Consider the following 230,686-nt stretch of genomic DNA (forward strand, 5'->3'; position numbering starts at 1 on the left):
ATCACCACCGCCGACCGGGTCGTCGACGCGTTCAAGCCCTTGGACCCCACGGTCCTCCAGACCAACCTGTCCAAGGACGACGAGCGCGAACTCGTCGAGGCCCTGCGGGCCTGATCGGAGTCCTCGGGGCGCGCCGGTGGTGAGAGCACCTCCGAACCGGCGTGTCCCCGGCGGCGATCGACCCCACCCGCCTCCTCCTCGCGGGGAGGAGGCCGCCCGTTTTCCCGTCCGCCCTTCGGGTGTCCCCGATCCCCTCCGGCCCTCGGATCCTCGTGGCCGGGAGAAAAACCACGCCCGGGGGTGTACGGCGGCCCGGGGTTCATGGCAGGGTAGAAATTGGGCGATCGCCCAGTGCAAGTGTCCAAGAAACGTGACGGGAAAACGGCATGACCACCGAACGCGGCCGACAGGTGCGCGAGCGCCTGCTCGCAGCGGCCACCCACCTCATCGCCGACCGCGGCTGGTCCGCGGTGAGCACCCGCGTCCTGGCCGAACAGGCCGGCGTGGGGCCCGGACTCGTGCACTACCACTACCCCTCACTGCGGGCCCTGCTCAACGAAGCCGCCCTGGACTCCATGACCGCCGTCGCCGAACAGGCCGCAGCCGGACTCCAGGGCACAAGCCCCCACGAAGGACTCGAACTGATGCTGGGAGCGCTGGAGGCCTATCCCGGCGACGACCCCACCTCGGTCCTGTTCGTCGAGGTCTACCTGGCCGCCACCCGCGATGAGGAACTGCGCCGGGGCATCACCGCGATCCTCCAACGCTTCCGGGCGGTGCTGGCCGACTGGCTGCGCGCGGGCGGCGTGGCCGACCCCGAGGCCACCGCCCGGATCCTGGCCTCGGCCATCGACGGCGTCATGCTGCACCGCGCCCTCGATCCCCACCTGGACGCGGCCACCGTGGCCCCCGTGCTGAGCCGTCTCCTCCACCCCGACGCCGGCCGTCCTCCGGCGACGGACCACTCCACGCAAGGAAGAACCGCATGAGAGCCCTCATCGTGGGCGCCGGCATCGCCGGACTGACCCTGGCCCACCGACTGTCCCACCACGGCTGGGACGTCACCCTGGTCGAACGCGCCCCGGGCCCGCGCCCCCAGGGCTACATGATCGACTTCTTCGGCCCCGGCTACGACGCGGCCGAGGCGATGGGGATCCTGCCCCGCCTGCACGAGAGGGGCCACCACATCACCGAGGCCGTCCTGGTCGACGAGGACGGCAGGCCGCGGGCCTCGATGGGCTTCGAGCGCTTCGCCCGGTCCCTGGGCGGCTCCCTGATCTCGATCATGCGCCCCGACCTGGAACTCACCCTGAGCGAGGCGCTGCCCCCGGGTGTGCAGGTGCGCTACGGCACCGGGCCGCGACAGATCACCGAACACGCGGACGGGGTCCGGGTGACCCTCGACGACGGCCACACCCTGGAGGCCGACCTGCTGGTGGGCGCCGACGGCATCCACTCCACCGTGCGCGACATGGTCTTCGGCCCGGAGGAACGGTACCTGCACCACCTGGGCTTCCACACCGCCGCCTACACCTTCGACGACGCCCGTATCCACGCCGCGACCAGGGGCCGTTTCCACCTCACCGACAGCCTGGGCGCGCAGATGGGCCTGTACGCGCTGGAGGGGGAGCGCGTGGCCGCCTTCACCGTGCACCGCACCCGGGACACGACCCTGCCCGCCGACCCCCGGGAGGCGTTGCGCCGCACCTATGCCGGGCTGGGATGGGTGGTGCCCCGCGCGTTGGAGGCGTGCCCGCCCCCGGAGGAGGTCTACTACGACCACGTCGCCCAGATCCGGATGGAGCGCTGGAGCAGCGGGCGCACGGTGCTGCTGGGCGATGCCTGCCAGGCGGTCTCGCTGCTCGCGGGCCAGGGCGCCTCGCTGGGCATGGGCGGGGCGTACGTGCTCGGTGCCGAGCTGGCCCGCGCGGACGGAGTCGCCGAAGGGCTGCGCCGCTACGAGCGGCGCTGGCGCCCTGTGGTGGAGGAGCGACAGCGGGCGGCCCTGACCGGGACCTCCTGGTTCCTCCCCGACACCCCCGCGCGGTTGCGGTTGCGGCGCATGTTCCTGCGACTGGCGGCGCTGCCGGGGGTGGACCGCTGGGTGGCGTCGTCGTTGTCGGGCAAGCCCACCCGGGTGGTGAAGGACCTGGTCCCGGTGACCACCCCGGGCGACTGAGTCCTGCCAGGGGACGAGCGGGACCCCGAGGCCTCCGAGGGGCGTGAGGTCGCGGCCCGGATCCGAGGACGTTCGAGAAGAGGGGGTTCTCGTGGAGGCCTCCGAGGGGCGTGAGGTGCCGGGCGATCCCATGCGTCCCGGGTGTCCGGGACGGCCGTGTCCTCGCCGTGGGACCCCGACCGGACGGCCGTCGAAGCGGCAGGTCGCCTCAGGCGGCCTCGGAGCGTGACCGCAACCGGCGCAGCATCCGGGCGTCGCGGAACCCGACGGCGCGGGCGGCGGCCTCCACGGTCTCGCCCGCGCCGATCAGGTGCTCGGCCCGCTCCAGCCGCAGCCCCTGCTGATAGCGCAGCGGGGTGAGCCCGGTCGCCGCCGTGAACAGGCGGGTCAGCGTCCGTTCGCTCACCCGCGCCGACGCGGCCAGCTCCGTCAACGGCAGGGGTTCGTGGAACCGGGCGTCGATGACGTCCTGCACCCGGTGCACCACGTCCACCAGGTGCCCCCGGTGCCGCAACATCACCCCGGCCTGGGGTTCGTCGCCGTTGCGACGGGCGTACACCACCATCTCCCGGGCGATCGCCGCCGCGGCCGAGGGCCCGTGCCGCGCGGTGACCAGGTACAGGGCCAGGTCGATGCCGCTGGCGATACCCGCCGAGGTGATCACCCCGTCGTCGGGCACGTACAGCACGTCGGGCACCACCCGGGCGCGCGGGAACCGGTGCGCCAGCAGGTCCTGAAGACCGTGGTGGGTGGTACAGCGCCGCCCGTCCAACAGGCCCGCCTCCCCCAGGGCGAAGGCACCCGAGCACACGCTCGCCACGGTCCCGCCCGCCGCGCGGTGCGCTGTCAGCGCCGCCGCCTGCCCCTCGGTGAGGATCCGATAGGGCACCCGGCCGCCCGCCCGCCACCCGGGCACCACCACCAGGTCCTCCGGACCGGTCGCGAGGGCGTCGGTGGCCACGCGCAGGGCCAGCCCCTGCGCCGTGACCACCTCCTCGCGGGCCGCGCTGTAGCGCACCTCGTAGTCGAGCCCCAGATCGGCCGCGGTGGAGAACACCTGCGCCGGACCGGCCAGGTCCAACAGATGCACGCCCGGGGTGAGGAGGAAACCGACGACGCTCACGATCCGGTCAGTCTACGTCGACCACGTCGGCGACCGTGGCGATACGGGCGAACCGTCCGGACAGCGCGTAGACGGTGCGGGTGACGACCTCCTCGGTGCCCAGGGTGCGGGGGTCGGCGAGGATCTCCTCCAGTGGCCTCCCGGCCGGGGAACCGGGTGCCTGGATGGGCTCGGTGGCGGTGGCGTCCACCACGAAGGTCACGTCGTAGCCCAGGTCCGAGGCGGCCCGGGTGGTGGTCTCACAGCACTGTTCGGTGCGGATGCCGCAGACCGCCAGTTCCGACACCCCCCACCCGTTGAGGAGGCGTTGCAGGTCGGTGCCGCCGAAGGCGCTGTGCACGGTCTTGCGCAGGACCGGCTCCCCCTCCTCGGCCGTGAGCCCGTCCATGAGCTCGACGAACCCGAGCGCGGGGTCGAAGGCGTTGCCGGTCCCGGGCTCGGTGTGCAGGACCCACACCACGTGATCGCCGCGCCCTCGGGCGTGCGCCACGAGGGCGGCGACGTCGTCGGCGACGTCGGGGTTGGAGGAGGCCCGCCAGGTCTCCCGCCGGAGGAAGGACTTCTGGGTGTCGACCACGAGGAGTGCTCTTGTCATGCCCTGATCGTGTCGTGCCGTGCCCTCCCGCGACAGACACGATCGCGACCATGGCCGGACCGATCCGGTCAGGTGAGCCTCTTCTTGAAGCCCAGGTGCGAGGCGGTGTGGCCGAGCCGCTCGTAGAACCGGTGGGCGTCTTCGCGCTCGCGGTCGGAGGTGAGCTGGAGCAGTACCGCGCCCCGGGCGCGCGCCTCGCGTTCGACCCACTCCATCAACGCGGTGCCCAGACCGCCGCCGCGTTCGCCCTCGTCCACCCGTACCGCCTCCACCTGGGCGCGCAGCGATCCCCGGCGGGACAGGCCGGGGACGAACGTCAGCTGGAGGGTGCCCACCACCCGTTCGCCCCGGCGGGCCACCGCCAGGAACTGGTTCGGGTCGGAGTCGATGTCCTCGAACGCCTTCCGATAGGCGTCGGGGTCGTCGGGGCTCTCCCTGGCCGCCCCCAACGGGTCGGCGGCGAGCAGGGCGATGATCGCCGGGACGTCCTCGAAACGGGCCCGGTCGACGACGACCCCCTCGATGATCTCCGGTGCGGCGTCACCGAGCAGCAGTTCCGCCGCCCCGGCCAGATCCGGTACCACCACGGTCGCCCGACCCAGCTCCTCCGCCGACAGCGACGAGGCCACCGCCACCACCGGCATACCGGCGGCCAGCCCCGACTCGATCCCGCTGGGGGCGTCCTCCACGACCACGCATCGGCCGGGGTGGACACCGGCGCGCTCGGCGCCGAGCAGGTACGGGGAGGGGTGGGGCTTGCCCCGGGTGACGTCGTCGGCGGTGACCAGGATCCGAGGCGCGGGCAGCCCCGCCGCCCTCAGCCGGGACCGGGCGACGGTCTCGTCGCCGGAGGTCACCACCGCCCAGGCCCGGCCGCGTCGGTCGAGTTCGGCCACCAGGTCCCGGGCCCCCGGCACGGGCCGGACGTGCTCCACGGCCGCGGCCTCGTGGGCGCCGATCCGCGCGGACTCCTCCACGGGGTCCAGGTGCGGCGCGACCGATCGGACCAGGTCGACGTCGGTGCGGCCGTGGTGCTCCGCGAGCACCGCGTCGGGGTCCAGACCCCGGTCGCGCGCCCACGCGGTCAACCCCAGGCGGATGGTCTCCGCGGAGTCCACCAGGACCCCGTCCAGATCGAACAGCACCGTCGCGTCGCCGTATCCCACACCGGTTCCCTTCGCCGAGCCCTTCGAGCGTCCCTCACTCTGGCACACACCGTGAGGGGCGGCGCCGATCCGCGCGGATCACCGGGGCGAGCCTGTTCGTACGAGACGCCGAGACGATCCGGCGCACCGGGTCGGTCCCGTGGTCCGGCCCCGTTCGTCCGACGTACCGGGGAACTCCCCGCGGTACGCGGCGCACCGAGGCGGTGCCCTCCCCACGGCGGCCCGTCCACCGGCCCCGTCCTCAGCGCACGGCGTCGGCGAACCGCTCCATCCGTTCGCCGAACCCCGCCCACGGGCCGAACCACACCGCCACGGCGTCCGCGCCCGCGTCGGCCAGTCCGCGGTACAGCCCCACCGCGCGAGCGAAGTCCCGCTCTTCGCCACTCCACGCGATCCGGGTCCACGCGAGCACCGGACGATCGGTCAGGCCCCGCAGTCGATCGCGCGCCCGCACGAAACCGTCGACGTCCAGGCCCACCCCCTGCCAGGAGTCGGCCCACGCGGCGGCCCGTTCCAGCGCGGCCCGGGACGTGCCGCCCACCGTCACGGGCACGCGCCCGGCCGGACGCGGTTCGAACACACCCCGTTCGTAGGAGTGGAATCGCCCCTCGAAGGGCCCCTCTCCCTCGAAAAGGTGTCGCAGCAACCGCAGGGTCTCGTCGGTCCGCGCGCCGCGCGTCGCGAAGTCCGCGCCCACCGCCGCGAACTCCTCCCGGGACCAGCCGACCCCCACCCCCAGGACGAACCGTCCCTCGGAAATGGCGTGCAGGGTCGCCACCTGCTTGGCCAGCGTGAACGGATCGCGCACCGGCGCCACCAGGACCGAGGTGCCCAACCGGATCCGCTCGGTACGGGCGGCCAGGTGGGCCAGTGTCACCAGCGGCTCGTACACGCCGCCGAACGTCCTCCCGTAGGGCTCGGGCGGAAGAAGGTGGTCGGGCAGCCACAGGGTGTCCGCCCCCACCCCCTCGGCCCGGGTGGCGAGTTCGGTGAGGACCCGCGGCGGCATCTCCGGGGACTCGTCGGGAAGCACCACCTGGAAGTGGGTGCGCGTGCCGGGGACCGCTCGTTCGCTCATGCCCCGAACGTAGACGGTGACACCGGTGTGAAGGTCAAGCCTGGGCCGTCAGCGCCCGCCCGGCAGGGTCACCGTGACGAGCACCGCCCGATGATCGCTCCCGGTCACCTCCACCGTCTCCAGGTCGTCCACCCCCATGAACGGTTCGACCAGCACGTGGTCGATGGTGACCGGCGGCAGCGGCCGCCCCGAGGTCGGCCAGGTGGGGACCAGGCCCTCGCCGACCACGGCCGCCGCGTCGAGGTACCCCGCGTCCAGGACGTCGCGCAGCGCGGCGTGGTCCAGGGTGGCGTTGAAGTCCCCGGCCAGGATCCGGCTGGGGCCCACCTCCGGAAGAGCGGTCAGTGCGGCCAACTCCGTACGCCAGAGCTCGACATGGGACGGGTCCAGCGGTGGAGGCGTGTGCACCGACACCACCTCGACCGTTCTCTCGTACTCGTCCCCGGGCGCCTCGAAGGCGGCGACGGGCATCGCGAACCCGTGCGGCCCCTCCAGCGAACCCGCGTCGGTCAACGGCATCGAGGAGTGCACGGTGCCACCCGTCACCCCCGGGCCGGACCGATCCACCGTGTACGGCAGCAGGTCGTCCAGTCCGGCCGCCGACAGGTCGGCCACGAACTCCGGGGTGACCTCCTGGAGCGCCAGCACGTCCACCTCCCGGTCGCGGACGAGGGCGATGATCTCGTCGATCCGGGCCCCGCCCGCCAGGGTGTTGAGGGTCATCACCCGGAACGCGGGTCCACCCGCGTGGGTGACCCCGAAGGGCACCGCGCGCGGGACGACCGCGACCACGAGCACCGCCGCCGCGACGGCCAGTACGGCCATGGGGATCCACCGGCGCAGCAACCCGGCGGCGGTGACGGCCAGGACGGCCGCCCCGGCGACGTAGGGGGTGTAGGCCAGTAGCGGAACCAGGGGGAAGCCGCGTTCCAGGCCCAGACCGCGCAGCGCGGCGAACCCCGCGAACCCCACGGCCACGAGCGTCACCGCCGTGGTCACGGCACGCGACCGTCTCCGTCCGTCGTCCACCGGTCCGCCTCGTCCGCCGTCTCCACCATGGAGATCCTCCGCACCGCTCGTCCACCGTCCGTCGTGACGGTGGGATCCCCCTCACCGGGCACCGGTTGCGGCCGGATCCGGCCTCACCATGAGCGGGCCGCCGCCGTCAGCAGGGACCTCACCCGGTCCAGGCACCCGTTCTCCCGTATCCCGGACCGTCGCACCAGGTAGGCGGTGTTGATCGGCGGATCCTCCGGCTCCGCCAGCGCGACCAGTCGCCCCGCCGCCAGCTCCCCCTGGCACAGGTACCGGGGCACGGCGCTGATCCCGGCCCCACCCGCCACCGTGGAGATCACCGCCCGCAGGTCCGGCACGGTCACCGAGGCCTTGCAGGTCAGCCGCACCCCGAACACGTGACGCCAGTACCGTCGCAGGATCGGCAGGTTCTCGTCGTAGGCCACCAACGGCACCCCGCACAGCGCCGACGCCCCCTGACGGGCCAGCCGCTCGGTCCCGACGCGCTCCGCCCACAGGGGTGCCCCCACCAGGACGAACTCCTCATCGGCGAGGGGTTCGGCGATCAGGGAACGACCGCGCGGCCGCTCCGTCGAGACGACCAGGTCGTGTCGGCCCGCGCGCAGCTCCTCCAACAGGGTGTCGGAGAGCCCGTGGCGGACCCACAGCCGCAGCCCCTCCGACTCCACGGCGGGGGCCAACGCGGGCAGCACCAGCGCCTGTAGCATCTCGGCCGGCCCGGCCAACCGCAACGGTCGGTGCGGTACGGCACCGCCGCCCCCGGCGCCGGCCACCACCTCCAGGGCGTCCAGGGGCTCGGCGATCCGCGCCGCCAGCTCGTTGGCCTCCGCCGTGGGGGCGACCCCGCGTGGCAGCCGTTCGAACAGCGCGTAGCCCAGCCGACGCTCCAGGGCGCGGATCTGAGTCGTCACCGTCGGCTGTGACAGACGCAACGACTGGGCGCCCGCCGTGAACGACCCGGACCGGTGCACGGCCAGAAAGGTCCTCAGCTGCTGGAGGTCGAGGGGGAGCGGATCGGTCTCGGTGGCGGCCTCGGGCGGGACCGCCACCGATCCATTGGAATTCCTATGGGTCACTTCATCGATTTTATTGGTCGATCAATACATGAGGGGACTAGGGTCGTTCCTCGGGCCCCTGACCACGCCACAGTTCACCCGCTCGAAAGGTTCAGACGTGTCCGTCACCAGCAGGGAAGTCCACCTGATCGCCCGTCCGGTCGGCGAGCCCGCACCCACCGACTTCGCCCTCGTCGAGACCACCCTGGCCGACCCCGGCCCCGGGCAGGTCCTGGTCCGCAACGACTGGATCTCCGTCGATCCCTACATGCGCGGCCGGATGAACGACACGAAGTCCTACGTGGCGCCCTACGCCCTGGGCGAGCCCATGGACGGCGGCGCGGTGGGCACGGTCATCGCCTCCGGCGACGACTCCGTCCCCGTCGGAGCCTCCGTCCTGCACGCGCTGGGCTGGCGCGAACACGCCCTCCTGCCCGCCGGGGCCGTCCGGGTCGTCGACACCACCGCGGTCCCCGCCGGGGCCTACCTCAACGCCCTCGGCATGATCGGCCTCACCGCCTACGCCGGCCTCACCGAGGTCGCCCCGGTCCGGGAGGGCGACGTGGTCTTCGTCTCCGGCGCCGCCGGCGCGGTCGGCTCGATCGCCGGACAGCTCGCCCGCAAGCTGGGCGCCTCCCGTGTCGTCGGTTCGGCCGGCGGCCCGGAGAAGAAGCGCCGCCTGGTCGAGGAGTTCGGCTATGACGCCGCCATCGACTACCGCGAAGGCGACCTGGAGAAGCAGCTCGCCGAGGTCGCGCCCGACGGCGTCGACGTCTACTTCGACAACGTCGGCGGCGACCACCTGCGGGCCGCCATCGCCGCCATGCGCGACCACGGCCGCATCGCCCTGTGCGGGGCGATCTCCCAGTACAACGCCACCGGGCCGGTGCCCGGACCGGACAACCTGTTCCTGGCCGTCGGCAAGCGCCTCTCCCTGCGCGGTTTCATCGTGGGCGACCACGGTCACCTCATGGGCGAGTACGTCCGACGTGCCTCCGGCTGGCTCGCCGACGGCGAGCTGCGCACCGAGGAGACCGTCGTGGACGGCATCGACGACGCCGTCACCGCGTTCCTCGCCATGATGCGCGGCGCCAACACCGGCAAGATGCTCGTCCGCCTCACCGACTGAGGACGCCCGCGCGCCTCGGCCCACCCCCACCGTGATCACGGAAAGGCAACCATGCAGCACGTCACGCTGAACAACGGTCTCACCATGCCGCAACTCGGGTTCGGCGTCTGGCAGATCCCCGACGACCAGGCCCGGTCCGCCGTCGAGACCGCCATCGAGGTCGGCTACCGCAGCATCGACACCGCTCGGATCTACGCCAACGAGAAGGGCACCGGCCAGGCCCTGGCCGCCTCGGGCCTGCCCCGCGAGGAACTGTTCGTCACCACCAAGCTGTGGAACGACGACCAGGGCACCGACAAGGCCCTCAAGGCCTTCGACGCCAGCCTCGACCGCCTGGGCCTGGACTACGTCGACCTCTACCTGATCCACTGGCCGGTCCCCGCCCAGGACGCCTACGTCGACACCTGGAAGGTCCTGGAGCGCATCGCCGCCGAGGGCCGCGCCAAGGCCGTCGGCGTGTCCAACTTCACCGAGAAGACCCTGGGCCGCCTGCTGGCGGACACCGACCTCGTCCCCGCGATCAACCAGATCGAGCTGCACCCGTACCTCTCCCAGGAGTCGATGCGCGGGCTCAACGCCTCCCACGGGATCCTCACCGAGGCCTGGAGCCCGCTCGGCCAGGGCAAGGACCTGCTCGAAGACCCGGTGCTCGTGGAGATCGGCGAGGCGCACGGCAAGTCCGCCGCCCAGGTGGTGCTGCGCTGGCACCTTCAGCTCGGCAACGTCGTCATCCCCAAGTCCGTGACCCCGTCCCGGATCGCGGAGAACTTCGACGTGTTCGACTTCGCGCTGAGCGACGACGACCTGAACCGGATCGGATCGCTGGATCGCGACGGCCGGATCGGCCCGGATCCGGATGAGTTCACCGTCCTCTGAGCCTTCCGGGCCATGACGGTGCGGGCGGTCCCGGGGCACGGGGCCGCCCGCACGATCCCGTCGACGCGAAGGCCGATACCGGCCTGCGCCCCTACCCGCGAACAGGGCGAACGGGCACGACGGGGGACGCGCCCCCCGGTCGGGGGCGACTCCCCGGGGTCACGCGCGCCCCCGAGGTGGCACGGGGTCCACGGGAGGCGTACAGTCCTCTCTTGGCGCGCCGGGAAGCAAAGCCGGCGAACACCGCTCTCCCTACGCGAAATCCCGAATCCATGACCGTCGTTCCTTCGCGCACCGCGCGTGTCTATCGCTCCGAGAGCGCCGAGCGTTCGGTACACGCCTGGTGCCACAAAGCCCTGAGCCGCTGGCCCGAACTCGGCCCCCTTCCCCCCGTGGACACCCGGCTGGGGAGCACCCAGGCCTTCCGCGCCGAGGGCGGCCCCGGAACCCCGGTGGTCGTGCTCTCCGGTACCAACTTCAACGCCGCCACCACGGTGCCCGCGGCCCGCGCGCTGGCGTCCGACCGCCCGGTGTACCTGGTCGACCTGCCCGGTCAGCCCGGACTCAGTTGCAGCCACCGTGTCGGCAGGGTCGGCATCGAGTCCTACGGGGCCTGGTTCGACGAACTCCTCCCGCGGATCACCGACCGGCCCGTCCTCGTGCTGGGGCACTCCCGCGGAGCCGCCATCGCCCTGGCCTCCACGCCCTCGCCCCTGGTCGCGGGCCTGCTGCTGCTCAACCCCGCCGGGCTGACCGCCCCCGGGGTCACCTCCGAGTCGATGCGCGCCACGCTGCCGTGGATGATCCACCCCACCGAGCAGACCAGCGGTCGCCTCGTGGAATTCCTCAGCGGTCCCGAGACCCCCTGCGACGAGCACACCGACGAGACCGAGTGGCTCACCCTGGTCGCGCGCAACTGCCGCACCGGCTCCACGCCCAGCCCGCTGTACGCCGAGCAGATCCGCGCCTGGTCCGACACGCCCGTCGCCATCGCCACCGGGTCGCACGACCCCTTCTTCTCTCCCGCGCGCCTGCACGGCCCGGCCCGCCGGTTCCTGGACGCCGAGGTCCACACCATCGAGGGCGCCGGACACCTCTCCCTGTACGAGAACCCCGATCGGGTACGCGAACTGCTGGCATCGCTCGAAGTCTGACCTTCGACCGGTCGTCGACCCGTGTCCCGGCCGACCTCCGAGGGCGAAACACGAAAGACTCTCCGTGGTTGATCAATCACGGGGAGGCATAAGTGCTCGACAGGGCGGCGCGGGCCCTCGGTCTCAGGACCGACCCCGCCATCTTCTTCGGCGCGGTGGGAATGACGACGCTCTTCGTGGTGTGCGCCATCGTCTTCACCGGCACGGTGGACGCGGTCTTCGGCGCGATGTCCGACTGGATCCTCGTCCACCTCGGATGGTTCTACATCCTCGGGGTCACGACCTTTCTGGCCTTCCTCATCTGGATCGCCCTGAGCCGGTACGGCCGGGTCCGACTCGGCCCGGACGACAGCCGGCCCGACTACAGCGATCCCATCTGGTTCTGCATGCTCTTCGCCGCGGGCATCGGCAGCATCCTCATGTTCTGGGGCGTGGCGGAACCCATCAGCCACTTCGCCGAACCGCCGCTGCGCGACGCGGAACCCGAATCGGTGCAGGCCGCCAGGGAGGCCATGGGCTTCACCCTCTACCACTTCGGCCTGCACACCTGGACGATCTTCTGCCTGCCCGGGCTGGCCTTCGCCTACTTCACGCATCGCAAGGGGCTGCCCTTCCGGGTGAGCTCGATCCTGTACCCCTTCCTCGGGGAACGGATCCACGGCCCCATCGGGCGCTTCATCGACACGTTCGCCGTGCTCGGCACCCTCTTCGGTGTGGCCGTCACCATCGGTCTGGGCACCATGCAGATCAACAGTGGTCTGTACAACCTCTTCGGGGTACCGGAGAGCAGGCTCGTCCAGCTCATCCTCATCGCCTCCGTGACCACCCTCGCGGTGATCTCCGTGGCCACCGGCCTCGACGTCGGCATCAAGTGGCTGTCCACGATCAACATCGTGCTGGCCGTCGGACTGCTGATCTTCGTGTTCCTCGCCGGATCGAGCCTGTACCTGATCAAGGGGGTCGTCGAGACCACCGGTGTGTACCTGCAATGGCTGGTCCCGCTCTCCTTCTGGAACGACACCTTCGGCAACACCGGGTGGCAGGGTTCGTGGACCGTCTTCTACTGGGCGTGGACCATCACCTGGTCCCCGTTCGTGGGGATCTTCGTCGCCCGCATCTCCCGGGGACGCACCATCAAGGAGTTCGTCCTCGGCGTGCTCGCCGTCCCCACCGCGTTCAGCATCGTGTGGTTCGGCGTCTTCGGCCTGTCGGCGTTCGACATCGAGCTGAACCAGGGAGGGGATCTGGTCCGCGCCGTCGTCGTCGAGGAGGACCTTCCCGGGGCCCTGTTCGCCTTCCTCGCCAACTACCCCGCGGCCACCCTCCTGTCCGCGGTGAGCATCCTCATCGTGGTCGTCTTCTTCACCACCTCATCGGACTCCGCGTCCCTCGTGGTCGACATGCTGTGCTCGGGCACGCCCACGTCGCCCACGCGCCAACGGGTGTTCTGGGGCATCACCGAGGGCGTGGTCGCCGCCACCGTGCTCACCGCCGGCGGGGTGGGCGGGCTGGAGGCGTTGCAGCAGACGATCATCGTCTTCGGGCTGCCGTTCTTCGTCATCGCCTTCTTCATGATGGCCGGCCTCGTCCGCGCCCTTCGGGGGGAACCGGAGAGCGCCTTCGTCCGGAGCCGCAGGAGGAGGCGGGCCGACGAGGGGGCGGCCGCGTCGGGCGAGGACCCCGGATAGGCGCCGTTCTCGCGGGTCCTCCCGCCCCGGGGCCGGGGGCCGTCCGCCGAGACCCCGCCGAGACCCCGCCGCGCCCCGCCGGGGCGCGGCGGGGGTGGGAGCACGTCCTCGGCGCATCGACCGTGGTGGGACCGGTCACACCGGCCAGAAGAAGGCGTCGAGTTCTCGGTACAGCTCCACACGCTCCGGATCGATCCGGTCCCTGCCGTAGGCGTCCAGGAAGGCCTCGGCGTCGCGCGGCCCGAACGACGGGTTGAGGTCGGACAGCATGCTGCCCGTCATGTCCACGAGATCCAGGTGCCGGTCTCCCACGCCCATCCGGCCCAGGTCGATGAGGGACCACCGACCGTCGTCGTCCACCAGGACGTTGGGCAGGCAGTAGTCGCCGTGCAGCAGGACCGGGCCGGACACCTCCGTCCGGGACAGCCGTTCGGCCAGGCCCCGCAGTGCTCCGGCGGGGCTTCCGCCCTCCCGGGGCCGGTGCTCCGCGGCCCGCCAGGACCGGTCCACGAGTCCCGCCGCCACCCGCTCGCGCGCCCGCTCCAGCAGTACGTCCGGGCCGAGCGGGAACGGCGGTCCGGAGAGGGACGCGGTGTGCAGTTCCCGCAGCGCCCGGGCCAGGGTGGCGATCAGGGCGGAGCGCTCGTGCCCGGGTTCGTGGGCGGCCCTCCCGGGCCGGTGCTCCATCGTCAGCCAGCGCTCGCCCCGCCACTCCCCGGAGTCCAGCAGGCGGGGCACCGGCAGCGGGGTGTCGGCCAGCCGGCGCAGCCGCCGCTCCGTTCCGGCCAGTTCGGACACCAGGTCGGGGCGGTCCGTGCCCGCCGCCTTGAACACCGCGACCGGTCGCCCGGACACGTACAGGCGGGCGACCCGGGCCCCGGACAGGCCCACGTCGATCTCCTCGACCCGATCGGCGGTGACACCCGGCGGCAGCGACATACCCGGCAGCCTAACCGGGCCGCCCCGACCGTCCCACTCCTTTCCCACCCATCGCGAGCGTCCGGAACGCGCCGCCGTTCCCCCGCCGCCGTGGGAGCGGAGGGACGGACACGTCCCCGTGCCCGGTCCGCCGTCGGGCCCGCGGCACCGGTGGGCCGTACGCGGCAGGAGCGCGGCGCCCTGCCTCACCTCGTTCGATCGTCGGTTCGGGACGGTTCCGGCCCGGCGCCGACGGCGGGCAGGATCACCTCGTCGACGATGCGGGCGAGATGGTCCCGCCCGGGTGTCCGGCGGTGGTCGACGGCGTACTTGAGGACCATGGCCTCGCCGATGTCGACGGTCACGTCGGTCACCCGAGAGGGGTCGATCCGCCCCCGGTCGGCGTAGTGCGCCAGAACGGTGCGGGTGAACCGCCCGCCCCGGGGCTCGAACACCTCCCGGGTGAAGCGCTCGTGCAGCATCGGCTCGCGCACCGATTCGGCGATCACCGCGAACATGGCCCGGCCCAAGGGGTCGTCACTGAGCTCGGCCAGCATCACCAGCGACTCGATGAGGTCGCCCCGCAGATCGTCGGCCCCCGGTGCGGGCCGCTCCTGCGGAAAGTGGTGGTACATCGCTTCGAGCAGGATGTCCGCCGGGCCGGCCCAGCGGCGGTAGAGGGACGTCTTGGCGGTGCCCGCCCGCCGGGCGATCCCCTCCATGGACAGACGGTGCAGCCCGTTCTCCGCGGCCTCCACTATCGCCGCCTCGTGGATGGCCTCGATGAGTTCGGGGCCGCGCCTGCGCGTCCGCTTCGGAGGGACCTCACCGGGGTCGTCGGCGGCCTCCGCGGTAGTCGAAGCGTCCATGGACTTCCCAACTAAGATACGTTGGCGTATCTTAATAGCGCGGCATTGGATACGGCATCGTATCTCACCTTGCTCCGTGCGTCCGTGCGCCCAGGCGCGCCGATGCCGCCCCTCGACGGACCACCGACCACGAACGGAGCGATCCCCGTGTCCACTCGCCCCCGGCCCCCCGCCGACACGGCCCACGGCACCGCCCTCGCCCACCGGGCGGTCGCCCCCGACCTGGCCCGCGGCGTGATGCTGCTGGTCATCGCCGTGGTGCACGCCCACATCTTCCGGCTGCTCGCCACCGGAGACGCCACCGCCCCCACCGGCGTACTCGACACCGCGACCACGATGGCCGTGCTCGTGTTCGCCGAGGCGCGCGGTTATCCGATGTTCGCGGCCCTGTTCGGGTACGGGCTGGCCTGGATGTACCTGCGGCGGACCGCCGAGGGGCGACCACGGCCCTGGATCCGCGCCCTGGTGCGCCGACGCGGCCGGTGGATGGTGGCCATCGGGCTGCTGCACACGCTGCTGCTCTTCTTCGGCGACATCATCGCTGTGTACGGGCTCATCGCCCTGCTCTTCGCCGGACTGCTGCACGTCACCGACCGGCGGCTGCTCGCCCACGGGTTCACCTGGATGGCGGTCGGCTCCCTGATCTACGCGCTGGGCACGACCCTGCCCGCCCTCACCGATCCCGAGTCCGCCGAGGCGGTGATGAGCCCGGACCCGCTGGCCGACATGGTGGTGCGGCTCGTGACCTGGCCGGTCATGACCCCGCTGCTCATGGTGACCTCGGTGTTCCCCTTCACCATCGGGGTGTGGGCCGCCCGACGCCGGCTCCTGGAACACCCCGAGGCCCATCTGCCGCTCCTGCGCCGCGTCGCCGGAATCGGAATCCCGCTCGCCGTCCTCGGCGGGCTGCCCCAGGCCCTGATGTCCACGGGCCTGTGGCGGCCACCCATCGCGGTGGAGGCCGGCGGTGTCTGGCTCCACGTGCTCACCGGTTACGCGGGCGGGTTCGGCTATGCCGCGCTCATCGCGCTGATCGCGGTCCGGCTCGGCGACCGCCGGGGCCCGATCACCCGGGCGCTGGTCGCCACCGGGCAGCGCTCCATGACCTGCTACCTGTTGCAGTCGGTGGCCTGGACGGTGCTGTTCACGCCCTACGCCCTGGACCTGGCCGCCCGGCTGTCCGGCTTCACCTCCGTGCTGGTGGGCGTCGCGGTCTGGGCGACCACCGTGGTCCTGGCCGACCTGATGCGCCGCGCGGGTGTCCGCGGCCCCGCCGAACGCTTTCTCCGGTGGCGCACCTACGCGCCTCTCGGCCGTGACCGCCTCGACCCGTCCGTGCCGGGTGCGCACGGCGATCGTCGGACCCCCTGACCCCCGGACGGGCCCGCTCGCGCCGGTGACAGCATGGGCGGCATGGGAACCACCGACGACGAACGCTTCCTCTCCGACACCGCCGACCGATTGGCCGGACTGCCCCGGGTGCGGGCGGTGACCCTGGGCGGCTCCCGTGCCCGGGGAGAACACCGACCCGACAGCGACTGGGACCTGGCGATCTACTACCGGGGGGACTTCGACCCGGAGGACCTGCGGGCCCTGGGGTGGCCGGGCGAGGTGTCTGAGGTCGGCGGCTGGGGCGGCGGGGTCTTCAACGGCGGCGCCCGGCTGCGGATCGACGGCCGCCGGGCGGACGTGCACTACCGCGACCTCGACGCGGTCGAGCATCAGATGGAGCGGGCCCGGGTGGGGGGCTTCGACGTGGAACCCCTCATGTTCCACCTGGTGGGCGTCCCCACCTACCTGGTCGTCGCCGAACTCGCCCTGGGACGTGCCCTCGTCGGTGACCTGCCCCGCCCCGAGTACCCCGACGCGCTGCGTGTGAGCGCGCCGCCCCGGTGGCGCGGACTCGCCGCCGCCACCCTGGGGTACGCCGAGCACGGCCACGCGCCGTACGGCCGGGTGACCCAGACCGCCGGCCTCATCGCCCAGGCCGCCGCCCACACGGCCCACGCGGTGCTGGCCGAACGGGGGGAGTGGGCGACCAACGACAAGGCCCTCCTGGCCCGCGCCGGTCTGGAGGAGGTCGACCTGGTCATCGCCGGGATGACCGCCGACCCGCAGGACCCGGTGGCGGCCGTGGCCGAGGTCGGCCGGATCATCGCCACCGCCTGACCGGGACCCGTCGCCCTTCTCCCGGGTCCGTTGTGGGGGCGGCCTCCATCGGTCCCTCGCGGGCCGGGGCCCTTCCTCCCGGGTCCGTGGTGGACGCCGTTCGGTCGCGTGCCCGGATCCCGCACGAAAAGTGTCCCGACGTGCGCGTGCGGCCGCTCCGGGGCGTCCTACCCCGAGGGAGGGAAGAGGGTCGCGCCGATGATCGGCGCGACCCCCTCGGTCGATCCCCTACAGCGGAGCGTCCCACGTCATGTCGATGACCTCGCTGATGGTGGCGTAGCCCGCCCGGGCGAAGGCCGCCGCCATGGGCGTGTTCCCCAGGTCGGTGGACGCTCGGGCGTACGTGACGCCACCCTCCTCCACCAGCACCCGGGTGCCCTCGGCGAGGATGTCGTCGATGTACCCGTAGCCCCGGTGCTCGGGCAGCACCGCGATGTAGCCGATGATCGGGTGGTAGGCGTTGCGCGCGGGCAGCACGAAGCCCACCGGCTCCCCGTCGGGCAGGGTCGCGATCCGCCACCACGAACGCGGCGTCGAGTACCGGGCGAACTCCTCCTCGAACCCGTCGGAGACGATCTCCGCCGGGGTCTTGGTGGCCGTTTCGCTCCGGTGGTGGGCGTCCAGGCTGCCCTGGAGCGCCCGCTCCATCAGATCCCGCATCTCCCGCTCGTCCCGGATCTCCCGGAACCGCAGCCGGTCGCCCGGCGCGGGCGTGACCTCGCCCTTGGTCCATTCGAAGCGCAGCCGCTCCACGAGGAGGGAGCCGCCGGTCTTCTCCACGGCGGCCATCCGCTCGGTCACCGCCCGGTGCTCGACCGGAACGGCACGCCAACCCGCGGAGACGTAGCGCAGGTACTCGGGCGGCACGGCACCCTCGGGCAGGGTCGCGCCGAGCGCGGTGCGCAGCAGGTGCTCCAGGGCCGCCGTCCGGTCCGGCTCCCCGTCCGCGTCGTCGACGTCGAGCACGTCGAGGAGCAGGGGCGCGTCACCCCGTTCGAGAGCCCAGAAGGCCAGCCGTGCCACGAGCCGGTCCCCGTCGAGGGCGACCCACATCCACTCGGGGACACGGCGACCCTCGGCCAGGTCGCCGGCGAGTTCATCGTTCAGCATGTACGGGAACCGGGTGAACAGGTCCAGTTCCTCGGGCCCGGTGATCGGGCGAACGGTCAGGTCGGATACCAGAGAAGTCAAAGCGACACCTTCGGAGTGTGCGCCCGTTCGCCCGGAGGCGGGCCCTCAGACCCGGAGGATCCCCCGGCAGGACACGAGCGCGATGTGCACGGCGTACATGGCCCGTCCTCCTCTCGTCATCGTGCCCCGGGCACCGTCGTCCACGGGGCCCGTCGTTTCTACAGGGCCGGTTCCCGGACCGCAACCCTTTCACCCCCGGTCCTCAAGAGGTCTCGCGCTCCGGATCCCCGAGCCTCTCCACCGTCCCGGTGCCCGTCTCCGGTTCCGGCTTCGGCCGCCGACGCACGGTGATCGCCCAGGTCAGCGCACCCGCCACCAAGCCCCAGAAGGCCGACCCGATCCCCAGCAGGGTGATCCCCGACGCCGTCGCCAGGAACGTCACCAGCGCGGCCTCCCGGGCGCGCTCGTCGGACAGCGCCGAGTTCAGGGAGCCCCCGATCGTGCCGAGCAGGCCGATCCCGGCGATCGCCATGATCAGCGCCGAGGGCAACGCCACCAACAGGGCGGCCACGGTCGCCCCGAACACGCCCACGCACAGGTAGAACACGCCGGCCCACACACCCGCCAGGAACCTCCGCTCCCGGTCGGGGTGCGCCTGCGGTCCCGTGCAGATCGCCGCGGTGATCGCCGCCAGGTTCAACCCGAAGCACCCGAAGGGCGCCAGCACCATGTTGGTCGCCCCGGTCCACGCGATCACGGGGGAGATCGGCACCCGGTAGCCGTCGTTGCGCAGGACCGCCACCCCGGGCAGGTTCTGCGACGCCATCGTCACCACGAACAGCGGCACCCCCACGCTCACCAGCGCCTGCCAGGAGAACTCGGGGACGACCAACACCGGTACCGCCACCTGCGGACGCACCCCGGACAGGTCCAGGGACCCCCGCAGCGCGGCCGCGATCACACCGGAGAGCAGCGCCGCCAGGACCGCGTAACGCGGCGACCACCGGCGGACCACCAGGTACACCCCGAACATGGCGGCCACCACGACGAAGTCGCCCTCCATGCCGGTGAACAGGCCCACCCCGAACTGGAGCAGCACCCCGGCCAGCAGCCCGGCGGCCAGCGGCACGGGGATCCGGTCCATGACCTTCTCGAACAGCCCCGTGGCACCGCTCAGGGTGATCAGCGCCGCCGAGAACACGAACGCCCCGATCGCCTGCTCCAGGGTCACGCCGTCCAGCCCCACCGCCAACAGCGCGGCCCCGGGGGTGGACCACGCGATCACCACCGGGGCCCGGTACCGCAGGGACAGGCCCGCGCAGGTGACGGCCATGCCCACGCACAGGGCCAGCATCCACGAGGCGATCTGTCCGGCGTCGGCCCCGGCGGCCTCGGCGGCGGTGAACACGATCGCGGCCGAACTGGTCACACCGACCAGCACCGCGATCAGACCGGCCGTGACGGCGGGCAGGGGCGCGACGGACCGGACGAGTCGGAGCAGGGTTCCCATGGCGTCTCATTGTGGCCGGGGCGTCTTCGGAGTCCCCCACCCGGGGTGACCTTTTCAACCCATGACCGGACCTATGAGGCGGGAGAAAACCCATGGTCCCCAGAGGGGCCGGAATGTGACCATGGCGGTATGGGGACGACACGACGCACGTTCGACGAACTGGTGGCCGAGGCCGACACCGTATCCGTCGACGGATGGGATTTCTCCTGGCTGGACGGCCGGGCCACCGAACAACGGCCCTCCTGGGGCTACCACCGACTCGTGGCCGACCGGATGGCGGGGGCGAGCGCCGCGCTGGACGTCCAGACCGGGGGAGGGGAACTCCTCGCGGGTGTGCCCCGACGGCCCCCGCTGACGGTCGCCACCGAGGGATGGCCGCCCAACCTCGCCAAGGCGACCCGCCTCCTGCACCCCCTGGGCGCGGTCGTCGTCGACGCGGCCGAGGACGCGCCCCTGCCGTTCGCCGCCGACGCCTTCGACCTGGTGGTCTCCCGCCACCCGGTGCGCGTGGACTGGGCGGAGATCGCCCGGGTCCTGGCCCCGGGCGGCACCTACCTCTCCCAGGAGGTCGGTCCGGCGAGCGTGTTCGAGGTGGTCGAGTTCTTCCTCGGGCCCAGACCGGAGGAGGATCGCGCGAACCGCCACCCCGACCACGCGCGCCGCGGCGCGGAGGCGGCGGGCCTGGAGGTCGTCGACCTGCGCCTGGAACACCTGCGCACCGAGTTCTTCGACGTCGGCGCGATCGTCCACTTCCTGCGCAAGGTCGTCTGGATGGTCCCGGGCTTCACCGTCGAGGGGCATCTCGATCGGCTGCGCGCCATGCACGACCACATCGAACGCGAGGGGTCGTTCACGGCCACCACCACCCGCTTCCTCGTCGAGGCCCGCGCCCCGCTTGCCCCCTGACCCCCACGGTCGGCCCATCGCCCCCGGGACGGGCCGCCGCCGGGTGGTCCGCCGGGGTGGTCCGGGTGCCCGCGTCGCGCGGGCACCCGGACCGGTCACGGGGTCACCGCTCGGCCGAGACCCGCTGGACGACCTCGAAGCCCCACAGTTCGCTGCCGGTCGCGGCCGGACCGCCGTGACCGTGGCCGTGGCCGTGGCCGGTCCGACCCGCGTCGGCCGCCGCCTGCGCGTGCCCCTGACGGAACTCCCGGCTGTTCAGCCAGTTCTCGAAGTCCTCCTGCGACCGCCACCGGGTGTACACCAGGTACTTGTCGGTGCCCTCCACCGGACGTAGCAACTGGAACTCCTCGAACCCCGGCTGCCCCTCCACCAGGCCGGCCCGGTTGGCGAACCGCTCCTCCAGGGTGGCCCCCTCACCCTCGGGGACGGTCAGGACGTTGAACTTGACGACGCTCACGCGGCACCTCTCCACGGTTGTCACCGATCTGTACCGCCCAACCTAGGACAGCGCTCACCCGGGTCCGCGCCGCCCCGCCCTCACCGGCGTCCGGATCACCGCCGGAGGGTCCCGCCCTCCGGGGGAGCGCACGGGTGGCCGCTCTCATCGGCCCCCTCGGTCCGTCCCGTGGCGTTCTCGTGGTCGCCGGCCGCATCTCTCGCCCTGACCCGGTCGATTCTCCGACGCCGTGCTTTCAGACCGCTCACCGTCACCGTCACCGGCTCCGGGGAGCGTTCCTCAGCGGCTCATCGCAGCCCGTGCCTGCGGGCGACGATGTCCAGGATGATCGAACGCGGCAGCAGCCGGCGCAGCGCGAACACCAACGGCGCGTTGCTGCCCACCGCGTACAGCGGCCGGGGCCGGGCGTCCTCCACCGCGCGCAGCACCGTGCGGGCCACCGTCTCCGCGGGGATGCCCGACGCCTCGTTGGCGTTGAGCGCCGCGAGCATGGTGCGGTAGTCGTCGGTGTAGGGCGAACCGTCCCGCAGGTACTGGGTGCGGCGCTCGCTGATGCCGGTGTTGATCGACCCCGGTTCCACCGTGGCCACCCCGATCCCGTAGGGGGACACCTCGCGGCGCAGCGCGTTCGCGAACCCCTTGATCGCGGCCTTGGACGCCACGTACGAGGACCGGTGCGCCAGGGGGAAGCTGGCCAGCATCGACCCGACCATGATCACCCTTCCGTAGCGGCGTTCCCGCATCCCGGGCAGCACCAGCTGGGTCAGGCGCACCGCGCCGAACACGTTCAGCCGGAACAGCCGCTCCAGGGCGTCCACGGGCAGCTCCTCCAGCGGCCCGCTCTGGCTCTCGCCCGCGTTGTTGACGAGCACGTCCACCTCACCGGCGGCCCGCGCGCACGCGACGATCGACCCCTCGTCGGTGAGGTCCAGCGCCAGGTAATCGACGCCGGCCACGGGATCGGTGACCGACTCCGGCCTGCGGCTCGTGCCGTACACGCGGTACCCGCGCCGGACCAGGTCGGCGGCGACGGCCCGGCCGATGCCGGAGGAGGCGCCGGTGACGAGCGCGGTCCGCCGGGTGCTGTTCCGCATGAGGGGGTCCTTCCGGGAGGGGAGAGGGGACGGGGTGCGCTCGCGCCGCGCTGGGGAGATGATCGCACGCCCCCTCGCCCCGGTCACGGCCTCCCGGGGGCCTGACGGTCCCACCGGTGCGGATCGAACATCGTCACGGGCAGGTCGGTCGAGCCGTTCCGGGCCAGGTCGGCCAGGGCCGACCCCACGGCGGAGGCGAACTTGTAGCCGTGCCCGGAGAAGCCGCCGGCGACGACCAGCCCCGGCAGGTCCCGGTGGTGGCCGATGACGAAGTGCTCGTCGGAGGTCATCGTGTACATGCACGCCGCCATGCGCTCGGGCAGCGGTTCGACGCCGCGCAACCCGGCGGCCAGTTCGCCGAGCCTGCGGGCGTCGGCCTCGTCGGGGGCCCGGGGGCCCGCGTCCGGGTCGACCGGCTCGCCCCACTGGGCGCCGGGCCGTCGCGGTGCCCCGGGGGCCTCGGCGTGCACGCCGATCTTCACGGTGCGCCCGTCCAGACTCGGGAACCCGTACCAGAGCGTGCCGTCGGGTTCGTCGCGGGCGAACACCGGCCCCCGCGCGTGCGGTGGAGCGTCCTCGGTGAGACGGAACCAGCCCAGGACCCGGCGTTCCACACGGATGCCGCCGCCGAGCCCGGCCAGGGAGGGCAGCAGCGTGGGCAGCCACGATCCGACGGTCACCACCACCCGGCGGGCGCGGACCACGGTGTCGCCGAGGTGAACCCGGGGCCGGTCGGCGTCGGGCTCGATCCGGGTGACCGCGGTGTCGGTGAGCACCCGGGCACCGGCCGCGCGGGCCAGGCGCACCGCCGCCAGGATCGCGGCCTCGGGCAGGACCGCGCCGCCCTCCTCCTCGAACACGCCCTCCTCTCCGGGACGCACCGCGTGCTGGGGGAAACGCGCGGCCAGGTCGGCGGTGGTCAGGTGGTCGACGGCGAGCCCGTGCCGCTCGGCGGCGGCCAGCGAGCCCGTCACCGCGGCGCTGTCCGGCGCGCCCAGCATGAGCGCCCCGGTGCGTCGGACCAGTTCCTCCCCGGACGCCTCCTCCAGTTCGGCCCAGGCCCGCCAGGCGGCCCGCACGAACGGTACGTACTCCTCACCCTCCAGGTAGGCGGTGCGGATGATGCGCGACTCCCCGTGACTGGAGCCCCGATCGTGGCCGGGGGAGAACCGTTCGACCCCGATCGCGTCGACCCCCTGCCGGGCCAGTCGCCACAGCGTCTGCGCGCCCATCGCGCCCAGGCCCACGACGACGGTGTCGGTCTCCAGCAGGTCGGCCACGGTTTCCCCCCAGGTCCGTGCCCCGGATGTCCTGATCCGGGACGTCGGGCCCATGATCGCAGGCCCGAGCGTGCCGAACGCCCGCCCCGGCAGGGGGGCGGGCGACGCCTTCCCGGAAGGGGGAAAGGTCTTCGGGCAGGGGAACGGGTGCCGGGTGCCCGTCCCCGGAAACGGTCGAATCGGAGAACGAAAAGGGTCCGGCGGTCTTTTCCGGTTCGTTCGGCAAGGGAGGTGGACTGGCAGGTGGGAGCGCTCCCAGTCGCATCATGAGCGGGTTGATGAATGGACGGATGGTGCTGTGCCTCCGGGGGTCCGTGTCGGGTCCTGGCCACCCCGGCGGCGTTCCAGAAAGGTAACCCGCGAATGGTGATATGTAAACACCATATGGCGGTCCTATTTCGGGGACCGCGTACCGGAATGGCGAAAGCCCTGTTCGCCATCCCCTTTCCCGATTCTTCGTCATGCCGGTCGTCCGCCGGCTCGCCGTCGCCGGCGCTCCCGCCATCGTGATTCGGAACGGCCTCGGGTCGGAGGCGGCGGCGACACCCCCGTGATCGCGGGGCGGCGGCGGGGAGACGCGGGCCGGGGCGGCACCCGTGCGCCGTCACCGGAAGGTCGCGCCCACGCATTTTCCAGCGCTGTGTTTCGGTCCGGCTCCGCCGGGTAACAATCGGCCCGGGAGTGCTCCCCGTCGCGCGGCCTCACCCGGCCGAGACCGACGGAGAACACCATGACGCACGACACCACCACGACGACCACCGCCCGGGCCCGCCTCCCCTTGGCCGCCCGCGCGCTCACCCTGGCGGCACTGCCCCTGCTCGCCCTGACCGCCACGGCGGCCCCCGCCGCCGCGCACGGTTCCGTGGTCGACCCCGCCTCCCGCAACTACGGCTGCTTCGAGCGCTGGGGCCAGGACCACCTCAACCCCGGCATGGCGCAGGAAGACCCCATGTGCTGGCAGGCGTGGCAGGACGACCCCAACGCCATGTGGAACTGGAACGGCCTGTACCGCGACAACGTCGGCGGCGACCACCGCGGCCAGGTGCCCGACGGCACCCTGTGCAGCGGCGGCAACACCGAGGGAGGCCGTTACGACTCCCTCGACACCCCCGGCGCGTGGGAGACCACCGCGGTCGACGACGACTTCACCATCCACCTCTACGACCAGGCGTCGCACGGAGCGGACTACTTCCAGGTGTACGTCACCCGGCAGGGCTTCGACCCGACCACCGAGGCCCCCGGCTGGGACGACCTGGAGCTGGTCGGGCAGACCGGCCAGTACCCGCCCGGAAACGACTACCTCATCGACGTCAGCACCTCGGGGTACACCGGCCACCACATCGTCTACACGATCTGGAAGGCCTCCCACCAGGACCAGGTGTACTACCTGTGCAGTGACGTGGACTTCGGCTGACCTCCTCCGCCGAGGCGCCCCGTGACGGGGGTGCGGCGGTCCGTCGGGGACCGGATCCCCCGGCGGACCGCCCGTCCCGCACCGGCGGACCCGACCGGACCGGCGCACGGTGCGGGGAGGATCAGCCCTCCCCGTCGAACAACCGGTCGCGGGCGGCGTCGGCCACGGCACCGCCCGGGTCCTCCACGAACCCGCCGACGGCGCCGACCTGATCCTGGAACCCCTGTGCGGCCTCGGCCGCCTCTCCGAACGCGGCCTCGCCGTACCCCTGCGCGGCCTCGGTGGTCTCCCCGAAGGCCGTTTCGCCGTACCCCTGCGCGAGGTCCCCCACCTCGCCGTACCCCTGGGCGACGTCGCCCATCTCCCCGAACGCGGCTTCGCCGTATCCCTGGGCCGTCCCACCGAGATCGGCCGCGTCCTGGGCCACCTCCTCGGCCGCTCCGCCGAAGAGCCCCTTGGCCCAGCCGATGGCGTCGTCGAACATCGCACCACACTCCCTCTGTCAAGCCCTTCACGGTCAGGACGGACGTTACCCCGCCCGTGTGAACCCGGGATAAGGGGCGGTCGCGCGGCGTGATCACCCTGGTGCGGCGGTGCCCTCACGAGGCGCCTCCCGTCGGATACCGCGTCATCGGCCTCGCGACCTCCTTCGGGCGCGGGCCGAGCGGACGATACCGGGGACCACGACGGGATCAGACGGACCCCGGACCCTTCGGCGGAACGGTGAACGTCAGTGTCAGGAGGACCGACAGCACGCCCGCCCCCGCGACCACCCCGTACAGGAGCCCGTAGCCCGCCAACGCGGAGGCGGTGAGCACCGCGCCGGTGACGGCGATCAGCAACGACGTACCGAGCGATTCCGACACCTGGAGCGCCGAACTGTTGCCGCCCTGCCCCTCGACCGGTGACAAGGCGAGCACCAGCGAGCTCACCTGCGGATAGGCCAGGCCCATGCCCGTTCCCATCAGGACGCACCCGATCACGGTCGCCCAGAGCGGCAGCACGCCCGTGACCAGCCCCAGCGCCGCCAAGGGCCCGCACAGTGTCAACGCCGCGGCCAGGCGCAACGAGGCGGGCGAACCCGCGATGGAACCCGACCGCCCCTGGAGCCAGGCGCCCAGCGCCCAGCCGAACGCCCCGATCGCGACCACCGCGCCCGACGCCACGGGGGAGAGGTCCAACCGGTGCTGGAGGTACAGCGGAAGGTAGATGTCGGTGGCCGCGTTGGTCGCTCCGAGCACGCCCCGGAAGGCGACCAGCCGGGGGATCCCCGCGCGTGCCCGCAGCGTTCCGGAGGGCAGCAGTCGGCCCGCGGTGACCACCACGGCCGCCACGCCCGCCACCGTCCCCACCGCGATCCAGGGCGGAGGCTGCTGCCCGATCAGGTGCAGCCCCAGGACGGCGGCGGCCGCCGCGAGCGCCCACAGACCCCTGCGGCCCACGGGCGAACCCGGGAGGTCGAGACGCGGCGCGGCGCGGATCGCGCCCAGCAGCACCGCCAACGAGAGCGCCGACCCCACCAGCACCAAGGCGAACACCAGTCGCCAGTGCATCAGCTCCACCAGCGCCCCGGTGACCAGCGGCCCCAGGATCGACGGCAGCAACCAGGCGGCGGTCAGCACACCGAACATGCGAGCGCGCAGCGCCTCGGGGATGAACCGGGCGATGACCACGTACAGCACCACCGAGTCGATGCCGCCGCCCACACCCTGCAACAGCCGGCCCAGGACGAAGACCGACATGTCGGGTGCGAGCGCGCACAGCGCGATTCCGGCGAGGAACATCGTTCCGCCCGCCACCAGCGGACGCCGCACCCCGCGCAGGTCGGCCCAGCGACCGCCGACGGTCATGCCGATGAGTCCGGTCGTGGCGGTCGCGGCGAAGGCCAGTGAGTACCACTGCTCGGCGCCCAGGCTCCGGGTGATGACCGGTAGGGCGGTGGTGATGGCGAAGGCCTCGAAGGCGATGAACGTCATCAGGCCGAACACCCCGGCCACGATGGGCCGGTACGGCGGCCCCCACAGTCGCGCGTGCTCCCGCGCGCCCGCCTCGGCGATCACGCGGGACCCCCGTGCCGATGGCGGTCCGCCCCGTTCGTCGTGTGCACGTGTCCCCTCCTCCGCGGGCGCGACCGCGCCCGGGAGAATTCCACAACCTCAACACGTGTCGAGGTCAAATCGCCCGATCCGGTCCGGCCCCGCCGTGTGACCGGAATCGGGCTCCGGGGCCTCCGCCGTGTCCCCGGCCGCGCGCCGCTCCGCGGTACGGGCGGCGCACGTGTTCCCGAGGGTCTCCACGGCCGTCCGGCCGGACGGCCGCCGCGACGCTCCGACCTCGACGCCCCCGGGCCCCGCGTGCCGTCCCACGAGACCGGGGCGTGGGGAACGTCGGGGCGACCGCCCGGCACGGCGGTCGCCCCGGCTCAGCGCACGTGCCTCGGGTTGCTCACGCCGCTCTCGTGGTGGGTCCGGTCCAACGCGGTGACGTAGTAGGTGCGCCCCCCGCCCTCACCGGTGAACGTCGCCCGTCCGTCCTCCCCGGCGCGCACCGTTCCCACCAGGGTGCGCGGGTCGGCGATGGCGCACTCGGCCTCGCGTCCGGGAGCCCCGTCGAGCGCGTACACCGCGTAGTAGGCGGGCAGGTCGCCGCGTCCGGGGCGGATGTTCAGCTCCACACCGTCGCCGCTCGCGCCGCCGGTCACCCGCGGCGCGGACGGCGCCGCCCCGGGCAGCTCCTCGTGCAGGGGGACCAACGCCGGGTACCGGTAGTGCTCGTCGTGGACGATCGCCATGGCGTCGGCGGCGTTGGTGCGCAGCGACTTCGCGCTGAAGTACACGTCGCCCAGCACCCCGGGGTGGTCCCGGTTGAACTCCAGATGCCGGGCCAGCTCGCGCGGGTCCGACCAGGCGCCCGCGTTGCCGACCTTGTAGGCGGCCTGCCCGATGTACAGGTGCACGTCGGTGCCCTCCACCACCTGCTCCCACCAGGGCACCAGCACCGCGTAGTCGGCGACCGGCAGGCCGATCTCCCAGTAGACCTGCGGATTGATGTAGTCGACCCACCCCTCGTGGACCCACCTGCGACTGTCCGCGAACTGCGCGTCGTAGGACTGGAGCCCGTTGGTGGCCGACCCTCGCCGGTCGGTGGCGGAGTTGCGCCAGATGCCGAACGGGCTGATGCCGAACTTCGCGTGCGGTTTGGCGGCGTGCACCGCGGCGTCCATCTCCCGCACCATGGCGTTGACGTTCTCCCGGCGCCAGTCGCCGATGTCGTCGTACCCGTCGCCGTACTCGGCGAAGGTGTCGGCGTCGGGGATCTCCTGCCCGGCCACCGGATAGGGATAGAAGTAGTCGTCGAAGTGCACGCCGTCCATGTCGTAGTTCTCGACGGCGTGCATCATCGCCTCGATGACGAACTCCCGTACCTCGGGAATGCCGGGGTCGTAGTAGAGCCGTCCGCCGTACGTGAAGGTCCACTCGGGGTTGCGGCGGGCCGGGTGATCGGCGGCGAGCCGACCGAGATCGGCGTGCATGGCCACCCGGTACGGGTTGAACCAGCCGTGGAACTCCAGTCCTCGGGCGTGGGCCTGCTCGACGGCGAACGCCAGCGGGTCGTAACCGGGGTCCCGCCCCTGGGTCCCGGTCAGCCATTCCGACCAGGGTTCGTGCGGGGACGGCCAGAAGGCGTCGGCGGTCGGCCGGATCTGCACGAACACCGCGTTCATCCCGTTGTCGACCGTGCGGTCGTACAGGGTGGTCAGCTCGGCCCGCTGTTGCGCCGGGGTGAGCCCGGTGCGGCTGGGCCAGTCGATGTTGTGGACCCCGGCGATCCACTCGGCGCGCATCTGGCGTTTGGGCGGTGCCTCGGAGTCGACCCGGCAATCGGCCGAGGCCACGGCGGCCCCGGGGTGCGGGACGGGCGCGGCGGCCGCCGGCAGGGTGGGCGCCAGCACGACGGCCAGCGCGGTGGCCAGGGTCCCGCTCATGATCGTGCCCCGGCGGGGGATCGGGGAGGTGGGTCGGGTCGGGTGCGCCAACGTGGCTCCTTCCGGCGGCTCTCCTGGGGGTGAGGCCCGACGGGTCGCGGGTCGTGTCCTCGTGGTGAAGGTACGCGACCCGTGCCCGCCCAGAAGAGAACCTTCACGATTTTTCGGAGTGTCGCAAGAGATCTACGCGGTTTTGGTGCCGGAGTTCCCGATGGGTCTTCTGGGGCCTTCGCTCCGGTACGTCCGCCGCACCGCCGACCATGACCGCACCGCGCCCCTTCCCGCGCACCGCGACGACGTGGATCCGCCCGTCCTCGACGCCGGGGGAGGGGTCACGGTGGTGATCCGGCACGGTACGGGAGCGCCCGCGGGTTCGGCCCACCGCCGGAGCCGGCCTCCCCCGGGGCACGACGCACACCCGGAGGGCTTCGAGGTCCGGGTGGCCCGCCTCCGGGCGGGGGATCACCGCACGATCTTGAAACCGAACCGGTGGGTGCCCAGGGTCTTGTACAGGGTCATCCACATCGGCAACATCATCTCCGTGGCACGGGCCGTTCCGATCGGGCCCAGGTCGATCACGTCGGACCAGCCCCACCCCCGCAGCAGGTCGCCGACCACGCCCTTGGCGGAATCGTCGTCACCGCTGAGGAACACGGAATGGTCGGCACCGGCGACCTCGGGCGCGGTCATCACCTCCGCGGCCACGGTGTTGAAGGTCTTCACCACCCGCGCCTCGGGCAACGCCCGCTGGAGCCGTTCGCCGAGGCTGTCGGTGTTGACCGGGTCCAGGACGATCTCGTCCTCCCGGGAGAAGTCGAACGGGCTCGACACGTCCATGAGGATCCTCCCGGCCAGCGCCTCCGCCAGCGGGGCGAGCGCCGTGACGCAGACGGGACCGGAGATCGCGTTCACCACGAGGTCCGCGTCGCGCACCGCCTCGGCGAAAACGGTGACCGGGACCCCGAACGACGGGTTCCGCGCGAGAGCGGCGGCGGGGTCCCGGGTGCCGACGACGACGTCGTGCCCCGACCCCAGGAACGCGGGGACCAGGGTGAGGGCGACCTCACCGGTACCCAGAACGGCGATGCGCACGGACGTGTCCCTTCTCGCTCGCCCCGGGCCGACCCCGGAGCCGTCGTCCCGGACCCTACTCCGGTCCCCGAGGACGACGGCCTCCGGGGCACGGGACCCTCGCGCGCCCCTCTCCCCGAACCCGGCCGGCGCCCCGGAGCGGGTGCGCGACCGCGGACGACGGCGGTCGGTCGCGGCGCCGACCGGGAGTGCTCCGGGGCCGAGCCGATGATGACGAGGCTCACACGGCCGGGCACGCCCCCGTTTTGCATGTGCATTCATTGTGATGCATACTTATTGCCATGTCCAAGGTACTCACCTCTCTGCCCGTCGGCGACCGTGTCGGCATCGCCTTCTCCGGAGGTCTCGACACCTCGGTGGCGGTGGCGTGGATGCGCGAGAAGGGCGCCGTCCCGTGCACCTACACCGCCGACATCGGCCAGTACGACGAACCCGACATCGCCTCGGTCCCCGGTCGCGCCCACGACTACGGCGCGGAGATCGCGCGGCTCGTCGACGGCCGTGCGGCCCTGGTCGAAGAGGGCCTGGCCGCCCTGGCCTGCGGTGCGTTCCACATCAGGTCGGGCGGGCGCGTCTACTTCAACACCACGCCCCTCGGCCGCGCGGTCACCGGCACCCTGCTGGTGCGCGCGATGCTGGAGGACGGCGTGCAGATCTGGGGTGACGGCTCCACCTACAAGGGCAACGACATCGAGCGGTTCTACCGCTACGGCCTGCTGGCCAACCCCGCCCTGCGCATCTACAAGCCCTGGCTGGACGCCGACTTCGTCAACGAACTCGGCGGCCGCAAGGAGATGTCCGAGTGGCTGCTGGAGCGGGACCTCCCCTACCGCGACAGCACCGAGAAGGCCTACTCCACCGACGCCAACATCTGGGGCGCCACCCACGAGGCCAAGTCGCTGGAGCACCTGGACACCGGCATCGAGATCGTCGACCCCATCATGGGCGTCCGGTTCTGGGACCCCGAGGTGGAGATCGCCCCCGAGGACGTCACCGTCGGCTTCGAGCAGGGCCGCCCGGTCACCATCAACGGCAAGACCTTCGAGTCCGCCGTCGACCTGGTCCTGGAGGCCAACGCCGTCGGCGGCCGCCACGGTCTGGGCATGTCCGACCAGATCGAGAACCGCATCATCGAGGCCAAGAGCCGCGGCATCTACGAGGCGCCCGGCATGGCCCTCCTGCACCTCGCCTACGAGCGCCTCGTCAACGCGATCCACAACGAGGACACCCTCGCCGCGTACCACACCGAGGGCCGCCGCCTGGGCCGCCTCATGTACGAGGGCCGCTGGCTGGAGCCGCAGGCGCTGATGCTGCGCGAGTCCCTCCAGCGCTGGGTGGGCACCGCCGTCACCGGCGAGGTGACCCTGCGCCTGCGCCGCGGCGAGGACTACTCCCTCCTCGACACCACCGGTCCGGCGTTCAGCTACCACCCGGACAAGCTGTCCATGGAGCGGACCGAGGACTCCGCCTTCGGCCCCACCGACCGCATCGGTCAGCTGACCATGCGCAACCTGGACATCGCCGACTCCCGCGCCAAGCTGGAGGAGTACGCGCGTCTGGGCATGGTCGGCACCGGCGAGGCCGCCACCCTGGGTGCGGCCCAGGCCGCCTCCACCGGCCTCATCGGCGCGATGCCCGAGGGCGGCGCCGAGACGATCGCCTCCCGGGGCCGTGGCCCGGAGGACGAGCTGCTGCTCGACCACGCCGCCATGGAGTCCGGCACGGACTGACCGGCCCCGACGCACGCACGGCGCGCGGACCCACCCGGTCCGCGCGCCGTCGCCGTCCACCGACGTACCCTGTGCCCATGGACGGACACGCCGACACCCTGGTCGTCAGACCGAACGTGCCGGGTGTCACCGAGGTCTTCCACACCCACATGCTCGGGCACGCCTACCCGATGCACACCCACGACACCTGGGCGCTGCTCATCATCGACGCCGGTCTGGTCCGCTACGACCTGGGCCGACACCGGCACGGCGCCCTGGAGCGCACGGTCACCCTCCTGCCCCCGCACGTCCCGCACAACGGCACCCCCACCTCGGAGCAGGGGTTGCGCAAACGCGTCCTCTACCTGGAACCGGGGCGGATCGGCGTCGACCTGGTGGGCCGCTCGGTCGACCACCCGACCATGGACGACGCGCTGCTGCGGCAGCGGATCCACGCCCTGCACCGGTCCGTCCTGGAACCGGGCGGCGAACTGGAGGCCGAGAGCCGCCTCGCGTTCATCACCGAACGCCTGCGCGGCCACCTGCGGGGGGACCCGGAGCCGCCACGGGTCGCCGACCGGTCGGCGACGGCGGACCGACTGCGCGACCTCCTCGACTCACGGGTGGTGGAGGGCCTTCCGCTCGAAGAGGCCGCCGCCGTGCTGCGCGTCCACCCCGCCCATCTGGTCCGGGCCTTCAGTCGACGGTTCGGCATGCCTCCGCACCGCTACCTCGTCGGCCGCCGGGTGGACCTGGCCCGCGGCCTGCTCCGTGAGGGGCGGACACCGGCCGACGCGGCGACGGCCTCCGGCTTCCACGACCAGGCGCACCTCAACCGGCACTTCAAACGGATCCTCGGCATGCCCCCCGGGCACTACGCCCGGGCCCGCCGCGATCCGCTCAGGGGTGCATCCTGGCTCCCTTGAGGACCTTGGCCACGGCGTTCCTCGGCCCGTACACGGCGATCCCGGCCAGGTCCAGTGAGTCCCGGCCGACCGCCCGCACCGCCGCCCGGTTGTCCCGGTCGTTGCCGGTGGCGAACAGGTCGGAGGTGAACACGGCGACGGCCAGGTCCCGCGCGACGGCCTTGGAGTGCGTCCGGGTCAGGGTCTCCCCGTTCCCCTCGAACACCAGCACCGGCTGGCGGAACATCGGGAGGTAGAGGGTGTCGTCCCCGTCCCGGTAGGGGGCGCCCACGACCTCCGGAACGTGGGTGCCCAAGCCGCTGACGAGGAACGACGCCACGTTGAGGCGCTGCCACACGGCGAGGTCGTCGCGGAGCAGGACGGCGATCCCGGTATCGAAGCGCACGGGTGCCTCGGCGGCCCCGGCGCCGACCCCGGTGGGATGTTCGGTGTTCTCCATGCGCCCATCGTCACGCGCGCACCGCCCGGCGGTCTTGTACGTTCCTCACCTCTCCCGGAGGAGGCCTCGGCCCGCGCCCGGAAAGCGGTCGGGTCCGACCGCGTGAACGATGCCGCACGCCGTCCCTTTCCCTCCGAGGCGTGGTCCGGACGACGGCCCGCCACCGGCGCGCGTCCTGGACGCCGGAGGCCGCGACGACGCCACCGCCCCGCTCATTTCCGCGCGGCCGGAACCCCTCGGGCCGGAACGGGGTTCCGGTCCTGCTCGGACCTCCCGTTAAGGTTGATCCACCACATAATTTGACTTATTCAAGAAAAGACGGCAGACTTCGAGGCATGCCAACCCCTTCGGATTTCGAGCGAATGCTGCGCGAGTCCGCTCTGCGGGTGACGAGTCCGCGGATGGCGGTACTCGCCGCCGTGCACGACAACCCGCACACGGACACGGAGTCGATCATCGACATCGTCCGCGGGCAGATCGGCACGGTGTCCGGCCAGGCCGTCTACGACGTGCTCAAGGCGTTGACCGGCGCGGGCCTGGTGCGGCGCATCCAGCCACAGGGCTCCGTGGCCCGTTACGAGACGCGGATCGGTGACAACCACCACCACGTCGTGTGCCGGACCTGCGGTGCCATAGCGGATGTCGACTGCGCCGTAGGCCACGCGCCGTGCCTCACCGCTTCCACCGACCACGGCTTCTCGATCGACGAGGCCGAGGTCGTCTATTGGGGACTGTGCCCCGACTGCTCCGGCAGCCACGGTTCCTGAATCGTTCCAGAGCCGCACCCGAATCACCGGGTCCACCTCTTCCCCGTTCCGGAAGGAAATCGATGTCCGAAAACAACGAGGTAGTCACTCCCACTCCGAACACGGAGGCCTCGGGAGGATGCCCCGTGGCGCACGACCGCGCTCCGCACCCCACCCAGGGCGGCGGTAACCGCGAGTGGTGGCCGAACCGGCTCAACCTGAAGATCCTGGCCAAGAACCCGGCCGTGGCGAACCCCCTCGGTGAGGGCTTCGACTACGCGGAGGCGTTCAAGGCGCTGGACCTGGACGCCGTGAAGGCGGACATCGCCGAGGTCCTCACCACCTCCCAGGACTGGTGGCCGGCCGACTTCGGGCACTACGGCCCGCTCGTCATCCGCATGTCCTGGCACAGCGCGGGCACCTACCGCCTGTTCGACGGCCGCGGCGGCGGCAGCGCCGGCCAGCAGCGGTTCGCCCCGCTCAACAGCTGGCCGGACAACGCCAACCTCGACAAGGCCCGGCGCCTGCTGTGGCCGGTCAAGAAGAAGTACGGCCAGAACATCTCCTGGGCCGACCTCCTCATCCTCTCCGGCAACGTCGCGCTCGAATCCATGGGCTTCGAGACCTTCGGCTTCGGCGGCGGCCGCGAGGACGTCTGGGAGGCGGACGAGGACGTCTACTGGGGTCCCGAGAGCACCTGGCTCGACGACAAGCGCTACAGCGGCGACCGTGAGCTGGAGAAGCCGCTGGCCGCCGTCCAGATGGGTCTCATCTACGTCAACCCCGAGGGCCCCAACGGCAACCCGGACCCGCTCGCGGCCGCCCACGACATCCGCGACACCTTCGGCCGCATGGGCATGAACGACGAGGAGACCGTCGCCCTCATCGCCGGCGGACACACCTTCGGCAAGACCCACGGCGCGGCCCCCGACACCAACGTCGAGGCCGACCCCGAGTCCGCCGGCCTGGAGTCGCAGGGCCTGGGCTGGAAGAACAACCACGGCACCGGCAAGGGCGCCGACACCATCACCTCGGGCCTTGAGGTCACCTGGACGAGCACGCCCGCCCAGTGGAGCCAGGGCTTCTTCAAGAACCTCTTCGAGTTCGAGTACGAACTCACCAAGAGCCCGGCCGGCGCCCACCAGTGGATCGCCAAGGACGCCGAGGAGATCATCCCCGACGCCCACGACCCGGCCAAGAAGCACAAGCCGACGATGCTCACGACCGACCTGTCGCTGCGCTTCGACCCGGTCTACGAGCGGATCTCGCGCCGCTTCCACGAGAACCCCGAGCAGTTCGCGGACGCGTTCGCCCGCGCCTGGTACAAGCTGACCCACCGCGACATGGGCCCGAAGACGCGCTACCTCGGCCCGGAGGTCCCGGAGGAGACGCTGATCTGGCAGGACCCGCTCCCCGAGCAGGAGGGCGAGGTCATCGGTGAGGTGGAGGTCGCCGAGCTGAAGGAGAAGATCGCCGAGTCCGGTCTGGGCGTCGCCCAGCTCGTGTCCACGGCGTGGGCCTCGGCCTCGACCTACCGCGACAGCGACAAGCGCGGCGGCGCCAACGGCGCCCGCGTCCGCCTGGAGCCGCAGATCGGCTGGGAGGTCAACAACCCGGCCGAGCTGCGCAACGTCCTGGGCGTCCTTGAGGGCATCGCCGAGAAGTTCAACGCCTCCTCCGCGAAGAAGGTGTCGCTCGCCGACCTGATCGTGCTCGCCGGCGGCGTCGGTGTGGAGCAGGCCGCCAAGGCCGCCGGCCAGGACGTCGTCGTGCCCTTCACCCCGGGCCGTGTGGACGCCACCGTCGAGCAGACGGACGTCGAGGCGTTCACCTACCTTGAGCCGGTCGCCGACGGCTTCCGCAACTACTACGGCGAGGGCAACCGCCTCCCGGCCGAGTACCTGCTCCTCGACAAGGCCAACCTGCTGGGCCTGAGCGCTCCGGAGACGACCGTCCTGGTCGGCGGCCTGCGCGCGCTGGGCGCCAACTACGACGGCTCCGGGGTCGGCGTCCTCACCGACCGGCCGGGCGCCCTGACGAACGACTTCTTCGTCAACCTGCTCGACCTGGGCACCACCTGGACCCCGACCGGCGAGACCTCCGAGACGTCGCAGACGTTCGAGGCCAAGGACGAGTCCGGCGCGGTCAAGTGGACCGGCAGCCGTGTCGACCTGGTGTTCGGCTCCAACTCCGAGCTGCGCGCCCTGGCCGAGGTCTACGCCTCCGACGACGCGAAGGAGAAGTTCGTCGCGGACTTCGTCGCCGCGTGGACCAAGGTGATGGAGCTGGACCGCTTCGACCTGGTCTGATCCCCTCCCAAGGGGTGTGACACCCGGATCCGGAAGCCGGTCCGACCATGACGGTCGGGCCGGCTTCCGGCGTACCGCCCGGGGCACGGCCCCCGTGCCGCGCGGCGGAAAAGTCGTTCGCGGCCCGGACACGCACTCGGCCATAGTGGGCCGGGCCGTCGAAGCGCCGCCTCGGGCGCTTCCCCCACCGCACGAAGGAAGTGCCATGTCCACCCTCCGGGTCACCGCCGAGCGGCTCACGATCCACCCCCACCCCAACGCCGACGCGTTGGAGCTGGCGCAGGTCGGTCTCTTTCGCGCGGTCGTGGCCAAGGGCGCCTACCGCACCGGTGACCGGGCCCTCTACATCCCCGAGGGCGCGCTCCTGCCCGACGACCTCATCGACGAACTCGGCCTGACCGGAAAGCTCGCCGGTTCCCGGCGCGACCGGGTCAAGGCCATCCGGCTGCGCGGAGAGCTGTCCCAGGGCATCGTCTGCCGTCCCCGGGCGCTGGCCGACCGCGACCTGGCGGCGGCCCAGGAGGCCGGCACGGACTTCGCCGCCGAACTCGGTGTCACCAAGTGGGTGCCCGAGGTCCCGCTGCACATGAGCGGTGAGATCGTCGGGGCCCCGGACCTGCTGCGGTGGATCGAGGTGGAGAACATCAAGCGCCACCCCGACGTCTTCGCGCCGGGGGAGCCGGTCGTGGCGACCGAGAAGATCCATGGCACGGCCTGTCTGTTCACGCTGGTCGCGGAGACGGGGGAGGAGCTGGTCTCGTCCAAGGGGCACGGGTCGCGCAACCTGGTGCTGGTCCGCGCGCAGGACAACCTGTACTGGCGCACGGTGACGGCCCACGGGGTCCCCGAGGCCGCGCGCAGGGTGGCCGAGCGCTTCGGCGCCGCCCGGGTGGGCGTGTTCGGCGAGGTGTTCGGCACCGGTGTGCAGGACCTGGGGTACGGCGAGAAGGGCCGCAGTGACCGACCCGGCTACGCGGTGTTCGACATCCGCCTGGACGTCGACGGCGCCGTGACCTGGGTCGACGCCGCGGACCTGCCCGGCCTCCTGAAGGAGGTGGGCCTGCCCGCGGTGCCCGAGCTCTACAACGGTCCCTACGACCGGACGGCGCTGTCGGCCGAGGCCCGGGGCGAGGAGACCTGGAGCGGTCGTGGCGAGCACCTGCGGGAGGGCCTCGTGGTCCGGCCCGCGCGCGAGCGACACTCCGAGGTCCTGGGCGGGCGCGCGATCGCCAAGTTCGTCTCCGACGACTACCTCACCCGCAAGGGCGGCACGGAGTACGAGTGACCGCCCGGGCGCGGCCGTGGGCAGCCTCCACGGCCGCGCCCGGCCCGGTCGCTAGCGGGCCGCGTACGCGAACAGCAGGCCGAGCCAGAGCCAGCCGACGACGATCGTCGCGCGCTGGAGGAGGCCGGTGCGCGGGGAGTCGTTCTCCCAGGCCTGCCCGAACGCGAAGAACAGGGCGAGCGTGACGATCCCGGTCAGCCCGGAGTACCACTTCCACACGAGGTCGGGAACCGCGAACGCCGCGATGACCGCCGCGACCGGCAGTGAGAGGAAGACGACCGCCCCCGCCCGGTCGTGCAGCTCATGGCGCGCGGACACCTCCGTCGGAGTGCCGTCGGGGGTGCCCGGCGGGTAGCCCCGCATCGGGTCCATGGGGAACACGCCCGACGCGATCAGCGACAGGCCGAAGACCCCGATGGCGAGGGCGAGCACCCCGCTGTCCAGGGTTCCGGCCACCGCGACCGCCCCGGCGGTGATCGCCGCGCCGCACAGGACGAAGTTCGCCGCCTGCAACCGGCCCCGCGGCCCCAGCGCCAACGCGCTGACCGGGTGTCGGACCGGGTGGTACCCGGGCCGGGTCCACCCGTCGATCGAGAAGACGACGACGAACGTCCAGGCGCCCAGGGCGCCCAGCCACAGCAGGGCGGTCATCGCGGCCTCCGAAGGCGTCGGGGGGTCGGTGGGGGTGGGATCCCGCGCGCCATGAACATATCCACATCTCTCGTACGGCCGATGAGCCGGGGCCGCCCCGGAGGACGTTCGGTCGGACCTCGGGCCCTCGCGCGTACCGCTCGGATACTCCCCCGGTACGGCGGTACCGGGTCGGCCGGTGGCCTCGCCGTCATGGTCTCGGTCCCGCGACCCCTCGCGCGTACGCTCGGGGGGCCGCCCGGCACGGCGGCACCGGGCCGCCCGGTGGCCCCGGCATCACGGCTCCGAGCCCGCCACCGATCGCGCGTACCGCTCGGAGAGCGCGTGCAACAGCGGCACCAGCTCGGCCGGCGACTCCACGGTGAAGTCCATGCCGAGCATGCCCGCGTACACGGCGATGGTGTCGAGGCTGTCGGCACCGGTGACGAGCACCGAGCTCGCCTCATCGATCGGTTCGACCACCCCGACCGCCGGATTGACACGGGCGAGCACCTCGTCGGCGGGCGCGTCGACGCGCAGCCTCGCGTGCGCCTTCCAGCCGTGCGCCGCGATCGTGCGCATGGCGAAGGCCGTGTGATCGCCACCGGGCGGGGGGACCGGCTCGAAACGCCGCCCGGTCCGCATCCGCGGCGTCATCCGATCGACGCGGTAGGTGCCCCACTCGCCGTCGTGCGGGTCGCGCGCGACAAGGTACCAGCGGCGCTGCCAGCTGAGCAGCCGATACGGTTCGACGAGCCGCGGCACGTCCTCGCCCTCGTGGTCGAAGCGCAGCCACTCGACGTCGCGGATGGCGGCCGCCACCGTCCGCAGCACGGAAGCGTCGACCTCGGGGTCGGGTGCGTCGGTGTCGGTGTTCTCGGGTGCGCGCTCGATCGTGCCGTGCAGCGCCTCCACGGTCGGACGCAGCCGTGCGGGCAGCACCTGTTCGAGCTTGGCGAGCGCACGACCACCCGCCTCGGTGACACCGGAGACTCCCGACGCGAGGCGGAGCCCCACGGCCACGGCGACGGCCTCCTCGTCGTCCAGCAGCAGCGGCGGCATCCTGCCGCCCGCCCCGAGCCGGTACCCGCCCGCGGACCCCCGGGTCGCGTCCACCGGGTAACCGAGCTCTCGGAGCCGTTCGACGTCGTTGCGGATGGTGCGTCCGCTGACCCCCAGCCGTTCGGCGAGTTCGCGACCCGGCCAGTCGGGTCGCGACTGCAACAGGGACAGCAGGGACAGGAGCCTGGCGGCGGCATCGGGCACCCGGGCGCCCCTTTCGAACTCTTCCGAACTCACGTGATCCATGAGGAACGATGTCTTCCTAATGGAACCCTACAGTCGAAGACATGACGAACAGCAACGCTTCCACCGAGATCCGTCCCTTCACCGTCACCGTCCTGGACGCCGAACTCGACGACCTCCGCGAGCGCCTCGCCCGCACCCGCCTGCCCCAGCCCTCCCCGGTCGACGGCTGGGAGGCCGGGACCCCCGACTCCTACCTGCGCGAGGCGGTCACCGCCTGGCTCGACTTCGACTGGCGCGCGGCCGAGGCGCGCATCAACTCCGTACCGCACTTCACGACCGAGGTCGACGGACAGACGATCCACTTCATGCACGTGCGCTCGCCCCACCCCGAGGCCACGCCGCTGCTGCTCGCGCACACCTACCCGGGTTCCTCGGTCGACCACCTCGACCTCATCGACGCGCTCATCGACCCGGTCGCCCACGGCGGTCGCGCCGAGGACGCCTTCCACCTCGTGATCCCGGACGCCCCGGGGTACGGCTTCTCCCAGCCGCTCACCGCCGGCTGGACCACCGCCCGCGTCGCCGCCGCCTACGACACCCTGATGCGCCGACTCGGCTACGACTCCTACGGTGTGCACGGTTCCGACAACGGCGCGATGGTCGCCCGCGAACTCGGCCTGTCGAACCCCGAGGGCTTCCTCGGCCTGCACGTCCTCCAGCTCTTCTCGTTCCCCTCGGGCGACCCCGCCGAGTTCGAGCGCCTGGAGCCGCGGGACCACGCCGGCCTGGCGCACATGCAGTGGTTCCAGTCCGTGGGCGGCTACAACACCATGAACGCCTCCCGTCCCCAGACCGTCTCGGTCGGCCTCAGCGACTCTCCGGTGGGGCTGCTCGCCTACAGCGAGCTGTTCAACTCCTTCGGCAACGGCACCTCGCTCGTGCCCCTGGAGAAGATCCTCCTTGAGGTGAGCGTGAACTGGTTCGCGAACGCCGCCTCCGGCATGAGCCACGGCTACTTCGAGAACGCGCGTGCCCAGGAGGAGCCGAAGGTGAACCACGCGCCCACCGGGGTCGCCGTCTTCGCCGACGACTTCCAGACCATCCGGGTCTTCGCCGAACGCGACAACACGAACATCGTCCACTGGAACCGCTTCGAGAAGGGGGGACACTTCGCCGCCCTGGAGGTGCCCGAGGTCGTGGTCGGCGACATCCGCGCCTTCTTCGCCACGCTCCGCACCCTCTGATCCCGATACCCGGAGCGGGCCCGGCCACGGCCGGGCCCGCTCCCGGCGCGTGCGCCCGCCAGAGACCGGTCGCGCCCCGGCGCGGTCACCCGAAGGCGAAGGGCCCGTGCCCTCACCACGCTTCGATGAGGGGGGCGTCGTGCTCCCGCCGACGCCACTCCTCCGTGAGGCGGCCGAGACGGTGCGGCGCGGCGATGCCGCGCACGGCCGCGATCCTGCCGTCGCGCACGTCCAGGACCACCGTGCCCAGCACCCGCTCCTCGAACACGGCGATCACGGCGGGGGACCCGTTGACCAGGTCGGCGTGGATCGAGGGGGACCCGCCGATCAGCCTCCGCTTCGCCGGAGTCGACGTGAAACCGGCCCGCGCGACGACGGCGATCCGCTCGGGGGTCGAGTACCACAACGGTTTCCGGGCCAGCCCGGCGCCGTCGGTGATCGCGATCGCGTCGTCGGCCAGCAAGGCCACCAGCCGTTCGGTGCGACCCGAGGAGGCGGCGTCGACGAACGCCTCGACGATGCGGCGGGCGGTGACACGATCGACCTCGTCGCGCTTGCGCTCGGCGGCGACCCGGCGCCGGGCCCGGTGGGCGTGCTGTTGGCTCGCGGACTCGGTGATGTCGAGGATCCCGGCGATCTCGGCGTGGCTGTAGGAGAAGGCCTCGCGCAGCACGTAGACGGCCCGCTCGACCGGTGAGAGGCGTTCCATGAGCATCAGCATCGCCAGGGTGACCGACTCACGTTGCTCGACCGTGTCGGCCGGGCCCAGCATCGGGTCGCCGTCGAGGAGGGGTTCGGGCAGCCAGGCGCCGACCGCGCGTTCGCGTCGCGTCCTCGCCGAGCGGAGCCGGTCGAGGGACAGGTTGGTGACCACCGTGGTCAGCCACGCCTCGGGCACCTCGATGCGGCCCCGGTCGGCGGACTGCCAGCGCAGGAACGCGTCCTGCACGGCGTCCTCGGCGTCGGCGGCCGAGCCGAGGAGACGGTACGCGAGCGAGGCCAACCGGCCCCGGTTGGCCTCGAACAGCTCCACGGCGACGGCGTCCATGAGGGCCACGTTAGTCGGCGACCGCCTCGGTCGAGCGGACGGGCGCGGCGGCCAGGCGGTACCTGCGGGTCGGCAGCCCGTAGGTCGGGTTCCTCATGTTCCACGCGGTGCCCCGGAGAACGAACGCCTTGACGAACGCGGCCGTCCGGCCGCGCAGGGACCAGGGCCTCGATCGCGCCTCGCCGTCGACCACCTGGAAGATCCCGTCCCCGCGCCCGAGGCTGACGCAGTTGCCGAGGTACGCCAGCGGCTTCTCCGGGATCCCGCGACCGGTCAGGTCCCCCACGATCGCGGCCGTGGCCTGCATCCCGGTGAACCCCGCCGAAGCGCAGGACATCGGCAGCGTCCGCCCGTTGTCGCCGATGACGTGGACACCGTCACCGGCGGCGTAGACCTCCGGGTGCGAGACCGACCGCATCATGCGGTCGACCGTGATCCGGCCGTCGTCCTCGACGTGGAGTCCGCCGTCGGCGGCGATGGGGTGGGCGGCGAAACCGGCCGCCCATACGACCGCGTCGGCGGCCAGGGAGGTGCCGTCGGCGGCGATGGCGCCGGTCGCCTCGACCCGTGTGACGGTGGTGTTCTCGTGGACGTCGACGCCGAACCGCTCGAAGGCGCGCATCAGGTGACGGCGGGCCTTCGAGCCCATCCAGCCGCCCGGTTCGCCGCTGGTGGCGAGGGCCACCCGTAGCCCGGGGCGGGATTCGGCGATCTCGGTGGCGACCTCGATCGCGGTCAGGTTGCCGCCGACGACCAACACCGTCCCGTTCTCGCCCAACTCCTCCAGACGCCGCCGCAGGCGCAGCGCCGACGGCCGGTCCGCGACGTGGAAGCCGTGCTCGCGCACGCCCGGGACCCCGTGGTCCGCGGCGGTGCTGCCGAGCGCGTAGAGGAGGGTGTCGTACGCCAGCCGGTCGGTGTCCTCGCCGTCGGTCACGGTGACGGTCCGCCGGTCGGCGTCGATGGCGGTGACGCGTGCCGACCGCAGCCGGATCCCCGTTCCCGCGAACATCTCCGCCAGCCCGTGTCGGCGCGGTTCCCGGCCGGTGGCGAGCTGGTGCAGGCGCATCCGCTCGACGAAGTCGGGCTCGGCGTTGACGACGGTGATCTCGACGTCGGAGGGATGGAGACGACGCGCGAGGCGTCCCGCGGAGGAGGCGCCCGCGTATCCGGCTCCGAGGACGATGATGCGGTGTCGCATGTTCTTCTCCCTGTCTGTTCGTTCGCCCCTTGAACGAGACGGCGTCCGGATCCCTGACAGGGCGTGAATGTGACCTGGGTCACTATCAGATGTCGGTTGCGCGGGGGCGGACCCCGGTGGGCCGCTCGCCCGAGCCGCGGCGTGTTCCGCGCGGGTGCTCCGTGGTCGGCGGGCCCGCCGGATCCGGTGCGGCCCGAGCCCCGTGGGCCCGCCCCGACGCGACGGCTCGGGCGGATCCCCCGGCGCCATATTCTAGTGCTAGAATAGCGTCATGGAGCCGACACCCGCCGAACTCACCCTCCTGGGCCTGGTCATCGAACACCCCCGGCACGGCTACGACCTGGAACAGGTCATAGAGCGACGCGGCATCCGCCAGTGGACGGACATCGGGTTCTCCTCGATCTACTACCTGCTCACCAAGTTGGAGAAGCGGGGCCTGGTCCACGTCCCGGAGGCCGCCGGCGGGGCGAAGTCCCGCCGGGTGTTCCACGCCACCCCCGAAGGAAGGCGGGTCGCCGAGCGCGGCGCGCTCGCCCTCATCGAGGAGGCGCGGCCGGTCCCGCACCCGCTGCTGGTGGGCATCGCCAACCTGCCGCTGCTCTCCGAGGAGGAGTACGTCGGGGCCCTGCGCGTCAGGCTGGCCCGGGTGGAGGAGCGCATCGCCGTGATCCGGGAGGTCGAACGCGCGCAGGCGCCCCTGGAGATGGCGGCGCGTGAGGTGTTCTCGTATTCGCTGAGCCTCTTGGAGGCGGAAAGGTCGTGGCTCGCAGCCCGAGCCCAGGTGCCCGAATGACCGAGAAGATCGATTTCAAGAAGACCCTCGACGCCTATCAGGCGAAACAGGGCCTGTTCCGGATCGTGGAGGTCCCGAAGCTGCGGTACCTCATGATCGACGGCCACGGGGATCCCAACACCCGCGCCTTCGCCGAGGCGATCGAGACGCTCTACCCGGTGGCCTACAAGCTCAAGTTCGCCAGCAAGCGGGAACTCGGACGCGACCACGTCGTCATGCCCCTGGAAGCCCTGTGGTGGGCCGAGGACATGGACGCCTTCACGGCGGCGCGCGACAAGTCGCTATGGGACTGGACGCTGATGATCATGGTCCCGGACTGGGCCGACCAGGGCATGTTCGCCGCGGCCGTCGAGCGCGCCGGGGCGAAGAACCGGCCCGCGCGCCTGGACGACCTCCGGTTGGAGTCGCTGTCCGAGGGCCGTTGCGCGCAGACGTTGCACGTCGGCTCGTTCGACGACGAGGCGGACGTGCTCACGCGGATGCACCACGCGTTCATCCCGGACAACGGGCTGCGCATGACCGGCAAACACCACGAGATCTACCTCAGTGACTTCCGCAAGGTCGCTCCGGAGAAACTGCGCACCATCCTCAGACAGCCGGTCCGCACCGCCACCCCGGGCGGCTGACACGGGCCGTACGTCTCGGGCGGCCCGGGCCGCCTGAGACGTACGCGCGCTCCTCCACTCCGCCGGCGCGTCACCATGGAGAGGAGGGTCCTCCGAGCGGAGGGGGACGATGACGCGCCTTCGGCGGCGACGCCCGGGACGTTCCCGCCCCGGTGCTCAGTCGAGCGACCACAGCCGCACGGTGCGGTCGTCACCGGTGGCCAGGGTGGTGCCGTCGGGGCTGAACGCGGCCGACCGTACGCTACCGGTGTGGTCCGTGAACTCGGCGATCCGCTCGCCGGTGTCGATGTCCCACACCTGTGCGGTGCTGTTGCCGGTGATGGCCAGGGTCGTGCCGTCGGGGCCGAACACCACCGAGCCGACAGGTTCGTCCTGCCCGGTGAAGTCGGCGATCCGCTCGCCGGTGCCGACGTCCCACAGCCGTACGACACCGTCGGTTCCGCCGGTGGCCAGGATGGTGCCGTCGGGACTGAACACCACTTGCTTCACGAGGCCGTCGTGTCCGGTGAAGTCGGCGATCCCCTCACCGGTCTCGACGTCCCACAGCCGGGCGTTGCCATCGGCGTGGCCGGTGGCCAGTGTGGTGCCGTCGGGGCCGAAGGCCACCGGGTGGACCCCGTGCTCACCGTGTCCGGTGAAACCGATCCGTTCGCCGGTGGCCACATCCCACCACCGGGCGGAACCGTCGGCGTGGGCGCTGACCAGGGTGGCGCCGTCGGGACCGAGCGCCGACGGCCGATTGGAACCCGAGTGCCCGACAAGGGTGACGGTCTCCTCCCCGGTGTCGGCGTACCACAGTCGAGCGGTCTCGCCGCTCTCCAGGAACAGGGTGCCGTCGTCGAAGGTGAACTCCACCGAGCCGAGCCATTCCTCGTCGCCGGTCACGTCGATCCGCTCGCCGGAGTCGACGCTCCACAACGCGACGGTCCTCCCCTCGCCGGTGGCCAGAGTGGCACCATCGGGGGCGAACGCCATGGACCGTACGCTGTCGCCGTGCTCGATGACCATGAACGGGCCGGGTTCGGATCCCTCGGACCCGCTCGTCTCCGACTGTGAGAGGTCCAGGACGGCCGGGCCGACGACGAGCGCGAAGACGCCCATCACGGCGATCGAACCGAGGACGCCCGTCCGCCCGGGGTTCCGAGCGGACCCCGGGTCCTCGGGGCCCCGTCGATCCGTGCCGTCCCCTCCCTCGGCCCGGGTCGGAACCCCGGCGCGCGGTTCGTACGGTGCGGGCGCGGGCTCGCCCTCCGGGCTTTCCGACACCGTCGGCCGTGACGGGTTCCGGACGGTGGTGCCGGCCGGCGGGACCACGACGGTCGTTACCGGCCACGCGCTTTCCAGGCCGTGGTGTTCGAAGCGGGTGAGGATCTGCTCGGGTGTGGGGCGTTGGGCGGGGTCGTGGTTCCAGCAGTGGGTGATCAGGTCCCGGATGTGGGGGTCGATGTCGCCGGGGTCGGGGGGTGGTGAGATCAGGCGGCGCAGGGTCTCGGCCATGGTGGTGCCGGAGAAGGGCCCGGTGCCGGTGGCGGCGTAGGCCAGCACGGTGCCCAGCGAGAACACGTCCGAGGCCGGGCCCACCCGTGAGCCGTCGGTCTGTTCGGGGGACATGTAGGGCAGGGTGCCGAACACCGCGCCCCGGGTGGTCATGCTGTCGGCGTCCACGGGACGGGCGATGCCGAAGTCGATGATCCTGGGGCCGTCCTCGGCCAGGATGATGTTGGCCGGTTTGAGGTCGCGGTGGACCAGGCCGCAGGCGTGGATCGCCTGGAGACCCTCGGTGAGGCCGGTGGCCAGGACGTGGAGCACGGGCGGGGCGAGGGGGCCGTCCGCCCGGACGGCCTGCTCCAGGGTGGGTCCGTTGATGTGGGCGGTGGCGATCCAGGGGGAGTCGGCGTCGGGGTCGGCGTCCACGACCTGGGCGGTGTGGAAGCCCCCGACCCGGCGGGCGGCCTCGGCCTCCCGGGCGAACCGGGCGCGGAAACCCTCCTCCCCGGCGAGTTCGGGATGGACGACCTTGACGACGAGCAGTCGTCCCGAGGTGGTGCGGGCGAGGTAGACCCGGCCCATACCGCCCGCGCCCAGGCGTGCCGTGAGTCGGTACCCGCCGATGCGCGGCGGGTCGGTGGGATGGAGGGGTTCCACGGCGTCGGCCTCTTGTCGGATGGGGAAGAGCGGTCGGGTGATCTTCCGGGACTGGTCGGTGTCGCGGGTGGGAGCGGTCCGTGGACCGCTCGCCGTTACCGGGGCCGCCACGGGGAGGGACGGGGCCCGCTTCGAACACGGTACGGATTCTGGTGTGCGAACCCGCGCGGGGTAAGGGGTCGCGACCTCATCGGCCACATCCGGCCGTCGAGGCGGCCGAGGACGGGCCCCGGCGCACACATGACGATGCCAGGCGGATCGCGGGCGTTCGGGGCCGGGGCCGACCCTGGGGGAGCACCCCGCCCGGATGGGTTCCTGGAAACGGCGGGACGGGATCGGCATCGGCCCTGGCAGCCGGTCATGGGTGGCGGATAGTGCCGGAGTGGTGACCATGTGTGTATTCACCGCCTGGGTTCCGTGTGCTAATACTGATAATCGTTTTCATCAAGTCATCGCCCGTCGCCCCCGGCTCGGGTGCCGGCGGGATGGGCAGTGCGAACGCGGGGCTCGTCGGATCATGGGCGGCCTCGGTGATCGACCGAAGGGAAAACGACCGTGCATTCACCGTCCTCTCCGGCCAACAGGACCGGCACACCGGTCCGACCGGGCGCCGCCACCGGCTGGGAGCTGCACGGATTGCTGCCACAGACGCTGTCCGCCGAGGAGATCCGGGCGATCAACGACCCCGGCCGGGCCATCCACGAGCACCGCGCCTACACCTGGAACGGCTGGGACTTCGACCTGCCGCCGGGTGTGTTCCACCCGGGTGAGACCAGCCGACTGGTGCACACCCGGTTGCTCGACGGGACGCTGCCGGTCGCCGGCCTGCGCTACGCCGCGATGGGTGCGGGCCTGGGCGTGGAGGCCGTGGTGGCCGGAGTCCGTGGCGCGAGCGTCGTCTACGCGCTGGACGTGCATCCGGAGAGCGTGCGCACCACCACCCGGCACTACGAGCGGATCGTCGGCGCGGACGGACCACCACTGGTCCCACTCGTGACCGACGTGTGGGAGGGATTCCCCGGCGGGGAGCAGGTGGACGTCGTCACGTTCAACCCGCCGGCCATCGAACTGCCGCTGTCGGACGATCCGGAGATCGTGCGCAACCTGTGCCTGGGCCGCGACATCGCGACCCGGTTCTTCGACCAGTTGGTGGCCAGGGACCTGCTCGCCGCCGGCGGAGTGGTGTACCTGATCCTGTCGAACACCGCACCGCTGCGCGACATCGTGGCGCTGGGCCTGCGGGCCGGGTTCGACGCGGAGGTCGTGCACGTCGAGGACTGGCCCGGCGATGACGTGCAGACCTATCTGTTCGCCTTGCGCCGCCCGGGCGGTCGTCCCGGTGGGGAGGACTGAGCACCGTGCACGAGCACTACGCGGACGCCATCGCGGACCCCGATTGCATCCGGCTCGCTCCCGACCTGGTCTGCCTGCGGTTCGAGGTGATGAAGGTGCGTTCGGCCTTGGGCGCCGTGCGTCATCTGCTGGACACGGGGGCGGTGCGCCCCGGCGACACACTGGTGGACAGCTCCAGCGGCATCTACGCACTGGCCCTCGCGCTGGCCTGCCACCGGTACGGGATGCGCTGCCACATCGTGGGCTCCAGCACGGTGGACGAGACGTTGCGGGTACAGCTGGAGGTCCTGGGCGCGACCCTCGAACAGATGCCGCCGTCGGACGACCTGATGCTGGACCAGAACCGGCGGGTCGAGCGGGTCGGGAGGCTGCTGCTGGAGAACCCCGGTTTCCACTGGATGCGCCAGTACCATGACGCGATCCACTACGTCGGCTACCGCGAGGTGGCCGAACAGCTCGACCGAGAGGTGCCGACCGGGCCGCTGACCATCGTCAGCGGTGTGGGCACCGGCTCCTCGACCGGCGCCCTGGGCTGCTACCTGCGGGCGGCGGGACGGGACGTGGAGCTGGTCGGCATCCAGCCCTTCGGCAGCGTCACCTTCAACGCCGAGCACACCGCCGACCCCGACATGATCATCGCCGGTATCGGCAGCTCGATCGAGTTCCGCAACGTGCGCCACGAACTGTACGACCGGATCCACTGGGTCTCGTTCGAGTACGCGCGAGCAGGCGCGGTGGCCTTGCTGAGGGACAGCGGCGTGTTCGCCGGGCTGTCCGCCGGAGCGGCCTACCTGGCCGCGGGGTGGGAGGGCGGGCGCACGGCGGGGCGCACCGTGGTGTTCCTCGCTCCGGACACGGGTCACCGCTACGTCCGCGCGGCCTTCGCGGCGCACGCGCACGTCCCCGGCATCGCCGATCTGTCACCGCACGAGGTGGCCGACAGCGACGGGATCGCGCTGCCCTGGTCGGTCGCCGACCGCACGGCCCTGTCCGCCTCGTGGCGGGACGCCGTACCGGTGGCCGTCCGCGCACCGAGCGGATCCCCCTGACCCGCCGGCACCGGACGTCGCCGCGGCATCCCTCCCCGCGGCCGCGCCCGTTCGTCGGCCACGCCGATGCCCCGGGGGGCGGGCGCCACCGGCCCGCCCCCGGACCACCCCCGCCGGGTCGGCGTCCGCGGTGGATCAGGCCGGGCCGGTGAACCCGGTGAAGAGCACGAGCAGGGGCAGGGCGAGGTTGTTGACGGAGTGGACGGCCACCGCGGGCCAGACCGAACCGCTGCGACGCATCACCTCGGCGGCGATGACGCCCACCACGAACGCGGCGGGCAGGATGATGTTGACGCCGTGGAAGACGGCGAAGATCGCCGAGCCGCCGAGGACCCCGACGACCGGCCCGTAGCGCAGCAAGGCGTTGGTGACGACACCGCGGAAGAGGAACTCCTCGCCGATGGGGGTCAGCACGGCCAGGAACAGGATGGTCAGGACCAGGGCGAGCCCGCCTCCGCCGGCCGCGTCGTAGTACATGCCCTGGGGGTCGTCGTCGAACCCGGTCAGCGCGGTGATGGCGAGGATCACGGCGCCCTTCACGACGAGCGCGACCACGCCCCACCCCGCGCCGATGAGCATCCAGCGCCACGTGGTGCGACGAACCCCGAAGGCGCCGAGCGAGCGGACGCGCACCGCCCAGGCCGCGGCGAAGCCGACGAGCCCGGCGATGCCCGACCAGGCGGCCGTGATGAGCCCGAACGTCACCGGGTCCGGGTCCAGGGGACCGGCCGGCCCGAGGAGGACGAGCGCGACCACGGTGATCGACAGCGCGAGCAGGCCGACCACGATCTCGGTCCACCCCGGTCGCACCGGGGAGGCGTCGCCGACGGCGTCGTGGTTCTGCGGACGGGCGGGGTGATCCGTGGACATGACGGTGGACTCCCTGTTCTCCGGATCTCGTCGATCGCCCCGCCGGGATCCGGCGTGGCGTGGTGTCGGGTCGGTACGGCTAGGAGGTGCCGGCCCTGCGGTTCACGACCGCCGTGAGGATCGCGTTGAGCATCCCGGGGACCTCGGCCTCGAAACGTTCGCGGAGCGCCTTGACCTCGGCCCGGTGCCGCTGACGCTCCGCCGGCGTGAACACCGTCCAGACGTCCCCCTCGACCGCGATCGCGGCCAGGGCCGCGTCCTCGATGGGGACCGAGGCCGCCTCGCGGCCCGCGAGGACCGCGTCGCGCGTGCGCTCGCGCAGCAGACGGACCCGTTCGGGGTGGTCGAGGGTGACCTTGCGGGAGGGGAACATCCCCAGCACCCGGCCTCGGACCACGGTGATCGACCCGTTCGCGACGAGCTGCTCGCGGACGGTCGTCTCGGCCTTCCACTCCCGGTCCGGGACGGCGTTGATCCAATGGCCCGGTTCGTTCGGGGACAGACCGGACAGCACGTCGGCCAGGAACGGGTCGTCCGGCGTCCGGCCGGTGCGCTCGGCCCTGCCGCCGTTGTCGCGGAGCAGGCCGCCGATGATCAGCTCGGTCAGCGCCGCGGCGCGCAGCAGATGCCCCCGGTAGGGGGTGCTGACGGGGTCGAACCGGTTCCCGTCGATGTCGTAGGTGAGCAGGTAGAGCCGTTGTGGCAGGGTCATGTCCATGGTGCCCCTCTCGGGTTCCTCGGGATCCGTTCCGTGTGGAGCACGCCCTCGGCCCGGGCGTCCGCCGACTCGCGTCGATACTTCCGTGTCCGCACCGCGCTCACCCGAACGTCCACGGGCGTGTCGCCGAGGCCGTCAGCGGCGGGGCTCCCACCGGAAGATCCGGGCGGCCAGACCGACGGCGACGACGACCCAGGCCAGGGTGGGCGCCAGCAGGAACAGGGAGTCCGCGACCGGGACGCCGCCGTCCCAGGCGTCGACGACCAGCTCCGCCGCCGCCCCGCCGGGGAGCAGCCGCTTGAGCAGGGTGAGCTCCTCGGTTCCGGTGAACCCCACCCAGCCGGACACGACGAGCACGCCGAGAAGGACGGGCAGGGTGGTCACCTGGGCGTGTTCGGGCGAGTTGGTCACCCCGGCCGTGGCCAGCGCCAGGCCGAGCATCATGACGACCGTCGCGAGTGTGGCCGCCACCAGGAGCAGGAGGTCGGCCGGCGGTTCGGCGACGATCGACAGCACGGTCAGGACCACGGCCACCTGGACGACCGTGATGGCGGTGACCGGGAGCAGCAGCCCGGTGAGGATGCGCGCGTCGTCCACCGCGGTCGAGCGCAGCCGCTTGAGGAAGAGGTTCTGGCGGCGGGAGGCGAGCGTGGTCACCGCTGTGGTGTAGAGCCCCATCACCACCACGAGGAACATCAGTACAGCGGCCACCGTGCCGAGGGCCAGCCCGGGGATGCGATCGTGCAGGTAGATGTAGAACGCACTGGCCGCCGCGGGCATGACGAGCATGGTGACCAGTACCAGCCGGTTACGGAAGATCTGGATCAGCTCACCGTGAGCGATCGCGAGCATGGCGAAGGTCCCTTTTCCTGGAGGTTTCGAAAGAGCGGGCGATGAGGGGACGCGCGGTCTACTCCTCGCCGATGGCGCGGAAGACGTCGTCGAGCCGGGTCGGTCCGGCCTGGAGGTCCCGCAGCTCCACCGCGTGGTCCCGCGCCCAGTCCAGGAGGACGTGCAGGTCCTTCTGGAGACCGGGGGTCTCGATGAGGAACCTGCCCTCGCCCTCGCCCACGGCCGGCGGTGGCGGCTCGGGCGCGGAGAGCGGAAGGGAGAAGCGGATGGTGGCGGGCAGCGTCCGCGTGAGTTCGGAGACGGTCCCCTCCCGGTGGAACACCCCCTGGTGCATGAGCCCGATACGGTCGGCGCGCTGCTGGGCCTCCTCCAGGTAGTGCGTGGTGAGCACGACGGTGGAGCCGTCCTCGCGCAGCCGGTCCACGGCGTCCCACAGGTCGTCCCGGGATTGGATGTCCAGACCGGTGGTGGGCTCGTCCAGGAAGATCAGCTCCGGCGTTCCGTACACGGCGGTGGCGAAGTCCAGCCGCCGCTTCTCTCCGCCGGAGAGCCGGGACACCCTGGTGTCGGCCTTGTGTTCGAGGCCGACGACGCCGAGCAGGCGCTCGACCCGGTCGGTGCGCCGGGTGAGCCCTCCGATCAGCCGGATCGACTCCCGCACCGTCAGGTCCGGGGAGAAACCGCTCTCCTGGAGCATGATCCCCGTCCGGGGCCGCACGGACCCGCGGTCGCGCGGGTCGCGTCCGAAGACCCGCACCGTGCCGGACGTGGCGGGTCGGTGGCCCTCGACGGTCTCCAGGGTCGAGGTCTTGCCCGCCCCGTTCGTGCCGAGCAGGGCGTACAACTCCCCGCGCCGTACCTGGAAGGACAGGTCCTTCACGGCGTGGAAATCGCCGTATCTCACATTCAGACGTTCGACGTCGATGACCGGTGTAGAGGACATGTCACCATTCCAGCCGTCGGCGCTCCCGTCCGGCAGTGCGGTCACGTCACCACTCCGCCATGACTTTTCCCCGTGTGAGGTCATGACGTGGCGTCACTGGTGGCGCGGCGAAGCTGGGAGAATCCTGGGACGGACCCCGCAGCCCGACACCGGAGGGCCCCATCCGTGCGCGAATCCGCCCAGGTCAAGCAAGAGCTCCTGCGCAGTCTCACCCTCAACCTCGTGTCCGCTGCGCTCTCCGCCGTGGGCGCGCTCCTGATCGCGAACAACGCCCAGAGCTGGGAACAGTCCGTCGTCCTGGCGCTGGGTCTGGTGGCCGCCCTGGTGTCCGTCTCCGGGTGGGCCGTGGGGGGCCTCTCCCGTGTGGTGCTCTCCTGCCTGGCCGTCGCCGCGGCCGTGTGGACCGTCGGAGTGCTGGTGATGGACGAGTCCTCCGCCTCCTACGGCCTCTCAGTGGTGGGCACCATCGTCGTCCTCCGGCTGCCGCGCCACCGCCGGGCGGCGGCTCTGGGGCTGGTCGCCGTCGCCGTCGCCGTGGTCGCGGTGCGGCTGTCGATGGAGTCCCAGGACCTTCTCGGGGTGCTGGTCCGGTACGCCGTCGGCTCCACGAGCGTCGCCGTGACGGGATTCGTCCTCACCTTCCTCGGCCACCTGGTCTCCGGCCTCATCACGGAGCTGGAGGAGTCGAGGGAACGCGAGGCCGAGCTGGCCGTGGCCCGGGAACGCGTGCGTTTCGCCGGTGACCTGCACGACATCCAGGGCCACACCCTGCACGTGGTGAAGCTGAAGGTCGCCCTCGCCCGGAAGTTGCTGCACGGCGACATCGACCGGGTGGAGGGGGAACTGGGCGAGGTGCACGCCCTGGTCGGCGACACCATCGCCCAGACCAAGGAGCTGGCCTACGCGCAGCGGCGGCTCAACCTGTCCGCGGAGCTGGAGAACGCCAAGAACCTCTTCGAGGCCGCGGGCATCGACGTCCGCGTCGACCGCGAGGCCGAGGTCGACGCCCGCGCGGCCGAGCTCCTCGGCCAGGTCCTGCGGGAGACGACGACCAACATCCTGCGGCACGCCCAGTCCGAGCGGGTGCGGGTCACCCTCTCCAGGGCGGGCATCATCATCGACAACGACGGCGCGCCGGACAACGGACCGCCCGAACTCCGGGGACTCTCCACCCTCCGGGAGCGGCTGGAACGCGAAGGCGGCACACTCACGGTGGAGCAGAAGGACGGGCGGTTCCTGACCGCCGCGACATTGCCGCAGCGGAAGGACGACCGATGACCACCGTGGTGCTCGCCGACGACGAGGCACTCCTCCGCAAGGCGCTGGCCTCGTTGCTCCCCCTGGAGGGCGAGATCACCGTGCTCGCCGAGGCCGAGGACGGTGAGCGGGCCGTGGAGGCCACCCTGCGCCACCGCCCCGACGTGCTCGTCATCGACCTGGAGATGCCCGGCGTGGACGGACTCGGCGCCGTCGCGGAGATCCGCCGTGAGCTGCCGGACCAGGTGATCCTGATGCTGACCCGCCACGCCCGGCCCGGCGTGCTCCGCAAGGCGCTCAGACTCGGCGTCCAGGGATTCGTCACCAAGTCGGCGGAGCCGTCGCACATCGCCTCCGTCGTCGCGACCCTGCACGAGGGCAGGCGGTGGGTCGATCCCGACGTGTCCGCGCTCGCCGTCATCGACGACTGCCCGCTCACCGACCGGGAGGTCGACGTCCTGCGGGAGACCGGCGAGGGGTACTCCGTCGCGGAGATCGCCGGTCGCCTCCACCTGGCGGAGGGCACGGTGCGCAACTACCTGTCCAACGCGATGCAGAAGACCCAGACCCGCACCCGGCACGAGGCGGCGCGGTACGCACGCGAGCACGACTGGCTGTAGGGGTCCCGGCCCGGCCCCGGCGGGTGCGGTTCGTGCCCCGGTGCGGTCGGCGGATTCCCACGGTCATCGCGATGCGCCGAGTCGGTCGGCCGCCACTCGGAGCTCTGGGAGACGCTCGGCCGAGCGTCTCCCAGGGCTCCGTCCCGTGTCGGGTGCGATGGAGGACCGCGCCTGTCGGAGTCGCTCAGGTGTGGGGCGTCAGGGGCGGTGGAGTCCAGCGGCCGGTGCGATGGGCGGTGGAGGTGACGCCGTACTCGTCCTTGAGCCGCTCGGGGATGGCGTACTGCATGACCCGGCCACGGGTGAGAGAGCTGAGTTCCAGGTGGGTGACGAGGTTGCCGAGGTGATCCAGGGCCCACGCCCCCATCGGAGAGCGGTCCTCGATGCGCTCGAAGATTCCGAGCAGGGCGGGGGAGACCTTGACGGCCGTGTCCCAGCCGGTCCGCGGGACCTGGAGCCAGTCGGCGCAGGTGTCGCCGATGAGATAGCGGATGAGAGCGGCGACCACGGGGTCGAAGAGGGTTCCGGGGACGACCTCCTCGTAGAGTTCGATGAGCTGGCGGGTCAGCCGTGCCCCCTCTTCGGAGGGACCCATGTGCCTGGTCATGTACAGGTCGGAGAACCGCCGGGCGCCGTCCAGATCGGTCGGGGCGTGTTCGGGGGCGATACCGAGCATCTCGCCGACGATGCGCCAGACGTAGAAGTAGGACTCCGCGCCCTCGACCGACATGTGGATGCCCAGGCGGTGCAGTGCGTCCAGGACCTGGAGGGAGAACATCATCTGGCCGCCGATCATGTCCTCCTGACAGATCGGGGTGCCGAGCGCGGCCACGTCCCACCGGCCCTCACGGCGCATGTGGTAGCGGATGGAGGCGTGCAGCAGACGCACCTTCTGGGCCGCCGGGACGAAGCGGCTCCCCGCCTCGAAGGCGTCGGGCTGCATCAGGTAGACGGTGAACTGCCCGGTCTCGGCCATGCGCCGCGAGGGGTACTCCAGGGCGTGGGTGGCGCTGAGCAGCTTGGCCACGTGCGGGATGACGTAGCAGGCGGGCATCGCGGAGAAGGCCAGGGCGGTGGAGATGTGCACGTTGTTGTCGATGAAGAACAGCCGGGCCTTCTCCACCTCACCCCAGTCGACCCAGGCCGGCGGTGTGGCGGTGGCGCGCAGATATTCGCGGGCGACGTCCGGTAGCCCGTCGGGCAGATCCTGACCCGTCGTGGAGAAGTAGCGCATGAGGGTGTTGAACTTGCCGACCTCCCCGCGTTCGAAGAGCGCCTCCACCGTCGCGTCGGCGAGTTCGTCCCCCAGGAGACGCAGCGCGTCCATGGACTCCGGTGTGCAGGTCATGGGATCTCCTTCTACGGGTCAGGACCGGCGGGACGCGGCCGAGGCCACCATGTGGGACAGCGCGGCGGCGGCCTCGGCCGGTAGGTCCGCGTGGGCGAGAACGGTGGTCGCGGTCTGGACGCGCTGGGCGATCATCTCCTCGACACGGTCGAGGGCCCCGGTGCGTCGCGTGATCGCCCGCACTCTCGACAGGCCCTCACCGTCCAGGCCGCGTCGGCCGAGCAGACCGCGCAGCTCCCGGCGTTCGGCCGCGGTGGCGGCCGACCAGGTCTCGGCGAACAGGACGGTCGGCCGGTTGCCCCGGACGTCGTCCAGGTTCGACTTGCCCGTGCGTCGCGGATCGCCGAAGAGCCCCAGCAGGTCGTCCCGCAGCTGGAACGCCTCCCCCAGGGGAAGCCCGTAGGCGGTGAAGGCCTCCATCAGCGTGCCCGGAGCACCGGCCATCGCGCCACCGATGCGCAGGGGATGCTCGACCGTGTACTTGGCGGTCTTGTATCGGATCACCTGGAGCGATCTTTCCGTGTCCGGCCGGGAGCCGGTGCGCAGGACCTCCAGGCACTCTCCGGCGATCAGCTCCCTGGTCATGACCGACCACAGCTCGCGGGCGCGGGACAGGTAGGCCGCGGGCAGGCCGGAGAAGAGGAACAGCTGCGCGGCCCACGACATCAGCAGGTCCCCGGTCAGCAGGGCCAGGGCGCGGCCCCCGGCCTGAGGACGAGCCCTGTCGGTGAACGCGGCGCGCAGCGCGACATGGGCACTCGGTACCCCGTGCCGCATCGGGCTCTCGTCGATGAGGTCGTCGTGGATGACGGCCGCCGCGTGCACCAGCTCCATCGCCGCGGCGGCCCTGACCAGCGCGTCGCTGTCCGGCTGCCCGGCCGCGCGCCATCCCCAGTAGCAGAAGGCGGCGCGCAGGCGCTTGCCGTCGGCGACCGCCACGGCCAACTGCTCGGCCACCGGCGTCAGGTCGGCGTCGATGGCGAGCAGCCGGCCCGTCTCCTGTCGTGCGAACTCCCGCAACGCGGAGTCCACCCGGGTACGGAGCAGGATCTGCTCCTCGGTCTCAGACATCGCTCTGACCGGGCCGGGAGGCGGCCCGTCGGGCGAGCTGTTCCAGGTGGGACTCGGACGCGGGCGCGTACCGTCGCAGCGCCAGCCGGCCCCGCTGCCTCAGTTCCTCCCGGCCGTCGTGGGCCAGCTCGACCAGGTCCGACCGGACCAGCAGCGCCCTCGCTCTCCGCAGGGCCGCTCCGACACCGCTGAACGCCAGGTCGGCCACCCCGGCCGCGAACAGCACCGACTCGCCCACGTGGTCGGTCTTCGCACCGTCACCGGTGTGCGCCACGGCATCCCCATCTCCAGATCGACACGAAAAGGACCGCGGCGAAGAAACGGACGAAAGCTCCGGATGAAACTTTGTCCGGGCATTCGGATATCCGTCCCGGGTCCCTGCCGATTGATCATCTTCTGCAATCACCGCTTTTGTCAATGCGATGATGGGATCTGGTTCGCTTTGGCGGCGTTCGGCGGAGGGGGAATGCGAAAGAAGCGGACAATTCGAAGAGAAGGGAGGCTCGGGTGTGGGAGGGCCCGGGGCGGCCCGTGTCCCCGCGAAGATGACGCCGCCCGATGCCTCAGGGGTCGTCGCGCCTGATCAGGGTTCACGTCAGGGCGGATGCCACGGGAGGCGTGTCCGAAACATGCGGGGGAGGCCGCGTCCCGGACCGGCGCGATCGAGGGAGGGGGTGATGCGGACCGCGCGGATCCTTTCCGGATTCGCGTTCACTTTTATGTATTATAAAAGCGATATGGGAGATTTAATTGTTTTCGTGTGTTATGTTCGCTCTGGGTCCCCCCTGAAGCCGCTGTGCGGAAATGGGATCGGACGAGCGCCGGATGGGTGCGCATCCAGGACATCGGTGGGACCTGTCGGTGATGACCGCCCGCGTGTGCCCGGTGGTGTGCGCGGCCTTCGGAACCGGTCACTTCCGCGACCATCGCACGCCGGACTCGGGCGGATTCGCCCGAGCGGGTTCGACCCCTGTCGGGCGGGGGAGAGGTCCACCGGGGCCGAGGAGGACGAGTCGGTCTCGACCTCGCAGACCTCGACGGGGCCGTGGTCGGTGGTTCCCCTGGGGAACGCATCCCGGGACACTAGCGCACACAGTCCGCCACGGCCTGTGCCGCCTGGGCGAGGAACGGAGCCGGCGGTCTCTTCGACGACCATTCCGACCAGCCGTCCCAGGCGCCCTGCTCAGCGATCCGGTACACCCGCTCGGCGGCCTCGGACGGGATCAGCCCGGGAATCCGCAGGGCCGCCATCGTCCAGCCGACCAGCTCTTCCACCTCGATGTACTCGTACCAGCCGGCGTCATCCCAGCCCCATCCGTCGACCCGGGTCCAGGCCTGCTCCAGCACATCCACAACGGCGTCAGCCGCCCGCTGCCGGGCGGCACCCGTCGCCGCCCGGGCAGCGTGCTCGGCGTACCCGACCAAGTCCAACGTGGACTGGAACCGGAATCTCGCGAAGAAGTCGAGGTGCTCGCCGATCGTGTCGCGAAAGGCCCTGCCCCGGCCATGGCCGCGCGAGGAGTCCTGCCATACCCACAACGAAAACGGCCAGCGCTCCCCGTCGGGCCAGGTGCGGCGGGCCTCGGTGCCGATCACGGCGTCGAACCAGCCCTGGTGGTAAGCGTTGCAGGCGGCGACGATCGCGTGCACGTCAGCGTCGGTCGCCGGTCTTTCCGGGTCTAGCCCACCCCACAGCGTGACAAGCGAGCGTTCCACGGCGATCCTCACCGCGCGGTGCGAATCTCCCTCTTGGAAACGCCTCGTCCACGGCAGCAGCGCGCGATAGCAGGCGATCCAAGGATCCTGGTCGTTGGACATCGGGGTACAGACCAACTTCTTCCATGCCCGGTTGATCGGGGGCTCTGGTGTGTGCCGGGATCGCCTCCCGGCACACACCAGAGCCTCCATCACACTTTGCGCAGGACACCCGCTGTCAGTTCGAAGAGCAGTAGGAGCGCACCGCGTCGAACAGTTGTCCGCTGGGGGTGCCGGATTCGCCCAGCGCGGCCCGGCCGAAGGCGGCCAGGACGGGATCGCCGCTCGAGGCCAAGGTGACGGCTCCGGCCTCGGCATCGTTGAACAGTAGCGCAGGTGCGGTGCCGTGGACCCTCAGATCCATGCTGGTCTCGGCGCCGGTGCAGGTGTCGTCCCGGCTCAGAGCCGCAGGTTCCACCTGAGAGAGCAGGGACGGCCGCACGTCGGCGTCGATACGCGGCGCCTCATTCTGGACGACGGTGACCACCGCCGAACCAAGAATCATCGTGGCTGCCGCGACCGCCGCCAAGGCCCCGACGGTGTTCCGCCTTCGCCAAGGAACGGTGGGGTTCCATCCGTCGGTTGTGCGCCCGTGCGCTCCAACCATCGAACGCAGCCACGAGCCGGCGGACGCCCCTGTGCCGCACAAGAGCAGCAGGACGGGCAAGCCAACCTGGACAAAGGCCGCCTCGGCGTATCCGGCCAGCAGGGCCCGCGTCGTGACACCCGGGCACTTCGAGGGCGCCTCCGTCAGAAGGCACACAGTTCCCTCGAACATCACGGCGTAGACGAGGGGCTCCAACGCCAACAGCGTGAGCACAGCCACGGCGGCCAGGCAGGGCCCCGTGCTCCGGAGGCCGTCTCCCTCGAACCATGCCCCCAGGGTGACGCTCACGGTCGCTGCGGCCAGCAGGATCAAGAGCAGGATGAGGACGATGGACAGGGATCCCCCAGCGAGGCCCACGGCGACCGCGACCAGGAGAAGGGCCGCGTACAGGCCCGTGAGAGCACACCCGGCCACGATGGGCGTGAGGGGGTGGCGGTCCAGCCCATGTACGCGTGATCCGCGCATCAGGCCGATGAAGGCGAACACGGTTGCACAGCCAACGGCCGCTGGAAAGCGCCAGCCCGACATGAACACGGGGACCGGGGCTACCAACAGGGCAACCCAGCCTCCGTCGGCCTCAGCCCCGAGGACTCCGTTGAAATGGACCCATATCCCGAATCCGCAGCCGAACACGGCCGCTCCGCAGGCCATCCCCACGAAGCACACCGCTCGCTGGCGTCCGGCGGTGACCAGCCATGCTCCCGCGCACAGCGCGGCCCACCTCAGGAACAGCAGACACAGCCCCCACAGCATGAGGACCGAAACCACGGCCAACAGGGGGTTGGACACCAGCAAAGCAAGCCAGGAGACCCCGAGTTGAACAGGCGGCAGGAGACCAAGAAGGATGCCAGCCGTCAGCGCTGCGGCCGTCCTTCTCCAGCGGCGAGTACCGTTCGGGGCCGAGTGGACCGCATTCCATACGATCGCTGTGATGAGGGCGCCTACCGGCGCGCCCACGACCACGGCTGTGGTGACACCCCCCTCCGAGCCTTGGGCGAGGCCGATGCCACCTGCGGCGCTCAGATGCAGGTGGGCGGCGCTCAGCGCCAGGCCCGCGATGGCCAGGTCGACACCGCTGACCGTGGTGAGCCGTCTCGGTTCGTCGAGCACGTCCAACCGGGAGCGGTGGGAAGGGTGGTACTCGCGTCGTCTGCGCCACCATCGTCGCAACCGGGAGCTTGACTGCGGGCGCTGTGCTCGGGCCAGGAGGTCGCGTAGACCCTCCTCGACCTGATCGGCTTCCGCCGCGCGCACGTCGGCGTAATGCTCACGTGTGCGCAGGACCCGGGCCCGGGCCGCTTGCAGCAGCAGAAGGGCGACGGCCATGAGAAGCAACCCCGGTAGTGCATTGCCGAGCAAGATGGTCGAGGAGTCGAGGACGACGACCGAATAGAGGGCGGCGAACACGTAGAGGGTCAGGGGGCCGGTGTTCAGAAGGACGAACGCCCACCATGAGGACATCGTCAGGTACGTGATGTCGACGTCCCGGTTGCGCAGGTGGGCCGCCTCGTGCCGGATCACCGCCAGGGCACGCTGGTCGAGCCCTCCGCTCTCCCCCGGGACGAGCAAGGAGGTGTCGACGGCTATGCGATACCGGCCGAACGCGCCGAACACACGCGCCCCGCCCGCGGTTCCCGGAGTGGTGAGGAGCTTGAGCCGCTTGCGGGAACCATCCAGGACTGCGTCCACCTCCCGTTGGGCCGCCCGCACTCCGCTGTCCTGCGAGAGTCGGACCGGGCGCAGCCGCCTCTGGAGAAGGAGCGGGTACAGCGCGTATACGGCGATCGTCAGGCCCGCCCACACAAGCCCGGGGGCGACCATCCACAGCAGGACCTGACGGTCCTTGGCTGCGGCACAGTCGACGAAGTCGTTGAGGAGGGCCTGGTCGGAAAGCCGGTCGACGTCTGCGCGCGCCTGGTCGGCGCAGGCCGCTTGGGCGGCGCTACCGGTCGTGTCCGCGCCGAGGAGCGGCAGGATCGGCACGAACCAGAACGCGATGTACATGGATCCCACCGCGGCGACCAGGATGATCAGGGAGAACCGGATACTGGTCGCGCTGGGCAGCAAGAACGGATCGTAGCGTCGAGGGCTTCCGGGAACGGTGCCCGTGGTCTCAGCCAGAGGAGTCCGCACCGACACCGCCATCGGGCTGATCCGGGGACAAGAGTTCGGCGATGATCGCCTGTGCCAGCCGCTCCGCTTGTTCCGGCGGTAGACCTGCCTTCACAGCGTGGTCGTTGACGGACACGATAACGGCCGGGGCCTCCTCCAGAGACAGGGCACGCACGACGGTATCGGGTCCGGCCTTCGGGCGCCTCCGAACCCGCAGCACCCGCCCCACCCACTGCCAGGCCCGTTTCCACCACGGCCGGGCCACGGCGGTGAGCGATTCGACCGTCAGATCGTGGAGCACGGTGAGCACAATGCCAGCGACGACCCCGATGACGACTTCGCCGAACCCGAGCGGGTTGTCCTCCGCACGGTTGGCTCTGCCGCGCGCGAAGTACTCGTCGCGGACGCGCGGGTAAGCGGAGGTCTCGTCCGGAGCGACACGGGCCACAACCGACCTTGCCACGTCGTCGATGGTGGCGGATCGCCCTGTGGGGGTAGGGATCTCGGGCACCGAGCATGTCCTCTCAGCCTCTGTCCTGAAATCGGACGCTCAGGCTACGTCCCCAGCACTAACCGTGTCAGCAAAAGGCGCTCCTTGGCACAATCCGGCCATGGGGTCATAGCCCCTGAGCTTTCTAATCCGATGGCCGCAGGTGCGAATCCTGCCGGGTGGTGTGTCCTGCGTTCTTCGGAGTCGAATTTCTGGATCCTGGGACCACGTGACCCTTGAAGGAGGGCATCGTGGGACGTCGTGGATACCCCGCCGAGTTCCGCCGCAAGGTGCTGGACCTGGTCCAGGCCGGACGTAGCGTCGCGGACGTGGCACGCGATCTGGGCATCAGCACTGAGACGATCTACGCCTGGCGGCGCCAGGACCGTATCGACCGAGGTCTGGCCCCGGGCCTGACCAGCACCGAGAAGACCGAACTGGCCGCAGCCAACAAGCGCATCGTCGAACTGGAGGCCGAACCGGCCATCCACCGCCGGGCCACTGAGCTGCTGGGGAAGGTGGTGCCCCAAAAGACGGTTCGAGGCGATCACGGTGATGGCCGCCGAGGGACATCCGGTCCAGGTCGCCGTCCGGGTCCTGGGGGTATCGGAGTCGGGGTTCTACGCCTGGCGCGACCGCGGACCCTCGGCCCGCTCGATCCGACACGTGCTGCTCACCGACACCATCCGCCAGATCCACGCCGCGTCCAACGGCGTCTACGGGGTGCGGCGGGTGCACAAGGAGTCCGGCCTGGTGCCCTCGATGGGATCGATCGGGGACTGCTACGACTGTCAGTCTTCTTGCACCGGATCCCGCAAGGATCGGGTAGTCCCGGCCGCACCGCCGAGGGCAGGGCCAAACGCGAGATCATCCGGTGCCTCAAGCGGTATGTCATCCGCGAGGTCTGGCATTTACTCCGCCCAGCACCCCGAGCAGCTCTTACCGGGAGTTGACAACTATAGGAGCGTCAATGCCGTCATCGAGTCGTTCTGGTCGCGCATGCAGGTCGAGTTGCTGGATCGGCGCAGGTGGCGAACTCGTTTGGAGTTGGCCAACGCGATCTTTGAGGGCTCTTCGCAGTTGAGGGTGTAGCGCCGGTGGGCGGGTCGGTCCCGGGATAGACGTCGAGGTCTCCCGAGGATGGAAGTTCTCACACTGCCCATCCGGAAGACCTCGACGTGGATGACACTACCTTCGCGTGCCCTGACCTGACCACGTTCTGCCGTCTCGACGACCTCGGTCTTGAGGCTGTGGGGCAGCGTCTCGAACCCGATCGAGCGGTGCTCCTGTGCCGGGTCGTCGAGCCCGATGAGTGGTGCCGCCGCTGCGGCTGCCAAGGCGCACCGCGTGACACCGTGACTCGACGGCCGGCACACGAGCCGCTCGGATGGCGACCCACGACGTTGAAGGTCATCGTGCGCCGCTACCGATGCACCGGCTGCGGGCACGTGTGGCGCCAAGACACTTCGAAGGCCGCGGAACCACGGGCCGGTCTGTCGCGCCGCGGACTGCGGTGGGCACTGGAAGGGATCGTGGTCCACCACCTGACCGTCGCCCGGGTCGCCGAAGGGCTCGGGGTCTCCTGGAACACCGCCAACGACGCGGTCCTCGCCGAGGGCAAGCGGGTCCTGATCGATGACGGGCACCGGTTCGACGGTGTCAAGGCCATCGGGGTCGATGAGCACGTGTGGCGTCACACCCGCCGCGGCGACAAGTACGTCACCGTGATCATCGACCTGACCGGCATCCGTGAGGGAACCGGACCGGCCCGCCTGCTCGACATGGTCCAGGGCCGCTCCAAGCAAGCGTTCAAGACCTGGCTAGCCGAGCGGGCCCGGGCCTGGCGCGACGCCGTCGAGATCGTCGCGATGGACGGCTTCACCGGTTTCAAGACCGCCGCCACCGAAGAGCTGCCCGACGCCGTGGCGGTGATGGACCCCTTCCACGTGGTCCGCCCGGCCGGCGATGCCCTCGACCGGTGCCGACGCCGGGTCCAACCGGCGATCAACGGCCACCGCGGCCACAAGGGTGACCCGCTCTACTCCGCGCGCCGGACCCTGCACACCGGCGCCGATCTGCTCACCGCTGAGCAGAGGGATCGGCTCGCGGACCTGTTCGCGACCGATGAACACGTCGAGGTCGAAGCGACCTGGGGCATCTACCAGCGGATGATCACCGCCTACCGCCACCCCGACCGGGCCCGCGGCCGAGAACTCATGGCCGCCCTGATCAGCTCGCTCGGCCACGGCGTCCCGCCCCCGCTCACAGAGCTCGTCACGCTCGGTCGGACACTGAAGAAGCGGGCCGCCGACGTGCTCGCGTACTTCGAACGCCCCGGTACCAGCAACGGTCCGACCGAGGCGATCAACGGCCGCCTGGAGCATCTGCGCGGTTCCGCGCTGGGGTTTCGCAACCTCACCAACTACATCGCCCGGTCGTTACTGGAGACCGGCGGGTTCAGGCCGCTTCTACACCCTGAAATGTGATGAGCCGGAAAAGGTCGCGCACTTCACGAAGTTGGTTTTCTCGCCGTCGGATTGTGGAATGAACTCGGTGTGCTTTCGTTAATCGGATGCGGGATGTGAGGAGTTCGCCCGAAATGATCAAGAAGATTCCCGGTTTTTTGGCTGCCCTGATGGCGCTCACGCTCCTTGCCCCACCGGCACAGGCCCATGCCACACATGTTCTACCGGCGGTCGCAGCCGAGGACTACTACGCAGAGATCAACGGAGTCGAGTACCGGGTGTCGCAGGAGCGTTCTCAGACCTGAGCGGCCTGCGGGGTGCAGGACGACAACAGCAAGCTTGTCCGTACATTCACTAAAAAAGGTGGTCTTTCTGGAAGTAGCGCTTACCTCAAGTGTGGATCCCCAGGTTGGGGCTACCGGCACATTAAGGACAGGCACATGGATGACTGGAACAACATCGCCGTTCGGATAGGCGACAACTGGCGGTCGTTCGCTGACTTTGCAATCGAACAGATTCTCATCGCACCTGAATCTGCTACCTATAAGTCCGGAAACGACACCTATGCGTTCACGGCGCCTGTGCAGATCCGAGACGGTGACGGGAACGTCATCAGTACTTATCGGCCTATAGTCTCCGTGGCCAACGAGTCACGCAACATCATCACTGCCTACCCTCGGCGCGGCTAGGCGCTGGAGGGCTCATGGACGACACATTGCTGTTCGCCGAACTCGTGCGCCGACTCAACCTGGATGACGGCCTAGCCGACGAGGCCCCCGACCGGATGGGGGTCCTGGTTCGCCGGTGGCAAGGCCGTGACCTGGACCCTCCGTACATGCTGCATGTGGACCCTCCGAGATTGGGAGAGCATCTGCGGTCCATGGAGGGCATCAGCGAACTGTTCCCGGACACCGCTTCTGAGATCGGTGGACTGCGGCTGTTCCTCGTCCATATCGAAGAAGCCGTCGAGACCGCTCCGGAAGGACACCGGCACCTGCTGATCGGCCCGGCCGGGGTGTACGCACGGCCGGATGCTCCACCGCAGACCGACCGCAGCGTCTAACGCAGGGCCGACATCTGCCGTGCTGCGCTATTGCATCGTCTCGCTCGCTCAGGCTGCGGGGTCGGGCATGGAGGTGGTGCCGAATGAGGGGTGTTACGCGACCACGTTCCACTGAGGACACCTACGAGTCGGCGTTCCCGGACGTGGCCAAGGCGGCGGCGGAAGCGACCGCGCTGTTGTTGCGCGGGGCGGCGCCCGTGTCGGGGTGTGGGCGGCTGACACCCCGGACGGCCCCCAGGGTAGGGCGTGGGGTGTTGGGGGCGGACATGGCGGCACACGGCCGTGTCCGCCCCCACGCGGTTTCGGCGCCCGGTGTCGGGGGCGGGGCACCCTGTAAGGGCGGCGGTTCTCAGTCCGGTGGGAGTACCTTGTACTGAGGTGCAACTGGGGAGCACGTATGGAGCACGAACGGGCCCCAGACGGGCCTCGCGCCTCGTCTGTTCGACTCGTGCGCCCAGTTTGACCTGGGGTTTTGTGGCGCACCCGGCAGGATTCGAACCTGCGGCCATCGGATTAGAAGTTCGCTGGTTACGTACCGTGGCGTGTCGCTACGTACCGTTTCATGCCACCCCATCCGATCCGACGTGCCGTCGGATGCCGTGCGGTGCCGCCCGGTGTCGTGTCAGTACGGAACTGCGGAGCACGAACGGAGCACAAACGGGCCGGTGGCGGCGTCCGATGGCACCTCGCGAGGTTCTCGTTCGACGGTCGAAGTGCGCCGGTTCGGCTTGCCGGGCGGTGGAAACGGGTCTGTGCAGATTGCCGATGACAGCGCGGTGCTCGAGAGGCGGCTGTCATCGGGGTATTCGTCTGCCGATGGGGATGGTCAGCAGCCGGAAGTCGCCTTTGTGGCCTTCGAGCCCGGAGTACCGTGACCATGTGCACCGGTACGCGCCGCGCAGCGCCAGGGGTTCTTCGCGTTTGTCGGTGGTGCCCTGGCCAGCGTAGGGGCGCCAGGCACGGACGCCCGCCAGGTGGGCGCCTTCGTAGAGACGGAAAGCGTCGTGGATGGCGGGACGGTCGTGGTCGGGGCGTTTCCAGTACAGGGGGTCGTTGGTCAGGAGCAGGACGCCGCCGCTCCAGCCCAGGTGCCGGTCGGTCAGCTGTTCCAGGTCGCGGATGTCGCGGACCACGTCGTAGCAGGTGAGCTCCTGGGCGCCGTGGTTCTTGAGGGCGAAGCGCTCACCCGCCACGGTCTCGGTCCAGGCGGCCCGAGGGTATCGCAGCCGCAGGGCCAGGTGCGCGCCCAACGAGGGGATGGACACGCGCAGGTCCACGCGTTCGGTTCCCCGGCCTTCACCGGGGTGGACTTCCAGGGACGGGTCGCAGGCGCGGATGCTGCGGGCGAGGGAGTGCACCAGGTCCGACTTCGAGTGGAACACCGGCCGTGTACGCCTCAGGTGCTCGATCCACGCCCCGAATCGGCTGGCCCAGCTGCTCATGCCGGTCAACCTACCGTTGCACGACTACGCACGGAACAAGTTCCCTCGAACCCGGTAAATGCCACCAGTCACTAAACAATTCGGGGAGATTCACTCACCGAACTCACACCGCTTCATCTTCGCGCGGTTGTGCCTGGCGAAGGCTGTGTTGTGAAGTTCCTGGATGTCGCTACGCATCTACGGCGTCTTGGACGACCGTGGCGATCTCGTCCGCGATCTCTGCGACGGTGTTCAGGGCGGTGTTGCGGGCGATCTTGTCGACCAGGGACGGCGACTGCCTGGCGATCTCGTCTCGGGAGATCTCGTGCCAGATCGGCAGCATTCGCTGATCGCCGTTGACGCTCATCCCCACAATCCCGTCCAGCTCGTACTGAGGCCACCCCTTGGCGAAGAACGACTTGGACAGGATGACGACACCGAACGTGCTGTGTGCGAGCCCGTAGTCGATCTTGCGTCGCAGGCTGTCCCCGATGCGCAGCTCGGTCTTGTCGAGCCAGACCTTGAGCCCGCGGGTACGCAGCTCTTCGGCGAGCGGCTCCGCTACAGCCTCCTTGTCCTCGCTGGCATGGGAGATGAATACGTCCCAGGTCTCGCCGTTGCCGTCCGGCACTATAGAGGGACGCTCGTGGCGGATACCGCTCAAGGACTGGAGCGGGGCGGACTTCGCGGTCGGCAGTGGCGGGGGTTCCACCTCTACCGAGTGTCGGACGCTGGCTGTCTTGAGCCCCATGACGTCGACCGTCAGGTACCAACTGCCCGTCCTCGGCACCCGGATGCGGAACGGCGTCTTCGTAACTAGGCCGCCGCTGTAGCGGTGGCTTCGACCGTTCTTGTAGGCGTTGAAGTTGGTGCTGTCCATGAGGCGGACGTTCGCCGCCTTGCTCAGGCTGACGACGACAGTGGAACCCTTCTCCAACCGGTTCCAGTGGTACTTGAAGAACTTCGCTCCTGCCACGGCGCTACCTCACCCAACCTTCTCAAGGAGCAGGCGAAGGCGCTTGGCACCTCGGTCTGGGACCCCTTTGGCCACGACGTAGGACGCCGCCTGCTCCGGCGAGAGGCGGCCGGCCTGGACGTGACGCGTCAGGTGGTTACGGGCGTGCTCCTTCTCGTGTGGCCCGGTCCAGCCGTTGTTGCCGCCGAAGAACGCTACGTGATCGAGGTCGTCCTTGACATCATCTGGCAGCGCGCTAGTGCTGGTACTTCCATCCAACAGGTTGATCGCTCCGGCGCTGGCCGCCCACTCCGCCAGCGGGAAGCTCACGGTCTCGACCACGGCGAGCGAGTAACCACGAGCCAGGTTGAGAGCGAGCGTCAGAGTCCGCTCGTCCGGCACATAGGCCAGCACCGGGCCACGCTCGAATTGGCCCTTGCCCTGCGGCGTGGCCTGGCCACCCTCCCGAGCAATCTCCTCCAGGCTCTCGATGCCCCTGGCGTTCTGAAGGGTGTTGGTCACCAGGAGCGGCCTGAAGCTCTCTGCTTCGCTGCGCTCCCAGATCCAGTCGGCAGCCAGATCTGCCGCCTCATCCCATGGGCGCTCGGGATCGTCGTCGGGCACCCAGGCGGCGGCCTGCAGGTGAGTTGTTGGGTGGAGGTCGGCCACCGGACACCCCTCTTTCCTGTGCTGTTCAAGTAGCTACGTCAAGTCTGTCACGAGGCACCGACAATTCCGGGTGACGCGCGGCCTGTCTCGTACCAGGTTCCCTGGAGGCCGTGGTGTGTGCCGGGATCGCCTCCCGGCACACAGACGGGAGCGGCGACCCCGCATGGTCGGCGTCATCCTCTGGGGCTGTTCCCGGTGCCGGGAGGAGACTGCTGCTGGGCCCGTAGCCGCGCTAGTTTTTGCGTATGGCGGGTTGCTGGGGGCCGCGGGTGGAGGCGTGGTTGGGTGAGCTGCGGCGGACGCGACCGGTGTTCCACTCTGAGGCGGACGTCCAGCACGCCCTGGCCTGGACGGCGCACCTGTTCGAGCCCTCCCTGCGGGTCCGGCTGGAGAATCTGGTCAAGGAGACGGCGAGCATCGAGCGCCAACTTCAGGCCCATAGGAGCGGGTTGGTGGAGTTGGCGCCCAAGAGTGCCGCGAGCCACCGCAGCCTCGTGTTGGACCTCGCCACTACCGATGTGTTACGCCGCCGCCAGTGGCGCAACAGAAAGAAGCCGAGGACCGCGGGCGGGAGCGGGGTACGCGAGCACCGTACTGGCCGCTTACCCCTATTCCAGTGTGTTGTCACAGGTCGCTCGGGAGGCTGCGAAGCGGACAGCCTGGCTGGTACTGCGCGCCTCGGGCAGGTCGCGTCTACGCAGACGGGCCCGGAGGGCGGGCATGGGCCAGGCCCCACCACGGTCCCACCCTGGCCCCGTCGCCACGACGCTTCCTCGGAGGTGAGGTGTTACGCCCCGTGTGATCCGGGAGCTTGTGGCGCACCCGGCAGGATTCGAACCTGCGCCCATCGGACTGGAAGTTAAATCGGATACCCCATGTCCCTGTAATCCAGAACCTTCATGATGTCGATGAATTCGCATTCTCCGGTTTCCATGTCGACCTCGATGGGCACATTGCCCACAAGCCCATGCTCCATCTTTCCTGTATTCAGGTATGAAACGGTGTTGTAGGGGGCGATGAGGCGTCCTTCGTGTTGAAATGCTTTGTCGTGAATGATTTTAATGTCTTTGTGCTTCCATTCTTTTGATTCTGACGCAAGGAACTCTTCGGCTTTGGCGAGGGCGCTTTCTCGGTCGAGTTGCGACATTTAATTTCTCCTGATGATGTAGTAGTGGTTCCACCTGTCGACATGGCTTGCAATGCCTGTTTGGGAGTCAAGGAAGACGATGTGCCCTTGGTCATTTCTGACATTGAAAGCATGGCCGATCGCCCCGCGCTCTCGGGGATAACCGACGACGATGGCGCGCGCCCCCTCACCCCAGCGAGCCATGTCGTCCACCACGTTGGAAAGACTGCTACGCAAACGGGGTGTGCCCAGCTGAACTATTTCCGACCAGGTTGCAGGGCCTCCCAGACGTGCCGTGGTCGGACGCCCCGCCATGGTCTGATCCGCCGCCTCTGCGCAGTACACACAGTTCATGTTCCCACGGCCCGGGTTGACGAGATCGCGCAGCCGAGGCGTGTGGGGCGTGTAGTAGGGAGTGCCCGAGAACCGGGCTTCTCCCGCAGGCAGACCCCACCATGGGCGGCCCGCTGCGGCCTGGGCTTCGGGGATGTCCCACAGGCGTCCGAAACGGCTCCACAGGAGACTGCCTGTACCACCGCCGAGGGCTCCGAAGAGTAGGTCTGCTGGGCCGGTGGGGCGGCATTGGAAGGTGTTGGCGGCCCAGGTGAATCCGGCTCCGACGGCGGCGTTGACCCCGGCCGACAGGGCCAGCGCACGCCCGCCGGTCAGACTCAACGAGCGGGCGGCGAGGTTGCCGGCCCCGGGCATGAGGGCACCGCCCACGGCCCCGATCACCGCACCCCGGCCCGCGGCCGCCCCCAAGCCGCCCCAGGTGAAGTCCTCGGCGGTGTAGGCGTAGATGCCGCCTTCGATGGCCGCGCCGAACGCGGCCCCGATACCGATGCTGACGCAGATCGGGCACCGGCCCGAGGGGTCGGTCAGGGTCGTGGGCAGGTTCTCGGCGTAGGCGTAAGCGCTGGTGTAGCCATCGGCGGCTGAGCGCGGTGCGGGGTCGGTGCTGGTGAAGCGTCCCAGGTCGGCCCGGTAGTCGCGGGCTCGCAGGTACACGCGCCCGTCGGGTTCGGTGTACTGGCCGGTGTAGGTGAACGGGTTGGTCGGAGCCCCGGAGTCAACGGCGGTGTGCTCGGTTGTCCCGAATCCGGTGTAGGAGTACCGGTGCTGGGGGGCGCCGGAGGCGTTGGTGGTGTCGGCGACCGAGCCGTGCCAGTCCAGGTGGTACTGCTGGAACCCGGCCGAGGCGTGCCTCTGGGTCTGGACTTGGCCGTGCGGGTTGTAGCCGTAGATGGCGGCCAGTGTCCCGCTGCCGTTGTACTCCCCGACCATCTGAGGCAGGGGCCGCAGCACGTCCCACACGGCGGTGCGCTGAAGCGTGTCGTCCAGGTGTGTGGTGGCGCGGTTGCCGTCGGCGTCGTAGATGTGCTCGTAGGTGCCCTGCGGTGTCTGGGCGCTGGTCAGGCGGCCCGGTGCGTCGTAGGAGTAGGTGGTGGTGCCGTCGAAGGTGAGGTTGCCGTCCGCGTCGTGGACGTAGGAGGTACTGGCACCGGCCTGGGTGGCGGTGGTGATCTGGTCGGCGGCGTCATAGGTGTAGCTGGTGGTGGCGGTGCCGGTCTGTTCGGTGAGGCGGTTGCCGACCTGGTCGTAGGTGTAGACCGTGGTCTCCTCCGCACCCTCGGGACACTCCTCGTCGGTGGGGGAGACGGCGCATTCGCCGATCAGGCGGCCGTTGGGATCGTAGGAGAAGATCCGCCGGTTCTCGGCCCCGGCTCTGGACTCGTCCACGCGCAGGGGTTGGCCGTTGGGGTCCCGCACCAGTTCCCAGGAGGACAGGGTGGCGGCGCCGCGGGTGGTGGTGGCGGTGGCCAGGTGCCCGGCCGGGTCGTAGGTGCGGGCCTCCAGGTGTCCGTTGGCGGTGGGGCTGGTGATGGTGGTCAGGTTGCCGGCCGGGTCGTAGCCGTAGTCGGTCCGGTGGGCCCCGGCGGTGTTCTGCGCGGCCACGCGGCCGTCGTCGTTGAAGGTGTAGGTGGTGGTCCGGTTGTCGGGGGTGCGCAGCGAGGTGATGTTGCCCGTGTTGTCGTAGACGTAGGTCAGGCTCCCCTGCCCGTTGGGGAGGGTGACGGTACGGGGGCGGCCTTCGCTGTCCAGGTTGGTGAAGGTACGGGTACCCGTGCCGTCGGTGACCTCCACGGGCTGGCCGGTGGCGTTGTAGGTAGTGGTGACGGTGGGGGTGCCGTCGGAGTAGGTGGCCTCGACCGTGCGGCCCAGGGCGTCCACCCGGTAGGCGGTGGTGTGGCCGCGGGCGTTGCTCTGGGCGACCAGGTTGCCGTCCAGGTCGTAGGCGAGTTCCCGGGTGCGGTCCAGCGGGTCGGTCACCGAGGTCAACCGCCCTGCCGGGTCGTGCCCGTAGGTGGTGGTGTGGCCGTTGGCGTCGGTGCGCGAGGCGGTGTTGCCCGCCGTGTCGTAGGTATAGGAGGTGGTCCCGCCCTCGGGAGCGGTCACCTCCACCAGACGCCCCAGGACGTCATAGGTGTAGCCGGTGCTCTGTCCGAGCCCGTCGGTGAGCTCGGTGACCCTACCTAGTTCGTCGTAGGCCGCCGACTGGGTGTGACCCAACGGGTTGGTCGTCGTGGTGAGCAGCCCTGCGGCGTCGTAGGCGTAGGTCCAGGCGAAGTCCTCCGGGGCGGACCCCTCGGTGTTGCCGCGTGGGTCGACGGTGGTGACCAGCAGCCCGTCGGCGTTGTAGGCGTAGGTGGTGGTGGCACCGGTGGGGGTGCGCTGCTCGACGAGGTTGCCGTCGGCGTCGTAGCCGAAGGCGGTGTTCTTCCCCCGCCGGTCGGTGACCCTCACCAGTTGCCCGGCGTCGTCGTAGTGGCGGGTTTCGACCCGGTTGTTGCCGTCCACCACCGTGCGCACCAGACCGCCTTGGTCGTAGGTGACCTTGCGGACGATGCCGCGGGCGTCGGTGGTCTGCACGACATGCCCGTCGGCGTCGTAGGCGTAGGCGGTGGTGTGGCCCAGCGGGTCGGTGAGGGTGGTCTGCTGGCCGGCCTCGTCGTAGCCGTAGGTCCAGGTGAAATCGGCCGGGTCCACCCCGTCGGCGTTGCCGCGCGGCGACACCACGGTCAGCAGCCGGTCGGCCTCGTCATAGGTGAAGGAGGTCGTGCCGCCGTCGGGTGCGGTGACGGTGGCCGGGTTGCCCGCCGCATCGTAGGTGTAGGAAGTCACGAGGTCGCCGGGGGCGGTCACCTCCGCCAGACGCCCGGGAACGTCGTAGGAATAGGTGGTGGTGCGGCCCGCGGCATCGGTGACAGTGATCGGGCTGCTGTAGGCGTCGTAGGTGTACCCCTCGGTCCCACCATCACCGGGCAGGGTCATGGAAGTGACTCGGTCGGCGTCGTCATAGGTGAACCGGGTCGTGTACCGATCCGGATCCGTCGCGTCCTGGCCGCGCGGGTCCATGACGGCTACGACCCGCCCAGCGGCGTCGTATTCACGTTCCTCGCGTGCACCCGACGGACTGATCACCGCGGTCGGGTTGCCATCGGCGTCGTACTCGAACCCGGTGGTGTTACCACGCGGTGTGGTGACCGACTCCAGCAGACCGTCGGAGGTGTAGGCGTAGGAGGTGCGGTTGCCCAGGTCGTCCTCGGTCGCCGCCAACCGCCCCTGGGCGGTGTACTCATACGACACCGCACGGGAAGCACCGTCGCTGACGCTCGCGACGTTGCCATCGGCGTCGTAGGTCCAGGCCGTGCTGGACGCACCGGTCGAAGCCCTGGTCAGACGTCCAGAAGTGTAGGTGTAGGTGGTGGTGCGTCCGAGTGGGTCGCGCACGGAGGTGCGGTTCAGGTCGCCGTTGTAGGTGTAGTCGGTGATGTTGCCGAACGGGTCGATCTGCGCCAGCAGCACGTTGCCGCCGTAGACATCGGTCCAGATCCCCCCGGACGGCGTGGTGGTGTGCGTGCTGTCGAACCCGTGCTCGCTGGTGTAGGAGAACTCGGTGACGGCACCGGCCGCGTCGGTCTGCTCACTCACCCGCCCCTGCCCGTCATAGGACACCTCCAGGAGGCGGTGGTCGTCCGGGCCGGTCACCTGTTCCAGGCGCCCCTCGGCGTCGTACCCGTAGCCGGTGGTGTTGCCGTCCAGACCGCGCACACCGGTGAGCCTGCCCCCGCTGTAGGAGTATTGGATGTACCGGCCATCGGGAAGCGTCACCCGCGTCAACCGGTCACCGGTGTAGGCCAGGAGGAACTCGCGTTCGGAGGAGTCGACCACGCGGATCGGTCGCCCGTTCTCATAGTCAACGGTGAGCAGTTGTCGCCCACGGTCGGTGATCGAGGTCAAACGCCCCTGCGCGTCGTAGGCCAGGACGCGTTTGTCCGGCGTGGTCAGCGTCCACCCCTCGGATGCGCTCGCCAGAACGGAACGGGCTGCCGTCGGTGGCCGGTAGCTGCCGTTGGTGTTTCGGGTGAAGGTCAGCGTCGCCCCGGACTCCTCACGCAGTACCACCGATCCGCCCGAGTTCGAAGTCAGGGACGTTTCCCAGGGCAGACTCCACCCCGGCCCCAGGCTGCCACCGGTCGTGTTGCCCGAACTGTAGGAGCGCTTCACCTCGAACGGCTGCTGAGCGGAGGGGAAACCGGCATCGCTGACCGAGGTCGCGTAGTTGCCCGTGGCGGTGTTGATTCCGGATCCGCGGGTGTTCACCGGCTGCGTCAAGCCACCGGTTCCGATGCACTCGGGCGCGCACAAGGAAGCGGAATTCAGGTGAGGATTTGCATACAAATGAACAAACCTGTTCCCGTCTCTAAAGGTTGCCCCTGGTGTTCCGTCGTCCACTACCTTAAGGGTCGGATTTACGGTGACCATTTCCCCGAATAGGGGACTGCATCCCAAGTTTTCTGGGATGGGTATATTTGCGCTGACCTCAGGTCTGTCTCCGAGGCTGTTCGCGTAGGGTGCGCTGATCACCTGGTCAAAATCATAGATGATCTTCCGGGAGGGAAGTCCGCAAGGCCAAACCTCCCACGTCACTTCGACATCGCGCCATCGAACCTCTCCCGGAGCCAACGGGCTGGTCGTATCGTGGTGCCCGACCTGGACTATTGTCCGAATTGTGGTTCCCGGGATCACCCGAGGGCTCGCCGACGTCGCTCCCCATGGCATTTGAAAAGAAACCTGATGAATGATGGGCATGATGATGCCCTGTGAAATCTTGGGTTCAGGTGTTTCTATTCTAATTTCTGGGGATTCCTCTTTTGTGGGATCTAAAACCGAGTATCCCTCACCTTCTGGGATTCCGCCGAGCTGTTGTTGTCGCTCCTCCAGCGGTATGGGGTTCTGCTGGGCTGCGGGAAGGGGGCCGCTGTCGGACGCCTGCTGCGAATCAATACTCCCTGAGTCTTGAGGAGTTATTCCGCCGACCAGGACGGTCATGGTCAGGACAACAGTGATGATCTGGGCAGGGCGAAAGAAGCGCTTCATTGAATATCCTGGGGATGTCACCTTCCCGAACCGGGGCGCGAAAGGGGAGGTGGTTGGCGATGGTTAATCAGGGGCTGGGGTTTACTCCATCGGGCCCGAGCAAACTACCATCCGCCAACAAGCGCGGTCATGTGAGCTGCAGCACGGGATCATCTCGCTGATGCTCTCTTTCATAGTTATCTCCGATAACCAGCATCAATACCTGGGCGTGAAGCTGAAACTTTCTCACCTGTCCACATACGGACAGAGCGCACCGGTCTGGTTGCCGGACTGGCAATATCACAGACATCCACTGTTTCGTTCTATGTCATCTTCCCTTGCTCTGTCTCCCATCGCTCGCCTTTTCCGGTCTCTTGGGTGTGAGATTGGGCTGGTGATGTCCGGGTCTGGTTCGGTGTTCAAGCGGTGCGGGTGCAGGATGGGCGGTACCTCGAAGTGGGTCGGGAGCGGGTGTCCGCGGTTGCACTCGCGCGGGCATGGAAGCTGGTACTTCTCGCTCGAGGCGGACCAGGGCCTGGGCGGCCGGTGTCGGGTGCGTCGGGGCGGGTTCGCCTCGCGTGAGGCCGCGCGTGCGGCGTTGAGGAGAACCCGCGGGGATGAGTCGGGAGCCGCGGGGGGCGGTGTGGACGGTGGGCGGGTGGCTCCAGCAGTGGTTGGACGGTCGGACCCGGTTGCGGGCACGCACCCGGGTCGGTTACCAGGAGCACATCGACCGCTACCTCAACCCGTATCTGGGCGGGGTGCCGCTGGAGGAGCTGACCCCCGCCCTGGCGCGGCAGGCTTTCGAGCGGATCTCCCGCCACACCACACCCCGTGGCAAACTCTTGTCCGCGGCGACGGTACAACGGGTGCGGGCCACGCTGCGGGCGGCGTTGAACACCGCGGTCCGAGAACGGCTGCTGGCCTCCAACCCGGCCAAGGGCCTGCGGTTGGACAACGGTGAGAGTGCCCGTCCGGTGGTGTGGACCGACCAGGCCGTGGCCCGGTGGGAGCAGGGCGTGGAGCGGCCGGCGGTGGCGGTGTGGACGGTGGAGCAGACCCGCCAGTTCCTGGACTTCGTCTCCGACCACGCGTTGTACGCGCTGTTCCACCTGGTGGTGATGACCGGGCTACGCCGGGGCGAGGTGGTGGGGTTGCGCTGGGAGGATATCGACCTGGCCCACGGCACGGTGGGGGTGGCCCGCCAGCTCCAGACCCACCCGGGAGAGGGGATGGTGGAGTCGGAGCCCAAGAGCGCTGCGAGCCGCCGCACGTTGATGTTGGACCACACCACGCTGGGGGTACTGCGCCGCCACCGGCACCGCCAGCAGACCGAGGCCGCCGAACACGGCCCGCAGTGGAACCCTCGCGGGTACGTGTTCACCGCGGTGCGGGGCGGCCCGATGGCCCCGGAACGGTTGTCGCGCCTGTTCCGCGAGCTGAACACCGCGAGCGGGTTGCCGCCGGTGCGGTTCCACGATCTGCGGCACGGGGCTGCGACGTTGGCGTTGGCGGCGGGGGTGGAGCTGAAAGTGGTGCAGGCGATGCTGGGGCACGCGAGCATCGTGCTCACGGCGGACACCTATGCCAGTGTGCTGCCGGAGGTGGCCCGCGAGGCGGCCGAGCGAACAGCGTGGTTGGTGCTTCAGGATGCCGGAAAAGTGCGTCGTCAGGTGCGGGGGAGGGGTGGTCGGCGGGGTCTGGTGCTGGTCCCACCTCGGTCCCACCCTGGACCCACCGGCAGGACAGCACGCCCCGGCCCCAGTCCAGCGAGGCTGTGAACTGGGGTTTTAGGGCGTACCCGGCAGGATTCGAACCTGCGGCCATCGGATTAGAAGGGTATCACTTCGTGCCGTTGCGTCCCACACCATCCGAATCCGGATGCCGTCCTGTGCCACGTGGTGCCATGTGGTGTCGCCCCGGTCCAAAACTGCGGAGCACGAACGGAGCACGTACAGGCTGACGGCGACATCCGATGACACCTCGTGAGGACCTCGGCCGGCTTTCGGCTTTCTCGGGTCACCCCATCCGAGCCGGGCACGTGTCCTCTATCGGCCATCGCGTTTGATCAGGTCATCTTCGCATTTAGCCTGATGTCTTCCGCAGTGACAGTGGTAGGTGCTTGAATTGCTTGTGGCAGGAGGGAGCCGTTGTGGCGAACTATTACACGATGCGGGAGTTGCGGGCGAGAGCAGGTGGGCTGACCGCGGAGGGTGCGCGTGAGCGGCTGCGCGAGTCGGCGAAGTCTGCGGTGGGACCGTTTGACGTGTTTCTCAGCCACAGCTTCCAGGATGCGCAGGTGATTCTTGGGCTGCGTGGCCTGCTCAGCGATCAGGGATTGCGTGTTTACGTCGACTGGGTCGATGACCCGGAGTTGGACCGGTCCCGCGTCTCCTCGGCCACTGCAGCCAGGCTTCGTCAGCGAATGCAGCAGTCAAGGTCGCTTATCTACGCCACTTCGCGTGCTGCCCGGAAATCTCGGTGGATGCCATGGGAGTTGGGCTACTTTGACGGTATTCGAGATGGTTCGCGTGTTTCAATCCTCCCGGTCGATGGCGATGGCTTGAGCGCGTTCGATGGTGAGGAGTACCTGGGTTTGTACAGGGTCATCGAGAAGGTGAATGCGGACGATCAGATCCGACCTTATGTGCTTAGCCACTCTCGGCGACAGGGTGAATCATTGGCCTCGTTTGTGAACGGTCAAGGGCGGCTCGAGGACTTGGTGAAGCTATGAGTGCGGCGCAAGGCGGCGAGAGCCGTGAGGTGGACCGTTCTGATCACCACAAACACATGGACTTCGTTCAAGCAGTGATCAACCGTCTGGCGAACAACTCCTTCGTGATGAAGGGGTGGGCTCTAACGGTATCCTCTGCATTACTGGGATTCGCGGTATCTAGAGGCGAGCCGCTGCTGGCGTTGGTGGCGGTCTTGCCAGCGTTGTCGTTCTGGGTGCTAGACACCTACTTTCTTCGGCAGGAGCGTGCGTTCCGCAAGATGTTCGATGACGTCGCGGCGAAGAGAGTGGCGGACTTTGAGATCAAACCAGCCGAGTACGCGGCTCGTCAGTCATGGAAAGTAGGGCTATCGATCAGTCTGCTGTTGTTCTACGGTGTGATCATCCTAGTGAGTGTCATGGTGTGGTTAACGCTGGCACTTACTGCGGAACCGAACAGTGATGAAGGCGCACCAAAAACCCAGGATCGTGCTTATGTCGAAGAACCCGTGGTGAATTCTGGCCGTTGATCGATCACCTGTCCTGCGCTGAGTGTCTCTGCAGAACGCCTTTCAGCTGTCTTCGGTCCCGGGGAACGCTGAGCGCAATTCACCGGCGATCACGTCGAGGGCTCCAGGTGACCAATTGGCATCGGGCGGCCAGAGGTGGGGCATACGGTCGCCGTGACGTCGGGGCACGACATGGACGTGCAGGTGGAACACTGACTGCCCTGCGGCGGCGCCGTTGGACTGGATGATGTTGAGCTCACGGGTGCCGGTGGCAGCTGAGACCGCTGCTACGACCTGCCGAGTTGCGTTCGTGAGCGCTTGCCCCAATCGGACGTCGACGTCCCAGATGTCACGCGCGTGCTGACGAGGTATGAGCAAAGTATGACCAAGCACAGCAGGAACGTCGGGCAGGAACGCCACAACGTCTTCAGTGCGCAGCACTTCCCGGGCCGGAGCGCGCTGTTGCGCGATCGCGCAGAAAGGACAGCCCTGGTCTTGTGCTGAGATCGTCATGGTTTTTTGTACCCGTTCGAAGCCCAGGTGGAGATGTTCCGCTGGATTGCTGCGTAGATGTCTGAGCTCGTAGGTGCGAACCGCCCGGTGTAGTCAGCCGGATCGTACACAGGAATAAAGTCGGCGTATGTCCTGGCGCTGTCAGAGAAGCCGAATGACTCGAAGGGATTGGCGCCAGGCCGGTCGGTGTCCTGTTGGGAGTCCTTCAGGCCATGGATTCGGATGCCCAGCATCGGCTTTTTGATCGACCATGCACGAGCGATCTCGTATCTCACAAACTTTCGCGACGCTGTCTGGTTGCCGATCAAGACGATCACCGATTGCTTGTACTTCATCTGCTCATCGATCCACGCCTGGACCGCAGCGTCACCCTGCCTCTTAACCTCTTCCCACTTCTGTGCGGGCAGTTCTACCTGCCGCTCCAGGGCACCCATATTCAGGATCTGCTGGACCCGCCAGTGATCGCGCTGGTAATGGAAACTGACGAACGATGAGCGTGCCATTGATGCCTCCTCGACCTACCGGAATACTTCCTGTCGCACAGGGCACAGCGGATCCGGGTTGCGCCTTAACTCTACTTGGAAGAACGCTCGTACGAGCGGGTGAAGACGGTGACCATCGCAGGCTCGGGTTCGGGTGGGTGTCCCACCCGGTGCGTGCGGTCCGGGCGGTGCCGGTGGCCCCGGGTCTGCTTGTTGGAGGTGGTGTTGGGGCACCGGGCGGGTGAAGGCCAGCCATGTCGGAGGCCAGCGGGGTCTCGAACCGTTGGTGGGCGGTGGTGCGCTCACCGATCACGTTGACCACCGGTTCGGCCTGGAGGTGGACGAGCCCGAATGCCGCAGGACACACCAGAGCCTCCATCACACCCGGCACGAAACAGTGGTGGGCATCGCCACTACCGGTGCCTTCTCCTGGGCGTCTGCTCTGTGCTCGTGGCGGGCGGCTTGTTCGCGGGCATGGCGCAGGGCCCGCACGGTCGGGGTGTAGGAGGAGATGACGCGGTCCATCACCGTGCGCCGCGCTCCCCGCGCGATCCGGGATCTACCCGAGTACGCGCTCTTGTTCTTCGGGATCGATCACAAACCCGACATCTCGGAAACTTGAAAGAGCCCTGCCTTGCTAGTCGCTCCTGTTAGGGCTTTTTCTAATCGTCGGAGTATCCCAGGATCATCGGTGCTTCCCCTTCTGCAACCCGAAGGAGTGAATCGTAAGTTCGGACTTCGATCCTGTCGCGACTGGAACGCAGATTCCGAAATTCTTTGGCATCATCTGAAGCACTTTCTCTTCCTATAAGAATAAGTCCTCTCGCGTCTTCAGTGATGCCCGGAAGTCCCAGGCCGCCGTTTTCGCGAGGAGCGCGAGCGGACAAGAGATTGGGTTTAATCCACTCGCGCCAGTCTTCGATCTGATCGACAGCATGCCGAAGGGCAGGTGAAGCTCGACCATTTCCAGAATTTGTGAGCCTATGAGTTGGACTCTCCAGCTCAACGAGAATCCAGTGAAGGCCCGCTGAGTTGAGGATGGCGATAAGGAAGTCAGCCATATAGCGATTCCCGAACTGCACCTGGGGGCGGACCCATACCCCATGGCTCCCGCCCATTATTGCGTTTGTCAAAAGTGATGGATGCTTCTCTAATGCGACCTGCATTGGTCGTTCCTCAGTGGCGCCTACAAGCGCCTCTCGAAATGCTTCTCGATCGGCCAAAGAAGGCTGACGTGTGACCTTCCAAGGGGCAAGCAGGGCCAGGTCACTATTAGTGACGCGTTCCGGGTGGGGATTGTGAGACACCGCTTCCTCGCGTGCCTTGCGCGCTAGATCAGCGTAATCACTTTCTCCCGTTCTCACGATGCGCTCGACACAATGTGGGCGCGCACCTCTTCCATAGCCACCGCGAAAATTCAACCGACCATCGACACTGATCGAGCTGATTTCACCATATCGAACCCTCTCAGTTCTCCATCTTTCGGCGACGACCACCACATCACCCGCTGCAGGGCGCAGGCGTTCAAGGTGGGAAACGGATCGCTTTGCCCACGCTACTTGTATCCATGCATCCAGGAGCTCTCGAGTGCCGATTTCCGCTGGGATTCGCATATCAGTCTCGGCAGCTACACGTTTGAGATATGCGTACTCCGAGTCTCCAATCAGGGGGGTTCCAGTCAAGCCAAGCGGCTTTGCAAGGTGGGTGCGGAGTAGGGCAGAAGCAACTAGTTCGGGAGTTCCCGGATCCAAGGAAATTACCAAAGCACTTGCAATATCACGCTGTTCCTGTGTCGGTTCAGCAGACCGCAGGAGGAGTCCATCCACAACCTTCCGCCAGTCAGTCTCGGCCATCAGCTCGTACCACCTTTACTCAGATCTGCAAACACCTGATCTAGCTCATATTCGTCGTAGACGGGTCCTATGCCGGAACCTTTGACGCAGATTGATTGGTGCACTATCTGGCCGATCGTTGGTCACTCTCTTCCCCAACCGATCGTGGCCGAGCGCTGCCACTGACCTTATCGCTACGTTTGTTCCCTGAAAGAGGGACAGGGGCGTGGTTCACGGGCTCACACTTGTGATGGCAGGGCTGCGCCTCGATCTGTCTCGTGTCGAGGTTAGTGGAGGCTATGGCGTGTGCTGGTCTCGTCTCCCTTACCTCCCTTGAACCGAGGTACGTCGAAGCCATGGTTTCCGCCGGAACGGGCGGGGAGCGTAACGCTATAGGCTCAGCTCGTGACTACCGTTGACCTGCGAGATGCCGCCGAACGACTTCCTTCCTCGATGCGTGAAGCCATCACCCATGGGGAGGTCTTCACCCGGGGATGGGTCGTTGAGCTCATCCTGGACCTGGTGGGTTACACCCCAGAGCGTGACCTCGCCACGTTCACGATCGTGGAGCCCGCGTGCGGAAGCGGGGCGTTTCTCGGCCCGATCGTGCAACGGCTCAGCGCATCCTGCAAGCTCCACAATCGCGACCTGGGCGAAGCCAGGCAAGCGCTACGAGCCTTCGACCTTCTCGAAGCGAACGTCAAGGCCAGCCGAAACTTGGTCCGGTCCCAGGTGCAGGCTCAAGGGTGGGACGAACCAACGGTTGAGAGTGCTGTTCAAGCCTGGGTCACCCAAGGCGACTACCTCCTTATGCATCACCGCGGCCAGGCTGTGGATTTCGTCGTCGGCAACCCGCCCTACATCCGCCTCGAAGACGTCCCCCGCGAGCGCATGGCGCGATACCGGGCAGCATGCCCCACCATGGGCGGCCGAGCTGACATCTACGTCGGCTTCTACGAGGCAGCCTTGCGCACCCTCCGGGAACAGGGGCGGCTGGGATTCATCTGTGCAGACCGATGGATGCACAACCAGTACGGGGCACGTCTTCGCGAGCTCGTGACCTCCGGCTTCAGCGTTGACTTCGTACTGACCATGCATGACGTGGATGCCTTCGAAGAACAGGTCTCCGCTTACCCCGCCATCACCATCATCAGCAAGCAACAGCAGGGCAGCGCGGTGGCGGCTGATACCAGGAAGGGCTTCTCCCAGGCTGAGGCGCGGGAGCTCTACGACTGGAGCCTGGAACCCAAGAGCCAGGTCATCGAGAAATCGACCTACCAAGCAGCTCGGCTGCCGCACTGGTTCTCCGGAGACGAACTCTGGCCTACAGCTTCACCAGCGCGTCTGGCCATGCTGGAAGACCTCAACGACCGGTTCAGTGTCCTAGAAGACCGTACGGTCGGCACACGGGTGGGCATCGGGGTGGCCACCGGCGCGGACAAGGTCTTCATCACCACCGATGCCACCCTGGTGGAGGAAGACCGGCTCCTGCCGTTGGCCATGGTCCGGGACACCAAGACCGGCACCTACCAATGGCAGGGGTACTACCTGGTCAACCCCTGGACCCGTAACGGTGAACTGGTTGACCTGGACCGGTTCCCGCGCTTGCGGACTTATCTCGCACAAAACGCCCACCTACTCCGCAAACGCTACGTCGCGGTCCAACAGCCCGAGCGCTGGTACAAGACCATCGACAAGGTCGATCATGCCCTGGTGGGCAAACCGAAGCTGTTGCTCCCGGACATGAAGACCACTATCCATCCGGTCCTCGACAAGGAGGGCGTCTACCCTCACCACAACCTCTATTACATCGTCTCCGATGTCTGGGACCTGGAGGTTTTGGGAGGGCTGTTGATCTCCAAGATCGCGCAGGCCTTCGTTCAGGCCTACGCGGTCAAGATGCGTGGTGGCACCCTTAGGTTCCAAGCCCAGTACTTGCGCAAGATCCGGGTTCCCCAACCGTCCGGCCTGAGCGATAAGGTCCGGCTGCAACTGGCCGAGGCCTTCAGGAACCGTGACGTGGACGCAGCAACACGAGCGGCGCTGGACGCCTACGGTCTGGATCATCTTCCCGACTAGGAGGACAGGTTGGCGGTTACTCGTCAGGACTTCGAGGATGCCATCGCCCAGTACTGGGGTGTGAAAAGCACACAGAACGATCTCTCCAAGATCAAAGACGCCGTCGGTGCTGGAACCGCCAGTTCCGTACGAGCCGGTAAACACTTCGATAGCGTCGCGGGGCTGATAGCAAAGTTCTTTATCGAAGCCGGTTACCCCAAAGATTCTATTCGAGTTGAGAAGAAGCAAGGATTGGAGCTTCCTGGGTACTTTCGTCCACAGAAACAATGGGATGTGGTCGTCAGTATGCGCAATACTCTCGTGGCGGCTTTTGAGCTCAAAGGGCTGAGTGGGCCCTCGTTCGGCAACAACTACAATAACCGTGTTGAAGAGGCCCTGGGTAGCGCTGTGGACCTTCGACACGCGGCCCTGGCGAAGCTGTATCCAGGTGAGAAGCCATGGTTGGGGTATTTTTTCATCATGGAAGATGCCAAAGGTTCCCAGGGTCCAGTGAGAATCGCCAAGGGGGCGGCTCTTCCGCCTGAATCCATCTGGGATGATACCTCCTATCAGGATAGATTCGGTATTTTCTGTCAGAGGCTCATTGACGAGTCTCTGTATGATTCGGTCTGCTACATTACATCCTCAAAAGATTCTCCGACTCCATCTGAGCCGGTGGAACAGCTTAACTGGGCGCACTTTGCAGCCGGGGTGCGCAGCAGGATTTCCTACCTGGGCGAGCTGGGGTATCCCAACGAGGGGTGAAATTGACCAGGGGGAGATTCAGAGACCGTCACATGCTGATCTGAAGGCGGAAGCCACGGGTGTCTCATACCGGGGTTGGTTGAGTCTGCGGCGTGTGTCGGGATCACCTTCCGTCACGCGTGGACTCGTAGTGTTTGCGATCGCCTCAGGCACGAGCCCGGTCAGCGGCCTACCAAGCCGCACACGAAAGCCCCGGAGACGCTCTGCAGAGGTTTCCGGGGCCGCTTTCTTTTGGTCGGTGTGCGCGCTTGCGCTTGGCCTCAGCCTGTGCGGTGTCGGCCCAGGTAGGTCGGTCGCTTCCGCTCAGGGCTGGTCGGCACGGACTCCGGCCAGTAGGCCGGCCCACTGGTTGGCGGGGAATTCCAGGTGGCCCGCGTCCCGGTTCTGGGTGTCGCGCACCAGGGCGCCGGTGGCCAGCTCGCGGACCTCCACGCAGTTGCCCCCGGTGTTGCTGTAGGTGCTCTTGTGCCAGTCGGTGTTCATGCGAGTTCCTTCAAGGCTTGGAGGGAGAGCCGGGCGGGAAGCGCGTCGGCCATGGCCCCCGTGACCAGTGCGGCGAGCCGGTCATTGCGGTCGGCGTCGTAGATGACGTTACCGTCCATGTGATCGCTGGAAATAACCATCTCCCCCGAATCCAGACGGAACACCAGCACCGGTGAGGTGACGCTCAACAGGATCGACCCCTCCGGGACCAGGTGGACGCGGACCCGCCCCTGTTCGACCAGCTCGACCAGGTGGCGCGCCTGCTCGGTGCGCGCGGAGTCGTCGAAGCCGGTGATCCCGTACACGGGGAAGACCGCGGTGATGCGCAGCTCGGGCAACTGGCCCAGCCGCTGGGTGCGGATCTGCGCCAGACGCGCGATCTCCGCATCCGAGGCCGCTGGGTGCCAGGCCCGGAACACCGCCCCCGCGTACAGAGGGCTTTGCAGGTAGCCGGGTACCAGGGCGGGGGAGGCGGCCTGGACGTGCCGCGCCCGGGTCTCGATGTTCATGAGCGGGCGGGCCCACTCGGGGGTGGACTTGCCGGACTTTCCCATCCGCCACGCGGAGATGATCTTGCCCTCGGCGTCTAGGAGCCGGTCCAGTTGCTCGGCGGTCTCCCGGAACGGCAGCGCGTGCCCGCACACCCACCGGGACACCGACGCTGCCGAGCACCCCAGGTGGCCAGCCACCTGTTGCTGGGTCAGCCCCGCAAGCTCGCGGTAGGTGGTGAGCACTTCATGGAAGGGGGGTTCGCTCATACGCGTGATATTACGCGCAGCTCCCGTATGCTGTCAGGAAGTTACGAGAATGGCGCACGTACTGAGGTAAGAGGCCCTGTTCGGGCCACGCTGGCGTCATGGAACTTGAAGACGAACGCGTCATCTATCTGCGGGATCTCCAGAACGCCCTGGCCTCCCGGCAGTTGGGCAGCAGGCTCGCCGTCACCGTTTACCAGGGCGAGTTGACCCCCACGCTGTGCTGTAACCCGTACCTGGGTCAGGCCGCCGTGCGGGTCCAGGACGACCAGTACACCTTCCTCGGCCTCACCACGCCCCGGGTGCGGGTTCCCGTCACCGACCCGGCGGAGTGCGTCAACCGGCTGGTCAGGGAACGCGCCGGGCGCATCAGCGGGTCGGCATGAAGGGGTACGGCCCGAGTGCCCTCGACCTGTGGCAGGGGGTCGAGCGCGGGAACACCACCCTCTGCTCCTGCCCCGATTCACGATCCTGGGAGGCGGACTGATGGCGGCCCTACCGCCCCCACACCCCGACCAACAAGCGTTGCCCCCGCCTCGGCGTCTGCGCCTGGACGACCCGAACGCCTCGGGTCTGCTGTGCGGGCACCACCCCTCCCACCTGAGCCCGGCCCGGCGCTGGGCGACCCAGGCCCTGCGCAGCACACCGTGCGCATCCCGGCCCCTGGTCGCGGCCCTGGCCGAACTCCACGCGAACGCGCTGGCGCACACCGGCTCAGGACTGCCGGGAGGCCGGGTGCGCATCGAGATCGAACGCCGTCCCGCGCTGTTCCTGCTGAAGGTGACCGACGACGGGCCTCGACCCGGGACACAGGCCCCAGCCCTGCCGGAGGTGATCCACCACCCGGAAACAGCGACAGGAGAGGGCTTTGCCGCTGAGGGCGGTTACGGGTTGGCATTGGTGGAGTCCATGGCCCTGTACTGGGACTTCGTGGGAGATCCGGGCGAGGCTTTGACGGTGCGGGCGGCCTTCGCCCGATCAGGACACATCCGCGACCACGACCGGTAGGGCCCCATCCCCCAACGGGCTTGAAGGACCTCGCGAGGCAGAGCGACCATCGACCAGCCCGCCGTAGGAAGCACGTACCCAGCGGGTGGGGGAAGCCGTGTGCGCGGGGGACTCGGGTGGGAAGCGCAGTCTCTGGCGGTAGACGCCGCCGGGGCCAATGACACTCACCTGACCTGCATGAACACGCTGAACGACCAACAGAAGACAGGTGCCCCGGCCGGTGCGTGAACACCGGGCCGGGGCGCGATCACCACCTGATCCAACCAGGAGGAGACCGTGGAACACCCTACTACCGGTCGCCACAGGCGGCCCTGCGACAGCATGGCCGGGCGTGTGTGGGCGCTGACCGCCGCGCTGCTGGCCACCGCCCTGGCCGTACTCTTCGACCCCCGCCCGCCCCGGTTGCCCCGCCGGGGCCCGCGCGCATTGCCCGCAACACCCCCGTCCGTCACCGCCTCCAGGAAGGACGACCTGCTCGCCGACCACCTCGGTTTCCCCGAAGAGCACGTTTGGGAGAGCGGAGTGTCCGCCGCCTCGGCCCGCTGGGAGCAGGCCTACCGCGACCGCTCCGCCCCGTTCGAGTTCGAGTTCGAGGACCGGGTGGACGCCGACCCCGCCCAGATCGCCGGGGCCCTGGTGCGCCCCTACCTCGACCTCGGGTCCGTTCCTCATCCCCGCCCGGACGAACCGGAGGACTACCCGGCCACACCTTCGGGTGTCGAGCCTGAGCCGGTGGAGGAGGAGTTCGCGGAGCTGACCGACCGCATCCGCGCCTACCTGGCGCTGCGGGGCTGAGAACGCCCTGAACGGACTGGGGTGTCTTCTCCTGCGGGAGGGGGCGCCCTCAGTGCTTTTCTTTGCCCCCTCGAGTGCCCTCTCGTATTCGTCGATCAATGGCTGCGAGGAAAGCATTCCTGGTTGCTTTCCGGGAAGTCGGTGCGGTGGTTGGGCTTCTCGGGGTGTCGGTTTTGTGGCTTTTGCGGGGTGGGCCTGTGACTGGGCCTGTGACTGGGCCCTTCGGGGGGCCTGTGACCGGGCCCATGGGTGGGCCTATTAGAACGGCCCACCCTGTGCGCGTTATCAGTGCAGTTCGAAGCCGCTTCGGGTGGGCCTTTCGCAATCCAGACACATACCCAAGTGGGCAGTTCCTCTTCACGTGGGGCGGGGCGGCCCCGAGGGCGACGGGCCTCGGCCCGCGCCCCTCGGCGGCGCACTTCCATGCGGGTCGCCTCCCCTTGTGCTGTTTTCTCCGGCCCTCTGCATTCCCTGGACTTGGTCTCTCGAAAACACATTCTCGAAAACGCTGGAAAACTGCCGGTCCGGAGCGGTGACTGCCAGGTCGAGGTGGTTGATGCACACACCCGAGGCGATGCGCTGGCCGTCACCTGGTCCGCGCGCCGGGGTGATCCTCCTGGCGGATCGGGGCGGGCTGTGCGAGGACTCCTCGCTGACGCGGTCCGGGAGCGGAAGATGGCGAGCGTAGGGAGATCGACGGTCCGGCGTGGTGCCAAGAGGGGTGGTGCGTCGGGTGCTCGGGCGTGGTGACATCCCCGCTTGAAGAGGGGGTTCCTGTGACTACGCCGGTGGCCGTGCGTGTGACTACGCCTGTGACTACGCCCCTGCCTACGCGTGTGGCCACGCCGGTGCCCCCAGGGGCACAACCGCCCGGATCTCGCGCATTCTTGCAGCTCACAGCGTATTTGAGTGTGTCTCACGGGTCCAGACTCCTACCCAGTGGGTAGTCGACTTCACGTAGGGCGGCGGGCACCCCGACAGGACGGCGGGTCTTTGCCGGTGTCCTCGACGGCGCTACGCCGTGCGGGTCGCCCTTCCCTCCTGTTGCCTTCGTCGCTCCGCGCCCCGTCCTCGGTCTCTTGGAAGAACACTCCCGCTTCAAAGCGACCGGTTCGGGGCGGTGGCCGACCTGGCAGGTCGAGGAGGCTGATGCATACGCCGAGGCGGTGCGCTGGCCTCCACCTGGTCTGCACGCTGGGGTGCTGCTCCTGGCGGACGGGAGCGTGTCGCTGGACTGCTTCTCGTTCGGTGTCGCATCGACGGGGCGGGACGTCCTCCTGAAGGGACATGAAGAGAAAGAGAGAAGCCGAGCCCGCCTCCGGGGGTGCCCGGCACGGCTTCGCCGGGGGCGTCCAGGGGCAGCCCCCTGCTGGGGACGGGGTCGATTGCGGGCTCGCGCCCGCAATCGGTGCGGGGCGGCTGTGGGGCGTTCAACGCACCCACACGGCCCGGACCCCGGCGCTGACCCCGTGGGGGCGGTGCCGTGGTTTCGGAGCGGACACGGCCGCTGTGGGCCGTGTCCGCAGAATCGGACATGGTGCCCGTTTTCGAGTGTGCCCGCCGGGTGGAGTGTGGGTCCGGTGGGTGTTCTGGCCAATCCGCTTGCATTGCTCGGCGAGGTCGAGCGTGGATGCACAGTGCCCCGCACGACGCGGGGCCGCGCGGCGTGTTCGTGCAGTTCATAGGTGGTGAGGAGGTGGGTGCGGTGAAGCGGGATGCTCCGGTGAGGCTGGCCGAGATCGCCTCGCTGCCGGTGGTCCTGGGCCCGGTTCAGGCGGGGCGGTTGCTCGGGTTGGGGCGGACTACCGTCTACCGGCTCCTCCGCGAGGGAACCTTCCCGGTTCCCGTCCGGAGGGTGGGGAAGGCGTGGGTGGTTCCGACCGCCGGGGTGTTGTCCTACCTCGGCTTGGAGACTCTCACCACCTCCGTCACCACCACCGGCGGGTGCGGGTGCGGGTGCGGTGCGCGTACGAACACCACGGAAGAGGGGTGAGCGACTGTATGGGCGCGTACGAGGGGTCGGTGTTCAAGCGGTGCGGGTGCCGGGAGGAGAACAGCGGCCGGGCGTTGGGGGTGAGGTGCCCGAGGTTGCGGCGGGAGGACGGGGCGTGGAACCCCAGGCACGGGAACTGGTGGTTCCAGCTCGAACTGCCCCGAACCGGTGAGGGCAAGCGTCGCCAAGCCCGAAGGGGTGGCCTGGGTACTCAGGAGGAGGCCCGGCGCCAGCTCGACCACGTGAAAGCGCTGTTGGCCCTGGCCGAGGGCGAGCCGGACCTTGAAATCCATGTCGCGGACCTGATTCAGGCCGCGCTCAAGGGTCGCCGGCCTCTGCCGGAGGTGGAGGAGGTGCGCAAGAGGATCGGTGGGGGAGTCGATGTCCGGCGGGAGCCGCCGCTGGTGGGGGTGTGGTTGCGCCAGTGGTTGGACGGCAAGCCCGACCTCGCGGAAGGCACCCGCGCTTCCTACGACGGGCACATCCGCAAATACCTCACCCCACACGTGGGGAAGGTCCGGGTGGACCGCTTGCAGGCGCGTCATGTGGAGGCGATGTTCGCGGCGGTGGAGGAGGCCAACGTGCACATCCTGGAGGGCCGCGAATCCGAGGACCCGAAGGTACGGGCTTCGGTGCGGGGGCGGCGGGTGATCTCGCTGTCGACCAAGCACCGGATTAGGGCCACGCTGCGCAGCGCCCTGTCGGACGCGGTCCGCTCGCCGGACCTACCGGTGTCGGTGAACATCGCCTCGCACGTGCGCCTGCCGTCTTGCCCGAGGAAACGGCCCCTGGTGTGGACGGCGGACCGGGTGCGCCAGTGGGAGAAGGACGGGACCGTACCCGGCGAGGTGATGGTCTGGACCCCCGAGCAGACCCGCACCTTCCTGACCCATGCGAAGAGATACACCTGGCTGTTCCCCATGTTCCACCTCATCGCCGTCAAGGGGCTGCGCCGCGGTGAGGCGGTGGGGTTGCCGTGGGCGAACACGAGGCTGGTGGACGGCCAGATCGACATCCGCGTCCAAGTCGTGCAACTGGCCTGGGAGACGATCACCTCCACCCCCAAGAGCGCGGCGGGACAGCGCACCATCACCCTGGACGCCGACACCATCAAGATCCTGCGCGGGTGGAAGAGGTACCAGAACGAACAACGCCTCGCAGCAGGATCCGCCTGGGCCGGTACGGGGCTGGTGTTCACCCGCCAGGACGGGTCGGGGTGGCACCCGGGGCAGGTCAGTGACTGGTTCTGCCGCATCGCCAAAGCCGCCGGACTACCGCCCATCACGCTGCACGGGCTCCGCCACGGTGCCGCCTCGCTCGCCCTGGCGGCGGGCACGGACGTGAAGGTGGTCTCCACCGAGCTCGGCCACGCGACCACGCACTTCACCCAGGACACCTACCAATCGGTGTATCCCGACGTGGCCAAGGCCGCCGCGGAGGCGACCGCCGCGCTGCTGCGCGGCACCCCGGTCTCGGTCGGGTAGCGGGACGGGGGAGCACACCAGGAGCATCTGGACACCCCGGGCCCCGGGCCTATGGCGGGTTCACCCCGCCCGGCCTGGGGCTTCGCGGTTGGCGGAGCCGGGCGCCAATCGGATCAAAGGTCCGCTGGAACGAAATCAAATTTATTTTTGGACTGCTTCGTCGGTCCATTGCGCCAGCACGCGCTTACTAATGCGTGTATCCGGATGGTCCGCACCGAGAACCCGCTCCTGGTCAAGGGTGAGCACTCGGAGAAGCACGTTGGCCTCGTTTCGATTACCAGATTCATAGGTACACCTGGCGAGGTTGCTGCGTGTGTTTAGGGTGGATGGATGGTCGGATCCTAGGACACGGAGCTGGTCGGTGAGGAGTTCCTGGTAACCAGCAGCGGCCTTGGCTGCGTCCCCTGCTCGGCCCCACCAGCCAGCGAGGTTATTGCGTGCTGTGAGGGTGGACGGGTGGTCGGGTCCTAGGACGCGGAGTTGGTCGGTGAGGAGTTCTTGATAGGCGGTGGCCGCTCCGACCGGGTCTCCGGCCTGCCCCCGCATATGGGCCAGGTCGCTGCGTGTGGTGAAGGTGTACGGGTGGTCAGGCCCTAGGACGCGGAGTTGGTCGGTGAGGAGTTCTTGATAGGCGGTGGCCGCTTCGGCAGGATCTCCGGCCTCACCGCGCCAACGAGCGAGGTCGTTGCGGGTAGCGAGGGTATGAGGATCGTCGGGGCCCAGAATCCGCAGTCGATCATTGAGCAACTCTTCAAAGGCGGCAGCGGCACCGACCGGGTCCCCTGCCTCGCCTCGCCAACGCGCGAGGTTATGACGGTTTATCAGGGTGCGACGGTGGTCAGGTCCCAGGACACGCTGAGTATCAACGAGAAGCTCCTCAAAAGCGGTGACTGCCCCTGTCACGTCCCCGGCCCGGCCACGCCAGGTAGCTAGATTACTCCTCGCAGCGAGTGAGTCGGAGTGGTGGAGGCCCAGATGTTTGTGGGAGGCCTCGACCATGTGCTGCCAGTACGCTACGGCTTCGCTTACACGACCGGCCTCTCCGAGACTGGTGCCCGCACGGAACAGGACCGTATGTCCATCGGGTTCCCAAAGCCAGCCGTCGCTGCGGTGTCCCTCCACCTCCTGGTGACCGCATAGGACAGCGGTGTTGTTGCGCAGCTGTTCGGCTAGGGCGATGTCGCGCTCGACATCGGGCCACACCTGAAGAAGTGCGTCCGCCAGTGAGCGCACACTGTCCCGTGTGGGACGTGTGGCGGCGTGTTCCCGAGTGGCGCGCTGGACCAATTGATGGGCTCCCAGGAGAGCGCCACCGTGGGGTGGGACGGTGCGAATGATCAGGTTCCAACGGTGCAGGCCGGCCAGAGCGGACCGGATCTGATGTGAGGTGAACACGTTCGGGGGTGTCACATCGCCCATTTTTTCAGCGCGCTGGGCGGCCAGATATTCCAGGATCGGTGGAGAGGTGAGTATCACTTCAGGAATCCCGGCTCCGTCCAAGAGCGAGATCAGCCCCATCATGGGGCGGGCGATGCCTTGGGGGTGGAAGGTGTCGGCCCGGTTTAGGGACAGGTCCCAGGTGGCGGCGAGCGGGGTGGGGTGTGTCCAATCGGGGAACACTTGGTCCAGGGTGTTCATGCGGTCGTGGAATACCTGGAGATAGTCCTCGCAGCCCATGCCGAGCTCGGCCATGTAGGTGACGGCTTGTCCCAGGGCGAGGGGGAGGTGCCCAAGGTCGTGCGCGAGGGTGTCCAACTCCTCACATGTGTGAGGGATCTCGGCCGAGGTGAGGCCGTGGGTGAAGAAGGCGCGGGCTTCGTCTTGGGTGTAGACGTCCACGTCGATCAGGTGGCGGCCCTGCGTGGTGAGGGTGTGGTCGCGTCGGCGGGTGGTGACCAACATCCGGCCATGGGGGTGGTCGTGCGGGGGCCACAGGTCGTGCACCGTGCTTGGGTCGGCCAGGTCGTCCCAGACGATGAGCCAGCGCCGACCCTGGTGCTTGGCGGGGTCCTGGAGCCAGACCAGGAACAACTGTGCGGCGTCCTCGAGCTCGTCGGGCACGGCGGCGAAGAGGTGCCGGGCGGCCTGGGCGTAGGCGTAGGTAATCTGGTCACGGGTGGCGGCGCTGGCCCACACTAGGAGGTCGATACGGTGTTCGGAGGCGGTGGCCTCGCGCAGTGTACGGGCGTGGTGAGCGGCGAGCTGGGTCTTGCCGACCCCTCCGGTGCCAGACAGGACCTGGCGTAGAGCCGCGGTGCCGAAGCTACTCAGGGCCTGGTCGAGCTGACCGGTGACGGCGCGGTGTTGGTAGTGGGCGGCTTCCTCGGGGATGGCTCCGACACGGATCGGCCAGTCGACTTCATGGCGGGGCAGGTGGAGGTGCTGCTCGTTGACGAACGGCCCGTGGAAGTCGCTGCCTCGGTAGTCGTTGTGATTGCCCTCGTAGGAAGCGCTCATCGGTCCGAGTCCGGGTTCTCGTCGGATGTAGAGCGGTGTTTGTGTTGTTCGTTGACGAACGGCCCGTGGAACGTGCCGCCGCGGAAGTCGTTGTGGTTGCCGCCGTAGGTGGGCTTGTCCACGTGTACGTCGCGTCCCTGGATGACGGTGCTTTCTCCGGAGACGTCTCCGTTCACGGTGTTGGCCACACTGCTTTCACCCTGGCCTGGTGATGCGGGTGGCGGGGAGGACGTCTTGGAGGGTGCGGCCCAGGTGATCGCGGTGGCCACCAGCCACAGGGTTGCGGTGATGCTCGCAGCCCAAGCGGCAGCTTCCCACCCGTCGCGTGTGGTGGGGCCGCCTCCGAACCACAGTCCTGCCACCAAGGCTGCGGGGATCGCGATGGTTGCGATCCCGGCCCAGATCCACCGTGCCTTGTTCATACCATCTGATTGTGGCGTATGAAACCCGAGGGCGTAAGAGGTTCGGGTGGATCGGCCGGTACCGATCGGCGGGTAGCGGACTGCGTGAAGTTTCGAATGCCAGCGGGGCGACGCAGTCCCTGATAGCAGGTCGGTTGAATCACTTCGGCTGTCTGGGCTGTACTCCTGAGGCCATCAACCGATCGGATCAAAGGTTCGATGGGGCGTTGAGTGGTATCGATGTCACTACGCCTCATCCTGGAACCAGTGGTTTGCGGATGCGACATCGGCCAGTGGTTTCTTCTTTGAGGACTTTTGGGTGGAAATTCTGTCAATGGCTATTTGGACAAGATCGGCTGGCCATTTCTCTGGCTCTTCAAGTACTTTTCCAGCAATGGTAATTGTCATAGTGGAAAGTGTTGAACTGTTTGCCCAGCCTCCTGGCGGCAAGGATCGCCGGGCATCTTTGAATTCGTCAAGCTTGATCTTGCGTTTGGTGTGAGCGGCAGAAACGGCTTCTCGGCCATCGACAATTCCGGCCTGAAAAAGATCGTGGATTTTTGACTCAAGATGAGGAGAAATGCGCTCTCGTGTTGAGTCTGTTCCAACGATTCGTATAAGCCACAACGTCCGTCCTGAGAAGTCTACCTGCCTTAGTCGGAGTGCCTCCTGTAGACCGAGCGGTCGGACGCGTCGCGCAGCTACATCTTTTCGCAGTGCCTGCTCAACTACTCGGTAGCGCTTTGGGGTGAGTTGGATGACGAGCTTATCCAGAGAGCTTGCAAGCTCAACGATGACGTTTGTGCGTGCTGTCTCGAGAAATGCGATGATGCTGAGCATGTGGTTCCGGGGAGTGTCAGCAGCCTCAAGCTGGTTTTTCCACCATGTCACATTGCTGCGGTTAGTGCGGAAAGCGGTCTCCGTGCTTGTGGCGGTAGCAAGCGCGGAGCCCTGAGGCCCAGAGAGCGCTGAAAGGGCTGAGACGTCGACGTTTGCTGGGATCGCTGAGACTGCGCGTTGCAGGATCCAGCCGGTCCCCCAGGCTTCGGCGATCGCGAGCAACTGAGTTTTCCAGTCATCGAAGGATGATGGGTCAAACGAGCCGTCGGCGAGTGCAGCTGTCCCTTTCTGGGCTCGAGTGGCGATGGCGCTACTCGCTCTATAAGCGGATTGACTGATCCCCGGTGTTGATTCGGTTGGAGTTATCCGTCGACGAGTACCTAGTACGGCAGTAACCGCGCTTCGGATCACTATGGCGAGGTCAGATTCGATGGTTGGAAGCTCGATATCTTCAACAGCGCCATCGTTAAGGTCGTCGTGTATAGCTTTGAGTAGATCTTCGTCGATTCCGTCGTAACCACCGTGCAGAAGAAGAGCGGCATTCCAATCCGCTTCAGGGGAGATGGCCTTGAGCGCTGAGCGCAGCTGGGAGGTCTGCTCAACGTTGAGGGAACCCAATACACGGAGCATCGACGCTGTCTGAAGCCACTCCGTAGTTGACTCGAAGCGTTCCCACCACCAGCTTGCAAGGTCATTGTTAAGAGCGGCATGCTCAGCGAGGCTAGCAGCGGTGGCTGCACGAATCTCAGCAGACTCGCTCCCCTCGAGGCGAGTTTTCAGGTGAGCGATTGCCTGGGCGCGGCCTGCGCGTTCTCCCAGCCGCAATGGTGTTCCGGCAGCGTCGAGGGCGCCATCTTCTGCGAGCACTACACCGGGGCCTTCAAAAACGATATCAACGATGTCGCGGATTGATGATCCGGTAAGGCCGTCGTAGATACGGTCGTTGAGCACTAGGACAGCCATCGAACGGACCAGTGGATGAGGTGAAACTCGTTTCTCAACTGCGCGAAAGTTGTCCTTGAGTGCGCGAATCTCACCCTTGGTCAGCATGCCGATATAGAATCGGCAAACGTTCGCCCAATAGGGGCGCTCGAGGAGCGCGTTCAAACCATCATCCCTCGAGTTCCCCACTCCTTTCGCGGTGAGGTTGTCAAAGATGTAGAGGGCTGCGAAGTATTCACGCAGCGACTGTACCTCGAATTCAAATGCATCGTCGCGTTCAACAAGGCAGAGTACCCGGCTCGTGATTGCAGAGTACAACTCCTCCGCAAGTTTCAGTTCTTCGATGTGTCCGACGAGATGATTTCGGAGGAGTTGGCGAAGTTCATTTCGGGTGATTGATCCAGAACTTTGTCCCTGCTCCGCTTTTGCCTGAAGATACCAACCGAGATATGCGTGGGTGTCCTCGATGACACGGCGTTGGTCCGCGAGCATGGGTTCCTTATCCTCGGTTTGCTCGCGATCTAGGAAAGTTTTTAGGTACTCAGCGTAGAGTTCAGTGCGTTGTTGTGGAAGGAGCTGCCTCCGATGGAGTAGGTGCAGCAAGATGGCAAGCTGCATCGGATACGAGGCCAGTTCGCTGATGTGGGGTACGTGCTGATTATCCATGAAGGCAGTCTGTAGCCTTTCGGCAGAATCCTTCGTGAGATCGGAAACGTTCACCCAGCGCTGGAGGTATTGAAGTCGAAGGCCTTGCGTAAGCCGTTGCAAGTGAAGAACAGGAAATGCGTTTGTACCTGTTAGAGGCTGTAGCGAACTACCCGGACGTGTGGCAACGAGGATGACGAGATTAGCTGCATCGGCGCTGAGCCGCCCGTTGACGCGCGCGATTTCTTCTGTGACACGAGCTCGTTCCTGCAGGCTTGCTACCTCATCGAGGCCGTCGAGCGCTAGCAGTACTGGCTCTGTGGCCATAAGGACTGCAAAATCTCGTGCCTCGAAGTCATGCGCCCCAATGTGTCGGCGAATGTCATTGACGATGTACTCTTCGATGCTGCGCCATTTTTCATCATTCCTGTTGTTTCTCTTTGGTCGTTTCTTGTTTGGTCGACTTGATGATTTTTCGGTCGCCCACTGCGCATACCTTCGTAGGTCGACTCGGATCGGGAAGCGTGCTGTCGATGTCTCCCCGGTGGGGTCAGATTTTCCGGCGGTGTAGGTTTCTCGATTTAGGAGCCGAGCTCGATGAAACTGGCACACATACTGAAGCACTGTCGATTTACCCTGTCCTGGACCGCCAACCAGGATCGCATTTCCTGACCAATCGGGGTGAAGAAGCGCCTGCGTTGCTCCCGTCACAACGAAACCCGATGCAGCTTCAATATCAGAGGTATCACCTGGTGCTGACTCTGCGATTTGCGTGATTAGTGCCGCCAAAGGGGAACCATCGCGGCGGCAGCCTACAGGCACGTCCACGAACATCGAGTCTACGGACGGGCCGCGCAGATCTGCTTGCTGGAACTGGACTGTGTTCTCAGCTTCATAGCGATCCCCGAGATACGCTCGGAGAGTCGATTGTAGTTCACTTCGCCTCTGCTGCTGCCGCTCATGGTCTTTCTTGAACTTGAGCAAGTCCTCGACGGTATGACCAGCTCCCCCGTTTGCGTCAATCAACGTGTGGTGGGTGGAGCACATGAGCACGAGGTTCTCGTAGCTATCGATCTTGCCCTTCGGGTAGGTCGCGTCGTATCGCGGCCCTCCGGCGCTCTGCGCCCGGATGTGGGCTTCTTCGCCGACGATGACGACTTGTACCTCGCCTGAGCTCACGTTGGCAACATCGAGAGTGAGTGACTGCAGGCAGCCAGGGAAAGCGCATTGATTGCGTGCGCGGCCCCAGAGCATCTTGCGGGTACGCTCCGTGATCGACATGGCTCTCCTGGGATCGAAGGTGTTCCCATCTTCCCAGATGTGGCGGACAGTCCTTCTCGGAATACCGCAAACGGTGAGAACTTCGGAAGGCTTACAGGACAGTGACGGCAGCGACGATTGGGGAACTGACCGTCAGGGGCAGGTGTGCCCTGTGTCTGGGCAGCTGACGGCCTAGGTGAGGGCGGGTATTGGGCGCGGGCGCGGCCTCGCAGGGCCGTATGCGGCCGATGGGCAACCGGGCGTGTTGTCCCACGCGGCGACGTCGGGGCGGCTGTGGGGCGTTGGTGGGCGGACAGGGACGCCCTGGGCCGGGTCCGTACGGTCATGGGACGGCAAAGTGTTCGGGAGGCGGGTGCCCTGCCTGTACTGACCTTGTACCGGGGAGCACGCATGGAGCACTACGGGCTCCGGAACGCGGCGAGGACCCCTTGCGAGGTCCTCGTGAACCCCCTGTGACCTGGGGTTTTGTGGCGCACCCGGCAGGATTCGAACCTGCGGCCATCGGATTAGAAGTCCGGCGCTTTACTGTCCTTTAGGGTTATTCAGTGTCATCCTGTCCCGCCCTGTCCGATTCATGGTGCTGTTTGGTGTTGATGAGTGTCACTCCGTGCCGTTCCGGTCCAAAACTGCGGAGCACGAACGGAGCACGCACAACCTATCGGCGGCATCCGATGGCACCTCGCGAGCGTCGTTGCTGCGGCTGCATTGCCTCATCACCTGACATAAGAAAGCTGCCGCCACAGCACAGGAGATGCTGCCCAGCGGGACAGGTGCAGCTTTCGCACGACCGGGTAGCGCTTGCAGGGGCGCCCGGTTACCCTGAAATGACCGATCCGGGTTGTCGGCTGTACCGACAGCACCAGCGGCCCCTTCGTCTTCCCTTCGCCCGGGGGTTCGGCCGTACCGCGCCCACCAGCGAAGTCCGTACTTCGGCGTGTCCACGCGCCCTCTCCGCATACCCCAGGGGTCGGTTATGGCTGAACTCAGCTCTTCTTCGTATTTCCCTCAGGATTTCCTCTGCGAGCACGCACGCTCCAAACACCGCGTACTCGCTCGCCTGTCCCACGACCGAGGCCCGGACCAGCTCCAGGCCGTTCTCACCTGTGGGAGCCCGTTGCTCGCGCAACGTATCGCGAGGCTGCTCACCACGATCGCTGAAGAGGGCCTGGGGACGGGGACAACAGCACGAGCCACCGCGCTCGCTGCCGACCTTCCCGACGCACCGGCCGCCTCGCTCCGGAAGGTCGTGGAGCACCTCCAGTCAGGGGTATGGCCCACACCGGAAACCACCTCCGTCTCCTGGGAGGAGGTTTTTGCGAGGGACCCTGCAGATCACGAGGAGGAGAACGACGAGCACACCATGCCCCAGGCCCGGCTCAGTGACCTGACCGCACCAGTGGTCCGTGTCGTCCAGTTGCGGGAGTTCTACGTGCACGACAAGGAACGGCTTCACCGGGCCGCTCGTGCCCGCGGCTTCGAACCCGCCCCGGAAACCGAACGCCCCAACCACGATCCGGAGGACCTCGTCGGTGCGGTCATGCACCTGGCCGACCCCCTCGACCCTGTTCCCGGGGCCGGCACGATCGCCGAGGAGTCCTCCGCCAAGTGGCTCCGAGTGGATCACGGAGACGAAGTCATCGACTGGTCGTCCCAGACCATCAAGGAGACCTTCCACAGCGGAGCCCGGCTCCGTCGAGGGCCCGATCCCGTCCACACGAGGGAGACCCAATGGGGCACTCTCCCTGACTTCGCGCAGCTTTTCCCCCTGCCCGACGGGGGCTGCGACTGCAACAAGGTGGACTGCCCCGACTGCGAATCTTGGACGCTGACTCCGCGCACAGCCGACATCCTTTACTCCGCACTCAGCATGATGGCGGACGAGGCTTACGACGACGTGAAGAACGGAGACCGGCCCGTCACCGGAAAGGACGATGCATGGATGTTCTTCGACACCCTTCCCCGGGTCACATGGCAGATGCCGGTCCAGTGGCGTCGCCTCATGGCCAGGGCCTGTGATGACCTGGCAGGGGATCTCGCGGCAGGTCGAGAGCCCCGCCCACGATGCCGCGCCGAGGAAGTCGCGCTGTTCCTCGCACTGGAGAGCGAGGCGCAGGTCCACTTGGAGATGACCCAAGACCGGGAGGACGCGGACCACGAAGCGCTGCCCGAACATCGGGACGACTACACGTGGGATTTCTGCCTGGACATCCTGTTCGAGGACCACGATGTGATGCTGCTGTTCGATCCCAGGTTCGACGGTGTTGAAGATCCCGGCTCTGAGCTGAACCGGATCCAGGCGATGGGGGACATGCGTCCGCAGAGCTGGTTCGAGAACTTTGGAAGCCAGGATCCGCGTGACCTCGACCGAGGATTCCGCCGCTGAGCGGGTACAGGCGCTGAGCCCAGAGGGTCGTGGCGGGGAGTGGTTTCCAACCCTGGCTACGGGGCGGGAGAATGGTCTGTCGGAGTGGTGGTGTTGGATGGTGGGCGTGGTTGGATCCAAGGGTGTTTTTCAGCGCCACGCCGGGGTCGTCTGCGCTACCGGCGGATCGCTGAAAAATCTGCTTCGAATCGATGAGCTGGGCCTGGTGTGGCCAGGGACTTTACCGTCGGGTCCTCATCGCCCCTGCGAGGGGTAGCAACGGTTCATGCACGCCCTCAACGAGGGCCGCATCCCCCGTCCTCATCGCCCCTGCGAGGGGTAGCAACAAGAACTGAGTAACCCACCACACCGACGAGAGAGGCGTCCTCATCGCCCCTGCGAGGGGTAGCAACGTGAACATCTCCGCCTGCTGCGGGCGGTCTTCGGTGTCCTCATCGCCCCTGCGAGGGGTAGCAACGCGTAGCGCCACGGGTCAGTGACGAAGACGCTCATGTCCTCATCGCCCCTGCGAGGGGTAGCAACGCGACACCGAACTGCCGATCTCCCCGACCGGGTCCGGGTCCTCATCGCCCCTGCGAGGGGTAGCAACAGGACCAGGGCGCGGACCTGCGGACCGGCCCGGACGTCCTCATCGCCCCTGCGAGGGGTAGCAACATGGGAACGGGCGGCCTGGGCAAGGCCGCCTCCCGTCCTCATCGCCCCTGCGAGGGGTAGCAACGAGATACCAAGGCTCACCGGAAAACCCGCTGGGGGTCCTCATCGCCCCTGCGAGGGGTAGCAACAGGTGTTGACGAGCACGGGGATGTCAGTGGATCGAGCACCAACTTGTCAGTGGGCGCGAGCACGAACATGTCAGTGCTCAACCTCTGCCTCCTCCCCCGCTGACGGTGAGTGCTCGGGGAAGAGACTGAACAGCACGTCCGGGTCCACGGCGAACCCGTTCCCGGTGGTGTCCGCTGCCAGACCGGCCTCGGCCAGACCCCGGGCGCCGGCATCCCAGTCCGCGCCGCGCGGCGGCGGGCCAAACCCCAGCAGCGCGGCCAGGACCCCGGCTTCCTCGGCTCCGATCGGGATCACCCGCCCTGCCGCCTTCTCCAGCGCGGCCCGCTGCTGCTCGGTGAGCAGATCCATCCGGCCCCCCAGGACGTAGGTGTGCGCGCCGGTGCGGCGCACCGCCCAAGCACCGGCCGCGTCCTGGTGCGCCCGGAGGTGGCCGAGCGCGGCCTTGAGCCGGGGATGCGGCCAGTCGAGCGCCTGGCACAGCGTGTAGGTGTGCACAGGAGTGCCCGCGTGCGCGAGCGCGGCCAGCACCACCCGCGCGTCGGCCGCGGCCGCGGGGGCCTGTGGTTCGTGCTCGGCGTCCTGGCGGTGGTGGGCCAGCACCGGTTCCAGGTCGGGCAGCAGGTCGGCGGGGTGCAGGTCCAACCGGCGGGCCAGGTCGATGAGCACCCGCACGGGCAGCTCGGGCAGGCCCCGCAGGGAGTCGTGGTCCAACTGGTGGGGGTGCACGCCCAGCAGGTCGGCGACCTCGCGGACGGTCACCCCGCACTGGGCCATGCGCTCGTGGAGCGCCCACCCCTTCATCCCCGGGCTCCGGGAAGGCGGGACAGGGACAGTCCGCGCAGGCGCATCCACCCGCCCAGGCGGGGTGTCCTGCCGTCGCCGTCCTGGCAGCGGGTGGAGTGCGTCCAGGGGCGGTCCACGAACAGGTCGCGGCAGAGCGCGCGGACTCCGGTGAGCAGCCCTGGGACGGGGCTGCGGCCGCGGGGGAAGCTGACGTAGTCGGGGTGGACGAAGAACGGGTCGATGTCCAGGGCGCCCTGGTGGTGGCGGTGGGCCAGGTGGGCGGCCATGAACAGGCGTATGTGCGCGGGCAGGCGCACCGCGCCGGTGAGTTCCTCGTACTCGGTGCCGTAGCGGTCACGCCTGGGCTCGGGAAGCGGGGGGTGGCGGCGCCGGCGGATGGAGTAGCGCGTGGGATAGACGGGAATCGTAGGGGGGTGTTGCCACTGGAGCTGCCCGGCGGGGGTCACGTCCTGGCCGGTGATGGTGTCGAAGAACCGCGGGTCCTGGTCCAGGTGCAGGGCCAGGACGGTGGCGGCGACGTGGTCGGTGCGGTAATGCCGGTACAGCCGGTGGGTGCGGGTCAGGTCCAGGTGCCCGCGCAGCGCTGCGGCGGGGTCGGGTCCCAGGCGGGTGGTGTTCCAGCGCAGCAGCCACCCGGTGCGTAGCAGCGCGGCCTGGGCGGCCCGCACCCGGAGCAGGGCCAGGTGGGGGTCGACCAGTGCTCCGATGAGGCCGTCGCGCAGGTAGGCGGTCAGCGAGACTGTGAAGTCGCCGTCGCGGGCGCCCTGCTCCCAGTCCAGGGTCCGGGCCAGGGTGGCCTGGTAGATCTCGTCGACGCGGGCGAAGGCGGCGCGCCCGAGCCGGTCCCGGCAGGCGGCGCGGAACCGGGGGAAGTCGACCAGGGGCAGGTCCGGGACGTCCACCGTCGGTGGCGGCGTGGGGGGTGCGGCACCCTGGCGCAGGGCTCCGCTCAAGGTCACGGCGAAGGTGTAGGTGTTCTGGACCCGCAGGTTCCGATCCCGTTCCAGGGGTGGGATGCGGGGCGCCTGGCCGTTGCTCCAGATCAGCGTCAGGTCGCACTCCACCTCGGCCAGGGCCCGGATCTGTTCGTCGGCGAGCAGGTGGGCGCGGTCCACGACCACGTGGCGCACGCCGTGGGCGCGCATCCAGGCCCGCGCCAGCCGCCACAGCTCCCCGGGGGTGCCCGTGGGCAGGGCTCGGGGGTCCTTGCCCAGGGCGCGCATCGTGTCCCGGATCAGCGCGAGGGATCCGGTGGCCTGCGGGGTGGGGTGCACGATCAGGTGGGGCCGGGCGCCCAACGCGCTGTCCGCCCGCTGGTGGTGGATGCCGGGCAGGGGTTCGTCTCCGGCGTTGTGGACCAGGGTCAGCTCACGCATCGGCTCCCCCGCCCAGCAGGGCGTAGGCGTTGGCGAGCACCGCTGCGTCCAGGGTGTCGGTGCCCTCCTCGGTGCACAGCGCCGCGGCGGTGTGGGTGAAGGACGCCCAGTCGCGCAGGGTGCCGTGGGCGAAGGTGTCGTCGACCTCCAGCAGCAGCTCCTGCGGGGCTTGGGCGTAGATGGGGTGGTAGGCGCCCATCAGCGCCGCGACGTCGCGGCGCGGGATCGGCTTGAAGGGCACCATGCGAAACAGCCGCGAGCGCAGCATCGGCTCGCGCGAGAGCACCTCCCAGCAGCCGTTGCCGCCCGCGTACAGCAGCGCGAAGCGGGTGTCGGGATGGTCGTGCAGGTGGCGCAGGAGTTCGAGGCAGTCGCCGTTGAGGCGCTGGGCCTCGTCGACCACGACCAGGCGGGACAGGCCGGACAGGTGGTCGATGAGGGCGTTGACGAGCTGGAACCGGTTGCGGCGCGCGGGTGCGCGCTCGCCGGTCAGGGCGAACAGCAGCTCGTCGGCGACCACGCGCATGGACGGGTGGGAGGGGAAGGCCAGCACCACCGGCTGGGTGTGGGCGTGCTCGGCCACGGTGGCGTGGACGGCGAAGGTCTTGCCGGTCCCGGCGGGCCCGTAGATGACGCCGGTGGCCTGGTGGGCGACCAGGTCGGTGACGGCGCGGCGGGTGAGCTGGAAGGAGCGGGTGTTGAGGGTGGACGCTCCGGTCAGGCCCATGAAGTGGGCGGGTGCGCTCACGGGTTCTGGTTCTCCTCCACCACGGGGTGGACGGTGGGGTCGACCAGGCCCAGCAGGCTGGTGCTGGACTTGGCCGCCAGCGCCTGGTCAAAGCGGCGGCGGGCGAGTTCATCACCGTCCTCGGCGGGCATCAGCCGCGACTCGGCCGCGGGGGTGGCCCCGGTCATCGGCGCCAACTCGGTGCGCGAGCGCCGGGCCGAGCGGCGCTGGGCGGCGGCCAGCCGGCGCGCCTCCTCCTTCTGCGCGGTGCGGAACGCCTGCACCTGTTCGGGGGTCAGGTGCGCCTGGGGGTAGGCGGTGCACAGGTGCTTGCCGCCGGTGTAGACCTCGATGGAGCGGTTGTCGTGGGGCATGTAGCGGATCTGGACGCGCTCGCCGCGCCGCCCCAGGAGTTCGGGCGCCAGGTAGGACATGCGCTCCCAGCGGATGCCGTCCTTGCCCACGACGCGCTCGCCTGCGGCCAGCAGCAGGTGGCGCAGCCGCTCCGTGTCGATCCGCGCCAGCGGGGTGGGGTCGGCCTCCCACGCCTGCGCCGGGGAACGGCCGCCCAGGGCGGAGTGGGCGTGGGCGGTGTTGTACCAGGCGACTCAGTCCCGGACCCGGCCGACCAGGTCGTCGATGCCCATCGGGCGCACCTGGGCGGTCTCGGCCGCCGCCCGCGCGGCGGGGCGGTCGTCCACGGGGCCGTGTAGGCGCCCGGCCGCGTCCCGGGGGCCGCCGGTGAACCCCGGCAGAGCGGACAGCAGCATCTGTTCCAGGGTGCGGTGGAACCGTTCGACCTTGCCTTTGCGGTGCGGGGTGTAGGCGGGTAGCCGGTGCACGTCCACCCCCAGGGCGGCCAGGGCCTCGGTGACGGGGCGGGCGGCGAACTCCAGGCCGCGGTCGATGCGCACCAGCGCCGGGATCGCGCCGAACGGGCCCCGGTCGGCGTCCTCGACCAGCCCGGCCCGGACCGCGGCCAGCACGGTGCCGGTGTGCGGGGTCAGGGCGATCGACCACCCCACCAGGGCGCGGGTGGCGTCGTCGATGATCGTGGTCATCCAGGGGCGCACCGCGCCCCCACGTGGGGGCAGCACCAGGACCGGGAGCTGCTTGTGGTCGGCCTCCCACACCTGGTTGCGCACCGACGGCGGCCGGGACAGGTACACGTCGGCGTCGCGGCGGGCGTTCTCCCCTTCCCTCCACAGGGCTCTTTCGGCTGCGGTGAGCTGGGAGGCGAACGCGCGGCGCAGGGTGTGCACGGACACCGGCCGGGCGCCCTGCCACCCCTGGGTGAGGGAGTCGGGGACCGGGACGCCCGCTGGCGCGGCCGCGCCTCCGGTGATGGAGCTGCGGGCGCGGTGCACGGCGGTGGCGTTGCCGCGGTAGAAGGCGTAAGCGGAGCGGTCGGTGTCGGTGAGCCGGTACCCGAGACGCTCGCGGCCGTCGACGACCGGGGCGTCGGGGTCGATCCACCGCCACACCGTGCGCTCACTGACCCCGCAACCCTCAGCGATCAGGCGCACGTGCCGGGCGGTGAGTTGTTCGGCGTCGGCGAGCTGGCGCAGCCGCTCGGTCGCGGCCCGCCGCTTCTCGGGATCGACTCGGCCCACCGCTATCACCTCCAGCGTGCGGCCTTCGAGTCGAGTATGCGTTGACCAGTGGTGGTGTGTCCGGGAAACACGAAAGCCCGCCCTCTCCGGGGCGGGCCTGTGGGCGCGTTGGCCGCAGCTCGTGGTGGTGGTATTTCTCCAACCACTGGGATGGCATCTACAAGGCACTACTCCCACTCACGCGAATCCCCTGGGATTCCCATCCGGGCCACGGCTTCCTCGAAGAGCGATCGTTCGGTCTCGGACATCCGACCCGCGACTACTAGACGAAGGAGTCGGTGCAGATGGATCGACTCATCGGCGTAGTCGACCTCGGCCAGTGAGTGGTGCGCGATGCTGCGCAGCATCCGCCTGTAGGCGACAGGATCGTTGACGGTGGCCTTCAGCTCAGGCGGGAGCGGAAGCGCATCATCGGAGGCCAGTTGTCGACGCTGGAGCGGACTGCCATCGGTGCAGGAACACAGTTGTAGCAGCGCGAGTGCTCCAGGATCGTGCTTCTTCAGGCTTCCCAGCGAGATCTCCCACGTAGGGCCGACTACGGGCGTGGTATCCCATGCAGGTCGGGCTGTATCGGGCGTACTCGGCTGACTTTCCAGCGCCTCATACGCCTGATCGAAGCGCTTGATGTACTCGGACACCGGCATCTTGCTGACACGCATCCACGCTGCGCCCAGCACCAGAGCCAGGGGCAGGTCCCCCAGCCTCGCGGAGACCAGATTGAGGTCTGAGTGGCCCAGCCCGGCGAGGCCCTGTGCACGGAGCAACTCGAAGCTCTCACGTCGGGTCATTTGCCTGACCGGCACCACCTTCCACCAGCGGCTGTCCGACTGCAGAAATCGAGTGTCGCGTGTCGTGACAAGGACGGAGCACCGGGCTTCCATCAGCCGCAGGCGGACCAGGCCCTGGTTCTCTTCTCTGCCTTCTCCGGCGCCGTCGAGGATCACCAGAACACGTCGACCTGCTGTGTGCCTCCACAGCAACGACATCTGCTCGGTCTGGCTCTGGGGGATGTCGGCCTTGGCGAGCCCGAGCAGAGCGAGAACGGGGGAGAGATCAGCGCGTTCGGCCGGCGAGAGCCACAACACCCCTTCAGGGAAGGAAGCAGCAAGTTTGGTGGCGCAGGCAGCGGCCAGGGTCGTCTTACCGACTCCACCCATTCCCGCGAGCACGGACACTCGACCAGCTCGTCCTCTGCTTCTAAATCGGCGTCGGAGGTGTTTTACGATGGCTTCGAGCTCTGCCTCGCGCCCCACAAAGGCCCCCGTCAGCGAGCGTCGAATCGGAGCTCTGGACTCCAGCCGCCGTGCACGGCTCCACCTGAGCGATCCCCGTAGTCGGGGGGCGTAGGCCATGATCCCGATGGCGATGGCCAGCTTGGCGAGCTTGCCCGGGACCTCGTTGAGGTTGCCTTCCCACTCCTCGGCGTAGCGATCAGCATCGGTTCGGCTGCCGAGTTGCCGCGCGGTCCAGCGCACAAGCCGAACGGCCAGCCACGGAGCCCACTCCCCGAATTCGTTGAGTAGCAGGGGAAGCGCGACCGCGGTGGCGAGGAAGATGATGAGAGCTGTGGTCACGTCAGGCCTTCCCACCTGGGGCGCAGGCCCGGGTTCCATCGGATGGTTGCTTGTTCACCGCGGCGTTCGGCCAACAGAATGCGGGCTTGGGAGAGACCGTCGGGGTTGAGCCGGTACAGGCGCCGGCGGGCTCCGCGTTCTGCGCGGTCGCCGCTCTCCCATTCGGAGACGACCCAGCCGTGGTCCTCCAGGCGGGCCAGGATCGGGAAGACGCTTCCGGTGGGGCGCTGGATCTGCTTGGCGATCTTGAGTCCGTACAGTTCATCGTCGCCGGACAGCAGGACCTCCAGGACGTCCAGGGTCGCGTCGGTGACTCGGAATCTCGGCATCCTCTAACTCTATACATCTAGCGTAAGAGGCGGAGCTTTCCCTGAGGTCACCATTCCCTGTCCTTTCTTCTGATACCCAGCAGTATCAGAAGCCAAGGGTCGTGCCGGGTTCTGATATCGCGGGCACCGGGTAGGTTCAGGGGCCCGGAACCACTTCTGATATCAGGGGAGTCCCGCCCGATGCCGCCACGCCAGGACGTCCCGGCCGCCCACGTCCCGGTGTTCGACACCTACACCGCTGCCCTGGAGCGCGCCCCGCTGGACGCCCACACCCGCCGCGCCTACGCCGCCCGGGTGCGGTCCTTCCTGGCCTGGCTGGACGAGGCCACACCGGCCGGAGTCGACCCGCTCACCGACGCGCACGGGCGCGACTTCGCCGCCCGCGACTACCGCTCGCACATGAAGACCGTGCTCAAAAGATCCCCGGCCACGGCCAACGCCCACCTGGTCGCCCTGGACCACTTCTTCACCCACCTGGGCCTGGGCCCGGCCAACGTGGGCCGCGATGAGCCGCCGGCCACCGCCCCCAGAGCGCTGGTCCCGCGCGAGCAGAAGCGGTTCCTGCGCGCCGTGGAGAAACGCCCCCTCGCCCGCGACCGGGCCATCGGCAGGTTGCTGGTCTACTCCGGGCTGCGCGTGGGCGAACTGGTCGCCCTGGACGTGGAGGACGTGCCGCTGTCGGCCCGCAAGGGCACGGTGATCGTGCGGGCGGGCAAGAACGACGACTCGCGCACCGTGCCGCTCACCGACGCCTCCGCCCGCGAAGCGGTGGCCGAGTGGAAGCGCGAACGGGCCGCCTGGCCTGGCGCCGATACCGCAGCGCTGTTCCTGAACCAGCGCGGGGGCCGGTTGAGCGACCGGGCGGTGAACCTGCTCCTAGGCGATCTCGCCGCCGACGCCGACGTGGTCGACGACAGCGGACGACCGGCGCTGTCGGCGCACACCCTGCGCCACACCTTCGGCACCAACCTCACCCGCAGCGGGGTGGACGTGGTGACCGTCGCCCAGCTCATGGGCCACAAGAGGTTGGAGACCACCCGCCGCTACACTCTGCCCACCCAGGCCGACATGGAAGCCGCGGTCGCGCACCTGCCCACCGACGAGTGATCACCTTTTCGGGGCATTTCCTCCGCCTTGCCACCGAACGACCCCCATGATGGTTGTCATGGCGAAGATCCGGCATCCCATGTGGCAGAGCGCGGCGGTGGAATCGGTCTGTGCGGTCCTGGCCAGCACGGATTCCCCGGGGCTCTCCGGCTCTGAGATCACCACGCTTTTGAGCGTGTCAGGTGTCCCCGACGTGGATCCCAACGCGAGCAACAAGAGGAAGCGACTCTGGGCAGCGCTGATGACCCAGCAACAGCGAAACCAGGCTTCGAACTGCATCATCAAGTTCATCACCGAAGCCATGGCCCCGGGACGCTACGTCCAGGACCGCGCCCGCTTCGAAGCACTCAAAGACGCGCTCAACGAGCCCTTGGCGTTGCTGGGACTGCGGGTCAACGAAGCCGGGAAGCTGGCGCGCGGGGCCAGAGCGGCCAATCTCGACGAGGTCGCCAGACTGGCAGGCCGACTCCAGAGCGAGCTCCGACGCCGCGGGGTCCACCCCCAGGTGATCAAGTACTGCGAGGAGGAGATCCTGCGCCAGTCGGTGTTTCACGCGGTCTTCGAAGCGACCAAGGGACTGGCCGAACGGCTGCGCGAGATGTCGGGATCCGCGCTTGATGGAGCCGACTTGGTCGACTTCTGCTTCAGCACGAGAAGGCAGCCTCCCCTGGTCCGTATCAACGGCTTCGCCACCGAGAGCGAGATCAGCGAGCACAAGGGGTTCGCCAACCTCCTCAAGGGCGTGTTCGGCACTTTCCGCAACCCGCCAGCGCACACCCCCCGCGCCACCGCAGGATGGCGTATCCCCGAACCGGACGCCCTCGATCTGTTCTCCACTCTGTCGTTCATGCATCGACGTCTTGACGCAGCCACCGTCACCCGCTTGCCCTGACCGACTATTCCTGCTGCTGACTAGGGGCGGAACCCTTAGCGCGGGTTTTCGTTCCGATGTTCCTCAACCCCGCACACCTGCACGGGGTCGTCTATGCCTGCGAGCACCACCAGGAGGCCGCCCAGGAGCGGATCATCGCCGCCGGGTACACGCGCGCCCGCCTCGCACCGCTGGAACCCGTGGCCGTGCGGGCACACCACCACCCACGACGACCAGGCCGCATCCCGCCTTAGCCCTGCACCAGCGGCGGCCGGATTCGACGTGACCTACTGACACATCCCCGTGCTCGCATCTGTCGTCATGTTCGTGCTCGTCAACATCCGCAGCCCACCTTTTGAACTGTTAACCGTCACAAAGTACGGCGGAGTGGGTTGTCCCGATCGGGCATTGTCGAACTGGGCAGGCCCCATGAGCATGGAAGCGGACCGCCGAGCGCAAGGGAGCCCCGATGCCCGAACCCGAGGAACGGCCCGAGAGCGCCGCCCCGACCCAACACCCACCGGAAGCGGAACCCGAAACCGTCCCCGCTGCCCAGGACACCGGCACCACCACGGAACCGCCCTCCGACCCTGCCGATCAGAGCGAGTCATCCCCTTCCCCGGTCGACGTGAAGGAATGCGAACACATTCCTGTGGCACCCTCATCGGCGTCTTCGGATCAAGCCAGGGCCGATCGTCAGGAAAAACGCGAGATCGCCAAGGACAAACGAGAGCGGTGGACCTTGTGGCTCTCCGCCGCGACCGCGCTTATCACTCTGTTCGGTCTCGTACCCGGTCTCATCATCACTAACGTGCAGATCCGCTCCCTGCAGACCGGAGCCGACCTCGCCCAGATTCAGACCGAACAGGTTCAGGCAGAACTCAACCAAGGGAACCCGAACTTCTCGGTCCGTTGGATCGAGGTCACCACCACCATCCCCGAACTACCCCACCGCGACCACCTCCAGAACGCCCTCGGGGCAAACGTCGAGATCGACTTCCTCACGCCTCAGGAGACCGGGCCCAACCTCTACAGCACCGACAACATCCTCAACTCCGACCTCTGGGTGAACTCGATGGAATGCTCCTGTCCCGAGGCGCAACGCTTCATTAGCGAACGCGGCCTGCGCATCGCGAACGCCGCACCCTACTGGACGTTCCTCGTCGTCAGCCAGGACGGCGGCCAGCCAGCTTACGAGGTCATTATGAGCGCGAGAAAGGAGAATGAGGGGAACCTTGTACTCGCCGATCTCACAGAGCTCTACACCGGACCCGATGGGCAACCCCAGGAGACCCCGATAGGCATGGAGGACAACGAGATCGTGGAACTCAATCTCGGCACTATGGAAGCTGCCTCGGTTGCGGCAATTCCGCTCTTCCTGTCCTTCGTAACCAACAATGCCAACGCACCAGAAGGGGAGAGTGCCAGCGCCCGGATTGCGGTGTCAGAGACCTACATCCCCACCACCATCACTTTCAGGCCCGCCAGCTCGGATCAGCCCAAGGATGTGGACGTGCGCACACCCTCCAGGCAGCCGCTGGTGTTGCGAGACGGGATTATCGGTCGCGGATGAAAGCGGGCTGCCCACTCCGCCCGCGTCGACGTGATCGGTGTATGAATCTCCTCGGGGTCTCTGCTGTTATTCTCGCGGGCGGGCCCAGCCTGGGTGACGAAATCATCCAGGCCGGTCTTGCGTCTTCGAGGTCAGTGCACGATGGCGTCGTCCGGCAGGAGGGGACCCCGGGATAGCGCCGGTGAGGGCGGAGCGTGCGCTTCGGTCGAACGTCACCAAGAGCAACCGAAACTGGCGACGGTACGGACATCCTCGCGGCCGATGCTTACTGACATCTCCGTGATCGTCAACACTGACGGCACCACCTTGAAGGGCTCCTGGGGGACTGGGTTACGGTTACCGCCACCCGAGACCACGCACCCCCGGCGCTGTTCGAGCAGACCAGTTTCTGGGGGCGCGTGGGCCAGGTCGGCGACCACCACGTGTGGATCGTGAACACCGACCTCAGCGAGGACGTTGTCCATCTGGCCAACACCCGGCAGGTGCGAAAGACGTGACCGGTCACCACTGACAGCTCCGTGCTCGCACCCACTGTCATGTTCGTGCTCGTCAACAACAGGACAGTCACGACCAGGGCGCGACCGTCCTCGATCGTCCTCATCGCCCCTGCGAGGGGTAGCAACCACATGTGGGCCGGGATCGAGGTGCCCGCGGTGGGGGTCCTCATCGCCCCTGCGAGGGGTAGCAACGCGTGGTGTGCGCGCTCACCCTGCCCCACCTGACCGTCCTCATCGCCCCTGCGAGGGGTAGCAACGACCACGCGAGCGCGGATCCGGCCGGGTCGACGTAGATCCTCATTGCCTCTGTGAGGGGTAGCCACTGGATCAGCGTCCGGAGGGGGAGAGCCCTCAGGGTCCTCATCACCTCTGCCAAGAGTGGTGACTCCGGAGAAGCACTCCTCTGCCATCTGATGAGTTTTTCTGTGAAATGGGAATCTTGCGCACCTGATTATCGAACTTGTTTTCGATTGAAAGCCTCTATATCAGCTTCGCTTGTTCGGTGTGGTGGAAATGCAGTATTTGGCCTTGGTTGGCCATCTTGCTGATCTGAGGGCTTTTCTGTCAGCGGCGGTTCCTACCGTGTTGCCTCGTCACCTGATGTTGAGTGAGGAGGTCACCTGTGCGTCTTCGCGTAGCGGTCCACACCAGGGCCCCGTCTCTGCAATGGAGGGAAGTGCTGCGTCCGGGCCGCGGCCTGGTCTATGAACTGCTCTCCTTCGGAGCGCCGGAGCTCGGTGCCCGGTTGCATGAACGCGGCTGGGGGGAGACCGGCATGGTCCCCTTCGGTCACAGCGCTCCCACGTTCCCGTCTACCCCGCGCAAACGTCGCCAGTACACCGCCGGCGGAACGGGAACGGTGGAGTTCGCCAGCCCTGTCTCGGAGATCATCGAGGGCCTGGCCAAGGGCTTGGCTGGAGAGCACGTGCTGGACTGGGGCGGCACCGCCCTGCGGATCCAAAAGGTCGATGTCGTCGCTCCGCCGGACTTTGCCTCCGGGAAGGCGGTGATGCGGACCTCCACCCCGGTGGTGATGAAGGGGTCCGGGCACAACGAGCACGGTGAGCGCACCACCCGCCAGGCCTGGGTGTTGCCGACCGAGCCCGAGTTCCCCGCCTACTTCGAGGGGAATCTGCGCCGCAAGGCCCAGACGATCGGTGTCGACCCGGAGGTGTCGGTGCAGGCCATCACCTGGGTGGGACCCAAGCGCAGTTTCGCCGTGAGCCAGGGGCACAAGCCCGGGGCGGCCCTGGAGGCGGAGATCCACGGCGCCCCCGAGACGCTGCGGTGCATTTGGAGCTGGGGGCTGGGGCAGGCCAACTCCGCCGGGTTCGGGTGGGTGATCGCGTGAGTTCCACGACCATCGGGCTCGGGGTGCGGTTGACCGCGCACCCCTTTCAGCGGATCGGTGCATTCGCCCTGTCCAGCCTTGTGCACCGGACCCGCAAGAACCTCAAGGAGCTCACCCACCCCCTGGAGCTGACGGAGGAGGATCTGCGGGCCGCGAACGCGAACATGACCCGCGACCTGGAGCGCACCACCGAGATCGCCGACAGCAAAGGCCCTCACGGGTTCTGGCTCGGCGCCAGCTACCTGTTCTGGCCCAACTGCCCGATCAACACCACCAACCGCAAATCCTTGCTGGGGCAGGGGCTCAAGGACAAGCTCGCCGCCTGGCGGCACCTGCCTGAGACCGACACGGCCGTGGACGCCCGGTGCGTGCTGTGCGATCACCCGGCCTGCGGGTTCTACGGCAAGGTCGACGTCCCGCTGACGGAGAGCTCCTCCTACCGCAACACCACCATCCCCACCCATGAGGGGATGGCTCTGTGCCGCGGATGCCTGCTGAGCTTCTACGCCCTGCCCTACGGGTGCTCGATCTGGGGCGGTCGCGCCACCGCCCTGCACACCTGGGACGACGACCTGCTGTGGGCCCTGACCAAGTTCCAGGTCGACCAGACCCGCCGTCACGCCCTCACCGGTGCCCCTGCCGGGGCCCGCCCCTCCTACGCCCGCCAGCTCGCCGCACTGAGCAGGGTGCGCGGCTACGAGGAACGGGTCACCGACGGTGTGGAGCTGATGGTGTTCACCAACAGCAACAAGGAGCAGGACCTGGCCGTGCATGCCATGGACCAGCCCGCCACCGAATGGATCCGCGACCTGCCCAAGCCGTCCTTGCACTGGCTGGGGCGCGCCCACCGGTGGGAGAAGGTCCCCGGCCGGTCCATGCTCGCCCGCAACCTGTTCGACCTCCCCGAGAGGGTCATCCCCACCGTCTCCCACTTCCTGCGGGAACGCGCCCTGGGCAAGGGCGGTATCTGCGCCCAGACCCCACTGCTGTCCGCCACCTGCTCCGACTACGCCACGAAGGTGCTCCAGGTGTCCTCCACCGACATGGACCAGATCGACCAACTCGCCGCACGCATCGCCACTGTCCTCAACACCCACGACGACAAGGAACTGAAGAAGTTCCTCCAGGCCCGCAAGAAGCTCACGACCCTGCGCGCGTGGTTGCAGCGCCAGTCCGTGGACCGCACCCTGCGTACCCGGGAAACCGACCCGTTCATCACCCAGCGCCAGTGGCGGCTGCTTTTCGACGCCGAGGACCGGGTCTTCCTCCACCGGGACCTGTTGTTCATCGGGGTCCTCAACCACCTGCACGAACTCAAACCCTCCTGGCGCGGACACGACCACGACGACGTGTCCACCGACGACCTCATCGCCGACACCGACCTGGAAGCGGAGAACGACTAATGACCTACCTCGTGGGCAAGCTCGCCCTGGACATCACCGCCGGCGCCCCCAACAACGGCCGCGGCGAGGACAACATGGCCAAGGTCAAGTACCTGACCGTCGGCCGCGGGGAACGCGTTCCCTACATCTCCGCGCAGGCGTTCCGCCGCTGGTGGCGCGACTCCCTGCCCCTGGGTGAGAAGCGTTCCCCGGTCACCCGCTTGGGCGCCGGTAAGAAGCAGCAGGCCTACACCGACGGGCGCCCGGATCTGTACCTGGACGACGACCTGTTCGGCTACATGGTCGCGACCAAGCAGGGCAACTACCAGCGCGACACCGTCCTGGCCACCGGCACCCTGGTGGCGCTGCCCGCCAAGCGCATCGTGACCGACTTCGGCACGATGAGCCGCGGCTTCCCGGCCGACTCAGACCCGGTCATCCACGAACACGAGCACTACACCGCCGAGATGGCCGCCGACGTGCTGGTGGACCTGCCGCGCGTGGGCACCTTCGAACAGGACGGGGGCGGGCTGCGCAAGGCCCTGTCCCCGGCCGCCGCCCAGGAAGCCGTCACCGCCGGTGCCGCCGAGTACGTGCTGCGCGGAGTCGGCGCCCTGCGCCTGCCCCTGGCCGAGCGGCGCCGCCGGGCCGCAGTGCTGCTGCGCACCCTGGCCCAGGTCCAGGGCGGGGCCAGCCGGGCCCTGCACTACGGCGACCGAGCCCCCTCCTTCGTGCTGCTGGCCCCCCTCAAGGGCGGCAACAACCCCTTCACCCGGGTGCTGGCCACCGGGCCGCAGGGGACGTTCTTCGACACGGCGGTCTTCGCCGAGGAACTGCGGGCCTGGGCCGACGAGCTGGACGGACCCGTCCACATCGGCTGGGCGCCCGGGTTCCTCGGCACCCAGCGCGACCAGGCCCGCCAAGACCTGGCCGAGGAGATCACCGCCGGGCGGGTGGTCATCGACCACCCGCGCACCATGCTGGGCGCCCTGGCCAAGGAGATCGAGGCCGGGCAGCGCGACGCCTGGTTCGAGGACGCGACCGTATGACCAGCGCACTGGAGATCACGATCACCGCACCGGTGGCCTCGTTCCGCAACCCCCTGTACTCAGGGGTGCAGGTCACCCTGCCCTGCCCGCCGCCGTCCACCGCCGCAGGCCTGCTGGCCGCCGCGGTGGGCGGCTGGGACCGCATGCCCGCCGACACCCGCATCGCCATGGCCTTCACCGCCCAAGGCAAAGGCGTGGACGTGGAGACCTTCCACCCCCTGGCCACGGCGGGCAAGAAACCGGACCCCACCCCCAAGGACCACGAGTTCCTGGCCCGGACCACCCTCACCCTGTGGGTGCTGGACCATCTGGACCTGTGGGAGAGGGCGCTGCGCCGCCCGGTGTGGCCGCTGCGCCTGGGCCGCAGCCAGGACCTTGCCTCGGCCCGCACCAGCCGCATCACCCTCTACCCCGGGCAGGGCACCCAGGGCCACGCCCTGCTACCCGCCGAGAACTCCAGGTCCGGCATGCAGTTGCGGATGCCGCACACCATCAGCCCCGACCGCTCCCGCATCCAATGGGGCACCTACCGGTACGCCGCCCAGGGCAGCAGCGCCCGCGTCGACTCCGAGTGGTGCGCTAGCGACGGCCAAGCGGTCGTCCCGCTGGCCCCCGTCCACCCCCATGCTGCCGCTGGCGCGCGGGTCGAGTTGTCGCACATCTGGGCCAAGAGCCCCGACACGCGCAGCCAGCCTCCCCAGCCCGGGGAGGCGCTGACCACCCACCTGCAGGCCACCACACGCGCCCTGGACACCCTGCACACCCGCATCGGCGCCCTGCCCGCAACCGATGCCCGGTTCTGGGACCGGGCCAGGCTCGCGTGCCTGTTCCACGACGCGGGCAAGGTCCCGGACGGGTTCCAGACCATGGTGGGCAACCCCCCGCCCCAACAGCCGTGGGGCCGGCGGCACGAGGTCTACTCCCTCGCCTTCGTCGAACACGTCCTAGCCCACCTACCGGAGGACGAACGCACCTGGATCGGCCTGGGCGTCCTCACCCACCACCGCCCCCTGACCGGGGGCGAGGGGTCCATCCGCAACGAAACCCGCACCCTGACCAGCCCGAAGGACTTCCACGACCACTTCGGCCCCGTGGACCCGGCCTCGGCCAACGCCCTGGCCACCTGGCTCGCCCAGGCCGCGAAAGCCCCCACCCCAGCAGAGGCCACCCCCGAGGAGCTGGCCGAGGCCGGGCACCGGTTGCTGGAGCGCATCCTCACCCACTGGGACCGCGGCCAGAGCCCCGACGAGGAGGCCGGCCTCACCGCCGTCCTGCTCCAAGGCGCCCTCACCCTGGCCGACCACGTCGCCTCCGCCCACGGCCACCTGCTCACCACCCACCCCTTGACCAGCGTCGACTACCCCGCACGGCTGCGCGCGAGGTTGAAGGCCAAGGACGCCGACACCTACCCCCACCAGGAACGCGCCCACGCCACCACCACCCACATGGTGTTGCGCGCCCCCACCGGCCAGGGCAAGACCGAAGCCGCCCTGCTGTGGGCCACCACCCACACCCACCACACCGCAGACGAAACAGCAGGCACACCCCGCCTGTTCTACGCCCTGCCCTACCTGGCCTCCATCAACGCCATGGCCACCCGCCTGCGCACCGACCTGGGACACGACCAAGTCGGCGTCGTCCACTCCCGCGCCGCGAGCTTCTACCTGTCCACCGCCACCTGCGACACCACCCCCACAGACCCGGCCACAGCGGAGCGGCAACGCGCCTCGGGCGCAGTCGCCAAAGCCAACGCCAGCCGCCTGTTCCGCGAACTCGTCCGCGTCACCACCCCCTACCAGCTCCTGCGCGGAGCCCTGGGCGGCACCGCGCACGCCTCCACCCTCATCGACACCACCAACTCCACATTCGTCTTCGACGAACTCCACGCCTACGAACCCCGCCGCCTCGGCATGATCCTGGCCATGATGGGACTGTGGGCCCGCCTGGGCGGACGCATCGGCGTGCTCTCCGCCACCCTGCCCGACCGACTCCTGGACACCATCCGAGCCGCCCTGGGCCCCGACCACACGGTGGAACTGGTCGAACCCGACACCGACTACACCTGGCCGCGCCGCCACCGCCTGCACCTGCGCGAGGACCACCTCACCAACCCCGCCAGCACCGAGGACATCAAAACCTCACTGCGCGCCGGGCACAGCGTGGCCGTCATCGCCAACAACGTCGCCGACGCCTGGTACCTGTACGACCAGCTCGCCCCGCTCGCCCGCGAACTCCACGGCGACGACGCCGCCCTTCTCCTGCACTCCCGCTTCAAGACCGGCGACCGCAGCAGGATCGAACAGGCCATCCGCGACCGGTTCGGCACCCGGACCACACCCCGCCGGCCCGGGCTGCTGGTGGCCACCCAGGTGGTCGAGGTGTCCCTGGACGTCGACTTCGACGTCCTGCACACCTCCGCCGCACCCCTGGAAGCGCTCCTGCAGCGCTTCGGCCGCATCAACCGCATCGGAGCCCTGGACCACCCGGCACCGGTCATCGTCCACCGCCCCCACTACGCCCCACGCGGCAGGTCCGGACCCGACTTCGCCGACAAGGTCTACGACGCCGAACCCACCCGGCTGGGCTGGGACATCCTGACCCGCCACCAGGGCCGCGAACTCGACGAACGCCTCTTTACGGCTTGGCTCAACGAGATCTACACCAGTCCCTGGGGCGATCGGTGGCAGGACCAGGCCGACATCTCCCGGGAGGACTTCCGCGACCAGTTCCTGTCCTTCGACCAACCCCTCAACGACACCACACAGCTCTCCGCGGCCTTCGACGCGATGTTCGACGGCGTCGACGGCATCCTCGCCAAGGACCGGCAGGACTACAAAGACGCCCTCCAGGACACCTCGCCCGGAGAGGAACGCGGCACGGGCAGGTTGCTGGCCTCCCAGTACCTCATCCCGCTCCCGCACTATGCCCGTGCCCTGGGCACCTGGGACCACACCCTCAACGTTCTGATCATCGACGCAGAATACGCATCTGACCGCGGCCTGATCACCATCCACCCGCCCGGTAATGCCGCCGGCGCTTACCAGCCGGGGGTGCTCCTGTGATCTCCGAACAGGACGTGGGCGGGGTGCACATCAAGTACCTCTACCACTGCCCCCGGCAGCTGTGGCTGTTCGCCCGGGGGTTCCGCCCCGAGGCGACCAGTGCCACCGTTCAACTCGGCGAAGCCGTCCATGACACCTCCTACCGGCGCGCCCACCCCGTCGACCTGGGTTCGGCGCGCCTGGACGACCTCGACGGGAACCTGTGGGTCCACGAGACCAAGTCCTCCTCGCGTCCCAGCCCCGCCGACGAAGCCCAGGCCATCCACTACTGCTACCGGCTCCGCCTCGTCGGCGTCGACACCCAAGGCGCGATCCTGCGCTACCCCAAGACCCGCCGCACCCAACGTATGCCCTACGAACCCGACTGGGACGAACGCGCCCGCACCGACATCGCCAACGTGCGCACCACCGTCGCCCAACCCCTCTCACCGCCCCGGCCGGCCCGCACCCGGTGCCGGGGATGCAGCTACTTCGACTATTGCTGGAGTCAGTGATGCCCACCGCAGCCCGCACCTACTGGCTCACCACGAGCTGCCGCATCCGACGCAAAGACCAGTCCCTGCTCATCGAACGCGACCACGGCGAGCACGTGCGCATCCCCATCACCGACGTGCGCGACCTCATCGCCTGCAAACCCGTCGACGTCAACACCTCCGTGATCAGCCTGCTCAACCAGCACCACATCAACGTCCACCTGCTCGGCTACTACGGTGACTACACCGGATCCCTGACCGCCGCCGACACCGCGACCTCCGGAGAGACCGTCATCGCCCAGGTGGCGCTGGCCACCGACCCCGAACGGGCCATGCCCATCGCCCGCGACATCGTGCGCGCCACCGCCTTCAACGTCCGCCGCATCATCGACCGGACCCTGCTCAAGGCCCCCTACACCGTGCTGAAGAACAACACCGAGGACGCACCCGACGCGGCCTCGCTCATGGGCATCGAAGGCAACTTCCGCCGCTCGGCCTGGGAGGTCCTGGACACCAAACTCCCCGACTGGCTGCAACTGCACGGACGCAGCCGCCGCCCGCCCAAGAACGCCGGAAACGCGTTCATCAGCTACGTCAACGGCATCGTCTACGCCCGCACCGTGACCGCCCTGCGCCTGACCCCGCTGCACACCGGCATCGCCTTCCTGCACAGCACCATGGAACGCCAACGCCACTCCCTGGCCCTGGATATGGCCGAGATGTTCAAACCGATGTTCTCCGAACGGCTGCTGCTGCGCATGGCCTCACGCAACCAGCTCAAACCGCACCACTTCGACGTGGACTCCAACCAGGCCATGCTCAGCGACACAGGACGCAAACTCGTCGTCGCCGCGGTGCGCGATGAGTTCGCGACCACGGTCAACCACCGCGAGCTCAAACGACCGGTCGCCTACGACGAACTGCTGTACCTGGAAGCCCTCAAAGTGACCCGGGCCTGCCTGGAAGGCGACACCTACAAGCCGTTCCGGATCTGGTGGTGAGCCGACCGTGCACGTTGTGGTCGTCTACGACACCGCCGCCGAACGCAACCCGCAGATCCTGCGGACCTGCCGACTGTACCTGCACCACGTGCAGCGCAGCGTCTTCGAAGGACAGCTGAGCCCGGCACAGCTCAAACGCTTCGAGCGAGCGGTCAAGGACGTCATCGACGACGGGTACGATCACGTCCTCGTCTACACGTTCCCGCCGGGGGCTGTCCCGCAGCGTCTGGCGTGGGGCATCACCAAACCCGAGCCGAGTGACATTCTGTGAGGGAACGGTGATCGTGCTCCGGGACCGGTTTTCAGCGGCGCACCGGGCTCTGCCGCACTACCGGAGGTTCGCTGAAAAATGTGGTCCCAGCGCCCTCGGCGCAAGCCTTGGACCTGCGGCTTTACCGTCGGGTCCTCATCGCCCCTGTGAGGGGTAGCAACGCCTGGGCGAGGTAGCCCTCGGCCGCGGGGCCGTCTCGTCCTCATCGCCCCTGTGAGGGGTAGCAACGTAAACTGCCCGCCGCCAACGGTCCCGGCTTGAAGTCCTCATCGCCCCTGTGAGGGGTAGCAACATGTCCAACTCCGGCGGAGGGTCGTCCCGCATGGCGTCCTCATCGCCCCTGTGAGGGGTAGCAACGCTGGGCGCGGTCTCGTGGGATCAGGCCCGGCACATGTCCTCATCGCCCCTGTGAGGGGTAGCAACAGCTGTGCCGCCGGCCACGGGGTGCGGCCGTCGTTGTCCTCATCGCCCCTGTGAGGGGTAGCAACCGCTTGCCGATCATCGCGGCCCGCTGAAGGACTTGCGTCCTCATCGCCCCTGTGAGGGGTAGCAACGCGGTGTCGCCTCGGAGCCACTTGGCCTGAGCTGGGGGTCCTCATCGCCCCTGTGAGGGGTAGCAACCGGGGGACCGGGATGCTGAGGGCGTCGTACATCTCGTCCTCATCGCCCTTGTGAGGGGTAGCAACGGCACCTCCGGACACCAGGGCAAGGAGTCCTCCGACGTCCTCATCGCCCCTGTGAGGGGTAGCAACGGGGCGGAGAGGGTGTGGGGGCCCGGTGCCCGCCACGTCCTCATCGCCCCTGTGAGGGGTAGCAACGAGGAGATGATCAGTGTGCTTTTAGTGGGGCGGACCGTCCTCATCGCCCCTGTGAGGGGTAGCAACAGGGCCGCCCCTCCGCGTCCGCGAACCTCATCAGCGTCCTCATCGCCCCTGTGAGGGGCAGCAACCGGGGGACCGGGATGCTGAGGGCGTCGTACATCTCGTCCTCATCGCCCTTGTGAGGGGTAGCAACGGCACCTCCGGACACCAGGGCAAGGAGTCCTCCGACGTCCTCATCGCCCCTGTGAGGGGTAGCAACGGCACGGGGCCGAGGCGCTCGACCAGCCACGCGGAGTCCTCATCGCCCCTGTGAGGGGTAGCAACGCACCCGCCCCTCCCCATAGACCCCCCACGACAGGTCCTCATCGCCCCTGTGAGGGGTAGCAACATCCTCGGGACGGTCCCCGACGACGAGACCGCCTGGTCCTCATCGCCCCTGTGAGGGGTAGCAACATCGGGTCCCGGACGGCGGCCCTGCGAGGCGCGAAGTCCTCATCGCCCCTGCGAGGGGTAGCAACTGCACGAACCCGTGGTGACCGTGCAGGAGTGGGCGCGTCCTCATCTCCCCTGCGAGGGGTGGCAACACGGTGAGGGACTCGCCCAGCACCGTTGCTGGCTTGTCTCTCCACGTGACCTATGGACAACGGCAGTCGTGTGACTGGTGGACGTTAACCTGGCGAGGTGGACATCCGTAGCGAGGTAGACGCCCGCCGCCAGACCGTGCAGCGAGCTCTGGAACCCGGCACCCAAGAGGCCTTCGGTCAGCATTTCACCCCGGCCATCACAGGTGATCTCATGGCCGGGATGCTGGACCTTGCCGCTCTCGACGGGACAGTGCGCATCCTGGACCCAGGAACGGGTGTGGGTTCACTCACGGTCTCTTTGATCCACAGACTACGCACTGAGCGCCCTGACCTGTCGCTTCATGTCACTGCGGTCGAGGTGGACCCTCAGCTCGTCCCACACCTGGCCCAGACTCTGGCTGCTTGCGAAGCGTATGGCCGCGTGAAGACCGAAGTGATCACGGAGGACTTCCTCACCTCCGAGGAACCCAGGATGCGCGGGCCGTTCGATCTGGTGATCGCCAACCCGCCCTATGGCAAACTCGCTCGCAACAGCGATCAGCGCAAGCACACCGCCCTGCGCACCATCGACACACCGAACCGGTACTCCGCCTTTTGGGCAGAAAGCGTCGCAGCCTTGGCACCGGGCGGACAGATCGTGATCATTGTGCCCCGATCCTGGGCCAACGGCGCCTACTTCACCGCGTTCCGTGAATGGCTGCTGTCGCAGGTCGGTCTCGACAACCTCCTCGTGTTCGAAAGCCGCGACAGTGTGTTCGCGGATTCTGGTGTGCTCCAAGAGAACGTGGTCGTCTCCATGACCAAGGGGCCACAGAGCCCGACGGTCACCATGCACGCTGCCCTCAAGCACGGTGCAGAGGTCGAGCACCGCACCGTACCCTTCGACGTGGTGGTCCGCCCCGAGGACCGCTACAAGTTCGTCCGGTTCACCGACGGCGAGGTCGTCGTACCGCCTGCCTCCTCATACACCTTGGCCGATCTCGGCATCACGGCCTCCACTGGCAAGGTCGTGGACTTTCGCAACCGGGACCTGTTGACCCCGACCCCGCAACCGGACACGGTACCGATGATCTACCAGGCGCACATCCGTCCGACCGGCGTCGACCACCGGCTTTCCGCGCGGGGCAAACCTTCATGGTTCCGTATCGGGATCTCGGCGGCGGACAAGCTGACCGTGCCGGCCGGAACCTACGTGCTCATCAAGCGCTTCTCCTCCAAAGAGGAGAAGCACAGGGTCGTGGCCGGTGTCTGGGAGAGCGAGGCACCGACCGCATTCGACAACAAGACCAACTACCTGCACTCGGATGGACGAGGGCTGGACCCTGCCCTGGCGCGAGGACTGGTCCTGTGGCTGAACTCGACCATCCTGGACGATGTCTTTCGCACCTTCAGCGGACACACCCAGGTCAACGCCACCGACTTGCGAATCTTGCCTTTCCCGGATATCGACACCTTGGTCCGGCTGGCTCACCTGGCTCCCGATACCATCCCAGGGCAGGATGACCTAGACCGGTTGGTCGACAAGGTATTGAGTGAGGCTGATGCGACATGAGCGGGGCGGACCTGCCAACGGCACAACAGATTCTGTCCCGGCTCGGGTTTCCCAAACAACAGACTAACGATCGCTCCGGGTGGGTGCTGCTTGCCCTTCTCGGCCTGAAGCCCGGTGATCCGTGGTCTGAAGCGACCAATGAGATGTTCACAACCCGCCCCATCATGGACCGTATCCGGGATGACTGGGGAAAGGACTACGCGCCCAACTCGCGGGAAACCATACGCCGTCAAACCCTCCACCAATTCGTGGACGCAGGACTGGTCGACTATAACGCCGACGACCCGTATCGTGCGGTCAACTCTTCTAAGAACAACTATCGTATCAACCAGCTCGCCCTGGAACTCATCCAAGCGTGGGATCAGCCCGGAAACGACCAGCGACTCAAGGACTACTTGGCCGCACGCCCAGGGCTGATCACCCGCTACAACGCCACCCGAGAGATGAACCGTATCCCTGTCACCTTGCCTGGAGGGAAAGAGGTCACGCTTTCCCCTGGAGGTCAGAACGTCCTGATCAAGGCGATGGTGGAAGAGTTTTGTCCACGGTACACGCCCGGTGGCGAAGTCATCTATATCGGGGATGCTGACGGCAAGGCCACCCATTTTGATGTCGATGGCCTTGGTCGCTTGGGTGTCCAGGTGGACAAGCATGGAAAAATGCCCGACCTGGTCGTATATCGAAGAAGCAAGAACTGGTTGTTCCTCATGGAGGCGGCCTCGACGCATGGCCCGGTCGACGGTAAGCGATATGAAGAGCTCCGTAAGCTTTTCAAGGGATGCACAGCAGGATTGGTGTACGTGTCCTGCTTTCCCGACCGTGCTGTCATGCGCGCTTATCTTTCTGATTTGGCATGGGAGACCGAAGCCTGGTGTGCGGATACGCCAGACCATATGATCCACCTCAATGGGGATAAGTTTCTAGGCCCGCATAATTAATTGCAAAAATTTCCAGAGGTGATTGGATCTATCGCAATTCGATTATTTGAGTGGCGGGTGCCCTAGGGTGTGTGGCGCGGTTCTCATTATGCCTGCGAGGGGTAACAACTCGTTGATCCGACACGGGACGTCGTGGCGGCTAAAGGTCTTTATCGCCCCCGCGAGGGGTAGCAACAAGGTGCCCCGCACCGAGCCCCGCAAGCTACGCTTGTCCTCATCGCCCCTGCGAGGGATCGCAAAAATCAAATAGAAGAATGGGATCACCATCGAGAACCTCATGATCACCGCGAAGGTTAACCCAATCAGGGTTTGGTCATATGATCCCAGGTTTGATGAATCCAACTCTCGGTGTTACGGGCATGTCATGATCGAGTAGCGGCATGAAGCACGCTTAGCGCTGAGTAGGATTATTATCTTGGCTCTCCCGGCCGCTTTCGGTCATTCGTTTAGCGAGTTCAAGTTGATTTCGGCCTCTGTTTTTCTTGTTGCAGGATGCGGACGCTTCTCTGATGAGATGAGTCCGCATGCCCTCGTCGTGTTGCTCCAGTGCAGGGTGTGTACTTTGCGCGCTTGTGACCCATCTTGATGTGGCGGTCGGGGTGGTGTGATCATCCCAGTAAGCAGCGTTTTCCATGGTTCCGTGCCAAGTCTTGTCAAGGGTGCTGCATGGAAGATAATGGCCTCGTTCTCATGTTCTCCGAAGGAGAAAATGGCCTAGGTTCAAGGGTGCATGGTGTGAAGTTCCTGGAGTGATCCTGTTGGTGTTCGCGGGAAAGGTGTTTCGTGCGGGGTTTGGCAAATCCAAGTGAATGTGACGTGTGTTGTGAATTTGCACGTGCATCATCATGTGATGGTGCGCGTTATGAAATATATTTTTCGGATATGCGTTTATTGTCATCCTTCTTGCGCACAACCCTCTTGGAGCCTGCCGATGAGGGACTACCATGCGACTGCGCTTACTGGGATCCATCCGCTTGGGCGAAGGCGACCACGAGATCACGCTCGGCACCGGCAAGGAACGAACGCTCCTGGTATGCCTGGCCTTGGCCGCCCCAGCCCCGCTGCCACTGGAGACCCTCGCCGAACGCCTCTGGGACGACCATCCCCCGACCGGGTACCGCGCCACCCTGCACACCTACATCACCCGGTTGCGCCGCACGATCATCCGCGCCGGAGGCGATCGCCGCACCCTGCTCCACACACCTGAGGGGTACCTGCTTCGGCTCCCGGCTCAGGACACCGACTGGGGGCTCTTCACCCGACTGTGCTCACGCGCCCGAGCCCTGTCCTCCACCTCCGAACGCCGCACAGTCCGCGCATGCCTGGAAAAGGCGTTGGAGCTGTGGGCGGGCGACCCCATCCCGGAAGTCACCGGACAGTGGGCCGAACGCACCCGCCTGGCACTGCGCCAAGCTCACCAGGACGCCCTGGCCGCCTGGGCTCACCTCGCCGCCCAGGACCACGACCACGCCGACATCGTGGGAGTCCTGGGAGCGTTCCTCCCCCTCTACCCCTCCGATGAGGTGCTGCACACCCACCACATACGCGCCCTGCACACTCTGGGACGCACGGCCGACGCTCTAGCCGTCTACCACCGGCTCAAAGACCATCTCGCCGAACACCTGGGCGTGGACCCCTCGAGGGAAGCCCGGCGCCTGTTCGCTGCCTTGCTCGCCTCCACCACAGAACCCACCGAACCCCCACTCGCCCGCAGCGAGCCACACGTCGGTATGCCGGCGTCACCGGTGCGCGACAACCTGCCTCAGGACCCGGCCCACTTCCACGGCCGCACACCTGAAGCACTCCTGCTCACCACACGCCTCACCGATCCGAACACCGGCACCGCGGCGACGTGGGTGATCAGCGGCATGCCAGGCATCGGCAAGACCGTGCTCGCACTGCACGCCGCCCACCGTGTCAAGAACGCCTTCCCCCACACTCGCCTGTACCTGGATCTGCGCGGACACCACGACCGGCTGGAACCGCTGAGTATCGACGACGCGCTCATCGACCTCCTGCGCCTGGCCCGCTTTCCCGCCGACCGCATCCCCCGCACCCGCGCCGAACGCATTGCTGTCTGGCGCGAGCACACCCGCACCCTGCGCGCCCTCATCGTCCTGGACGATGCCTCTGACACCGACCAGGTCCTCCCGCTCCTGCCCGCCGGCGACCGATGCGCAACGCTCATCACCACACGCAGGCGACTGCCCGACCTGGACGGCGCCGAACACCTCCCCCTCCGGCCCCCCTCCACCGCCGAGTGCGCCACGATCTTCTCCATCGCTCTGGGCCGAGACATCGCACAAGACGAAGCCGACACCGTGCAGGAGATCATCGACCGGTGCGAACGGCTACCGCTCGTGGTGAGACTGGCGGCCACCACGGCACGCCTGAACCCCACTTGGTCCCTGACCGACGTCCTGCACAGCATCCCCACCCCCGACGTACCCGCCACTGCGGGATTCCGCCTCGGCGCAGTGGACTTGAGTTCCCTGTTCGCCACCACCCTGGCCGCCCTGCACCCCGACCACCGATACGCCTTCCTCCAACTGGGGTTGCACCCCACCCGCACTGTGAGCGAACCCATCGCGGCCGCCCTCATCGACCACCACGGCGCCACCGGCGCACTCGCCGCCCTCGTCGATGCCCACCTCGTGGACGAACCCCGCCCCGGGCGGTTCGCCATGCACGCCTTGGTCAGCGCCTACTCCCACCACACCGCCCTCGACCAGCTGTCCTCAACCGACATCGACGCCGCCCGGCACCGCATGTACCAGGCCTACCTGGACACCGCCCGCCGCGCCGACCACACCGTGTACCCGCACCGCCCCGGACGCGACGACCACGAGAACGCCCTACCGGTGCAACCATGGGACGAGACCCGAGCACTGGACTGGCTGCGCGATGAAACACCGGCCCTGACAGTCATTCTGAGTGGTGCCCGCACCCACGGGCACCAGGGCATCGCCGACGCCCTGACCCACACGCTGTCCGGGCACATCGACGCCCGCGGACCCTGGCACCACGCACCAGCGCTGCACAACCGCCTCACCCGACCGGGTGCCGAAGGAGCGGACCCTCGCTCCCGGGCCCGCGCGCATTTCGACCGCGCCCGTGCGCTGCTACGTCTGCGCCGGACCGAAGAGGCATTGGGGGAGAACACGGTCGCCCACCGTTTGTGGTCCGGGCTCGAGGATCACCTGGGCCGCGCCTGGGCTGTGGCGCAAGAAGGCATGATCCTGTACGTGGCCGACTCCTATGAAGCCAGCCGCAGCCGTTTCGATGAGGCTTTGGAACTCTTCGAGGCCTGCGTCCACCGGCCCGGAATCGTCTTCTCGCTGCGGGGCCGCGGACTGTGCCACTTCAACTCCAGCGCTTTCCACGAGGCGGTCTCCGACTTCACCGACGCCACCACGGTCCTGGAGTTGGCCCCGGATCTCCAACTCCTCACCGAGACCCATATCAACCTGGCCGGTGCCTACCACCACCTGGGGTATCACCACCAGGCCTGGGCACTGTGCGAGAGGGCGCTGGGAATCGCCCGACGGCGTGGTGACGAGCACAAAGTCGCGCTCACACTGGGCAACATGAGTGAGATCGCTTTGCATCGGGGAGATCCTGAGCAAGCGATCCGCTGCTTGGAACAGGCGCTCGTGATCTTCCAGGGGTTCGGAGACCGATGGGCCTTGGCCACAGCGCTGTCCAACCTGGGAGTCGCGGAGAACACCGCCGGTCGGCCCGAACGGGCGCGCACCTATTTCCGACGCAGCCTCGCTCTGGGGGATGCACTCAGCCCTTCCGCCGAGGTCACGTCCCTGATCGGTATCGCTGAACTGGAGACCGGCGACCCGCACGCCTCCCAACGCTCGCTCAGACGCGCCCTTGAGATCGCACAGCGCCATGGCCTGCGTAAAGAGCGAGCCCAGGCGCTCTATGCCTTGGGCGAACTCCTGAACAGGCAGGGCGGTGCCGGGGACGGTCTCGCTCTTCTCCAGCAGGCGGCGGATCTCTTCGGCGAGCTTCGCGCACCCGAGACACAGATCCTGGAAGCACTCATCGAGGCGCTGAAACGACCTGTCGAATAAGTGATGTTTTTTCGGTCGGCCTGTCTGTCTGTACGATGTCCTGTGGACCCTGAAGTCAAGGTCTAAATGTCCTTTTTGTCCGCAGTGGCGGGACGCCCCGTAGCACCGAGGCGTCCCGCCTTTCATCACACCGAGGGCAGCCCTCTCCCTGGTTTGCGCTGAGTGGAGGACTGTCCTCTTCGGAGGTGCCATGAAGTACCTGATTGTACTCCACGCAAAGGCATTTTCGGTCCTCCCGCAACGCACTTGGTTTGTTGCATGGATCGTTTTGCCTGTCCTGGTGGAGCGTTTGTTCTAACCCTTTCGTGACTCCAGAGGGCTCAGCCCGTCGCTGCACGCGGCGGGCATTTTTTGTGTTCAGGCAGGTCTTGGTCTCATTGTCGGTACTTTGCACGTGCACAAGCCTGTGCATATCGAGCCAACTGTTCGTATGGCGGGAATCACTACTTGTGCTGACGCCAGAGTCCGCTCAGACTGGCCCTTGCATGTCCGAAACCTTCACATCATCCGGACCAGTAAGGACCCTGTGTGCAGCGAACCCACGACACCACCTCTTGACGTCCCATCATTCGATTCCAAGTCCCCTCGGGTAGAAAACTCGATACAAGGGGATATAAATGGAGTATCAATCCAAATAGGCTCCATGAGTGGAGGAATCTGCCTTGCCTCTGCAAAATTGACAAAGTTTCAAAAAAGTCAAATACCACTACCTCCAGTCGATTTCATCGAAAAAACGCAAACCGCCCGTAAGTGCCGCGAGGTGGTCGAAGGCGCTCACGCGCGCGGGCGCCCCGCCGTGGTCGTGCTCACCGGGCCCGCAGGGGTCGGCAAAACCGCCCTGGCCACACACCTGCTCCACACCCACGAACACTGGGGGCGCGACGGCGCCTTCTTCGTGGACCTGCGCGGCTTGTCCACACCCCCCACCGACCCCCACGAAGCCCTCGGCTCCCTGCTGCACACCGTCGGCATCGACCGCGCGAACCTGCCCGCCGACACCGCCACCCGGGCCGCCTGGTGGAGATCGGCCACCGCCTCCACCACCATCACGGTCCTGGCCGACAACGCCCTCACCGCCGCCCAGGTCCGCCCCCTGCTCCCGGCTGGCCCCCAAACCACCCTGGTGGTCACCAGCCGCTCACCCCTAGCCGGACTGCGCCTGCACGGCGCCCGCACCATCGAAGTGCCCCCCTTGAACGACACCGAAGGGGCCCGGCTCCTGACAGCGCTCGCACCCGCCCCATCCCCTGGAAGCGACACCGCCGTATTGCGCAGGATCAGTGCCCTGTGCTCCGGGCTGCCCGTGGCCTTGACCACCCTGGCCCTGGGACACGGCACCCACCACCGGGCCCGCACCTGGAACCAGGTCGAACACCACCTCACCACCGCACGCCTGGCCCACCTGGACGCCACCGGCCGACACCTGGACATGGACACCACCGTGAGTGCAGCCTTCGACCTGTCCTACACCGCCCTGCCCGCCGAGACCGCCCGCCTGTACCGCCGCCTGGGATGGCACCCCGGACCCGACATCACCACCGATACGGCCGCGCCCCTTACCGGCCGATCCGCACCCGAATGCGCCCAGGGACTGGACACCCTGGCCCGCCACCACCTGCTCGTGCGCAACGGGGAACGGTACACCTTCCACGACCTCATCCGCCTGCACGCCGCCCACCGCGCCGACCAGGACGAGACACCGACCGAACAGAACGCGGCACTCGCACGCCTGACCGCCTCCTTCGCCGCCCAAGCCGGGGCGGCCGATGCTCTCATCCGCCCCTACGCCGGCACCGTGCCCACCGGTGCTGAGGTGGGCTTCACCGACACCGCGCACGCCCTGGGGTGGCTGGAGACCGAGCACGCCAACCTCACCGCGATCGCGATCATCGCCACCGACCTGAACCGCACCCACGACGCCCTGCACCTGCTGCACGGACTGTGGTGCCTGTTCCTCCACCACAGCCGCACCACCCCCTGGATGAACGCCGTCACCCCCGCGATCGCTGCCGCCCACCACCGCGGCGACGACCACACCCGGGCGGTGCTATTGAACAACCGTGCCCTCCTCCACAGTCACCTCGGTGACACCCCTGCGGCCATGGCCGACCTCGACACCGCACAGACCCTGTGGACCCTCCTCGACGACCAGGTGCGCCTGGCCCAGACCCTCCAGCGCAAAGGCAGTGTGGCCTTTCGCGCCCACCTGTACGACCAAGCCATCGACCACCTCACCCACGCGGTCACGGTCGACGAGACCACCGGTGTCACCCACAACCGCGCCATCAGCCACTTCATGCTCGGCCGCGCCCACCACGCCCTGAACGCCCACCGCCGTGCCGTAGACCACCTCACCCTCGCCCTGGACCTGCTGGAGGACGACCGGTACAACCGGGCCCGTATCCGCACCGTCCTGGGCGGTGCACTCACAGACCTAGGGGAGTACGACCGAGCCGAGCAGACCCTGCAGGAGGCATTGGCGGGGATGGGCGAGCACGGGTCGGCCTCCGGCCAGGGCAAAGCCTGGGAGGCCCTGGGCGATTTGGCCCGCCATCAGGGGGAGCAGGCCCGGGCCCAAGACGCCTACCGCAAAGCCCACGAACTCCTGCCCCCCACTGACCCGGCCCACCAGCGCGTGAGCGACCACCTGCACCCTCCCCGCCCCCAGAGAGAGTGACTCACCCGCCCCGGGCGTGCACCGTGAACCACGACACGGCGCCCTCACCCCTCCCCATCCCGTGCACGGGGAGGGGGAGCGCCACCACACGTGTGGGTGAATCTTCGCCCCCGCTCCCAGCCCTCATGCACCAGCGGGCGTAGACCGCCACCAGGGTTGCTCCCGCCTCCTGCCACGCCCCGGCGGTCCGGCCCCCACCCTCCCCGGGGACATGCACCGTCTTCCCGGTGCGTGACCATCCCCGCACCCCACCGTCGGGGGAGAACACACCCGCCAGCGCACACCCCGGATAGGCCTCCAACACCTGCGTGGCCCAGGTGTCCGCCGCCGAACCCTCCCCGGAGACGGCGGACATCAGGATGTCGGCGCACCCCGCCCACCCGGCCCCTCCGGGAAAAGCGGGATCGACCACGAGAACCTCATCGACCACCCACGCCCGGCCACCCGCACCCGCCAACCGGTCGGCCCGGTCCGACCCCGGACACGGAGCGGCCCCGGCCACCGCATTCACATCGGGAACCACCCTCTGCGTTTCCCCACGAATCTGACCGCGATGCCCCGGCCCCTGCCCCGGGCCCTTGTGAGCTCTCACGCCGACCACCTCCGCAGAGCCCACCCCAGCGACCCCACCGGGCGCGTCACGGCGGGGGCATCCGGCTCGGCCAAACCCAGCAGGTCGTACAGCACCGCCCTCGTCCTTGACGCGAACTCACCGGGGTGGGAGGTCACACGGGCCGCGACCGCGGCCACCGCCGCCTGCTCCTGGAGCGACCGCAACCGACGCAACCGCGCCAACACCGACCCGTCCTCGGTTACCTCCGGCAACGCCGAGAGCAGACATTCCATGGGCGAACCTCGCACCACATCACCGTGCCCCGCGGTCGCTACCGCCAACGGACGCCCCGTCAACGTCGCGTACACCGTGCTCGACCCGTGATCACCTACCACCGCATCCGCCGCCGCCAGCACCCCTGTCCAGTCCGCCTGGACCGGCACCACCTCCAATCCGCGCAGCATCAGCGGACGCAACCACTGCCGCACCTGCCACGTCCCGTGCGCCGCCCACACGTTCGGGTGCACCAACAACCCCGCTCGCCAGCCCGCAGCAGCGGCCTCGGCCACCAACCGCTCCAGAACCGCACGCCGCGCACCGATCAGCGAGGACGGTCCCCACGTCGAGGCCGCTACCACCCACCGATCACCCTCGGCCAGCCCTAGCTCGGCACGGCACCGGTCACGACGGCCCAACCAGGACAACAATCGGTCGGCGGCGCCATCGCCCACCACCCGGGCCGCTCTCACCGCTTCAGGACAGGACGCGGCCAGCCGCTTCGCCTCCTCGGTGTGCGCCAAGGCGATCCGGGCCGCCAACAACCGCCCGTCTCGGAGCAGCGACTCCCGGCTCAAGCCGTACACCGCCCGCGGAAGCGCACCCTGGCCGGATCCACCGGTGCCCACCGGCGGGGTGAGCTTGTTGAACCCGACCCCGTGCGCGAACAGCGCCACCGGGGCGTGCACGCTCTCCAGGGCACGGCTCGCGCTGGCCACCACGGCAAGATCGAACCGTGTGGTGGTGGCCTGCGGCCAGGGGATGATCACCACCCCGGCCTGGTGCAGCCACTCCTGCAGACCGGTGTCGAACACCTGCCCCGGAGCGATGGAAGCCACGACCTGTACCCGTGGGTCCGAGGCCAGGGTCGCTACCGGGTCCACCAGCCGCTGCGCGTCGGCCATGGTGCACACCACTGCCAGCACCTTCCGGTCCACTTTCCAGGTGGTCCACCGCTCCGCCTCTATCCCGATCGGCGCACGAACCCAGCTCCGCATCTCACATCTCCCTTGTTCACCGCCCCGCCTGGTCTGCAGGGCTCTCTCCAAAGATGCGAAGAAGGTCGAACACAGGGCTGGATGCAGGCCTGGACGGCCACTGAACAAGCACTGGATTCGCAGCCGGATTAATACGCTGGGTTATCAAGAGGTGGGCGGTACCTGTGGGCTGGTTCTCACTGGGCCGTGTGGTGAGCTGTGGCCTGTGCAGAGTAGGTGATCACGGGGGCCGTTCGAGCATGGGCGGCAGATACTCGTCCACCGGGCGGTTTCCGGAGTGGGTGATCTCCGCCCATTCCCCGGAAGCGGCCCTCTCTGTCAAATTGGGATGAGACCGTGCTGGAGCCTTCGATTCGCTTCTTTCAGCGCCGTTCCGAGCACATGAAGGAACGGCTCGGGCAACGTCATTGCGTCGATCCCCGACGCCTCGAGCACCCGTCCCAGCGTGTCCACGTTCTCTTGGGCTAACTCCTGCTTCCAGGCGTTGAGTAGGTCTCGGGCCGCGTACCCGTCCTGTGTGTGGACGATGGTGCTGACCAGACGCGAAGCGAGCTCGGAGGAGTCCTCTTGGGGACCTCCGAGGAGCTCCGTTGCGACGATCCCGAGCCGTGTCGTGAACACGACCCGGCCGCTGTCGACGTCACGGATACGGCCCAAGGCCGTCTCGGTGTCGGTGGTCGTGATCTCGGCGGATTCTCTGCGACACCACAGAACCAAGAGCGCCTGGACGGCCCTCTCCCACCGTTCCCGAACCTCACTGTCCTCGGCCATGGCCAGCGCAGCTCTCGGATCGCCCCCGGTGAGCGCGGCGATGACGGCGACCTGGCGGCCGTCGAAAAGGCGGCTGCCGATCCCGCCGTGCTGCCGGGCTTGCTCGGCGGCTTCCTGCCATCTGCCTTCAGTAGCCAGGGCGCGCATCCCGTCTCCCAAGCACACCGTCCACAGCCAGCGGTGCAGCTCCACCCGGTCCTCGTCGGAGGTGACGATTCGGTCCAGGGAGAGCTCATGGCTGTCGATCACGGTGGCCTTTGCCATGCGCACCCCTTCGCGCAGGGCGGTGAGTATCGCGAAGGCCTCTGCGCCGTCGCCCGCGCGGATCCGGAGTCGGGCCAGGTTGATCACCGGCTCCAGAGCACGTTGGGCCATGGCGGCGTTCAACGGCAGGTGCGCCAGGTACGCGTGTGCGTGCTCCCAACACCACGTGCGGGCCAGGTCGGGCAGTCCGATGTCCGAGGCGAGCAGGGCCGCGCCGTTGTAGACCTGCGCGGCGGCGGCCAGAGCCTCCCCGTCCGAGCCGGACCGTGCGGTTCGTCCCGCTGCGGTGAGGCGTTCCACGCGAGCGTTCAGGCTGTCCGCCGGCGGGCGCGGACGGGGGACGAGCGGGAACCAGTGCGCGAACCTCATACGGGATCTCCCCAGGAGACCATCAGGGTGGACTGGGCTCGCGCCAGCACCCGCCGCACCGGGGTGGACTGGTCGGATACGGGGTTGTAGTGCAGGGCGAGGGAGAGCTCCTTTGCGCGGTGGGGTTCCCAGGCCCGGATGTGCTCGGCCATCTGCTCGGCCAGCTCTTGCCCGGCGGGGGCGTGCCCGATGATGCCGACTTCATGGCGGCCCTGTCGGCCTTCCACCGGACGCAACGTCAGGTATGCCAGTCCGCGTTCGCCCTCGGGGACGCCGGCCATGTCCCCCCAGGGCAGCCCGGGAGAGACCAGGCCGCTGGCCACGGCCTGCGGCTGCACCGGCATTCGGGAGAGGCGGTTGTCCAGGCGGGTGGCCAGCCACAGCCACATCGGGTCCAGGGGCTGGCCCTTGCCGAAGTCCACCCCCGTCCAGGTGGTGGTGGAGGGCTCGGCGAGCACGCGCTCCACCTGTTCGGGTGTGATGCTCTGGTCCTGGTTGGTCTGGAGCAGGACCGTCCCGTCGGTGTCCAGGGCGAGGATGCGACGGGGGTCGTCGCCGACGCCTCCTCCGCGCAGGGGCATGAACGTGCACAGCTGGCTGTCCACGGATGCCCAGTGGTCGCCGCGGGCTTCGAAGACGATGGAGCGGGAGACGTCTCCGGCGATGCGCACCGGGGCGATGAGCCTGCCGCCGGGGGCGAGTTGGTCCACCCAGGCGCGGGGCACGTCGTGGCAGCCCACCGTGGCGATCACCCGGTCGAAGGGGGCTCCGTCGGGGTGGCCGAGCGCGCCGTCACCCAGAACCACGGTCACGTTGGCGGCGCCGTTCTCCTTCAGCCGGGCACGCGCGCCTTCGACCAGGTCCTGGTCGACGTCGATGGTTGTGACCGACCCGGTCGGCCCGGCCAAGTGGCCGAGGAGGGCGGCGTTGTACCCGGTGCCCGCACCCAGTTCCAGCACACGCATGCCGGGTTCCAGGGCGGCCTGTTCCAGCATCGTCGCGACGACTCCGGGCTGTGATCCGCAGCTGATGGAGGCGCCGTTGCCGTCGTGCTTGATGTGTACGGGGGCGTTGGTGTAGGCCTCTTCCAGGGTGGCGTTGGGGACGAAGGTGTGGCGCGGTACCGAGCGGAACGCTTCCTCCACCGCCGGGGCGGTGAGGACACCGTTCTCCCGCAGCTGCCGGATGAGTCCTTCGCGCAAGGCGTCAGCGGTTTCCGGTGCGGCGTTGTGGGAGGTGTCGGTCATGGCGGCCTCTCTGGCGGTGGTGGACAGGATGTGCTGGTCCCGGTAGGACAGGCCCCACCGGTTGAAGGCGAAGATCAAGTGGTGGGCGCACACCGCGCGCAGACCCCGGCTCAGCCGGCCCTGGGCGGTGAGATCGGCCAGGGCGGCTCCGGCCGCGGTGAAGACCTGCGCCCAGTTGCCGGTGTGGTGCAGCAACCCCGACGCCGGAAGATGCTGCGGGTTGAGGGTCAGGAGGATGCGCGCTGAGGAGAGCAGCTCCTCTTCCGCGTACAAGGGCTCGGGAAGGGCACGTAGGGCGGCGACCTTGGCCCAGACGTCGGACTGCTCGAACCAGTCCAACCGGGCACCGCGCAGGAAGGCACTGCCCAGCAGGAGGGCGAGCTCGCGACGGCCCAGCTCGGCATCGGCTGCTGTATCTCGGCGCGTCAGGTAGGCGAGGAGATGGTGGCTGTCCTCACAGAACACGGCGTGGGCCAGCGCCATCCCCGACGCTCCGCCGAAAACCCCAGTCTCGGACTCGTAGACGCCGTGCACCCAGCGGTTGACGGCTCGCTCGCGTCGGAGCCGCTGCAGTTCGGTGTCGAAGAACTGTCGGGCTGCTCGGCCTCCGGTGTAGCGCAGCCGCCAGTGTGGCCTCTTACGGACGAACCACCACGTTGGCACGATCCCTTCTTCGCGGGCTCCTTCGAGTGCCGGGCCTAGCTCGTGAACGGCCCAGTGCTCGGCGGCGGCCCAGTCGGTCCACTGGATGAGGACCTGTGGCCGCTCGTCATCCGTCACGGTGGTGCTCCTGGTGGTCGAGGAGGAAGAAGGCGGTCCAACCCATGTCGGGAGAAGGGGTGTGCAACGTGTGCAGAGCGGTGGCGATACCGGCTGCCCCCTCCAGCAGGCCGATTCCGGCTTCGGTGAGCAGACGGTCCGCCACCGCGGCGGAGTCACCGCCCCGGAGCACGGCCCACAGTCCGGGGGCATCGCCCAGGGCGGTGGTGCGGGCGAGCACCGCCAGCCCAGCGAGACCGTGGCACAGAGAGAAGTCCAGCGCCGTCGAGGAGAGAGGGGTGTCGGTGAAGACGCGGGCGAGCGTGCTCCGCGCCGTGGCGTAGCGCCGGTGGTCGCCCAGGGCGTCAGCCGCGAGCATCTGCGCATGGGCCACACCCGCAGCGCCGTAGCACCACGAGGGACGTTGCGGGCCGACCAAAGTGCGGGCCCCGTCGATCTGATCGTGGGTGACCCAGTACGGCCACCACGCCCCGGATGGAGACGTCCGTTGCCAGGTGTCGAGCCAGTCCAGGATGCGCGTGATCGCTTCGGTGTGCCCCTTGACCGCGATTTTGCGCCGCAGGGCCGCCGCGAGGATGGCCAGGGGACCGGCGATGCCGTGGGCCATACCGGTATTGGCGTGTCCTCCGGGGAAAGCAGCATTCTTCTTCCCATCGGGTCCGACCGGACTCCACCAACCGGGAAGAGCACGGCCTTGCACGGTGACCGGCTCGGTCAACCGCACCAGGTAGGCCAGCAGGCCCCGGAGGAGCGGGCCCTGCGGGTCACGGGCCAGGAGCAGGGCACCCAGTCCGGTCAGGCCTCGAACGGTGTCGAACTCCGCGAGCAGCGCAAGCCCTCCGGCGTCCATCCGCGCATGCGCCCGCTCAAGCCGGGAAGCCACGATCAGTCCCACGGCCCGGTCCAGCCGGGCAAGCTCACCCCCATACCCGGGGTGGACCGCTGCGGCCCGGTGCAGAACGAACGCCACTGCGGGCGCGCCGTAGTACAGGTGCGCGTTGGGAGAGGAGTCCACCCCCTCGGCGACCGCGCACTCCAGCCACCGCTGGACACGTTCCCACGGGCCGTGCCCGGTGCGCGCCCGTTCGATGTGCAACAACGCCACTCCGGCCGCGCCGTGCGCCAGCGACTGGGGCCACCACCGGCTTCCGGCCAGCGCACGCCCCTGCTCCGGTGTGGCCAGGCGGTCGGCCACCAGTCCCGCTATCCTCGTCGCTTCGGTGATCGTGGTATTCACGCGACCTCCTGTCGGCAGAGCTGAACGAGCACCTCGGCCGACCGCCCCTCGCACCATCCGGACGAGCGCGGGTCCGGCGCCTCGGTGAGAACCGTGCCACCTTCCTTGGCCACCTGGGCACGCAGCAGGAACAGGTGCGCTGGTTCGGCAAGGTCCAGGCGCAGACGCTGGTCGCCCTTGCCCAGGTCCACCACCCCGGGCAGACCACGGAGCTCAGCCCAGGCCGCCCACCCTCGCCGCCACTGTTGCCACGACGCGGTCCGTGAGGGAAGTTCGGCGGCTCTGATACGCCACCGGGCATGGGCCAGGATTACCCGGCCCGAGCGGATACGGGGCAGGAACGGCAGTGTGGAGGCCGCGCCCCAGTCGAATCCGACGACCACCGCGCGTTCGGCGCGGGGGAGTTCGGCCAGGAAACGGGCCAGAGGCGGGGCGTATCGCAGGTTCAGCGCGTGCGGCACGACAGGCTCGACCCTGCGGTCCAACGCGCCTGAGAACAGGAAGAGACCGCCGTCATCGCATCCGACCGCGAGATCGTCCACATCCAGCTGCCTCGGTCCTGGACCGGGGTATTCGCCCACGCTGACGGCGCGATCGAGAAGACGCTCCGAACGCACCAGAGGGGCGCTGCGGGCTCGCAGCGGTGGGAACGACAACTGCACCGGCACCGCCCCGGCGGAGGCGGTGTGCGATACGGCTTCGCGCAGGTCGTCCCGGACACCGGCCAGGGCGGCGAACCGGCCCGCCATGGTGGCAGCGCTGCGGGAGGAGCCCAGCACCGCGATGTGGAACCGGCCGCTGTCCAGCGCGGCCCGTGAGGGCGACTCCACGCGCAGGTTCAGTTCCGTGTGCCCAGGAAGCGGCGCGAGGCGCCGGGCCGCCAGCTGGTCCAGGAGCGTGTCTGCGGTGATCTCCCGCCGCCGTTCGAGGGCGGCGATCTGGGCCTGCTCCAGCAGCCAACGGTCGCGGCCGGTGAGGGTCTCGGCGCTGCCTTCGGTGCCAGCGGTGGCGGCGTATGCGGAAGGAAAGCCCAACCCCGCCCGGGGGTGCACGACCTCGTGGACGGGTACGAGCGCGTCGCCGTACCGGTCGGCGAATCGTTCCCGGTAGGTGCGCCACGCGGGCAGCCCTTCCGGGTGAGGGGACAGGACGGTCAGCATGTACGCGGCCTGCTCTGCCGCACGTGCCACCGCCACGGGCAAGGCCAGGTCGGCGTCCACCCGCACGTCCACTCCCAGCGGCTGGACCCGGGACACCCGCGCGACCGCCTCGTCGGCCTCCTCCAGAGTGCTGGAGCCGCCACCGCGGTTGTGCTCCGCCACCGCCGTGTGAGCCTCCTGGAGATGCGACACCAGCGGCCGGACTTCAGGCGGAGCCCAGCTGTTGCTCCCGGTGAGAGTAGAGACGAGGCATCCGAGGAGGTCGGTTTCGGTGGACGGCGGGGCGAGAGAGGTGAGCAACGCCTGCACCTGGACCATTCGGGCGAGCATGGCGTCAGCGCTCACGGCAGGTTCATCGGGGTACTCAGCAGCCAGTTTGGCCCGGAGCGTCGACCACGGTACGGGCTGGCGTGCTGTTTCCAGGATCAGGCGTACAGCGCTGCCGATACGGATCTCGACCTGCTCTGTATCCGACCCGGGCGCACCCGGGTCGGGGCGCGTGTACTGGAGAACCACGAGGTGTCCGCGCTCTTGGACTGCGGTGTTGTTGACGACGACCAGCAGGTGCTCACACACCCCGGGAAGGACCTCCAGCGCACCGACGACCTCGGCCGTCCATGCCCCGCCCGGAGAGGCCACCTTCCGGTGGGCGCCACCCCACACCACCCGTGAGTGCTCGGAGAAGGCTGCGGCGGTCACGCCGGCGAACAGCCCGAAGGGAGTGGCGCGGCTGTCGGCCCGCAGCGCGTAGCGCAGGACGGCAGCGGTCACCTTCCGTGCTCGGCGTACCCGCACCGCGGCCGGATCCTGGTCGAGCAGAGCCCCCACACCGGCTGCCAGGTCGGGCGAGGCGTGCCGGACCGCCTCGGTCAGACCCGGGTGCTCCCGCACACGGCGCAGCCACTCCAGGAACGGACGCGGGTCAGTGCCGCCCAGGTCCGGAACGCCGTCCGTCGGCAGGCCGCTGAACAGGCTCGCCCGCACCAGCGGTCGGCCGACCACACGCCAACGTACGTGCTGCTTCTTGTCGGAAGCCATCTCCCCTCCTCCCAGAAGTGCTGGTCGGCACCGGATCCGGGCCGGTGCCGACCGTGCGGGTCAATTCGCGGTACTGGTGCACGCGCTCGGGCAGCTGGATCCGCAGCCGTCGTCACTGGTGGGGAACGGCTGTGTGGAGCTGGCCGATTCGATGAGGCGAAGGTCCAGGGTCAGCGGCTCGGATGGTTCGGCGTTGAGGGTCTCGGTCAAGCGCATGAACTCTCCCGTGAGTGCTGGCGGTGATGAACGGATCAGAGACTCGGCAGAGCCGGCAGGCGCTGTTCAGGCCGACGTGCTGGTGACGCAGGTGGTGGGGCAGCTGGCACCGCAGCCGTCGTCGGTGAGGTTGATCAGCTGGGCCAGGGAGTCGCTGCTCTCGAGCAGCCTGATGTCGAGGGTGAAGGGGGATTCCGGGCCGGGGTTGCACTCCGTGTTCTGCACAGGGCTTTCCTTTCTCATGGGGGCCTGTGAGCACAGCTCAGATTAAGGACCCGCAAGAGACAGGTGAAGGAGTTTCCCGCCAAGGAATAAATTCGCCTTCAGCGGTGCCGGTTATGCCCGGTTTCGGTATTCCTGGGCAAGGCCGCGAAGGAATGACCTGGTGTTTTCGCCTTCGAGTGCGTGCTCGTGGAAGAAGGCGAATATCTCCATGCTGTAGGAGATGTCCTTCGGGTCGCGCAGGGCGAGCTTGCCCGTGAACACTTCGACGGTCACCAGCCGGTCGTCGTAGACGGTGAACCCGTTGAGGGGACCGCTGGGCACAGGAGGATCGGCGGGCACGACGCGGATGTCCACGCTGGGCAGCTCACTCAGGGAGGCGATCCGGTCCATCTGCACCGCCATCGCCTCCGGGCGGCACAGCGGCCAGCGCAGGGCGGCCTCGGTCAGGACGAACACGAAGCGTTTGCCCTCGTCGTAGAGCACCGTCTGGCGCTCCAGGCGCCGTGCGAGCGCCGTCTCCCAGCTCGCACCGCGGTTCACCAGCATGTGCGACAGGGTCTGGCGCGCGTAGTCCGGGGTCTGTAGAAGCCCGGTGATCATGCACGGCAGGAAGAAGCGGATGGCGGACGCCGAGGCCTCGATCGCGGCCAGGTCCCGCTGGGTCTCCCCGAGCCCGCGCTGGAGCGCGGTGCGAAAACCCTGGTAGTCGGTGTTGGCCACACGGGCCAGCTCCAGCAGGCGCGCGGCCTCTTCCTCGCCGAGCTGGACGTCGAGCGCATTGAGGATGCGCTCGACGTCCAGCGCGGAGGGCAGCACGCGGCCGTTCTCGATCTTGCTGACCTTGGCCTGGCTCATCCCGCTGCGGACGGCGAGCCGCGCGCCGGTCAGCCCCGAGGCGCGGCGGAGGCTGCGAAGGGCCTCCGCCAGCTCGCTGCGCGGCTGTCCGGCACGGTCGGGCTCAAGCGTCAATCAGTCGGCCTTGTAGTACTCGGTGAAGGGGACGGCGTGCTCCAGGGCCAGGTTCTTGTAGGTGACATAGGGGGCGGGGTCGGCCCCCTCCAAGAGCTCCCGGCCGGTCTGGGTTCCGTCGGCAGCGTAGTGCATGAGCACCACGCGGGTGTCGTCGAAGAGCCAGAAGTCCTGGCGGGGCAGGCCGGGGTCGGGGGTGGTGGCGAAGTCGAGGATGTTGACCTCTTCGCCGGCCTGCACGCTGAAGGCGTAGCCCCACGCGAACTGGAAGCGCAGGTGGTCTCCGACGGGGCTTGTCAGGGTGTGCACGCGCCGGATCCGGCGCCCGGACTCGACGTGGCCGCGTACCCGGAGCAGGTAGCCGTCGGTGTGCAGCTCCTCGGCTGGGCGGGTCTCCCCGGCCAGGAACCGGCGCAGTTCCTCTTCCTCCTCGGGCACCGTGTAGCTGGGCAGGGTCTCCAGGCGGAACGCCTCGTGCTGGAAGGAGTCGAAGAACTCCCGCCAGGCGTTACCTTCCAAGCGCACGGGCGGCCTCCTCGATCAGGTGCACGGGGATCTCGACCGCGGCCTCCCCCGGGGAGGGGGTGAGGCCGGTGGTGTCGGTCAGGAGCGCGCCTTGTACGACGACGGTCCCCTTGTCGGTGGAGTAGATTCCCGGGCAGTCATCCCGGTTGCAGTCGCCGGAGAGCTTCTCGAACTTCATGGTGTGGCCCTTTCTGAAAGGGTCGAAACGGAATTTACAGTAGAGAAGTGGGCGGGCTCGGTCAATCTCTGGCCGGATATTCCTGCCTGGGAATAAAACCGGGCCGTGTGGGTGCCCTGTGCTGTTTGTGTGGAGCGGTCATTACATGGAAGTCAGAGGCAGAACTGCTTATGCCACCTCCCCGAGTAAGGCTTCGAAGGTTGCGGCATCCCGGCACAGTTCCCCCAACTGTTCGCACAGGTGGGCGGCGAGGATGGGGTCGGCGATCCTAACCGCTCCGTTCCGGCGCCCGAGGAGGGTGTGGTCGTGCAGGTACACCACGGCCGCCTCGTAGACGGTCACCTCCGGTAACGGCTCTTCGACTTCCATGTGCCGCACCTGGTCTGGGTCTCCCACAAGGATGCGCTGACCGGCCTGGTGCGCATGGTTCAGAGTCGCCAGGGTGTAGTGCCCGTAGCCGGTGAGGAGGTGGTCGGGTATCCACAGGGTCGTCAGAGACAGGCCGCGGGACACGAACTCCGCGTGTTCGGCGGCGTGCCTTCCGCGCTCCTGGAGGAGCAGTTCCCCGGCCAGGTCGGTTCGGCCCTGGTGCCAGGCGGTCCTGGCAGGGGTGGTGGGCACCACGTGGCCGCGGCGCAGGAGCCGGTGGCACCGGGCTCCCCGTACCTGGAGGTCCCGGCAGCTCCGGGTGTCGGCCTCGTCCTCTGCCAGCTCGTGGGGTGTTGATACGGGCAACGGGTCTCCTTGTTCCTGCTCGCTGAAGGGCATGGACGTTGTGGCCGCGGTTGCGGGGCGGCCCGCTGGCCTGTCGCCGCACACGGTCATGAGGGCTGGTCGAGGAAGGCGCGGACCTCTCCGAGGTCGTGGAGGATCGCGGTGTCTCCGTCAAGCGGAGTGAGTGCGTACACCGCTCCCAGCAACCGTTTCTGGCGGGTGAGGACATAGCCCTGCTGAGCGGCGCGCCACCGGACATCGTTGAAATCAGCCAGAGCACGGATGACCACAGGGCGAGAGCGGGTCCGTCGCGGGAACTTCATGCACTCCTCCCCGGTACTCGGGGGAGTTCAACGAAGGTGCCGGTTCCTGCGGGCAGCCGTCCCCAGTCGGTGGCGAGGGCGTCCACGAGCACCAGTCCCCGGCCGTGCTCGGCGGTGAGGGCGGGGGTGCGGCGCAGCGGGGTTCGGCCGGAGAGAGGACCGGCATCGCGTACCTCCAGCCGCATGCGGTCCGGGTAGAGGAGAAGGCGGGTGGCGAACTGCCCGCCCGGCCGGCCGCTGTGGGTGTGGGCGATGGCGTTGGAGGCCAGCTCCGAGGCCACCAGCGTGAGCACCTCCGGGATGGGGACCCGCCACTGTGCGCAGGTCTGCTCAACCCAGTTGCGCACATGCGCCACCGAGCCCGGGACTCCGGGGAAGGACCTGCGCGCAACCGCCTGTGCCCTCCGGGAGCGGGTAGTGACCGCAGCGGCCTCACCAGCCGGCAGGCCGACTTTCGACGTGGGCGGCACTTCACCAGCCCACGGGAAGGCGTTCGCACGCTCCCCGGGAAACCGGGGTCCGTCTTCTCGTGGACGAGTGCGCGAGGTGCTGGTTGGAATACCTGATTCGGTAGGATCTGCCACGTTCTCACCTCTGGCGTGTTCGGTGGGAGCCGTTCCCGGGGCTGGTGGCACAGCCGCCGGGGTTTTCTGTGGTCGACGCTTTCCGCCGGGGTGCCCATCGTCCAAGGCGAGATGCTCCGCCTCAATGCCTTTACGTGCATCGGCCGCTAGTTGGTGGAACCCGTACGAGAATGTAGAGATTCTCTGTAAAGTTCTACCTATGCCTGAGAAGTTGCTGTCAGCATGGACCACCTTCGGGAAGGAGCTCCGCAGGCTGCGTGACCGGCGTGGGCTCACTCTGGACCAGGTGGCCGAGGCGACCGGATACGGTGCGTCAACTATCAGTAAATACGAGAACGCCTATCGAGCACCAAAAAGGGACTTTCTCAACGAGGCGGAGGCATTATTCGGTACGAACGGTGACCTTCTCCGTCGCTGGACAGAGGCGAAGCGGGCCGAGGAGGATCCTGACTGGCACCGAAAGATCGTCACGGCCGAAGAGCAGGCGTCCGGGATCCAGATATGGAACCCTGCTCTTGTCCCGGGTATGTTCCAAACGCCCGACTACGCGCGCCAGATCTTCCGCGACGGTCGGCCCCTGGACACGCCAGAGGAAATCGACCGGCTCGTGGACCTGAGGGTCAGCCGCCTCGACGCGCTGAGGGGGATGAACGACCCGCGTCTGGTCGCGATCCTCGCCGAGGCGGTCGTCCGAGCCCGTGTCGGTTCACCCGCAGTGATGAAGGAACAGCTGGGACATCTCCTCGATCTGGACGCCTCCGGGGTCGTGAGAATCTTGATCCTGCCAGCGGACACCCCGTACTACGGCGGAGCTGCCGGCCCGTTCCGGCTGTTGTCCTTCAAGGAGCGCGAGACGCTTGTCGAAGTCGAGCACGCCTCCGGCGGCGAACTGCTCGGCGGAGACACCGTGACGCGGCTTCTGGCCGTGTACGGGGAGCTGCAAACGTGGGCGCTACCCCCTGTAGCCTCACATGATGTGATTTCGAGAGCCATGGGAGGCTTGGAGTGATCGACCTGACCAGCGGGTGGCACAAGTCCAGCTACAGCGGAGCCCAGGGCGAGTGCGTCGAGGTCAACGAGGCTGCGGCTCCCGAAGCTGTCCTCGTCAGGGATACGCAGAACCGGGACCAGGGCTGCTTGTCCTTCCCCGGCGGAGAGTGGAGCGCGTTCCTCGGTGCGACGTTCTCCCGGTAACCCCAACAGCAGTGGACCGCTCTCGCCGAGTTAGGGTCTGTTCCGGGTTTTGCCCACTGTTCGGGCACTCGCTCTCCGGGTGAGTGCCCGAACCGGTAGACCCGTACCGTGGCACGTGGTGACCTCACCGATGGCGAGTGGGACCTGATCAAACCGCACCTGCTCCTGGGCGCCGGCGGACCCATCCCCGACCTGCGCAGCTACTTCAACGCCATCATGTGGCGGTTCCGTGCCGACGCGCCTGGCACGACGTTCCCGAACGCTGCGGCTCTTGGTCCACCATCTACGACCGGTCCCGCCTATGGGCCTCCAGTGGCCCCTTCCGGGACCTCACTCCTCGCCTACCCACCGGACGCCCCAGCGTCGCGAGAACGGGAATCCCGGCCCTTCCGGCCGCAGCAGAGCCACATCCTTCGGTTGCTTCCAGTCGTAGTCCGAACACCGCTCGCGGAAAGAGCAATATCGGCTTCAAGGAAAACGCGGAGCGCTCTCAGGTGGCGTTTTCGAAGCTTTTCAAGCGCAGACTTTGGGCGTCTCGGAAGAGCCTTGCTGAAATTTTCCAACGAACTCTGAAGTGAGCACTCGCGGTGACTCATGAGTCTGCTCACGGGTGGGTGAGCGTGCCCGCGATCCCAGTGTCTTGCCAGTTAGAAGCCCTGAGTGTTCGCTCATCCGCATGGCAGGCTCCGTTGGCAAATCGGCTCTCCGCCGGAGATACTTTACCTTTTCTTGGTGTGTGTGAGTCGCTTCTGAGTCATGTTTGAGCAGGGCCTGAGTCGGTTCTGATCAACCCCTGAGTCCGCGGTGTCTTTCAGTGGTTCCTGTCGGACCCCGATGGCGCAACCAGGGAGGACACATGAACCTTTCGCTGCTTTCTGAGATCGAATCCGGTTTCGTTGCCATGGCACCCGCGCACCTGAGCCTGCACGGGGCACACGTGCACCCGCTCCTTGAGGAGCGCACCTACTCGCTTTATGAGCTGCGCGGCGTCCTGGTGGCCCAGGCGACTCCGAACCAGCTCAGGGACGCGGTGTGGCGGCACACCATCCGGAGGGCTCGCCTGTCCCAGGACTGGATGGTGGGGGCGCTCGGCCTTGCCATGCCGATGTTGCGATCGGCGGTGCGTCAAGCCAGCCGAGGTCTGGACAAGGACAGCGCGGAGAGTTTGGAGGCCGAGGTGGTTACCGCCGCGATCCGCCAGATCCGCGTGGTCACCGTGGAGCACTCCGGGCTGGGCTATTTCCTGCTGTGCCGGGTGCGCCGGGCCGCCATGGGGGAGCGTAAGCGCGCCGTGGCCACCGTCGCCCGCCAGGTGTGGGGCCGGGCTCAGGAGGTCGACTTCGAAGCCGTGCCCGATGCGGCCCGCTCGTGCGAGTCGGTCCTGGAGGCGGCTGTGCGTGCCGGGACCCTGTCGGCGGGTGAGGCGGAGTTGATCGCTCGTACTCGCTTGGAGGGGGTCTCGCTGGTGGCGCTGTCCACCGAGACCGGGGCGGCCTACAAAACGCTGGCCAAGCGTCGGCAGAGGGCCGAGGCCCGGTTGGCCACCGCACTGCGATCGGTCCGCACTCACGCTTTGGGAGGTGGGCAGGGGGGAGCGACTTCACCTGTTTCGCCTACGCCTGTGTGCCCCTCGGGGCGGCTTTTTCGGCGCGAGGCGTCGAATTCGGGCTGGCCGTTGGCTTCCTAACCAAGTGAGAGGGCTGGTAGGCCCACCGGCCCGGAAGGCGGTGGGTTCACCGGTCGCCAGGCGGCGGCCGGAGGAGGGCGCGGCCGGGCCCTGGACGTGAGGATCCCGGCGGAGTCGATGTCGCATTCGCGTCTTCGTCCCGCTTCCTGAAAAGGCGTCACCGCGAAGAAGGGAGGGGAACGTATGCGTTCACCGGCGCAGAAGGTCTGGTGGGGGCTGGCCCTGGTCGGAGCCGTCGGGTTGCTGGTCACGGGGGATGCCTCGTGGGCGTGGGCGGAGTCCCGGGAGGGTGCCGAGCAGGAGGCGTCGGCGCTGCTTCAGATCGTGGACCGGGTGCAGTTGATCCTCATCGTGCTCGGTACCGCCCTGGGCACGCTGTTCCTGACGATCGCCGGGGTGCGGTGGATGGTCGCGGGCGGGGAACCGGGGTCGATCGACTCCGCCAAACGGGCGCTGACCGGGACCGCCATCGGCTACGGCATCGCGGTCCTGGCCGGCACGCTCATGCAGATCCTGGACTGGGTGCTCGCCGCACAGGCCGGGAGCGGCCAGTGACCCCGCCCTTGCCCGGTGGGCGGTCGCCCGCGGATCTGGAGATCAGCGATGACCCGCTGCCGCCTCCGTCCGACGACCCGCCGCCGGAAGGACCCGAGCCCGAGGCCGGGCCGGAGGCGGATCCGGAGATCACCGATGATCCGCTGCCCCCACCGGAGGACCCTCAGGGGGGCGAGCCTCCGGTGGTGGAGCCGGAGCCGGTGGAGCTGGAGGTCGATGACAACGTCTTCGACTGCGACCTGATCGACGCCGGGTGCCACGTGAGCAACTGGTTCGCCGACTTCGCCGTCTCGGGGTTGAACCCCGCGCTGGGGTGGCTGGCGTCCAAGGCGTTCTACACCCCGGTCCCCACCGAGGGCATGCAAGGGCTGCACGCCGGGATCCTGGGCGTGTCCAACACCCTGTTTGTGCTGTTGGTGGTGGCGGGCGGTCTGATCGCGATGGGCCACCAGAGCGTGCAGAGCCGCTACTCGGCCGCCGACATCCTGCCCCGGATCGTATGGGGGTTCGTCGCGGCGAACGTCTCGCTGTGGATCTCCACCGAGATGATCACCGTCTCCAACCAGGTCTCGGCCGCGATCGGCGCCCAGTCCATCGACCCCCGGGAGGCCGCCGAGAATTTCCGCGACCGGCTGGACGCCCTGGTCGCCGAGGCCCTGATCTTCACCGTGTTGCTCGTGGTGGTCGTGGTGATCCTGTTCGTGGTGTGGATGATCACCGAGGCGGTGCGCATCTGCATGGCCATCGTCCTGGTCATCGGCGCACCGCTGCTGCTGATCTTCCACGCCCTGCCGCACACCAACCGGGTCGCGGAGATGTGGTGGCGGTCCATGGCGGGCCTGTGCGCCATCCCCGTCGGGCAGTCGATCGTGTTCATGTCCCTGGCCAAGCTGTTCTTCGAGGGGCAGCTGACCTTCGCCGACATCAACCACACCTCCTCCGCGACAGGGGACGAGGTGGGCGATGCCGACTGGCTGATGCAGTTGCTCCTGCTGCTGGTGCTGATCTACACCCAGATCAGGATCGGGTCGTGGGTGATGCGCCTGGTGTGGCAGCCCAACCCCGGCACCTCACCCATCGCCTCGCTGTTGAAGAACATCGCCTGGATGCTCGCCTTCCGCAGCGTCAGCGGGCTGCGCATGCCGCGCGCCCTGCCCAGCTTGGGGCTGCACTGGCCGAGGCGTTCACCGGCCCCGCCGGGCAGGCCTCTGCCGCGCCACACCCCGGCCCCGCCCAGCGGACTGCAACCGCTACAACCGCAGGCCTGGTGGTACCGGGCCCGCCACGACCCGGCCGGAGCGCTCGGTGCAGGCCGCCCGGCGCTGCCCGGCCCAGGAGGCCCTGCGGGCCCGTGGCCAGCCGGTCCAGGAGCACCTCCCGGTGGGGGCGGCCCCGGCACACCGGGACACCCCGGTCGGCCACGGGCTCTTCCCGGCCCGCGCGCGTTGCCCCCACCCGGGTCGCAGCGCGGCCTGCCCGGAGTTCCACCACGTCGTGCCTTGGAGGAGGGACGTATGCCCGGATCACCCCAGACGGGACAGCAGGTGCTGTTCCCGCGCCCGCCCGCACCGGCGGTGCGGCCGCAACCGGCCTCGCCCACCGGGGCTCCGCGGCGGCGGTGGCGGCAGTTGGTGCTGCCCACGCCCCCGCCGGTGCGGGTGCCCGGCAGGCGTGCCCCCGAGCGCCTGGGGTGGGTCGGGCCTCGTCCCCGGGCGGCGGAGGGCTTGCGGCACCTGCCGTCGATGCCCGCCCTGTCCTGGGACAAACGCCCCCAGGTGAAGGGACAGATCCCGCTGTTCTCCAGCCCGCGGCGGGTGTGGAAGCAGTACGGGCTCTTCCCGCGCCCGGACCGGGACGGGGCGTGACCCCGTCATGAAGAACACGACTGAGAAGGAGGAGGTGCTCATGGCATCGGATGAGGCGTCGTCGTGGCGGGGGAGGATCCCGGCCGACATCGATCGGCCCGAACCGATCCTGTTCGGCCTGACCGCACGACAGTGCCTGATCATTGCCCCCGCGCTGGCGGGGGCATGGGGGATCTACCTGCTCTTCCGTGACCACGTTCCCTGGTGGGCGATCATGGCGGCCCTCGTTCCGTTCCTGGGCGTGATCACCGCCCTCGCCCTGAGCGAGCGCGACGGCCGGGGCCTGGAGCAGGTCGCGGCCAGCGCCCTGGCGTGGTTGCGCGCCCCCAAGCACTTGGTCTCCGCCCCTACTGGGCAGGTTCCGGTGCTGCCCCGGTGGGCGCCCCGGACCCGGCGCGCCTCCCGGTTGGAGCCGCTGCGGCTGCCCGCCTCGGCCATCTCCCCGGAGGGGGTGATCGACCTGGGCGGACGGTGCGCGGTGATGATCGCCTGCACCACCATCCCCTTCCAACTGACCTCCGGGCGCGAGCAGGACCAAGCACTTGCGGCGTTCGCGGGCGTTCTGGACGCCCTCACCGAGTCGGTGCAGTTCCTCGTCCAACGCCGCAGCGCCGACCTGACGGGCTTCACCGCGATGGTGCGCAACGGCGCCGCCCACCTACCGCATCCGGCCCTGGCCGAAGCCGCGTTGGCGCACGCCGACTTCCTGGACGAGCTGGCCGCGACGCATGAGCTGTCCCACCAGCAGGTGGTGGCCGTGGTCAGCGCCACTGGTTCCGCCCGCCGGGCCGGGACCGCTCTGCGGCGCACCGCACAGGACGTGGCCGACCGGCTCGCCACCCTCGGCATCCGCACCCAGGTCTTGGAGGGGCCCGAGGCCGAACAGGTTCTGCGCCAAGCGATGGCCGCCCCGGACAGGAGCCTCCCCGCTCTCGCCCCGGACACCGACACCACCGACGGATACACGCACGAAGGCTAGGAGCACTGATGGGATTCCACGGGTTGCGGACACGATCCGGATCACCCGGACTGGGAGGCCCGGCCGTCCGTGTCGGAGCACGGCACCTGGAGATCGAGGGCGGGGTGTGCCAGACCCTGGCCGTGATCGGGTTCCCGCGCGAGGTGAGCGCCGGGTGGGCGGAACCGCTGTTCACCTACCCCGGTCGGCTCGACATCGCCTTCCACCTGGTTCCGGTCCCGGCTCCGACGGCCGCGCAGCAACTGCGCAAACGCCGGGCCCGTCTGGAGTCGGCACACCGAACCAGCACCGCACAGGGGCGAGTGGAGGACCCGCACCAGGTCACGGCCGCGATGGACGCCGCCGAGATCGCCGACCGCATCGCCACCGGCCAGGGCCGACTCTTCCGGGTGGCCGTGTACCTCACCGTGCACGCCCCCACCCTGGAGGCGTTGGAGGCCGAGCTCCAACAGGTGCGCGCGCTGTGCGCGTCCCTGCTGGTGGAAGCGGTCCCGACCACGTTCCGGGCGTTGCAGGGGTGGATCTCCACCCTCCCCCTGGGAACCGACCCGGTGGGCACGGTCCGGTCGATGGACACCGACGCCGCGTCCACCCTGCTGCCGTTCACCTCACCGGAGCTGATCACGGACCTGGGCGAAGCCACCGTGGTCTACGGCACCAACACCCACAGCAACAGCGTGGTGGCCTGGGACCGGTTCTGCGGCGGCCTGGACAACCACAACAGCGTGATCCTCGCGCGTAGCGGAGCGGGGAAATCCTACCTGGCCAAACTCGAAGTCCTCAGGTCCCTGCTGGTGGGGGTGGAGGTCGCGGTCATCGACCCCGAAGGCGAGTACCTGCGCATGGCGGAGGCGGTGGGCGGCACCGCGATTCGCCTGGGCACCGCGCAGGGACGCATGAACCCCTTCACCCTTCCCGCCGCCGGCGACGACCAGGCGTTCACGAATCGGGCGCTGTTCCTGCACACCCTGGTCGGCGCGATGGTCGGTGAACTGTCCTCCACGGAGAAGGCGGTGCTGGACCGGGCGATCATCACCGCCTACGCCGAGGCCGGGATCACCCGGGACCCTGCCACGTGGACAAGGACCGCACCGGTCCTCGCGGACCTGTCCGCCGCGCTGGAGGAGGCGGCCACCGATCCCGGGCTGGGAGACGACCTCGGGTGGGCCGCCGAACAGCTGGCGGACCGGTTGCGGCTCTTCGTCCACGGCTCGCACGCGGCTCTGTTCGACGGTTCCTCCACCGGCCGGGTGGGCGGCCATCTGAGCGTGGTCTGCCTCAAGGAGTTGCCGGACCAGGTCCGGGCCGTGGGCGTACTGCTGGCGCTGGACGCGATCTGGCGGCACGTCACCGTGGCCGCACCGCGTCCCCGCATGGTCGTGGTGGACGAGGCCTGGCTGCTGCTCCAGGACCCGGCCGCGGCCCGCTACCTGGCCAGGCTCGCCAAGGCCGGACGCAAACACTGGGTGGGGCTCACCCTGATCACCCAGGACGTCGGCGACGTCCTGGGCACCGAGTTCGGGCGGGTGGTCGTCGCCAACGCCGCCACACAGGTGCTGTTGAAGCAGGCGCCGCAGAACCTCGATCAGGTGGCCGAGACATTCCACCTCTCGGCAGGGGAGACCCATCTGGTCGGCACCGCTCCCCGGGGCAGCGCCCTGTTGGTCTCCGGGCACCAGCGGGTCGGCTTCCATCCGGTCGCCTCGGCTGAGGAGCACCGGCTCATTACCTCCGACCCCGCCGAGCTGGCCGCAATGAAGGCACAGGAACAGCCCGAGCCCCGGGAACACGACCACGGCCCGGCAGCATTCGAAGACGGGGCGGTGGCGTGATGGTCGGCTTCCTGCTCAACGGGGGCTTCTTCCTCGTCCTCGGCATGATCCCGCTGGCCGGTGCGTCGGTGTGCACGATCGTGCTCGGGGCGCGCTTGGCCCGTCACCGCTACCTGTCCCGAGAAGCGCGAATAGTGGAGATCCTGCCTCCGCCCGAGGCCACGCTGGAGAACGCCACCGCCTTCTGGAACCACACCCTGGGGCTGCTCAAACCCTGCTGGTCACGGTGGCTGCTCCAGCCCCACCTCGCGATGGAGGTCATCGCCTCCGCATCAGGTGTCAGGTTCCAGGTGTGGGTGCCTGAGACCGTACCCCCGGGGACGGTCGAACGCGCCATCACCTCAGCATGGCCTGGCGCCACCACCTCCACCCGGCACCTCGCCACCGGCGAGTCCCCGCTGCCCGAAGGGGCGTACACCACGGGTGGTCATCTACGCCTGGGCCGCGGGGAGGTGTTCCCGCTGAGGACCAGGTTCGACGACGACCCAGCCCGGCCCCTGCTCGGTGCAATGGAAGACCTGGTCGAGGGCGAGTACGCCCTCGTGCGGATCACGGCCCGGCCGGTCACGGGGTGGCGTGCCGCTCGTGCCCGCCGGGCGGCGGCCCAGTTGGCCGGGCATGCCGGGATGGCCACGATGGTGGTCGACGCGGTGGCTCCGGGGGGAGCCGGTGCGGGGGCCCGGCGTCCGCTGTCGGTGCCGGGGACCGGGGATGACATCCGCGCGATCCTCAACAAGGCGAACAGCCCGAGGTTGGCATGTTCGCTGTCCTACATCCTCACCACCACCCACGAGGGCGATGATGCTCGGGAGCGGTTGCGGGGCCGCGCCCACGGCATCGCCTCCAGCTTCGCGGCGTTCACTTCGGGTACCAACCACCTCGGACGCCACTTCATGTTCAAGCCCGCCTGGTGGGCGGTGAACCGATTCCTGGCCTACGGGGCTCTGCTGTCCACCGGCGAGTTGGCCGCCATCGCGCACCTGCCCACCGACACCAGCGTCCCGGGTCTGGTCCGCGCCGGTGCCCGGCCGGCCGCCCCGGCTCCCGCCGTTCCGCGCGGGGGTGAGAACACCCGGGTGGTGGGGGACTCCGACGCCGGTATTCAACGCCCGGTCGCCTTGGGTGTGGTGGAGGCCCGCCAGCACACCCACATCCTCGGCAAGACCGGCTCCGGCAAGTCCACCCTGTTGGCCAACCTGGTGTTGCAGGACGCCGAAGCGGGCAGGGCCGGGCTGGTGATCGACCCGCGCGGGGACCTGATCACCGACATCCTGGCCCGCATACCCGAACACGCCGTCAACAAGGTGGTGCTCTTCGACCCCGACGACCAGGCCGCACCTCCGAGGTTGAATCTGCTTCAGGGCCCGGATCCGGACTTCACGAGTGACACCGTGGTGGGGATCTTCCGCCGCATCTACGCCGAGTACTGGGGTCCCAGGACCGACGACATCCTCCGGGCCGCGACGCTCACGTTGACCCGCGCCAAAGACCCGGCGTTGACGCTGGGGGACGTGCCCCGCCTGCTCTCCAACGACGACCTGCGCAGCAAGGTGATGGCCAGAGTCGTCGCCCGCACCGGGGGAGACGAGGCCCTCACCGATTTCTGGGGCTGGTACTCCGGACTCACCGTCTCGGCCCGTTCCTCGGTGACGGGTCCGGTGCTGAACAAGCTGAGGACCGCCCTGCTGCGCACGTGGGTACGCCAGGTGGTGGCGTCCGGGCCTTCGACCATCGACCTTCCCAAGCTCTTCGACACCGGCCACCTGGTGCTGTTGCGCGTTCCGAAGGGCCGCTTGGGGGAGGACACCAGCTCGCTGATCGGCAGCTTTGCGCTGGCCGCGACCTGGCAGGCGGTGACAGCCCGGATCCACACGCCGGAGGCGCAGCGCAAGGACCTGTGCGCGTACGTGGACGAATGCCAGAACTTCCTCAATCTCCCGGGCTCGTTGGAGGACATGCTCGCCGAAGCACGGGGCTACCGCCTCGGGCTGACACTCGCCCACCAGGAGCTCGGGCAACTGCCCGCGGACCTGCGCAAGGCGGTCTCGGCCAACGCGAGAACGAAGGTGTACTTTTCCGCTTCGCCGGATGACGCGGTGAGCTTGCAGCAGCACACCCAGCCGGTGCTGGGCGCTTACGACCTCACGCACTTGGGCGCGTTCCAGGCCGCGGTGCGTCCGCTGGTGGGGGCCAGGGAGCTCGGGGCGAGTACGGTGCGGACCCGGCCTTTGCCGGACGGGATCAAGGGGCGGGCCACGCAGGTGCGTCGGGCCGCCCGGGTGCACGGCCCCGAGGCCCAGACGCACCCCAGGGACCGAAGGGAGTAGGCGCCGATGATGAGCAGTGATCCCACCGACACTCTGATGGGCCTGGTCCCCAAGATCACCCCTCGGGACCGCCGGATCCTGACCGACCTGTACGAGCACAACGTCTTGACCACCCACCACCTGCACCGGCTCCATTTCGAGGGGTGCTCCCGGCGCACGGTGAACCAGCGGATGAGCCAGCTGAGGCTGTACCGTCTGGTCGCCCCCTTCCGGCCCTACACCCATGCGGGTACAAGCCCCCACCACTGGGTGGTGGACCAGCTCGGTGCACAGCTTCTGGCCGCTCAGCGGCAAAGCGAACCGGCGGAGTTGGACTACCGGGCCGACCACCGGATGCGGGTGGCCCACAGCCTACGGCTGGGGCATGTGCTCGGGCTGGCCGATACCTTCGTGGCCTTCACCCTGGCTGCGCGCCGCACCTCTTCGGCGTCCTTGGAGTGCTGGTACTCCGAGCGTGAGAGCGCGCGCCGGTGGGGGCGCCATATCCGCCCCGACGCCTACATCCAGTGGAACCAGGACCAGACGGTGCTGCACGCCTTCGTGGAGTACGACACCGGAACAGAACCGCTGACGAAGGTGGTGCGCAAGATGGGCGGGTACACGAGCCTGGCCCTGGAGAGCGGGCTGGCTTCCATCGCTCTGTTCGCCGTTCACTCCGACCGGCGCGCCGAGCACCTCCTGGCCAAGCTCTCCGCTGAGTCTGCTGCGGATCCCCGGAAAGTGGGAGCCTACGTGGCCACCCATGAGCGGTTGCGTGCGCGTGGCCCGGACGAGGCGGTGTGGCGAGCGCCCGGGGATCCTGGCGGGCCGTGGTTGCGCCTGGTCGATATCGCCCGGTGCCATCCCCGCTCGGAGCGGGACCAGGGGTGATCCGGTATGCCATGGCCGCTGCGGGGTTTCTCTTCCTGGTGCCGGTGCTGTTCATCGGCGCGATGGGGAATCGGGGCGAGTACTTCGTCGGGGTGCCGGGTGAGGTGGAGGGAATTCCCGCGCCGGTTCTGGAAGCCTACGTCTTGGCCGCCGTGCGGTTGGAGGGCGAGTACGAGCAGTGCCGGGGGATGACGTGGCCGGTGCTGGCCGGTATCGGCGGAGTCGAGTCCGACCACGTCGCGGGGAAGGAGGTGTCGGCCTCGGGTGACGTGCGGCCCGCGATGGTCGGCCCGCGCCTGGACGGCAGCGGGGTCGGGGGCAACACCACGCCCCACTGGGACAGCGACGGCGGTGAGCTGGACGGGGACAGCACGTACGACCGGGCGGTGGGGCCGATGCAATTCCTCCCCGCCACCTGGGCCACCCACGGCTTGGACGGCAACGGAGACGGGGTCGCCGACCCGCACAACGTCCATGATGCGGTGTGGAGCGCGGCGGTGTACCTGTGCGTGAGCGAGCCGGAGTCGAAACCGGTGGACTTCTCGGAAGAGGACGACCTGGAGGCGGCTCTACTCCGGTACAACCGTGCGGGCTGGTACGTCGACAAGGTCCACGGCCACATCGACGCCTACACGGAGATCGCCGCTCAGGCTGCTGCGCAGCTACCCGTGGTGAGGCCGGGGGCCGGCACCGAGCATGGTCGGGCGGCCGCGGCCTGGGCGTTGGCCCAGGTCGGCAGACCCTACGTATGGGGCGGGACGGGCCCGCACGGGTTCGACTGCTCGGGACTGGCCATGCAGGCCTGGAAAGCGGCCGGGGTGAGTCTGCCGCGGGTGACCACCGACCAGGTCAACGCCGGAACCCGTGTCGGCCTGGGTGAGCTGCAAGCGGGAGATCTGCTGTTCTACGACACCGGAGGGCCGGGAGGCAGTCCCTCACATGTGACCCTGTACGTGGGCGAGGGGCAGATGGTCAACGCGCCGAGAACGGGGCAGAACATCCGAGTCGACTCCGTCGACAACGACTACTACCGCAGCGTGTTCGTGGCGGCGGTACGGCCCGGCTGAGCGGCCGCCATCCGCCCCACAGCGGGGCGGGCGGCAGCCAGGCCGGTGACCCTGGGCAACGCCGCCCTTCGGGCTGCGGGGCCGCCACGGGGCCGTGCGGGCGTGATGCCCGCGCGGCCCCGTTGTGGTCTTTTCCCTGGTCCATGACTTCTACGAAATTCGGGGTTGAAAATTCTCGCGAGCATGGGGAAACATCGCACCCGCAGCGTTCAACCCGGGTGAACGCGATTCCCATTTGTCCGCATTCTTTCGCATGCCCGAAAATAGGGGTTATTTGTGATGCCCGCACACGCTCCACGCACACACCGGTTCACCTCGGCCGAGCGAACCCAGAGAGTCGGATAGCGGCAATTGCCCGCTGCGGCGGGCGGGGCGAGGAAGCGCAGCTTCACGAGGGGCGTATGACCTCGCGAGGCCATTGACACCCGCCCCGCCCCGAACAGTCGGGCGCATGGTCGAAAAAGAGATCGAACAAAAGAAAAAGGTGCCTCGGGCGGTGCTCTAACACCGCCCGAGGCGTGATCCCCACCTGAATACCCCAGGAGGAAGACCATGGACCATGGTAGGGGCCGACACCGCAAGCGTCGACGCGGCTGGGCCAGCCGCGTGCGTTGGACGGTCGGAGCCGTGCTCGAAGCGATCGTCGGCGCGCAGAAACCGCCGCCCCCCTCTCGTCCGCAGTCGCCGGAGAAGAGGTCGTCTGTGCGAGCCGTGAAAGCACAACCCTGCCCAGCGCCGCTTGTCGAGCCGGAGTGGGTCCGGCGCTACGACCAGGCTCGCTGCGAGCACACTGACCGCACCAGGTTGCTTTACGCCTCGCAGACGGTGGAGCGGCTGGGGTCCGGGTGGTGCGAGGACGACCAGGGAGGGCGCGGGGTACGCCCCTATCTGGTCGCACATGAGCAGCGTCGCCTCGGTCGGCAGCCTGAGTACCCGGCGTTGCGGAGGCAGCGGCATGATCCGCTGGCTCCGGTTTCTTCCTCGCGGGTGGGTCCCGCCCAGGGCCCCGGGGAGTGGGAGGAACTGGCCGGACTCGTGCGGCAGTGGGGAGCACTGCGGCAGCCCGTCGCCTGACGCCGAAGGCGATGAGCAGGGCCGATCCCGTTCCGGGATCGGCCCTGCTCGCGTTGGCTCCTTTCGGTGTTTGTGCAGGTAGAGAGTTCGACATCGAATCCTCGTGGTTCTCTTCACAATTTTGATCACTGTGAGTGTCCGAGAATCGGTTGTGTAGTGACTCTGCGTGTGGTTACTGTCACTCATCGAAAGCGCGGTGTCAGGGCCGCGCCGGGTGAGGAATCGGCGGTGGGGCATGCGTGTGCCTGCGATGGGTTGGGCGGTGGCGGCGGTCACGCTGATGGGGTGCGCGGCACAGGAGAGCGGCCCCGTCGGCGAGCCGGCGCGCACGCCCCCGGCTCTCGCGATACCCGCCGACCCGACGGCGGAGGAGCTGGCGCTGGACGCCTACCGCGGTATGTGGGACGTGGTGGTCGAGGGCTCCCATGAAGGAGCGGTCGGCCACCCGGACCTGGAGCAGTACGCCTCGGGCCAGGCGCTCGACTTCACCTCGGACATGCTCCACGGTGTGGTGGCCACGGGGGAACCCGTGATGAGTCCCGAGGTGGTCGGCACCGACCTCTCCGGGTCTTCAGGGACCGTGTCCGTCAAAGACTGCATCGACGATTCGGGATGGCTCATAGCCGACACCGCGGTCGACGGGCCGAGCGGTTCACGACTGGTGACGGCCACGGTCGTCTCCACCGATGGCCGGTGGCTCGTGGACGACCTGTGGATGGAGGACTACGGGTCATGCTGACTCGGGTCGCCTCCTGGAACCTGGTCTTTTGCACCGCAACAGCCGCGGTGATCGTCGTGCTGCCCCAGCAGGCGGCGGCCGACGGCTTCTTCGCCGACAGTGTGTGCTCGGACGGAGGGTGTCACGTCACGGCCCGCACGCCCGGCCGCGACCCGGCGGTTGCCGACAGCCCCGCAGGAAGGGGTGGCGCCGGTGAGGGAGGACAGAGCGGGCTCGCCTGTGTGATGCCGGATACGGAGTTCGCGCAGTCCGGAGCTGAAGGGCCGCTGGAGGCGCCGCCGAGCATGGCCCGGTGCGAGAGCACGGGCGGCACCGTGCGGGTGCCGGTGTTCGACCCCGTCGTACTGGCCGAACAGGCACGGGCGGTCATGCGCCTGCCCGAGCCCGATATCGGAGTCACACCCACCCCGGACAAACTCCGGTTCGTGAACATCCCCCAGTGGATGTGGGTGGCCGAAACGGACTGGGCGCCGGTGTCGGCGACGGCGTCGGTGAGCGCCGGGTCGGTGACGGTCCTCGCGACCCCGCAGCGGGTGGTGTGGGACACCGGGGACGGACACGAGGTGGTGTGCACCGGACCCGGCACCGTCTTCTCCCGGATGACCTACCGGCAGACGGGCTCCCCGGACTGCGGGCACACCTACACGGCACTGCCCTCTGGAGGTGCCGGGGCGAGGGTGGACCTGGTCGCGGTGTGGGAGTGGGAGGTGTCGTGGTCGGCCAGTGACGGCCGGAGCGGGGACCTAGAGGCGCTGACAACCACGGCGATGGTCGCCGTGCCGGTGAGCGAGATCCACGCGGTGGTCACCGACAACCGCTGAAGGCAACGGACAGAGACATCGACGGAGAAGGGGGAGGGATGGTCGCGCTCGCGAATCCCAAGTATGACAACCGGAAAACCAGGGAAAACCCGGCCGGGACGGAAGGGGAGTGGGAGTCGGTCCGGCTGGCGGCGACCTCGCGCCGCCGGTGGAAGTGGGGGCTGCTGGCCGGGGCCCTGATCTTCTCGGGCGGTTTCGCCGGAGCATGGGCGGGACTCGCTTCGGAGGACACTCACATGGTCGCGGTGCTCGCGGCCGACCTTCCGGCCGGTCACGTGCTCACCGCCCAGGACGTCTCCCCGGTTGAAGCGGAGGGGATCGAAGGACTTCGACTGCTGGCACCGGATGCAGTGGAGGGGATGGCGCTGAGCAGGCCGATGACCGCGGGTTCCCCTCTGGTGGCGGGCTCGGTCGCCGATTCCGGTCTGTGGCCCGAGCCGGGCACCGCCCTGCTCGCGGTGCCCGTGGCCACGGTGCCCCAGGACATGGAACCGGGGGCGAGTGTCGACCTGATCGCCACCCGCCCGGCACCGGACGAAGCGGTGGAGGAGGCAGGACCCGGGGAGGACGGCTCGGGCAGTGCGCCCGGGGTCGTGACGGGCCTGGTGCACCGTGTGGCCTCCGGAAGCGAAGACGGGTTCGGCGGTGGTCACCAGGTGGTGGAGGTGGTCCTTCCCCGGGACAGGGCCGCGCGTTTCTCCCAGGCCTCTGCCGGGGGAGACGTGCAGGTCGCGCTGGTCGACCCGCGTGAGGGAACCCGAACGGGTGCTGCGGGGGAGGACGAATGATCGTGGCTGTGTGCTCACTGGGCGGGGCACCGGGTGTGACGAGTCTGGCCACGGCGGTCGCCGCGTGCTGGCCCTCCACCCCGTTGACGGTGCCGGTGCTGGTGGAGGCCGATGCCTCCGGCGGTGACGTGGCCTCCTGGTACGGCATCGATCTGGGCCGGGAGCAGAAGGGACTGGTGCCGCTGGCCGCCGCCTCACGCGTACCGGTGCCGGTGTCGGCCGGTGCCTGGGCGGAGGCCGGGGTGGTCAACGCGGTCGCAGCAGGTTCGCCGGTGCTGGACCATGCGGTGGAGCTGCCCGGCGGCTTGCGGGTGGTGGCCGCTCCGGCCGATCCGTTGGAGGCGGGCCGCGCTGTGGCCGCGCTCGCCCACAATCCGGCCCTGCTGCGGTCGGGACGGGTGACGGTGCTCGATGTGGGGCGGGCGGTGCCGGGGTCCGCGGGGGCGTCCCTGGTCCGCTGCGCGGACGCCGTCGTGGTCCTGGCCGACCTGGGCGATGTGGGGCACGCGAACCGGTTGCGGGTGTGCGCTCCGGTCCTGGCCTCGCTGAAGGAGGTCGGAGCGCGGGTCGGGCTGGCCGTGACCGGTACCTGCCCGCATTCGGATCAGGAGGTGTCCCGGCTGTTCGGACTGCCGGTGTGGGCGCGCGTCCCGCACGACCCCACCGGGGCGGCACTGGTACGCGGCGAGCACCGGCCGCCCACACGGCTGCGGGACCGCTGGACCGCATGGCGGTCCCAGCGCCGCGACCCCGACGGCATGGAGTGGATGCCGTTGGTCAGGACCGCCACATCCCTGGCGGAGCTTTGCGACGACTTCTCCGGCCTCGGCCTGGACGGCCAGGGGCAGAACACGACGGCGGTGAGTGCGGCATGACGACGACGAACGACGTTCCACGACTGGCATCGACCTTCCAGGACGGCCCGGACGAGGCAGACCTTCGAATCACCGCGGTGGCGCTGGCCGGCCGCATCACCGAACAGCTCATCACCGACCACGGCAGGGCTGCGGACCCCGAGTCCGTGGGTCGACTCGTCGACGCCTTGCTGGAGGAACGGGCCCGCACCGCCCTGATCCGAGGAGATGTCGAGTTCACGGCCGCGGACGAATCCCGGTTGCGCCGGGTGGTCCTGGACCACGTCCTGGGTCTGGGGCCGCTGGAGGAACTGCTCGCCGAGCCGGAGGTGCAGAACATCCACATCACCGGAAACGATCCGGTGACCGTGGACCTCGGTGGAGGACGCCGGGAACTCCGCCCGGCCGTGGTGGACACCGACGCCGCCCTCGTCTCCCTGGTGCAGCGGATCGCAGCACGCGCTCCCGGCGGGGAACGGCGCTTTGACACTGCTGCGCCGATCCTGTCCATGGAGTTGGAGGACGGTTCCCGGCTCTCGGCGGTGATGCCCGGCATTGCGGCCCGTCCGACTGTGACGGTCCGCCGCCACCCCGCCCGGTATCTGAGGCTGGGGGACCTGGCCCGGACGGGGATGGTGGACCAGACCGCCCGCGACCTGCTGGTCGCGGCGGTCAGGGCCCGGATGAACCTCCTCATCAGCGGCGCCACGAACGCGGGCAAGACCACCCTGCTGCGTGCATTGGCGGACACGGTCGAGGGGGAGCGGATCATCACGGTGGAGGACGCGCTCGAACTCGGACTGCACCGTCACCTGACGGATGCCAACGTCGTGGCGTTGCAGGGGCGGCCCGCGAACATCGAAGGCCTCGGCGAGGTGACCCTGGCCGAACTGGTGCGTGCCGCACTGCGGATGTGCCCGGACCGGGTGATCGTCGGAGAGACCCGGGGCCCGGAGACCATCGCGCTGCTCAACGCGATGAGCATGGGAACGGACGGGTCGATGTCCACCGTCCACGCGTCCAGCTCGCAGCAGGTGTTCGTCAAGCTCGCCGCGTACTGCGCCCAGGCCCCGGAACGGATGACCCCCTCGGCGACGGCATCGCTGGTGGGTACGGCGGTGCACCTGGTCGTCCACATCGACATGGCCCCGGACGGGGCCCGGGTGGTCACCAGCATCCGCCAGGTCGTGGGCTCCCAGGGGGAACAGGTCGTCTCGGACGAGCTGTACACCCGGGAGGCCGACGAGCCCACCGGGGAGATGGTGTGCCCGCCGAGCGGGCAGCTCGGTCGGCACCTTGCCAGGGCCGGATACCAGATGCGGAGGTGGGCGTGATGGCGTCGGGGTGGGACTGGACGGTGGGCACCCTCGCCCTTGGAGGTGTGCTGTCCGGGGCTGGCATCGCCTGCGCCGCCTACACGCTGAGCCTCTTCCCCTGGCGCGTCCCCTCCACGGGCCCGGGCCAGCGGGTCAAGTTCCCGGGCCGACGCGGTATCTGGACGCGTGCGGCCTGCGCCGCCGCCGCAGGGATCGTGACCGGTCTGGTGACGGGATGGCCGGTCGGAGCCGTGCTCGCCGCCGCCGCGGGGTGGTGGATGCCTGCCCTGCTCGGCCCCGACACCGTGACCCGTGCCGAAGCCGACCTCGCCGAGGCCCTGGCCTCCTGGGCCGAGCAGCTGCGCGACATGATCACCGGAGCCTCGGGACTGCACCAGGCCGTCACCGCCACGGTGCCCGTCGCCCCGGACCCGGTCCGCGACCAGGTCCGGGCGCTCGATGCCCGGCTGCGTGCCGGACAACCCATGGAGCGGGCGGCGGCGGTGTTCGCCCGCGAGGTCGACTCCGAGCTGGGCGATCTGATCGCGGTCGCCCTGACGATGGGCGCGTCCCACCAGAGCGGCGACCTCGGCGGAGCGCTGTCGCGGTTGGCGGAGGCCGCCCGTGAGAGGGCGACCACGGTGGCCCGGGTGTCGGCGTCCCGCGCGCGGGTGCGCTCCTCGGTACGGATCATCGCCGCCGCCACCACCTTCATGCTCCTGGGCATGGCGGTGTTCAACCCGTCGTTCCTGGCTCCCCTGGGAACGGTCTCCGGCCAACTCGTACTCGCGCTGACCGGAGGGCTGTGGGCGGCCTCGTTCTTCTGGCTCGCGCGCCTGGCCTCACCGCCCGAGCAGGTGCGCCCCTTCACCCTCGCGGCGGCCCAGACGGCCGGGGCGGGTGGTGCGGGGTGAGCGTGGCCGTGCTGTCCATGGCCGGGGCGATGATGGGCGCGGGGGTCTGCACCGCCGCGTACGCGATGCGTCGCCCGACCCTGATCGAGCGCCTGACACCCCGTCCTGCTCCCGCGCCGCGAACCCCCTCGGAGAAGGGGTGGGCCCGGCGGCTCGGACACCGCGCGGGCCGCTTCCTGGCCCGCACCGGTATCCCGGGGCCGGCCATGGCGCGGACGCTCGCGGTATCGGGCACCTCTGCGGAGGCCTACCGGGCGGAGAAGGCCGCCGCCGCCGGAATCGGCATCGTGACGGCAGCGGTGCTGGTAGCTGCGGGCTCCATGATCTCGCCGTACCCCGTGATGGTGTTGCTGCTCGCCGTGCTGGTCGCGGGGGCGGGGTTCTGCGCCCCGGACCTGGCGGCGCACAGCGCCGCGGCCGAACACCGGGGCGAACTCCGCGCGACCGCGTCAGTGCTGGCGGACCTGGTCGTGATGGGCCTGGCTGCGGGTGCCGGGCCCACCGGAGCGGTCACGGCGGCCCTCCAGTACGGGAACGGGCGAACCCCGGAACGGATCCGCCGGGCCGTGCGCGCGGCAACGCTGCGCCACCGGCCCGCCTGGGAGGGACTGGAAAGCCTCGCCCGGGAGACGGGGGTGCGCGAACTCGCGGAGCTGGCCGCGTCCCTGCACCTCGGCGGTACCTGCGGGGCGCGTACCCGCACGTCTTTGACGGCGAAGGCGACATCGCTGCGTGCTCGCCGCCTGGCGGAGACCGAAGCGGCCGCGAACGCGGCCACCGAACGCATGACCCTGCCCACCATGGGCCTGGTCGCCGGGTTCCTGACGCTGATCAGCTACGCCGCCCTCACCCATGTGACGGCCGGTTTCTAGACAGGGAGAGGTCCCAGTGAGGGATGTCCTTCAACGTGCCCGGAGCCGTGCACGCACATGGCTGGCACCATCACGTGGTGCCACTTCCGACGCCGGGGCGGCGACGACCGAATGGATCCTCGTGATCGTGGTGTCCATTGCGATCGCCACCGTCGTCGGCGGCATCCTGGTCGGGGAGTTCACCACGGCGGCCGAGTCCATCGACCTGGGCGTGAACCGATGAACACACGGTCCCGGTGCCGCAGCGGCCGCAGCCGGGGGAGCGGCAACGACCGGGGCAGCGCGGAGCCGCTCTTCGTCCTGCCGATCGTGTTCGTGATGGTGCTTGCCGTCGCGCAGGCGGGGGTGTGGGCGCACGCCCAGCACCGGACCCAGGCGATCGCCTCCCAGACCCTGGCCTCCGCCCGTGCCTTCGACGGCTCGGTGGAGGCGGCCCGGGAACGGGCCGAGCAGACGAGGGAGCAGCTCGGAGGAGGCGTTCTCCAAGGGGTGGAGGTCAAGGTCGACCGCACCACGGACCTGGCGCGGGTACGGGTGGCGGCCCGGACGGTCGGCCTGGTGCCGGGGACGGGGCTCCCGGTCTCGGCGGAGGTGTCCGGACCGGTCGAACGCCTCGCACCATGAACACCCGTGCGAGGAGTGGGCGTGTGCGGCGGCGCGGACGCGATGACGGGAGCGCCTCGGTGGAGCTGATGCTCCTCGTCCCCGTGCTCCTGCTGGCCCTGATGCTGATGGTCGTGGCCGGACGGCAGGTCTCAGCCGCCCTGGTCACCCAGGACGCTGCCGCGGCAGCGGCCAGATCCGCCTCCCTGCAACGCGACACGGCCTCCGCCCGCGCCCAGGCCCGCGACGCGGCTCTGGGGGAGCTGGCCGACCGGGGCGTGGTCTGCGACCCCTTCACCGCCTCCGTGGACACCTCCCGGTTCGAGGCGGGAGGGACGGTGCGCGTGGAGGTGGCCTGCACGGTCAGCGCCGTGGACCTGGGCGGTTTCGGCGGCCGGCGCACGCTGCGCTCCTCCGCCGAATCCCCGATCGACCCCTACCGAGGAAGGACACCGTGAACCGGGCCATTCGAACTCCGGGGCACCGCCTGTACCGGTCCGGAGACCAGGGGAACGCGTCGGTGTTCCTCATCATGCTCATGCCGGTCGTGATGGCCGTGTTCGCGCTGGTGTGGGAGGCCGGGCAGATGCTCCTCACCAAGACCGAACTGCTGACGGCCGCGCAGGAGGCCGCCCGGGCGGGCGCCCACCAGATCGATCAGAACCAGACCCTCCGCAGAGGGACCCCGGTGGTGGCACCGCATGATGCCCGACGGGCCGCCGTCGACCACCTCCAGTCCCCGGACACCACGGTGCGGGTGGCGGTCGTCGATGACCGGGTCATAGTCCTGGCCCACACCACCTACACACCCGTTCTGCTGCCGATCGGGGTCCGCGAGATCGAGGCGGAGGCGACCGCGACCGCACTGCCACCGCAGTAGCGACGCGGGAATCACGCGGCTGCGCATCAGGGCCGGAAGAGAACGAAGGGAAGAGGTATGACGCGAAGCCCGTGGTCTGTGGCGGGTGAAGCACTTTTCACGGTGGTCATGCTGGTGGGTCCGCCCTTCCTGGCGACCCGGATGGAGTGGCCGCTGGGGGAGGACACCACCTGGGTCTGGCTCCTCCAGTACCTGCGCGGGGGGACCGTGCCCAGCGCGGCCGTGATCGCCGCGTCGATGGTCGGCCTCTGGGGAGTTTGGGCGTTCCACCTGGTGATCGTCGCCCTGGACATCGTCGCCGTGGTGCGCGGCGTCGTTCCACGGGTGGGGCTGGTCCGGCTCGTGTGGGTGCTGGTGGCCGGGGGCGCCACCGCGACCACCACCCACACCGCGGCTCTGGCCGCGCACACGGACACGGTGGCCGAAGCCCCGGTCACACCCGCCACCGACCTCGCCGAGGAACCCGAGGACATCAGCGAGGAACGGGAGCAGGGCCAGAGGCTGATAGATCGCACCCGCACCCTGTCCGGTTTCGGCTTCGACTCCGCCGAGATGACCCCCTCGATGCAGGACTCCTTGGAACCGACCCTGGGAATGATCGACGATTTCGGGCTGGTCGGCGCTCCAGTCGTGATCACCGGGCACACCGACCCCGTAGGCCATCCCACCTACAACCAGGCCCTGTCGGAGCGGCGCGCCCAGGCCGTTGCGGACTACCTGGCCGATCATTTGGGGGAGGAAGTGGAGCTTCAGGTTGCCGGGGCGGGCTCGACCCAGCCCCGCGACGTCCCGGGAGCTTCCTACGCCGCGCACCGGAGAGTGGAGATCGCCTACACCCTTCAACCGCCCAACACCGGGGAATCGCAGCGGAAGGACGAACCGCAGAAGAAGCAGGAAGCGCCCGAACCGGTCCCTGAACAGGTGCAGCTGGACGTGACCACCAGCAGCGGGCACGACGGTCCGAGCCCGCTGTTGGTGGGTGCTGTCGCCGGAGCGGCCGGGATGGGTGCGGCGGGCTATGCGGTCGGGCTCCGTCGTGCACGCGCAGGAGCCGCTCGGCCCGAAGCGAAGGCTTTCGGGCGTGGGCCGGCGCCGGACCGGCCCGAGGACTCCCGCACCGAGACCGAGCATGATGTCGATCCCGGCGATGGTGAACTGGTGCGCCACGACCCGGGGGGCATTGAGGGCGATGTCATCGACTCGGACGGCTACATGCTGGTGGGCGGCACTGCCCGGGTCGACACCGCCCGGGGGGTTGCCTTCGTCGGTGCCCACGCCGCACCGGTTCTGGCGGCTGTGGTCTCCGGCCATGGCGGCCGGGGGCCGGTCATCGCCACCCGGGCCGTGGTCGAAGCCCTGGGCGGAGAGGACGTCTTCCCCTTGGGCACGCACGTTGTGGCCGATCTGCCCGGTGCGCGGATCGTGGTGGAAGCCGCGCTGCTGGCGTGCGCACGTCAGAGCATGGACGATGAACACCCTGAAGGTGACGTCCCCGGTAACGCTTTCGCCTTGGTGGTGAGCACAGCAATAGAGGTTCACGGTACCCACGGCATCCACCGGGTGCTCAGGGAGGCCCCTGGGGTCGTGATGAGTGTGCTGGGCGAGCCCGCAGAACCGGGAACGGTGGTGCACTGCGACCGCATCGAAGAAGCTCGCGTGACCTCAGATCAGGGCCACCAGGTCTACGTAGCGGGTCCACTGCGGCACCGCGTTCGTCCTGGGCACCCCAGCGTTCCGGACGAGGAGGAGTCCTTCGCCTCGGAGCCTGCTGATCATCAACCCGTATCCGAGGCCGAACCCGGACCTGCTCTCGAAACAGCCCTGTTCACCCCGCCTGCCACTGCCGTCGAGGAAACCGACAGCACCTCGAATGCCTCGCCTGTGCCACGGGTGCGGGTCCGGTTGTTCGCCCCACAGCCGGTGTGCGAGGTGGACGGCGACGATGTGCTGGCCAGATCGAGCTCGCGGCTCCTGCTGGCGATGCTGGCGCTGTGCCCCCGCGGTCTTCCCGAGAGCCAGATGAGTGAAGTCCTCTCCCCGGGAAAAGACGAGACCAAATCCCGCAAGGACCGGTACAACGCGATCACCGGTCTGCGGGCACCGTTGCGCGAAGCACTCAAAACCCAAGAGCGCATCCTGTTCAAGAAGAACGGCCGGTACTTCCTCCAAGCCGACTTGTTCGACATCGATGTGGTGCATGCGAAGGCACTTCGGGGACGTGTAGACCATGTCGTGGAAGATCGAGAAATGATTCTGAGGGAGTTGGCGCACATCTGGGAGAAGCCGCTCCTGTCCGACTGTGAGGACACGTGGTTCGAGCCCCACCGAAAACACTATGCCGACCAGTTCGTCGAGGTGCTGGTCCTGCTGGCCAAAGAAGCAGATGCAGCGGAATCTCGCGTTTCATTTCTTCAAAAAGCAATGGAATTGGACCGTTTCAACGAATCCATCTATCAAGATATCATGCACGCCTATAATGAAATGGGGCGGCCTGACGCGGTTCGGCGCACCCACCGGTCGCTGGAAAAAGCACTCGGTGAGCTGAAAAAGAAACCCAGTCCAGCGAGCGAACAACTCCTGGATGAACTGACCCGCCCCGACTCGCGGGCGCAAGGGTAGGAGTCCGGCGGAAAACGGGGGTTCCTGTGGCTACGCCGCTTGGGGCTCCTGTGACTACGCCTGTGACTACGCCTCTGGGGGTTCCTGTGGCTACGCCGGTGCCCCCAGTGCCACATCCACCCCAGCCTTAGTCATCATTGCAGTTCAGGGCATGTTCTCGTATGTCTCACGAGTCCAGACTTATACCCAGTGGGTAGTCAACTTCACGTAGGGGGCGGCGGCCCCTCCTCCGTCGGCGGGTCGGCCTAGCGGCCGACCCGCCCCCTTTTCTCCCTTTCCCTTCTCCACTCTGCTTATCCTCTCCTTTTCTGTTGTCTCTCGAATGATAATTGATGGATCATGACAAAGCCCTGGCTCTCGGTTTCGATGATCAACCAGAATCGGGTTGGAAATGAAAAAAATGATCACCCAGAAACGTACTTCGCATGCCCCGGATGGTCCCACGCGCGCGTAGGCGCGCGGGTGCGGTTCCTTCTCTGGAAAGCGCGCCCCGAAAAAATCCGAGAAAACACGCGCCGCGAGTTGACAACCCCGCGTCGGCCAAGTTCCTATGTGGGTGTTCCTGAAACGGCAACGCGGTTTCGGGGGCGGCGGGAAAAATTTCTCGCGGCACGGCTTGACAAACCCGTTTCACCCAAGGTCACCTGGTGGCCGACCGGAGAACGGAACCGTTTTCCGGGGGTGCAAAAAAAGGCTCACGGGGCGAGTTGACAAACCCGCGATACCCAAGCGAACCTCGGACCGCAAAAGAGAAACACCCGGCAATTCTAGGGAGTTTATCAATGCGCATTTTGCGCGCATCGAAACGAAGGGAACGCGATGCCTGAGGAAACCCGACCGCACCTGTGCGGGGCGACCCTGGTCTGCCCCGAATGCGGCGAGGAGGTGCGCAAACTGCCGCCCACCGACATGGCTCCGGGCTACGCAAGGCCCGACTACAGCCACCACGACGGCTCCACCCTGTGCCCGGTGCTCGGCTACCAGACCGGTGGCTACCTGGGCGGACGCAAGCCCGCCGAACCGGTCGCCTTCCTACAGGTGACGGTTCTTACCAGGACCTGATGCGGCCGGCCGGAAGACGGCCATCTTCCGACCGGCCCCACCCAGAACAACCGCGCCCACCGGACAGGTGTGGAGCCCAAGGGCGGGCGCGGTTCCCACACAACCAACGAAGTGGAGTGTGCTGTGAGCACGAGTATGCCCTACACGACGGCGATCACCGTCACCCCGACCGATGTCGAGAAGTTGCGCGACAGCGCGACCGGCAGCTGCCTGGTCTGGGACGAGGCGACCACCTGGGTCGCCACGATCGGCCGGGACCAGGTCGCGACCACCTCCCGGATGATCATCGCGGGCCGCCGGGCCTTGGCCGACCTGGAAGAGGCCCTGGACGAGCAGGGCATGCCGGTGACCGACGAGCGGCTCGCCCAAGACCTGACCGACATCGCCAACGACCACAGGACCGACTGGCCCGGCATCCGCACGATGAACCTCCAGGTGCAGGGGCTGCGCGAGGCGGTGATCGGACCGCAGGCCTACCTGGACTGCGCGCCCCTGCTCCAGGTGCCCGCCACCGGCCTGCCCCGGATGACGGACTACTACCGGCGCACCCGCACGGGCCTGATCGCCTGCGTCACGGTCTCCTTCGGCTACCTGGAACCGACCGTGATCACCGTCCGGGCCCCGCGTGAGGGCCTGCGGCCGGTCACCGAGATGACGGTGGAGACCGCAGGCGCCTTGCGGCCCCACAAGGTCCACCGGTTGATCGCCGCCGCGGTCGACGGCGCCCTGGACCTGGACCTGTAGCCACCTGCCGCGCCTGCGGGGCCGCCCCTTGCGAGGCGCGGGGGCGGCCCCCCTCTTTCCCGAACCACTGCCGAGCCTGTGTTCGGCATGCCCGAAAAGGACTGCATTCTCGTGATCGACCTGAACCTTGCCCGCCTGCTGACCGCCGAGGTCACGTCCGAGGACCTGCTCGCCCTGGCCGGCACCGGCCCCGGTGCCCTGATCATCCCCGACGCCGACAGCAGCGGGTACACCGTCGCCCGCGCCGAGCACCTGGACTGGAACCGGCGCCGGGTCATCGTCTACGGGTACCGCGACCTCGCCCTCGACTTGGCCCTGCGCCACCGCGACCACACCCAGGCCGCTGCCTGCCTGACCCGCACCGTCCGGGCCGGCCTGCGGGGGTGGGCCGCCCGGACCCGGGAGGCCAACCCCCTGGTGTGGCGTGTGCGCGAGGACCTGCACCGCCACGGTATGCACCTCAACGCCCGCCCCCAGTTCAGCACCACCGAGGACGGCGGGGCCCGCATCGACGACATCTTCACCTGGCGCCATGACAGGCGGATCGCCGTCACCCTGTGCACCGTCCAGCGCCAGCCGCACAGCCTCATGGCGGCCCTGGACCTGTACTGCGGCGGTCACCACGTGACCGGCTGGTCCGAGCGCATCACCCGCACCAGCGGGGTGCCCTGGTTCGCGCGCTACGCGGGGGAGCGGGCCCGCCTGCACCTGGACCTGCGCGACTGACCCGTCTCGGGGGTCGCCCCTGTCAGGGGCGGGGCGGCCCCACTACCCAACCCGCATCTGCGCCGAGCCCGGTGTTCGGCGCGCCCACAGAAAGGCACATTCCGTGTACGACGAGGGACTTGACGTGACGATCTCCGACTGGTTCACCGATGCCTGCATCACCTCGGGCATGCTGCGCGCCCTACGGCGCATCGGCCCCGGCGGGGTGATCATCGCCGACCTGTTCCGGCATGACTACCGGGTCATCCACGCCCAGGCCATCGCCCCCGACCAGGGCCGCACTCAGTTCATCGTGTACGGCCACCACGACCTGACCCACGATCTGCGCGCGTTCCGACGGGACTACGGGCACCGGTTCTGGGAGGAGCTGGTCGCGGCAGTGGACTGCACCGCCTTCGACTGTATGGACGACCAGCTCAACGACATCACCGCCACCGGCTATGTCGTCACCCGCATGCGCCAGCACCTGCGCCGCTACGACCTCGACCTGACCGCGGTGCCGCGCTACCGGGACAAGCGGCTGCGCCCCGGCGGTCTGGTCGCCACCCGTAGGACGGTGACGGACCGATACGCCTACCGACCCGCACCGAGCATCACGGTCACGGTCACCAGCCCGGTGGACGAGAAGACCGGTGCGCTCTCCCTGATCACTATCGCCGACCGGGGGCGGCACGTGACCGGGTGGCCGACCCGGATGGGCAACCAGTTCACCGCCGCGCACCAGGCCCACCGGGTGTCCGAGGCGATCCAGGCGTATCTGCGCCGCACCAGCGCCTGACACCCCCGGGGGCCGCCCCACCCGGGGCGGCCCCCGGCCACCCGGCCGTGTACACCGCCGACCCCGATGTTCGGCACGTTTGAAAGGACGCTTTCCATGAACGCACGACGCACCCTGTATTCCGACGTGGAGATCACGGTGGGCCTGCTCGACGACCTGGCCTCCCAAGGGCCGGGAGGGCTGATCACCGCCGACACGAACCGGCCCCGCTACCGGGTCGTCCACGCCCGTGACCTCGACTGGCACGAGGACCCGGTCATCGTGTACGGGCACGGCAACCTCACCTGGGACCTTGACCACTGGGGCGGGGACCGCAAGTGGGTCGCCGAGGCGGTCACCGACCAGGCCCGCGACGAGATCACCCACACGATCAACCTGGCCCTGACCGTCCCGCGCCTGCACAAGAGCCTGCGCACGGCCCTGCACCAGCAGGGCTGGCACCTGAACGAGATCCCCCTGGACGCGGACTCCCCCGAGCCCGGATTCATCCGGGACATCACCGACCACCTCGTCTGGAGCGCCGACCCCGGGTTCATGCTCAAGCTGCGCAGCATACGGTTCCGCTCGCCCCACCTGTCGGTGATCGCGCACCTGCACCACCAGGGCCGGTACCTGGGCTCCTTCGCCGAGGAGATCACCTCCACCGCCACGCCCCGGTTCCTCCACCACCTCCAGGAGCGCATCCGCCGCCACCGGAGCACCCGCACCTGACACCCGGGGCCGCCCCGCGAAGGGCGGGACGGCCCCGGACACCCGAACCGCTACCTGCGCGTCGCACCCGGCGTTCGGCGCGCCCACCCGAAGGGAACTCTGGTGACCGTTCACCCCTACCGGCCGATGTCGGTCCGGTTCGCCGACCAGCACCTCACGGAACCGCTGCTGCGTGCCTTGGATCGGACCGGCCCTGGCGGACTGCTCATCGCCGACCCGGACAGCGGCGAGTACCGCCTCACCCACGCCCGCTACCTCACCACCCAGACCCGGGAGGTGATCGTCTACGGACTCGGTGACCTGCACCACGACCTGGAAACCTACAGCCTTATCCTGCCCCGGGAGCGGGTGTGGCCGACCGTCACCGCCACAGCCGACCAGCTCGCTCACGCCTGCCTGGCCCAGGACCCCTGGGAACCGATCCGGCCCCGGCCCCGCACCGCCCTGGCCGCTCTGCGCCGCGCCATGCGCCAGGCCGGTTTCGCCCTGCTGCGCCGCCCGCTGTTCCACGACCGGGGCGAGGTGGGGCGGCTGGACGATGTCTACCTCGACACTCGCGACCCGGCCACCGTCGTCACGGTCGCCACCCCCTACCCCGACCCGGACATGCCCGACGGGGCGATTTTCACCTGGGTCACCCGCCACGGCTCCTACCTGAGGGGCTGGCACACCCCCACCGACCAGCGGCACGACCTGCCCCAGGTGATCCGCACCCTGGTACGCGCCCACCTGGCCTCTGACACCTGATTGGCCGTACCGGGGCCCGGCCAACACCACCCACAACACAAGGAGACACGCGATATGACCACGACCACTGCGCCTGCACGCGAGTTGATCATGACTGCTCTCACCGAGGCTGGCACACCGTTGACCGTTACCGACCTGGCCGAGGTTGCGGGGGTGGGCAAGTCCACCGTGAGCAAGTACCTGCCCGCCCTGGAAAAGGATGGAGCCGCGGTGCGCACCCCCGGCGGGCGCGACGGGCGGCGCCGTCTGCCGGACCACTGGCAGGCGGCCCCGACCACCGCGACAGAACAGGACCCCGCTTCCGACGAGGACGCCGCGTGCGCGGCCGAGGACTTCGAGAGCGCCGTCACGATGCCGCCCGTTGAGGGTGGGGGCAACGAAGACGCGCAGGTGCACCCGCAGGACAGCGCTCCGATGGGCACGGGCGAAACGGGATTGCTCGCCTCGGGTGAGAACTCCGTCCCCGAGGATGCCGGTTCCGCCGCCGAACCGGCTGCCGCAGCTGCCCTGGACCCTGCGAGCCCGGTACCGGCCCTGGACGCACCCGCGCCCCGGGCCGAGGTCGCACCGGCACCGGTAGCCGCTGACCTCGGCATGGATGAGCCGACGGTGAACCCGGTCAGCGGGTCGCGGCGACTCGCCTCAGGGGAGCTCAAGCTCATGGTCTGGGCGCTGCTCAAGGCCGCCCCTGAACAGGAGTACACCGCGACCGAGCTCAGCCACCTGCTCCAGGGGCGCTCTATCGGCGCCATTCAGAACAACCTCGCCAAGCTCACCAAGGAGGGCAAGACCGAGCTGACCTGCGACAAACCCCGCCGGTACCGGTTCGCCGCGTAGGCCGACTGATCTCACCCGCCCCCCGGGGGTGTGCGCATACCTGCGCACACCCCCACTTTCACTATACCCCTAAGGGGTATTTTCGCGTTTGATCTCGTCCGCCCCTCACCGGCCATCCGGTTGGGGTGCGCGAACGGGGACCAGTTGTGTTCCTGTCCAGGGGGCGTCACGGGGACATCGGTCTCCGTACGATCAACCGGGCCAAAGTCCTCGGCCCTGACCCGCGCTTCCGGGTCGGGGCTAGGGACTTTTCTACTCGTTTCGGACCGGTTCCGGGAGGTGGTGTCGAATCCGAGGGGCCGGAGGTGTTTCTCCCCCAGTGAAGGGCGAAACACAACGAGAGGGGACGCCTTGGGGAACACTCCGGACCACACCCGCGCCTCACACCATCACGGGGGCAGGCCGCCGTTGGCGGTCTGGGCCTGCGCACCCCGACCCGGTGACCGGGCCCTGCACACCCACCAGCAGTCCTCTTCCGGCCACGGGGGCGAGGCGGTCATCCCGGGCCGGTTGGCCGAGCGGTTGGTGGCCGAGTACAGCGGCCCCGGACAGCGGGTCGTGGACCTGACCGGCAACGGGCGGGTGGCCGAGCAGGCCCGGCTACAGGACCGCCGCCACCAGATCGTCTCCCGGGCCCTGGACGCTGTGGGTGCGACCGCCGCCACCGACTGCGACCTTGCGTGGGCGGACCTGACCGTCACGGCCCTGACTGGGGCGACCTCGCGCACGGCCTCGGTGGGGGCCCTGCGCCGTCGGATTCGGGCGCGGGTGGAGTTCGCCGCTCTGATCACCTGCCCCGGCGGCATCGTCGCGGTCATCACCCCCGTCGGGCGCACCTCAGCGGGGGTGGTGGACCCTGCGCCGGGGGTGGTGCGGGCGGCGTCCTGCGCGGGGTTGGTGTACCTGCAGCACGTGATCGCGGTGACCGTGCCGATCTGTGAGGCCGGGCTTGGCGCCGCGATCCCGGTGCGGGGCGCGGACGGGTTCGACCCCGACCCCGGACCTGCTTTGGGGGAGGGCGGAGCGGGGTTGTCGACCTCGGTGGCCGAGGCCGCAGCCACGATCACGTCGCCCGCGCACCTGAACATCAGTGTGTTCCGCAAGAAGGGGCGCACTGTGCCCGCGCAGGCGTGTGAGGAGGTACAGGCGTGAGTCAGGACCAGCACAGCACCCACCCGGACACCCCGGACCCGGATGCCGGAGGGGGCGTTCTCGGAGGCCTCATCGAGTGCGGTGATCGACCGGGGGGTGCGGGGTGGTCGGTGTGGGCGACGGGGCAGCAGCAGGCCCGGCAACAGCGCGGCCACCGCTACAGCCGCCTATCGGTCGAGCACCCGGGCAAGATGCTCCCCGAGATCGCCCGCCACGCGATCTCCACCTACACACGCCCGGGCGAGATGGTGCTGGACCCGATGTGCGGGATCGGCACCAGCCTGGTCGAGGCCGCCCACCTGGGGCGGCGCGGGGTGGGGATCGAGCTGGAGCCCAAGTGGGCGTCGATCGCGAGGTTGAACCTGCAGACCGCGATGGTCCAGGGCGCCGAAGGGGAGGGCCAGGTGCACACCGGTGAGGGCGCCGAGGTCGCCGCCCGGTTGGCATCCACCGCCTTGGCGGGTCGGGTGCGGTTGGTGTTGACATCACCGCCGTACGGGTCGATGACCCACGGGCAGGTCCGCTCCCGACGCGACGGCGCGGAGGCGGTGGAGAAGCACTCCCACCGCTACTCGCGGGACCGCGACCGCCGGGCGGCCAACCTCGCCTACCAGAACCCGGACACGCTCGCGGACTCGTTCACACAGATCATGGCCGCCTGCCGCAGGCTGCTCGCCCCGGGTGGGATGGTTCTGGTGACCACCCGCCCCTACCGCAAGGCCGGGGAACTCGTGGACTTTCCCGGGCAGGTGGCCCAAGCGGGTCGGCGGGCCGGGCTGGTCCAGGTGGACCGGTGCGCAGCTCTGCTGTGCGCGGTCCGCAACGGCGAGATCGTCTCACGCACCTCGTTCTTCCAGCTCCTGGAGACCCGCAGGTTGCGTAAGGGCGGCTGGCCGGTGCACGTGATCCAGCACGAGGACGTGCTCGTGTTCACCAACCCCGCACCGGCGCAGCAACACGCACAGGGAGAAGGAGAAGCGGCATGAGGCGGACCACCTCCGACCAGGAGGAGTGGGACGAGGAGCCGGCGGAGGTCCGCGCCCTGGAGAGGGGTTTCTTCGTCGGCGCGGCCGGCCCGGACCTGCGGATGCGCATCATCGCGGACATGCGGGATCTGGCGGCTTTCCTGGAGGAGCACCCGGAGTTGCCCATCAGCCCGCACACCCGTGTGGACGTGTCCTACTTCCCGCGCACCAGCCACGACGAGGCGGCCTTCGCCGAGGTGGCCGAGGCCGGGGCCAGGTTGGGCCGCGCTCCGGTGTGGGAGGGCGAGCACTACGTGGTCGAGCACCACCGGGGTGCGGGCCGTTACCAGGTCGTGGCCATCCCGGAGCACACACGGGCTCGGCACCGGGCCTGGCTGACCTATACCGGGCACGTCCGCCCGGACTGACCCGCGCGGGATAGGGGCGGTGCGGGGGCGCACAGGCCCCCACACCGCCCCCGAACACCCGCCCCGGGACCCCCGCTGGCCCTGGCGGTTCCAGGGCCGGTGGGGGCGTTGGTGGCCGCCAACGGCGAAAGCGACGAAACGTGTGATATCGGGTGGCGATCGAGGGCGGAGGAAAAATCCGGTGGGCTTGGGGGCGAATCCGCTTGACCACCTCGGCGAGGTCGAGCGTGGATACGTGGTGCCCCGCACGACGCGGGGTCGCGTGCCGTGTCCGTACAGGTCAAAGGTGGTGAGGGGGTGGGTCGGGTGAAGCGGGATGCTTCGGTTCGGCTGGACGAGATCGGTTCCCTGCCCCTGGTTCTTGACCCGGTGACGGCCGGGCGGATGCTCGGTTTGGGCCGCACCACCACTTACCGGCTCCTGCGGCAGGGGACGTTTCCGGTCCCGGTCCAGCGAGTGGGGCGGTCGTGGAGGGTTCCCACCGCGGGCATTCTGGCCCACCTCGGCCTGAACCTGCCTTCCACCTGGAATGGGTGCGGGCGGTGCGGCGCGCGCAGTGACCACGACGAGGAAGGGGAGCCGTAGATGGCTTCTCATCAGGGACGGGTGTTCAAACGCTGCGGCTGCCGGGAGGAGAACTCCGGAAGGGCGCTGGGGGCACGGTGTCCGAGACTGCGCCGCCAGGGCGGGGCGTTCAACCCCCGCCACGGTGACTGGGCCTACCAGCGTGAACTGCCGCCTACCAGCGAGGGGAAGCGTCGTCAGGCACGCCGTACCGGCCTGGTGAGCCAGGAACAGGCGTGGGAGGCCCTGGGCCATCTCGCGGCATTGCTGGATCTGGCCCAGGGCGAGCCCGAGGTGGAAGTACAGGTCGGGGATCTGGTCCAGGCCGCGTTGCGGACGCGCCAGCCCTTGCCCGACCTGGAGGAGGTCCGCAAACGGATCGGTGCGGGTGTGGATGCCCGGCGTGAGCCGCCGCTGGTGGGGGTGTGGTTGCGCCAGTGGTTGGACGGCAAACCCGATCTCGCGGAGGGGACCCGGGCTTCCTATGACGGGCACATCCGCAAGTACCTGGTCCCGCACCTGGGCAAGGTCCGCCTGGACCGATTGCAGGCCCGACACGTCGAGGCGATGTTCGCGGCCATCGAAGAGGCCAACGTGCACGTCCTGGAATGCCGCGAGTCCTCCGATCCGGAGGTGAAGAAGTCGGTGCGGGGGAGGCGGGTGATCTGGCTGTCGACCAAGCATCGGATCCGGGCCACGTTGCGCAGCGCTTTGTCGGACGCGGTCCGCTCCCCGGACCTGCCCGTCACGGTGAACATCGCCTCGCACGTGCGCCTGCCCTCCTGTCCGAGGAAGCGGCCCCTGGTGTGGACTGCGGACCGGGTCCGCTTGTGGGAGAAGGACGGCACGGTGCCGGGGGAGGTGATGGTGTGGACCCCGGAACAGACCCGGACCTTCCTCCAACACGCGAAGAAGTACACGTGGTTGTTCCCCATGTTCCACCTCATCGCGGTCAAGGGGCTGCGCCGGGGTGAGGCGGTCGGGTTGCCGTGGGCGAACACCCGGTTGGTGGACGGCCAGATCGACATCCGCGTCCAGGTCGTGCAGCTCGCGTGGGAGACCATCACCTCCACACCCAAGAGCGCGGCGGGACAGCGCACGATCACCTTGGACGCCGACACCATCAAGGTGCTGCGGGGCTGGAAGAGGTTCCAGAACGAACAGCGCCTCGCAGCAGGATCGGCCTGGGCCGCTACGGGGTTGGTGTTCACGCGCCAGGACGGGTCGGGGTGGCATCCGGGGCAGGTCAGCGACTGGTTCTGCCGTATCGCCAAAGCCGCCGGGCTCCCGCCGATCACCCTGCACGGGCTCCGCCACGGGGCCGCCTCGCTCGCACTCGCCGCGGGAACGGACGTGAAGGTGGTCTCGACCGAGCTCGGCCACGCGACCACGCACTTCACCCAGGACACCTACCAGTCGGTGTACCCCGACGTCGCCAAGGCCGCTGCGGAGGCGACCGCCGCGCTGTTGCGTGGGGCGCCGGTGTCGGTCGGGTAGCGGGACGGGGGAGTACACCAGGAGCAATTCAGCGCCCCGAGCCCCGGGCTGCGTGGCGGGTTCACCCCGCCCGGCCTGGGGCTTCGCCGTGGGCGGAGGCGGTCGGCCATCGGATCAAAGGTCCCATGGTTAGTTCTTATGCTTCGAATTCTCATGGGATCATTCTGCGACGACGTCAAAATTTTAGGTAATTATGATTCTCGCTTGGTGGTTTCAGTAAAGCCATGGCCGATCATGACTGGATATACTGGTGCCTGCGCTTTTGATCTGCCTTTGGGTTGGCTCATTCCTGTGGGGTGGAGGTTTCTAGCAATGGTCATGTTAATGATGAAGAGATTGGGGGATATCGATGGAACTTGTGGGAGTGAGGCTAGAAAATGTAGGCGGGTTCCAGGCCGCTGAGTTCGACATGAAAGGAAACCGTCTGCTCATTGGTGAAAACAATTCAGGAAAAACATCCTTGCTCCGAATTTGTGATTGGCTGTTTAACGTTGCTGATGCTGCATTGCTGAGCGGGCGGCGTCGGTTATCGGAGAATGAGCGATTGCTTCTTGTTCCTGCTCGTGCCACGAGGAATAAGGCACGAAGGTTGATCTTGCGAATATTTATTCCTGATGGGAGAGCGGGGCGTCGTTTCAACGCTGTAAATGGAGTATGCGAACTTCGGATACAGTTTCGCTCCGAGGTCACCTATGCACGAATCACGGTTCCAAGGAGAGGAGAGGGATCGGAGTCGGAAGAGAAAGCCATCGATTTGTTTAGGCGTTTGCAAGGATCTTACTGCGCTCTCTATGTTGGGGCCGCAAGGGATGCGCGATCGCATCTGTTTAGATCATCTTTGAAAACAGCCTTGACTCAAAGTCTATCGGGCGCCCTAATTGGCTCCGGTCTGGGGAGAATGTCGACACTAGGGAAAAATTTTACCGAGAATGCCAGGGAATTGAGTAGGGCCGGTGAGGGTCAGGCTAATTTAGTTTGGGAATCGACTCGTGAATATCTCCGGGGGTTGTTTGATCTAGATGCGAACTTCGGTCTAGATATTAACCCACAGACGATGATTGAGTTTCTTGTGAGTCAGATCGAGCCAGCTTTCTCTATGGGTGAGCATGATGCGCAGCGCGTGCCGATTGACCAGTTGGGTGCTGGTACTCAAAGCGTCATGGCAATGGCATTGATTCAGCTATCGATGGCGGGTGCTGAGAAAAGATTGCTTCTCCTGGAGGAGCCTGAAGCATTTTTGCATCCGAGTGCACAGCGGACGATTGCATGGCAAATTTTCCGGAAGAGTGATGTGCAGATAATGGCTACGACACACAGTTCTCTGGTTTTGGCGGAGGCTGCTCCGGCAGATGTCGTAGTACTTCGAGAACATATGATATATCCAGCAGGTGTTGTGGACAATGATCAAGAAGAAAAAGACCATTACCAATTATCGACATGGGCATCCGGGTCGATGTTTGACAGGAGCTTACTGCTCGTTGAAGGGCCAGGAGACCTGGCATTTTTTGAAGCAATGCGCAGAAATTTGGAAGGTATAGTTCCGATTCCTGTGCTTAGTCGAATGAGAGTAGCAGCTGTTGGTGGGAAGAACAGCTTTGGTCCCTGGTTGCGCCTTCTTCGGCGATATCGGGAACCAAATTCCAGATCACTGGCATACAGCGTACTGGTCTGTGTCGACTCAGTAGACGCATCTTCGGCTATCTTGCGTGCAATTCGCGAAAACGACATTACTGTTCAGGCTGATGTTCAGGCGAAGTTTTCGGATATAATGGGAGAATTCGATGCTGGGAGTCTAACACGTGAGGATGCGAATTTGGTTGCCCGAAGAACCGGTTCAGCAAACCTTTCGATTGTTGAAAAAGATTTTCCTGTGCACCTGATGCCTGTGGATCTCGAGTATACTTTGACAGTTGAACTTTCTGACTGTCGTGCCATTAAATTTGCAGATCTCATGAATATTGAAGCGCAATCCGCTGGAGTTCTGGCTGCGCGCTTGGGATCGAAAGGTGGAGAAGGAAAGGCGTCCGAAAAATCTGGGGCGAAGGCTCCACATGTCAGATCAAAACTGGCGTGCTATTTAAATTGGAACGAAGTGTCTAGCGACCTTAAGTTGCTTATTTGGCGATGGATTCAGCCTGCGGTCTCTGGGTCTAGTTTGTCACGTCCTATCGAGCTCCAATAGGTCTTTGATGGTTTGCCTCCTCCGCGTTCATTTGACTGTGGCTGTGGAACGAAATCGCTGAACCCTGGCTTGTCTCTTCGTTCGGATGAACTGCTGGTGCCCCGATAGGGAACGCCGGGCATGCCATCCTTTACGGAGGCAACGCCAGATAAACCGTGACCACTGGACTCCATAGTCTGTGCGGCAGATTTCCGCCTTTCTGGATACCCACGACGAGGTCCTAATCGTGGATGAGACCAGTGACCCTAAGAAGGGCGCTTGCGTCGCCGGAGTCCCATTAAGAGCGGGCTCGTCAGTAGGTTCTTTTCTCCTACCTCGCGGAGTTGAAGTACGGGTATGGCTCGGGTGATCTCTCCGATCCGGTGCGGGCGGCACCGCAACCAGAGCAGACCGCCCCTGTTTCTGATTTGGATGATGGCCCGCTCGCCAGGCAATTCTTGTTGTCAGGGATGGTTCTCGCTGGCGGGTGCGGGGCTCGGTGCAGATTCGAGACGGTAACGGAAACGTTGTCAGGACCTGGTGGTGTCAATTCGTTGAAGCAACACCTTCGCCCTCAAGAGGAGCTTGTGGAACATCTTCTGCGGTGTGTAGAACCCCAAGTACGCCCGGGGGCGGGTGTTGAGCTCGTCGGCGATCGCGGCCAGGTATGGCTGGTGCTGCGGAATGTCGGTGCCCTTGGGCAGGTCCTCCCGGATCAGGCGGTTAGTGTTCTCGTTGGTGGGCCCCGGCCACGGCGAGTGCGGATCAGAGAAGAACACCGGCAGGTCGGTGACCACCGTCATCGGCCTCCCGCCCCTGGGGCAGAACCAGGATCACCGTTTACCGGTTCTGGCGGTCTACCAGCGTGATCACTGCGGTCTTGCCCTCCTTGCCCGCCACGAGATCCCCCTCCCAAACTCCGAGGACCTAGCGGCCCAGAGCCTGCTCGGTGCGCATACCTTCTCCTCGCGCGTGGGCGAGCACGATCTCCTCGCGTTCAGCGAGGGTGAGCATCCGTCGTTCTTGCATGAGCAACCCCTATGAACTGCGGAGTCGCTACGGCGGTATGACACCATCCCTGCCAGCCTGTGGTCACCGTTGCCAACGAGTTACACAACGTCTTAGGACAGAACAGCTAGGGCGTTGCCTCGCTCGCACTTGACGCGGGGTCGGACGTGCAGGTGGCGCCAAAGGTGTTGAGGCGCACGACCACGCACTTCACGCGGGACACATGCCAGCTGGTGCTCCCCGAAGTCGCGAACGGCGGCGGAACCGACTGCGCAGTCGCTGTGCCGGGCGGCGCCCGGGTCGGGGCGTGTTGGGCGGCTGAATTGCCGGGTGGCCTCTGGGGTAGGGGGCGTGGGGGTTGGGAGCGGATGGGGCAGTAGACCCGTGGTTGGGCGCTGGTGGGCGGACGCGGGGTTGTCCCGGCCCAGGGCCCGTCACGGTCGTGGGATAGCAAAGTGCTCCGGGAGGTGGACCCCCACCTGCACTGACCTTGTACTGGGGAGCACACGAGGAGCACACATCGCCCCCAAACGCCGCGAGGACCTCGTTCGAGATCCTCGCGCACCCCGTCTGACCTAGGGTTTTGTGGCGCACCCGGCAGGATTCGAACCTGCGGCCATCGGATTAGAAGTCCGGTGCTCTATCCACTGAGCTACGGGTGCTCGATTCAATTGTCGCCCGATGTAGCGGCTCGTGACCAAGCTGTGACACGGGGTGGCCTGAGGTCGGGTGGTCGGCCCGTACCGTGGTGCCCCGGGCAGACATTCTAGGGTATTTGGAAGATCTCGCCCACGGGTGGGCAAAGACTCAGCAACTACGGTGATTCGTAGTTGGCACTCGTTACCACGCGCGCTCCACCAAATCGGTCGCTATGGGCCTCGTGCACCACGTTACCGGTGATTAACCCCCGGTGCGCCTCACCCTCGCTGGCGTTTCGTGAACTCCTGATGTCAAGCGGTCAGAAGTGCCACCACTGTCCGGCGAGGACGGCCATCCAGGTCAGAGTGCACAGCATTGGGCCTCCGTTGGACGTCACTGAGAGTAGTCGTAAATATAACTCTGTGTAACCATCGGAGGTGTGTTGTGACGGGTCGCTACCGTGGTGCGGTGCGATCACGAGGAATGACGGCGGGCTTCCTGCTCGATGTACTGGTACCGGACCCCCGAAGGGGGCATCCCGTCGCGTTGTTCGGGCGGGCCGCCGGGTGGTGGGAGCGGAGGGTCCACAGGGACTCCCGGGTCGCCGGCGCGGTGTTCGCCGCCGGGGCCGTCCTGCCCGTGGTCGGGCTGGGGCGGTTGGCCGAACGGGGTGGGGCGCCGGTGACCGCCGCGGTCACGTGGGCGGTCCTGGGCGGGAGCATGCTGTGCCGGGAGGCCGAGGGTATCGCCCGGGCCCTGGAGGCCGGCGATGTGGAGCGGGCCCGGGAGCTGTTGCCGCGGTTGTGCGGGCGCGACCCCCGAGGGCTGGGGGAGCGGGAGATCGCCCGGGCCGTCGTCGAGTCGCTGGCGGAGAACACCTCCGACGCCGTGGTGGGCCCGTTGGTGTGGGGTGCCCTGTGCGGGGTCGCCGGGCTGGCCGGTTTCCGGGCGGTGAACACGTTGGACGCCATGGTCGGCCACCGCGACGAGCGGTACCGCAGGTTCGGTACGGCCTCGGCCCGGTTGGACGACCTCGCCGGATGGGGGCCGGCGCGGCTCACCGCCGTGTTGGCGGTCCTGGCCGCGCCTGCGGTGGGCGGGGACGTCGAAAAGGCGTGGCGGGTCTGGCGAAGGGACGGGGACCGGCACCCCAGTCCGAACGCGGGCCAGTGCGAGGCGGCCTTCGCCGGCGCGCTCGGGGTCACCCTGGGAGGGGCGAACGTCTACGGGGACCGGGAGGAGCGTCGGCCGCGGATGGGCGACGGCCCGCCGCCCGAGGTGGCGGACATCCGGCGGGCGGTCCGGCTGTCCCGGCTGGTCGGCGCGGGCGCTCTGGCGGTGACGGACCTGTAGCGCCCTCCTGGTCGCGGGCACCGCGTCGGGTGGGGTGTCCCCACGGACGCTCTTCGGTCAGGAGGAGGTGTCGGGCCGGCCGGTGGGAAGCCCCTCCCCGGCGGGCGCCGTGCGGGGTGGGGCCTGGCGCGGCGCCCTGGAGAACGACGGGTTCCGGCGGGAGTCGCCGACCGGGGCGGCCCGCCCCTGGCGGGCCTTCGTGGTGTCACCGGACGTCGCTTCCGTGGTCGCCCGCCGGACTCGCCCGGACCTCCTCGGCGATCCGGTGGAGCGGTGTCCGGGCACCGGGGTGCCGTGGCGGGTGGTGCCCCCGGGTCTTCCGGGGACCCCGTCGAGCGGGGTTCAGGCGGCGAGGCTGCGGGCGTAGTTGACCTGCTGGTTGATCTGGGCGCCCAGGCCCGGGTGCGCGGCCGGGATGGAGGCCGCGTGGTAGTGGCCGTGCCCCTGGACGGTCACCTGGATGTGGCCGGTGGTCTTGCGGTCCTTCACCAGCAGGAAGAGCAGGCTGAGCAGGCAGGCCCAGATGAACAGGATCGCCACGATGATGGCCCAGACCGGGATGTTGCTCTCCGTGCGGCTCATGTCGGTGACGGTCCACACCGTCCCCCTGATCGGGAAGCGTCCTCCGGGGGTGATGACGGTGTTCCGGGTGATCGCGATGTCCCCGATGGTGCTCAGGAGCGGTTCCTCCACCGAGCCGGCGGCCGGTCCGGTGGGGGCGGGAACGTAGCCGCCGCCGGGGGAGCCGTAGGGCTCCAGCGCGCCGTACTCCGGGGCGGGGTTCCAGCCGGTCGAGGGGTCCTGCCGGGGCTGCTGCCACGGGTCGCCGGGGCCGGGGGAGGGGTACTGGTTCATGGGTCCGATTGTGTCAAAGGGAGGGGGTCGGTGGAACGCGATCCCTCGGCCGGTGTTCCGGACCTCGGCTCGACGGATCGGCGTGGCCGGATGTGGCCATTCCCGGGATCGTGTCAACCGTTCGTGACGGCCCTTGTTCGCGGTGTGCCCGCGGCTTTGCGCTGGATGTGGCGTGCGTCACGGTAAACATGCCGACTTCTCCGGCGCTCGGAAGGTGTCCTTCCGGTTCGGGGTCCCAAACGTGAAACTCTTTCGCAATTTCCCTACCCGTGCGTAACATGCCGCTGGAACCATCGCCCGTACCCCCAGGTGGTGACAGCACATGCCCCCCTCGCTCCCCTCCCTCAGAAGGCGGTTGCGCGCCGGTGCCTCGGGTCTCGCGCTGGCGGTCGCGGCCGTCGGCGTCGCGACGCTCCCCGCGGCCCCCGCCCTCGCCGAACCCGTCCCCGACTACTGCGCTCCCCAGGGATGCCACGACATCCTTCCCCCAGGTCAGAACGGCAGTGCCACTCTCGTCGAGATCCTGGGGCACCAGGCCTTCGGCACTCGGCCCCGCTTCTCCTCCAGCCAGCTGGACATGTACGACAACCTCGTCCACCACTACGACGGCCTCACCGGAGAGGGTCTGGACGACTTCTTCCTCGACGCGACCTTCGGTGTCGCCTCCGGTGACGTGGGCCGCCGCTACCGGCCGCGCACCGACGTCACCATCACCCGCGACCGTCACCACGGCATCCCCCACATCGAGGGGACCACCCGTGAGGGCACCATGTTCGGCGCCGGCTACGCGGCCGCCGAGGACCGGCTCTTCCTCATGGACGTGCTGCGCCGTGTCGGCCGTGGCGAACTCACCTCCTTCGCCGGCGGCGCCGAGGGCAACCGGGGTCTGGAACAGGACCTGTGGCGCAGCGCCCCGTACACCGAGGAGGACAAGCAGGCCCAGATCGACCGGGTCGCCGCGAGCGGCGAACGCGGGCGCCAGGCCCTGGACGACGTCGAGGACTACCTCAAGGGCGTCAACGCCTACATCGACAAGGCGGACAGAGGCCGCTACTTCCCCGGTGAGTACGTCCTGACCGGGCACAAGAACGCCATCACCAACGCCGGGAGGATCGAGCACTTCACCGCCACCGACGTCGTCGGCATCGCCTCCATGGTCGGTGGCATCTTCGGCGGTGGCGGGGGCGGCGAGGTCCAGTCCGCCATCGTCCTGGCCAACTTCCAGGACCGCTACGGCGCCGAGGAGGGACTGGCGCTCTGGCACGACTGGCGGATGGAGAACGACCCGGAGGCCGTGGTCAGCATCCCCGGCGAGTTCCCCTACAGCGGCACTCCCGAGGACCCCGTCGGCGAGGTCTCCCCCGACCCGGGCTCGCTGGAGTACTACGACATCGTCCACGACGAGCACGGGTCGGCGGCCTCCGGTCAGGCGGCCGAGTCCACCGAACCGCTCGCCGCCACCGCTGCCGAGCCGGAGGACCCGGCGGAGGAGTTCACCGTCGAGGACCTCACCGGGGAACAGCGGGAGGAACTCGACACGATGGTCGAGGAGGGCGACCTCTCCGCCGCCGAGGGCGTGTTCGAGGACGGCGTGCTGCCCGAGGGCCTGCTCGACCCGCGCGGCATGTCCAACGCCCTGCTGGTCTCCGGCGAGCACACCGAGAGCGGCAACCCCGTCGCCGTCATGGGACCGCAGACCGCCTATTTCTCCCCTCAGCTGCTCCTGCTCCAGGAACTCCAGGGACCGGGCATCAGCGCCCGCGGGGCCTCCTTCGCCGGGGTGAGCTTCTACGTCCAGATGGGACGCGGCGTCGACTACGCCTGGAGCGCCACCTCGGCGGGCCAGGACCTCACCGACACCTTCGCCGTGCACCTGTGCGAGACCGACGGGTCGACCCCGACCACCGGCTCGCGCGCCTACGTCGACTCCTCCGGTGACTGTGCCCCCTTCGAGGAGTTGAGCGTCACCAACGAGTGGAAGCCCACCGTCGCCGACGGCACCCCGGCGGGCGGCTACACCCTCACCTCGCTGCGGTCCGAGTACGGCCTGGTGCAGTCGTTCGCCACCGTGGACGGCACCCCGGTCGCGTTCACCTCGCTGCGCTCCACCTACATGCACGAAGTGGACTCCATCATCGGGTTCCAGCGTTTCAACGATCCCGACGAGATCACCTCGGCGGAGGCGTTCATCGAGGCCGCCGGTGACATCGGCTACGCCTTCAACTGGCACTACGTGGACGACCGGGACATCGCCTTCGTCAACTCCGGCGCCAACCCCCTCCGGACCGAGGGCACCAACCCCAACCTGCCGATCGACGCCTACTCCGAGGCCGGCTGGTCCGACTGGGACCCGGACACCAACAGCGCCGCCCACATCCCCAAGAGCGACCACCCTCAAGCGATCAACCCCGACCACATCGTCAACTGGAACAACAAGCCCGCGCACGGGTACACCTCCGGCTGGTCCACCGGGTCGGTGCACCGGGGGGGGCTGTTGGACACCCGGGTGTCGGCGCTGATCGCCGACGGGCACGATTTCACCACCGCGAGCCTGACACGGGTGATGATGGAGGCCGGTGTGGCCGACCTGCGCGCCCAGGAGGTCCTGCCGCTCCTGCTGGAGGTCATCGACACCGAGGAGGTGACCGATCCCGGGCTGGCCTCGGCGATCGAGGAGCTGCGCCTGTGGAACGAGGCGGGGTCGCTGCGCCGCGAGCCCTTCCGCGACGCCGGCTACTACTCCTACGCCGACTCCATCCGGATCCTCGACGCCTGGTGGCCGCTGCTGGTCCGAGCCCAGTTCGAGCCCGAACTCGGCGGGGACCTGTACACCGAGCTGACCCGGGCCTCGCAGATCGACGAATCGCCCTCGGGCGCCATCGGCGGCGGTTCGCCGGGCAGCGTCAACCAGGGGCAGCCCCACCGCGGCTCCGCCTTCCAGTACGGGTGGTGGTCGTACGTGGACAAGGACCTGCGCACCGTGCTGGGTCACGACGTCGAGGGGCCGCTCGGTGACGGCGCCTACTGCGGCGGCGGTGACCTCGCCGAGTGCCGCACGATCCTGCTCGACACCCTCGCCGACGCGGTCGCCACCCCGGCGGGCGAGGTCTACCCGGGTGACGCGCACTGCGGGGCCGGCGCCCAGGTGTGCGCGGACACGGTGATCCACCAGACCGTGGGCGGTATCGGCATGTGGCCGATCGCCTGGCAGAACCGGCCCACCTACCAGATGGTCTACCAGTTCTCCGGCGGACGTTAACGGGCGGGGACACGGTCCCCGGCGGCCCCGAGCGGGTGCCGTCGGGGACCTCGCCGTGTTCGCCGTCCCGGGGAGGACGGCCCCGGGCGGAACGGTCCCGGAGACCCCGCGCGGACGGAGGACTCCGGACCCGTCACCGGAATACCCGTTGGCACGAGCGAATCGTGTGGTTGGTCGGGCTTGTGTGGGTAGCACAAGTAATACCCGGAAAACGAAGGGGAGGGGTGGTACATGGAAGCCTGGTTGCTCTGGCTCATCCTCGCCGTCGTCCTGGGCATCATCGAGGTGTTCACCCTCACCTTCGTCCTGGGCCTCCTGGGCGTCGCGGCCCTGGTCGCCGCCTTGCTCGGTGCCATCGGGATGCCCGTGGCCGTGCAGATCATCGGGTTCGTCGCGGCCTCGGCCGCCGGCGTCTACATGGTCCGGCCGATCATGCGCCGCCAGCTCACCCGCGGTCCCATGGTGCTCTCGGGGACCGAGGCCCTGGTGGGGCGCTCCGCCGTGGTCCTGCAACCGGTCGACCGCGACAAAGGGCTCATCAAGCTCTCCGGGGAGGAGTGGTCGGCGCGGAGCATCGACGAGGATCTGGTGATCCCCGTGGGCGCACACGTCGACGTCATGGAGATCGACGGCGCCACCGCCGTGGTCTACCCCCGCGAGGCCCTTCCCTGAGCCGGTTCCGGTCGCCCCGGGGCGACCGGACGGGGCCGCGCACAGCCGCAGACACGATCCGAGGTCAGGTACCGAACATGATCGATCCGGTCATACCCTTCATCATTCTCGCGGTCCTCTTCGTGGCCATCGCCTTGTCGTCGATCCGCATCGTCCCCCAGGCGAGGGCGTACAACATCGAGAGGTTCGGCCGCTACACCAGAACACTCGTCCCCGGGCTGAACTTCATCATCCCGGGCGTGGACCGCGTCAACACCAAGTTCGACCTGCGCGAGCACGTGTTCACCTCGCGCCCCCAGCCCGTCATCACCGAGGACAACCTCGTCGTCAACATCGACACCGTCCTCTACTACCAGGTCACCGACCCCCGGGCCGCCGCCTACGAGGTCGCCAACTACATCCAGGCCATCGACCAGCTCACCGTCACCACCCTGCGCAACGTCATCGGCTCCATGGACCTGGAGCGCACGCTCACCTCCCGCGAGGAGATCAACACCCGGCTGCGCGGGGTCCTGGACGAGACCACCGGCAAGTGGGGCATCCGCGTCAACCGGGTCGAGATCAAGGCGATCGACCCGCCGCCCACCATCAAGGAGGCGATGGAGAAGCAGATGCGGGCCGACCGTGACAAGCGCGCGGCCATCCTGCACGCCGAGGGTGAACGCCAGGCCCGCATCCTCAGGGCGGAGGGCGCCCGCCAGCAGGTGATCCTGGAGGCTCAGGGCGACCAGCAGGCCGCGATCCTGCGGGCCGATGGTGAGGCCCAGGCGGTCGAGCGGGTCTTCCAGGCGGTGCACGCCAACAACGCCGACGCCAAGCTGCTCGCCTACAAGTACCTGGAGACGCTGCCGCATCTGGCCAACGGGGAGGGCAATACGTTCTGGGTCATTCCGGGCGAGCTCACCGAGGCGGTCAAGAACGTCAGCCACGCCTTCGCCGGGGACATGGCACGCTCCGGCCCCTCCACGGAGAAGGGGGAGGACGCCGGGCCGGCGGGGCCCGCCCAGCTCACCGGGCCCGACCCGGCGGAACGTTCGGCGTCGGCCCAGGCCGCCGTGGAGGCGGCCGAGGCCGCCCGGCAGGCGGTGGCGGACGCCCGCGACGACGTGCGCCGCGCCGGGGTGGCGGGTGTCCGCGACCCCGAGGCCACCCCGCGCCCGCGCAAGGAGGACTGACCGGATCCGGGTGACCCGCACCGCGTCCGTCGGGAGGGCCGACGCTCCGGTTCGGGCCGGTCGGGCCGGAGCCGTCGGATGCGCCGGGGCCCGGCCCCGACCGGGCCCCGGGCGGTCATCGACCCGGTACACGGACCGGCGTCTTCGGACGCGGCCGCCGACACGCGATCGGCGGCCGCGCGGCGTGTCGGACGCGTGTCCGGTCAGACCAGGACGAGTTTGCCGGTGGTCCGGCGCGAGGCCAGGTCGGTCTGGGCGGCGCCCGCTTCGGCCAGCGGGTAGCGGCCTCCGATCCGCGGGTCCAGTCGACCCTCGCCCACCAGGGAGAACAGGTCGCCGGCCCGCCACAGCAGTTCCCGTCGGTCGGCCACGAAGTGTGCCAGGGACGGCCGGGTCAGGTACACCGAACCGGCGCCGTTGAGCCGCTGCGGGTCCACCGGCTCCACAGGTCCCGACGACTGCCCGAACAGGGCCAGCACACCGCGCGGACGCAGCGACGCCAGGCTCGCGTCGAAGGTGTCGCGCCCCACCCCGTCGTAGACCGCGGCCACGCCCTCGCCGCCGGTGAGGTCGCGCACCGCCTCGGCCACGGGGGTCTCGGTGTAGCGGATGATCTCGTCCGCGCCCGTCTCCCGGGCGATCCGTTCCTTCTCCTCGGAGGAGACCGTGCCGATCACGCGGGCGCCCAGCTCCTTGGCGAGTCGGACGAGGAGCAGGCCGGTGCCCCCGGCCGCCGCGTGCACCAGTACGGTCTCGCCCTCGGCCACCGGGTGGACCGAGTGGGTCAGGTAGTGGGCGGTCATGCCCTGGAGCAGGAGGGCCGCGGCCTGCTCGGAGGTCACCGCGTCCGGCACGGGTACCACGAGGGACGCCTTGACCACGGCCCGGTCGGCGTAGGCGCCGGGCGCCATCGCCCACCCCGCCCGCTGCCCCACGGACAGGTCCTCGACGCCTTCGCCCACGGCGGTGATCACCCCGGCGGCCTCCATCCCCGGCACGAAGGGCAGGGGGACGTCGTACAGGCCGCCACGCTGGTAGATGTCGATGAAGTTGACCCCCCGGGCCTCGATGTCGATGAGGACCTCACCGGGGCCGGGGACGGGGTCGGGTACCTCGGACGGCCGCAGGACCTCGGGTCCACCGGTCTCCTCGATGACGATGGCGCGCATGCTTCCACTCCTTGCCGAATGCGGGTGCCCCGGCATCATGCCAGTGAGGGGCGGCACCGCACCACGGTCGGACCCGTCACGGGAAGACCGCGCGTGCCCCGGCCCCCGGGGCGCCGGGCCTCGGCGTGCGTCCGGTCGGCGGAGGAGACCACCGGCGGTTCCGCCGGACCGGGAAGGGCGCCGGAGGCGGCCCCGCCCCCGTCCGTGGCCCGGAGACCGACCGCGGCCGGTCTCCGAACGCTCAGTGGGTCTCCTCCTCGGGAATCTCGCCGATGTAGAAGTCGGTGAAGAGCACGCCGAGTGGCTCCTGGCCCGGCCCGGGCCGGACCATGATCCCGGTCTGGCGCCGCTCCCCGGGCTCCTCGGCGTTGTCGGGGAGCGGGTCGTCGTCGGTGTACGACAGCACGTGCTCCTCGTTGACCCACACCGACAGGTCCATACGCTCCTCTTCGTCGCCGTCCTCCCCATCGTGGTGGCGACACGCGAGGGTGATGCTGTTGGTGGGAACGCTCTCGGCGTCGAAGTCGTAGGGGTCGGACGCGTCGTAAGAGCGGTCCCCGGCATTCGGGTCGATCGCGGGGTAGGTCTGGAAATCCCCGATGTCGCCGCTACTGGCGAGTTCGCGTCCGCCGCCGGCGGCCTCGTCGACCCGGTGGAGCTCGACGCGTCCCCCGTCGAAGCGCACCAGGGCCTCGTACCGGGTCAGGTTGTCGTCGCGAGCGTCGTCGATGTTGTACCAGCAGCGCACTCCGAACGTCCCCGCGGCCGCACCCTCCACCACGTAGGCCCGCGTGCTCACCACGACCCCGGACGCCACGTCCCGCTCCCCCGGGAGTTCCAAGGGCACGCGGGCACCCCGGGAGGGGTGGGGGTTCCCACCGTCCCAGGTGAGCAGGTATCCGCGCTGGCCGGCCCAGTAACCGTCGCGGTCCTCTTCCGGGTCGAAGACCTGAGTCTCCCATTCGGGGTTCTGGCTGAAGTCGATGTCGATGAGCGAGGTGCTCGGCGGGACCTCCTCGCCGCGACTCGACAGGGCCACCGCACCGATGCCGACGATCAGCACGAGTGCGCCCACGCCCGCGCCGATACCGAGCAGCCGGCGCTTCCGGCCCCCGGGGGAGCCGTTCGCGTCGGATCCGCCCCGCGGCGGCACCGGGGTACCGGGACCGCCCGGACCGGCGTGGGCGCCGAAGGCGTACCGGTCGTGCGGCGGCGAGGAGTGCCCGCCGGGTGTCTGACGCGTGGGAGGCGCCTGCCCGCCGGTCGGGCCGTAGTGGGCCCGTCCGTGGAACGTCGGTGGCGCCTGGCCGCCGCTGGGACCGTGGTGCGCCGGACCCGGCGGCGGGTAGGGGGACCGCTGCCCGCCCGGCGCGTGGGACTGTGCCGGGTCCATCCCGTACCGGGTGGGCGGCACCGGTGCCCCCGCCGGCGCGCCGCCGGGCGGGGGCACCGGGTACGAGGGCTCCCGGACCTGGTCGGTGGCCCCGTCGGGCGGGGTCTGTCCATGGGACGGGGTGGCCGACCCGGCCGTCGGATGTCCCTGTCCCGGCGGTGTGCCCGGGACCGGGGCACCGCTCGGCGCGGCCCAGGCGTCGGTGATGGTGCGCCGCACCTCGGCCTCGGGCGGATCCTCCTGCCCGGTGAGCCGGGCCAGGATCCGCTGAGAGGTCGGCCGCCGCGCGGGATCCTTGTCCAACGCGGCGGCGACCAGGTCGTACAGGCTCGGCTCCAGCCCCTCCAGCCGGGGCGGGGCCGTGGTGATGTTGTACAGCACGGCCGGCACGGTGGGGGCGTCGAAGGGGGCCTCGCCGATGCCCGCGAAGGCCACCAGGCAACCCCAGGCGAAGATGTCGGCGGCGGCCGTGGGCTTCTCGCCGAGCAGTAGCTCCGGTGCCATGTAGGAGGGGGTGCCCATGAGCTGGCTGGAGCGGGTGACCCCGCCGCCCGAGTCGTCCAGGGCACGGGCGATGCCGAAGTCGATCACCTTGGGGCCGACCGGGGACAGCAGGACGTTGGCGGGCTTGAGGTCGCGGTGGATGATGCCCGACCCGTGGATGGCGGTGAGCGCGGCGGCCACGCCCATGGCCAGGCCCTCCAGGGTGCCGCCGGTCATGGGGCCGCCCTGGCGCACCGCCTCGTCCAGGTTCGGTCCCTGAACGTACTCGGAGACGATGAACAGCGGGTCGCCGTCCAACCGCGCGTCGATGACACCGGCCGTGGAGAACCGGGCGACCCGGCGGGCCGACTCCACCTCGCGGGCGAACCGTGCCCGGAACGCCGCGTCGTCGGCGAGATCGGGGTGGATGAGCTTGACGGCGACGCGGCGTCCCGAGGCATCCTCCGCCAGGTAGACGGTGCCCATGCCGCCGCGGCCGAGGCGGCCGACGATGCGGTGGCCACCGAGTTCCTGGGGGTCGCCCGCGCGCAGGGGTCTGCCGCTCTGCTGGCCGTTCGACGTCACGGTGGAGGGTCCTCGCATGGATCGGGGATGGGGTGCTGTCAGCGTACCGACGGTGACACGCCGGGCGTTGTCGGCCCGGAGGTGCCCGAGCCCCGGGAGGGGCCGTTCGCGCGGGGGTGTCGCACATCGGTCAGGAGAGGTGATGCCGCCCCCGGGGAAACGGTTCCACGGCTCGGTCGATTTCGCTACTGTGGGAACACGCGTTCGAAAAACTGTCCGTATCTTCCCCACGGACGGGCACACAGGGGCCGGAGGGGTCGATGCCGAGGGGAAGTGTCGTGGGAAGGTACTACGGGGCAGAGGTCACGGTCGTGGAGGACGCGGGCCGGCCGGCCCGGTTCACCTGGAACGGCAGGGTCTACGGCGTGCGCCGGATCATCGACCACTGGGTCGCCCCGCACGAGGACCGACGGCCCGTGCGCGGACCCCGGCCGGCCCGGATGGCGCACTGGCGTCTGGAGGCCGGCGCCGCCGGTTCCGAGGGGGTGTACGAACTGCGCCACGACATCGTCGCCGGGACCTGGTCCCTGTCCCGGGTGTGGGGCTGAGACCGCCGCGGTCGGGCGCGCGGAGCGCGGGCGCGTCCGCCCCGGGGTGCCGGGCGGCGAGCGGGAGAGGCCGGGGCGCGGTCACGGGCGGTACGGGGGCGCCTCAGGCCCGGTCGGCGGGGATCAGACCGTACACGGCCAGATCGGTGCGGCCCTCGTGCAGGGGCATGGCGCTGCGCTCCACGCCCTCGAACGTGAACCCCGCCTTCTCCGCCACCCGACGCGAACCGATGTTGGCGGTGGCGGCCTTGATCTCCAACCGCTGGAAACCCTGGTCCAGGGCCCATCGGGAGACCGCCACCACCGCCTCGCCGGTGTACCCCCGACCGCGGGCCCACGGGGACGCCCAGTAACCGATCTCGGCGTTCATCGCCTCCCACATCACCCGCACCAGACCCATGGCGCCGACCAGGCGACCGGTGTCCTTCGCGACGACGGCCCACTGTTGGCCCTCGCCGCCGATGCGCGTCCCCGGAGCGATCTCCCGGCACCACAGCTCGGCGTCGGCCCGGGTGTAGGGCGCGCCCGGGCGGGGGAGGGGGAGCCACCGCTGGAACTCGGGGTCGTTGCAGGTCGCGTACACGTCGTCGATGTCCTCCTCGACGAAGGCACGCAGGCGCAGACGTTCTGTCTCCAGGATGATGGAGGGTAGGACGGGGCGCTGTTGGGCGGTGGTCACCGGACTTCTCCCGAGGGACGATGGGCTCGGAGGCTCAGCCTAAGCGCGTCCTCGCGCCCGTCCCCACCGATCGCTCGGAAGCGGGGGGCGACATCGGACGCCACCGACGGCGCTCAGACCAGGCCTCGGGCCACCCGGTCGCGGATCGTGGTGTCGAACACCTCGGCGAAGGCGTCACCGGGACAGGCCGTGTCCGACCAGTCGCGGTGCCGCCCCAACGCCGGCCCCGGCGTGACGGCCCCGGTGTCGGGCCGGACGTGGTCGATCTCGGCCCGGGGGTCCACACCCGTCACCGCGCACACCAGGCGCAGCACGCTCACCAGGGAGTTCCGCGCCGCCCGCGTGGGCAGGGCGTCGGTGAGGTCGCCGAGCAGGCAGACACCGATGTTGCCGTGGTTGACCCCGTAGACGTGGCCGGCGGTCACCGAACGCGCCCGACCCGGAAGGGGGACGCCCGAGAAGACGGGGAGACCGTCCTCACCGGAGTGCCGACCCTCGTAGACCACCCCGTCGGGGTCGATCAGCAGGTGGTAGCCGATGTCCCCCCACGCCTGCTCCACCGCGTGCAGGTAGTACACGGCGCGCACGTCGGCGGCGTGATCGCCGGTGGTCGCCATGGCGGTGTGGTGCACGGTGAGGGCCTGCACGGGGTGGAACACCGCCGGCCACAGGTCGTTCCCCTCCTCGTCGAACCGCCAGGACTCGTCCGCTCCCCAGCCGGCGCGGGTGCGCAGCCGCACGGCGGCCACCTCGACGGAGGTCGCGTCCGGGGCGGACAGGGTGGTCCGCTCGGGGCCGCCGACGCGCAGCCCTTCGCCGTCGAACAGGTTCACGGCGGCGGTCCTCCCATCGACGTCGACCTCGTACCCGGTGGCCCCCTCGGGTGCGCGGACCAGGGCGGAGCCGGCCGGGGCGTGGTCGTCACGCCCTTCGGCGTGCAGGTGGAGGTGTTCCCAGGAACCGAGTCCGGAAGGGGTCTCGAAGCGGATCGCGCCCCGGGTGCCGGGCCCGCCGGTGACGGTGATCACGTCGAACGGCCCCTTCGGGTGGACGAGGGGGCCGGCCGGGGCGGGTTGGGCCAGGACACGGGGGACCGTGTGGCCGTCCGCGGCCAGAGCGCCGCGAGGGGCCGGGAGGGCGGTGCCCAGGGCGGCGAGTCCGGCGGTGGCACCGGTGAGGAAGGCGCGTCGTCGCATGGTGTGTCCGTTCTCCTTCGGATGCGCGATGGGTGCGTCCGGGGTGGGGGAGACCCGGCCACTCTGGCACACCCGTGACCACTTTGGGTGGCGGAGTGCGTGTTCTCCGTGACGGAATCCGGTCGCGCCGAGCCGCGAGGACGAACATTGGACGTGTTCCCACCCCATGAAGGACGGTCGGGGGTGGGGGAGGCGCACGTCGGGCACCGGGACCCCGGCGGCGAAGAGGGCCCCGGCCCGGGGCCCGGTCGGATCCGCCTCGCCGCACGCGATCCCCGGAACAGGAGCCTTTCCGACACCCTCCGGGACCTGCTCCCCTGCGCCCGGGCGAGGGAGATATCGGACACGGTCCGGGCGCCCCCCGGGTGACTCTGGCACAGTTGGCGGTGATGTGAGGGTCTTGGGACACGAGGTCGAACGCCGATCCGCCGAGGCCCGGGGACCCGTGCGAGCGGCGCGCCGCCGCAGGCTACGCTTACCGGTCGAACACCGGAACGAGCAGTGGGAACGGGTAGTCGACACACCTTCACTGGGGGCGATCATGACCGATGGCGACCGCGAGGACGCCCGATACGACGGGCCCGGCGACGAGGACGCCCACGGTCGGGGCACCGGGGCACCGGGTCTCGGGCCGCTCGGCGGCCTGCTCGACGGCCTGCCCGAGAGCGGACGCGGGACCCGTCCGCGACGCCCGGCCGGGACCAACCCGTTCCGGCGCCCCGAACCGACCCCCGAGGTCCGACCCCCCGAGCCCGCTCCGGTCGACCCCGTCCCCGCCGCACCCCGGCGGCCCGCCCCCACCGGGCGCCCGGAGCACACTCCGGCCGGACCCGTTCCTCCCGCCTCCGTTCCCCCCGCCCCCGCCGGGCCCGTCGTTCCCGCCGGGCCCGCCCCGACCCCGCCGTCCCGGCCCAACGTGATCCCCTTCCGCAACACCCCCGACCCCGTCCCGGGGAGCGGCGACCACGCCGGGGAGGCGTTCGCGGACACATCCGAGACGACCGAACCGGACCACCCGGCGGCCACCGCCGACCGGACACCCGTGGGGCCCGCCCCCGCGACCAGCGAAGCAGAACAGAGCATGCACGCACACGAAGCGGCGGCCCTCCCGCCCGAGCCGTACCCGGCGGACCCGCACCGCACCGCACCCGCACCGGTCCGGCCCGCCCCCACCGTCCTCGCCGACCGGGTCGACCACGCCTACGACGAGGCCACCCGAGCCGCCGTCTACCGGGCCATCAACGACCGGCGCGACGTGCGCACCGGCTTCCTCCCCGATCCCGTCGACCCCGACGTGCTCACCCGGGTCCTGGAGGCCGCGCACCGGGCGCCCAGCGTCGGCCACTCCCAGCCCTGGGACTTCGTGGTCATCGAGGACCCCGAACTGCGCGGCCGCGTCCTGGACCTGACCCTGCGCGAGCGCGACGAGTACGCCCACTCCCTTCCCAGCACCCGGGCCCGGGCCTTCTCCGGACTGAAGGTCGAGGCCGTCGCCGAGGCGCCGATCAACATCGCCGTCACCGTCGACCCCACCCGCGGGATCCGCAACACCCTGGGCCGGCACGCCAAGCCGATGAGCGCCTCCTACGCCGCCGCCCTCGCCGTGGAGAACCTGTGGCTGGCCGCCCGTGCCGAAGGCCTCGGCGTGGGCTGGGTCGGGTTCGTCGACGAACGCGACGTGGCCGGAGCCCTCGAACTCCCCTCCCACCTGGAGGTCGTCGCCTACCTGTGCGTCGGCCACGTCGAGGAGTTCCCCACCGAGCCCGAGCTCAGCCTGTCCGGCTGGGCCAAGGGACGCCCCCTGTCCTGGGCCGTGCACCACGACCGGTACGGTCGCCGCGGTCTGCCCGGCCAGGAGCCCACGACCCTGCTGGAGGAGACCATCACCGCCATGGGAGCCCTGCACACCCGCGCGGTGGAGGAGGCCCGGGACCGGCAGGACCGGATGACCAAGCCGCGAGGCTCCCTCGGAATCCTGGAGGAGGTGTCCGTCCAACTCGCCGGGCTCGCCGGGGAATGCCCCCCGCCCATCCCGGAACCGGCCGCCGTCGCCGTGTTCGCCGGCGACCACGGCGTCCACGCCCAAGGGGTGACCGCCTGGCCGCAGGAGGTCACCGAGCAGATGGTGCACAACTTCCTCAACGGCGGGGCCGTCGTCAACGCCTTCGCCGCCCAGGTCGGCGCCGAGGTCACCGTGGTGGACGTCGGCGTGGTCGCCGACCTGCCGCAGGCCACCGGCCTGCTGCCGCGCAAGGTCGCCCGGGGCACCGCCGACATCACCCAGGGTCCGGCCATGACCCGCGATCAGGCCATGCGAGCCCTGGAGAGCGGCATCGAGGTCGCCCGCGACCTGGTCACCGCCGGCAACCGCTGCCTCGTCACCGGCGACATGGGCATCGCCAACACCACCCCCTCCGCCGCCCTGATCTGCGCCTTCACCGGTGCCGACCCGTCGGAGGCCACCGGCCGGGGCACCGGGGTGGACGACGCGATGTACGAGCACAAGATCGACGTGGTCCGGCGGGCCCTGGCCGCCAACCCGATCGACCCCGCCGACCCCATCGGCACCCTGGCCGCCCTGGGCGGACTGGAGCACGCGGCCCTGGCCGGGTTCATCCTCGGCGGCGCGGCCCTGCGCGTCCCGGTGCTGCTCGACGGCGTCATCGCCGGTTCGGCCGCCCTGGCCGCGGCGGCCATCTCCGCCGAGTCCAGCAGCGCGTTCTTCGCCGGACACCGCTCCAGCGAACCCGGCCACTCCCTGGTGCTGGAACACCTGGGCCTGCGTCCGCTGATCGACCTGGAGATGCGTCTGGGCGAGGGGTCCGGCGCGCTGCTGGCCCTGCCGCTGCTCCAGGGCGCGGCCCGGGTCCTGCGCGACGTCGCCACCTTCGACGACGCCGGGGTCTCCCAGGCCCGTTGAGCGGCGAGACCGCCCGCACCGCACGGTGCGGGCGGTCTCACACCTGTTCCGAGGATCCGTTCATCTCTCCGTAATACCGCTTTGACAAGGTATTTTGGAGCAATCGCCGAACCATCGCCGGCGGTCGGCGGGCACCGAGACCCTCATCGACCTCGATCGGGACGATGCCCGCCGGCACCCCGCCGTCGTCGCCGGGGGCCGGAACCGACGACCGAAGGGGCGCGACCCGTGACCTATCTCCTCGGCCTGCGTCTGCACGACCGTGACGTCCTCGTCATCGGTGGCGGCCGTGTCGCCCAACGCCGTGTTCCCGTCCTCCTGAACGCGGGCGCCCGGGTCACCCTCGTGGCCCCCGCCATCTCCGCCGCGCTGGAGGACCTGGCCTCGGCCGGCCGCCTCACCTGGATCCCACGCGCCTACGCGCCCGGCGACGTCGCCGGGCGCGCGGCCCCCGCCTACTGGCTGGTCCACTCCGCCACCGACGACCCGGCCGTCAACGCCGCCGTCGCCGAAGAGGCCGAGGCCGCCCGGATCTGGTGCGTGCGCGCCGACGACCGACACGCCTCCTCCGCCTGGACGCCGGCCAGCGGCACCGAGGGCGGCATCACCGTCGGCGTCGTCGCCTCCGGCGACCCGCTCCGGTCCGCCGGGTTGCGCGACGCCATCGTCGAAGGACTGGCCGACGGCACCCTGGACGCCCGCCGCGGCCGCGAACGCCTCACCGGAGTCGCCCTCGTCGGCGGCGGTCCCGGCGACCCCGGTCTGATCACGGTCCGAGGACGACAACTGCTCTCCCAGGCCGACGTCGTGGTCGTCGACCGCCTCGCCCCCACCTCCCTTCTGGACCGGCTGCCCGCCGAGGTGGAGATCGTCGACGCCGCGAAGATCCCCTACGGCCGATCCATGGCCCAGGAGGAGATCAACCGCGTCATCGTGGACCGCGCCCGCCAGGGGAAGTTCGTGGTCCGCCTCAAGGGCGGGGACTCCTTCCTCTTCGGCCGGGGGGGAGAGGAGGCCGCCGCCTGCGCCCGGGCCGGGATCCCCGTCATCGCCGTACCCGGGGTCACCAGCGCGCTCGCCGCCCCGGCCGCCGCCGGGATCCCCGCCACCCACCGGGGCGTGGCCCAGGACGTGCACATCATCTCCGCCCACGTGGCACCCGGTGATCCCCGGTCCACCGTCGACTGGGAGGGGGTGGCCCGCGCCGGCGGCACCGTCGTGGTCCTCATGGGCGTCGAACGCCTGTCCGCCATCACCGACGCGCTCATCGCCCACGGGCGCTCCCCGGACACTCCCGTCGCCGTCGTTCAAGAGGCGACTCTGCCCGGACAGAGGACGGTCACGGGTACGCTGGCCACCATCGCGACTTCGGTCGCGACGGCCGGTGTGCGGCCCCCGGCGGTGGTGATCATCGGAGAAGTGGTCCAAACGGCGCGGGAACTTGACATACTGCACACCGGAACCCAGTTCGAGACCCATCGACTCGCGACCGGGCGCGATCTCCTATAACACCCCCCGATGGCGTCGCCCACCCGGAGGGAACCGTCAGCACCGATGAGGAGGGCATACCGATCATGACCCGGCCGTCGGCCGCGCCGGACACCACCGGTTCCGGTCCCGCGGATCGGTTCGGTACCGGACCGGCCGCCACCTCCGACCAGCCCGCCCAGGGCCCCGGACCGCTGCCCGAGGAGGACCCCCGGGCCATCAACGAGGCCCGGCGGGGGCCCACCGTCCCCGTTCCGGCCGGACCCGCCAAACACCGTGCCCCCGCTCCTGAGGACGATCGGTTCGAGCAGGTGCTGGAATCACTGCGCAAGCAGATCCGGGACCTCGCATTCGCCGACGACCTCCCCGGGGCGGAGGAGGGGCGGGTCCTCCAGGCCGACGTGCTCGCCCAGCTCACCGACTACGTGCTGCCCAGGGTGCGCCGTCCCGACATTCCGCTGCTCATCGCGGTCGCGGGGTCCACCGGGGCGGGAAAGTCCACCCTGGTCAACAGTCTGGTCGGGGAGCAGGTCACCACGACCGGCGTGCGCAGGCCCACCACCAACAGCCCCGTCCTGGCGTGCAACCCGGCCGACGTGGACTGGTTCAGCGAGGCCTCCTTCATCCCGTCCCTCCCCCGCGTGCGCCAGCAGGGCCTGGCCATGCCGGGCAAGGACGGCATGCTGGTCCTGGCCGCCACCGAGGCCATGCCGCCCGGCGTGGCCCTCCTCGACACCCCCGACGTCGACTCGGCGGTGGCCGCCCACCACGAGTTCGCGGCCAAGTTCCTCGACGCCGCCGACCTGTGGGTGTTCGTCACCACCAGCAGCCGCTACGCCGACGCCCGCGTGTGGGAGTTCCTCCAGGTCGCCCGCGACCGGGACACCTCCATGGCGGTCGTGCTGTCCCGGGTGCCGCGCCGGGGGCGCCGCCGACTCCTGGACCACTTCGGCGCCATGCTGGAGGCCAACGGTCTGGGCGCCGCGGCCCGGTTCGCCATCCCGGAGACCGACCAGATCCGGGGGGAGCGCTTCACCTCCAACGTCGCCGACCACATCCGCGGTTTCCTCGCGGACGTGGCGGGTGAGGCCGAACAGCGCGACCGGGTGTCCCGGCGCACCTTCATCGGCGTCATCGACAGCTTCCGCACCCGGGTCCCCGAACTGGCACGCCAGGTGGAGACCCAGATCGAGGCGGGGCGCGTCATGACCACCGCCGTCGACACCGCCTACGCCGACGCCCGCGGGCGGATCGGCACGGGTCTGAGCGACGGCTCCCTGCTGCGCGGCTCCCTGATGGCCCGGTGGCAGGAGGTCGCCGCCAGCGGCGAACTCGCCCGCAGCCTGCGCCCGCGCGGCAAGCGCGCCCGCAAGGCGGGCCGGGCCGAGCAGGCCGAACGGGGGCAGCGGGTGGCCGCCTTGGAACGCGCCGTCCGCGACTCCCTGGAGGCCCTCGTGGTCTCCTCCTGCGAACGCGCCTCCGAGGAGGTCGAACGCGTCTGGCGGGAGGTCCCCGGTGGCGACGAACTGGCCACCGGGGCTCTCAACCGGCCCGGCACCGGCCTGCTGGTCCAGCAGATACGCCAGGAGATCGGCGAGTGGCAGCGCGACATCGCGGAGATGACCGGGGAGGCCGGGGCGACCAAACGCTCCGTCGCCCGACTGGTCACCTTCGATCGCGACATCGTCACCCTGATCCTCATCATCGACCTGCTCGGTTACGAGCGGTCCCGCTCCGGGGGCGGCGCGCACGCCGCGGAGCCCTCCGGCCCTTCTCCGCAACGCCTGCTCAAAGGGTTGTTCGGCGCGCAGTCACTGCGCAGCATCGGCACGAACGCGCGGGAGAACCTCATCCGCCGCGTCAACGGCTTGCTCGACCGGGAACGGATCCCCTTCGACGCCGCGCTGGCGTCGGCGGAGATCCCCTCCGAGGACGCCGCCGTCCAGCTCTACCAGGCCACGTACAACCTTGAGATAGCACGATGACGACTGAGTGGAACCCCGGGCAGGCGCACGGGGACCCCGACGCCACCGACGCACGGGAAGGGAGCGCCCCCCGAGGGGCCTCCTCCGAACCGGAGAGCGGACCGTGGCGCGGCTACACCGTGCCGGTCCCCGACCATCCGGACCACGCCCACTCCGGTGGGGAGGCGGACGAGCCCGCCCACGACGGGATCTCCGCCTACCCCGACCCGTCCGGCACCGCCGCGCGCGGGGGAGGGGCGAGCGCGCCCGAGGCCTCCGAGGACGAGGAGGGCGCGGCGGAGGACGGTGGGACCGGCGCCCGGTCCTCCCAGCGCGGTTCCGGGCGTCACGCGCGTGCCTCCGCGCCGCCCCGGAACGCCCGGCCCGGCGCCCAGGGGGCCGACGAGGACCCCGACGGTCTGGCCGGGTGGGTCGGCAGCCTCGCCGAGGCCGCCGACGACACCCGCATCGCCGGGCGCAGCACCACGACGGGGGCCTTCGCGGCCGTTCCGCCGACGGGCCGCCGTGCCCGGGTCGAACGCGTCCCCGGGGCCACCGATGGCGTGGACGCCGCGGAGGTCTCCGACGGCGCCGAGGAGACCATCGGTGAGAGCGTTCCCGAGGACGCCCCGGCGACCGGGTCCGATCTGCTCGCCGGACCGGACACGGAGGAGGAGACCGGTTTCCGGGCCCCCGAACCCGTCGTCCACCCGGAGGAACCCTCGATCGAGGCCGAGGGGGACCCCGTCCCCGACACGTCCTCGGACGAGGAGGACGCCCCGCTGCCCCGTCGTGTCCCCGGGCCCTCCGCCGTCTCCGGCTCCTTCCGGGTCGTGGACCCGGACGAGGAGTACCGGCCCACCACCCACGACTCCTGGCAGTACACCAGGCACACCAGCCGCGCCGAACTCATCGAGCGGCTCGATGCCCTGTCCACCCTGGTGGAACTGGGTCAGGGCGACCTGCCCCAGGAACTCCTCTCCCGGGCCGGACAACTGCTCGACCACGCCGGCGCCCGGTTGCGGCTGTCCGCCGAGCACACCGTCGTCGCCCTGGCCGGCGGCACCGGCAGCGGTAAGTCGTCGCTGTTCAACGCCTTGTGCGGGCTGGAACTCTCCCAGACCGGCATCACCCGGCCCACCACGTCCAAGGCGCATGCCTGCGTGTGGGGCCACGAGGGCGCCGACGCCCTGCTGAGCTGGCTCGGTGTGCCCACCCGCTACCGCCACTCGCGCACCAGCGTCCTGGACTCGAATGACTCCGAGCTGACCGGCCTGGTCCTGCTGGACCTGCCCGACCACGACTCGGTCCGCAGCGCGCACACCGCCGAGGCCGACCGGCTCATCGGTTCGGTCGACCTGCTCGTGTGGGTGCTCGACCCGCAGAAGTACGCCGACGCCGCCGTCCACCACCGCTACCTGGCCAAGATGGCGGGGCACGGCGCGGTCACCGTCGCGGTGCTCAACCAGGTCGACAAGGTCGAACCGGACGAGCTCAAGGAGCTCCTCACCGACCTGCGCCGCCTGCTGGAATCGGAGTCGGGGGTGCACCCGCGGGTGCTCACCACCTCGACCCTCACCGGCCAGGGCGTCCGCGACCTCCAGGAGTTCCTCGCCGAGGCGGTGCGCGACCGGCGCGCCCTCGTCGACCGGCTGGTCGCCGACCTGGACCGGATCGTCGTCCCGTTCGCCGAGCACATCGGCGACGAGGAGATCCCCGAGACCGTCTCCGCCGAGGTGCGCGGTCGCGTCCAGGAGGGGTTGGCCGGGGCCGCCGCCGTCGCGGCCGTCGCGGACGCCGTCGAGGCCAACGACGTTCGCCGGGGCCGCCGCCGGGTCGGTTGGCCGGTGGCGCGCCGGGCCGCCCGACTGCGCAAGGACCCGTTGGCCGCGGTACAGCTCGACTTCCTGCGCAAGGACGGTGATCAGGTGCTCGGCGGCCCCGTGGACGCCCACGAGGCCGAACTGGAGACGGTGCTCTCGGAGGCGGCCGACGCCGTCTCCGAGGAGATGCCCGCGCCGTGGCGGCGCCGGATGCGGGCCGCCGCCCGTACCTCGGTCGCCGAGCTGCCCGCCGAACTGGGCGGGGCCGTGTCCTCCGCCGTGGGAGACCCCGACCAGAGCCCGTCGTGGTGGCGGGTGGCCAGGTCCGTGCAGTTCGCCCTGCTGGCCGTGGCCGGGATCGGTCTGACGTGGGCGGTCGTGGCGCTGGTGAGTCGGCTGGGCGGGGGTATCACCGGCGTCGCGATGTTCGACGACGCGGTGTTCGTGGCCTACGCCGCCGCGCTGGTGGCCGCCGCCCTGGCGGTGGGATGGCTGACCGGCGTCGGGTGCGGCAACCTCGTGGAGGTGGCCGCCGTGCAGCGCCGGGAGGACGTGGAACGGGCCGCGCAGGTCAAGGTCCGTGAGATCGCGGTGGCGCGCGTGGTGGAGCCGATGGAGGCGGAACTGGCCCGTTACCGGGCGTTCAGGGCCGCCCACGAGGTGGCGCGGGCACCGGAGGAGTGAACGTCGGGGTGACCGCCCGGCGCGATCACCCGTGAGGCCCGGGGCCCGGAGGGCGTGGCATCAAGCCGCCCCCTCCGGGCCCCGTGCCATGGGCAGGTGGGGGTCACACCCAAATGACACCGTTGCCGACCATCTGTACTCCTTCGGATCTCAGGGAGGCGGATTTCCGGGGACGGGAAACCGGGGACCGGACGGAGGCTCTCCATCGTCGTAGAACGACCTCCGGGCCTCAGAGCAGAATGCCTCAGATCTCCGTCGCGGCCAACCCCCCGAAGGGGGCCCGATGGAACGGAGTACCCCGTCCTGGCCGCCTCACCCCAGGGTTCCTACATAAAGCAATTAATCTATTACTCAAAGTAATGTAAAGTGTGGGGGTGGCGCCTGGCCATCCGGGAGATCGTCAACTCTTCGGTCACACGTCTACCCAGGCACCATCACCGGGTGGCACTGTAAGGGAACGCCGGGCGAGAAAAGCCCGTCGAAGGGAGAACCGTGAGGGGCGGTGAACCGATCGGAACGGTGCGAGAGAGGGATCACAGAGTGGAGAGTGAAGGAAGGGCGCTGGAGTGAGCATCTCCGAGAGGCCGACGGTGCCGGTTGATCGTCCCACCGAGGATCGGCCGCGCTGGCCGTTCCTCCAAGAGCCCCCCGGGCTCATCGTCTACATGTCCCTGCTCCTGGTCAGCGCGTTGTTCCTGTTCGGGGTGGCGTTCGCGATGACCGCCTTCTCCGTCATGGACCTCGTCGCCTTCACGGTGTTCGCGGCCGGCGCGGCGGTCTGCGTCGAGGGCAGCCGCCGTTTGGGGACGACCAAGCACGCCGGACTCAACCGCGACCTGCTGGGCGCCTGGTGGTTCCCGGTCGTCCTGTTGCTGCCCCCCGTCTACTCGTTCATCATCCCCATCCCGATCTTCCTCCTCCTCCAGCGGCGGACCCGGCAGACCCTGGTGTACCGGCGGGTGTTCAACGCGGCGGCGGTGGGCCTGTCCGGATTCCTCGTGTCGGTGGCCTGGCACACCCTCGTCGCCGGTGACCTGATGAAGGGCCTGAGCGGTGTCGCCGAGGTGTCCGAGCGACTGGCCACCGCCCCCGGTGTGCTCACGGCCCTGGGCTGCTGCATCGTGTTCACCGTCCTCAACACCTTCCTCGTCTCCCTGGCGCTCCGGATCAGCAGCGGTTCCCGGCACGGTCTGCCCCCGCTGTGGGACCGGGAGTCCCTCCTGGTGGACGTCGTCGAGATCTGCGTGGGGATCACCGTGGCGGTGCTGGTCCACATCTCCCTGTTCCTGCTCCCCATCGCGGTCCCCCCGATCCTGTTGCTCCAGCGCAGCCTCCTCTACCACCAGTTGCAGACCGCCGCGCGGACCGACCCCAAGACCGGGCTGCTCAACGCGCCCACGTGGGAGCAGGAGGCGTCGATCGAGATCGCCCGTTCCCGTGCCGCGCGCGGCCGGTCGGCGGTGCTGATCATCGACATCGACCACTTCAAGCGGGTCAACGACACCCACGGACACCTCTTCGGCGACCAGGTCCTGTTGGGGGTGGCGACCACCATCTCGCAGCAGTTGCGCCAGTCCGATCTGTTGGGTCGGTTCGGCGGGGAGGAGTTCGTGGTGCTGCTGCCCGGCTCCGACGTCGATGAGGCCTGGCAGGCCGCCGAGCGGCTGCGCATCGAGGTGGGCTGCATGGAGATCGCGGTGGACAGGGTGCAGGTGTCCATCACGGTGTCGATCGGTGTGGCCGTCATCGGTGACCACGGCAACGACCTGGTGGAGCTGCTCACCGCCGCCGACCTGGCGCTGTACCGCGCGAAGGAGACCGGGCGCAACCGGGTGTGCCTGCCCGGCGGGCGCTCCAAGACGGACGGCAAGGTCCCGGAACCGCGCGAGAGCCAGGGCACGGGTCCGGCACCCGACCAGGCGGGACCGCAGGGCATCATCGAGGCCTGACGAACGCCGATGGCGGGTCCCTCGGGCCCGCCGTTCGCGTGGAGCGGGGTTTTCCACAGGCGGCGGGCGCCCATTGCGCGCGGCCGTCCGATCACGCACCGTGAAGACATGCACTTCCACCAGGATCGTTCCGTTCACGCCTCCGCCTCCGACGACTCCCGCCTCCCGCGCCGCCGTCGCGTCGATAGCCCCGCACCCCCCATCCCCGCACCCCGACCGCCCATGGACGCGGCCTCCGACGGTCATCGCCCGCCCGCTTCCGCACGGGCGGGCGTCGGTGGGTCCTGTGACGCCGTCGCTCCGTACGGTCCTTCCCCGAGGGGGGACCGCCCCCCGACCCGAGACGCCTCCGACGGCTCGCGCCCGCCCGGGAGGGAGGCGTCGCCCTCCGCCCCGGGGGCCCCTCACCCGCCGGGCGACCCGGTGCCCCGGGGAGCACGCCCGGCTCCGGGAGCCTCGGACGACCTCCCTCCGCCGTCCGACGACGCGGACGCCGGTTCCCCTCTCCCGGAGGGCGGCGGCGCGGTGGACGGCCTCTCGGGGGCGGATGGGCGGCCCGTGCGGGACGTCTCGGATGATCCCCGCCCGCCGTGCGAGGAGGTGCCCGCCTCCGATGGGAGGGCCGGGCCTTCGCCGAGCGGGCTCGCGCGTCGGCGTGGGACATCCGGTCGTGGTCCCACGGGCGACCTCCGTGCTCCCGGGGAGGGGGCGTCCTCTTCCGAGGACGCCGGTGAACGCCTGCCGGGCGGAGGGGCGCGGTCCGCGCCGGAGACACGGGCCGACGACGCGGACGCCGGCTCCCCCGTCCCGGAGGGCGGCGGCACGGTGGACGGTCCCTCGGCGGCGGATGCGCGGCCCGGTCCGGGACCGGGGGAGGGGGACGGGCCCGGAGACGACGGACACGCGAAGGGTCGCGTGCCGGTGGGCGGGCGGCTGGCGTTGCGCAGCCCCATCGACATCATCGCCGGCATGCCGTACATCGTCGGTGAGCCGCCCGACCCCGGCATCGTGGTGCTGGCGGCCAAGGGGGCGGGCGTGCACGCGGCGTTCTGCGGGGCGCTGGACGGTTCCCATCGGCACCTGACACCCGCCCAGCGTGCCCGGCCGCCCGTCGACCTGGCGGTCGCCGAAGGGTGCGGAGGGCTGCTCATCGTCGCCTACGGACCGCCCGGGCTGGTCACTCCCTACGTGGACGCCCTCCTGCTCGCCGCTCGCGAGCGCGGGGTCGCGATCATCGACGCGCTGCGGGTCACCGACGGACGCTACTGGTCCTACACCTGTGTCTCCCCCTCCTGCTGTCCGCCCGGCGGCACCGTCGTCGACATCGACAGCTCGCCGGTGCCCGCCGGGGCGGTGCTGCGCGGGATCGCACCGGCCCGCCCCCTGCGGGTCGCCCTGGCCGACCTCGACCGTGTCCGCGGACTGCTGACCCCCGTGGGGGGAGAGGCCCGCGCCGCCATGGACGCCCTCGCGGAGGAGGTCGACGGGCGGGCGCGGGCGATGTCGGAGACGACGCTGGTCCGCAGAGGGTTCGGCGCGGTCCGCGAGGCCATCGAGGCCGAGCGCGACGGCGACGGGATCCGCGGGTACGAGGAGATCGCCTGGCTCGGCGTCCACCTCGCGCACCTACGGATCCGGGATCGGGCCTGGGCCGCCATCACCGAGCGCACCGCCCTCCTCCACCGCGACCTGTGGGCCCGGGTCGCCCGGCACCTGCCCGCACGGCGCCGGGCCGCCCCCGCGGCGCTGACCGCGGTCGCCGCCTGGCAGCACGGTGACGACGCTCTCGCCATGGCGGCCGTCGAGACCGCCCTCGCCGCCGACCCCGGATACTCCATGGCCGTGCTCATGGGCCGCGCCCTGGCCTGGGGGCTGCCGGTGGAGCGGTGGCGGGGGTCCGCCCCCGAGCAGGGCCCCTGGGAGTGACCCGGCGCGGAGGGGTGCGGGTCGGCCCCTCCGCCCACGCGATGGCGGGGGCATCTCCCCCGACGCCCTAGGCTGGGAGGCATGCCGGAGTACATCTACACCATGAACAACGTGCGCAAGGCGCACGGCGACAAGGTCGTCCTGGACAACGTTTCGGGGTCGTTCCTGCCCGGAGCCAAGATCGGTGTCGTGGGCCCCAACGGTGCGGGTAAGTCGACGCTTCTGAAGATCATGGCCGGCATCGAGCAGCCGTCCAACGGTGAGGCGCGCCTCATGCCCGGGTTCACGGTCGGTCTGCTCGCCCAGGAACCCCGACTCGACTCGTCCAAGACCGTTCTGGAGAACGTCGAGGACGGCGTCGCCGAGACCAAGGCGATGCTGAACCGCTTCAACGAGATCGCCGAGCAGATGGCGACGGACTACTCCGACGACCTGCTCGAAGAGATGGGCAGGCTCCAGGAACAGCTCGACCACCGCAACGCCTGGGACCTGGACAGCCAGCTCGCCCAGGCGATGGACGCGTTGCGCTGCCCGCCCGGCGACGCCGACGTCACCATGCTCTCCGGTGGTGAGAAGCGCCGCGTCGCCCTGTGCAAGCTGCTGCTGGAGCAGCCCGACCTGCTCCTCCTCGACGAGCCCACCAACCACCTCGACGCCGAGAGTGTGAACTGGCTGGAGCAGCACCTGGCCAAGTACCCCGGTACGGTCATCGCGATCACTCACGACCGGTACTTCCTCGACCACGTCGCCACGTGGATCCTGGAGCTGGACCGCGGTCAGTTCTACCCCTACGAGGGCAACTACAGCACCTACCTGGAGACCAAGCAGGCCCGCCTGAAGGTCGAAGGGCAGAAGGACGTCAAGAAGGCCAAGCGCCTCAAGGACGAGCTGGAGTGGGTCCGCTCCAACGCCAAGGCCCGCCAGACCAAGAGCAAGGCCCGTCTCCAGCGCTACGAGGAGATGGCCGCCGAGGCGGACAAGACCCGCAAGCTGGACTTCGAGGAGATCCAGATCCCGCCGGGTCCCCGCCTGGGCACCACCGTGGTCGAGGTCAAGAACCTCACCAAGGGGTTCGACGACCGCGTCCTCATCGAGGACCTCGGCTTCTCGCTGCCCCCCAACGGCATCGTCGGTGTCATCGGCCCCAACGGTGTCGGCAAGACCACGCTGTTCAAGATGATCGTCGGCGAGGAGACCCCGGACAAGGGCGCCATCAACGTCGGCGAGACCGTCGAGATCTCCTACGTCGACCAGTACCGGGGCCGTATCGACGACTCCAAGAACGTCTGGGAGACCATCTCCGACGGTGAGAACTTCATCCAGGTCGGCAAGGTCGAGATCCCCAGCCGCGCCTACGTCGCCGCGTTCGGCTTCAAGGGCTCCGACCAGCAGAAGAAGTCCGGTGTCCTGTCCGGCGGCGAGCGCAACCGCGTCAACCTCGCGCTCACCCTCAAGCAGGGCGGCAACCTGCTGCTCCTGGACGAGCCCACCAACGACCTGGACGTCGAGACCCTCGGTTCGCTGGAGAACGCGCTCCTGGACTTCCCGGGCTGCGCCGTGATCACCTCCCACGACCGGTGGTTCCTGGACCGCGTCGCCACGCACATCCTCGCCTGGGAGGGCGGCGCCAGCTGGTTCTGGTTCGAGGGCAACTTCGAGTCCTACGAGAAGAACAAGATCGAGCGTCTGGGCCCGGAGGCCGCGCGTCCGCACGCGGTCACCCACCGCAAGCTCACCCGCGACTAGCCTTCCCGGCCATCGCGCACGGGGGCCGTGGGACCGGGACCGGTCCCCCGGCCCCCGTTCCGTGCGGGAAGGCCACGGGGCGACCCGTGACGGGGCGCGGACCTCGGACCACCGGCCGGTGGTCCCGCGATCCCCTCCCCGGGGGAGGGGAGGAAACCGATTCGGGCCCTTCGGCCCCCGGGAAGGCCCCCGGAACGTCGCATACCCTAGGGGCGATGACTTCCGCGCGCGATGACCAGCAGAGCCCGGGCGAGGAGCCCGTGCGCATGACGTTCTACGAGGCCGTAGGCGGTGAGGAGACCTTCACCCGCCTGGTCCGCCGGTTCTACGAGGGCGTGGCCGACGACCCCGTGCTCCGGCCCATGTACCCCGAGGAGGACCTGGGTCCGGCCGAGGACCGGCTGCGGCTGTTCCTCATCCAGTACTGGGGCGGCCCGCACACCTACAACGACCTGCGCGGCCACCCCCGGCTGCGGATGCGGCACTTCCCGTTCCGCATCGGATCCACCGAACGCGACCTGTGGCTGAAGCACATGCGCGCCGCCGTGGACTCCATCGACCTGCCCGAGGTGCTGGAACGGCAGCTGTGGGAGTACATGGTGATGGCGGCGCACAGCATGGTGAACGTCCCGGAGGAGGTGGCCGCACCGGCGGTCGCCGACCCCACCCGTGTCTCGGTGTCCTCCGAGGACGATGACGACGACGGCGAGATCGTCACCATCTCCCTGAGGTGAACCCGCCTCCCGGGGCGCCGCGCCGGTGGCGCCCGTCCCCGGGCGGCGCCGGTGTTCCGGGAGCGCACGGAGACCCCTCGGACCCATGCCCCCCGGGTGGTCCCCGTTCCGGGGCGCCCGGGTGGCCCGGACCCTCCCGAGAGGGTTCACCGGGCCGTCATCGGCCCTCTCCCCGGGCACTACCCGCCCGGCGCACCGCGGGCTCCGCCGCCGTGGCGCTGGAACCGCTCACCCACGCCCTCGAACAGGCGGCTCCGCCCGCCTCTTGAGCGGGGCCGGGCCCGCCGATACCGCCCCCGGTCCGGCTACATGTAGTCGTGGAGGAAGGCCCGCTCGACCTCGTTCAACCGGCGGGCGCTCTGCTTCGCCACGTTGAAACCCACGAGCACCGTTCGCGCGCGCAGGTAGACCCGCTCGTCGTCGAGGATCTCGTAGGCCAGCGAGAAACTGGCGTTGCGCACCTCGGTCACCCACAGCTCGACCCGCACCGGCTCCGAACGCGGCAGCAACGGCGCCACGTAGTCGGCCTCCTGCCGCGCCACGACCATGGCCCCGAAGATCTCCTCGCCGTCGACCGCTCCGCTGAAGCGCAGGAACGAGATGCGGGCGTCCTCCAGGTAGGTGAGCATCCGGACGTTGTTGACGTGATGCTGCGGGTCGAGGTCGGCGTAGCGGACCTGCGCCAGGTGTACGTGTCGTCGTGGCCCGGTCACCGTGTCGGTGCCCGCGGACTCCTCGATCTGTGTCACGTCCTGTGTCCTCTCGTGGATCTGCGGGGGGTGGGACCGGCTCCGATTCTCCCAGGGTCCGATGCGATGGCACCCGGCCCGATGCCGCGAGCACCTGTGTCCTTGCTCTCCCACGACCGAGAGCGGCCCCACGCCGAGGACCCGGCGGGCCGATCACGCGGACCGGCCCGCCGGACGGCCTCACCCGACGCGCAGCCCCAGGTGGTGGGCGAGGAAGCCCAGTTGGTCGGCGTTCAGCTCCACGCTCCGACTCACCGAACGGGCACTGTGCCCGACCTCGGCCTCACGGCGCAGCAGCACCGGGCGCTCCTCGATGGCCGCCGAGGTCGCCCACTGCAACTGCGCGCACAGCTTGCGGGCGTGCAACGGGTCCACCCGGGTGTCGTTGTCGAACACCGTGAACAGGGTGGCCGGATACCGGGTCCCCTCGCGCACGTTGTGGTAGGGCGAGTAACCGAGCAGCCACCCCAGCTGTTCGGGATCGTCGGCGCTGCCGTACTCCACGTTCCACAACTGGCCCAGCCCGAACCGCTCGTAGCGGACCATGTCCAGAAGCGGCGCCGAGCACACGGCGGCGGCGAACAGCTCCGGCCGCTGCGTGATCATCGCCCCGACCAGCAGTCCCCCGTTGCTGCCGCCCATGATCGCCAGGCGGTCGGGGGCGGTCGTCCCCGTGGAGATGAGGTGTTCGGCGGCGGCGGCGCAATCGTCGAACACGTTCTGCTTGTCGGCCAGCATGCCGCCGCGATGCCACTCCTCGCCCTCCTCCAGACCGCCGCGCAGCCCGACGACGGCGTGCACGCCGCCGGCGCGGACCCAGGCCAGGGTCGTCGCCGAGTAGCCGGGGGTCAGGGAGATCCGGAAGCCCCCGTACCCGTAGAGGATGGTCGGCCGCGGGCCCTCGGCGGGGGCGGCGGGCGACACCACCAGCATCCGCACGGTGGTGCCGTCCGCGGAGGTGAAGGGGACCTGCTCCACCCGCACCTCGGGCAGGTCGATGGTGCCGGGGGCCCGCTCCCACAGGTCCACCTCACCGCTGACGGCGTCGTAGCGGTACACCGACGAGGGGTGTGTGCTGTCGGTGTAGCCGAACCACACCTCGTGGCCGCCCTCGGGGCGTTCCAGCAGGCCACCGACGCTGCCCAGGCCGGGAAGGGGCAGGGTACCGAGGAGTTCGCCCGTGTCCAGGTCGTGCCGGGTGATCTCGCCGATGGCGTGCCGGGTCCAGGAGACGATCAGTTCGGGTCGTTCCAGTCCGGGGCCGTCGAGGATCGCGAAGTCCTCCAGTACCGCGTCGGAGGCCTCGTCGACGAGGGTCCGCCAGGTGCCGAACTCCGGCTCCTCGGGGTCGGCGACGCACAACCGCCCGCGCGGAGCGTCCCGGTCGGTGAACAGGTACAGCCGCCCGTCCCGGCCCACGTGCGCGGAGAGGAACGCGTCCACGCCCTCTTGGACGGCCACCCACGCGGGGGCCTCGATGTCGCTCCGGGTCAGGTCGGCCAACCACAGGTCCGTGGCCGAGGAGGTGCCCTTGGAGGCGTTCAGGGCCAGCCACCGCCCGTCCCGGCTCACCCATATCCCGAAGTACTCGGTCTTGTCACGGCCCTCGCCGAAGATCAGGACGTCCTCGTCGGTCGAGGTGCCCAACCGGTGCAGGTGGACACGCCTGTGGTAGTCCTCCTCCCCGGCGGGCACCCGCTCCGGGGGCAACCGGCGCACGTAGTAGAACGCCGAGGAGTCGGGCAGCCAGGCCACGGGGCTGTACCGCGCCCGGTCGATGGGGCCGTCGACGATCTCCCCGGTGTCGACGTCCATGACCCGCAGGACCGACTCCTCGTTCCCCCCCTCGGACAGCTGGTAGGCCAGCAGGCGCCCGGAGGGGTCCACCTTCCAGGCGTCCAACGTGGTGAGTCCCTCGGGGTCCAGCGCGCCGGGGTCGACGAGGACCCGCTCCGGTCCCTCGCCGTCCCGGACGTAGAGGACGGCGTGCTCCTGGTCGGCGGTCCGCCGACCCGAGAAACGGCGGTCGCCGCGCCACACGGGCGAGCCGACACTGCCGGCCCCCATGAGGTCGCGCACCTGCTGGGCGAACCGGTCACGGCCCGGCAGGCGGGCGCCGAGCTCGGCGAACAGGGCGTCCTGGGCGGCGGACCATTCTTTGGTCGCGGCGGATTCGGGGTCTTCCGACCACCGGTAGGGGTCGGCGACGAGATGGCCGTGCAGGGTCTCGACGAGGTCGAGACGTTCGGCCGACGGATAGCGGAGTTCAGGCATGCTTCGCACTCTATCCACCACTATCTTCCCCGGGCTTGGTGTGTGACGGGAACATGAAACGTGGTTTCGGGGGTGCGCATTATGACCAGGAATAGCGATAACAGCAGGTTCGCGCGGGGTGCGAGAGAAATTGGGGTGGCGCCGGAGCCTCTCCACCGCGCACACTGAATGCGGGACGCAACTCGGCGGGACCACCGGGAGGTCCGTGTGGCAAGGCGTACGGAGCCACCGATCAGGGGATCGGTGCACAAGGAGGTCTCCTGGCTGGCCGAACGGCTGGCCGGGGAAGAGACACGGTCGTCGCATCCGACGTCCGAGGTGACGCGATGAGCGCCGCGCGCGGCAGGGAGGGCGGTCCAGGCACCGCCCGCCGTCACGTGCTGCTGCTCAACGCCAGTTTCGAACCACTCACGACATTGCCGTTGCGCAGGGCGATCCTGCTCGTGCTCCGGGAGAAGGCGGAGGTCGTCCATCGCGATGGGGCCGGAATGCTGCTCCACTCGGCGACACATTCCTACGAGGTGCCGTCGGTGATCCGGCTCAGGCGCTACATCAGCGTCCCCTACAGCCGTAGGGTGCCCCTCACCCGGGTGGCGCTGATGCGTCGGGATCGGCACACCTGCGGTTACTGCGGGAAGAAGGCGGAGACGATCGACCACGTCATCCCGCGCAGCCGTGGCGGCGCGCACGTGTGGGAGAACGTGGTGGCCGCGTGCAAGCCCTGCAACCACCGCAAGGCCGACAAGTTCCTGGACGAACTCGGCTGGGAACTGCACGTCACGCCCAAGGTGCCCAAAGGGCCGCACTGGCGCCTGATCAACGGTGACCTGCACGGCGATCCACAGTGGGAGCCCTACATGGCGCACTTGGCCGCCTGACACCCTCGGACGGCACGAACCGGCGGTGCGGGGACCGAGCGTCCCGCCCCGATCCGCCTCCCGCCGCCCCCGGCGCGCTCTTGACGGGCCGCCGAGGGCGGCTTTTCTTCGAGCACGGGTCCGGGAGCGCGGGTGCCGCATCCGTTCGGGGGGTGCGGGCGGTCGTATTCTGGGGGCATGCCCAGATACGACTTCCGCTGCCGTGAGTGCGGCGACACGTTCGAGCTCTCCCGTCCGATGGCCGCGTCCGGGGACCCGGCGGCCTGTCCTCAGGGGCACGACGACACGGTGCGGCTGCTGTCCACGGTGGCCGTCGGCGGACGGGCCCCCTCGCCCGCCCCGGCTTCCGGCGGCGGCTGCTGCGGGGGCGGCTGCTGCTCCTGAGGCCGGGGGAGGAAGGGCCCGGTGCGTGGTCCCCTCACCCGGTGGCCCGTGGACCGGGGAACCCGGTCCCTCGGGCCGGTGCGGCAGGTGTCCCCTCCTCGGCGGGCGGGTCCTCCGATCGCCGCGATCCCGTCGTGTCGGCCGCGTGCGGTCCCGGGGCGGCCCGTTCGGGGCCGCCCCGGGAGGGGCGGTCAGCGTTCGATCTGGGACACGTCGCGGGCCGCGCCGGTGGAGGCCGAGGTGGCCATCGCCGCGTAGGCGCGCAGGGCCGCGGTCACCGGCCGCTGACGGTCGCGCGGCTGGAACCGGCCCAGCTCCTTGAGCAGGCGCTCGCGACGGGTGTTCAGCTCCTCCTCGGACACCTCCAGCACCAGACCCCGGTTCGGGATGTCGATGCTGATGATGTCGCCGTCCTCGACCAGCGCGATGTCGCCGCCGGCGGCCGCCTCCGGGGACGCGTGCCCGATGGACAGCCCCGAGGTGCCGCCGGAGAAACGCCCGTCGGTGATGAGGGCGCACGCCTTGCCCAGCCCGCGCCCCTTGAGGAAGCTCGTCGGGTACAGCATCTCCTGCATGCCCGGACCCCCCTTGGGGCCCTCGTACCGGATGACCACCACGTCACCGGGTTCGATCCGCTTGCCGAGGATGCCGGCCACGGCGTCCTCCTGCGACTCGAACACCTTGGCGGGGCCGGAGAAGGTCCACAGCTCCTCCTCCACACCGGCGGTCTTGACGATCGCGCCGTCGGGGGAGAGGTTGCCGAACAGCACCGCCAGACCGCCGTCCTTGGTGTAGGCGTGCTCCACGGAGCGGATGCAGCCCTTCTCCCGGTCGGTGTCCAGGGTGTCCCAGCGGGTGCTCTGCGAGTACGCCTTGGTGCTGCGCACCCCGCCGGGGGCGGCGTGGAACAACTCCACCGCCTCGGGCAGGACGGTGTCGGAGGTGATGTCCCACTCGGCGAGGTACTCGCCGACGGTCTTGCCGTGCACGGTGGGCAGAGAGGTGTCCAGCAGCCCACCGCGCGCCAGTTCGCCCAGGATGGAGGGGATGCCGCCGGCCCGGTGGACGTCCTCGATGTGGTACTTCTCGGTGTTCGGCGCGACCTTGCACAGGCACGGCACCCGGCGGGAGACCGCGTCGATCTCGGGCAGGCCGAAATCGACACCGGCCTCGGTGGCGGCGGCCAGCAGGTGCAGGATCGTGTTGGTGGACCCGCCCATGGCCACGTCCAGCGCCATGGCGTTGCCGAACGCGGCGGGGGAGGCGATGGACAGCGGCAGGACGGACTCGTCGTCGTTCCCGTAGTAGCGCTCGGCGGCCTCCACGACCAGGCGCCCCGCGTCCTCGTACAGCGCCCGGCGAGCGGTGTGCGTGGCCAGGACGGTGCCGTTGCCGGGCAGGGCCAGCCCGATCGCCTCGGTGAGGCAGTTCATCGAGTTGGCGGTGAACATGCCCGAGCACGAACCGCAGGTCGGGCAGGCGTTCTCCTCCATCTCGTCCAGTTCGGCCTGGGAGACGCTCTCGTCGGCCGCGGCGATCATGGGGTTGATCAGGTCGAGCTTCTTGACGGTGGTCGCGGTCCCCTCGACCACCGTCACCTTGCCGGCCTCCATCGGCCCGCCGGAGACGAACACGGTGGGGATGTTGAGGCGCAGCGCCGCCAGCAGCATGCCCGGGGTGATCTTGTCGCAGTTGGACACGCACACCAGGGCGTCGGCGCAGTGCGCGTTGACCATGTACTCGACGGCGTCGGCGATCAGCTCGCGGCTGGGCAGTGAGTAGAGCATGCCGCCGTGGCCCATCGCGATGCCGTCGTCGACGGCGATGGTGTTGAACTCGCGGGGGATGCCGCCGGCGGCGCGCACGGAGTCGGCGACGACGTCGGCGACCTCGCGCAGGTGCACGTGGCCGGGGACGAACTGGGTGAAGCTGTTGGCCACGGCCACGATGGGCTTGCCGAAGTCCTCGCTCTGTACGCCGGTGGCGCGCATGAGAGCGCGTGCTCCCGCCATGTTCCGGCCGTGGGTGACGGTACGTGAGCGTAGGGGTGGCATGGCGCGGACTCCCATTCCTTGCGGGTGTTTCCCCTTGATGGTAGTCCCACTTCGGCGCGGTCGCGGTCTCAGGGGTGGAGACGGTGTATCCGCATGGTGAGACGGAGGGTGGAATCCGCCCTGTTCGGGCCCCGATGATCGGCCCCGGACACACGTGAGGCCCGGCGACCACGACGTTGTGGTCCTGCCGGGCCGGTCGACTCGTGCGTCAGGGGCGGGGCGGTAGGACCCGCTCCGCGGCTCGGAAGATGTCGTCGATCTCCTCTTCGGTCAGGCGGTCCCGGCCGGTGCGCAGCCACTTGCGGACCTTGGTGCCGGAGATGATGTCCACCCCCCGCAGACGGTGGCTGTCCCAGGGCATGCCGGGGCCGTAGATGGCCAGGGAGGCGCGTACCTTGATCTCGCGCCCGAGCTCCTTGCTGATGAGCTCCTCGGCGCGCTTGGCCTCCTCCAGTGCCTCGTCGATGCGATCGTTCTTGTTGAAGCGTCCGTGGTAGAGCTGTTCCAGCTTGTTGCGCAGCGGCAGGCGCTTGTCCCACGACTCGGAGTCGATGGCGAACGCGCCGCGACGTCCCACGATGAAGTGGTCGATCTGGCCGTTGCCGCCGGGCACCGAGCGGGCGTGGAGGATCTTGTACCCGAGCTGTTTCATCACCTTGAGCTGGACCTCGGTCTTGCGCTGCGCGGCGGAGGGTTTGCGCCAGCGGGGGATCTCCGATTCGCGTCGGGAGCGGTGCACGGTGATGCCGACGAGGGTGCCCAGTCCCAGGGTCGCGCCGATGCGCCAATCGGACGTGATCAGACCACCCACGACGGCCACGGCGGCGGCGATGGCGGCTCGTACGGCCCACTTGCGGGCGGAGTCGTTGTCCTTGAGGGCTCCGTACAGTGCCCTACTGCCCGAAGTGTCCTTTTGTTTCTTTTTGTTAGGGAAAAAGAGATCCTCGGGCCTCTGCGGCTCCGGGCTCTTGGGCGACGGGTTCACTCTGGTTGCCGATTCCACGTCGGACAGGTTAGTTCCATCCATATCCGAGTCCTAGTGCATTAATTCTCACACTTTTCCTCCCTTGTTCTTCGGGTCCGGGGGGTGTCCGATCCGTAGGGGCGGGGAAGGATAGATGTTTCGTCGATCTCTCCAGAGAACTTCGATCCATCATGGTGGTGCCCGTTGGCGTGCCCGCTAATCTGGGTCGGTATGACCCAGATGCATGACCTTCCGGCTCACCGGCTCGCCGCGATGGTCCGCAGTCGTGAACTGTCCCCTCGTGAGATCACTGAGCACTGCCTGCGCCGGACGGAGCGGCACGACTCCGCCTACGGGGCCTACATTACGGTCATTGCGGAAAAGGCCTTGGAACAGGCCCGATATGCCGAAAAGTGTGTGATGAGCGACACGCCGGAGAGCCTGCCCCCGCTCCTGGGAGTCCCCGTCCCGATCAAGGACCTCGACCTCCTCGCCGGTGTCCGGGCCACCTACGGGTCCCGTGTCCTCATCGACAACGTCGCCCCCATCGACTCCGACACCGTCGCCCGACTGCGCGCCGCCGGGGCGATCTTCACCGGCAAGACCAACACCCCCGAATTCGGCTCCAGCTGCTACACCGAGAACGACGTCGCCCCGCCCGCCCGCAACCCCTGGAACCCCGACCTCTCCCCGGGCGGCTCCAGCGGCGGCGCCGCCGTGGCCGTGGCCGCGGGACTGGCCCCGGTCGCCCACGCCGGCGACGGCGGCGGATCCATCCGCATCCCCGCCTCCCTCTGCGGCCTCTTCGGCCTCAAGCCCACCCGGGGCCGGGTCTCCGGAGCCCCCGTCAAGCCCGACCTCATCGGCCTGTCCACCAGCGGGCCGCTCACCCGGAACGTCGCCGACGCCGCCCTGCTGCTCGACGTCATGTCCGGGAACCGCCCCGGCGACTACTACACCGCCCCGCCCCTGCCGCCCGGGGAGGGCTTCGCCGACCACGTCGAACGCGACCCGGGACGCCTGCGCGTCGGCCACTACGCCCACACCGGATCGGCCGGCCTGCCCGTCCACCCCCACGTCTTGGCCGCCCACGAGTCCACGCTGCGCCTTCTCGCCGACCTGGGCCACGAGGTCGAGGAGATCCCCGAACCCGGCGACGCCCACTTCGGCGGCACCTTCTCCGACGACTTCGCCGTCATCTGGGCCGCCATGGCCTCGGCGTTCGCCCTCGCCCCCGACCTCGAACCCGGACTCGGCCGGCTCAACCGGTGGCTCCGCGAACGCGCCCGGGCCCTCCCCGTCCCGGACTACATCGCGGCCTCCGCACGGCTGCAACAGGGCATGCGCTCCCTGCTCGCCGCCACCGCCCCCTACGACGCGGTGGTCACCCCCGCCCTGGCCCTGCCGCCGGTGCCGATCGGGCACTTCACCGGGGACGGGCCCGAGGAGGAGTTCCGGCTGATGACCGCGTTCACCCCGTTCACGGCGGTGTACAACGTCACCGGTCAGCCGTCCGTGAGCGTGCCCCTGCACCACTCCCCGGACGGCCTGCCCCTGGGCTCGATGATCACCGGCCGGATCGGCGGAGAACCACTCCTGCTCTCGCTGTCCGCGCAACTGGAACGGGCCCGCCCCTGGGCCGACCGGGTCCCCCCGGTCTGGCACGACTGAGCGACCCCGGTCGCCCGTCCGGTCGTGTGCGGTGGCTTCTCCGAACAGGCTGACGAATCCCGTAGAGGACGGCCGGTCGGTCACACCTGCCGGGGAGGCCACCGCACATCCTCACGGTCGGTCGTCGACGCGCTCGACCGGGCCGATCACGGTCTCCTCGGGCTCCGCCGGCGCCTCCGGGACGAACGGGCTCAGCAACGCGGCCACCGTCACCAGGACGGTCGCCCCCAGGACCCCGCCCGCGATCCCCATGAGGTCGATCAGCCCACCGGCCAGCGGTCCGGCGATCGCGCCGCCCACGCCCAGTGCCGTCGACATCCACCCGAACGCCTCGGCCCGTCGGGCCGCCGGCGCCAGATCACCCAACCGGCCCATCGTCGCCGCCAGCGTCGGTGCGATCGCCAACCCGGACAGGAACAGCAGCGGAGTGACCCACAACGGTGTGGGGAGCTCCGCCCACGGCGGCACGAACGGCAACAGCACCGCCACACCCGCCGCCGAGGCCAGCGAGCGCCGCACCAGCCGCGGCCGTCCGCGCAGACCGCCCGCGATCGCGCCGCCCACCAGGGAGCCCAGTGCCCACACCGACGCCAGCACCATGACCAGATACGGCGCGTCCAGCTCGTTGGCCCAGGCCACGATGACCAGGTCCACGCCCATGATCCCGCTGACCATCAGCATGCACATCGCGAACAGGACCAGCAGGGCGGGATCGCGCAGCAGGCTCCGTCGCGGCCCGGCCGGCACCGGACCCGCGGCCGCCTCCAGGGGCGCCGGTCCGGTCACCCCGGCGCGGCGCAGTGCGAGGGCGAACCCCAGCGTCCCCGCCAACGACAGCACCGCCAGCATCGCCAGCGCCCAACGGGGTCCGGCGAACGCCACCACGCCGGCCGTCAGGATCGGGGAGAAGACGAACAGCAACTCCTGGGTGGTGGCCTCGGCCGCGTAGATCGCCTGCCGCTCCGGGCCGCGGGTCAGCCGCGGCCACAGGGCCCGCACGATCTGGTTCGCGGGGGTGCCGAACAGGCCGGTGCCGAGCGCCAGCGGGATCGAGACCCACCACAGGGAGCCCGGCAGCACCGTCAGCGCCAACAGCCCCACGGTGAACACCGCACCGCACACCAGGGTCAGTCGATCGGTGCCGCCCTTGTCCGCCATCCGGCCGCGCAGCGGCCCCACCAACGCCATGCCCAGGGTGAACGCGCCCGCGACCAGTCCCGCCAACGAGTAGGACCCCGTCCAGTCCACCACGAGGAAGGTGACCGCGATCATCAGGCCGGGGGTGTGGAAACGCGCGATCAGGGACCAGACCAACAGGGACAGCACGTGGGGGACGGCGAAGAGACGCCGATAGTTCGCGAGCACACTCCAGATTATGCGGAGGGCCCGGATGAAGGGCCATCCGATTATCGATACGACCGGTCGTACGGCCCCTCGGCGGACGGAACGTCAACCGGGTGGCCGCGACGCGCCGGACCGAGGACGACGTGAACGCGCCCTTCTCCCCACGGTGAGGCCGGAAACGGGCGGGCGCCGGCCGGCACCGGCCCGTCCTTCCGGTGTACGGGGCCCTTTGTAGGGCATGATCGGTTTCTGTGAGGGACGTTCAGCTGGCCCGTGTGGCCGAGCAGTACGGTGTCGCGACGAGCTACGAGGATTGGCGGGGCCGCCGGGTCCCGGTCGACCTCGATGTCATCCGCCATGTCCTGGCCGCCCTGGGCGTGGATCCGGCCCAGGGGCCGCCCGACCCGGAACGGGGCCTGCTCCCGCCCGCGGTCGTGGTCCGCGAGGGCAAGGCGCCCGACCCCGTGCTCCCCGAAGGGGCCCACAGCACGGTGGAGACCGCCGACGGATCACTCCTGCCCTTCGACCAGGGGCTGCCCCTGGGCGTGCACACGCTGAGGGTCGTGTACCGCGGCGTCGAACACGACGCGCCCCTGTTGGTCGTCCCCCACCGGATCGACCCCTCCGCCCTGCGCGAGAACCCGCGCCTGTGGGGCATCATGACCCAGCTCTACAGCGTCCGCTCCCGGGCCTCCTGGGGCATCGGAGACCTGCGCGACCTCACCGAGATCACCGACTGGAGCGCCCGCGACCTGGGCGCAGACTTCATGCTGATCAACCCGGTGCACGCCACCGAGCCGATCGTCCCGGTGGAGCCCTCCCCGTACCTTCCGGTCAGCCGCCGCTACGCCGGTCCGCTGTACATCCGCATCGAGGACGTTCCCGAGTACGCCCGTCTGGACCCCGCCCAACGCGAGGGGATCCAACGCCTCGCCCGCCCCCTGCGCGAACGCGGACGCACCGCCGACCTCCTCGACCGCGACGCCGTCTGGGAGGCCAAACGGGCCGCCCTGGAGATCCTCTTCCAGGTCCCCCGGGCCCCGGGCCGCGAGGCCGACCTGCGCGCCTACCTCGAACGCGAGGGGCAGCCCCTGGTCGAGTTCGCCACCTGGTCGGCGCTGGCCGAGGAGTACGGCTCCGACCATCGCGTCTGGCCCGCGCGCCTGCGCGACGTCACCGACGACGCCGTCGGCCGGGCCGCCCTGGACCGCTGGCCCCTGGTGGAGTTCCACCGCTGGCTCCAGTGGATCCTCGACGAACAGCTCGCCCACGCCCAGAGCACCGCCCGCGCCGGCGGCATGGACATCGGCGTCGTCCACGACCTGGCCATCGGTGTGCAGGCGGGAGGCGCCGACGCCTGGATGTTCGGCGACGCCCTCGTCCAAGGCCTGCACGTGGGCGCGCCGCCCGACGAGTTCAACAGCCTGGGACAGGACTGGGGACAGCCGCCCTGGCACCCGCGCCGCCTGGCCCGGCTCGGCTACGGGCCGCTGCGCCAGATCCTCGGCCAGGCCCTGCGCAACGCCGGTGGCGTGCGCATCGACCACATCATGGGTCTGTTCCGGCTGTGGTGCGTGCCCGAGGGCGCCTCCGCCGACCAGGGCACCTACATCACCTTCGACCACGAGGGGACCGTCGGCAGCCTGCTGCTGGCCGCGCAGCGCACCGACACCGTCGTCATCGGCGAGGACCTGGGCACGGTGGAACCGTGGGTCCGGGACCACCTCGCCGATCGCGGTGTCCTGGGCACCTCGGTGCTCTGGTTCGAGCAGGACTCCGACGGCGCCCCGCGCGCGCCCGGGGGCTGGCGTACCGACTGCCTGGCCACCGTCGCCACCCACGACCTGCCCCCGGTGGCGTCGTTCCTGTCCGCCGAGCACGTCGACCTCCGCGACCGGCTGGGTCTGCTCACCCGCCCGGTGGAGGAGGAACGCGACGACTCCGAGGCCCGGGTGGAGCGCTGGCGCGCCCTGCTCGTGGAACTGGGGCTGCTGGAGGCCGACGTCGACCCGCTCACCGACCCGGCGGCCGTGGTCACCGCCATGCACGCCTACCTCATGGAGACCCCGGCGCGGATGATCGGGGTGGCCCTCACCGACATGGTGGGGGAGCGGCGCATGCAGAACCAGCCGGGCACCTCCACCGAGTACCCCAACTGGCGGATCCCGCTCACCAACGGCGAGGGCGAACCGGTCCTGGTCGACGAACTGCTCGCCGACCCGCGCATGGTCGCGCGCATCCGCCGTACCCTCGGACCGGTCGGCGACGGGCGCGGCCGCACCCTGTGACCCCCGGTCCGCGCCCCGGACACGGGACGGGCCCGCAGTCGGGCCGGTTCCTTCTTCGAAGACGACACGGTGGCCGCAACCTCCCCGAAGTCAGGGTGTTGCGACCACCGCTGGAACCCAAGGAGCGATCCCCCGGGCCCGTGGGTCACCTCACGACGCCCGGTCCTCCTGGCGCTCCTTGCCGGCGGCGATGTCGACGGCGCGGGCCCTCAGGGCCCGCTCGACACCGGCCCGGCCCTCGATGAGCAGCCGGTGCAGCGCCGGTGCGGGGGAGTGCTCGGCGATGTAGGCGTCGGTGCGCTCCAGCGTCGCCTCCTCCACCAGCCCGCCCGGGTACATGAACTCGGCGAAGGTCTGCGCGAACTCGCCGGTCCACTTCTCCCACGCCGGGGCCAGCTGGGCGAAGTACTTCTCCGTGTAGGGCCGGTACAGGTCGGCCTGACCCGGCTCGACGAAGCCCAGCAGCACCGACCGGAACTCGGCGTTGGCCAGCTCCTCGCCCACGATGCGGTCCCAGGCCGCGGCCTTGGCCTCGGCGGTGGGGATCGCGGAGCGGGCGCCCGCCGCGTGCCGCTGGCCAGCGGCCGTCGGGTCGTTCTTCAACTCGGTGGCGATCTCGTCCTCGCCGGCCTTGCCGGTGGCGACCAGGCGGCGCAGCAGCGTCCACCGCAGGTCGGTGTCCACCTCCAGGCCGTCCACGGTGATCGCGCCGTCCAGCAGCCCCTGGAGCAGGGACAGGTGGGCGTCGCTCACCGCGCTGGAGGTCAGCGCGGTGACGTAGGCCAGCTGGAGGTCGCCACCGGGCTCGGCGGCCGTCAGCAGCTCACGCAGCCGATCCGACAGCCTCTCGAACCCGAACGGGCGCCACGCCGGGTCGGCGTAGTTGTGCAGCGCCGACACGGCCTGGCGCAGCAGGGTCTGGGCGATCGTGACGTCGTCCACGCCGTCGATCCCGGAGACGACCAGGTCGACGTAGTCGCGGGCGGCCATCTCACCGTCGCGGGTCATGTCCCAGGCGGCGCTGAACGCCAGCGCGCGCGGCAGCGACCCCCGGATGCTCCCGACGTCCTCCACGACCGTGGCCAGGGACCGCTCGTCCAACCGGATCTTGGTGAAGGTCAGGTCGTCGTCGTTGATGAGCACCAGGTCCGGGCGGGCCTCGCCGACCAGCGCGGGCACCTCGGTACGGGCGCCGTCGACGTCCAGCTCCACGCGCTCGCGGCGCACGATGCCCTCGTCGGTGCGGTCGTACAGGCCGATCGCCAGCCGGTGCGAACGCAGCGTCGGGTGTTCGGGGGCGGCCTCCTGGAGGACGGCGAACGACGTGAAGCGTCCCTCCGCGTCCACCTCGAAGTCCGGGCGCATCGTGTTGACGCCCGTGGTCTCCAGCCACTCGCGCGACCAGCCCGACAGGTCGCGACCCGAGGCCGCCTCCAGGTGCTTGAGCAGGTCCTTCAGCTCGGTGTTGCCGAAGGCGAACTCCTGGAAGTAGGCGCGCACACCGGCGAAGAACGCGTCCACGCCCACGTACGCCGCCAACTGCTTGAGCACCGAGGCGCCCTTGGCGTAGGTGATGCCGTCGAAGTTCACCTCGACCGCCTGGATGTCGACCATGTCGGCGGCGATCGGGTGGGTGGAGGGCAGCTGGTCCTGGCGCAGGGCCCAGGACTTCTCCACGTTCGCGAACGTGGTCCAGGCGTCCGTCCACTTGGTGGCGTTGGCCTGGCAGTACACGCTGGCGTAGGTCGCGAAGGACTCGTTCAGCCACAGGTCGTCCCACCAGCGCATGGTGACCAGGTCACCGAACCACATGTGCGCCATCTCGTGCAGGATCGTCTCCGCGCGACGCTCGTAGCGGGCGTCGGTGACCCGGGACCGGAAGACGTAGTCCTCCAGGAAGGTGACGGCGCCCGCGTTCTCCATGGCGCCCGCGTTGAACTCCGGCACGAACAACTGGTCGTACTTGCCGAAGGCGTAGCGCACGCCGAACAGGTCGTGGAAGAAGTCGAAGCCCTGCTTGGTCACCTCGAAGAGGGCGTCGGAGTCCAGGTGCTCGGCCAGCGACGCCCGGCAGAACAGGCCCAGGTCGATGCCGTCGTGCTCGTCGCGCACCACGTGGTAGGGACCCGCGACGAGCGCCGTGATGTAGGTGGACATCCGCTTCGTGGCGGGGAAGTGCCAGCGCGTCCGCTCCTCGCCGACGGCCTCGCCCTCCACGTCGGGGGCGCTGTTGGAGACCACGGTCCACGACGGCGGCGCGAACACGGTCAGCTCGAACGTCGCCTTCAGGTCGGGCTGGTCGAAGCACGCGAACATGCGGTGCGCGTCGGCGGTCTCGAACTGGGTGTACAGGTACACCGAGTCGTCCACGGGGTCGACGAACCGGTGCAGACCCTCACCGGTGCGCATGTAGGCGGCGTCGGCCACCACGGTCAGTTCGTTGTCGGCGGCCACCTCCGGCAGCGCCAGGCGCTCACCGTCGAACAGCTCGGCCGGGTCCAGTTCCGCACCGTTCAGGGACGCCGACAGCACACGGGGTGCGGCCAGTTCCACGAACGTCCGCGCGCCCGGCTCCGAAGAGGAGAAGCGGACCACGGTGGTGGATCGGAAGGTCTCGTCACCGGTGGTGAGGTCGAGTGTCACCTCGTAGGAGTCGACGCTCAGAATGCGCGCCCGCTCCCGAGCCTCGTCCCGGGTCAGGTTCCCTGCCACGCCACGCTCCCTCCACGGCCGCCGTCGTCGCCGGCCGGATCGCATCACCGGCCGACGGCGCTGGCCGAGGGCCCCCTCGGCAAGGGATGTCGTCGGGGCCGGTGGATCGATTGTCGATTCGGTTTCGATCCTGCCACGCGCCGGGGCGGAATGCGCAACCGAAATCGAAGGTTGTAGGCCTTCGGCGGCCTCTCCGGGGCGCCGGCCCGATTTTCGCGAGGAGCATCGATGACGCAGACCCCCGCCGATTCCGTTGAGCAGGACCTCACCTATGCGGACATGTGGTTCGATCCGGCCTGCCCCTGGGCGTGGATCACCTCCCGTTGGCTGCTGGAGGTCGAGAAGGTGCGCCCCGTGCGGGTGCGCTGGCACGTGATGAGCCTGAGCGTCCTCAACGAGGGCCGCGACCTGTCCCAGGGGTACCGCGACATGTTGGACCGCGCCTGGGCCGCGGTGCGCGTGTGCGTCGCCGCCGAGCAGCACGCGGGCCCCGAGGTCCTGGGTCCCCTCTACACCGCCCTGGGCACCCGGTTCCACAACAACGCCGAGCCCACCACGGAGGAGACGATCCGCGCCGCCCTGGTCGAGGCGGGCCTGCCCGAGGACCTGATCGCCGCCGGCCGCTCCACCGACTACGACGAGGCCCTGCGCGCCTCCCACGCCGAGGCCATGAAGCTGGTCGGCGAGGACGTCGGCACCCCCGTCGTCCAGGTCGAGGACGTCGCCTTCTTCGGTCCCGTCGTCACTCCCATCCCGCGCGGTGAGGAGGCCGGAAGGCTGTGGGACGGCGTCCGCCTGGTCGCCGGCGTCGACGGCTTCTTCGAGCTCAAGCGCACCCGTACCCGCGGCCCGATCTTCGACTGACCGCCGGTCCCCGAACCGGCCGGGGCCTCGGTCCGGCCCCGGACGTCCCCGGGGCCGGCGGGTGAGGCGTCTCCGAGGAAGGGGCGGGCCGCCCCTCGGGGGCCTTCCGGGGCGGAGGGGACGAAGCGGAACGGGGCCCGTGGGACGCACGGGCCGCACCGGGCACGACGCGCCGCTCGGGCCGGGCGGGGAGAGACCTCCACCGCCCGCCCAACAGTGCACACTGGAGACGGCCGCAGCGACCGACCGCCGCACCCGAACGAAAGGGAAGACCGTGCCCGGACCCGATGACGACCGCAGGGTCGAATTCCTCGACGACCTTGAGATCCTGCCCGACACCACCGGTGACGAGAGGGCCCTGGGCTGGGGCGACGACCCCGCCGACGACTCCACCGACCGGCTGATCGCCGAGCGGCCCCCGCACTGGGACTGACCGGCCTGACGGGTTCGGGGTACCCGGACGGCCGCTCGCGGCGACGAGGACGCCGGCACGGCCGCCCGGGACCGGCTGCGCACTTCGTCTCGCGAGGGATCGCCCGGACGGCCGCTCGCCGGCACCCGGCTTCGCTGAGGGGAACGAAGGCGTCCGAAGGACACGGTCGGGCCCCGAGGCGGGGGGATCGGTGGGATCACGGGTCGGCCGACCCGCACTGGCCGACCGAATCCCGTTCTGCGACAGTGGTGGCATGCGATCCCTCTACATCGACGGCGCCTGGCGCGATTCGGCCTCGGACGAGGCCCTGGACGTGATCGATCCGGCGACCGAGCAGGTCATCGACGCCGTTCCGGCCGGAGACCCCCGGGACGTCGACGCCGCGGTCACGGCCGCCGCGACCGCCTTCCCGGCGTGGTCGGCGCTCACCCCCGGGCAGCGCGTCACCCACCTGACCAAGGTGCTGGAACTCTTCAACTCCCGCATCGACGACATCGCCGCCCTGCTCACCCGTGACATGGGCGCTCCCGTGGTGTTCGCCCGCAAAGTGCAGGCGGGCCTGCCCTCCCTCATGTTCCAGACCTACATCGACCTGGTCGAGGAGAACGGGGAGCGGTACTTCGAGGGCGAACGGCTGGGCAACTCGCTCGTCGTCCGCGAACCCGTCGGCGTGGTCGGCGCCATCACCCCGTGGAACTACCCGCTGCACCAGATCGTGCTCAAGGTCGTTCCCGCGCTGCTCGCCGGGAACACCGTCGTCCTCAAACCCAGCGAGGTCGCCCCGCTGAGCGCCTACGCCCTGACCGAGGCCTTCCACGACGCCGGGCTGCCCCCGGGCGTGTTCAACCTGGTCTCCGGTACCGGGCCGGTCGTGGGCGAGGCCATCGCGGCCCACCCGCGGGTCGACATGGTCTCCTTCACCGGCTCGACCCGGGCCGGCACCCGGGTCAGCCAGGTGGCCGCCGAGACCGTCAAGCGGGTCGCCCTCGAACTGGGAGGGAAGTCGCCCAACGTCATCCTCCCCGACGCCGACCTCACCGCCGCCGTCAAGCGCGGCGTCGCCGACGTCATGCGCAACACCGGTCAGAGCTGCAACGCCCTCACCCGCATGCTCGTGCACAGGGACGTCTACGAGGAGGCCGTCGCCCTGGCCGGGCAGGCCGCCGCCAAGTACGTCCCCGGGGACCCCGGGGACGAGACCACCCGTATGGGCCCGTTGGTCTCCGCCGCCCAGCTGGAGAAGGTCCGCGCCTACATCGAACTCGGCGTCGAGGAGGGCGCCCGCCTGGTCACCGGCGGCCCCGAGCCCGTCGAAGGGCCCGGCTACCACGTTCGCCCCACGGTCTTCGCCGACGTGCGCAACGACATGCGCATCGCCCAGGAGGAGATCTTCGGACCGGTCCTGGTCCTCATCCCCTACGACACCGAGGACGAGGCCGTGACCATCGCCAACGACACCGTCTACGGCCTCAACGCCGCCGTGTGGTCGGGCGACCCCGACCGGGGGCTCGCGGTCGCCCGACGCCTGCGGGCCGGCCAGGTGGAGCTCAACGGCGGCGCGCTCAACCCGCGCGCCCCCTTCGGCGGCTACAAGCGCTCCGGAAACGGGCGCGAGTGGGGCCTGCCGGGCCTGGAGGAGTTCTGCGAGGTCAAAGCAGTACAGATGTGATCGGTGGCTGTGGCCGGCCTCACGCCCCGGAACGTCTCATACCAGGAATCGGCCCCGGTGAGAATCGCGTTGTGGGGTGTGGAAAAATTTTGACCGATCATCCCCTGGTCGAACCCGAACGAGGTGTGAGTTGAGCAACAAGCCCGCGGTCTCCAAGGCAGGACCCCTCGGCAAGGACGTCAAGATGATGGTGATCAGCAACGTGATCGCCATCGCCTCCATGGTCCTCTTCGCCATCCTGGGCCTGAGCGTCGCCGCCGCCGCCGGCGCCGTCTGAACTCGGCCCGAAGACGTTCCCGACGCCCCGCCCCGTCCCCGCGATGGGGCGGGGCGTCGTGCGTGCGCCCGTCACGACCTGCGAGACTGTGTCCGTGCGTGTTTACCTTGGATCAGATCATGCGGGCTACGAGCTCAAAGAACACCTCGTCTCCTGGCTGAAGGAGCGCGGCCACGAGGTCGTCGACGCCGGGCCGTTCCTCTACGACGCCGTCGACGACTACCCGCCCTTCGTCCTGCGCGCCGCCGAGGGCGTCGCCGCGGACCCGGGCTCGCTGGGCATCGTCATCGGCGGTTCCGGCAACGGCGAGCAGATCGCCGCCAACAAGGTCGAGGGCGTTCGCGCCGCTCTGGCCTGGAGCGAGGACACCGCCCGGCTCGCGCGCGAGCACAACGACGCCAACGTGCTCGGCGTCGGCGGCCGGATGCACACCCTGGAGGAGGCCACCCGTTTCGTGGAGCTCTTCCTCTCCACGCCCTACAGCGAAGAGGAGCGGCACACCCGCCGGATCTCGATGCTGACGGCCTACGAGGAGACCGGCGAACTCCCGCCCCTGCCGTAGCACTCCCGAACCCGTACGCGCCCTCGCGCGGACGCGCCCGCCCCGGCGTCCGTCCGCCCGAGGGCGTACGTGTGCCCGGCCCAGCGGGTTTGGGCCGACCCCAAACCTGCGGTTATGGGGGAGAACACCGACGGATGCACGTGCCAGTCGGACACCCCCCGCGCTACAGTTCGTGCACAGCGGCCCGGTCCCATCCCGGCCGCCGCCCGGCGGTGCCCATGGCCCGCCGCCACGACCCGGGCGGGCCCCCACACCGCCCTCGGCCCGCCGAACGCCCCGAGCCCACGGGGGTGCCGTCGGGTCCCGGCCGTACCGACACGGCCACGGCGCAGGCCCACCGAGCCGACCGACATCGACCCCCGCGGGCCGAGCCGACCGACGACACCGAGACCCCGCGAGCGGACGCGCCCGTACAGAGGATCCATGAAGCCCACACCGAACGCCAAGGCCACCCGACTGCTGCGCACCACCGCGCAGCGGATCGTCGCGGTGCTCCGGCGCAAGGTGCTGTTCCGCTACCGGCTCGTCCTCATCACCCTGGTCGTCCTCGCCGTCGGCATCGGCGTGGGCGCCGTCTGGGGCCCCGCCGGCTGGTTCCCGCCCAGTTCCACGATCCTGACCGTCCTGGCCGGCGGGCTGCTGCTCAAGCGCAAGAGCCTGGCCTTCCTCCTCGGCGTGGTCGCCGCCGTCCTCGTCTTCGTCGCCTTCATGCTCGACTTCGGTCAGGTCGGTCCCGGGCTGCTGGTCACCATCGGCGTCACCGCCGTCCTGTCCTACCTGCTGTCGGGCGTGCGCGAACGCCTCGGAGTGCAGGGTCTCAGCGGCGAGATGATGCTCCTGGACCTGCGCGACCGGCTGCGTCACCAGGGCAGGCTGCCCGAGCTCCCCGGCGGCTGGGGCCGCACCGCCGTCCTGCGCCAGGCCGGCGGATCCTCCTTCGGCGGTGACTTCGTCGTCTCCCACCGCGACGGCGAGCGGCTGGACATCGCCGTGGTCGACGTCTCCGGCAAGGGTGTCGACGCCGGTACCCGCGCCCTGCTGCTCTCGGGCGCCTTCAGCGGTCTCATCGGGGCCGTCCCCACCGGGGAGTTCCTCGCCCACTGCAACGACTACCTCATGCGCACCGGCGGCGGTGAGGGATTCGTCACCGCCGTCCACCTGAGCGTGGACCTGGGCAACGGTGAGTACCGCATCGCCTCCGCCGGCCACCCGCCCGCGCTCCACTACGACGCGGGCACCGGAGTGTGGAGCACCACCGAGGCCAAGGGCGTGGTCCTGGGCGTCATCCCCGAGATGACCTACACGTCGGTCCGCGGCCGGCTCCGCCCCGGTGACGCCATCATGCTCTGCACCGACGGCCTCATCGAGACACCCGGTGAGGACCTCGACGCGGGCATCGACCGTCTGCTCGGAGCCGCCGAGACGCTGGTCACCCGGGGCTTCTCCACGGGCGCCGGAAAGATCGTCGACTCCCTCAGCAAGGACAAGAACGACGACTGCGCCCTCGTCGTCCTCTGGCGGCACTGACGCCCCGGGACGGGACGCCGGGGCCCGCCACCGGCCCCGGGACGGGTAAGGTCGGGATGCTCCCCGTCCCGTGTACGGTCGGCCGTCCCCGTACACGTCTCCCGGGCGTCCGCGCGCGCCCTTCCCCGCCCCCGGCGCCGACTCCGCGCGGGCCCTCACACCGGTGACGACGGGACCCGGAGCCGCCATTCGAAACCGGTGTCGCCCCGTGGGCCGTGCCCGCCGGGCGTAGGAGAACGCGAGGGGGTGCTTCGCATGTCAGAAGGCGAGCGCGCTGAAGAACTCATCGATCTGGTCGAGAACAACGACCTGACCGGTATCCGGCTCTGGTTGGCCGAACACAGGCCCTACGAGATCGCCGACGAACTCTCCCGCATGACGAGCGGAGAGGCGATCATCCCCTTCCGGCTCCTGGACAAGGACCGGGAGCTGGAGGTCTTCGAGGAACTCGATCCCGGCCAGCAGCAGGCCATCCTCCTGGGCCTGCGCGACAGCGCCTTCCACGAGATCCTGGAGGAGATGGACCCCGACGACCGGGCCCGTCTCATCGGGGAGGCCCCCGCCAAGATCGCCACCCGCGCCCTGGCCGGGCTCAGCCCCGCCGAACGCAAGATGACCGCGGCGCTCCTGGGCTACCCCGAGGACTCCGTCGGCCGGTACATGACCCCCGAGACGGTCGTCCTGCACCGCGACCTCACCGTGGGCCGGGCCCTGGAGATCGTGCGCGTCAAAGGAGCCGACGCGGAGACCATCTACACCCTGCCGGTGGTCACCGACGGGCGCCGTCTCGTCGGCACCGTCACCCTGGGCGACCTGGTCGTCAACGACGACGCCCGGCTGCTCAAGGACATCGTGGACGTGTTCGCGCCGCGGGTGCGGGCCATCCACCCCGCCGAGGACGCCGCCCGCCTCATGCAGGAGGCCAACCTGGTCTCCCTGTCGGTGGTCGACTCCGAGGACCGGTTCGTGGGCCTGCTGACCTTCGACGACGCCCTGGAGCTCATCGAGGCCGCCGACTCCGAGGACATGGCCCGCCAGTCCGGTGCCAGTCCCCTCGGCGACCACTACGTCACCGTGAGCGTGCTGCGACTGGTCGGGGCCCGTTCGGTGTGGCTCATGCTGCTCATCGTGGCGGCCACCCTCACCGTCAACGTCATGCAGGTCTTCGAGGCGACCCTGGAGGAGGTCACGGCCCTGGCGGTGTTCGTGCCGATGCTCATCGGCACGGGCGGCAACGTCGGCGCCCAGTCCGCCACCGCGATCGTGCGCGCCCTGGCCGTCGGTGAGGTGCGGGTGCGCGACCTGCCCAAGGTCATCTGGAAGGAGGCCCGGGTCGGCCTGCTGCTCGGCATCATGCTCGCGGGCCTGGCGCTGGCCATCGGGGCCCTGCTGGTGGGGTTCCAGATCGCCGTGGTGGTGGCCCTCTCGGTCATCGTCATCTGCACCTGGGCGGCGATCATCGGATCGTCCATGCCCCTGCTGGCCCGCAAGGTGGGCGTGGACCCGGCGGTGGTGTCCTCCCCGATGGTGGCGACCCTGGTGGACGCCACCGGATTGCTCATCTACTTCTCGATCGCCCGGATCATCCTCGACCTCTGACCTCTGACCTCGGAATGAACTCGGGTCGCACCGGGTATCGCCTTGTGTGCAGGACGGATCGAAGGGGGATTCCATGTCCGGTGCCGGAGATGCTTTCGACAAACTGAAGAAGGCCGTCGACGACAACGCCGACAAGGTCGAAGGATTCGTCGGTAAGGCCGCGGGTGCCGCCAAGAAGGCCACCGGCGGTGCCCACGACGACAAGATCGACAGGGGAAGCGACGCCGCCACCGATTACCTGCGCAAGCGCGCCCGGGAGAACCGGAAACGGTAGGGCC

189 protein-coding genes, 1 tRNA gene, 4 pseudogenes and 2 CRISPR repeat arrays (1 of these 196 only partly in view) are annotated in these 230,686 nt (G+C 69.2%); of the genes and pseudogenes, 114 read left to right on the forward strand and 80 right to left on the reverse strand.

Features of this window, described 5'->3' with window-relative positions:
* The 3 genes from PWG71_RS07915 to PWG71_RS07925 all read left to right on the forward strand — a co-directional run.
* Positions 1-114, forward strand: partial view of a DUF1269 domain-containing protein gene (locus tag PWG71_RS07915; protein ID WP_274808903.1) — the final stretch only. 369 nt of this gene lie to the left of the window's left edge; only the last 114 of its 483 coding nucleotides appear in the window; its start codon lies off the left edge, out of view; its stop codon occupies positions 112-114.
* 272 nt (positions 115-386) lie between these two features.
* The gene (locus PWG71_RS07920) at positions 387-989 is read left to right on the forward strand and encodes a TetR/AcrR family transcriptional regulator (RefSeq protein ID WP_274808904.1); all 603 of its coding nucleotides are present in this window, start codon (positions 387-389) and stop codon (positions 987-989) included.
* Positions 986-2,179, forward strand: coding sequence for an FAD-dependent oxidoreductase (locus tag PWG71_RS07925; RefSeq protein WP_274808905.1), 1,194 nt, complete (start codon positions 986-988; stop codon positions 2,177-2,179). The genes PWG71_RS07920 and PWG71_RS07925 overlap by 4 nt, the downstream gene beginning before the upstream one ends.
* Positions 2,180-2,387: 208 nt before the next feature.
* Here the strand turns inward: PWG71_RS07925 and PWG71_RS07930 are convergent, their stop codons facing one another.
* From PWG71_RS07930 to PWG71_RS07960, 7 genes and pseudogenes are all read right to left on the reverse strand, one after another.
* Positions 2,388-3,302, reverse strand: a complete 915-nt coding sequence (locus tag PWG71_RS07930; RefSeq protein ID WP_274808906.1) for a GlxA family transcriptional regulator — start codon at positions 3,300-3,302, stop codon at positions 2,388-2,390.
* A gap of 7 nt (positions 3,303-3,309) precedes the next feature.
* Positions 3,310-3,897: an isochorismatase family protein gene (locus PWG71_RS07935; RefSeq protein ID WP_274808907.1), complete on the reverse strand. Its 588-nt coding sequence runs from the start codon at positions 3,895-3,897 to the stop codon at positions 3,310-3,312.
* A 68-nt stretch (positions 3,898-3,965) separates the two neighbouring features.
* Entirely contained in the window at positions 3,966-4,424 is a 459-nt protein-coding gene (locus tag PWG71_RS07940; RefSeq protein ID WP_274809094.1) for a GNAT family N-acetyltransferase, read from the reverse strand.
* Positions 4,425-4,475: 51 nt separating this feature from the next.
* Positions 4,476-5,111, reverse strand: a pseudogene (locus PWG71_RS07945) (HAD-IA family hydrolase); the annotation flags it as partial.
* A 193-nt stretch (positions 5,112-5,304) separates the two neighbouring features.
* Positions 5,305-6,141, reverse strand: a complete 837-nt coding sequence (locus PWG71_RS07950) for a TIGR03619 family F420-dependent LLM class oxidoreductase (RefSeq protein WP_274808908.1) — start codon at positions 6,139-6,141, stop codon at positions 5,305-5,307.
* 48 nt (positions 6,142-6,189) lie between these two features.
* Positions 6,190-7,140: an endonuclease/exonuclease/phosphatase family protein gene (locus PWG71_RS07955; RefSeq protein WP_274808909.1), complete on the reverse strand. Its 951-nt coding sequence runs from the start codon at positions 7,138-7,140 to the stop codon at positions 6,190-6,192.
* 143 nt (positions 7,141-7,283) lie between these two features.
* Positions 7,284-8,225, reverse strand: a complete 942-nt coding sequence (locus tag PWG71_RS07960; RefSeq protein ID WP_274809095.1) for a LysR family transcriptional regulator — start codon at positions 8,223-8,225, stop codon at positions 7,284-7,286.
* Between the two features lie 124 nt (positions 8,226-8,349).
* Between PWG71_RS07960 and PWG71_RS07965 the strand changes: the two genes are divergently transcribed.
* The 4 genes from PWG71_RS07965 to PWG71_RS07980 all read left to right on the forward strand — a co-directional run bounded on the left by PWG71_RS07965 (position 8,350) and on the right by PWG71_RS07980 (position 13,078).
* Positions 8,350-9,360 (forward strand): NADP-dependent oxidoreductase, encoded by a 1,011-nt coding sequence (locus PWG71_RS07965; protein ID WP_274808910.1) that lies wholly within the window; start codon positions 8,350-8,352, stop codon positions 9,358-9,360.
* Positions 9,361-9,411: 51 nt separating this feature from the next.
* The gene (locus PWG71_RS07970; protein WP_274808911.1) at positions 9,412-10,236 is read left to right on the forward strand and encodes an aldo/keto reductase; all 825 of its coding nucleotides are present in this window, start codon (positions 9,412-9,414) and stop codon (positions 10,234-10,236) included.
* Positions 10,237-10,508: 272 nt separating this feature from the next.
* A complete protein-coding gene (locus tag PWG71_RS07975) occupies positions 10,509-11,390 on the forward strand; it encodes an alpha/beta fold hydrolase (RefSeq protein WP_274808912.1) in 882 nt (293 codons plus the stop codon).
* A gap of 92 nt (positions 11,391-11,482) precedes the next feature.
* Entirely contained in the window at positions 11,483-13,078 is a 1,596-nt protein-coding gene (locus PWG71_RS07980; RefSeq protein ID WP_274808913.1) for a BCCT family transporter, read from the forward strand.
* Positions 13,079-13,213: 135 nt separating this feature from the next.
* On the opposite strand, the gene PWG71_RS07985 is transcribed toward PWG71_RS07980, so the two are convergent.
* Positions 13,214-14,017, reverse strand: coding sequence for an aminoglycoside 3'-phosphotransferase (locus PWG71_RS07985; protein ID WP_274808914.1), 804 nt, complete (start codon positions 14,015-14,017; stop codon positions 13,214-13,216).
* Positions 14,018-14,202: 185 nt separating this feature from the next.
* Entirely contained in the window at positions 14,203-14,865 is a 663-nt protein-coding gene (locus PWG71_RS07990) for a TetR/AcrR family transcriptional regulator (protein ID WP_274808915.1), read from the reverse strand.
* 147 nt (positions 14,866-15,012) lie between these two features.
* On the opposite strand from PWG71_RS07990, the gene PWG71_RS07995 reads away from it, so the two are divergent.
* Positions 15,013-16,236 carry a DUF418 domain-containing protein gene (locus PWG71_RS07995; protein WP_446724988.1) on the forward strand — a complete coding sequence of 408 codons (1,224 nt, stop codon included), beginning with the start codon at positions 15,013-15,015 and terminating at the stop codon, positions 16,234-16,236.
* A gap of 42 nt (positions 16,237-16,278) precedes the next feature.
* Positions 16,279-17,034, forward strand: a complete 756-nt coding sequence (locus PWG71_RS08000) for a nucleotidyltransferase domain-containing protein (protein WP_274808916.1) — start codon at positions 16,279-16,281, stop codon at positions 17,032-17,034.
* Between the two features lie 228 nt (positions 17,035-17,262).
* On the opposite strand, the gene PWG71_RS08005 is transcribed toward PWG71_RS08000, so the two are convergent.
* Positions 17,263-18,225 carry a GNAT family N-acetyltransferase gene (locus tag PWG71_RS08005; RefSeq protein ID WP_274808917.1) on the reverse strand — a complete coding sequence of 321 codons (963 nt, stop codon included), beginning with the start codon at positions 18,223-18,225 and terminating at the stop codon, positions 17,263-17,265.
* Positions 18,226-18,427: 202 nt separating this feature from the next.
* Complete coding sequence (locus PWG71_RS08010) at positions 18,428-19,675, reverse strand: benzoate/H(+) symporter BenE family transporter (RefSeq protein ID WP_274808918.1); 1,248 nt, start codon at positions 19,673-19,675, stop codon at positions 18,428-18,430.
* A 129-nt stretch (positions 19,676-19,804) separates the two neighbouring features.
* On the opposite strand from PWG71_RS08010, the gene PWG71_RS08015 reads away from it, so the two are divergent.
* Positions 19,805-20,581, forward strand: coding sequence for a class I SAM-dependent methyltransferase (locus tag PWG71_RS08015; protein WP_274808919.1), 777 nt, complete (start codon positions 19,805-19,807; stop codon positions 20,579-20,581).
* Positions 20,582-20,684: 103 nt separating this feature from the next.
* Here PWG71_RS08015 and PWG71_RS08020 read toward each other — a convergent pair whose 3' ends face one another.
* From PWG71_RS08020 to solA, 3 genes are all read right to left on the reverse strand, one after another.
* On the reverse strand, positions 20,685-21,038 hold the full coding sequence (locus PWG71_RS08020; protein WP_274808920.1) for an antibiotic biosynthesis monooxygenase family protein: 354 nt from the start codon (positions 21,036-21,038) through the stop codon (positions 20,685-20,687).
* Between the two features lie 287 nt (positions 21,039-21,325).
* The gene (locus tag PWG71_RS08025) at positions 21,326-22,132 is read right to left on the reverse strand and encodes an SDR family oxidoreductase (RefSeq protein ID WP_274808921.1); all 807 of its coding nucleotides are present in this window, start codon (positions 22,130-22,132) and stop codon (positions 21,326-21,328) included.
* Between the two features lie 83 nt (positions 22,133-22,215).
* Positions 22,216-23,412, reverse strand: a complete 1,197-nt coding sequence (solA, locus tag PWG71_RS08030; protein ID WP_274808922.1) for an N-methyl-L-tryptophan oxidase — start codon at positions 23,410-23,412, stop codon at positions 22,216-22,218.
* 730 nt (positions 23,413-24,142) lie between these two features.
* Between solA and PWG71_RS08035 the strand changes: the two genes are divergently transcribed.
* A complete protein-coding gene (locus PWG71_RS08035) occupies positions 24,143-24,826 on the forward strand; it encodes a lytic polysaccharide monooxygenase auxiliary activity family 9 protein (protein ID WP_274808923.1) in 684 nt (227 codons plus the stop codon).
* Between the two features lie 121 nt (positions 24,827-24,947).
* On the opposite strand, the gene PWG71_RS08040 is transcribed toward PWG71_RS08035, so the two are convergent.
* The 4 genes from PWG71_RS08040 to PWG71_RS08055 all read right to left on the reverse strand — a co-directional run bounded on the left by PWG71_RS08040 (position 24,948) and on the right by PWG71_RS08055 (position 29,903).
* Positions 24,948-25,310 (reverse strand): hypothetical protein, encoded by a 363-nt coding sequence (locus PWG71_RS08040; RefSeq protein ID WP_274808924.1) that lies wholly within the window; start codon positions 25,308-25,310, stop codon positions 24,948-24,950.
* A 208-nt stretch (positions 25,311-25,518) separates the two neighbouring features.
* Positions 25,519-26,886, reverse strand: a complete 1,368-nt coding sequence (locus PWG71_RS08045; RefSeq protein WP_274808925.1) for an MFS transporter — start codon at positions 26,884-26,886, stop codon at positions 25,519-25,521.
* A gap of 362 nt (positions 26,887-27,248) precedes the next feature.
* Positions 27,249-28,862 (reverse strand): glycoside hydrolase family 10 protein, encoded by a 1,614-nt coding sequence (locus tag PWG71_RS08050; RefSeq protein ID WP_446724989.1) that lies wholly within the window; start codon positions 28,860-28,862, stop codon positions 27,249-27,251.
* 411 nt (positions 28,863-29,273) lie between these two features.
* Positions 29,274-29,903 carry an NADPH-dependent F420 reductase gene (locus tag PWG71_RS08055; protein WP_274808926.1) on the reverse strand — a complete coding sequence of 210 codons (630 nt, stop codon included), beginning with the start codon at positions 29,901-29,903 and terminating at the stop codon, positions 29,274-29,276.
* Positions 29,904-30,184: 281 nt separating this feature from the next.
* Between PWG71_RS08055 and argG the strand changes: the two genes are divergently transcribed.
* Both argG and PWG71_RS08065 read left to right on the forward strand, forming a co-directional pair.
* The gene (gene argG, locus PWG71_RS08060) at positions 30,185-31,633 is read left to right on the forward strand and encodes an argininosuccinate synthase (protein WP_274808927.1); all 1,449 of its coding nucleotides are present in this window, start codon (positions 30,185-30,187) and stop codon (positions 31,631-31,633) included.
* Between the two features lie 77 nt (positions 31,634-31,710).
* Complete coding sequence (locus tag PWG71_RS08065) at positions 31,711-32,538, forward strand: helix-turn-helix domain-containing protein (protein ID WP_274808928.1); 828 nt, start codon at positions 31,711-31,713, stop codon at positions 32,536-32,538.
* On the opposite strand, the gene PWG71_RS08070 is transcribed toward PWG71_RS08065, so the two are convergent.
* On the reverse strand, positions 32,513-32,977 hold the full coding sequence (locus PWG71_RS08070; RefSeq protein ID WP_274808929.1) for a DUF2000 domain-containing protein: 465 nt from the start codon (positions 32,975-32,977) through the stop codon (positions 32,513-32,515). The genes PWG71_RS08065 and PWG71_RS08070 overlap by 26 nt on opposite strands.
* A 335-nt stretch (positions 32,978-33,312) precedes the next feature.
* Between PWG71_RS08070 and PWG71_RS08075 the strand changes: the two genes are divergently transcribed.
* From PWG71_RS08075 to PWG71_RS08085, 3 genes are all read left to right on the forward strand, one after another.
* Complete coding sequence (locus PWG71_RS08075; protein WP_274808930.1) at positions 33,313-33,744, forward strand: Fur family transcriptional regulator; 432 nt, start codon at positions 33,313-33,315, stop codon at positions 33,742-33,744.
* Positions 33,745-33,806: 62 nt separating this feature from the next.
* Positions 33,807-36,032, forward strand: coding sequence for a catalase/peroxidase HPI (katG, locus tag PWG71_RS08080; protein ID WP_274808931.1), 2,226 nt, complete (start codon positions 33,807-33,809; stop codon positions 36,030-36,032).
* 205 nt (positions 36,033-36,237) lie between these two features.
* Positions 36,238-37,317, forward strand: coding sequence for an RNA ligase (ATP) (locus PWG71_RS08085; protein ID WP_274808932.1), 1,080 nt, complete (start codon positions 36,238-36,240; stop codon positions 37,315-37,317).
* A 51-nt stretch (positions 37,318-37,368) separates the two neighbouring features.
* Here PWG71_RS08085 and PWG71_RS08090 read toward each other — a convergent pair whose 3' ends face one another.
* Both PWG71_RS08090 and PWG71_RS08095 read right to left on the reverse strand, forming a co-directional pair.
* Positions 37,369-37,968 carry a DUF998 domain-containing protein gene (locus tag PWG71_RS08090; protein WP_274808933.1) on the reverse strand — a complete coding sequence of 200 codons (600 nt, stop codon included), beginning with the start codon at positions 37,966-37,968 and terminating at the stop codon, positions 37,369-37,371.
* Positions 37,969-38,244: 276 nt separating this feature from the next.
* Positions 38,245-39,213, reverse strand: coding sequence for a helix-turn-helix transcriptional regulator (locus PWG71_RS08095; RefSeq protein WP_274808934.1), 969 nt, complete (start codon positions 39,211-39,213; stop codon positions 38,245-38,247).
* A gap of 83 nt (positions 39,214-39,296) precedes the next feature.
* Between PWG71_RS08095 and PWG71_RS08100 the strand changes: the two genes are divergently transcribed.
* Positions 39,297-40,439 (forward strand): epoxide hydrolase family protein, encoded by a 1,143-nt coding sequence (locus PWG71_RS08100; protein WP_274808935.1) that lies wholly within the window; start codon positions 39,297-39,299, stop codon positions 40,437-40,439.
* 112 nt (positions 40,440-40,551) lie between these two features.
* Here PWG71_RS08100 and sigJ read toward each other — a convergent pair whose 3' ends face one another.
* Positions 40,552-41,487, reverse strand: coding sequence for an RNA polymerase sigma factor SigJ (gene sigJ, locus PWG71_RS08105; RefSeq protein WP_274808936.1), 936 nt, complete (start codon positions 41,485-41,487; stop codon positions 40,552-40,554).
* 10 nt (positions 41,488-41,497) lie between these two features.
* Positions 41,498-42,688, reverse strand: coding sequence for an NAD(P)/FAD-dependent oxidoreductase (locus PWG71_RS08110; RefSeq protein WP_274808937.1), 1,191 nt, complete (start codon positions 42,686-42,688; stop codon positions 41,498-41,500).
* A 271-nt stretch (positions 42,689-42,959) separates the two neighbouring features.
* Between PWG71_RS08110 and PWG71_RS08115 the strand changes: the two genes are divergently transcribed.
* Positions 42,960-43,481 (forward strand): PadR family transcriptional regulator, encoded by a 522-nt coding sequence (locus PWG71_RS08115; RefSeq protein ID WP_274808938.1) that lies wholly within the window; start codon positions 42,960-42,962, stop codon positions 43,479-43,481.
* Positions 43,478-44,107 carry a GyrI-like domain-containing protein gene (locus PWG71_RS08120; RefSeq protein ID WP_274808939.1) on the forward strand — a complete coding sequence of 210 codons (630 nt, stop codon included), beginning with the start codon at positions 43,478-43,480 and terminating at the stop codon, positions 44,105-44,107. Before PWG71_RS08115 ends, PWG71_RS08120 begins: the two co-directional genes overlap by 4 nt.
* 156 nt (positions 44,108-44,263) lie before the next feature.
* Here the strand turns inward: PWG71_RS08120 and PWG71_RS08125 are convergent, their stop codons facing one another.
* Positions 44,264-46,252 (reverse strand): serine/threonine-protein kinase, encoded by a 1,989-nt coding sequence (locus PWG71_RS08125; protein ID WP_274808940.1) that lies wholly within the window; start codon positions 46,250-46,252, stop codon positions 44,264-44,266.
* A gap of 555 nt (positions 46,253-46,807) precedes the next feature.
* Between PWG71_RS08125 and PWG71_RS08130 the strand changes: the two genes are divergently transcribed.
* Both PWG71_RS08130 and PWG71_RS08135 read left to right on the forward strand, forming a co-directional pair.
* The gene (locus PWG71_RS08130; protein WP_342455948.1) at positions 46,808-47,605 is read left to right on the forward strand and encodes a methyltransferase; all 798 of its coding nucleotides are present in this window, start codon (positions 46,808-46,810) and stop codon (positions 47,603-47,605) included.
* Positions 47,606-47,610: 5 nt separating this feature from the next.
* Positions 47,611-48,654 carry a pyridoxal-phosphate dependent enzyme gene (locus PWG71_RS08135; protein WP_274808941.1) on the forward strand — a complete coding sequence of 348 codons (1,044 nt, stop codon included), beginning with the start codon at positions 47,611-47,613 and terminating at the stop codon, positions 48,652-48,654.
* Between the two features lie 135 nt (positions 48,655-48,789).
* On the opposite strand, the gene PWG71_RS08140 is transcribed toward PWG71_RS08135, so the two are convergent.
* The 4 genes from PWG71_RS08140 to PWG71_RS08155 all read right to left on the reverse strand — a co-directional run bounded on the left by PWG71_RS08140 (position 48,790) and on the right by PWG71_RS08155 (position 52,037).
* Positions 48,790-49,524, reverse strand: a complete 735-nt coding sequence (locus PWG71_RS08140; RefSeq protein ID WP_274808942.1) for a CPBP family intramembrane glutamic endopeptidase — start codon at positions 49,522-49,524, stop codon at positions 48,790-48,792.
* Positions 49,525-49,603: 79 nt separating this feature from the next.
* Positions 49,604-50,242, reverse strand: coding sequence for a GOLPH3/VPS74 family protein (locus PWG71_RS08145; RefSeq protein WP_274808943.1), 639 nt, complete (start codon positions 50,240-50,242; stop codon positions 49,604-49,606).
* Positions 50,243-50,377: 135 nt separating this feature from the next.
* Positions 50,378-51,094: an ABC transporter permease gene (locus PWG71_RS08150; RefSeq protein ID WP_274808945.1), complete on the reverse strand. Its 717-nt coding sequence runs from the start codon at positions 51,092-51,094 to the stop codon at positions 50,378-50,380.
* 58 nt (positions 51,095-51,152) lie between these two features.
* Entirely contained in the window at positions 51,153-52,037 is an 885-nt protein-coding gene (locus PWG71_RS08155; RefSeq protein WP_274809099.1) for an ABC transporter ATP-binding protein, read from the reverse strand.
* Between the two features lie 165 nt (positions 52,038-52,202).
* Here PWG71_RS08155 and PWG71_RS08160 point away from each other — a divergent pair, with 165 nt between their 5' ends.
* Positions 52,203-53,315 carry a sensor histidine kinase gene (locus tag PWG71_RS08160; protein ID WP_274808946.1) on the forward strand — a complete coding sequence of 371 codons (1,113 nt, stop codon included), beginning with the start codon at positions 52,203-52,205 and terminating at the stop codon, positions 53,313-53,315.
* Positions 53,312-53,914 (forward strand): response regulator transcription factor, encoded by a 603-nt coding sequence (locus tag PWG71_RS08165; RefSeq protein WP_274808947.1) that lies wholly within the window; start codon positions 53,312-53,314, stop codon positions 53,912-53,914. Before PWG71_RS08160 ends, PWG71_RS08165 begins: the two co-directional genes overlap by 4 nt.
* A gap of 184 nt (positions 53,915-54,098) precedes the next feature.
* On the opposite strand, the gene PWG71_RS08170 is transcribed toward PWG71_RS08165, so the two are convergent.
* From PWG71_RS08170 to PWG71_RS08195, 6 genes are all read right to left on the reverse strand, one after another.
* Complete coding sequence (locus PWG71_RS08170) at positions 54,099-55,262, reverse strand: oxygenase MpaB family protein (protein ID WP_274808948.1); 1,164 nt, start codon at positions 55,260-55,262, stop codon at positions 54,099-54,101.
* Between the two features lie 18 nt (positions 55,263-55,280).
* Positions 55,281-56,333, reverse strand: a complete 1,053-nt coding sequence (locus PWG71_RS08175; protein ID WP_274808949.1) for a polyprenyl synthetase family protein — start codon at positions 56,331-56,333, stop codon at positions 55,281-55,283.
* A complete protein-coding gene (locus tag PWG71_RS08180) occupies positions 56,326-56,607 on the reverse strand; it encodes a hypothetical protein (RefSeq protein ID WP_274808950.1) in 282 nt (93 codons plus the stop codon). Before PWG71_RS08180 ends, PWG71_RS08175 begins: the two co-directional genes overlap by 8 nt.
* An 809-nt stretch (positions 56,608-57,416) precedes the next feature.
* Positions 57,417-58,151 (reverse strand): hypothetical protein, encoded by a 735-nt coding sequence (locus PWG71_RS08185; protein WP_274808951.1) that lies wholly within the window; start codon positions 58,149-58,151, stop codon positions 57,417-57,419.
* Positions 58,152-58,266: 115 nt separating this feature from the next.
* Positions 58,267-60,762, reverse strand: coding sequence for a M48 family metalloprotease (locus PWG71_RS08190; protein ID WP_274808952.1), 2,496 nt, complete (start codon positions 60,760-60,762; stop codon positions 58,267-58,269).
* Positions 60,763-60,808: 46 nt separating this feature from the next.
* Positions 60,809-61,318: a hypothetical protein gene (locus tag PWG71_RS08195; RefSeq protein ID WP_274808953.1), complete on the reverse strand. Its 510-nt coding sequence runs from the start codon at positions 61,316-61,318 to the stop codon at positions 60,809-60,811.
* A 230-nt stretch (positions 61,319-61,548) separates the two neighbouring features.
* Between PWG71_RS08195 and PWG71_RS28765 the strand changes: the two are divergent.
* The 6 genes and pseudogenes from PWG71_RS28765 to PWG71_RS08220 form a co-directional block, all read left to right on the forward strand.
* Positions 61,549-61,764 (forward strand): annotated as a pseudogene (locus PWG71_RS28765) (transposase); the annotation flags it as partial.
* Between the two features lie 369 nt (positions 61,765-62,133).
* Positions 62,134-62,250 (forward strand): annotated as a pseudogene (locus tag PWG71_RS08200) (IS110 family transposase); the annotation flags it as partial.
* Between the two features lie 225 nt (positions 62,251-62,475).
* Positions 62,476-63,783, forward strand: a complete 1,308-nt coding sequence (locus PWG71_RS08205; RefSeq protein WP_274808954.1) for an ISL3 family transposase — start codon at positions 62,476-62,478, stop codon at positions 63,781-63,783.
* A gap of 113 nt (positions 63,784-63,896) precedes the next feature.
* Positions 63,897-64,067 (forward strand): hypothetical protein, encoded by a 171-nt coding sequence (locus PWG71_RS08210; RefSeq protein ID WP_274808955.1) that lies wholly within the window; start codon positions 63,897-63,899, stop codon positions 64,065-64,067.
* A 135-nt stretch (positions 64,068-64,202) separates the two neighbouring features.
* A complete protein-coding gene (locus tag PWG71_RS08215) occupies positions 64,203-64,451 on the forward strand; it encodes a hypothetical protein (protein WP_274808956.1) in 249 nt (82 codons plus the stop codon).
* A 14-nt stretch (positions 64,452-64,465) separates the two neighbouring features.
* Positions 64,466-64,825: a hypothetical protein gene (locus tag PWG71_RS08220; RefSeq protein WP_274808957.1), complete on the forward strand. Its 360-nt coding sequence runs from the start codon at positions 64,466-64,468 to the stop codon at positions 64,823-64,825.
* A 794-nt stretch (positions 64,826-65,619) separates the two neighbouring features.
* Here PWG71_RS08220 and PWG71_RS08225 read toward each other — a convergent pair.
* The 5 genes from PWG71_RS08225 to PWG71_RS08245 all read right to left on the reverse strand — a co-directional run bounded on the left by PWG71_RS08225 (position 65,620) and on the right by PWG71_RS08245 (position 73,673).
* A complete protein-coding gene (locus tag PWG71_RS08225; RefSeq protein ID WP_274808958.1) occupies positions 65,620-66,267 on the reverse strand; it encodes a hypothetical protein in 648 nt (215 codons plus the stop codon).
* A 169-nt stretch (positions 66,268-66,436) separates the two neighbouring features.
* A complete protein-coding gene (locus PWG71_RS08230) occupies positions 66,437-67,222 on the reverse strand; it encodes a DUF1883 domain-containing protein (RefSeq protein WP_274808959.1) in 786 nt (261 codons plus the stop codon).
* Between the two features lie 9 nt (positions 67,223-67,231).
* On the reverse strand, positions 67,232-67,870 hold the full coding sequence (locus PWG71_RS08235) for a hypothetical protein (RefSeq protein WP_274808960.1): 639 nt from the start codon (positions 67,868-67,870) through the stop codon (positions 67,232-67,234).
* A gap of 859 nt (positions 67,871-68,729) precedes the next feature.
* Entirely contained in the window at positions 68,730-69,017 is a 288-nt protein-coding gene (locus PWG71_RS08240) for a YrhB domain-containing protein (RefSeq protein ID WP_274808961.1), read from the reverse strand.
* Entirely contained in the window at positions 69,018-73,673 is a 4,656-nt protein-coding gene (locus PWG71_RS08245) for a DUF6531 domain-containing protein (protein WP_274808962.1), read from the reverse strand.
* A gap of 1,361 nt (positions 73,674-75,034) precedes the next feature.
* Between PWG71_RS08245 and PWG71_RS08250 the strand changes: the two genes are divergently transcribed.
* The 3 genes from PWG71_RS08250 (at position 75,035) to PWG71_RS08260 (ending at position 77,660) form a co-directional block, all read left to right on the forward strand.
* Positions 75,035-76,198 carry a tyrosine-type recombinase/integrase gene (locus PWG71_RS08250; RefSeq protein WP_274808963.1) on the forward strand — a complete coding sequence of 388 codons (1,164 nt, stop codon included), beginning with the start codon at positions 75,035-75,037 and terminating at the stop codon, positions 76,196-76,198.
* Between the two features lie 371 nt (positions 76,199-76,569).
* Entirely contained in the window at positions 76,570-77,151 is a 582-nt protein-coding gene (locus PWG71_RS08255) for a toll/interleukin-1 receptor domain-containing protein (protein WP_274808964.1), read from the forward strand.
* A complete protein-coding gene (locus PWG71_RS08260) occupies positions 77,148-77,660 on the forward strand; it encodes a hypothetical protein (protein WP_274808965.1) in 513 nt (170 codons plus the stop codon). Before PWG71_RS08255 ends, PWG71_RS08260 begins: the two co-directional genes overlap by 4 nt.
* A gap of 42 nt (positions 77,661-77,702) precedes the next feature.
* Here the strand turns inward: PWG71_RS08260 and PWG71_RS08265 are convergent, their stop codons facing one another.
* From PWG71_RS08265 to PWG71_RS08280, 4 genes are all read right to left on the reverse strand, one after another.
* The gene (locus PWG71_RS08265) at positions 77,703-78,152 is read right to left on the reverse strand and encodes an HIT family protein (RefSeq protein WP_274808966.1); all 450 of its coding nucleotides are present in this window, start codon (positions 78,150-78,152) and stop codon (positions 77,703-77,705) included.
* Positions 78,149-78,655, reverse strand: coding sequence for a TIR domain-containing protein (locus PWG71_RS08270; protein ID WP_274808967.1), 507 nt, complete (start codon positions 78,653-78,655; stop codon positions 78,149-78,151). The genes PWG71_RS08265 and PWG71_RS08270 overlap by 4 nt, the downstream gene beginning before the upstream one ends.
* A 357-nt stretch (positions 78,656-79,012) precedes the next feature.
* On the reverse strand, positions 79,013-79,159 hold the full coding sequence (locus PWG71_RS08275) for a hypothetical protein (RefSeq protein ID WP_274808968.1): 147 nt from the start codon (positions 79,157-79,159) through the stop codon (positions 79,013-79,015).
* 137 nt (positions 79,160-79,296) lie between these two features.
* Entirely contained in the window at positions 79,297-80,487 is a 1,191-nt protein-coding gene (locus tag PWG71_RS08280) for a Shedu anti-phage system protein SduA domain-containing protein (RefSeq protein ID WP_274808969.1), read from the reverse strand.
* A gap of 384 nt (positions 80,488-80,871) precedes the next feature.
* On the opposite strand from PWG71_RS08280, the gene PWG71_RS08285 reads away from it, so the two are divergent.
* Entirely contained in the window at positions 80,872-82,545 is a 1,674-nt protein-coding gene (locus PWG71_RS08285) for an Eco57I restriction-modification methylase domain-containing protein (RefSeq protein WP_274808970.1), read from the forward strand.
* A gap of 9 nt (positions 82,546-82,554) precedes the next feature.
* Positions 82,555-83,289 carry a PaeR7I family type II restriction endonuclease gene (locus tag PWG71_RS08290; RefSeq protein ID WP_274808971.1) on the forward strand — a complete coding sequence of 245 codons (735 nt, stop codon included), beginning with the start codon at positions 82,555-82,557 and terminating at the stop codon, positions 83,287-83,289.
* Between the two features lie 303 nt (positions 83,290-83,592).
* Here PWG71_RS08290 and PWG71_RS08295 read toward each other — a convergent pair whose 3' ends face one another.
* Both PWG71_RS08295 and PWG71_RS08300 read right to left on the reverse strand, forming a co-directional pair.
* Positions 83,593-83,772, reverse strand: a complete 180-nt coding sequence (locus PWG71_RS08295) for a DUF397 domain-containing protein (RefSeq protein ID WP_274808972.1) — start codon at positions 83,770-83,772, stop codon at positions 83,593-83,595.
* On the reverse strand, positions 83,769-84,530 hold the full coding sequence (locus PWG71_RS08300; RefSeq protein WP_274808973.1) for a helix-turn-helix domain-containing protein: 762 nt from the start codon (positions 84,528-84,530) through the stop codon (positions 83,769-83,771). The genes PWG71_RS08295 and PWG71_RS08300 overlap by 4 nt, the downstream gene beginning before the upstream one ends.
* A 98-nt stretch (positions 84,531-84,628) precedes the next feature.
* On the opposite strand from PWG71_RS08300, the gene PWG71_RS08305 reads away from it, so the two are divergent.
* The 5 genes from PWG71_RS08305 (at position 84,629) to PWG71_RS08325 (ending at position 89,807) form a co-directional block, all read left to right on the forward strand.
* A complete protein-coding gene (locus PWG71_RS08305) occupies positions 84,629-84,913 on the forward strand; it encodes a hypothetical protein (protein WP_274808974.1) in 285 nt (94 codons plus the stop codon).
* 139 nt (positions 84,914-85,052) lie between these two features.
* Positions 85,053-85,535, forward strand: coding sequence for an ATP-binding protein (locus tag PWG71_RS08310; protein WP_274808975.1), 483 nt, complete (start codon positions 85,053-85,055; stop codon positions 85,533-85,535).
* A gap of 276 nt (positions 85,536-85,811) precedes the next feature.
* Positions 85,812-86,330: a hypothetical protein gene (locus PWG71_RS08315; RefSeq protein ID WP_274808976.1), complete on the forward strand. Its 519-nt coding sequence runs from the start codon at positions 85,812-85,814 to the stop codon at positions 86,328-86,330.
* 1,666 nt (positions 86,331-87,996) lie between these two features.
* The gene (locus PWG71_RS08320; RefSeq protein ID WP_274808977.1) at positions 87,997-88,323 is read left to right on the forward strand and encodes a helix-turn-helix transcriptional regulator; all 327 of its coding nucleotides are present in this window, start codon (positions 87,997-87,999) and stop codon (positions 88,321-88,323) included.
* A gap of 8 nt (positions 88,324-88,331) precedes the next feature.
* Positions 88,332-89,807, forward strand: a complete 1,476-nt coding sequence (locus PWG71_RS08325) for a tyrosine-type recombinase/integrase (protein WP_274809100.1) — start codon at positions 88,332-88,334, stop codon at positions 89,805-89,807.
* Positions 89,808-89,948: 141 nt separating this feature from the next.
* Here PWG71_RS08325 and PWG71_RS08330 read toward each other — a convergent pair whose 3' ends face one another.
* From PWG71_RS08330 to PWG71_RS08340, 3 genes are all read right to left on the reverse strand, one after another.
* Complete coding sequence (locus tag PWG71_RS08330; protein WP_274808978.1) at positions 89,949-92,264, reverse strand: tetratricopeptide repeat protein; 2,316 nt, start codon at positions 92,262-92,264, stop codon at positions 89,949-89,951.
* Entirely contained in the window at positions 92,261-92,686 is a 426-nt protein-coding gene (locus PWG71_RS08335) for a hypothetical protein (RefSeq protein WP_274808979.1), read from the reverse strand. Before PWG71_RS08335 ends, PWG71_RS08330 begins: the two co-directional genes overlap by 4 nt.
* 225 nt (positions 92,687-92,911) lie before the next feature.
* Positions 92,912-96,373, reverse strand: coding sequence for an HNH endonuclease (locus PWG71_RS08340; protein ID WP_274808980.1), 3,462 nt, complete (start codon positions 96,371-96,373; stop codon positions 92,912-92,914).
* A gap of 973 nt (positions 96,374-97,346) precedes the next feature.
* Here PWG71_RS08340 and PWG71_RS08345 point away from each other — a divergent pair.
* Complete coding sequence (locus tag PWG71_RS08345) at positions 97,347-98,756, forward strand: hypothetical protein (protein ID WP_274808981.1); 1,410 nt, start codon at positions 97,347-97,349, stop codon at positions 98,754-98,756.
* Between the two features lie 230 nt (positions 98,757-98,986).
* Positions 98,987-99,538: a CRISPR direct-repeat array (repeat unit 30 nt; unit sequence GTCCTCATCGCCCCTGCGAGGGGTAGCAAC).
* Positions 99,539-99,608: 70 nt separating this feature from the next.
* Here PWG71_RS08345 and PWG71_RS08350 read toward each other — a convergent pair.
* The 7 genes from PWG71_RS08350 to PWG71_RS08380 all read right to left on the reverse strand — a co-directional run bounded on the left by PWG71_RS08350 (position 99,609) and on the right by PWG71_RS08380 (position 105,962).
* A complete protein-coding gene (locus PWG71_RS08350) occupies positions 99,609-100,340 on the reverse strand; it encodes a hypothetical protein (RefSeq protein ID WP_274808982.1) in 732 nt (243 codons plus the stop codon).
* Positions 100,337-101,719 (reverse strand): hypothetical protein, encoded by a 1,383-nt coding sequence (locus PWG71_RS08355; protein WP_274808983.1) that lies wholly within the window; start codon positions 101,717-101,719, stop codon positions 100,337-100,339. The genes PWG71_RS08350 and PWG71_RS08355 overlap by 4 nt, the downstream gene beginning before the upstream one ends.
* Entirely contained in the window at positions 101,712-102,467 is a 756-nt protein-coding gene (locus tag PWG71_RS08360) for an ATP-binding protein (RefSeq protein WP_274808984.1), read from the reverse strand. Before PWG71_RS08360 ends, PWG71_RS08355 begins: the two co-directional genes overlap by 8 nt.
* Positions 102,464-103,018, reverse strand: a complete 555-nt coding sequence (locus PWG71_RS08365; RefSeq protein ID WP_342455953.1) for a Mu transposase C-terminal domain-containing protein — start codon at positions 103,016-103,018, stop codon at positions 102,464-102,466. Before PWG71_RS08365 ends, PWG71_RS08360 begins: the two co-directional genes overlap by 4 nt.
* A gap of 36 nt (positions 103,019-103,054) precedes the next feature.
* Positions 103,055-104,059: a DDE-type integrase/transposase/recombinase gene (locus tag PWG71_RS08370; protein WP_274808985.1), complete on the reverse strand. Its 1,005-nt coding sequence runs from the start codon at positions 104,057-104,059 to the stop codon at positions 103,055-103,057.
* Positions 104,060-104,226: 167 nt separating this feature from the next.
* Positions 104,227-105,633: an NB-ARC domain-containing protein gene (locus tag PWG71_RS08375; protein ID WP_274808986.1), complete on the reverse strand. Its 1,407-nt coding sequence runs from the start codon at positions 105,631-105,633 to the stop codon at positions 104,227-104,229.
* Complete coding sequence (locus PWG71_RS08380; RefSeq protein ID WP_179819898.1) at positions 105,630-105,962, reverse strand: PadR family transcriptional regulator; 333 nt, start codon at positions 105,960-105,962, stop codon at positions 105,630-105,632. The genes PWG71_RS08375 and PWG71_RS08380 overlap by 4 nt, the downstream gene beginning before the upstream one ends.
* A 180-nt stretch (positions 105,963-106,142) precedes the next feature.
* Here PWG71_RS08380 and PWG71_RS08385 point away from each other — a divergent pair, with 180 nt between their 5' ends.
* The 15 genes from PWG71_RS08385 to PWG71_RS08455 all read left to right on the forward strand — a co-directional run bounded on the left by PWG71_RS08385 (position 106,143) and on the right by PWG71_RS08455 (position 129,256).
* Complete coding sequence (locus PWG71_RS08385; RefSeq protein WP_274808987.1) at positions 106,143-107,069, forward strand: tyrosine-type recombinase/integrase; 927 nt, start codon at positions 106,143-106,145, stop codon at positions 107,067-107,069.
* A gap of 58 nt (positions 107,070-107,127) precedes the next feature.
* Positions 107,128-107,961 (forward strand): TIGR02391 family protein, encoded by an 834-nt coding sequence (locus PWG71_RS08390; RefSeq protein ID WP_274808988.1) that lies wholly within the window; start codon positions 107,128-107,130, stop codon positions 107,959-107,961.
* A gap of 56 nt (positions 107,962-108,017) precedes the next feature.
* Positions 108,018-108,194, forward strand: coding sequence for a hypothetical protein (locus PWG71_RS08395; RefSeq protein ID WP_274808989.1), 177 nt, complete (start codon positions 108,018-108,020; stop codon positions 108,192-108,194).
* A 215-nt stretch (positions 108,195-108,409) separates the two neighbouring features.
* On the forward strand, positions 108,410-109,513 hold the full coding sequence (locus PWG71_RS08400) for a hypothetical protein (RefSeq protein WP_274808990.1): 1,104 nt from the start codon (positions 108,410-108,412) through the stop codon (positions 109,511-109,513).
* Between the two features lie 1,173 nt (positions 109,514-110,686).
* A complete protein-coding gene (locus PWG71_RS08405; protein ID WP_274808991.1) occupies positions 110,687-111,361 on the forward strand; it encodes a CRISPR-associated endoribonuclease Cas6 in 675 nt (224 codons plus the stop codon).
* The gene (locus PWG71_RS08410; RefSeq protein ID WP_274808992.1) at positions 111,358-112,764 is read left to right on the forward strand and encodes a hypothetical protein; all 1,407 of its coding nucleotides are present in this window, start codon (positions 111,358-111,360) and stop codon (positions 112,762-112,764) included. The genes PWG71_RS08405 and PWG71_RS08410 overlap by 4 nt, the downstream gene beginning before the upstream one ends.
* On the forward strand, positions 112,764-113,792 hold the full coding sequence (cas7i, locus tag PWG71_RS08415; protein ID WP_274808993.1) for a type I-B CRISPR-associated protein Cas7/Cst2/DevR: 1,029 nt from the start codon (positions 112,764-112,766) through the stop codon (positions 113,790-113,792). Before PWG71_RS08410 ends, cas7i begins: the two co-directional genes overlap by 1 nt.
* Positions 113,789-116,854 carry a CRISPR-associated helicase Cas3' gene (gene cas3, locus PWG71_RS08420; protein WP_274808994.1) on the forward strand — a complete coding sequence of 1,022 codons (3,066 nt, stop codon included), beginning with the start codon at positions 113,789-113,791 and terminating at the stop codon, positions 116,852-116,854. The genes cas7i and cas3 overlap by 4 nt, the downstream gene beginning before the upstream one ends.
* Entirely contained in the window at positions 116,851-117,348 is a 498-nt protein-coding gene (locus PWG71_RS08425; RefSeq protein WP_220561812.1) for a CRISPR-associated protein Cas4, read from the forward strand. Before cas3 ends, PWG71_RS08425 begins: the two co-directional genes overlap by 4 nt.
* Complete coding sequence (cas1, locus tag PWG71_RS08430; RefSeq protein ID WP_220561811.1) at positions 117,348-118,328, forward strand: CRISPR-associated endonuclease Cas1; 981 nt, start codon at positions 117,348-117,350, stop codon at positions 118,326-118,328. Before PWG71_RS08425 ends, cas1 begins: the two co-directional genes overlap by 1 nt.
* Before the next feature lie 7 nt (positions 118,329-118,335).
* A complete protein-coding gene (gene cas2, locus PWG71_RS08435) occupies positions 118,336-118,599 on the forward strand; it encodes a CRISPR-associated endonuclease Cas2 (protein WP_220561810.1) in 264 nt (87 codons plus the stop codon).
* 131 nt (positions 118,600-118,730) lie between these two features.
* A CRISPR array of direct repeats spans positions 118,731-120,004; the repeat unit is 30 nt; unit sequence GTCCTCATCGCCCCTGTGAGGGGTAGCAAC.
* A gap of 97 nt (positions 120,005-120,101) precedes the next feature.
* The gene (locus PWG71_RS08440) at positions 120,102-121,556 is read left to right on the forward strand and encodes an Eco57I restriction-modification methylase domain-containing protein (RefSeq protein ID WP_274808995.1); all 1,455 of its coding nucleotides are present in this window, start codon (positions 120,102-120,104) and stop codon (positions 121,554-121,556) included.
* The gene (locus PWG71_RS08445) at positions 121,553-122,494 is read left to right on the forward strand and encodes a BsuBI/PstI family type II restriction endonuclease (protein ID WP_274808996.1); all 942 of its coding nucleotides are present in this window, start codon (positions 121,553-121,555) and stop codon (positions 122,492-122,494) included. The genes PWG71_RS08440 and PWG71_RS08445 overlap by 4 nt, the downstream gene beginning before the upstream one ends.
* A gap of 944 nt (positions 122,495-123,438) precedes the next feature.
* The gene (locus PWG71_RS08450; RefSeq protein WP_274808997.1) at positions 123,439-126,579 is read left to right on the forward strand and encodes an AfsR/SARP family transcriptional regulator; all 3,141 of its coding nucleotides are present in this window, start codon (positions 123,439-123,441) and stop codon (positions 126,577-126,579) included.
* A gap of 760 nt (positions 126,580-127,339) precedes the next feature.
* Positions 127,340-129,256: a tetratricopeptide repeat protein gene (locus PWG71_RS08455; protein ID WP_274808998.1), complete on the forward strand. Its 1,917-nt coding sequence runs from the start codon at positions 127,340-127,342 to the stop codon at positions 129,254-129,256.
* Positions 129,257-129,844: 588 nt separating this feature from the next.
* Here PWG71_RS08455 and PWG71_RS08460 read toward each other — a convergent pair.
* The 12 genes from PWG71_RS08460 to PWG71_RS28770 all read right to left on the reverse strand — a co-directional run bounded on the left by PWG71_RS08460 (position 129,845) and on the right by PWG71_RS28770 (position 141,455).
* A complete protein-coding gene (locus PWG71_RS08460; protein WP_274808999.1) occupies positions 129,845-131,011 on the reverse strand; it encodes a hypothetical protein in 1,167 nt (388 codons plus the stop codon).
* A gap of 390 nt (positions 131,012-131,401) precedes the next feature.
* On the reverse strand, positions 131,402-132,487 hold the full coding sequence (locus PWG71_RS08465) for a hypothetical protein (RefSeq protein WP_274809000.1): 1,086 nt from the start codon (positions 132,485-132,487) through the stop codon (positions 131,402-131,404).
* Complete coding sequence (gene fxlM / locus PWG71_RS08470) at positions 132,484-134,514, reverse strand: methyltransferase, FxLD system (RefSeq protein WP_274809001.1); 2,031 nt, start codon at positions 134,512-134,514, stop codon at positions 132,484-132,486. The genes PWG71_RS08465 and fxlM overlap by 4 nt, the downstream gene beginning before the upstream one ends.
* On the reverse strand, positions 134,504-135,751 hold the full coding sequence (locus PWG71_RS08475; RefSeq protein WP_274809002.1) for a lanthionine synthetase C family protein: 1,248 nt from the start codon (positions 135,749-135,751) through the stop codon (positions 134,504-134,506). Before PWG71_RS08475 ends, fxlM begins: the two co-directional genes overlap by 11 nt.
* A complete protein-coding gene (locus tag PWG71_RS08480) occupies positions 135,748-137,949 on the reverse strand; it encodes a lantibiotic dehydratase family protein (protein WP_274809003.1) in 2,202 nt (733 codons plus the stop codon). Before PWG71_RS08480 ends, PWG71_RS08475 begins: the two co-directional genes overlap by 4 nt.
* 60 nt (positions 137,950-138,009) lie before the next feature.
* Positions 138,010-138,165: an FxLD family lanthipeptide gene (locus tag PWG71_RS08485; RefSeq protein WP_274809004.1), complete on the reverse strand. Its 156-nt coding sequence runs from the start codon at positions 138,163-138,165 to the stop codon at positions 138,010-138,012.
* A 66-nt stretch (positions 138,166-138,231) separates the two neighbouring features.
* The gene (locus PWG71_RS08490; RefSeq protein WP_274809005.1) at positions 138,232-138,390 is read right to left on the reverse strand and encodes an FxLD family lanthipeptide; all 159 of its coding nucleotides are present in this window, start codon (positions 138,388-138,390) and stop codon (positions 138,232-138,234) included.
* A 111-nt stretch (positions 138,391-138,501) separates the two neighbouring features.
* Positions 138,502-139,359, reverse strand: coding sequence for a helix-turn-helix domain-containing protein (locus tag PWG71_RS08495; RefSeq protein ID WP_274809006.1), 858 nt, complete (start codon positions 139,357-139,359; stop codon positions 138,502-138,504).
* Entirely contained in the window at positions 139,360-139,884 is a 525-nt protein-coding gene (locus tag PWG71_RS08500; protein WP_274809007.1) for a DUF6879 family protein, read from the reverse strand.
* On the reverse strand, positions 139,868-140,062 hold the full coding sequence (locus tag PWG71_RS08505) for a hypothetical protein (protein WP_274809008.1): 195 nt from the start codon (positions 140,060-140,062) through the stop codon (positions 139,868-139,870). Before PWG71_RS08505 ends, PWG71_RS08500 begins: the two co-directional genes overlap by 17 nt.
* A 168-nt stretch (positions 140,063-140,230) precedes the next feature.
* On the reverse strand, positions 140,231-140,797 hold the full coding sequence (locus PWG71_RS08510) for a DUF6879 family protein (protein WP_274809009.1): 567 nt from the start codon (positions 140,795-140,797) through the stop codon (positions 140,231-140,233).
* 298 nt (positions 140,798-141,095) lie between these two features.
* The gene (locus tag PWG71_RS28770) at positions 141,096-141,455 is read right to left on the reverse strand and encodes an ATP-binding protein (RefSeq protein WP_274809010.1); all 360 of its coding nucleotides are present in this window, start codon (positions 141,453-141,455) and stop codon (positions 141,096-141,098) included.
* 427 nt (positions 141,456-141,882) lie between these two features.
* On the opposite strand from PWG71_RS28770, the gene PWG71_RS08520 reads away from it, so the two are divergent.
* The 34 genes from PWG71_RS08520 to PWG71_RS08685 all read left to right on the forward strand — a co-directional run bounded on the left by PWG71_RS08520 (position 141,883) and on the right by PWG71_RS08685 (position 177,932).
* Positions 141,883-142,692 carry a Scr1 family TA system antitoxin-like transcriptional regulator gene (locus PWG71_RS08520; protein WP_274809011.1) on the forward strand — a complete coding sequence of 270 codons (810 nt, stop codon included), beginning with the start codon at positions 141,883-141,885 and terminating at the stop codon, positions 142,690-142,692.
* Complete coding sequence (locus PWG71_RS08525) at positions 142,689-142,877, forward strand: DUF397 domain-containing protein (RefSeq protein ID WP_342455950.1); 189 nt, start codon at positions 142,689-142,691, stop codon at positions 142,875-142,877. The genes PWG71_RS08520 and PWG71_RS08525 overlap by 4 nt, the downstream gene beginning before the upstream one ends.
* An 856-nt stretch (positions 142,878-143,733) precedes the next feature.
* A complete protein-coding gene (locus PWG71_RS08530; protein WP_274809012.1) occupies positions 143,734-144,564 on the forward strand; it encodes a sigma-70 family RNA polymerase sigma factor in 831 nt (276 codons plus the stop codon).
* Positions 144,565-144,747: 183 nt separating this feature from the next.
* The gene (locus PWG71_RS08535; RefSeq protein ID WP_274809013.1) at positions 144,748-145,119 is read left to right on the forward strand and encodes a hypothetical protein; all 372 of its coding nucleotides are present in this window, start codon (positions 144,748-144,750) and stop codon (positions 145,117-145,119) included.
* Positions 145,116-146,984, forward strand: coding sequence for a hypothetical protein (locus PWG71_RS08540; protein ID WP_274809014.1), 1,869 nt, complete (start codon positions 145,116-145,118; stop codon positions 146,982-146,984). Before PWG71_RS08535 ends, PWG71_RS08540 begins: the two co-directional genes overlap by 4 nt.
* A 40-nt stretch (positions 146,985-147,024) precedes the next feature.
* Positions 147,025-147,963: a PrgI family protein gene (locus tag PWG71_RS08545; RefSeq protein WP_274809015.1), complete on the forward strand. Its 939-nt coding sequence runs from the start codon at positions 147,025-147,027 to the stop codon at positions 147,961-147,963.
* An 8-nt stretch (positions 147,964-147,971) separates the two neighbouring features.
* Positions 147,972-149,795, forward strand: a complete 1,824-nt coding sequence (locus tag PWG71_RS08550) for a VirB4 family type IV secretion system protein (RefSeq protein ID WP_274809017.1) — start codon at positions 147,972-147,974, stop codon at positions 149,793-149,795.
* Complete coding sequence (locus PWG71_RS08555; RefSeq protein WP_274809018.1) at positions 149,795-152,122, forward strand: type IV secretory system conjugative DNA transfer family protein; 2,328 nt, start codon at positions 149,795-149,797, stop codon at positions 152,120-152,122. The genes PWG71_RS08550 and PWG71_RS08555 overlap by 1 nt, the downstream gene beginning before the upstream one ends.
* A 6-nt stretch (positions 152,123-152,128) precedes the next feature.
* On the forward strand, positions 152,129-152,992 hold the full coding sequence (locus PWG71_RS08560; RefSeq protein WP_274809019.1) for a replication-relaxation family protein: 864 nt from the start codon (positions 152,129-152,131) through the stop codon (positions 152,990-152,992).
* 11 nt (positions 152,993-153,003) lie between these two features.
* Complete coding sequence (locus tag PWG71_RS08565) at positions 153,004-154,059, forward strand: C40 family peptidase (protein ID WP_274809020.1); 1,056 nt, start codon at positions 153,004-153,006, stop codon at positions 154,057-154,059.
* Positions 154,060-155,368: 1,309 nt separating this feature from the next.
* Positions 155,369-155,872, forward strand: coding sequence for a hypothetical protein (locus PWG71_RS08570; RefSeq protein WP_274809021.1), 504 nt, complete (start codon positions 155,369-155,371; stop codon positions 155,870-155,872).
* Positions 155,866-156,693, forward strand: coding sequence for a hypothetical protein (locus PWG71_RS08575; protein ID WP_274809022.1), 828 nt, complete (start codon positions 155,866-155,868; stop codon positions 156,691-156,693). Before PWG71_RS08570 ends, PWG71_RS08575 begins: the two co-directional genes overlap by 7 nt.
* A gap of 38 nt (positions 156,694-156,731) precedes the next feature.
* Positions 156,732-157,481 (forward strand): SAF domain-containing protein, encoded by a 750-nt coding sequence (locus PWG71_RS08580; RefSeq protein ID WP_274809023.1) that lies wholly within the window; start codon positions 156,732-156,734, stop codon positions 157,479-157,481.
* Positions 157,478-158,356: a hypothetical protein gene (locus PWG71_RS08585; RefSeq protein WP_274809024.1), complete on the forward strand. Its 879-nt coding sequence runs from the start codon at positions 157,478-157,480 to the stop codon at positions 158,354-158,356. Before PWG71_RS08580 ends, PWG71_RS08585 begins: the two co-directional genes overlap by 4 nt.
* Positions 158,353-159,669, forward strand: a complete 1,317-nt coding sequence (locus PWG71_RS08590; protein WP_274809025.1) for a CpaF family protein — start codon at positions 158,353-158,355, stop codon at positions 159,667-159,669. Before PWG71_RS08585 ends, PWG71_RS08590 begins: the two co-directional genes overlap by 4 nt.
* Entirely contained in the window at positions 159,669-160,565 is an 897-nt protein-coding gene (locus PWG71_RS08595; RefSeq protein WP_274809026.1) for a type II secretion system F family protein, read from the forward strand. The genes PWG71_RS08590 and PWG71_RS08595 overlap by 1 nt, the downstream gene beginning before the upstream one ends.
* The gene (locus PWG71_RS08600; protein WP_274809027.1) at positions 160,562-161,437 is read left to right on the forward strand and encodes a hypothetical protein; all 876 of its coding nucleotides are present in this window, start codon (positions 160,562-160,564) and stop codon (positions 161,435-161,437) included. Before PWG71_RS08595 ends, PWG71_RS08600 begins: the two co-directional genes overlap by 4 nt.
* Before the next feature lie 219 nt (positions 161,438-161,656).
* Entirely contained in the window at positions 161,657-162,061 is a 405-nt protein-coding gene (locus PWG71_RS08605) for a TadE/TadG family type IV pilus assembly protein (protein ID WP_274809028.1), read from the forward strand.
* Positions 162,062-162,084: 23 nt separating this feature from the next.
* The gene (locus tag PWG71_RS08610; protein WP_274809029.1) at positions 162,085-162,498 is read left to right on the forward strand and encodes a TadE/TadG family type IV pilus assembly protein; all 414 of its coding nucleotides are present in this window, start codon (positions 162,085-162,087) and stop codon (positions 162,496-162,498) included.
* Positions 162,495-162,920 (forward strand): pilus assembly protein TadG-related protein, encoded by a 426-nt coding sequence (locus tag PWG71_RS08615; protein ID WP_274809030.1) that lies wholly within the window; start codon positions 162,495-162,497, stop codon positions 162,918-162,920. Before PWG71_RS08610 ends, PWG71_RS08615 begins: the two co-directional genes overlap by 4 nt.
* Before the next feature lie 57 nt (positions 162,921-162,977).
* Positions 162,978-165,539 (forward strand): OmpA family protein, encoded by a 2,562-nt coding sequence (locus tag PWG71_RS08620; protein ID WP_274809031.1) that lies wholly within the window; start codon positions 162,978-162,980, stop codon positions 165,537-165,539.
* A gap of 819 nt (positions 165,540-166,358) precedes the next feature.
* Entirely contained in the window at positions 166,359-166,601 is a 243-nt protein-coding gene (locus tag PWG71_RS08625) for a hypothetical protein (RefSeq protein WP_274809032.1), read from the forward strand.
* 123 nt (positions 166,602-166,724) lie between these two features.
* Positions 166,725-167,345, forward strand: a complete 621-nt coding sequence (locus tag PWG71_RS08630; RefSeq protein WP_274809033.1) for a hypothetical protein — start codon at positions 166,725-166,727, stop codon at positions 167,343-167,345.
* 111 nt (positions 167,346-167,456) lie between these two features.
* Positions 167,457-168,071 carry a hypothetical protein gene (locus PWG71_RS08635; protein ID WP_274809034.1) on the forward strand — a complete coding sequence of 205 codons (615 nt, stop codon included), beginning with the start codon at positions 167,457-167,459 and terminating at the stop codon, positions 168,069-168,071.
* 124 nt (positions 168,072-168,195) lie between these two features.
* Positions 168,196-168,849 carry a hypothetical protein gene (locus tag PWG71_RS08640; protein WP_274809035.1) on the forward strand — a complete coding sequence of 218 codons (654 nt, stop codon included), beginning with the start codon at positions 168,196-168,198 and terminating at the stop codon, positions 168,847-168,849.
* 96 nt (positions 168,850-168,945) lie between these two features.
* Positions 168,946-169,560 carry a hypothetical protein gene (locus tag PWG71_RS08645; protein WP_274809036.1) on the forward strand — a complete coding sequence of 205 codons (615 nt, stop codon included), beginning with the start codon at positions 168,946-168,948 and terminating at the stop codon, positions 169,558-169,560.
* 102 nt (positions 169,561-169,662) lie between these two features.
* Entirely contained in the window at positions 169,663-170,307 is a 645-nt protein-coding gene (locus tag PWG71_RS08650) for a hypothetical protein (RefSeq protein ID WP_274809037.1), read from the forward strand.
* A 54-nt stretch (positions 170,308-170,361) separates the two neighbouring features.
* Complete coding sequence (locus PWG71_RS08655; protein WP_274809038.1) at positions 170,362-171,144, forward strand: ArsR family transcriptional regulator; 783 nt, start codon at positions 170,362-170,364, stop codon at positions 171,142-171,144.
* A 351-nt stretch (positions 171,145-171,495) separates the two neighbouring features.
* Positions 171,496-172,296: a hypothetical protein gene (locus PWG71_RS08660; RefSeq protein ID WP_274809039.1), complete on the forward strand. Its 801-nt coding sequence runs from the start codon at positions 171,496-171,498 to the stop codon at positions 172,294-172,296.
* Complete coding sequence (locus tag PWG71_RS08665; protein WP_274809040.1) at positions 172,293-173,282, forward strand: DNA methyltransferase; 990 nt, start codon at positions 172,293-172,295, stop codon at positions 173,280-173,282. The genes PWG71_RS08660 and PWG71_RS08665 overlap by 4 nt, the downstream gene beginning before the upstream one ends.
* A complete protein-coding gene (locus PWG71_RS08670; protein WP_274809041.1) occupies positions 173,279-173,689 on the forward strand; it encodes a hypothetical protein in 411 nt (136 codons plus the stop codon). Before PWG71_RS08665 ends, PWG71_RS08670 begins: the two co-directional genes overlap by 4 nt.
* A 384-nt stretch (positions 173,690-174,073) precedes the next feature.
* Positions 174,074-174,274, forward strand: coding sequence for a helix-turn-helix transcriptional regulator (locus PWG71_RS08675; protein WP_274809103.1), 201 nt, complete (start codon positions 174,074-174,076; stop codon positions 174,272-174,274).
* The gene (locus PWG71_RS08680; RefSeq protein WP_274809042.1) at positions 174,275-175,750 is read left to right on the forward strand and encodes a tyrosine-type recombinase/integrase; all 1,476 of its coding nucleotides are present in this window, start codon (positions 174,275-174,277) and stop codon (positions 175,748-175,750) included.
* Positions 175,751-176,099: 349 nt separating this feature from the next.
* Positions 176,100-177,932, forward strand: a complete 1,833-nt coding sequence (locus PWG71_RS08685) for an ATP-dependent nuclease (protein WP_274809043.1) — start codon at positions 176,100-176,102, stop codon at positions 177,930-177,932.
* Positions 177,933-178,457: 525 nt separating this feature from the next.
* On the opposite strand, the pseudogene PWG71_RS28775 reads toward PWG71_RS08685, so the two are convergent.
* Positions 178,458-178,892: pseudogene (locus PWG71_RS28775) on the reverse strand (transposase); the annotation flags it as partial.
* Between the two features lie 613 nt (positions 178,893-179,505).
* Positions 179,506-179,581 (reverse strand) — tRNA-Arg (locus PWG71_RS08695).
* A 445-nt stretch (positions 179,582-180,026) separates the two neighbouring features.
* On the opposite strand from PWG71_RS08695, the gene PWG71_RS08700 reads away from it, so the two are divergent.
* A complete protein-coding gene (locus PWG71_RS08700; RefSeq protein WP_274809045.1) occupies positions 180,027-180,911 on the forward strand; it encodes a cobalamin biosynthesis protein in 885 nt (294 codons plus the stop codon).
* A gap of 342 nt (positions 180,912-181,253) precedes the next feature.
* Here PWG71_RS08700 and PWG71_RS08705 read toward each other — a convergent pair whose 3' ends face one another.
* Complete coding sequence (locus PWG71_RS08705) at positions 181,254-181,766, reverse strand: hypothetical protein (protein ID WP_274809046.1); 513 nt, start codon at positions 181,764-181,766, stop codon at positions 181,254-181,256.
* Between the two features lie 322 nt (positions 181,767-182,088).
* On the opposite strand from PWG71_RS08705, the gene PWG71_RS08710 reads away from it, so the two are divergent.
* The 3 genes from PWG71_RS08710 to PWG71_RS08720 all read left to right on the forward strand — a co-directional run bounded on the left by PWG71_RS08710 (position 182,089) and on the right by PWG71_RS08720 (position 186,872).
* Entirely contained in the window at positions 182,089-185,025 is a 2,937-nt protein-coding gene (locus tag PWG71_RS08710) for a penicillin acylase family protein (RefSeq protein WP_274809047.1), read from the forward strand.
* 231 nt (positions 185,026-185,256) lie between these two features.
* The gene (locus tag PWG71_RS08715; RefSeq protein ID WP_274809048.1) at positions 185,257-185,697 is read left to right on the forward strand and encodes an NfeD family protein; all 441 of its coding nucleotides are present in this window, start codon (positions 185,257-185,259) and stop codon (positions 185,695-185,697) included.
* A 77-nt stretch (positions 185,698-185,774) separates the two neighbouring features.
* Positions 185,775-186,872 (forward strand): SPFH domain-containing protein, encoded by a 1,098-nt coding sequence (locus PWG71_RS08720; protein ID WP_446724990.1) that lies wholly within the window; start codon positions 185,775-185,777, stop codon positions 186,870-186,872.
* A 203-nt stretch (positions 186,873-187,075) separates the two neighbouring features.
* On the opposite strand, the gene PWG71_RS08725 is transcribed toward PWG71_RS08720, so the two are convergent.
* Positions 187,076-188,041, reverse strand: a complete 966-nt coding sequence (locus tag PWG71_RS08725) for a quinone oxidoreductase family protein (protein ID WP_274809049.1) — start codon at positions 188,039-188,041, stop codon at positions 187,076-187,078.
* 241 nt (positions 188,042-188,282) lie between these two features.
* A complete protein-coding gene (locus PWG71_RS08730; protein WP_274809050.1) occupies positions 188,283-190,502 on the reverse strand; it encodes a serine/threonine-protein kinase in 2,220 nt (739 codons plus the stop codon).
* Between the two features lie 260 nt (positions 190,503-190,762).
* Between PWG71_RS08730 and PWG71_RS08735 the strand changes: the two genes are divergently transcribed.
* Positions 190,763-191,050: a DUF6504 family protein gene (locus tag PWG71_RS08735; protein WP_274809051.1), complete on the forward strand. Its 288-nt coding sequence runs from the start codon at positions 190,763-190,765 to the stop codon at positions 191,048-191,050.
* 103 nt (positions 191,051-191,153) lie between these two features.
* Here the strand turns inward: PWG71_RS08735 and PWG71_RS08740 are convergent, their stop codons facing one another.
* Both PWG71_RS08740 and PWG71_RS08745 read right to left on the reverse strand, forming a co-directional pair.
* Complete coding sequence (locus PWG71_RS08740) at positions 191,154-191,729, reverse strand: GNAT family N-acetyltransferase (protein WP_274809052.1); 576 nt, start codon at positions 191,727-191,729, stop codon at positions 191,154-191,156.
* 113 nt (positions 191,730-191,842) lie between these two features.
* On the reverse strand, positions 191,843-192,925 hold the full coding sequence (locus PWG71_RS08745) for a peptidoglycan recognition protein family protein (protein ID WP_274809053.1): 1,083 nt from the start codon (positions 192,923-192,925) through the stop codon (positions 191,843-191,845).
* 541 nt (positions 192,926-193,466) lie between these two features.
* Here PWG71_RS08745 and cobT point away from each other — a divergent pair.
* From cobT to PWG71_RS08785, 8 genes are all read left to right on the forward strand, one after another.
* Complete coding sequence (gene cobT, locus PWG71_RS08750) at positions 193,467-195,845, forward strand: nicotinate-nucleotide--dimethylbenzimidazole phosphoribosyltransferase (protein ID WP_274809054.1); 2,379 nt, start codon at positions 193,467-193,469, stop codon at positions 195,843-195,845.
* Between the two features lie 228 nt (positions 195,846-196,073).
* The gene (cobA, locus tag PWG71_RS08755; protein WP_274809055.1) at positions 196,074-197,354 is read left to right on the forward strand and encodes a uroporphyrinogen-III C-methyltransferase; all 1,281 of its coding nucleotides are present in this window, start codon (positions 196,074-196,076) and stop codon (positions 197,352-197,354) included.
* Positions 197,355-197,419: 65 nt separating this feature from the next.
* Positions 197,420-199,318, forward strand: a complete 1,899-nt coding sequence (locus PWG71_RS08760; RefSeq protein ID WP_274809056.1) for a dynamin family protein — start codon at positions 197,420-197,422, stop codon at positions 199,316-199,318.
* Positions 199,315-201,804 carry a GTPase gene (locus tag PWG71_RS08765; protein WP_274809057.1) on the forward strand — a complete coding sequence of 830 codons (2,490 nt, stop codon included), beginning with the start codon at positions 199,315-199,317 and terminating at the stop codon, positions 201,802-201,804. The genes PWG71_RS08760 and PWG71_RS08765 overlap by 4 nt, the downstream gene beginning before the upstream one ends.
* A gap of 566 nt (positions 201,805-202,370) precedes the next feature.
* Entirely contained in the window at positions 202,371-203,753 is a 1,383-nt protein-coding gene (locus PWG71_RS08770; RefSeq protein ID WP_274809058.1) for a GGDEF domain-containing protein, read from the forward strand.
* A gap of 921 nt (positions 203,754-204,674) precedes the next feature.
* Positions 204,675-205,679 (forward strand): DUF4192 domain-containing protein, encoded by a 1,005-nt coding sequence (locus PWG71_RS08775; protein WP_274809059.1) that lies wholly within the window; start codon positions 204,675-204,677, stop codon positions 205,677-205,679.
* An 81-nt stretch (positions 205,680-205,760) separates the two neighbouring features.
* The gene (gene ettA, locus PWG71_RS08780) at positions 205,761-207,425 is read left to right on the forward strand and encodes an energy-dependent translational throttle protein EttA (RefSeq protein ID WP_274809060.1); all 1,665 of its coding nucleotides are present in this window, start codon (positions 205,761-205,763) and stop codon (positions 207,423-207,425) included.
* A 215-nt stretch (positions 207,426-207,640) separates the two neighbouring features.
* On the forward strand, positions 207,641-208,159 hold the full coding sequence (locus PWG71_RS08785; RefSeq protein ID WP_274809061.1) for a globin: 519 nt from the start codon (positions 207,641-207,643) through the stop codon (positions 208,157-208,159).
* A 305-nt stretch (positions 208,160-208,464) separates the two neighbouring features.
* Here the strand turns inward: PWG71_RS08785 and PWG71_RS08790 are convergent, their stop codons facing one another.
* Both PWG71_RS08790 and PWG71_RS08795 read right to left on the reverse strand, forming a co-directional pair.
* Positions 208,465-208,908: an acyl-CoA thioesterase gene (locus PWG71_RS08790; protein WP_274809062.1), complete on the reverse strand. Its 444-nt coding sequence runs from the start codon at positions 208,906-208,908 to the stop codon at positions 208,465-208,467.
* A gap of 180 nt (positions 208,909-209,088) precedes the next feature.
* On the reverse strand, positions 209,089-211,182 hold the full coding sequence (locus PWG71_RS08795; protein ID WP_274809063.1) for a prolyl oligopeptidase family serine peptidase: 2,094 nt from the start codon (positions 211,180-211,182) through the stop codon (positions 209,089-209,091).
* Between the two features lie 377 nt (positions 211,183-211,559).
* On the opposite strand from PWG71_RS08795, the gene PWG71_RS08800 reads away from it, so the two are divergent.
* Both PWG71_RS08800 and PWG71_RS08805 read left to right on the forward strand, forming a co-directional pair.
* Positions 211,560-212,060 carry an HNH endonuclease gene (locus tag PWG71_RS08800; RefSeq protein WP_274809105.1) on the forward strand — a complete coding sequence of 167 codons (501 nt, stop codon included), beginning with the start codon at positions 211,560-211,562 and terminating at the stop codon, positions 212,058-212,060.
* A 177-nt stretch (positions 212,061-212,237) separates the two neighbouring features.
* Positions 212,238-212,444, forward strand: coding sequence for an FmdB family zinc ribbon protein (locus PWG71_RS08805; protein ID WP_274809064.1), 207 nt, complete (start codon positions 212,238-212,240; stop codon positions 212,442-212,444).
* 191 nt (positions 212,445-212,635) lie between these two features.
* Here the strand turns inward: PWG71_RS08805 and ilvD are convergent, their stop codons facing one another.
* Entirely contained in the window at positions 212,636-214,498 is a 1,863-nt protein-coding gene (gene ilvD / locus PWG71_RS08810; protein WP_274809065.1) for a dihydroxy-acid dehydratase, read from the reverse strand.
* A 208-nt stretch (positions 214,499-214,706) separates the two neighbouring features.
* A complete protein-coding gene (locus PWG71_RS08815) occupies positions 214,707-215,501 on the reverse strand; it encodes a nuclease-related domain-containing protein (protein WP_342455951.1) in 795 nt (264 codons plus the stop codon).
* Between the two features lie 192 nt (positions 215,502-215,693).
* Between PWG71_RS08815 and PWG71_RS08820 the strand changes: the two genes are divergently transcribed.
* Positions 215,694-217,133: an amidase gene (locus PWG71_RS08820; RefSeq protein ID WP_274809067.1), complete on the forward strand. Its 1,440-nt coding sequence runs from the start codon at positions 215,694-215,696 to the stop codon at positions 217,131-217,133.
* Positions 217,134-217,244: 111 nt separating this feature from the next.
* Here the strand turns inward: PWG71_RS08820 and PWG71_RS08825 are convergent, their stop codons facing one another.
* Positions 217,245-218,498, reverse strand: coding sequence for an MFS transporter (locus PWG71_RS08825; RefSeq protein WP_274809068.1), 1,254 nt, complete (start codon positions 218,496-218,498; stop codon positions 217,245-217,247).
* Positions 218,499-218,728: 230 nt separating this feature from the next.
* Here PWG71_RS08825 and malQ point away from each other — a divergent pair, with 230 nt between their 5' ends.
* The gene (malQ, locus tag PWG71_RS08830; RefSeq protein WP_274809069.1) at positions 218,729-220,765 is read left to right on the forward strand and encodes a 4-alpha-glucanotransferase; all 2,037 of its coding nucleotides are present in this window, start codon (positions 218,729-218,731) and stop codon (positions 220,763-220,765) included.
* Between the two features lie 150 nt (positions 220,766-220,915).
* Here the strand turns inward: malQ and pepN are convergent, their stop codons facing one another.
* Complete coding sequence (gene pepN / locus PWG71_RS08835; RefSeq protein ID WP_274809070.1) at positions 220,916-223,477, reverse strand: aminopeptidase N; 2,562 nt, start codon at positions 223,475-223,477, stop codon at positions 220,916-220,918.
* Positions 223,478-223,705: 228 nt separating this feature from the next.
* Here pepN and PWG71_RS08840 point away from each other — a divergent pair, with 228 nt between their 5' ends.
* The 8 genes from PWG71_RS08840 (at position 223,706) to PWG71_RS08875 (ending at position 230,682) form a co-directional block, all read left to right on the forward strand.
* Positions 223,706-224,341 (forward strand): mycothiol-dependent nitroreductase Rv2466c family protein, encoded by a 636-nt coding sequence (locus PWG71_RS08840; RefSeq protein ID WP_274809071.1) that lies wholly within the window; start codon positions 223,706-223,708, stop codon positions 224,339-224,341.
* Between the two features lie 274 nt (positions 224,342-224,615).
* The gene (locus tag PWG71_RS08845; RefSeq protein ID WP_274809072.1) at positions 224,616-224,774 is read left to right on the forward strand and encodes a hypothetical protein; all 159 of its coding nucleotides are present in this window, start codon (positions 224,616-224,618) and stop codon (positions 224,772-224,774) included.
* A gap of 253 nt (positions 224,775-225,027) precedes the next feature.
* Entirely contained in the window at positions 225,028-226,443 is a 1,416-nt protein-coding gene (locus tag PWG71_RS08850; protein WP_274809073.1) for an aldehyde dehydrogenase family protein, read from the forward strand.
* A 130-nt stretch (positions 226,444-226,573) separates the two neighbouring features.
* Positions 226,574-226,720: a hypothetical protein gene (locus PWG71_RS08855; protein ID WP_274809074.1), complete on the forward strand. Its 147-nt coding sequence runs from the start codon at positions 226,574-226,576 to the stop codon at positions 226,718-226,720.
* A gap of 94 nt (positions 226,721-226,814) precedes the next feature.
* Positions 226,815-227,282, forward strand: a complete 468-nt coding sequence (locus tag PWG71_RS08860; protein ID WP_274809075.1) for a ribose-5-phosphate isomerase — start codon at positions 226,815-226,817, stop codon at positions 227,280-227,282.
* Between the two features lie 423 nt (positions 227,283-227,705).
* On the forward strand, positions 227,706-228,809 hold the full coding sequence (locus tag PWG71_RS08865) for a PP2C family protein-serine/threonine phosphatase (protein ID WP_274809076.1): 1,104 nt from the start codon (positions 227,706-227,708) through the stop codon (positions 228,807-228,809).
* A gap of 255 nt (positions 228,810-229,064) precedes the next feature.
* Positions 229,065-230,408: a magnesium transporter gene (gene mgtE, locus PWG71_RS08870; protein WP_274809077.1), complete on the forward strand. Its 1,344-nt coding sequence runs from the start codon at positions 229,065-229,067 to the stop codon at positions 230,406-230,408.
* A gap of 73 nt (positions 230,409-230,481) precedes the next feature.
* Positions 230,482-230,682 carry an Rv0909 family putative TA system antitoxin gene (locus PWG71_RS08875; protein WP_274809078.1) on the forward strand — a complete coding sequence of 67 codons (201 nt, stop codon included), beginning with the start codon at positions 230,482-230,484 and terminating at the stop codon, positions 230,680-230,682.
* The last annotated feature ends 4 nt before the right edge of the window (positions 230,683-230,686 follow it).

The sequence above is a fragment of the Nocardiopsis sp. N85 genome (assembly GCF_028882275.1).
Classification (GTDB): domain Bacteria; phylum Actinomycetota; class Actinomycetes; order Streptosporangiales; family Streptosporangiaceae; genus Nocardiopsis; species Nocardiopsis lambiniae.

What these genes read in the sequence shown, in the direction of transcription:
- PWG71_RS08225 (WP_274808958.1), bottom strand. Translation starts at nt 66,267, where the DNA reads ATGAGCAGCTGGGCCAGCCGATTCGGGGCGTGGATCGAGCACCTGAGG.
- PWG71_RS08805 (WP_274809064.1), top strand. Translation starts at nt 212,238, where the DNA reads ATGCCCAGATACGACTTCCGCTGCCGTGAGTGCGGCGACACGTTCGAG.
- PWG71_RS08210 (WP_274808955.1), top strand. Translation starts at nt 63,897, where the DNA reads ATGATCAAGAAGATTCCCGGTTTTTTGGCTGCCCTGATGGCGCTCACG.
- PWG71_RS08840 (WP_274809071.1), top strand. Translation starts at nt 223,706, where the DNA reads ATGACGCAGACCCCCGCCGATTCCGTTGAGCAGGACCTCACCTATGCG.
- PWG71_RS08220 (WP_274808957.1), top strand. Translation starts at nt 64,466, where the DNA reads ATGGACGACACATTGCTGTTCGCCGAACTCGTGCGCCGACTCAACCTG.
- PWG71_RS08850 (WP_274809073.1), top strand. Translation starts at nt 225,028, where the DNA reads ATGCGATCCCTCTACATCGACGGCGCCTGGCGCGATTCGGCCTCGGAC.
- ilvD (WP_274809065.1), bottom strand. Translation starts at nt 214,498, where the DNA reads ATGCCACCCCTACGCTCACGTACCGTCACCCACGGCCGGAACATGGCG.
- PWG71_RS08645 (WP_274809036.1), top strand. Translation starts at nt 168,946, where the DNA reads ATGAACGCACGACGCACCCTGTATTCCGACGTGGAGATCACGGTGGGC.
- PWG71_RS08250 (WP_274808963.1), top strand. Translation starts at nt 75,035, where the DNA reads ATGAGTCGGGAGCCGCGGGGGGCGGTGTGGACGGTGGGCGGGTGGCTC.
- PWG71_RS08560 (WP_274809019.1), top strand. Translation starts at nt 152,129, where the DNA reads ATGATGAGCAGTGATCCCACCGACACTCTGATGGGCCTGGTCCCCAAG.
- PWG71_RS08150 (WP_274808945.1), bottom strand. Translation starts at nt 51,094, where the DNA reads ATGCTCGCGATCGCTCACGGTGAGCTGATCCAGATCTTCCGTAACCGG.
- PWG71_RS08035 (WP_274808923.1), top strand. Translation starts at nt 24,143, where the DNA reads ATGACGCACGACACCACCACGACGACCACCGCCCGGGCCCGCCTCCCC.
- PWG71_RS08655 (WP_274809038.1), top strand. Translation starts at nt 170,362, where the DNA reads ATGACCACGACCACTGCGCCTGCACGCGAGTTGATCATGACTGCTCTC.
- PWG71_RS08075 (WP_274808930.1), top strand. Translation starts at nt 33,313, where the DNA reads ATGCCAACCCCTTCGGATTTCGAGCGAATGCTGCGCGAGTCCGCTCTG.
- PWG71_RS08795 (WP_274809063.1), bottom strand. Translation starts at nt 211,182, where the DNA reads ATGCCTGAACTCCGCTATCCGTCGGCCGAACGTCTCGACCTCGTCGAG.
- PWG71_RS07990 (WP_274808915.1), bottom strand. Translation starts at nt 14,865, where the DNA reads ATGGACGCTTCGACTACCGCGGAGGCCGCCGACGACCCCGGTGAGGTC.
- PWG71_RS08765 (WP_274809057.1), top strand. Translation starts at nt 199,315, where the DNA reads ATGACGACTGAGTGGAACCCCGGGCAGGCGCACGGGGACCCCGACGCC.
- PWG71_RS08275 (WP_274808968.1), bottom strand. Translation starts at nt 79,159, where the DNA reads ATGGACCGCGTCATCTCCTCCTACACCCCGACCGTGCGGGCCCTGCGC.
- cas1 (WP_220561811.1), top strand. Translation starts at nt 117,348, where the DNA reads ATGCCCACCGCAGCCCGCACCTACTGGCTCACCACGAGCTGCCGCATC.
- PWG71_RS08215 (WP_274808956.1), top strand. Translation starts at nt 64,203, where the DNA reads ATGGATGACTGGAACAACATCGCCGTTCGGATAGGCGACAACTGGCGG.
- PWG71_RS07985 (WP_274808914.1), bottom strand. Translation starts at nt 14,017, where the DNA reads ATGTCGCTGCCGCCGGGTGTCACCGCCGATCGGGTCGAGGAGATCGAC.
- PWG71_RS08100 (WP_274808935.1), top strand. Translation starts at nt 39,297, where the DNA reads ATGACGAACAGCAACGCTTCCACCGAGATCCGTCCCTTCACCGTCACC.
- PWG71_RS08265 (WP_274808966.1), bottom strand. Translation starts at nt 78,152, where the DNA reads ATGACGATCTCAGCACAAGACCAGGGCTGTCCTTTCTGCGCGATCGCG.
- PWG71_RS08010 (WP_274808918.1), bottom strand. Translation starts at nt 19,675, where the DNA reads ATGGGAACCCTGCTCCGACTCGTCCGGTCCGTCGCGCCCCTGCCCGCC.
- PWG71_RS08305 (WP_274808974.1), top strand. Translation starts at nt 84,629, where the DNA reads ATGGAACTTGAAGACGAACGCGTCATCTATCTGCGGGATCTCCAGAAC.
- PWG71_RS07935 (WP_274808907.1), bottom strand. Translation starts at nt 3,897, where the DNA reads ATGACAAGAGCACTCCTCGTGGTCGACACCCAGAAGTCCTTCCTCCGG.
- PWG71_RS08520 (WP_274809011.1), top strand. Translation starts at nt 141,883, where the DNA reads ATGCCTGAGAAGTTGCTGTCAGCATGGACCACCTTCGGGAAGGAGCTC.
- PWG71_RS08865 (WP_274809076.1), top strand. Translation starts at nt 227,706, where the DNA reads ATGAAGCCCACACCGAACGCCAAGGCCACCCGACTGCTGCGCACCACC.
- PWG71_RS08820 (WP_274809067.1), top strand. Translation starts at nt 215,694, where the DNA reads ATGACCCAGATGCATGACCTTCCGGCTCACCGGCTCGCCGCGATGGTC.
- PWG71_RS08015 (WP_274808919.1), top strand. Translation starts at nt 19,805, where the DNA reads ATGGGGACGACACGACGCACGTTCGACGAACTGGTGGCCGAGGCCGAC.
- PWG71_RS08090 (WP_274808933.1), bottom strand. Translation starts at nt 37,968, where the DNA reads ATGACCGCCCTGCTGTGGCTGGGCGCCCTGGGCGCCTGGACGTTCGTC.
- PWG71_RS08535 (WP_274809013.1), top strand. Translation starts at nt 144,748, where the DNA reads ATGCGTTCACCGGCGCAGAAGGTCTGGTGGGGGCTGGCCCTGGTCGGA.
- PWG71_RS08685 (WP_274809043.1), top strand. Translation starts at nt 176,100, where the DNA reads ATGGAACTTGTGGGAGTGAGGCTAGAAAATGTAGGCGGGTTCCAGGCC.
- PWG71_RS08065 (WP_274808928.1), top strand. Translation starts at nt 31,711, where the DNA reads ATGGACGGACACGCCGACACCCTGGTCGTCAGACCGAACGTGCCGGGT.
- PWG71_RS08395 (WP_274808989.1), top strand. Translation starts at nt 108,018, where the DNA reads ATGTTCCTCAACCCCGCACACCTGCACGGGGTCGTCTATGCCTGCGAG.
- PWG71_RS08330 (WP_274808978.1), bottom strand. Translation starts at nt 92,264, where the DNA reads ATGAGCGCTTCCTACGAGGGCAATCACAACGACTACCGAGGCAGCGAC.
- PWG71_RS08350 (WP_274808982.1), bottom strand. Translation starts at nt 100,340, where the DNA reads ATGAAGGGGTGGGCGCTCCACGAGCGCATGGCCCAGTGCGGGGTGACC.
- PWG71_RS08530 (WP_274809012.1), top strand. Translation starts at nt 143,734, where the DNA reads ATGAACCTTTCGCTGCTTTCTGAGATCGAATCCGGTTTCGTTGCCATG.
- PWG71_RS08145 (WP_274808943.1), bottom strand. Translation starts at nt 50,242, where the DNA reads ATGGACATGACCCTGCCACAACGGCTCTACCTGCTCACCTACGACATC.
- PWG71_RS08185 (WP_274808951.1), bottom strand. Translation starts at nt 58,151, where the DNA reads ATGTCCAACGACCAGGATCCTTGGATCGCCTGCTATCGCGCGCTGCTG.
- PWG71_RS08760 (WP_274809056.1), top strand. Translation starts at nt 197,420, where the DNA reads ATGACCCGGCCGTCGGCCGCGCCGGACACCACCGGTTCCGGTCCCGCG.
- PWG71_RS08340 (WP_274808980.1), bottom strand. Translation starts at nt 96,373, where the DNA reads ATGTCGATCACGGAGCGTACCCGCAAGATGCTCTGGGGCCGCGCACGC.
- PWG71_RS08585 (WP_274809024.1), top strand. Translation starts at nt 157,478, where the DNA reads ATGATCGTGGCTGTGTGCTCACTGGGCGGGGCACCGGGTGTGACGAGT.
- PWG71_RS08335 (WP_274808979.1), bottom strand. Translation starts at nt 92,686, where the DNA reads ATGAACAAGGCACGGTGGATCTGGGCCGGGATCGCAACCATCGCGATC.
- PWG71_RS08590 (WP_274809025.1), top strand. Translation starts at nt 158,353, where the DNA reads ATGACGACGACGAACGACGTTCCACGACTGGCATCGACCTTCCAGGAC.
- PWG71_RS08485 (WP_274809004.1), bottom strand. Translation starts at nt 138,165, where the DNA reads ATGCGCTTGACCGAGACCCTCAACGCCGAACCATCCGAGCCGCTGACC.
- sigJ (WP_274808936.1), bottom strand. Translation starts at nt 41,487, where the DNA reads ATGGACGCCGTCGCCGTGGAGCTGTTCGAGGCCAACCGGGGCCGGTTG.
- PWG71_RS08380 (WP_179819898.1), bottom strand. Translation starts at nt 105,962, where the DNA reads ATGCCGAGATTCCGAGTCACCGACGCGACCCTGGACGTCCTGGAGGTC.
- cobT (WP_274809054.1), top strand. Translation starts at nt 193,467, where the DNA reads ATGACCGATGGCGACCGCGAGGACGCCCGATACGACGGGCCCGGCGAC.
- PWG71_RS08480 (WP_274809003.1), bottom strand. Translation starts at nt 137,949, where the DNA reads ATGGCTTCCGACAAGAAGCAGCACGTACGTTGGCGTGTGGTCGGCCGA.
- PWG71_RS08465 (WP_274809000.1), bottom strand. Translation starts at nt 132,487, where the DNA reads ATGAGGTTCGCGCACTGGTTCCCGCTCGTCCCCCGTCCGCGCCCGCCG.
- PWG71_RS08620 (WP_274809031.1), top strand. Translation starts at nt 162,978, where the DNA reads ATGACGCGAAGCCCGTGGTCTGTGGCGGGTGAAGCACTTTTCACGGTG.
- PWG71_RS08445 (WP_274808996.1), top strand. Translation starts at nt 121,553, where the DNA reads ATGAGCGGGGCGGACCTGCCAACGGCACAACAGATTCTGTCCCGGCTC.
- PWG71_RS08715 (WP_274809048.1), top strand. Translation starts at nt 185,257, where the DNA reads ATGGAAGCCTGGTTGCTCTGGCTCATCCTCGCCGTCGTCCTGGGCATC.
- mgtE (WP_274809077.1), top strand. Translation starts at nt 229,065, where the DNA reads ATGTCAGAAGGCGAGCGCGCTGAAGAACTCATCGATCTGGTCGAGAAC.
- PWG71_RS07950 (WP_274808908.1), bottom strand. Translation starts at nt 6,141, where the DNA reads ATGAGCGAACGAGCGGTCCCCGGCACGCGCACCCACTTCCAGGTGGTG.
- PWG71_RS07920 (WP_274808904.1), top strand. Translation starts at nt 387, where the DNA reads ATGACCACCGAACGCGGCCGACAGGTGCGCGAGCGCCTGCTCGCAGCG.
- PWG71_RS08115 (WP_274808938.1), top strand. Translation starts at nt 42,960, where the DNA reads ATGGAGCCGACACCCGCCGAACTCACCCTCCTGGGCCTGGTCATCGAA.
- PWG71_RS08450 (WP_274808997.1), top strand. Translation starts at nt 123,439, where the DNA reads ATGCGACTGCGCTTACTGGGATCCATCCGCTTGGGCGAAGGCGACCAC.
- PWG71_RS08120 (WP_274808939.1), top strand. Translation starts at nt 43,478, where the DNA reads ATGACCGAGAAGATCGATTTCAAGAAGACCCTCGACGCCTATCAGGCG.
- PWG71_RS08345 (WP_274808981.1), top strand. Translation starts at nt 97,347, where the DNA reads ATGGCTGAACTCAGCTCTTCTTCGTATTTCCCTCAGGATTTCCTCTGC.
- PWG71_RS08580 (WP_274809023.1), top strand. Translation starts at nt 156,732, where the DNA reads ATGGTCGCGCTCGCGAATCCCAAGTATGACAACCGGAAAACCAGGGAA.
- PWG71_RS08155 (WP_274809099.1), bottom strand. Translation starts at nt 52,037, where the DNA reads ATGTCCTCTACACCGGTCATCGACGTCGAACGTCTGAATGTGAGATAC.
- PWG71_RS08625 (WP_274809032.1), top strand. Translation starts at nt 166,359, where the DNA reads ATGCCTGAGGAAACCCGACCGCACCTGTGCGGGGCGACCCTGGTCTGC.
- PWG71_RS08270 (WP_274808967.1), bottom strand. Translation starts at nt 78,655, where the DNA reads ATGGCACGCTCATCGTTCGTCAGTTTCCATTACCAGCGCGATCACTGG.
- PWG71_RS08680 (WP_274809042.1), top strand. Translation starts at nt 174,275, where the DNA reads ATGGCTTCTCATCAGGGACGGGTGTTCAAACGCTGCGGCTGCCGGGAG.
- PWG71_RS07970 (WP_274808911.1), top strand. Translation starts at nt 9,412, where the DNA reads ATGCAGCACGTCACGCTGAACAACGGTCTCACCATGCCGCAACTCGGG.
- cas3 (WP_274808994.1), top strand. Translation starts at nt 113,789, where the DNA reads ATGACCAGCGCACTGGAGATCACGATCACCGCACCGGTGGCCTCGTTC.
- katG (WP_274808931.1), top strand. Translation starts at nt 33,807, where the DNA reads ATGTCCGAAAACAACGAGGTAGTCACTCCCACTCCGAACACGGAGGCC.
- PWG71_RS08070 (WP_274808929.1), bottom strand. Translation starts at nt 32,977, where the DNA reads ATGGAGAACACCGAACATCCCACCGGGGTCGGCGCCGGGGCCGCCGAG.
- PWG71_RS08595 (WP_274809026.1), top strand. Translation starts at nt 159,669, where the DNA reads ATGGCGTCGGGGTGGGACTGGACGGTGGGCACCCTCGCCCTTGGAGGT.
- PWG71_RS08785 (WP_274809061.1), top strand. Translation starts at nt 207,641, where the DNA reads ATGACTTCCGCGCGCGATGACCAGCAGAGCCCGGGCGAGGAGCCCGTG.
- PWG71_RS08175 (WP_274808949.1), bottom strand. Translation starts at nt 56,333, where the DNA reads ATGTCTGAGACCGAGGAGCAGATCCTGCTCCGTACCCGGGTGGACTCC.
- PWG71_RS08085 (WP_274808932.1), top strand. Translation starts at nt 36,238, where the DNA reads ATGTCCACCCTCCGGGTCACCGCCGAGCGGCTCACGATCCACCCCCAC.
- PWG71_RS08300 (WP_274808973.1), bottom strand. Translation starts at nt 84,530, where the DNA reads ATGAGCGAACCCCCCTTCCATGAAGTGCTCACCACCTACCGCGAGCTT.
- PWG71_RS08565 (WP_274809020.1), top strand. Translation starts at nt 153,004, where the DNA reads ATGGCCGCTGCGGGGTTTCTCTTCCTGGTGCCGGTGCTGTTCATCGGC.
- PWG71_RS07925 (WP_274808905.1), top strand. Translation starts at nt 986, where the DNA reads ATGAGAGCCCTCATCGTGGGCGCCGGCATCGCCGGACTGACCCTGGCC.
- PWG71_RS08385 (WP_274808987.1), top strand. Translation starts at nt 106,143, where the DNA reads ATGCCGCCACGCCAGGACGTCCCGGCCGCCCACGTCCCGGTGTTCGAC.
- PWG71_RS08555 (WP_274809018.1), top strand. Translation starts at nt 149,795, where the DNA reads ATGGTCGGCTTCCTGCTCAACGGGGGCTTCTTCCTCGTCCTCGGCATG.
- PWG71_RS08745 (WP_274809053.1), bottom strand. Translation starts at nt 192,925, where the DNA reads ATGCGACGACGCGCCTTCCTCACCGGTGCCACCGCCGGACTCGCCGCC.
- PWG71_RS08575 (WP_274809022.1), top strand. Translation starts at nt 155,866, where the DNA reads ATGCTGACTCGGGTCGCCTCCTGGAACCTGGTCTTTTGCACCGCAACA.
- PWG71_RS08725 (WP_274809049.1), bottom strand. Translation starts at nt 188,041, where the DNA reads ATGCGCGCCATCGTCATCGAGGAGACCGGTGGACCCGAGGTCCTGCGG.
- PWG71_RS08140 (WP_274808942.1), bottom strand. Translation starts at nt 49,524, where the DNA reads ATGTCCACGGATCACCCCGCCCGTCCGCAGAACCACGACGCCGTCGGC.
- argG (WP_274808927.1), top strand. Translation starts at nt 30,185, where the DNA reads ATGTCCAAGGTACTCACCTCTCTGCCCGTCGGCGACCGTGTCGGCATC.
- PWG71_RS08325 (WP_274809100.1), top strand. Translation starts at nt 88,332, where the DNA reads ATGGGCGCGTACGAGGGGTCGGTGTTCAAGCGGTGCGGGTGCCGGGAG.
- PWG71_RS08170 (WP_274808948.1), bottom strand. Translation starts at nt 55,262, where the DNA reads ATGACCTGCACACCGGAGTCCATGGACGCGCTGCGTCTCCTGGGGGAC.
- PWG71_RS08355 (WP_274808983.1), bottom strand. Translation starts at nt 101,719, where the DNA reads ATGCGTGAGCTGACCCTGGTCCACAACGCCGGAGACGAACCCCTGCCC.
- PWG71_RS08710 (WP_274809047.1), top strand. Translation starts at nt 182,089, where the DNA reads ATGCCCCCCTCGCTCCCCTCCCTCAGAAGGCGGTTGCGCGCCGGTGCC.
- PWG71_RS08720 (WP_446724990.1), top strand. Translation starts at nt 185,775, where the DNA reads ATGATCGATCCGGTCATACCCTTCATCATTCTCGCGGTCCTCTTCGTG.
- PWG71_RS08875 (WP_274809078.1), top strand. Translation starts at nt 230,482, where the DNA reads ATGTCCGGTGCCGGAGATGCTTTCGACAAACTGAAGAAGGCCGTCGAC.
- PWG71_RS08735 (WP_274809051.1), top strand. Translation starts at nt 190,763, where the DNA reads ATGCCGAGGGGAAGTGTCGTGGGAAGGTACTACGGGGCAGAGGTCACG.
- PWG71_RS08390 (WP_274808988.1), top strand. Translation starts at nt 107,128, where the DNA reads ATGGCGAAGATCCGGCATCCCATGTGGCAGAGCGCGGCGGTGGAATCG.
- ettA (WP_274809060.1), top strand. Translation starts at nt 205,761, where the DNA reads ATGCCGGAGTACATCTACACCATGAACAACGTGCGCAAGGCGCACGGC.
- PWG71_RS08295 (WP_274808972.1), bottom strand. Translation starts at nt 83,772, where the DNA reads ATGAACACCGACTGGCACAAGAGCACCTACAGCAACACCGGGGGCAAC.
- cas7i (WP_274808993.1), top strand. Translation starts at nt 112,764, where the DNA reads ATGACCTACCTCGTGGGCAAGCTCGCCCTGGACATCACCGCCGGCGCC.
- PWG71_RS08570 (WP_274809021.1), top strand. Translation starts at nt 155,369, where the DNA reads ATGCGTGTGCCTGCGATGGGTTGGGCGGTGGCGGCGGTCACGCTGATG.
- PWG71_RS08040 (WP_274808924.1), bottom strand. Translation starts at nt 25,310, where the DNA reads ATGTTCGACGACGCCATCGGCTGGGCCAAGGGGCTCTTCGGCGGAGCG.
- PWG71_RS08670 (WP_274809041.1), top strand. Translation starts at nt 173,279, where the DNA reads ATGAGGCGGACCACCTCCGACCAGGAGGAGTGGGACGAGGAGCCGGCG.
- PWG71_RS08165 (WP_274808947.1), top strand. Translation starts at nt 53,312, where the DNA reads ATGACCACCGTGGTGCTCGCCGACGACGAGGCACTCCTCCGCAAGGCG.
- PWG71_RS08400 (WP_274808990.1), top strand. Translation starts at nt 108,410, where the DNA reads ATGCCCGAACCCGAGGAACGGCCCGAGAGCGCCGCCCCGACCCAACAC.
- PWG71_RS07975 (WP_274808912.1), top strand. Translation starts at nt 10,509, where the DNA reads ATGACCGTCGTTCCTTCGCGCACCGCGCGTGTCTATCGCTCCGAGAGC.
- PWG71_RS08110 (WP_274808937.1), bottom strand. Translation starts at nt 42,688, where the DNA reads ATGCGACACCGCATCATCGTCCTCGGAGCCGGATACGCGGGCGCCTCC.
- PWG71_RS08260 (WP_274808965.1), top strand. Translation starts at nt 77,148, where the DNA reads ATGAGTGCGGCGCAAGGCGGCGAGAGCCGTGAGGTGGACCGTTCTGAT.
- PWG71_RS08675 (WP_274809103.1), top strand. Translation starts at nt 174,074, where the DNA reads ATGCTCGGTTTGGGCCGCACCACCACTTACCGGCTCCTGCGGCAGGGG.
- PWG71_RS08550 (WP_274809017.1), top strand. Translation starts at nt 147,972, where the DNA reads ATGGGATTCCACGGGTTGCGGACACGATCCGGATCACCCGGACTGGGA.
- PWG71_RS08505 (WP_274809008.1), bottom strand. Translation starts at nt 140,062, where the DNA reads ATGAAGTTCGAGAAGCTCTCCGGCGACTGCAACCGGGATGACTGCCCG.
- PWG71_RS08240 (WP_274808961.1), bottom strand. Translation starts at nt 69,017, where the DNA reads ATGTCGCAACTCGACCGAGAAAGCGCCCTCGCCAAAGCCGAAGAGTTC.
- PWG71_RS08280 (WP_274808969.1), bottom strand. Translation starts at nt 80,487, where the DNA reads ATGGCCGAGACTGACTGGCGGAAGGTTGTGGATGGACTCCTCCTGCGG.
- PWG71_RS08000 (WP_274808916.1), top strand. Translation starts at nt 16,279, where the DNA reads ATGGGAACCACCGACGACGAACGCTTCCTCTCCGACACCGCCGACCGA.
- PWG71_RS08545 (WP_274809015.1), top strand. Translation starts at nt 147,025, where the DNA reads ATGGCATCGGATGAGGCGTCGTCGTGGCGGGGGAGGATCCCGGCCGAC.
- PWG71_RS08705 (WP_274809046.1), bottom strand. Translation starts at nt 181,766, where the DNA reads ATGAACCAGTACCCCTCCCCCGGCCCCGGCGACCCGTGGCAGCAGCCC.
- PWG71_RS08025 (WP_274808921.1), bottom strand. Translation starts at nt 22,132, where the DNA reads ATGCGGAACAGCACCCGGCGGACCGCGCTCGTCACCGGCGCCTCCTCC.
- PWG71_RS08605 (WP_274809028.1), top strand. Translation starts at nt 161,657, where the DNA reads ATGAACACACGGTCCCGGTGCCGCAGCGGCCGCAGCCGGGGGAGCGGC.